We start from the raw sequence: 224655 nt of genomic DNA, 5'->3' as shown, positions 1-224655 counted from the left end.
TCGCCTCGTTTCGCCCATCAGCCAGTTGATGGCTGCCGCAGATCAGGTTTCGACCGGAAATCTTTATGTTCAGGTTCCGGCAGGCAGAAAAGGAGGCGATCTCGGCGGCTTGTCCGAAACCTTCAATCGCATGACAGCTCAACTTCGAACCCAGCGAAACGCCTTGCTGGAAGCGAGCGAGCAGATCGACGAGCGACGCCGTTTTACCGAGGCGGTTCTTTCAGGTGTCACCGCAGGCGTCGTCGGACTTACCGCGGATGGTCATGTGACGCTGGTGAACCGCATGGCTGAAGGCCTGCTGGGCGTGCAGGAATCTGAGCTTTTAACCAAGCCGCTTCAGGAGGTGGCACCGGAGCTGGTCGACCTGTTCGGGGAAGCCGTTGCCAGCCGCGGTCGGCTTATGCAGGGCACGGTCATCCTTCTGCGCGGGGGACGAGAACGGACCGTCAATGTACGTGTCACGAGTGAGAGGTCGGCCGATTTCGAACACGGCTACGTCGTGACGCTTGATGACATCACGGATCTTGTGGCGGCCCAGAGGACGTCAGCTTGGGCCGATGTTGCTCGCCGCATTGCTCATGAAATCAAGAACCCGCTGACGCCGATCCAGCTCGCCGCCGAGCGAATTCGCCGCAAATACGGCAAGAACATCGTCGAGGATCGAGAGGTTTTCGACCAATGTACAGACACCATTGTCCGTCAGGTCGACGATATCAAACGTATGGTCGATGAATTCTCATCGTTCGCGCGAATGCCAAAGCCTGTGATTGAGGCGGAGGATGTTTCGGAGACGGTTCGCCAGGTCATTGTCATGATGCGGGTGGGGCATCCGGAGGTGGAGATCGGCTTGGATCTTCCTGAAGAGCCCCTTGTGGCGCCGCTCGATCGGCGGCTTCTCTCACAGGCTGTGACGAATATCGTCAAGAACGCAGCGGAATCGATCGCTGGCGTACCGGACGATGAGCGTCGGCCAGGCCGCATCCATGTTGACGTAAGTCGTCAGGACGAGCGTGTCGTGATCGATGTGACCGACAATGGTCTTGGTTTACCCGCTGAGAATAGGAGCCGGCTGCTCGAGCCCTATATGACCACTCGCGAGAAGGGCACTGGGCTTGGGTTGGCGATCGTGACGAAGATCCTCGAAGAACACGGCGGCGGCATCGAACTTGCTGACGCCCCTGAGGTTGCCGAGGGGGGCCAAGGCGCCCGCATCAGACTGTGGTTCCCAATTTTGCCATCTACTCGAAACCCCCAGAACGAGACAGGTACCGAGGTATGACGTCGGACATTCTCATCGTCGATGACGAAGCAGACATCCGCGATTTGGTGGCGGGCATCCTCGAAGATGAAGGCTATAAGACGCGTGTAGCCCGCAACTCCGATCAGGCCATCGCGGCGGTCGAAGAGCGTCGCCCCCACCTTGTGTTCCTCGACATCTGGTTGCAGGGCAGCAAGCTCGATGGATTGCAGATCCTCGAAGTGTTGAAGGAAACGCATCCGGATCTTCCTGTGGTGATGATCTCGGGACACGGCAACATTGAAACAGCGGTGGCTGCGATCAAAAAGGGAGCCTACGATTTCATCGAGAAGCCGTTCAAGGCTGATCGGCTGGTGCTTGTTGCATCCAGAGCGCTGGAAGCCTCGCGTCTGAAGCGCGAGATCAAGGACCTGCAGCAGCGGGCAGGCAGCGCAACGAAGCTCGTCGGGCGCTCGACGCTCATGAATCAGCTGCGCGGCACGATCGAGCGGATCGCGCCTACGAACAGCCGTGTGTTGATTACGGGCGCGCCGGGCAGCGGGAAGGAATTGGTCGCCCGCATTCTGCATTCCTCGTCAAACCGGCCAAACGGCCCCTTTGTCGCGGTCAACGCCGCGATGATTACGCCGGAAAATATGGAGACGGCGCTTTTTGGAACGGAAAACGGCGAGGGGGGAACGCGCACAATCGGCGCCCTCGAGGAAGCGCATGGCGGCACATTGTTTCTCGATGAGGTCGCTGAGATGCCGCGAGAGACACAAAGCCGAATTCTGCGTGTCCTGACCGATCAGAATTTCACCCGTGTCGGGGGCTCAACCCGCGTGTCGGTCGACGTGCGCATCATCTCGTCCACAAGTCGGGATCTTCCGGCTGAAATTCAGCGCGGCGCGTTTCGGGAGGATCTGTTTCACCGACTGGCGGTGGTTCCGGTCCGTGTGCCATCGCTGGCTGAGCGACGTGAGGATATTTCCGAAACAATCGAATATTACCTCGATCATATCTCGGCGCAGACGGGCCTTCCCAAGCGTCTGATCGGGGAAGATGCGATGGCTGTACTTCAATCCCATGATTGGCCCGGTAATGTTCGCCAGCTACGCAACAATATCGAACGCCTCATGATCCTGACGAGCGGTGATCCCGAGGCAGTGGTCACAGCCAGCATGCTTCCTTCGGAAGTCGGCACGATGGTCCCGCCCACGCCGAATGGGAGCGGTGGTGAACAATTGATGGGTATGGCGTTGCGGGAAGCACGTGAGATTTTTGAGCGCCAGTATCTCATGGCTCAGATCAGCCGGTTTGGCGGCAATATCTCCCGGACGGCCGAGTTCATTGGAATGGAGCGGTCCGCTCTGCACCGGAAGTTAAAGGCGCTCGAAATCGGCTGATCCGTGACGGCAAAGCATTCTTGCTTTATCGAGAACACTGCATTCGAAGCGCAGTAGGCTGGACATGAAGGTGGTGATTTGCGGAGCCGGCCAAGTCGGCTTCGGTATTGCGGAACGCCTTGCTGCTGAAGGCAACGACGTTGCTGTAATCGACCTCCAGCCTCGCCTCATACGTCAGATCTCTGACACTCTGGAAGTGCGCGGCTTTGTCGGACACGGCGCGTATCCGGATGTTCTGGCTCAGGCCGGCATTGAACATGCTGACATGCTGATTGCGGTCACGCAGAGCGATGAAGTGAATATGGTTGCCTGCCAGGTTGGCCATGCGTTGTTCAACGTGCCGACGAAAATCGCACGTATCCGGTCCCGGAATTATCTCAAACCGGAATGGAGCGACCTGTTTAGTCGCGATCAGACTCCGATCGATGTGGTGATTTCGCCGGAGATCGAAGTGGGTGAGGCGATCCTTCGCCGCCTGGCGGTGCCAGGTGCCGTAGACACGATTAGTTTCGCAAATGACACTGTTACCGTCGCCGCAATCCTTTGCGATGATGAATGTCCTGTTCTGAACACGCCGCTGAAGCAGCTGACGGAACTCTTCCCGGACCTCAAGGCCAGGGTCATCGGCATAAAACGGGGTGAGAGAGTCTTTGCTCCACGCAGCAGCGATTTCATTGTCTCTGGCGATCTCTGCTACGTCGCGTCTGACGCAAACCAGTTGAAGCGTACTCTTGTGATTTTCGGTCGCGACGTGCCTCCTGCGCGAAGGATCATCATTGCCGGCGGCGGAAATATCGGAGTTTACATCACGCGCGGCGTCGAGAAGCGCACGCGGAATGCATCCATAACCGTCATCGAGCCGGATTTTGCCCGCGCGACATCAATTGCGGATGACTTCCATAAAGCCGTCGTCCTATCCGGCAACGCCTTGGACGATGCGCTTCTTCGGGAATCGGGGGTAGGGGGTGCCGACACGTTTGTCGCCGTCACGAATGACGAGAAGGTCAACGTGCTGGCAGCGGGCCTTGCAAAACAGCTTGGATGCCAAAGCAGCATCTGTCTTGTGAATACGGTCGCGTTCTCGGGGCTGATCGCTGATCTCGGCGTCGATCTCCAGGTCAACCCAAGAGGGGTCACCGTTTCGCGTATCCTGCGTCATGTCCGGCGGGGGCGCATCCGCGCTGTGCATTCCGTTCACGAGGGCAGGGCAGAGCTTATCGAGGCTGAGGCTTTGGCTACTTCGCCGCTGGTGGGGAAGCCTTTGCGGGAGCTTGCCGATGTGGACGGCGTTCGCCTGGGTGCCATTTTCCGGAATGGCCAGGTGATCGCTCCCCATGGTAGCACGGTGATCGAAGCGGCCGACCGGGTGGTGCTTTTTGCCGAGGCCAAGGCTGTCCGACGCGTCGAGCAATTGTTCCGCGTCAGCATTGAGTTCTTTTGAGGATATTCCATGAGCCGGATTGTCTACGTCAACGGACGTTATGTTCCTTATGCCGACGCGGCAGTTCATGTCGAAGATCGCGGCTTTCAGTTTGCCGATAGCGTGTACGAGGTGTGCGAGGTTCGCCACGGCCGCATCATCGATGAGACGCGTCACCTCGCCAGACTTAAGCGTTCGCTGGACGAATTGCAGATGGCTGCTCCTATGTCCGACCATGGGATGCGTATCGTTATCAGCGAGACGTTGCGGCGCAATCGTGTGCGCGAGGGCACTGTTTATATTCAGGTTTCGCGTGGTGCTTGCCGTCGTGACTTTATCTTCCCGACGGAACCCCTCGCACCGACCTTGGTGGTCATCGCTCGGCAGATAGACCCTTCCAAGGCGCAGTCGACCTCTGAAGCCGGTATTGGCATCACCACCGTCCCGGAAAGCCGGTGGGAACGAGTCGATATTAAAACAACGGGATTGCTGCCGAATGTGCTCGCCAAAATGAGGGCGAAGGCTCAAGGCGCGAAGGAAGCGTGGTTCGTTGATCGCGATGGATATGTGACCGAAGGAGGGTCAAGCAACGCCTGGATCATCACGAGCGACGGGCGGCTTGTCACGCGACCTGCTGAAAGCGGGATCCTGCGTGGCATCACCCGAACGACGCTGATGGATTTGATCAGGCAAGAGGGGCTTCAGATGGAGGAGCGCCCCTTCGCGATTGAGGAAGCGAAATCTGCTCAAGAGGCTTTTGTCACGTCGGCGACCAACATTTTGATGCCGGTGGTAACCATTGATGGGATGCCCGTTGGCAGCGGGAAACCAGGTCCGATCGTCACGCGGCTTCGTGCCAAGTTCCATGACGCAGCGGAATGGCGGATAATCTGATCGCCTCGTGCTCTTGCGAAAACAGAGCGCCTTCCCTCTAATGCCCCTTTAAATAAGAGCCCTACGGCGAAAGATAATAAGAACATGGCCGAACGAGCCCAGAACCTCCAAGACACCTTTCTTAACAATGTCCGCAAAAACAAGATTTCGGTCACCATCTTTCTCGTGAATGGTGTGAAGCTTCAAGGGGTTGTTACTTGGTTTGACAACTTTTGCGTGCTTTTGCGGCGTGATGGCCATTCGCAGCTTGTCTATAAGCACGCGATATCAACGATCATGCCGGGCCAGCCCATCTCCCTGTTCGAAGGTACGGATAACGAGAAGGGCGATTGAGCATCTCGAAATTGTCGGGGCAGGGCTAGGAAATGATGACGAAAGCGATCGTCGTCGTTCCACATCTTTCACGGAAGTCAGCTCGGGACGGGGCTGAACTGACATTGCGGAGTCCGGAAGCGCGATTGGACGAGGCCATTGGCCTCACTCAGGCAATCAATCTGGATGTTGTCGGATCGGGACTGGTACCGCTTAACGATATTCGTCCCGCTACATTCATCGGCACAGGCAAGGTCGAGGAGATCGCGGACAGCGTGCGCTTGGAGCAGGCCGAGCTCGTTGTGGTCGATTCAACTTTGTCTCCCGTCCAGCAGCGCAATCTGGAAAAAGCCTGGAATTGTAAGGTCCTGGACCGAACAGGCCTCATCCTGGAAATTTTCGGCAGTCGGGCCCGAACCAAAGAGGGGACGCTGCAGGTTGAGCTCGCCCATCTGAACTGGCAGAAAAGCCGTCTGGTACGCTCGTGGACTCATTTGGAGCGGCAGCGAGGTGGCTTCGGCTTCCTCGGCGGACCCGGTGAAACTCAGATCGAAGCGGATCGGCGTGTCATCGGCGAACGTATCCACAAGATCGAACGGGAGTTGGATCAGGTGCGCCGCACGCGTGGCCTTCATCGGTCCAGCCGCAAGCGGATCCCGTATCCGATCGTTGCCCTGGTCGGGTATACGAACGCCGGGAAATCAACGCTCTTCAATCGTCTGACGCGGTCAGAAGTGCTAGCCGCCGATATGTTGTTCGCAACACTCGATCCGACACTGCGGTCGATCGATCTTCCTCATGGCACGCGAATTATCCTGTCGGACACCGTGGGTTTTGTTTCGGAACTGCCCACCATGCTCGTGGCTGCGTTTCGCGCAACGCTTGAGGAGGTCCTGGAGGCGGATATCATTCTCCACGTTCGTGACATCAGCCACGATGACGTGGAGGCCCAGGCGGCCGATGTGGAGGCCATCCTTCATGATCTGGGAATCGAGGCCGATAGTTCCCGGGTGATCGAGGTCTGGAATAAGATCGATCAGCTCGATGAAGAGAGCGCCAATCGGCTTCGCGAGGTTGCCCGTCGGCACGAAAAGCCTCCGATTCTGGTCTCAGCCCTCAGCGGGGCGGGGAGTTCGGAGCTTCTGGATGAGGTGGAGGCACGCCTCTCTGCAGGACGCCCTGTCCTCGACATTGTGGTGCGCGCAGCAGACGGCGAGGGGCTGCATTGGCTTTACGAACACGGCGAAGTTCTCGCTCGCAAAGATCAGGACAATGGAGACGTCGCGCTGCAAGTGCGCGTGCCTGTACAGCGAGAAGAGGAAATTCGTCGTCGGTTCGGAGACGCCAGCTAAGATTATGGCGCGCGGTCAATGCGCTCTCGAAGCTTTGCTTGGTTCCAGAGAGCTTCCATCTCGTCCAAATTGGCGTCATCAGTTCGCCGTCCGGCCTCGGCAAGAGATGTCTCGATAAAATGAAATCTCCGTTCAAATTTCGCGTTTGCCCTACGGAGAGCAATCTCGGGATCGACTTTCATATGCCGCGCGAGGTTTGTAACCGCGAATAACAGGTCTCCGATTTCCTCAATGCGGTCATCTTCGCTCACCCCATCTTCCAAGGTCTCACGGACTTCTTCCGCTTCCTCGTGTATTTTGTCGAGAATGAGCTGTGCTGAATTCCAGTCAAACCCCACGCTGCCCGCCTTGGTTTGAAGCGCCACCGAACGTGACAACGCGGGCAGGGCGCCGGGCACCTCCTGAAGAAGGCTGGGGGGGACGCCGATTGGCTCTGTTGGGCGCTGAGCCAGCTTTTCCTCCCGTTTGATCTTGTTCCAGAGCTCTTTGACTTCGCCTGCTGTGAGTTCGCCTGCTCCGCCAAAAATGTGAGGATGCCGGCGTATCAGCTTCGAGGTAATCGCCTCCACAACATCGCCAAACGCGAAAGAGCCTTTTTCCTCCGCGATACGGGAATGGAATACCACCTGCAGGAGAAGGTCGCCGAGTTCATCCCGCAGATTGCCAATGTCATTGCGCGCGATCGCATCGACCACCTCGGCAGCTTCCTCCAACGTAAAGGGGGCGATTGTCTCGAATGTCTGCTGCAAATCCCAGGCGCAGCCTGTTTCGGGATCTCGCAACGCAGCCATGAGATCGAGCAGATCAGCGATATTGCGGGAGGGGGTCATTCAGTACCTCGATAGCGGCTCTTTACCGGCCACAAGCCGATGACTGATTCAAGCCCATGAGTGGACCTTTTCGGCTGGAACCTTTAGGCGATCAGAGTGACTTTGCAGATTGATACACAATTCAGGCTTCCCATGTCCGCTTCCACATCGGCAACGATTTCGGTCGTTGTTCCGGCGCGAAATGAGGCTCTTTGCCTCGATACTCTGATCGACGAGATCCATATCGCGCTCGGACAAGAGAGCCACGAGATCATCATCGTTGATGACGGATCGACTGACGACACGGCGACTGTGCTGTCTCGTAAGACGCATCTCGGGATGCCTGTTCGGCACATTCGCCATATCCGCTCTTTGGGACAATCCGCAGCCGTCCGCACGGGTGTCTTGAATGCCCGGGGAGAGATCGTCGTGACGCTCGACGGTGATGGCCAGAACGACCCCGCTTACATCCCGCAACTTCTAAATGCGCTTCGTAATGCCGGTTCATCGTGCGGGCTTGCCATGGGGCAGCGGAAATCCCGCACGGATAGCGCGGCAAAGCGTGTTGCTTCCCGGTTTGCGAATGCTGTGCGCCAGAAAATCCTGCACGATAACGCTGCTGATTCAGGTTGTGGTCTGAAGGCCGTACCTCGGGACCTTTTCAGGCAGTTGCCGTTTTTCGATGGCTGGCATCGGTTCATCCCCGCGCTTGTGCATCGGGAGGGCTACGACATGGTGCGGGTAGAGGTCACGGATCGGCCGCGCAGTCACGGGCGCTCGAACTACGGCATATTTGATCGGGGCCTTCGTGGCGTGTTGGATTTGGCCGGTATGTGGTGGCTCATGCGCCGCTTTCGCGGCCGCGCAGACGCCACGGAGATCGAATAAGCAATGCTCGCTCACTTGGCCGAATGGGCCCATGAAGTCTTCGTGCTGAATTTCGATGCTTGGGCGATCCTGGGCCTCATTGCGCAGAGCATGTTCATGATGCGCTTCGTGGTCCAATGGATCGCAAGCGAGCGAGCCCGAAAATCTGTGATCCCGATAGCTTTCTGGTTTTTTTCAATTGCAGGCGGTGCGCTGCTGCTCGTGTACTCGATTCAGCGGCGTGATCCCGTATTCATTGCGGGCCAAGCCTTGGGGATGGTGATCTACATCCGCAACATCTGGCTTATCGCGAAGGATCGGCGGCTGACAAAATCGTCGCCATTGGACCCAACCTGACCGGAGCGGCCAGCGACCTTGTGGCAGGGCGTTCCGCTGCAAATTCTCAAGTCGCATAACATATATTATGGAATGTTATGCGGTAGTGCTAGGTCAAAAAATCAGCTTCATGCCGTCGTAGGCCGCTTCCACATTGGCCGGCAATTTCCGCTGCAGCGTCTGGTAATCCAAGTCCGTATGGAGGTTCGTGAGAACGGCCCGCTTGGGTTTCATGCGCTCGATCCATTGTAGCGCTTCCGACAAGGTGAAATGACTGGGATGCGGGGCAACTCGCAAGGCATCGATGATCCACAGGTCAAGATCCCGGACGTAATCCTCGCTTTCGCTTGGGATCGCGTTGACGTCCGGCGTATACGCCATGTTCTCGAAACGGAAGCCATGTGCATCGACATTGCCGTGGTTGAGCCGAAACGGTGTCGCCGTGACGAGACCTCCGGAGCCGCTTACATGTATTGGAGCCCCGTGGCACATAAGATGCTCATTCAGGATCGGCGGGTAATCGCTACCTGGTTGAGCCGTGAACAGATAGCTGAAGCGGCTATGCAATGATGGGGCTGTGTGCGGGTCGATCCAGACATCGATCCGCCGGCGGTTGCGGATAAACAATGGGCGGAGATCATCTACGCCATGGCAATGATCAGCATGCTCATGGCTGAAAAGCACTCCGTCGAGGTCGTCGATTTCCTCGGCGAGCAGCTGCTCACGTAGATCAGGTCCCGCATCCACAAGAACGCGAGTTTCCCCGTCTGAGGTCGTAGATCGAACGAGCACGGAACAGCGACGGCGTCGGTTTCGTGGCTCGTGAGGATCGCATTGCCCCCATCCAACCGCAACGCGCGGCACGCCTCCGGATGATCCGCACCCTAGTATTATGACGCTCAACGTCACCGAATGGCCTCATGCAGGCCAAGCGACTTAGCCGGCACCTTCTTGAAAAGACGTGCGAAATTTTCGGTCGTTTGTTTGCCTGTGTGTTCGGGTGTCCATCCTTTTAGGTTCGCCAGGACTGTCGCCGTGTGCGCCACGAACGCAGGTTCGTTCGTTTTGCCGCGATGAGGAACGGGCGCGAGGAAAGGAGCGTCCGTTTCGACCAGCAGCCTGTCTTCCGGAACGAAAGCGGCAATGTCCCGGATCTCCTGCGAATTTCGGAACGTCAGGATGCCTGAAAAAGAAATGTAGAGACCAAGCTCGATACCACGCTTCGCCAGTTCAGGCCCTGACGAGAAGCAATGCAGAACGGCAGGAAATGCGCCCTTTGCCGTTTCATTTTCCAGGATGCGGATCATGTCGTCATCGGCAGAACGAGCATGAATCACAAGTGGCAGTCCTGTCTCCCGTGCGGCAGCGATATGCTGAAGAAAGCTGCGCTTCTGGAGGTCGGCCGACGATGTTTCATAATGATAGTCGAGACCCGCCTCCCCGATAGCCACGATCTTTGGATGTGCCGACAGCTGGATCAGGTCGTCAGCGGTGATATCGGGCTCCTCTGCCGCTTGTTGCGGATGAGTTCCCACCGACCCAAAGACGTTCTCGTGAGCTTCAACGATATCTAGGATTTGTTGAAAGCGTCTGACGCGAGTCGAGATCGTCACCATAGCTCCGACGCCCGCGTCAGCGGCTCGGGCTATTATTCCCGCCCGGTCCTCAGCGAAGTCCGGAAAGTCGAGATGGCAATGACTGTCGACGAGCATTAGACGACGGCACCTTCGTCGGGCTCAACATATCGTGGAAAAATAGGTGCTGGCGCTGGCAAGGTTTCGCCGGGTACGAGACGCCCCTGCTCTCCAAGATCAACGAAGCTGCGCTGATCCGACGGCACATTCAGCGCATCGAGCAGCCTCGCTGCCGCGGTCGGCATGACAGGCTGTATCAGAATAGCCAGCGTCCGTAAGGTTTCCGCAGTGACGTAGAGAACCGTTGCCATACGCTCCGGGTCTGTTTTGCGGAGTTTCCAGGGCTCTTCCGAAGCGAAGTAGCGATTGGCATCTCCGACCACCCGCCAGATAGCCGCAAGCATCGTATGCAACGCGAAATCATCGATTGCCTGGCGGCATTCATCAATCAGCCGATCTGCAGCCGTCAACAATGTGCGGTCGGCCTCCGTAAACGTCGACCACTTTGGCACTCTGCCCTCGCTGTTCTTTCCGATCATCGACAAGGAACGCTGCGCCAGATTGCCGAGATCGTTTGCCAGGTCCGCGTTTATCCGCTGAACAATTGCCTCATGGCTGTAATTGCCGTCTTGGCCGAAGGGGACTTCACGAAGAAAGAAATAACGTACCTGGTCGACGCCATAAGTATCCGTGATCGTGAAAGGATCGATGACGTTGCCTACGGATTTCGACATTTTCTCTCCTTTATTGAAGAGAAACCCGTGTGCGAAAACCCGCTTCGGCAGTTCAAGCTCGGCGGACATCAGAAAAGCGGGCCAATACACTGCGTGGAAACGGATAATGTCCTTGCCAATAATATGGGCGCTCGCCGGCCAATAACGCCGAAACATCTCCGATTGTTCGTCGGGAAAGCCGACGCCAGTCAGATAGTTCGTCAACGCATCTACCCAGACATACATGATGTGGTCTTCAGCGCCGGGGACCTTGATGCCCCAGTCAAAGTTCGTGCGGCTGATCGAAAGGTCCTGGAGACCGCCTCTTACGAAGCTGACAACCTCGTTTCGCCTTGCGTCGGGACCAATGAACTTCGAGTTCTCGTCATAGAACGTCAGAAGACGGTCCTGATAATCCGACAGGCGAAAGAAATAGCTGTTCTCCTCCACCCATTCCACAGGCGTTCCTTGCGGGCCCAAGCGGGTGCCGCCTTCCTGAAGAACGGTTTCGGTTTCGGCATAAAACGCCTCGTCGCGAACCGAATACCACCCGGAATAAGTGCCCAGATAAATGTCGCCCTTCTCGACCATCTTGTTCCAGATCGCCTGAGAAGCCTTGTGGTGAGCGAGCTCGGTCGTCCGAATGTATCGATCGTTCGACAGGTTGAGGTGTTCCGCCATTTTTTGAAACTGGGGCACGTTTCGCGCCACCAATTCAGCGGGCGTGATACCCGCTTTGTCAGCCGTCTGCTGCATCTTGATGCCGTGCTCGTCAGCCCCCGTCATGAAGAACACGTCATGTCCGTCGAGCCGGTGAAAACGCGAGATGACGTCGGTCGCAATCGCTTCGTAGGCGTGGCCGATATGAGGTGCACCGTTGGGGTAAGCGATGGCCGTCGTGATGTAGAAGGGCGTATGTTGGGACATGGCCTGCTTACTGCTTCGGATTGGTTCAGCCGCGTGAGGCGGCAGCGAGATCAGACGCTATGGCGAGAACGAGCGGTCGCCGATCTAAATTGAAGATCGCTGCATCACGAGATATTTGCATCGTTTTTTCCCATAGCTCCGCCCATCTCGCAAGATGCGGCTCGCCCTGAGTGACCCCTGCCCTCATCCGCGCATGTAGCCAGTCGAGGACGGTTTCGATGAAAATATCAAAGATGCTTGCCCCGTCGCGCCCGATTGTCTGTTCGGCAAGGGCATGAAGGCGTGAGTAATCGAGTTGAGGCAAGCGAACGATGAGGTCCGTCACTGTTGCATGAACGGCGACTCGATTTCCCGACAGCATTGAAACCGCTTTGCCGACCGACCCTTCCGCCAGGGCAGCAGCATTAGCTGTGTTTTGATCTTCGACGGCATCCAGCGTTTCAAGCCGATCGAGAACCAACGCGACCTGCTCGGAAGCCAAAGGCGACATCAGAAGCGTTCGGCAGCGCGACCGGATGGTCGGCAGCAATTGCTTGGGCCGGGATGAGATCACGATAAAGAGCGAGCGCGGCGGCGGCTCCTCAAGCACCTTCAACAGCGCATTCGAACTGTTGGTATTGAGGTCATCCGCACTGTCGACGATCGCAATGCGCCAACCGCCCTCGCCCGCCGTGTTGGTGAAAAAGGAGACGAGGCGACGAGAATCCTCAACTCGGATTTCAGTGGCCAGGGATTTTCGATCCGCGGTCAAACCACGGCGCAAGACGAAAAGATCAGGATGAGAAAGGTGATGTACCCGACGCGCAGCAGGGTGATCCCGGCTCACCGACAGGTCATTTGCTGTCTGGACGGCTGGAGAGGAACTGTCTGGATGCGCGAGCAGGAAACGAGCTAACCGATAGGCAAGCGTCGCCTTTCCGATGCCGGACGGACCGCCGAGGATGAGGGCGTGATGCAATCGTCCCGCACGGTATGTCTGCAGAAGGTTTTGCTCGGCGGCGTCGTGCCCGATCAGATCATAGGTTTCCCGTGGATGCGGGACGCCATCGACCCGATCTGACTCCAATCCGTAATCTCCACCAGCGTCAGCCATAGCTTGGCTCGCGAAGACCGTAAAATTGCGTCGTCGCTTTCCAGACCGCTTCAGCCACGGCACCCTGATCGGGCTCAGCATCGATCACGACAATGCGCTCCGGCTCCGCTGCAGCGATGTCGAGAAATGCCTGCCTGAGAGACCTGTGGTAGTCCAATGTTTCGCTTTCGAAGCGATCTCGAGGAGCAGTGGAACGCTTTTGGGCGCGCTCCAGCCCGATCTCGGCCGGGAGATCGAGCAGGAAAGTCAGGCCGGGCCTGGTGTCGACGACAACGTGCTCCACAGCGCGAAGGATGCCAGGATCGAGATTGCCAAGAGCGCCCTGATACGCACGGGTTGAATCGAGGAAGCGGTCGCAAACCACCCATTCCTTGCGGCGCAAAGCTGGGTTGATGGTCTGGCGGAGATGATCGATCCGCGCCGCTGAAAAAAGCATCGCCTCTGCGAAAGCGCCGAATTCCTTGGCGTCGCCGGACAGGATAAGTTCTCGCAGCCTCTCCGCGTCAGGCGAACCACCAGGTTCGCGCGTCGTGGTGACCTTCCAGCCAAGTGCCTGAAGCCGATCGGCGAGTTTCTTAGCCTGGGTGGATTTCCCCGTTCCCTCGCCGCCCTCGAGCGTGATGAATCTCTCCCTCATCACATGACCCGTCGATAGACAGCGCCAACGGCGTTTGCGCCCAATTCATAGGTCGCATCCAAAGCACGCCGAAGCAGCGACCCTTCGGACACGTCTTCGTCGGCGATCAAAGGAACTTCTCTTTGCAGCATCCCATCGCGCCAGATACGCAGGGAACCGACACGGTCTCCACGCGATACCGGTGCGGCGATAGGCCCTCTGTAAACTGCCCGCGCGACGAGCCGGCTGTCGCCATCTTTCGGCATCAGAAGATGAACTGCATCCGGCGAAACCAGCCGTACTGATCCTTTTGTGCCCCCGAATATCCGAGCTTCTGCGACTACTGCCCCCGCCTCGAACAATTCGCGTTGGATATGGCCGTCAAAGCCCCAATCCAGTAGCGCCTGTGCAGCACGATTTCTCGTGGCTTCGTCGGGTAGTCCGGCAAGAACGGCAATCATTCGTTTGCCACCACGCACCGCCGAGGCAGCAATCATATGCCCCTGCCCTGCGGTGAATCCCACCATAAGGCCGTCGGTACCTTCATATTGGTTGAGAAGAGGATTTCGGTTGGTTTGCCGGATTCGATTCCAGTCCAGATCGGGCTGGGAGAATACGCGGTAACGTTCGCTATGGCGCGTCGTTAGGTATATGGACACGCGCAGCAGGTCATGCACACTGGTGCGCTGGCCGTCCTGTGGAAGCCCTGTGGCATTTACAAAATGCGACGCGGTAAGGCCGATTTCTTGACCAAGGCGGTTCATCCGTTCTGCAAAGGCGCTCTCGCTTTTTGCGATTCCCTCCGCAAGGGCGATGGCGGCATCATTGCCGATAACGATTGCGACCCCGCGCACCAAATCCTGAACGGCTATCTCGCTGTTCACCTTTGCGAACATGCTGGTTGTCCGAGCGGGCCCTCCTCCCGTTCGCCATGCATGTTCCGATAATTTGAAAGGCTGACCCGGGGCGAGCCATCCGCGATCCATTTCGTCAAAGACGACGCCCAGCGTCATCAATTTGGCGAGGCTGGCCGGCGCGAAGGCCGCCTCGGCGTCTTTCGCGTAGAGGATGGAATCGTTGGTGACGTCGTACAGGATCGCGCGGGTGGCTTCGCTATCGAAGGCTCGAGCAGGATTGATTGCAATCCAAAACACGATTGCAACGAGCCATGAGCGTAAAAATGCTCTCTTCGCGTTTCTGAAAATCTTCAGTCGACTCGTCATCCGGATGACCCTGTTCGTTCAAGGTCATAGCGCGAGCGATCGCCCACGTACATTCGAACCGGATGAGCATTCAGCGGGAGCCGCGTAATGCCTCGGCGCTGAATCCCATGCTTCCTAATACGGGCTGGCCGATAATTGCGGGCTCAAGAACCGGCGGAGACGTCTCCATCCCAGCAAATCCCGTCGCGATCCGGGAAGCGATCTGTGTGCGGGGCGTGGTCTCGGAAGCCTCGTGTGAAAGATCTGCCTCGGCAATCTGCACTTCAGCAGGCTTTGCAGGCTTCGCGCGAATCTTTTCAGCCTTGGTTGCGGGCTGGGCATCAGGCTGCGCGGCCGCTGGCTTTTTCACAGCTGCGGCCACCAATGGCTGCTGCTCTACGGCCGGAATCGTCTGAGCAGCGGCGATCTGAGGAGATGCCGGTTCCTCCGCCTTTTTCGTTGGCCGGACGGCCGCCAATAGCGTGTTGGCGATCGACGAGGTGCCTTCGCTCAATGTGGCGAGCAGGGTCTTGTTGTCGCTGCCGCGCTCATCGGCTGGGCCGACATATTCGACCTTCACCTTCGCCATTCCCTTACTCCGGAAATCGAGCAGGTCGGCGGTGCGCTGCGAGACGTCGACAACACGATTGCCGTGGAAGGGACCCCGATCGTTCACACGCACCACGATCGAACGGCCATTGGTCACATTCGTCACCTTGGCGTAGGAGGGAAGCGGCAGAGTGGGATGTGCGGCGCTGATCGAATTCGCGTCGAAAATTTCGCCGTTCGAGGTACGGCGGCCATGGAAGCGTGGCCCATACCAGGATGCGACGCCTTCAACCTCATAGCCCTCTGGGTTCTTCTGAGGCGTGTATTTCTTGCCGGCGACAACATATGCCCGATTGGTCCCATTCGCCGTCTTTGTTGGTGCAGGAGTGCTTTCACTCGCTGCTGGTGCAGGCGAAGGAATCGCGGCTACCGGCTTGGAGCGTTCGGTGCAGTTGGCCAGGAACAGAGAAAGGAAAGCGGCAGTGCACACGCCGCCGAAGCCGTATGGAAGTCGTCTGCGAGTGTCCGCATCGTGCCCTCGGGCCAAGGCAACAATCATGCAACGTCCTGCTTTGCTCTGTCCGACCTGCTCTCGCCAAGCGTGAACAAGCCGTTAAGGACTTCAGATGTGGAGGATGAAGGCCCACGAAATGTGGCAGAAATACGGCTTAGCGCGCCCGTAGTGGGTCGGGAGCAAACCGTGCGAGCTTACGCAACGAGGCGAAAATCGCCTGAATTCACGCGATTTCTGCCGCCGCGCTTTGCATAATAAAGCGCGATATCAGCCTTCTTGAAAATCGCTTCGAAGAGCTGCCCTCCGCTACCTTCAAAAGCGAGCCCAGCGCTGAGTGTGCATTTGAAAGTCGCTTCTCCTGCGAGAAAAGTCTGGCGAGCAAATTCCTCACGGACGGCCTCTCCTATAGCGGCGGCAGCGTCCATCGTCGTTCGCGACAGGACCACGGCAAATTCCTCCCCTCCCCAGCGCGCGGCCAGCGAGGTGATCGGTAGCTGGCTTGAAAGTACATCCGAGAAGCGGCTTAAGACGTCGTCACCAACGGCGTGTCCGTAATCATCATTGACCTTCTTGAAGTGATCGATGTCAAAAATGAGTATTGCGGTTTGAGCAGGAAGTTTCCTGTCTCCGAAAAGCTCGAAAAGCGCTCGCCTGTTCATCAAGCCCGTTAGCTGATCGGTCTGGGATGCGATTCGATGGCGGCGTGCGAGGCGTGTCTGATGAAGAGCCAATGAGACCGCACCGATGCCCGTAACTCCGATAAGGGTTGCGATGACATTGAGATCTTCAGCCCAATTGCGGGGCGGCTGGCTTAGCGTAAGCTCGCCTCCTGCGAGCAGCATCACGGCGCATAAAACGAACGAAACGGCGGCGAAGCTATACAGAATAATGAGGATCGAGATCGATGTAGCCGCCTCGTGGAGGCAGCGAGCATATTCACGCGCCGTGGAAAGAAGAATAAGACACGCCACCACGTTGAATATTACAAACGAAATTCCATCGTGCCCCGATATAAAAAACGGGATAAAAGCGAAGATGGATAAAAAACCAACTGAGTAAATTCTACGGAATGGGCGATTTCTTGTTCGGAACTGATTAGATGCGCCGTATATTACAGATAATCCTGCTGTAAAAAAGATAAATGCACCGGCCGCCCAGAAAGGCTTGTTCGTTTCCAGATATGTGCTGAATAGCGGCACGCCGCATACGACCAGTGCGATGCCGATGGCCCAGGTGAGGAGAAAACTCTCGGTGCGGGACGAAAACCACGCAAGCAGAAGGGTCGCTGCAATCGCAGCTCCTGAAAATCCTACGGCCAACAAGAGCGAAGTGTAGTCGAGCAGCATCGAACCTCGGAATTTCGGCTCGGATCGCTTCTGGGAGATCAGGCCTCGAGGAATCCGTTTCTAGTCGCAGGCATTTACAAGAGATTGAACGGCATGGCGAGATGGGGCGTCGTATGAGAATGCTTTATCGCTGCTCTGTAAGGGCCTTGCGAATAAAGTGATCCTATGGTGTTTGGCGCATGGACGGATGGCCGAGTGGTTTAAGGCAGCGGTCTTGAAAACCGCCGTGGGCGCAAGTCCACCGTGGGTTCGAATCCCACTTCGTCCGCCAATGCCTCTCACGGCGTTTCCGATCGCTTCCGAACCCGGTCCTGCATGCATCGTCATAAACTGGTGTCGACATGCTCTTCAATTTGCAGGCTTCAGGAGCGGATCGACGAGCTCGGAAAAACTCTCCAGGATGAAACCGCCCGCGTGTTTTTGCCCGTTCACAAAGAACGTGGGCGTGGCTTGGACGCCTTCCATCTGTCCGCGAGCTTTGACCCGATTGATTTTCTGAAACAAATCTTCGTTTCGCAGGCACTGCTCGAAAGCCTCCGGTGCCATGCCTGCGGTTGACATCAGGCCACGAAGACCCTCGACCGGATCTGGGTTGTGCGCCCATGCATCGTCATTGCGGTAGAGCAGGTCCACGACCGAATACCACCGCAAATCACCTGCGCAACGCGCTAGCATGAAGCCCGCAGTCGCTAGGGAATCCAGCGGAAATCCCTCAAGATAAACCGGACCTTTCCGGTGTCGACATAGGTCTTCTTGATCCGGGGCCATTCCTTGAGATGGAAATCGCGGCAATGGTGGCATGTCAGTGAGGCGTATTCCACTACAGTGATAGGGGCCTGCTCGCTGCCGAAAACCTGCTCTTTCAAGTCGCCGGCGGGAGCCGACACTTCAGCTTGAACATGTTCTGCCGTGAAGAATACGGCAAAAGCGAGCAAGACAGCAGAGCACCATTTTCTACAGCCTCGAACCATTTGGAACCTCCGCTCGAAAGACGGCATCAATCTCACGAGATACGCCGGTGATATCTGTTCCGGAAGCGCCGCCTGCAGACCTTATCTCTGTGCTGCAGCCTGCACCGAAATTTCGGGTCTTTATTCCAACGCCAAGCCATATAGAAAAGCCCGAGGCAGCGCCTCGGGCTTTGAGAGAACGGGTGCCGTATCAGGCTAGCGCCTTCAGGGCGCCACGGCCCGCGTAAATGGCTTGAGTACCGAGTTCTTCCTCTATGCGGATCAGCTGGTTGTACTTTGCCAACCTATCCGACCGAGCCAACGAACCCGTCTTGATCTGACCGCAATTCGTGGCAACGGCGAGATCGGCAATGGTCGTATCTTCGGTTTCGCCGGAGCGGTGCGACATCACAGCGGTGTAGCCAGCACGGTGTGCCATATCCACGGCGGCCAGAGTTTCGGTCAACGTGCCGATCTGGTTCACCTTGATCAGGATCGAGTTTGCTGTGCCCTGCTTGATACCCTGCGACAGGCGCTCGACATTCGTGACGAACAGATCATCACCCACAAGCTGGCACGTTTTGCCCGCCAGATCGGTGAGGGCCTTCCAACCGGTCCAATCATCCTCGGACATGCCGTCTTCGATCGAAACGATCGGATAATCGGCCACGAGCCTGGCAAGATATTCGGCCTGCTCCTGCGGGGATCGAACAATCCCCTCGCCTTCGTAATGATACGAGCCGTCCCTGAAAAACTCCGTGGAAGCACAATCGAGGCCGATGAAGACGTCATCACCCGGCTTGAAGCCTGCGTTTTCGATGGCTGACATGACGAAATCGAGAGCTGCCGTCGCGGACGGCAGATTTGGTGCAAAGCCGCCCTCGTCGCCCACATTGGTGTTGTGGCCGGCTTTCTTCAGGGCGCTCTTCAGCGTGTGAAAGATCTCCGCACCCGTGCGCACGGCTTCCGAGAAGCTCGATGCACCGACAGGGAGGATCATGAATTCCTGAAAGTCGATCGGATTGTCGGCATGAACTCCGCCGTTCACGATGTTCATCATCGGTACCGGCAAAATTCGTGCGGAGGCACCGCCGACATAGCGATAAAGCGGCAAGCCCGAAGTCTCGGCCGCAGCCTTGGCAATGGCGAGCGAAACGCCCAGGATCGAATTAGCGCCAAGGCGAGATTTGTTAGGCGTCCCATCGAGCGAGATCAGAATCTCATCGATCTTGTTCTGGTCTTCGGCATCAAGGCCGCCAATCGCGTCGAAGATCTCGCCATTGACCGCATCCAAGGCTTTGGTGACACCCTTGCCCATGTAGCGGCTTTTGTCGCCGTCGCGCAGTTCCACAGCCTCGTGCGCGCCAGTCGATGCACCGGACGGCACCGCTGCGCGCCCCAAAGATCCATCCTCGAGTACGACGTCGACCTCGATCGTCGGGTTGCCGCGACTGTCCAATATCTCGCGGCCGATGATGTCGACGATGGCAGTCATGGAAACCTCCGATGATGGGCTGAAAGGCTAATTAAGCCATGATCTGTAGGACGCAAAGCCCCCGGGGGACTTAAAGCTGCGGTCCATGACATCCACGCGAACCCGTCCTTCGGGACACCATCAAGCCCATCTTCCGACGCCTCGACGCCCCTAAATCGCCGAAAGCGAGCACGATGCTCCTGCGCCAAGCAAGGAGATGTTCGATGCGTCTAATCGTGACCAATGGCGATATTGCGGTGCAGAAATTAAGGGCTGCGGGTTTCGCTGGTGACATTTTGCCTTGGCGCGATGTTCTTCATGATGGGCCGGTGCCGGATGAAGAAGGGTTGGAGCGTTTGTCCGAGCTGAGGGCAGCGTTTCTGTCTGAAGAATTTGGAGTTCCGCGTGACGAGGTGGCGCTCTCGTTTGCCGAACGAGACACCAAGATTCGGGACCACCTCGCTTATGATCGCGTTGAGCTCTGGATGGAGCATGATTTGTACGATCAGCTGCAATTGATGCAGATCCTGCACTTTTTTGCAGATCAGAACCGTCTTACGGGCGTCTATCTCGTTCAGGCTCATGATCATCTCGGAACGATGAAGGCGGAGGATCTGTCTGCTCTTGCCGCGTCGGCCACCACCGTGGATGGATCGCAATTCGAACTGGCCTGCCATGCTTGGCGTGCCTTCACCTCTCCGGATCCGACCGCGCTTTTACAATTTGTCTCACATGATTTGGCTAAGCTGCCTTATCTCAAGTCGGCGCTGCTGCGTCTGCTGGCTGAATTTCCAGATCCTGTGCGTGGCCTCAGCCTTACAGAAGAGCGTGTTTTACGTCGGCTGGAGCATGGACCGGCAAATTCAGGTGAGCTGTATCGCGATGTCCTCCTCCAGGAGGCCTCACGTTTCATGGGCGATGCCAGTTTCTTTCGCAGGCTCGATGGCCTCACGTTCGTCAACGCGCCTCTGATCGAAGGGCTGTCCGAACCTTTTCGCATCGGCACGAAAAACATCGACGACGCGGAAGATCCCCGTCTTACCAGCGGAGACGGGTATAAAAATCATACGCTGAAATTGACCGAGGCTGGCCACGAGGTACTGCGTGGCCATCTGGACCACGCCATGTTTAACGAAGTCGACCGTTGGATCGGCGGAGTCCGGCTACGGCCCGCTTTGCAGGTTCGCTACGACCGCAATGTTGGCGAGATGATCGCACCCCGATAAAGCGTCTCACAAAGATTGCTGAAGCGATTTCGCCAGTCGGTCGAAGGCCATAAGCTCGGTGAGCAGCGGTTCCATCTCGCGCAGCGGGATCATGTTTGGTCCATCGCTAGGGGCCAGATCTGGATCGGGATGCGTTTCGATGAAGACGCCTGCGACGCCCACAGCCACGGCCGCTCGCGCTAGAACGGGCACGAACTCACGCTGCCCCCCGGATGATGTGCCCTGCCCGCCTGGTTGCTGCACGGAATGGGTGGCGTCGAAAATGACCGGCGCGCCTGTCTGTTGCAAAACTGGCAGGGCGCGCATGTCGGATACGAGCGTGTTGTACCCGAAGCTTACACCGCGCTCGGTCAGGAGAACGGAATCATTACCCGCGCCTGAGATCTTCGAAACAACATTCGCCATGTCCCAAGGCGCTAGAAACTGGCCTTTTTTCACATTCACCACCCGACCGGTTTGCGCGGCAGCGACCAGCAGGTCGGTCTGCCGGCAGAGAAATGCCGGGATCTGGAGAATATCGACGGCTTCAGCTACGCGTGCGCATTGGCTGGCCTCATGAACATCCGTTAGCACGGGTAGAGCGAGAGACTCACGGATTTCGGCAAAAATCGGCAATGCCTGCTCAAGGCCAATTCCCCTTTGCGCTTGGGCCGAGGTTCGATTGGCTTTGTCAAAGCTGGTTTTAAAAACCAGGCCGATGCCGAGCCGCCCAGTAATCTCTTTCAAAGCGGAGGCGACCTCAAGCGCGTGAGCGCGCGATTCCAGCTGACATGGACCGGCGATCAAAGCGAGAGGCAGGCGATTGCCGAAGCGAACATCGCGGAGGGAAACGACATTTGAAACCATGAGACAAATCTATGTTCTCATACCTCGTTGCGCTACCGATAGATTTCAGCTCAAGCGACGTCTCAGGATGACATTCGCATCTTTGCGCCTAGAAAATGCTGCCAGTCGGCTCATCTGATTCAGGAGCGGCCTCTCCATGAGAAAGTAGAGGGCAACTGACACCGCGATCGACGTCAAGCATGCGGCCAACAGAAACATTGAAGCTGGCCCCGTCGAAATCCGAATCCAGATTCTTTCGACGGCATTCAGCGTGAAAGGATGTGAGAGATAGAGGCAATACGACGCCGTACCCAGAAGCACGGCAAAGCGATTGATGGGCATGTCATCGCGGATATCAGGGCCGAGCGCGAATGCCGCGCAGATCATCAAGGCCGGTAGGCCGGATGACAAGGCACGTTCTCCATCACCAGTCCAACCTGTCAAAGGACCGACGAACAGAAGCAGGGCACTGCCTGCGAAACCAAGCATGCCGGCCTGAACCGCGGACAAACGACCGCCATGCAGGAAGAGCGCCGCCAGTCCTATACCCATCAAGAATTCAAGAATGATGGGATCGCTCCAGAATTTGAGGATCCAGTGGTCGGCAGAAATAAAGGAGTTGAGGGCCGCGGCCGTCCCGAAGCTTGCGAAGAGCAATGTCAGCCCGACACGTTTGCGCATCGTCAGCGCAATCGCGAACGCGCAGTAGAACATTATTTCGTAATTCAACGTCCAGCCGAGCTTGAGCACAGGGCGAAGAGCACCATCGGGGTTAGGCCATGGAATGAACGCCATGGACGCGGCGATGTGGCGAACGTCAAGCTGCGGTGTCGTGACCTGATCCGCAAAGATGACGACCGATGCGATCATCAGGGCGGTGAATATCCAGTATGTTGGGATCACTCTCATGAATCGCCGGGACAAGAACTCCATGCTTGTTCCTTTCTGCCCGAACTTGTCGTGGCAAAGATAGAACATGATGAAGCCGCTGATGATGAAAAACACATCCACCCCGGCCCCGAGGTTCAAAATGAACTCTCCGGAAGAAACTCCCAAGGTTCCGTTCGTCATCTGGCGGTCGGCGGCCGTAATAACGTGTCCGAAAACAACCAGAAACGCGGCTACAAACCGCAGGATCTGAATATTCGTGAGAAACGTCGTGGGAGGAGCTGGGGAAACCATATCGGAAGCCTTGCCAGAGAGTTCTGACCAAGCCCGCCAGATCGCAGGAATCCTCACAAGGAGAACCGTTTGCGATCGACCCAGAAATGGTAGATCAGTCTTATCCCGTAGAACTACCCCCTCGCCGCAACTGCTTCAACGTTGACGTAAATTTATCCTTAAATTTGAAGCGGCGGAATGCGCTGCCGCGCGCGTCATCGGGATCAGACCAGACGCGACTGGGCGATTGCCGCCTTGATGAAACTCGCGAACAGAGGATGCGGTTGGAAGGGCTTTGATTTCAATTCGGGATGGAATTGAACCCCTACGAACCAGGGATGATCGCTGAGCTCGACGATCTCGGGGAGAACGCCATCGGGAGACATACCGGAGAACTGCATGCCATTTTGCTGCAGGCGATCAAGATAGGCCGTGTTGACCTCATAGCGATGCCGATGACGTTCGGTGATCTCACCTGCGCCGTAGATCTCGGAAACCTTCGAGCCCGCTTTCAGCTGAGCGGTGTATGAGCCAAGCCTCATCGTTCCGCCGAGGTCGCCGCCGGCGGAACGCTGTTCCAGCACATTGTCCCGAACCCATTCGGTCAGAAGGCCCACGACCGGCTCCGGAGTCTGGCCGAATTCCGTCGAATTCGCGTCGCGCACCCCGGCCAGATTTCGGGCCGCCTCGATGACCGCCATCTGCATGCCCAGGCAAATGCCGAAATACGGCACCCTGCGTTCACGGGCGAAGCTAGCAGCCTGAATCTTTCCTTCGACGCCCCGAACGCCGAACCCCCCTGGCACCAGGATGCCATGCACATGTTCGAGGAACGGTGCAGGATCTTCGTGTTCGAAAATCTCGCTTTCGATCCAATCAATTTTCACGCGCACACGGTTGGCGATACCGCCGTGCACCAGCGCCTCGTTCAGCGATTTGTACGCGTCTTTCAGGCCCGTATATTTGCCAACGATGGCAATCGTGACCTCGCCTTCAGGATTATGAAGCCGCTCGGAAATCGTCGCCCAGCGTGACAGATTGGGCTCATCGTTCTCCGGAAGGCCGAATGCGCGCAGAACCTCTCGGTCCAACCCCTGCTCGTGATAAGCGACAGGCACGTCGTAGATGGAATCGACATCCCGAGCCTCAATCACAGCTTCTGGCCGGACGTTGCAGAACAGGCCCATCTTCCGCCGCTCATCGGGCGGGATCGGGCGATCCGTCCGGCAAAGGAGGATATCCGGCTGAATGCCGATGGAACGCAGCTCCTTCACGGAATGCTGAGTTGGTTTGGTCTTCAGCTCACCCGCGCTCGGGATGTAAGGCAACAGCGTGAGATGAATGTAGATGCAGGTTCCGCGAGGCAGATCGTTGCCAAGCTGGCGAATGGCCTCGAAGAACGGAAGTCCCTCGATATCGCCGACCGTTCCGCCGATCTCGACCAGCACAAAATCGAATCCGTCGTTGCCGGACAGCACGAAGTCCTTGATGGCGTCGGTGACGTGCGGAATGACCTGCACGGTACCGCCGAGATAGTCCCCGCGCCGCTCCTTCGCGATGATTTCCTGGTAGATCCGGCCCGTCGTGATGTTGTCCTGCTTGCCGGTAGGATGGCCGAGAAAGCGCTCGTAATGCCCAAGATCCAGATCGGTCTCGGCACCGTCGTCCGTAACGAACACTTCGCCGTGCTGGTAGGGGCTCATCGTCCCCGGATCGACGTTGAGATACGGATCCAGCTTGCGGATACGCACCTTATAACCGCGCGCCTGCAACAGAGCTCCGAGCGCTGCTGCCGCTAATCCCTTGCCGAGCGAGGACACCACGCCGCCGGTGATAAAGACATACCGCGTCATGGGCCTACACCCTTATCCTTTTTCTCAGCATTTGTACGGTGTCACGGACGCAGAATCGAGCGGCGTCGACAATTTTACTGTGCAGGCGCCGGGGGCTCAGACGAAGCAGGCGCGTCAGCTGCGGGCGGGACCACATCCCCCGAAGGCGCCGAGGACGGTGCTTCCGGCGCCGGAGAAGCCACGGGGGGCTGCGGCGTCGCAGCAGGAGCAGCCGGTGCTTGAGGGGCTCCGGAAATCGGAGCTTGGGGAGCAGACGGCCGAAGCGTGGGCAGAATGCCACCCTCGGTCGGCACATCGGAGCTGCCGGGAGGTGCCGCACGCTGGATGATCGAGGACGGAATCCGGTCCGTGCCCGCGAGAATCGCCAGCGCAATGGAGGTCACGAAAAACCCCGCGCCGAGAATCGCCGTCGCGCGGGTGAGCGCATTTGCCTGTCCCCGGCTGGACATGAAGCCACCGCCTCCTCCGCCAATGCCGAGCCCTCCGCCCTCGGAGCGCTGGAGCAGCACAACGACGACGAGCGCGAGCACGATCATCAAATGAACGACAAGAAGGACGGTTTGCATTGCTGACCGGAAAGATTGGAGGATTGCCGGGTGATTACACCACACGACCCGGCCGCGCCACCCCTTCAAAGATGGCGGAGGCTGATGTCACTTGGTGTGGGACTTTCAGTTTTCGAGAGTCGAAGCGTCGGCGGACCGGACGATCGCCGCAAAATCCTCCGGATCGAGACTCGCTCCGCCTACCAGAGCGCCGTTCACATCCGTGACACATAGTAGCTCATTGGCGTTCGAAGGCTTTACTGATCCGCCATACAGCAAACGTACCGCGGCGCCCTCACCGGCGAACCGTGATACGAGTTGCTCGCGCATGAATGTGTGAACACGCTCCACGTCATCGCAGCTTGGCGTGCGGCCCGTGCCAATCGCCCAAACCGGCTCGTACGCAACAACCAGATTCTCCGAGGTCGCCCCGTCCGGAATCGATCCGGACAATTGCCGGGCGACGACAACCGTTTCCTGGCCCGCATCGCGTTCGTCGAGGGTCTCCCCCACGCACAGGATTGAGGTCAGACCCGCTCGCCAGGCTGCCTGCACTTTCTCGCGCACATCGGCATCCGTCTCATGATGGTCGGCACGGCGTTCCGAATGCCCGACGATGACATATCGGGCGCCGAGATCTGCCAGCATCTCGGCCGCGACATCACCCGTGTGCGCGCCGCAGCTTTTGCCATGGCAATCCTGGCCACCGACAGCGAATTGTTCTCCAGCGATCTCAACCGCGGCGCCAACCAACGTGGCGGGCGGGCATACGACCACGTCGATATCGTCAGAATGCAGTGAACCAAGTCGGTCTCGGAACGCCGTGAGATCTGCCAGCGACGCGCGCAGACCGTTCATTTTCCAGTTTCCAGCGATCAGAGGTCGAAGGTTGTCGGCCACATGTAACTCCTTGTTGAACGCTTGTTGTGGCCTCACGTCTTCGCCGAAGGCAAGCTCAAAGGGACCGCATTTTATCAACAGCCTCTATGATCGTCGAAAGGTTCTGCGCTATACGCCACATTCCCGGTTTCGTGCGGATACATCCATGCTGAACGCAATGCGCAGACACGCCAGTGGCGTTGTGATGAAGGGTTTCCTTCTCCTCATCGTCTTGAGTTTCGTGGTGTGGGGAATCGGCGACTTCTTGGGCGGCGGAGCAGGCAGCAATCATGTCGCGGCTGTCGGGAAGACCCGGATCAGCGGCGAAGATTTCCGTGAAACGTTCAACCGCTCGCTTCAGGCTGCGGGCCGGCAGATCGGACGCCCGCTCACGCCGGCGGATGCTCGAGCAATCGGGATGGACCGCAGCGTGCTGGCCGAGCTGATGGGCGAAGCCACTCTGGATGAAAATGCGCGGCAGCTCGCGCTGGCCGTTCCGGACGAGGTCGTCGCCAATTCCGTCACGCGAGATGAAACGTTCTTTGGACCCAACGGCCGTTTCGACGTGGATCGATTTCAGCAACTCCTGCGCGCCAATGGGCTGACCGAAGCGGTCTACGTAGCCGAACAGCGTCGTCTGATAGAGCGCCGCCAGATCATCGACAGCGTTGCCGGTGGCCTTACGGCGCCTGAGGCCCTACTGCAGGCGGTCTATCAGCACCAGAACGAGCATCGTTCGGCCAGTTATGTGGTCTTGTCGGCGTCTTCGGCCGAGAACATCTCGCCGCCGGCTGACGATGTTCTTCGGGCGTTTTTCGATGAACGCAAGGGTGCTTTCCAGGCGCCGGAACGACGGTCTGTTTCTCTGCTCGCGGTAACAGCCGAAAGCCTTTCTGCCCGGGAGCAGGTGCCGGATGAGGAGTTGCGTGCCCGGTACGAGGCCGATCGCGCGCGATTCGTAACGCCGGAACGGCGCACCTTCCAGCGGATCCCCTTTCCTTCGGTGAAGGAAGCCGAGGCAGCTGCTGCGGAGATCGCAAATGGAGCGCCTTTCGAAGATATCGCCACGAAGCACAATGTCGCCGCCGCAGATCTCGTGGTGACCGACACGACGAAGGACGCAATTATCGATTCGAAAATTGCGGAGTCTGCTTTTTCCCTTCCGCAAGGCGAGATCAGCGCCCCGGTTCAAGGGCAATTTTCGACCGTTCTCCTGAGGGTTCTTTCTGTCCAGCCAGAAGTGACCCGCAGCTTTGAGGATGCTCGGGAGGAAATCCGCCATACGATTGCGGAAGAACGTGGACGGGCCGCGCTTCTGGAAGTGCACGATCGCGTCGAGGATGCACGGGCGGGCGGTTCAACCCTGGCGGAAATCGCGGATCGGGAAAAACTACCTCTTACGAAGATCGAAGCGATCGATCGTCAGGGTCGCGATGCAAATGGCGCAGCTCCCTCCGTCGCAGGTGGCGAGCCCGTACTTGCGGGCGCCTTCGAAGCCGAGGTCGGCGTCGAAAACGATCCTGTTCAGCTCGAGAACAGCGGTTATGTTTGGTATGAGGTCAACAACGTCGACCCGGCTCGCGCGCGGACTTTCGAAGAAGCGCGGGAAAGCGTACTTGCTCGCTGGCAGGCCGAAGAAGCGCGCCAGGCCTTGGACGCGAAAGTCGAACAAGCCCTTACGGGCTTAAAGGCAAACACACTGAAGCTTCCGGAACTCGCTACGCGCGAGGGTGTGGAGGTTCTCGGCGCTGAGGGCATTAACCGTCGAGGCAACGAGCCCGTGCTCGGGCAGGCTGGAATCGCCCAGATTTTCTCGACGCCGCGCGGCGGCTTCGGCTCGGCGCCCGCACCTTCGGAGACCGATCGAATCATCTTCCAGGTCACGAAGGTCGACGCCCCATCTCCGAACTCGGCTGATCCGGCGATCGCGCAGGTGTCGGATCGCATCGCGAGCAGCATCGAGAATGATCTGGCCAGCCAATATGTGCTGCGCCTGCAGTCGGATTACGGCGCAACGGTCAACAATCAGGCGCTGGCCAATGCCCTGGGCGGGCAGATCGAGAACTGATTTCCATGAAGTGCGAACCTTCGACCGATAGCTTCCAGGCCACCTATTTGGACGGTCGGTCACAGGTTGTATGGACGACCATGGTCGCCGATCTGGAAACGCCGGTATCGGCTTTTCTCAAATTGTCGCAGCGGTCAGACGCCGAGGCCGCCGCGCCCAAGGCATTCCTCCTTGAATCGGTCGAGGGCGGTGAAACCCGCGGGCGCTATTCCATGATCGGGCTGAGGCCGGACCTTCTCTGGAGGTGCCGCGGCGGAGTGGCTGAGATCAATCGATCTCCGGATCGGGATGGCCTGGCCTTCGAGTCGCAAGACTTGCCACCGTTGGAAGCGCTGCGCGCGCTCTTGGAAGAGTCCAGGATCACCCTTCCGGCTTCACTGCCGCCGATGGCCGCGGGAGTTTTTGGCTATCTGGGCTACGATATGGTCCGCCAGATGGAGGATTTGCCGGATCCGAATCCGGATGTTCTCGGCCTGCCAGACGCCTTGCTGATGCGCCCTACTGTGATGGTGATCTTCGATTCGGTTCGCGACGAAATCACACTGGTAACGCCTGTTCGCCCCGAGTCGGGCCTTTCCGGTGATGCGGCGCTTTCTCGGGCCTTGGATCGTCTCGCCGACGTTCAAGACCGCCTCGAGGGACCTTTGCCGAAAGGAGAGACCACCCCCCTCTCAGAACCCAATTCGCGCGACCTCACTTCAAACACGAGCAAGGACGAATTCTTCGAAATGGTCGCCCGCGCGAAGGAATACATCGCCGCCGGCGATATCTTCCAGGTCGTCCTTTCGCAGCGATTTGAGGCCTCGTTTGAACTCCCGCCATTCGCGCTCTATCGCGCATTGCGTCGCGTCAACCCGGCACCGTTTCTTGTCTATCTGGATTTCGGCGATTTCCAGATTGTGTGCTCCAGCCCTGAAATCCTCGTTCGACTGCGCGAAGGCAAAGTAACGATACGTCCCATCGCAGGCACGCGTCCTCGTGGTTCGGATCTAGTGCAGGATGACCTCCTTGCGGCCGAACTTCTGGGGGATCCAAAGGAATTATCCGAGCATCTGATGCTCCTCGATCTCGGCCGCAACGACGTCGGTCGGGTATCCGAGATCGGCAGCGTTGAGGTCACGGACCAGTTTTTCCTGGAACGTTACAGCCACGTCATGCACATCGTTTCGAACGTCGAAGGGCGGCTCGCAGCGGGGCACGACGCAGTGGATGTCTTGGTTGCCGGTTTTCCCGCCGGTACGGTGTCGGGGGCGCCCAAGGTGCGCGCGATGGAAATCATCGACGAGCTCGAAAAGGAGAAGCGCGGCGTCTATGCCGGCTGCGTCGGGTATTTTGGGGCCGACGGCGATATGGACACTTGCATCGTGTTGCGCACGTCTGTGCTGAAGGACGGCAAGATGTACGTGCAATCCGGCGCCGGGATTGTCGCTGATTCAGTTCCGGAGAGCGAACATGCGGAATGCCATAACAAGGCACGCGCCTTGTTTCGCGCTACTGAAGAAGCCGTGAGGTTCGCCTCTCAAGCCGGGCGCGGGCAATAAGCTCTACCGGGCGGGCGCTTGGGGCGGCGGCGGAAGCGTGTTCATCATCTGGCCGCTTACCGTCAGGTTCGTATAGCCTGCGACGGCGGCAGCGCTCAGAAGAACGAGGATGAAGAGAGCGACGGGCTTATTCATGCCTGCTCTATAGGATAGTCGCGGTCGACGCGCCATTCCCATCATAGCGGCTCGGCACAAGCTCTGTTAAAGAGGCGGAATGATGCGTGTCACCCTCATCGATAATTACGATAGCTTCACGTTCAATGTGTTGCACGCCATTGGCAGCCTCGGTGCCACAGTGCACGTGCTCCGCAACGACAAGACCAGCGTCGATGAGGTGCTGGACCAAAAGCCGGATGCGGTGGTGATCTCGCCGGGGCCCTGTACGCCCAAAGAGGCGGGAATTTCCTGCGAATTGATCCGCCGCGGCGGCGCAAGCGTGCCCATGCTGGGAATATGCCTGGGCTTGCAGGCGATGGGTGAGGTGTATGGCGGCTCGGTCGTTCGTGCTCCGGTTCCGGTCCATGGAAAGGTGAACCGCATCAGCCATTCCGGCAGCAGCGTATTTCGCGGCCTCAACGGCCCCATCAACGCCACGCGCTATCATTCGCTTGTTGTGGAGCGGTCCAGCCTTCCCGCCGATCTGAGCATCACTGCGGAAAGCGAAGACGGCTTGATCATGGGCCTCGCCCACAATGTTCATCCCGTCCACGGTGTTCAGTTCCACCCGGAAAGCATCGCCTCTGAACACGGCCCCACGCTTTTCGCCAATTTTCTTACTCTGGCGAAGGAGTGGAACGAGCAAAACCGCCAAGCCGAACTTCGGCGAGCAGGCTGATCATGGAACGATTTCGACCGTTCATCGCGCGCATCGCCGAGGGTCGCCCCCTCTCGCGGGCGGAGGCGACCGAAGCTTTCGACATCATCATGTCCGGTCAGGCCAGCGCCGCACAGATCGGCGCGTTCCTGATGGGGCTCCGAGTTCGGGGGGAGGCGGTCGACGAGATCGCAGCGGCCGTTTCGGTTATGCGTGCAAAGATGACGCGCGTTCACGCACCTGTAGACGCCGTGGACGTGGTAGGAACCGGTGGCGACAACGCCGGCTCCTACAACATATCGACATGTGCGGCCTTCATCGTCGCGGGCGCCGGCGTCCCGGTAGCCAAGCACGGCAACCGCGCATTATCCTCGAAATCCGGCGCCGCTGACGTCCTCGTTGCTCTGGGTGTCAACATCGATCTGATCCCCGCGGAGATTTCCCGGTGCATCCGAGAGGCCGGCATCGGCTTCATGTTCGCCCCCAATCATCATTCCGCGATGAAGTATGTCGGCGCCGCCCGCTCCGAACTCGGAATCCGGACGATCTTCAACATTCTCGGTCCTCTATCAAACCCAGCGGGTGTGACCCGGCAGATGGTCGGCGTGTTTTCCCGCGCCTGGGTTGAGCCGATTGCGGAGGCTCTGCTGGCTCTCGGCACAAGCCATTCCTGGGTCGTGCATGGCTCAGACGGCATGGACGAGATTACCGGAACCGGTCATACTTACGTTGCCGAGATCAAGAACGGCAAAGTCTGTCATTTCGAGATCGAGCCCCAGCAGTTCGGCCTCGAATGCTGCCAGCCCTCTGACCTCGCCGGTGGCGACGCCGTCTATAATGCCGCCGCGCTTCTGGGCGTTCTCGATGGGCACCAAAGCGCATATCGCGACGTCGCGGTCCTGAATGCAGCAGCCGCGTTGATCGTGGCTGGTCGCTCGGCCGATTTCGGCGAGGCTGTAAGGCTGGCCCAGTCAAGCCTCGATGATGGAGCCGCCCGCGCGCGGCTCGACGCGTTGATCGATGTGTCGAACCGGCCGACCCTTCTGACGCATGAGAGCGAGGAAGCGCGCGATGCGGCATCCTGAAGTAACACGGACAGAGCCAGCGCGATGAACGACATCCTCGCAAAGATCGAAGCTTACAAACGCCGCGAGATCGATGAAGCCAGGCAGGCTCGCCCGCTTGCAGAAGTTGAGGCGATCGCCCGCAACGCATCTCCAGTGCGCGGCTTTGCGCGGGCTCTGGATACGAAGCTCGCCGGCGGAGAAACGGGCCTCATTGCGGAGATCAAGAAGGCCAGCCCGTCGAAGGGGCTCATTCGTCCTGATTTCGATCCCCCTGCGCTTGCCCGTGCCTACGAAGCGGGTGGTGCCACGTGCCTGTCTATTCTGACAGACAAGCCGAGTTTCCAGGGCGCACCGGAATTCCTGACATCCGCACGCTCCGCATGCGACCTCCCCGTTCTACGCAAGGACTTCATGTTCGACACCTACCAGGTGGCAGAAGCGCGAGCCTGGGGTGCTGATGCAATCCTGGTAATCCTTGCTGCGGTTACCGACGACGAGGCACAGGATTTGACCCTTGCGGCTAAGGACTGGGACCTTGACGTCCTGGCAGAGGTACACAATCCAGCGGAGCTGGATCGAGCCCTGCAATTGGACGCTCGCATGATCGGTATCAACAATCGGGATCTGCGAACTTTCGAAGTGTGCCTGTCCGTTACGGAGCGGCTTGGATCGCTGATCCCTCCTGATCGCATCATGGTCGGCGAAAGCGGCATCTTCACCCCCTATGATGTCAGCCGCGCGGCAGCAGCTGGCGCTCGGGCTATTCTTGTCGGCGAAAGCCTGATGAGGCAGGACGATGTAGAAGCCGCCACCCGCGCTCTTCTCGCGCCCTACACAGCCGAGGCGGCCGCCGAGTGACCGAGTCCCACCTCACCCATATTTCGGCAAAGGGCGAGGCGCATATGGTTGATGTCTCCGCCAAGGCCGAGACCGAACGAGTGGCCCAGGCCGAGGGTTGTGTCGTGATGGCAGCTGAAACCCTTGATCTTATACTGCAGGGAAATGCCAAGAAGGGCGACGTGATTGGAACGGCGCGTATAGCGGGCATCATGGCCGCAAAGCGCACAGCCGATCTTATTCCCCTTTGTCATCCACTCATGTTGTCGAAGGTCGCAGTCGATATTACGCCGGACGTGGGCCTGCCTGGCCTTCATGTGACTTGCACAGTGGGTCTGAAAGGCCAGACCGGCGTTGAAATGGAAGCGCTCACCGCGGTTTCCGTCGCCTGCCTCACGATCTACGACATGGCAAAAGCCGTCGACCGCGGAATGCGCATAGAGAACATTCGTCTTCTCGCCAAATCCGGCGGTCGCTCCGGAAGCTGGCAGGCGGACAGTGTCTGAAATCCGGCTTACCGTAGAAGAGGCACTTGCCCGGGTGCTGGCTGGAGCAGTGCGTATCGGCATTGAGGAGATTGGGCTCGACGCGCTGCTCAGGCGCACCCTGGCACAGCCGCTTGTCGCACGCCGCACACAGCCGCCTTATCGTTCGTCTGCCATGGACGGTTACGCCGTGCTTTCTGAGGACGCAAAAGAAGGCACCTTTCTCCGCGTTATCGGCGAAGCCGCTGCTGGCCATATCTTTACCCAGCGTCTGTCCCCCGGCGAAACGGTTCGGATATTCACGGGCGGCGCCGTGCCCGCAGGTGCGGATGCGATCCTGATCCAGGAAAATGCGATCCGGAACGGCGATCAAATCCTTGTTCAAGCAGACGTACGTTCCGGGCAGTTCATCCGCCCGGAGGGGCTCGACTTCCATCAGGGAGATGTGCTTCTGGACGCTGGCAACGTGTTGTCGCCGCGCGGCGTAGGCCTGGCCGCAGCTACCGGGCACGTTCTCGTGGATGTCGCGTGCAAGCCCCGAATTGCCGTTCTTTCCACGGGTGATGAACTCGTTTCGCCCGGCCATGAGCCGGGCCCGGGGCAAATCACCGCCTCGAACAATACGACACTTCATGCGCTTGTGCAGGCTGCTGGCGCCGAGCCGATCGATCTCGGCATTGCCGCAGACGACATCGACACCATCCGCGCGGCCATTCGCAAAGCCGCGGGCAGCGGTGCGAACGTGCTGGTGACGACCGGAGGTGCCTCCGTTGGGGATCATGATCTGGTTCGCGCCGCATTGGCTGCCGAGGGGATGGAGCTTGATTTCTGGCGTATTGCCATGCGTCCCGGCCGGCCGATGATGTTTGGCCGCCTCGGCGACATGAGGGTAATCGGCCTGCCAGGCAATCCTGTATCGGCGCACGTTTGCGCCCTCTTGTTCCTGGTGCCGTTGATCCGCGCGCTTCTTGGGCGACGAGATGTAAGACCGGTAACGCAACAGGTCCGCCTCGGAGCGGACTTGCCGGCGAACGATTGGCGCCAGGACTACGTCCGCGGGAAACTCGAGGCCGCCGAAAATGGCACAGTGCTGGTCAAGCCATTTGGACGTCAGGATTCCTCGATGCTGCGCCTTCTTGCAGAATCCGATTGCCTGATCGTTCGCCCCGCGAATGATCCTGCTCGATTGGCCGGCGATCCTTGCCAGATCATGCCGTTGGGTCTGTCTGATTAAGTTCGGCGAGATATGCCGCTGTCTCAGCGCCCGGATCAGCAGCGCTCATGATCCCTCCCATCACTGCAACGCCATAGGCACCGGCGGAGCGACAGGTTTTAGCGCGCGAAAGGTCGATCCCTCCGAGCGCAAACACCGGAACGCCAGACCCGCTAGCATTGGCAAGAGCGGAAACGCCCAGTGCGGGCCCATAGCCCGGCTTGCTGTCGCTCGGAAATATCGGGCTGAAGGTGACATAATCAGCGCCAGCCTCTCGCGCGGCTCCAATATCCAAAAGCGAGTGCGCGGAAACGCCTATCCAAGCCTTCGCGCCAAGAAGATCGCGCGCTGCAGCAACGTCTTTCGCATGTTGAAGGTGCACGCCATCGGCGCCTACCTCACCGGCAAGGTCCGCATCTCGGCTGACGGAAAACGGTGATCGATGAGCACGCGATATCTCGCGGAAGTGAAATGCTAATTCGCGACGCTCGTCCGCGTCCATATCCTTGTCGCGCAGGAGGAACCACCCCCCTGCCCCGGCGACCTTGCTCACGACCTCCTCGAATGCCGATCGAACCTGACTGCGATCCGATATCACGAGGAGGCGCGGCAGAATCACGAACCGACGAGGCCGAGCTGAGGGCTGGATGGTTCTGCGCGGTTTCGGCGAGGAATACGTCCTGCGAGGTAGGCCAGCCGGCCGGCATCGACCGCGCGGCCCATGGCTGCGGCCATTCTCACGGGATCCGCGGCTTTGGACACGGCGGTGTTAAGAAGCACGGCCGCCGCACCGAGCTCCATCGCGATGACCGCGTCGGATGCCGTGCCAATTCCCGCGTCAACGACGACCGGAACCGGCGACCGCCGACAGATCAGCTCGATATTCGCCGGATTGGCCACTCCCATGCCTGATCCGATCAAGGACCCCATGGGCATCACCGCCGAAGCGCCAGCATCCGCCAGACGCTGACATATCACGGGGTCATCGTTGCAATAAGGAAGCACGACGAAGCCCTGCGAGACGAGCTCTTCGGTTGCTTTCATCAATTCCTGGACATCCGGATACAGCGTCTCGCGATCGCCGATGATCTCAAGCTTGATCCAGTTGGTGCCCAAGGCTTCACGCGCAAGCTCGGCCGTCAGGATCGCGTCGCGGGCGGTCTCGCAGCCGGCGGTATTGGGCAAAAATTTGTAGTTCGACAGCAGCTTCACCGTGTCGAAGTTTTGGCCGGCCAGGGACACTCGGCGGATCGACATGGTCACCATTTCGCATCGGCTGGCTTCCACGCTGTCGAGCAGGATTTTCTGGTTCGGGTATCCAGCCGTGCCAAGCCAGAGGCGCGAGCGGAAGGTCTCTCCGGCAACCTCGAAGGGATCGTTGAAAAGCTCTGTGTTCATCGTCTCAACCTCCTGGCAGCGCGTGAACGATTTCCACGCTGTCGCCTTTGGAGAAAACCTTGCGTGGCCATTCGGATCTCGGCACCATCCTGCCGTTCACAGCCACTGCTATTCCACGCCGTGTATGACCGTCTTCCAACTCGGCTTTAAGAAGTTCATCGACATTGCGGGCATCGCATTCACGCGGCTGACCGTTGATCATGAGTTCCATCGATCACGCCTCTCCCGTGTTTTGGATGCCATCGCGCATGAACCGCGCAAAAGTGAAGCCTTTTTCGGGACCGGTCATTCGGCCCTCGGTTACGAGATCAGCCAGTGCACGAGCGGTGATGGGCGCAAGCAGAATCCCGTTCCGATGATGGCCCGTTGCTACAACAAGACCATCGACACCGACCTCGCCTAAAATTGGCGCGTCGTCGAGAGATGTTGGCCGAAATCCCGTCCAGATCTCGTCGATTGCGAGTTCCTCGATTGACGGCAGTGCCTGGCGAGCTGCTTCCAAAAGCGCAAACACACCGCCGGCCGTATTGCTGGTGTCGAAACCACGTTCCTCGACCGTCGCACCGACAATAAGACGGCCATCTCCTTTTGGGGCCATATGGATTTGCTCAGTCCAGACAATATGGCTCAGAGCGGGAACGCGCGGATCCATGCGCAAGGAGAGAGACTGGCCTCGCAAGGGTCGGACATGAAGGTGCAGGTCAGGCACCAATTGGGGGGACCAGGCACCCGCAGCGAGAACCACGGTCGACGCCGCATGCTCGCCTTGATCTGTCGCGACGCCCGTAACCTTGCGTCCGTTTCGCTGCAGCGAAATCACCGGAGCATTCTCGAACAGGACACCACCCGCGTTCACGAATGCTTTTTCGAGCGCTGCGGAGACACGGCGAGCGTCCACCTGATGGTCCTGCGCACAGAAGATAGCACCGGAAACATTTGGTCTCAGACCGGGCTCGCGTTCACGAGCCGCGCTGCCAGACAGCCATTCGGTGCTCAAACCAAGGCGTGTCTGCAATTGATGACGAAACCGCAGGCGTTCGACCTCATCGCGTGACAACGCCACGACCATCGTGCCTTCGGACTTGTAGTCCACCGAAATCTCGGTCTCGGCTTCAAGCTCTGCTGCGAACTGGGGCCACAATTGCTGACTGGCCAGCGTCAGCGGCAGGAGGTCGTCCTCGCCGGGCTCCACTTCCGCGGTTGCGGCCAGCATGCCCGTCGCGGCACGCGTCGCGCCTGATCCGACACGCTCCTTTTCGAAAACGGCTACTGAGAGACCACGCTTCAAAAGATCGCGGCCGATGGCCAAGCCGATGATACCGCCGCCAACGATCGCGACGTCGAACCGACTCGCGGCTCTTGCTTCGTTCATATCGATTACAATGTTCATATTCGCGCTCCCTTCGCTGGCATGACCCAGATCAGGTTCGTCGGGTTTAATCTCAGCCGCGTTGGCGGCACCCCAGGCGTGAGCACGAAATAATCCCGCAGCCGCAGGCTTGCAAGTTCCGACGATATCCGGAGAGGCCTATCCGAGTGGCTGCCCGGTGCGAGCCGATTGCCACAATCGAATTTGCTTTCGCCATTGCGAAACCTCGCTGATGCCTTTCAGGGGGTCATAACCTGCCCGCTCCATCTGTCTGGCGTAGAGCTCGATCAACGAGCCCGGCAGATAGGCCGGAAGCACAGGTTTTGCGACGTCACTCAAAGCCTCCTTGGCTGACTGGAGATGATTGTGAGCGAGGGCGCACATTTCCGAGAAGGCAGCCCGAATAGAATCGTCGGTCTTACGAGCAAAAATCAGATTTCGGTCGACACCGTGGCGAGCCATCACATCGGCGGGCAAGAAAAGCTGCTGTCGCGACGCATGGAGCGGAAGGCTTCGCAACAATCCGACGATGGAATAGGCGACCCCCGCGTGCCCGGCGGCGTCTGCCGCGCCGGAATCCTGACCATCCGCCAATATGATGGAGGCCAGCTGGAAGAGTGCCGATGATGTATCTCCGGCGTAACCCTCCAAGTCGACGATTGTGGGCATCGGATCGTTATAAACGTCGAAAACGCGCGCTTCGATGAGGCGGACGAGGGCTTCTCTAGGAAGCCGATAGGTGCCGATGGCAGCAAGAAGTGAGTTCGCCACAGGATGCGAGGCAGCTTCGACCTCGCGCGCTCCCTCTATGACCTCGCGCCACCAAGTCAGGCGAATTTCGCCAGGAACGGGTTCGCTGATCACATCGCGAACCCGCGAGACCTCAGCATTGAAGGCATAGAGCGCGAAAAGCGCCGGCCTTTTCGCCTCCGGGGCGAACAGAGTTGCAAAAAACCGATCGGGATCCGACTCCCTCACCAGGGACTGGCAGAACGCCGTCTGGTCCATCACTGCGCTTCTTCCACCGCGATCAACGCGGCGGAGACTTTCCTCTGATCGCTCATCAAGACATTATAGGTCCGTGCAGCAGGACCTGTCGGCATGACATCGACGCGAATGCCGATATCACGCAAATGATCTCGGACGTCGCGCGGGAGAGGCACATGGCTCGGTCCCGTGCCGATCAGAAAGATCTCGATGCCGTCAGCCTCGTTTACGACCCTCGCAAAGTCGTCGGGCACGAGGGTGGACGCATCAAGCGGCGGCCACGCCCATATGCCGCTTGGGAGACAAAGAATCGATCCGCGGTGAGACATCTCCGCGAACCGAAAGCCGCCATTGCCATAGGCATCGAGTGGCGCGAGTGATGGGAAATGCCCTCTTTCCAGGTGCGATGTCATCCGTTCACGATTTGGCGGGCACGGGCGCAGCTTTTGCGGCCGGAGCCTCTGTTTGCCGCAGCCCGAGATACATCAGTGAAGGCGACGAGATAAAGATCGCCGAATAGGTGCAGATAACCACACCAACCAGCATCACCTGTGCAAAGCCCTGGATCGCATCTCCGCCAAACATGACAAGCGCCAGAAGCGACAGGAACGTCGTCGTACCTGTCATCACCGTTCTCGACATGGTCGAATTGATAGACAGGTTCAGCAGTTCACTGTCAGGCATCGTCTTGTAACGGCGCAGCAATTCACGCGTTCGATCGAACACGACCACTGTTTCGTTGAGCGAGTATCCGACGATCGTCAGAATTGCAGCGATCGAAGTCATATTGAACTCGATCTCGGTGACGACAAAAAATCCGACGGTCAGCACAATATCGTGCAACGTTCCGATGATCGCACCGAGAGCAAGGTTTCGCTCGAAGCGAAACCACAGGTAAACCAGGACTGCGACCACGGACAGGACGACACCCACTGTTCCGGCCTGAACGAGTTCGCCTGAAACACGGGGACCCACCGCCTCTACGCGGCGAAACTCGTAGGCGTCCTGGAAGGCATTGCGTGCTTCCTGGACGACGTTGCTCTGAGCATCCTCACCTCCGTCCTGGATCGGGAAGCGAAGAGACAGGCCCCCCTCTCCTCCAAATTCCTGGACCTCGACTTCGCCAAAGCCCAGCGCATTGGCTTTCTCACGTACCTCGGACGCGTGTGCCTCGCCGGATTTCGCCTGAAGCTCGAACAGCGTACCGCCACGAAAATCGATGCCGAAATTCAGACCGTGAACATAGAACAGAGCGATGATCGCGATCGACATCACGGCGGACAGCGGAAAACTGATCCGCCGCCATCTCATGAAATCGAACTGAGTGCCCTCGGGCCAGAGTCTCAAAAGACGCACGAACAAGCCCTCTTCAGAACGGAATCGTCTTGGCCCGCGTCCAGCGGTACCAGAGAGCGATCATCATACGCGTCATCGTCACGGCCGTGATCACCGTAGTGACGATGCCCAGGAGGAAGACCACGGCGAAGCCCTTTACCGGTCCGGAGCCCAGAAGGAACAAGATGGCCGCGGCAATGCCCATGGTCGAGTTGGAGTCCACAATCGTTGCGAAGGCTCTTTCAAAGCCCGCCTGAATCGCGCTCACGACAGAGCGCCCAGCACGGAATTCTTCCCGAATGCGCTCATAGATCAGCACGTTCGAGTCCACGGCGGTGCCGATAGTCAGCACGATGCCTGCGATACCCGGCAGCGTGAGTGTGGCGCCGATCAACGACATCAGGCCGAAGATCAGTCCGACGTGGATAAGAAGCGCGATGTTCGCAATGAGGCCGAATATTCCATAGGTCGCGAACATGAACAGCACGACGAAGATCGCGGCATAGATCGTGGCCTTCGTGCCGGCATCGATCGAGTCCTGGCCAAGGCCTGGCCCCACCGTACGCTCCTCGACGACCGTCAAGGGTGCCGGGAGAGCACCCGCTCTCAGCAGAATTGCGAGATTATTCGCGCTTTCGACTGAGAAACTACCCGAAATCTGGCCTGAACCGCCCGTGATCGGCTCATTGATGCGGGGCGCCGAAATGACCTTGTTGTCCAGCACGATCGCGAACGGGCGGCCGACATTGGCTTGCGTCACGCCCGCAAAACGACGCGCGCCGTTTGCATTGAACCGGAACGAGACGATCGGTTCATTCGTCCGCTGATCAAATCCCGGCTGAGCATCAATCAGATCCTCGCCGGAAACCAAAATCTGGCGGTAGACGAGATAACGCTCGTCAGGGTTTTCGACGCCTTGAAGAACCTCCGACTCCGCAGGCGGCCGCGTCTGCTCGGCCTGCTGGACCGGCATCGACACATCCACCATCCGGAAGCTTAACTGGGCTGTCGTACCGATCAGCTCTTTCAGACGCTGAGGATCCTGCAACCCTGGAACTTGCACGAGGATGCGGTCCACGCCCTGGCGTTGAATGCTAGGTTCCGTCGTTCCCAATTCGTCCACGCGTCGCCGAACGATCTCGATGGATTGATCTACCGCCGACCGAATTCGGGCATCCGTGCCCTCCGCCGTCAGCGTCAGGTTCAAGACGCCCTCGGGCGTGCTTGCCACGTCGAGATCGACAGCACCCGTGTTGCCGAACATCGCTGAAGAGACGGGATTTGCGAGCTGCCGCAGCCGAGTGACCACCTTCTGAGTGTCACCGGCTTCCCTCAGACGAACCTGTACGGAATTACCGGTGATGTTCAGGCCCGTGTAGCCGATGCGCTCATCTCTCAGGGCTGCCCGCGTCTGATCGCGCAGCGATTCAAGGCGGGCGGCTCGCAGAGCGTTGGCGTCCACCTCAAGAAGGAGATGCGACCCGCCCTGAAGGTCGAGACCGAGCACGATCGTGCGTGACGGCAGCCAGGATGGAATGCGCGACCGCATATCCTGCGGCAGCAGGTTCGGAACGACGAGAAGAAGACCGATCCCGACGAGGAGAAGCGTCAGGATGGTCTTCGTACGCGAATAATGGAGCATGGATTGTCAGAGGCTCACGCTTCGGCGCCGACTGGTTCGCCCTTGGCGCGAACTTCGGTTACGGCGCCACGGGAGACCCGAACCCGCACATTTTCCGCGATCTGGACCTCGACCTCGGCCTCATCGATCGTCTTGGTGATCTTGCCGATCAGGCCGCCGGAGGTGACGATCGTGTCGCCGCGGCGAAGATTGCTGGTCAATTCCCTATGGGTCTTGAGCCGCTTCTGCTGAGGACGGATGACGAGGAAGTACATGATCACGAAGATCAGCAGGAACGGTACAAGGGAGACGAAAATATTCTCTCCCCCGCCGGCGGCGGCGCCCTGGGCGAAAGCGGGGGTGATGAACATCGGTAACTCCATCTCAGTAGTGCCATTGCCTTATAAGCGGCCGGACTATAGCGGCGCGCGAATGGAAAGCAACGGCGCCCTCATGGACACACGCAGGGGTGAAGGGTATGCGCACGTCATGACCAATTTATCTGATATCGATCCCGCGCTTCTGGAGCGAATTGCCCTCGCTCTGGAACGCCTTTCACCGCCGGCTCCCCCCGCAACCGACCTTGCGGCTGCAGACGCTTTTGTCTGGCATTCGGCCAGCGAGCGATTGGTGCCTGTGCCGCGCGTCAACCGCGTAGATATCGTTCTTCTTCAAGGCATTGATCGCGCGCGCGACATTCTGCTGAACAACACCCGGCAATTTGCGATGGGATTTTCGGCCAACAACACCCTGCTTTGGGGTGCGCGGGGCATGGGCAAATCGTCGCTCGTGAAAGCGGTTCACGCCTCGGTCAACGCTGAACAGATCGCGAAGAGTGGTCCCTCGCTCAAGCTCGTGGAAATTCACCGTGAGGACATCGAAACTCTGCCCGACCTGATGGGGCGGCTGCGTCAGGAGCCCTATCGATTCCTGCTCTTTTGCGACGATCTCTCCTTCGACACCGACGATTCTTCCTACAAGGCGCTCAAGGCTGTCCTGGACGGTGGAATCGAAGGCCGGCCCGATAATGTCGTTCTCTACGCGACATCGAATCGTCGTCACCTCATGCCTCGCGATATGATCGATAACGAGCGGGCAACGGCGATCAATCCAGGCGAGGCCGTCGAGGAGAAAGTCTCGCTGTCCGACCGGTTTGGCCTTTGGCTCGGTTTCCATCCCTGCAACCAGGATGATTACCTGGCCATGCTTCAGGGATATGCCAAAGCGCTCGACCTGGACATTTCCGCAGACGATTTGCGGGCCCAAGGGCTCGAATGGGCAATGACACGCGGTTCTCGTTCTGGCCGCACCGCTTGGCAGTTCATCCAAGACCTTGCGGGGCGGTTGTCCTTGGAAAAGAACGGCTCGGCCTGAAATGCATCAGGCCCGCCGAACGGATCGGCGGGCCTGCTCAGACGAATTTATCTGCGTGGTGCCTAGCCTGCCGGCAGGTGCTTCATCGGATCCACGGGCGTCGCGCCGCGGCGAACTTCGAAGTGCAATTGCGGTGCCGAGACGTTTCCGCTCTTGCCAGATTTCGCGATGATCTGGCCGCGACGCACCACGTCGCCGCGCTTCACCATGATCTCACTGGCATGAGCATAGGCCGTGACCCACTCACCCTGATGGCGGATCAGGACGAGATTGCCAAATCCCTTTAGCTCATTGCCTGCATAGGCGACAACGCCGCCCTCCGAGGCTTTGATTGGCGTGCCTTCCGGCACGGACAAATTGATGCCGTCATTGGTGCTGCCATTGGGCTTCGATCCAAATCCCGAAATGACGCGTCCCCGCACCGGCCAGCGGAAATCGGCGCCGTTGACCGAAGCCAGGCTGGTGCCGCGTTCGGCTGCGTCCTCATCTTTGGCGGCAGGCTTGGGCTCTGCGCTGGCGACAACAGGCTGCAACTTTGGCTTCGGTTCGACAGCGGCCATCTGAGCAGGAGCCGGTTCCGTCACAGGCTGAACTTCTGCCGCGCGAACAGGTTGAGCAATTGGTGTTGCGAGTGGCTTTTCCGGCGCGCCAAGTGTCGGTGCGGAATTTGCCGCAATTGCGCGAGGTGCCGTTCTGGTATCAGCCCCTCCCGGGATCGTCACGCTCTCGCCAATCCGCAATTGATGGTCGAGCCCGTATCCGTTTGCCGACGCAAGCTGACCAACGGGGACGTTGTATTGCCGGGCCAACGAGAAAAGCGTTTCGCCCGATGCCACGGTATGGCTTCCGCCCGCCGAGGATGTCCGCGTTGAACGAGAGGACGTGCTCAGAGCCGGCGCGGCCGCCATCGATGGGCGGGTCGGAGGCGGAGACATCGTGCGCTCCGCCGCAGCCTGATTGGTGCCGGCCGGGATGACGATACGTTGGCCGGGAGAAAGAGTTGCGCCCTGGGGCAATTGGTTTGCCGACAGAATCTTGCTGGCCGGGACGCCATAGCGCTGGCCGAGTGAATACGGCGTGTCGCCATACTCCACAACGATGGTGCGACGTCCGCCGGCAGGCCCGCTGTGATCCGACGACGAATGGGCAGACGAGGACGAACCGTAATTCGATTGCGAATAGGACGGCGACTGCTGGTAAGCCGGATAGGACGGTGCAGCCGGCGCATAGGCAGGAGCGCCGCCGGAATAACCGCCGGGAGGCGGAAGCGGCTCGGAGGTTACCGACGAGGTCGGCGCTCGCGAAAATGGCGCGGCACCACTCGATACCGACCCGGTCATCGCGGGACCGCCTTCACCACCGCCATTCCCGTTAAAGGGATTGGCGAACGGATCATACGCGAACCGATCGGAGCTGCATGCCGAGGCCGAAACCGCGACAACTCCAAGAACCGCAAACCGGACGCCAAACCGGGACCACGAACAAGCCGAGGAAGTCATCGCGCCACTCACACACTACGAAAAACTACGTGCGAGTATTAAGCGCCGTTGGGGTAAACAAGCCGTTGCGATCCCTAAAATTCGCCACACCTTTTTAGGCGGCGTTCACCACATATCGAGAGCGACGCGCGCTTCATCCGACATTCGGCTCTGATCCCACGGCGGATCGAAAGTCATTGTTACTCGAACGGCGTTGACGCCCGGGACCGAGCTAACGGCATTCTCGACCCAGCCGGGCATCTCAGCCGCGACCGGGCAGCCTGGCGCGGTCAGCGTCATGTCAATCGCCACGTCGCGCTCATCGCTGATGTCGATTTTATAGACGAGTCCCAATTCATAGATGTCGACCGGGATCTCGGGATCATAGACGGTTTTCAACGCGCCGACGATCTGTTCCGCCATCTGCTCCAGTTCCTCCGGCGGGATCGCGGAAGTCGGATGTGGGCTGACGGCATTAGGAAGAGTCGGACTGTCGTTCATATCGGATCTCTAGGCGAACAGGGCCTGCGCCTTTTCCAGCGCTTCCACCAATGTATCGATTTCGGCTTTCGTGTTGTAGAGGCCGAAACTCGCACGGCATGTGGAGGTCACACCATAGCGGTTAAGCAGCGGTTGTGCGCAATGCGTCCCCGCACGGACCGCTATGCCGTAACGGTCGAGCACGTGGGCGACGTCGTGAGCATGTGCCCCTTTCATCTCGAAAGCCACGATCGCCCCCTTGTCGGCGGTGGTTCCAAAAATGCGCAAGGAATTCATGGCGCCTAAGCGCTCATGGGCATAATCGCGCAGCTGGGTTTCGTGGGCGAGGATCGCTTCCCGGCCGATGCTGCTGACATAACGAATAGCCGCGCCGAGACCCACCGCCTGAACAAGGGGTGGTGTGCCGGCTTCGAACCGGGATGGCGGGTCCGCATAGGTTACCATGTCTTCGGTGACATCGCGGATCATCTCACCGCCACCTTCGTAAGGTGGCAGGCGCTCTAGCCATTCCTTCTTGGCATAAAGCACGCCGACGCCCGTTGGGCCGTAGAGCTTGTGACCGGTGAAGACGTAGAAATCGACGTCAAGATCGCGAACATCGACCGGCATGTGCACGGCGGCCTGACTTCCATCGAGCAGCACCGGAATCCCGCGCGCATGGGCGAGACGGATGATGTCCTTCACCGGCGTAATCGTGCCCGTGACATTGGACATATGCGTGACGGCGACGATCTTGGTCTTCGGGCCCAGCATGGCCTCGAAGGCGTCGAGGTCGAAAGCGCCCTCTTCGCTTACCGGCACCCACTTCAGCACCGCGCCATTGCGCTCGCGATGGTAGTGCCAGGGCACGATGTTGGAATGGTGCTCCAGAAGTGAGAGGACGATTTCGTCGCCAGGGCCGATCGCCATGCGCCCGAAGCTGGATGCGACGAGATTGAGCGACCCGGTGGCCGAACGAGTGAAAACGATCTCGTCCACCGAATCCGCATTCAGGAAGGCCCGCACCTCCTCGCGTGCGCCCTCGAAAGCCTCGGTGGCGGCGTTGGCGAGATAATGCAGGCCCCGATGGACGTTTGCGTACTCCGCCTCATAGGAGTGGCGGATCGCATCCAGCACCTGCCTTGGCTTCTGCGTTGACGCGCCATTGTCGAGGTAGCAGAGAGGCTTGCCATTCACCTCCAGCGCCAGAGCGGGAAAGTCACGGCGAATGGCTTCGACATCGTAGCCGAGTTTTCCAGGCAGGACCGGTGAGTTCATGTCAGCCTCCGTGCTCCGGCATATCCGGAGGGTCAGGAGTGCCCTTCGACCTGGCCGTCGGGCACTCTCTCGTCAGTCTCGAGCGCGTAGCCAGCCGTTTGTCACAACCGCGAGGCTTTCGCGCAAAGCCTCGTTCTCGATCGATTCCAGAACCTCATCGACGAATGCCTCGACCAGAATGGCCTCCGCCTCGACCCGCGGAATGCCGCGCGCCATGAGGTAGAACAGGTGTCCGTCGTTCAGTGCCGCACAGGTTGCGCCGTGGGCGCACTGCACGTCGTCTGCATAGATTTCGAGCTCAGGCTTAAGATCGGCCTCCGATCCCTCCGACAGCATCAGCGCACGCATCATCATGCGCCCGTCGGTCTTCTGGGCATTCTGGCGGACGAGAATCTTGCCCTGGAAGACCGAACGGCTTTCACCATCGAGCACCGCCTTGAACTGCTCGCGGCTCTCACATCCGAATGCTGCATGGTCCACAAAGAGCGTGGTGTCGAGATGGCGCCGTGCGCCAGACAGCGAGATGCCGTTGAGCGAGGCGTTCGTGCCATCGCCCTTGAAGGTCAGGAAAACCTGCTGGCGAGCCAGTGCCGCGCCACGGGCAACTGAGACCGTGTTGAGTTTCACGGCAGCACCGAGAGTGACGGCAAGCGTTGCGAGATGCTGCGTCTGCAACGATTCCGCCTGGAGCTTCACCAGAGTGACATCGGAATTATCGTCGGCAACCAGTTCCACGACGGAGTTCGTCTGATGCTGCCCTGCGCCGGAATGGCTTTCGATCAGTTCGACACGGGCGCCCTCCTCCACCACGACAACAGCCCGGGCATAGGCGGCATGGCCGTTGCCTTCCTGAGCGAAGACGAGATGAATCGGACGAGCGACCTGCGCATCCTTGGCGATACGCAACACAACGCCATCCGCGACGAAGGCCGTGTTGAGCGCAATGGCCGCATTATCCGGCGGCGCCAGCGCCTCACCTGAACGAGCCAGAATTGGGTTCTTGTCGGCGAGAGCCCGGTTGATCGAAACGGCCTCAACGCCATCGGGCATGTTTGCGAGATCCGACAGGCCCTCGATCAGCGAGCCGTTGACGAAGACAATACGCGCCGCATCGACCACCACCTCGGAGAGACGTGCGCGCACGGCTTCGATCTCTTGCACCGTCGGCGCAGATGCCAGCGGCTTGGCATCGCGCATCAAGGCACGAAGATCGGTGTATTTCCACTCTTCGACACGGCGGTGCGGAAGACCGTCCGCCACGAATCCAAACGCCGCCTCCCGAGCGGCGGTATCGCCCGGAAGTGTTCGTTTTGCATTGGCAAACTGATCGACGAGCGCCGTTTCCGCTGCTGTCTTGATCGGACGTAAAGCTGTCGTGGCCATTACGCCGCCTCGACGTAATCAGCGTAACCGCGCGCCTCAAGTTCCTGGGCCAGTTCCGGGCCACCTGAGCGGACGATACGACCCTTCGACATCACATGCACGACATCCGGGACGATGTAGTTCAGCAGGCGCTGGTAATGGGTGATGACGACGAAGGAACGATCCGGCGCGCGCAGCCGGTTGACACCCTCGGATACCACCTTGAGTGCATCGATATCGAGGCCGGAATCCGTCTCGTCCAGAATGCCCAGTTTCGGCTGCAGCAGCGACATCTGCAGGATCTCCGCGCGCTTCTTTTCACCGCCCGAGAAGCCGACATTGAGCGACCGCTTCAACATCTCCTGATCGATTTCGAGATCGCTTGCGTGCTGGCGAACCATCTTGATGAATTCGGGCGTCGCCAGCTCCGCCTCACCGCGCGTGCGGCGCTGCGCGTTCAAGGCTGCCTTCAGGAAGGTCATGGTGCCCACGCCAGGGATTTCGAGCGGGTATTGGAAGGCGAGAAACACACCCTTTGCGGCGCGCTCGTCGGCTTCCATCTCCAGCAGATCCTCGCCATCGAGCGTGACCTCGCCGTCGGTTATTTCGTAGTCCTCTTTACCCGCGAGGACATAGGACAGGGTGGATTTGCCCGAACCGTTCGGTCCCATGATTGCATGAACCTGGCCGGCCGGCACTTCGAGGTTCAGACCCTTGAGGATTTCCTGTCCGTTGTCCTCGATCCGGGCGTGGAGGTTCTTGATCGACAGCATGTTCGGCGTCCCTGTTAGCCGGTGAGCGCTTCGCTGCGAACCGGCCGTGCTTCTGGAATAGTAATGGCGGCGGCTCACTTGGAGCCGCCCGGCGTGCGCGTTATCCCACCGAGCCTTCGAGGCTGACGGCGATGAGCTTCTGCGCCTCGACCGCGAACTCCATCGGGAGCTGCTGCAGCACCTCCTTGACGAAGCCGTTGACGATAAGCGCGACCGCCTCCTCCTCGGAGAGGCCGCGCTGCTGGCAGTAGAACATCTGGTCTTCGGCGATCTTCGAGGTGGTGGCCTCATGTTCGATCACCGCGGATGCCGTGTTGGCCTCGATGTACGGCACGGTGTGCGCACCGCACTGGTCACCGATCAGGAGACTGTCGCAGTTCGTGAAATTACGCGCGTTCTTCGCCTTGCGGTGCGCCGAGACCTGGCCCCGATAAGTGTTCTGCGACTTTCCGGCAGCGATACCCTTGGAAATGATCTTCGAGGTCGTGTTGCGGCCGAGATGGATCATCTTGGTGCCAGAATCCACCTGCTGCATGCCGTTGGAAATCGCGATCGAGTAGAACTCGCCGACCGAACTCTCACCGCGCAGAATGCAGCTCGGATATTTCCACGTTATGGCGGAGCCGGTTTCCACCTGCGTCCATGAAATCTTGGCGCGGTCGCCGCGGCAATCGCCGCGCTTTGTCACGAAATTATAGATGCCGCCGCGGCCCTCGGAATCGCCCGGGTACCAGTTCTGGACGGTGGAATATTTGATTTCGGCATCGTCCAGCGCCACCAGTTCGACGACTGCTGCGTGCAGCTGATTCTCGTCGCGCATCGGCGCGGTGCAACCTTCGAGATAGCTCACATAGGAGCCCTTGTCGGCGATGATGAGCGTGCGCTCGAACTGCCCGGTGTTCCGCTCATTGATTCGAAAATAGGTCGACAGCTCCATCGGGCAGCGCACTCCCGGCGGAATGTAGACGAACGAGCCGTCCGAGAAGACGGCCGAATTGAGAGTGGCATAGAAATTGTCGGTGACCGGAACGACGGAGCCGAGGTACTTTTTGATCAGCTCCGGATGCTCGTGGACGGCCTCCGAAATCGGCATGAACAGCACGCCGGCCTTGGCCAGTTCCGCCTTGAAGGTCGTGGCGACCGAAACCGAGTCGAACACGGCATCGACGGCAACACGGCGCTCTCCTTCCGGACGCTCGACGCCCAGCAGGATCTCACGCTCACGCAGCGGAATGCCAAGCTTCTCATAGGTGCGCAGCAGTTCGGGATCGACCTCGTCCAGGCTTTTCGGACCGGGCGTGTTCTTCGGCTGCGAATAATAATAGAGATCCTCATAGGGGATCGGTGGATATTCCACCTTGGCCCAATTCGGTTCCTGCATGGTGCGCCAGCGACGATAGGCGTCAAGCCGCCATTCGAGCAGCCATTCGGGCTCGTTCTTCTTGGCCGAGATATAGCGGACGATATCTTCGGACAGTCCCTGCGGAGCGCGCTCGCTCTCGATGTCTGTCACGAAACCGTACTTGTACTGATCGACGTCGATCAGACGAACCTGGTCGATCGTCTCCTGGACGGCCGGCATGAACTTCTCCTTCCACAGCGGTTTCAAGGACCGCGCGTTCGGGGTCACATTTATCGATGTTGCGGAGGGCTTAGGCCTACGCAACGCAAGGGGTCAAGCGGCTAGAACTTTTCCAGCCATGGAAAACTTTGTGTGCAAACGCTTCATCTCAGCCAATAAGCGATCGACATCCTTTTGGGTCGACGTCCAGCCGAGACTCGCGCGAAGCATGCATTTCTGAATGTCGGTATCCACGCCCATCGCTTCAAGGACGTGAGATCCTTTGACCTTGCCTGACGAGCAAGCCGAACCGGACGACAGGGCCAATCCCGCGAGATCGAGCGCAATGAGGGTCGTTTCGGCCGCTAGCCCGCGCACGGCGAACGCCGTCGTATTCGGGAGGCGAGAAACCGCCTCGCCGAAGATGATTGCATCAGCCGCGATCTCCCGGAGCCCCGTCTCTAGTCGCCTGCGGAGGACGATCACATTGCCGGCCTCGTCTTCGAGATGCTGTAAAACCGCTGCCGACGCCGCGGCAAATCCGGCTATACCCGGTACGTTCTCGGTGCCGGCTCGGATGCCCTTTTCCTGACCACCGCCTCGTACGAGAGGATTTTCGATCTGAATGGCGTCGGAGGTCCGGATCAGGGCGCCGACGCCCGGAGGCCCTCCGATTTTATGCGCAGACACAACGACAACGTCAGCGCCCCAGGCATTCATATCGATCCTGATGCGTCCGACCGCCTGTACCGCATCGCAGACAACGAGACCTTGCCGCGCATGGACCAGCGCCGCGGCCTCGGAAACCGGCTGGACGACTCCGGTTTCGTTGTTCGCGGCTTGCAACGCCAGAAGAGGCCTGTCTTCCGGGTGATCGGCCAGCATCTGAGCCAGTTGCTCGAGATCCAGAACGCCATCTCCTGTAACGGGCACGCGAGTGACATTGGCGCCATCGAAGCGATGGCCTTCCAGAACGGCCGCGTGCTCGGAAGCGCCAACGAAGAGACGCCATTTGCGTGCATCGCTTCCCATCCGCAGGGAAGGCGTCAGCATCAGGTTCAGGGCCTCCGTGGCCCCGCTGGTGAAGCTGACATAGCGCCCCTTGCCGCCGACGAGGGCCGCCACTGGCTCCCGCGCGGCATCGACAAGTCCTCGTGCCCTTCGTCCGTCAGCGTGAATGGCTGAAGGATTTCCGCCGCGCACAAGCGCCTGCCCAATGGCCAGGGCGGCTTCGGGCCGAACCGGCGTCGTCGCATTATGATCGAGATAGATACGTTCGTCGTACATCGTTCTAGCACGGCACCAGAGACTTGCGTCCCGCACCCTCTGGCATGATATAAGCGCGGCTCCATTCTGTTACGAATGGCCAGCCTATTAGAATTATTCTACCACTCAGACAGGTCTGGGCCCGAGTCAAGCGTACGGCGCGACGGGCTGCCCCGGAATCGCGAGACGTTGTTCGATGCCCGAAGTTATCTTTACTGGTCCGGCAGGCAGGCTGGAAGGCCGCTACCATCCTTCGAAGACCAAGAATGCTCCGATCGGCATCGTTCTGCATCCCCATCCGCAATTCGGCGGAACGATGAACAATCCCATTGTGTACCAGCTCTATTACATGTTCGTGGAACGCGGCTTCTCGGTTCTGCGGTTCAATTTTCGTGGAGTCGGGCGTAGCCAGGGCATCTATCATGGGCAGGACGAGCTTTCGGACGCTGCCTCCGCACTGGATTGGGCTCAGTCCATCAATCCTGACGCGCGTGGATGCTGGGTGGCCGGTGTTTCCTTCGGCGCCTGGATCGGCATGCAGCTTCTCATGCGACGGCCGGAAGTCGAGGGCTTCATTTCCGTGGCGCCACCGGCGGGCAAGTTCGATTTCACGTTCCTTGCGCCCTGCCCGTCGTCTGGCTTGATCGTTCATGGCGATGTGGATCGCGTTGCGCAGATGAAGGATGTGCAGGCCCTTGTCGACAAGCTGAAGACGCAGAAGGGCATCGTCATCGACCAGGACGTCATTCCGGGTGCCAATCATTTCTTTGACGGCAAGACGGAAGAATTGCTGAAAAGCTGCAGCTCCTATCTCGACAAGAGATTGCACGGCGCAACCATCGCCTGATCAGGCGGCGGGCGCATGTCTACGCTCGACGCTGTTCTCCCGATCTTCGCAATCATCCTCGCCGGTTTCATTGGCCGGCGCACGGGTGTACTTGGCCCTTCGGCGTCATCTGAGCTGAACCGCTTCGTCGTCTGGCTCGGACTGCCGGCCCTGCTCTTCAGCATCACTTCTCATGCGAGCTGGGCCGATCTCTATCAGCCCGGCATCACTTTTAGCTTCATGGCGTCTTGTGGCGTGGTCTTCCTCGCCGTCGTCCTGGTTCGTTTGCGCGTGCGGGGACTGGCGGAGGCGTCCGTCGATGGGCTGAACGGCAGCTATGCCAACACCGGCTATATGGGTTTTCCGATCGCTCTGGCGGTGTTCGGGACTTCATCGCTGACCGGTGTAACGCTTTTGTCCATCATCACGGTCTGCGTATTGTTTGCTGCAGCGATCCTCTTGATCGAAGTGGCGGTTAACAAGGATCAGGCCACTGGCGCAATGCTGTTTTCAGTGGCCCGGTCGCTGGTGTCGAACCCGCTTTTGATCGCACCAGCCGCGGGCATTCTCACCTCACTCCTCGGTCTATCTGTACCCCGAAGCGCCGACACATTCCTGAAATTGCTCGGCGCTGCCGCCAGTCCCTGCGCCCTCGTAGCCTTGGGTACCTTTCTTGCCGACAGATACCTTGCGGATGAGCGTTCACCTCGAAAGTGGGGCGTGATCCTGAGCCTGAGCGGCGTCAAGCTGCTCGTGCATCCGCTCCTGACCTATGTCTTTGCACATTACGTGTTCGATCTTCCGAAAATGGCTGTCGATCTGTCCGTTCTCATGGCGGCGTTGCCCACAGGCACCGGCCCGTTCATGCTGGCCGAATATTATGATCGCGATGCCGATGTCACGGCAGACGTCATTCTACTGTCGACGCTCGGATCGATCGGCACGGTACCTTTGCTGCTGCACCTGCAGGGGCATGGACCGCTTCCGCTTTAAGGATATCCGATAAGCCCGCCCGGAGTGGCTACAGGTACGCCTGTGGTTCCCGGAAAGCTCAAAGGCAGACCTCGCAATGAGCGTGCAGCAAGAAAGGCGAAGGCCTGAGCCTCGATGTAATCGCTGAGCCAACCAACATCCTCTCCGGTCCCGACCCAGGCCGGTGCAAGCTGCTCCCTGAGCGCGTCCATGATTGTCAGATTATGAGCTCCACCGCCCACAACGATCCACGTTCGTGGAGCGCGGGGCAGATGCTTGAGAATGGAAACGATCCCTGCGACCGTGAAAGCCGTGAGCGTCGCGGATCCATCCTCGACCGTCATGCTCCCCAAGGATGCATGGCAGTTTATCCATTGCCGAAAAGCGTTCCGGTCAAGCGATTTCGGAGGCTTTTGCCGGAAGAAGGGATGCGACAGCACATTTTCGACAATGCGCTGGTCGATCTGTCCGGCCGCGGCAGATCGGCCCAGATCGTCGTAATTTCGGCCCGTTCGCTCCCGCATGAAATCATCGACGAGCGCGTTCGCCGGTCCCACATCGCACGCGAGAGGTTCGGCGCCCTCGGCCTCGATGAAGGTGATGTTCGCAACGCCGCCGAGATTGAGAACACAGATCGGATATGAGCGGTCCAGCGTCTTTGCGAGGGCCGCGTGAAAAACGGGTGCGAGCGGGGCACCCTCTCCCCCGGCTTGCATGTCGGCCGCACGAAAATCGTATGCGACCGGCACGCCCGTCTTCCGGGCCATAGCCTGTCCGTTTCCAAGTTGAAGAGTCAGGCCGATCTCAGGACGGTGCACCATTGTCTGGCCGTGAAATCCGATGATATCGGCGGGCTTATCCAATCGCGTCAAAAAGGCCTGAACAGCCTCGATATTCAACCGGTTCACCGCGTCTTCCGCCTGTAAGAGCCGGCCTGGGCGAGCGGTGCGATCAGTGAGGTCCCGGGCATCTTCCATCGCGGCGAAGATCAGGCGACGATCTTCGGCGTGGCCATCATATGGAAAGCTGGCGGTCTGTCCGAAGCCTGTGATCGTTTCGCCGTCTGTCTCGATGAGTGCGATGTCGATTCCATCGAGCGAAGTGCCGCTCATCATTCCGACAGCCCTCATTGGAAGACCTCCCTCCTGTAGACGTGTAAATCCGGGGGCAAAGCTGTTACAGGGACAGACCTCCACACCTCAACGACAGTGCGTAACGTTATGGAAGCCTTCGAATCGCCGTTCCTGAAGCTGCTCTCGGAACGCGGCTGCATCAATCAGATTTCTGACGCGGCCGCTCTCGACAAACTGGCTCTGGAAGGTCCGATTACGGCGTATATCGGCTTCGATCTCACAGGTCCGAGCCTGCATGTTGGCCATATGATGGGCATCATGATGCTGCGTCGGCTTCAACAGGCCGGTCACAAGCCTATCGTTTTGATGGGCGGCGGCACCACCAAGGTCGGTGATCCTTCCGGGAAGGACGATGCGCGCCAGCTTCTGAGCGACGACAAGATCGCGGAGAACCTCTCTTCCATCCGGCGAATTTTCGATCGCTTTCTGACATTCGGCGACGGCCCGACCGACGCCGTCATGGTCAATAATGCGGAATGGCTGGAAAGCCTGGCCTACATCCCGTTCCTGCGGGACGTGGGGCGCCATTTCTCGGTGAACCGCATGCTGACCTTCGATTCCGTCAAGCTCCGGCTGGATCGTGATCAGCCGCTCAGCTTCCTCGAATTCAACTACATGATCCTGCAGGCTTACGATTTCGCGGAACTGGCGAAACGCTACGGCTGCCGGCTGCAGATGGGCGGCTCCGATCAATGGGGCAACATCGTCAACGGCATCGATCTCGGACGCCGCCTTTCCGGGGCCGAGCTTTACGGCCTGACCTGTCCCCTGCTGACCACCGCGTCCGGCGCAAAAATGGGTAAAACGGCCGCCGGCGCAGTCTGGCTCAACGGCGACATGCTCAGCGCCTGGGATTTCTGGCAATATTGGCGCAACACCGAGGATGCCGATGTGGGCCGCTTCCTGCGGCTGTTCACCGATCTTCCACTTACCGAGATCACGCAGCTCGAGAATCTGTCGGGTGCTGAGATCAACGAGGCGAAGAAGCGATTGGCGACCGAAGTCACGGCGCTGGTTCACGGACGAGACGCGGCCCTCGAAGCCGCCGAGACCGCCCGCCGCACCTTCGAGGAGGGCGTGGTTGCAGATAATCTTCCGACTGTCGAAATAGCCGCTAGGGATCTCTCCGACGGCATCGGTGTCCTCGCCGCTTTCGTCACGGGAAGCCTCGTCGCATCGAACGGCGAGGCAAGGCGCCAGGTCAAAGGCGGTGGTCTGAAGGTCAACGACGCCGTCGTAACCGACGAGAAGATGATCCTGACATCGGCCGATCTCACGGACGGCGCGATCAAGCTGTCGCTCGGGCGCAAGAAGCACGTATTGCTCCGCGCGCGTTAATTCATCGTACTTAGCCTGGCGGGGCACTCGCGGGGTTGTCGCGGAACTCGAAGAGTTTGCGCAGGAAACCCGGTGCAACGGCTGACAGCGGGTTCACTTTCATACGCGGCGCCGACCAGGCGCCGTCCATTTCGAACGTGATACCCAAAAGCCCTTCCTTGGAGCCGCCTCCAAGGATCGTTCCGATCACAGGCAGCTTTCCGAACAAATTGTTGATGGCATAGGCCGGCAGGAACGTGCCTCGGATTTCAACTTTGTCCGCGCCGTAATTGATCTCTCCAGACAAAGTGGCGCCGAGCTCGTTCCCGTAGACGATGCAATCATCGATTACGATTTTTCCAGCGCTCGCCTTGAAGCGAGCATCCATCTTCGTGAAATTCATACCACCGCCTTGGGGACGGCTACCTCGGGCGATTGCCGCCAGTTGCTGATCACCGACGACCTGGAAATTGCGCAAGCCGAGCCGGGCCTCCGAGACATCGCCCGGAACGATATCAAGGTTGAGCTGACCGCCCCCAACTCTGCCGTAGATGTCGAGAAATCGAAGTGTGGCACCCGCATCCGCAGCCCGAAGACTGAGAAAGCGCCTTTTGTCTCCCGACAAGCGCCCCTCGACAGGACCGGATCCGAGGCGGCCGGCAAGCTGAAAGGTGCGAATGTTCTTGCCACGTCGGCTTGCCCGGAGGTCAAGACCGGTCAGGACCTCGCCGTTCTTTCCGATAAGAGTCCCGAGTTTGGCATCGACATCCAGATCGATCGGGTCGCCGCCCGCGCTTCCGGAAAACATTTCGCTTATGGCTGCGCGCCCATCAAACGAACTTCCTCTGATCGCGACTTTGTAGCCGTTGCCGAAGCGAGTGATGGTAACCTGCGAATCGTCCCCCTTGGTGGCTCGAAACGTCGGCAGATCTGCGTGGAGCAGCGCATATTCGGAAATATCCAGTGTTCCACGGATATCGATGCCGGCGCCTTCGGCGCGAAAGTTTCCCAACCGCCATGCATTATTGCTCGGGGTTACACCGAAACTGATCTGCCCTCCCTGGCCCGCAGATTTCTTTATTCCGGCGGGCCCATCGACAGAGGCTCCCGTGAGATCAGCTTCAAATACCGCATTCTCCAATGAGGCCGCGTTCGGCATCGATAATCGCGCGGAAACAGGCCCGGTGATCTTCCAGGTGCTGGACGGAGATTCGGTGATCTTGGACGGATCGAGCGAGAAGGCGATGCTCGTCTGGCGATAATTACCCCCGGCATCCCTCGCGATAAGAGCTTCGATCGCCGTCGTGGCGCCACCTATCCGGCCCTGCCCGCGAATGGACGCGGAAGTCGGCTCCAGCAGAATGCGGAAGTCGCCGTCGGCCAGATCCTTGCCGGCGACAGCATTTGCCAGGGAGATATCCTTGGCGTCAGCCTCGACGCTTATCGCCATTTTCCCGATTTCGGTCTCCTTGCCGATTATCCCGCGCAAGAAGATCGTGCCGGCGATGTTCCCTTCACCACCCATTTTGGAACTGACACCAGGCGCGAGTTTCGCCAACGGCTCCGCCGCAAGCAGATTTCCTACGCCCGCAAGAGGTCCGTTCAATTTGACGGCGATCTCGCCCGGGAAGGATCTGGGTCGGTGGTCCGGCGCGGAAAAACGCGTCCCGGCAATGTCCAAAATCTTGCCCTGCCCCGTATCCACGCGACCGGAATCGATCACAACGTTCAGGTCCTGATCTCCCATGGCGACAGAACCGGAAATTCCCGTGGCTGGCGGAACGCCGTTCAAATAATTGAGGACGCCGTCCTGGAATTTCGCATCGAGCCTTACCGAGCGGTCTTTCGCTGGGCCGACATCCAAGGGGCCTTTCACCGCGAGGCTCATTTCCTCAACTATTGCGTGCCGGACATTCTTGGCTAGGTAATTGCGTGTGTTAGGGGCGATTGGAGCCGGCCACACCCGGAGCAACGCCGCGAGAGGCCCGCGGGAACTGGCAAGCGCGAGATCGATATGCGGTTCCTCCTGCCCCAGATCGATGACCGCCTGCGCGGCCAGCGAGACGGTGCGCCCCTTGGCACTGAATTGATCAAGAGTGACCTTTCGAGAGGCGCCCGCGAGCCGGCCGGAAAGCTCGATCCTGTCGAATCGAAGCGCTTGTGTGACGGCATCGGCGCCCGGCAACGATGTTTCCGTGCCCGCAAAGGCAAATTCCCACTCGTCCTCGGACGCGTCGATTCCTTTGGCCTGCCCTCCAAAAGACAATCGGGTCGTTCCTGAGTAGATGTCGGATTTGAGCAAACGCAATTGCCGCTCAGTTCCATTCCATTCGACCTCCACCCGAGCGCGCTCGATGGCTGCTCGAGATTCCGCTTCGATTGTGGAAACAGCCTCGAAGCCTTGAACGTCGAGGCGAGCGCCTGCATTCGCGATCTGACCCTGCGGCGTGGTTTGAGCATAAAGATGGCCGGAGAGCCGACCATCGAACTTCGCGGGCGTCCCCCCCCGAAGGGCCTCATAAATCAACCGGCCGATCGACAGGTTGCTGAATCCCACGTCGAAATTGCGGTTGTCCCCTGCATTGCCCGCCAAGGTCGCTGTGATCGACCAGGGATCGGACGGGTCTGATGATGAGGCACTCGCCACGACCCCCGATTGGTTCGACAGGCGGGCGATCCGGACATCGACCATCTCGGATTTTTCTGTTCGGCTGCGCCGTCTATCGTCAAGAAACAGACTGGCTTGGCTCACTTCACCGACTTCGAACCGACCGAAGGCGCCAGCCGTACTGAGGGATGCATCGATCGCCTCGAGCAATTGCAGCATTTCCGTTGGCGCCGGCTGCGGGGCGCCAAGTGCCGGAAGGCTGAACAAGGGAAGGCCACCTTCAGTGGTGGACAGGGCAACCGTTCCGTTCTCTTCGACACGCAATGTCAGGTGCGGCCGAATGAGTTTGATGCGACGAATCGGAAAATCGCCTGATCCCGTCAGGAGCCGTCGATCAACTGCGAGCGATGCCTGAGGCACCGCGAAGACGCGGGTTCCGGAGCCGTCCCGGATTTCCACATCGTCGAGGCGGAGGTCCAACCCTTCCGTTGTGGGATCTACCCGGCTCTCACCGATATGAACGGAATAGCCCTCGGCCAGCCGAGCTTCGATCGCCTTGACGATCTGCGGAGTGACGAGGGTGGATCCCAGCGGAGTAAGAAACACGGCGGCGAGCGCGCCGAGGAGAACGAGAACACCTGCGACGGCCACTAGGACGACGCGCTTCCGCATGCTGGATCGCCCGGAAGGCAAAAGGGGGTGATTCACGCCGTCACGCGCGATCACGCAATCCCTGATCCGCTTGCTGGAAACCGGATCGTTTTGCCTCATCCTCTGCACACACCTCGCTTGTCCCCGACCGGCCAATCCGGTGTAGCACGGGTGCGCGCCGCGTCATCTCGGGTTACGAGATGCATAGGCTTCACGAATACGACGAAAGGACGGCACATGGCGACGCTGACGGTGGGATCACCTGCCCCCGATTTCTCCCTCCCTGTTGAAGGCGGAGGCGAGATCAGCCTGTCGAGCCTTAAGGGGCGCAAGGTCGTGCTCTATTTCTATCCGAAAGACGACACCAGCGGCTGCACTCAGGAAGCGCTCGAGTTCAATCAGGCCCGCGCAGGCTTTGATGCGGCCAACACGACGATCATCGGAATCTCTCCCGATTCGTTGAAGAGCCACACCAAGTTCAAAACCAAACACAGCCTGGATTTTCAACTGGCGTCCGACGAGGAGAAATCGGTTCTCCAAGCCTATGGCATATGGGTTGAAAAGAGCATGTACGGCCGCAAATACATGGGCGTCGAGCGGACCACCTTGCTGATCGACGCCGATGGAAAGATCGTCCAAATTTGGCCCAAGGTCAAAGTCACGGGCCACGTGCAGGAAGTTCTTTCCGTCGCGCAGAAGGTGTGACCACGTTTCGTTAACCATAAATCGGCACCATGGCTTCCGTGCTCGTCCAAGCTTGGCACGGGAGCCATGATGACGTTTCTCCGCCACACCCGCCTGCCCTTCGAGCCTGGTCAATGGACGCGGCTGCGCTTCGATCTGCACCCGCTCGCACTACTTGGATTGTCGGCAGGAGTCCTGTTGCTTATCGGCTGGTGTGCCGCGGCAACCACCTATGCCCTGTCCCAGGATCGCGGAGCGGGCATTGTTGGCGGTTTGGATGGCGCCTTGCGGCGAGATGCCCAGAAAGAGGCGATGCGCCTGCGAGACGAATTGCAACGGGTCTCAAGCCTGCATCTCGTCGAAAAGCAGGAGATCCAAGGGAAACTCCAGGAACTCTTCGAGCGCCAGAAGCTGCTCGAAAGGCAAAAGGAGGCGCTCGATGCTCTGGATCGATCGCCCTCCGATAAGAGGGCGATGACCGAGCCCGGCCTGTCCCGCGCGTCGGCAAGCGTGCAGGACAAATTGCGGCAACTCGCCCTCGGTTATGACCGAATCGAAGCCGCACAGAAAGCGGACATCGCGGAAGCCTCGAGCGTTATCGAGCGGCGAAATCACGCGATTAAAAATGTCCTGCGCGACCTCGGACTGCCATTGCTCAACGTGAATCCTGTGAAGGCGTCGCTGGTTGGCCCCTTTATTCCTCTTTTCGGAAAGACGCCAAGCGAGGCGGCATCCGGGCTGGATCGCCTTTCGAGCAGCATCGAGGAGCAACAGGATCTGAGGGCTCGATTGGCCCATCTTCCGTTAAGGGCTCCTATCCGCAGCGACGAAGTCACGAGCCCTTATGGAAGCCGCGTCGATCCATTTTTGGGGCGGCTGGCGTTCCATTCCGGAGTAGATCTGAAAGCACCGTCCGGATCACCCGTTCTCGCTACGGCGTCAGGAACCGTCGTTTCCGCCGGCTGGAACGGGGGCTACGGCCTCATGGTAGAGGTTCGTCATAGCGGTGGATTTGCCACCAGATACGGGCATCTGTCGTCCGTCGCCGTCAAGGAAGGCGACGCGGTAAACATCGGCACTCTCATCGGCCGTGTGGGCAGCACCGGCCGATCCACCGGCGCACATCTGCACTATGAAGTGCGGCGCGATGGCGAGCCGACAAATCCAGGTCGCTACCTCGCCGCCGCTTCGCTTTTAGACTGATTTCCTCCTCAGTCCACGTCCTCAATACCGTCCGGCCCACCGCCATAAACGCGCTGAGCGAGAGCCGCTTCCATATAGGGATCAAGCGCACCGTCCAGCACATCTCCCGGGCTGGTAGACGTCACACCCGTCCGAAGGTCCTTAACCATCTGATATGGCTGCAAAACATAAGACCGAATCTGGTGGCCCCAACCGATGTCGGTGCGGGCTGCCTGCTCGGCAGCTGCGGCCTCCTCGCGCTTCTTCAACTCCATTTCATAGAGCTTGGCGCGAAGCATGTTCCACGCCGTGGCACGATTCTTATGCTGCGAGCGATCTCCCTGACTGACGACGGCGATACCGGTCGGTATGTGCGTCAGACGCACGGCCGATTCCGTTTTGTTGACGTGCTGACCGCCAGCGCCGCCCGAGCGCATGGTATCGACGCGCACCTGGCTTTCGTCGATATCGATCTGGATCCGGTCGTCGATGACGGGGAAGACATCGATCGACGCGAAACTGGTCTGTCGTCGGGCGTTTGAATCGAAGGGCGAGATACGCACCAGCCGGTGCACACCGCTTTCTGTTTTCAACCAGCCATAGGCATTGCGGCCCTTGACCAGCAGAGTGGCTGACTTGATGCCCGCGCCGTCGCCCGCTTGGTGGTCAACGAGCTCAACTTTGAAGCCCCGACGCTCCGCCCAGCGCGTATACATGCGCAGCAGCATCTCAGCCCAGTCTTGGCTTTCGGTGCCGCCGGCTCCAGGATGGACATCGACATAGGTGTCGTTCTCGTCCGCCTCTCCAGAGAGCAACGTCTCGATCTGCTGACGCGCGGCCTCATCACGCAGCCCGCGGATTGCCGATTCTGCCTCGGAGATGACGCTTTCGTCGTCCTCTGCCTCGCCTAACTCGATCAGGTCGATGTTGTCCGTAAGCTCTTGATCAAAACGCAGAATAGCCTCGATCCTTTGTTCGAGGTCGGTGCGTTCGCGCATGAGTTTTTGTGCTCGGTCCGCGTCATCCCACAGAGTGGGGTCTTCAGACAGTGCATTGAGCTCTCTTAGACGGGATTGTGCCTGATCCCAGTCAAAGATGCCTCCTCAGCAGCCCGACTGACTGCTTGAGTTCTTCTACGAGGTTAGCCGTCTCGGCGCGCATGAATGATGCTCTCGAGGTTTGGGAGAAAGTGGCGGGAAACTAGGGATTGGGGGGAGCGCTGTAAACCGCCTCAACCTGATTTATGGCTCGCCAGCGTGAAGAACCCCACGCCTGCGACGACGAGCGCGCCGCCGAGCATGTCGATCAGAGACGCACGTTCACCCAGTACGAGCACGGCCAGCAAGATCGTCCCCACCGGACTCATTGTGCTGATCGTAGCGTTCGCCTGAGCGCTGATACGGGATAGTGCAGCGTTCATCAGGAAGGACGGTAGCACCGTGGCGCCGATAGCCAAGACCAAGCCTAGCCAAAGAACGCGGTGCGATAACAGCTCCACGGAGTGCATAATCAGGTATTGGGCGATTGCGGCGAGTGAGGCGCTGCTCATTGCGATGCAGGTAAACAAGGCTGCGCCGAGCAAAGCAATCACCTCGCGCGCTAGCAATTGATACAGGGCAAAGGCCAGCGCAGCCGCCGTGACCCATACGACGCCAAACATTGCATTACTGCCGTTCTCAGCGAAATCCTGTGTGAAGATCAATGCAAGCCCGGCATAGCTGACAAGAAACGCGAGGAGGCTGCGCGCGCGAACCTTTTGGCCGAAGAACATCGCGCCGAGGAGAACGACGAACAATGGATAGGTGAACAAAATCAGCCGGCCGAACTGGGCTGAGATGTAAATAAGGCCTTTGAAATCTCCATAGCTCGCGAACCAATAGCCAAGCAGGCCTATGAGCGCCGCATGAACCATGGCCCGACGTTCGTTGAGACTTGTCGAGGCTTTACGTTTCGCGGTTCGGATCGCCCAGCCGCCGATCACGAGATAGAAAGGCAGCGCAAGAACCATTCGCAGCGCGAGTAGCGTCTCAGGGTCCACACCTTCGGCGTATGCCAGCTTAATGACGATGCTCTTGCTGGAAAACAAAAACGCGCCACTCGCGGCAAGTGCATAGCCTGCCCAAGGAATCCTTGCGCTGGCCTTATCACTCACGCTTCACGTCCCTCTGCTGCGCCGCGCATTATGGCCGCTAGTAAAGACCGCCCGTCCCACTACGGACCGCACGCCCGGCTTCAGGACTCACGCTGATGTATTGCCCCTCCCCATCCCCACCAACAACGGAGTAGGTCGAGGGTGGAGCTGTTCCCGGTTTGAAGGCTTCGAGGATGACCTTCTGGTCGCCCGGTCCTGCGCGCATGCCGGTGGCCGGGCTAATCCGAACCAGTTTGATTCCCGGAGGCACCCGGAACGGTATGGAAGGCTTATCTGCAAGCGCCATCTTCAAGAAGTCACTGACGAGGGGTGCTGCAAGTGTGCCGCCCGTCGCGCTCTTACCCATATTTCGGGGCTTGTCGTAGCCGATATACACACCGACCACGAGGTCCGGCGTGTAGCCAACGAACCACGCATCCTTGTAATCGTTAGTGGTGCCTGTTTTTCCTGCGATCGGCTTGCCGACTTCGCGAAGCGCGGTCCCCGTGCCTCGAAGGATGACCCCCTCCATAATCGACGTCATCTGGTAGGACGTCAGGGGATCGAGGATCTGCTCGCGATGATCGATCAGGGTCGGCGGCTGCTGGCCACGCCAGTCAGTTGCCCGGCAGCCCTGACACTCACGTTCATCGTGGCGGTAGATGGTGCGGCCGTAGCGATCCTGAATTCTGTCGATCAACGACGCGGTGACTTTTTTCCCGCCATTGGCAAAGACGGAATAACCCGTGACCTGTCGTAGAAGTGTCGTTTCGCCAGCGCCGAGCGCCATTGACAGGAAGGGCGGCAAATCATCGGAGACGCCGAACCGACGCGCATATTCCGAAATGATCGGCATGCCCATGTCTTGAGCCAGCCGAACGGTCATGACATTCCGGGACTTCTCGATACCAAACCGCAAGGTCTGAGGGCCGTAGAACTCTCCGGAATAGTTTTCCGGACGCCAGACGTCCTGCCCGCGTCCTTGAGCGACCTCAATGGGCGCATCCAAAACAAGAGATGACGGCGTGTAACCGTTCTCCAAGGCTGCTGCGTAAATGTAGGGCTTGAAGGAAGATCCGGGCTGCCGAAGAGCCTGCGTTGCCCGGTTGAACTCACTCTGATCGTAGGAAAATCCTCCGACAAGCGCCAAAACACGCCCGGTGTAAGGGTCCATCACAGCAAGCGCGCCGGAAACCTCGGGCGGCTGTCGCAGCCGGTACTGCCCGGCCTCGGCGTTCTTTGTCTTCAGTGGTTCGACATAGACGATATCGCCTGCTCGGAGCGGCCCCTTGGCGCCCGCAGGCTTATCGGCCCCGCTCGCCCAGCGCGCCCATTTCATTCCCTCTGCCGGAATCGTCCCTGTCTCACGAGCCGCCTTGATGGCTCCGGAAGGTTCGCGACCGGGCTGTAGGCCGATCGTGGCCTGATTTCCCTGCACGCCTATGACCACCGCCAACTGCCAGGGAATATCGCCATACGATGGTATCTCGGATACGGCAGGGCCCCAATCGGCGCCTAGTTCGACGTGCTTGACGGGGCCTCGCCACCCTCGAGCTTCATCGAACTTCACCAGTCCTGCCGTGAGAGCCTTCTTGGCCATTTCCTGAAGCTGCGGATTCAAAGCCGTGCGAACGGAGAGGCCGCCCTCGTAAAGGCCCTTCGCCCCATATTTCTCGTAAAGAACGCGGCGGACTTCTTCGGCATAATAAGGGGCCGCATAATTATGCGGAGTGCCGGAACGCGCGGTCACGCCGAGAGGCTCGTCCTTTGCCTTTCGTGCATCTTCCGCGTTGACATAGCCATTCTCAACCATTCGGTCGATGACCCAATTGCGGCGCTCAATCGCCCGGTCGACGGCCCGAAAGGGATTGTAGTTGTTAGGAGCTTTTGGAAGGGCCGCGAGATATGCCACCTCCGAGATCGTCAACTCATGCACTGACTTATCGAAATAGTTTAGAGCCGCTGCCGCGATCCCGTAATTTCCGAGGCCGAGATAGATTTCATTCAGATATAGCTCAAGGATCTTGTCTTTCGAAAACGTCTGCTCGATCCGCATCGACAACAGCGCTTCCTTGATCTTGCGCGTCATCGAGAGTTCGTTGGTCAGCAGAAAATTCTTGGCAACCTGCTGAGTAATCGTGGAAGCGCCCTGCGGGCGGCGATTGCTGCCAATGTTTTCAACATAGGCAACCAAGGCGCGCGCGATGCCGGTAAAGTCGATGCCGCCATGCTGATAGAAATTTTTGTCCTCGGCCGAGATGAAGGCATGGATCGCTAATTCCGGGATCGCCTGAATAGGGAGAAACAGACGTCTCTGGTTTGCATATTCGCCAATGAGGCTTCCATCGACGGCATGCAAGCGCGTCATCACGGGGGGTTCGTAATTCTGAAGCGCAGTATGCTCCGGAAGATCCTGAGCCTGTTGCCAAACGAAGAAACCCACAGCAGCCGCACCGGCGAGACCGACAATGGTCGCCGTGGCAAACAGGAAGCCGAAAAAGCGGATCAGCAAGCGCATCAACAACGAGGTCCCATGGTCAGGCGTCGTCGCGCCTATTTCCCAGATATATCAGCCGGCTTGGCTTTCTTTTGTGGGTTTTGTGGGGCGCGCACATTTATTTGAGGTTTGGCCTAATTCGCCCTCGATGATGAGGAGCCAAAAAAATCGTCCACGGCTCTGACTACGGCCTGAGACGCCCGCTCTCGCCAGCTTTGCGAGGTCAGGAGCTTGATGTCGTCCTTGCTGGACATATAGCCGAGCTCCAGCAACGCTGACGGCACATCCGGTGCTCTCAGGACGGTAAAACCGGCCGAGCGTAAAGGATTGTTGTTCAGCCTCATCGCGCCATCGATCGACCCATGCAATGTTTTGGCGAATCGCGAGGAAAAAACCTTTGTCTCCCGATGCGCCAGATCGATCAGTATACCTGCGACCTCGTCTGGCTCTTCGGTGAGATCAACCCCTGCGATCAGGTCCGCTTTATTTTCCTTTTCCGCCAGCCTCTCAGCTTCACGGTCGCTGGCCCGTTCGGACAGCGTATAAATCGTTGCGCCCCGAACACCCGCGGTGTCGGAGATTGAGTCTGCGTGAATCGATAAAAACAGGTTCGCCTGATTATCGCGGGCCATCCTGACCCGCTGGCCTAAGGCAATGAACGTGTCGGTGTCCCGCGTCATCAGAACCCTGTAACGCCCGGTCGCGAGTAGTCTCTGCTTCAACGTCCGCGCGAAGGCGAGGACGACATCCTTTTCATGCTCCCCCGTGCGGCTCCGTGCACCTGGGTCGATGCCGCCATGTCCCGGATCGATCGCAATCAGCGGCTTATGTGCCTCCCGCCCCTCAGCGGGCTCCACTTTCTCAGCTGGCACCCGCTCATTGTCGCTACGCGCACGGGCGGCATTCTTCATAAAGGCCACGTGGCTGATGGCGACGAGATCCAGGCTCACTCTTGCGCCACCAGATTCTAGTTCCTCAACCCGGACACGGTCGATTCCCAAGGGTTTTTCAGAATCGAGAACGACGCGGGATCGGCCGGGTGCGATCAATCCGTACCGGTAGGCTGAAACGAGGCCTTTTGCGTTTTGTTGCGGAACGGAACTCGCCGTGTTGAAGACCACATCAGGCAAATCGACAACCACACGATAGGGTGATGCGAGAGTAAAGGTTTGCGGCTCAACACGCGCGGCGAGATCAACCACGAGTGTCGTTCGCGCATCATCTCCTTCAAGACGCGCCGCTTGAGCGACAATAGGTTCCGCGCTCAATACCGCTCCGGATGGGATGAGGAGGCATCCCATCAACAGGACGAACTGGACAAACCGAACGATCACGCGTGCGCTCCTGAACCTGATCGGGATTTACAAACATACGCCGGGTGAGAACACCTTCATTGCGAGGTTCGCGTGGTGAAGTGGCATTCCAGTCACACCCCGCTTGTCAAAGACGCCGATTTCTGTATGAAGGATCATGGCTCGCGATGCTTTCAGCTCCATGCTGAATTTTGCGTGATGCAATCGGTGCGATTGTCGCGAATTTGCGATTGTCCTGCGGTTGTTCTGGAAAATGCTTATTGCCGTCACCCGAGCTCGACTGAGCGTGTCGGCTGCATCTACTGGACACGCCTTTGCGTACGCAGAGCCCCTGACCCTGTTTGCCCAAGCGGCGAACAGAAACTTGGAGCCGATGGCTGAGATGGTGAGCGTTCTTCCTGTTTCGAACGCACGCTCGGTTGGCCGGCCCACGATACTCCGACGTAATCCAATTTCTCTTTTTCAACATCGCGCCGGCGGCGGCGTCGATCGCACGGGAATGCCCAGCATTCCGCACGTGCATTCTGCCGACCTGGCTGCACAGACGAGAGCTTTAAATGGCCAACAAAATGCTTATCGATGCCGCTCATCCGGAAGAAACCCGGGTGGTGGTGGTTCGCGGCAGCCGCATTGAAGAGTTTGACTTCGAAAGCGCAAACCGCAAGCAGCTGAGGGGCAATATCTACCTTGCCAAGGTCATACGCGTTGAACCTTCGCTTCAGGCTGCCTTCGTAGAATATGGTGGAAACCGCCACGGCTTCCTGGCCTTCAGCGAAATCCACCCCGACTATTATCAAATCCCCCTCGCCGACCGGCAGGCTCTTCTCGATGAAGAAGAGCGTGATGTCACATCCGAGACTTCAGAGAATTCGCCTTCGGAAGAGCGCCGTAGTCGGCGTGGACGCGGACGTGATCGCAGCCGCGCGAAAGACGCTCAAGCCGACGAAACGGTGAGCGAGGAAATCCCACAGGAAAACGCCTCGTCGGAAGCCGGATCGTCAGACGACGACGCCCAGAACACGCCGGTCGATGCAGAGGCTCGCACAGACGTGTCTGAACAGAAAAACGAGGCGGACGCTGGAGAGCCGACCTCGCTGGAGAATGCTGTTGCAGAAGAGGCCGCTCCCGAAGGCGCTGCGGTTTCCTCGTTGTCCGACAACAACCAAGACTCTTCGAGCGGAGAGATCATCGATGTCGATGATGAGGCACCGGAAGAGATTGAATCCCTTGGCGGAGACGATGAGGCTCTGGAAGAAGTTCCTGAACGTCACCAGCAGCGCCGCGCACGTCAGTACAAGATCCAGGAGGTGATCAAACGCCGGCAGGTGCTCCTGGTTCAGGCCGTAAAGGAAGAGCGCGGCAATAAGGGCGCTGCGCTTACCACCTACCTTTCGCTTGCCGGCCGTTATTCGGTTCTTATGCCCAACACGGCGCGGGGCGGCGGCATCTCTCGGAAGGTCACAAATGCGGCCGACCGGAAGAAGATGAAGGAGATCGCCAGCGATCTTGAAGTGCCCGAGGGCATGGGTGTCATTCTGCGCACGGCAGGCGCGAACCGCACCAAGCCGGAGATCAAGCGCGACTTTGAATACCTTCTTCGCCTGTGGGAGACCGTACGGGAACAAACCCTTCAGTCGACGGCCCCTGCTCTCGTTCACGAGGAAGGCTCGCTGGTGAAGCGCGCCATCCGCGACCTTTACAATCGCGACATCGACGACGTGCAGGTCGCCGGGGAAACCGCCTTCCGTGAGGCAAAAGACTTCATGCGCATGCTCATGCCGAGCCATGCGAAGAATGTGAAGCTCTATCGCGATGTGGTGCCGATCTTCACCAAGCATGGAGTCGAGGCGCAACTCGATGCCATGTTCTCCTCGACCGTAACGCTGAAGTCGGGCGGTTATCTCGTGATGAACCAGACGGAAGCTCTGGTTGCAATCGATGTTAACTCGGGCCGATCCACGCGTGAGCAGAACATCGAGGATACCGCTCTTCGTACGAACCTGGAGGCAGCCGAGGAAGTTGCGCGCCAGCTAAGGCTGCGGGACCTTGCCGGGCTTATCGTGGTCGATTTCATCGATATGGAGGAGAACCGCAACAATCGCGCGGTCGAGAAGAAGCTTAAGGATTGCCTGAAGAACGACCGCGCACGTATCCAGGTCGGACGCATTTCGCATTTCGGCCTGCTTGAAATGTCACGGCAGCGCATCCGGACGGGCGTTCTTGAGAGTTCGAGCGAAGTCTGTTCCGTTTGCGGTGGAGCGGGCCGAGTTCGCTCCATTCCGTCGGTCGCCCTGCATGTGCTGCGGATGATCGAAGACAGCCTGCTGCGCAACAACGGGTATAACCTCGTGGTGCGCACTCCTTCGGCCGTCGCTCTTTACATCTTCAACCAGAAGCGCGCCCATTTGCGCGATATCGAGACCCGCTTTGGTATCGAGGTCGAATTCGCTGCGGACGATCATCTTGCTATCCACGAACATTGCGTCATCCAGCGCGGCGAGCCAGCGGCAAATCCGCGCCCTGTCCAGTTGTCGGCGCCCGATATCGTGGATGTTGAAGAGGACGACGCGATTGAAAACGGCGAAGACGCTGTCGTGGAAGATGTCGAAAACTCCTCAGCAGAACCGGCCACTGGCGATGAATCTGATGACGAAGGCGGCGAAAACGGACGGCGCAAGCGTCGCCGTCGGCGGCGGCGTGGCCGCGGTGAACGCGACAGCCAGACTGACGAAAATACATCAGACGACCAAAACTCCGTCGCAGATGCACCTGCAGCAGGTGAAGCGTCTGATCGTGCAGCCTCCACCGGAGCGGTCGAGATATTGATCGACGAAGCAACATCGGAATCCTCCGCGGCCGCTTCGATAGCGTCAGAAGGAGAAGAAACCGATGAGGCTCCGAAGTCTCGGCGGAGGGGCCGTCGAGGGGGGCGACGCGGTCGCAGCGCGGCTGCTGACGAAAACACGGCGGATCGCACAGACGATAAACAGTCTGGCGCAAGCGATATCCCGGATTCGGTTCGACAGGGCGAAGTGACGGAAACTTCATCGTCGGCTGTAGAACCTGAGCCAAGTTCAGCGGAAGAACCCGGTCTGGAGCCTGAGGTGATCAGCCAGGCTGTAGCTTCGGATGCGCCAGTCGAGCGGGAAAGTGCTGCTGCTGCCCCGATTCAGGAAGCGCCGAAGCGCGCTATCCCAGAATCGACAGCGGCCGATCCGGCGCAGCCGCGCCGAACCGGTTGGTGGAACCGGCTCCGAGGCTGAAATGTCGGGCGTTCCGGACCAAGTTCGGAACGCCTTTCAATCCGTATTACGCGGATCGCCGCCAATTGATGATCTGCGAGATCGCTAGATCGATGTCGGCTTCACTGCCCGCGTAAGATAGCCGCAAGAAGCGATGTCCTCGCTCACGGTCAAAGTCGACGCCTGGGGTTGCCGCAACGCCTGTCTCATCCAGAAGAGAGCGTGCGAACGTCGTACTGTCGTTCGTGAGATGGCTAATATCTGCGTAGAGGTAAAACGCGCCATCCGCAGGCAGAAAATGGGTAAAACCGGCCGCCGGCAATTCGTCCAGAAGGCGCTGTCGGTTCCGCGCATATGAGGCATGGATTTTTGCCAGCTCATCATCTGCATCCATGGCCGCTTCGGCAGCAACCTGCGAGATCGTGGGTGCGGATATGAAGAGATTTTGCGCCAATCGCTCTATCGGACGGGCCAGCTCATCCGGAACAATGATCCAACCGACACGCCACCCGGTCATGCACCAATACTTAGAGAAGCTGTTTACGATAACGGCATCCGGAGAAAATTTCAGCGCGGTGTGGGCGGCCAGAGCATAGGTCAGTCCGTGATAGATTTCGTCCGAGATCAACCGGATGCCCAGGCAGTTGCAAGTTTCCACGATATCGGCAAGAGAGCGTTCGTCGATTATCGTGCCACTAGGGTTGGCCGGGCTCATGATCAATACGCCGTCCAAGGCGTTCTCTGAGTGTGCCGCGGCGATGGCTGGCCCCGAAAGTACCCATCGGCTGTCCGGTCCGACCTCGATCTCCACCGGAATCAAGCCGAGCGATTGTAGGATTGTCCTGTAAGGTGGATATCCGGGTGATGCGATCGCTATGCGCTGCCCCGGATCAAACAGAGACAGAAAGGCCAGGACAAATCCGCAGGAGGAGCCTGTCGTGACCGCAATTCGACTCGGGGAAACACTTATCCCATGGGTTTCGCTATAATGCCGCGCGATCCGCTCGCGCAGGCTGAGTAGACCCATCGCACTCGTATATCCGACAGGCTTCTGCGATATGTAGCGGATTGCCGCCTCGCGTGCAGCCAAGGGGGCCTGAGCGCCCGGCTCGCCGATTTCCATATGCACAACGCGCCGCCCGCGCTGTTCCATTCGGCTTGCAGCTGATGCAACATCCATCGCAATAAATGGAGCGACTTCAGCGCGGCGGGCGTGAATCAGCCTATGTGCCTTCTGCTGGCGATCGCTCATGATTGTCATGCCCCTTTTGTGCCATCCTTATAGTGCATCGCCGCCTCATGTCGTTTCTTGCACCCCCCCGCAAGTATCGCTCTTCCCGATCGCTCAGCAATCGAGTGCTGGCTGCGAGCGTTACGTTGTCGATGGCGATAAGCGCTTTAGGCATGCCTGCTTACGCTCAGGAGGGAGGAAAACTGTCGCCCGTGCGGGATGCTGAGATCGAAGATCTCATGAGGGATTATGCGACACCGCTCATGCGGGCAGCTAAAGTCGATCCCGGCGCCGTGCAGATCGTCCTGATCCGGGATTTCGGCTTCAACGCATTTGTCGCAGGCGGCCGCCGCATCTTCATTAACCTCGGCGCCATTGTTGAGAGCAAAACACCGAATCAACTCATCGGTGTTTTGGCGCATGAAATCGGCCACATTTCCGGCGGTCACCTAAGCGCGCTCAGGCAAAAGGTAGACGCCGCCCAATCTCGCGCCGTCATCGTCATGCTCTTGGGTGCCGCTGCTGTTGCGGCCGGTGCCAGTGCAGGCGCCGGTGGTGACACAATAGCTGGTGCTGCGCGCGCCGCTGCCACAGCTCCTAACGAGATCATTCGGCGCGATCTGCTCTCTTACGTCCGTAGTCAGGAACAGGCCGCCGATCAGGCCGCTGTGACCTATCTCACAAAAACAGGACAATCGGCCAAGGGGATGCTGGAAGTGTTCCGCGGCTTCGCCGACAAAAGCATGTTCTCCGCACGCTTCATGGATCCTTATGCGGTAACGCATCCGATGCCCACGGAACGTATTGCCCTTCTTGAGCGCATCGCGAAAACGGGTCCTAATTTCAATTCGTCCGACCCGCCTGCCCTGCAGCGCCGACACGATATGGCGCGCGCAAAGATCATCGGCTTTATGAAACCGGCCGCATCGGTGGCACAGACCTACCCAAAATCTGATACCAGCCTTCCCGCTCAGTACGCGCGTGCGGTTTCAACCTATCGGTTCGGGAATCTGGATGTTGCACAGCGGGCGATCGATGCCCTGATCGCGCAGCAACCTGCAAATCCCTATTTCTGGGAGTTAAAGGGCCAATCGCTTCTCGAAGGTGGACGAGCGAAAGCGGCTATCGCACCGCTCCGCAAGGCTGTCTCGCTAAAGCCTGAATCGGGTCTCATCCGTATTCTGCTTGGCCAGGCGCTGGTGGACAGTGGCGATCCAGCACTCGCAGATTCTGCCATTAACGAACTTCGCCAAGGTCTCGGTCGCGAGACGACATCAGCAAGCGCCTATCGCAGCCTTGCAATGATCTATGGACGCAAGGGGCAAAACGCAGAAGCTGATTTGGCTTCGGCGCAGGCCGCTTTCCACACGGGCGATGTGGGCCTTGCGAAAAGTTTGGCGGCTCGTGCGAAGACCCGTTTCTCCACCGGCTCGCCGGGTTGGCTCCGCGCGGATGACATCATCAATTATCGCCAATCGAAGCTGAATTGATAACCTTGCTGAAGGTCTATTCCCGTCGGTTCTCTCAAGGAAACACCGTGCGCTTTTCTCAAACTTCTCGTGTGTTCGCCGCAGCCTTGGTAGGCGCAGTGTCTCTTGGATCCGCCGGCTTGCTTCGAGCTGAGCCCCCCCCCCCCCCGATGGACAACATCCAGCGACAGGCGATCGAGGGCGTCGTTCGTGATTATCTTCTGAAGAATCCCGGCATTCTTCGGGAGATGATGAGCAAATTGCAGGAGCGGGATCAGGCCGACATGACGGCGCAGCGCGCGCAAATTTTCGATGAGCAACGCAAGACGATCTATAATTCTCCGAACCAGGTGGTACTCGGCAACCCCGACGGTGACGTCACTTTGGTTGAGTTTTTCGATTATAATTGCGGCTATTGTCGCAAGTCCCTTGCTGATACCGAGGAGCTGCTCGACAGCGATCCGAAGCTTAGGCTTGTGCTTAAGGAATTTCCCGTGCTCAGCGAAGGCTCGAGGGACGCCGCGCGTGTTGCCGTCGCGGTGCATGAGCAGGCGCCCGACAAATACCGGGAATTCCATCGTGCTTTGCTCTCGTCCGAGGAAACAGCCGACGGCAATTCAGCCCTTGAGACCGCACGGAAGCTCGGCCTCGATATGAAACGCTTGTCCGCAGTGCTCGCTGGGCCGGATATCGATAATCCGCTGCTGGAAGCTCACCAGTTGGCGGGCCAACTCGGGATCGACGGAACGCCCACCTATGTCATCGCTGACAAGGTGATCCCCGGTGCTGTAGGGCTACCCGCTCTACAAGGCCTCATAGGCAATGTACGTACTTGCGGAAAAACGGAATGTCCCTGAGCGCGGGCGGTCTGGGCGACCGGGAGAGCATTTTCCTTTCCCGCTCGACCAAGCATCCTTATAAGGGCCACTTCCTTGGCCGAGATCGATTTCGGAATCCGTAACCTATGACGGCAACCATTTTCGTTTTGAACGGTCCGAACCTCAATCTTCTTGGTCAGCGTGAGCCGCATATCTACGGCAGCGACACGCTTGAGGATATCGAAGGCCGCCTCCAAAACCTCGCACAAACCCTAGAATTAGCCGTGGATTTTCGCCAGTCGAACCACGAAGGCGTGCTTGTCGATTGGATCCAGGATGCGAGGCTGAACGCGCAGGGGATTATCATCAATCCGGCTGGATACGGCCATACGTCGGTTGCCATTCTCGACGCCCTGCTCGCGTCAGGAATTCCTGTTGTCGAGGTTCACTTGTCGAACATTCACAAACGGGAACCGTTTCGCCACCATTCTTATGTTTCGTCGGCCGCACGCTCCATCGTCATGGGTTTCGGCGCGATCGGATATGAACTCGCTCTTCAAGGCCTCGCCCGACTCGTCGGACCCGGACGCGCCTAAGACACTGAAAGAAAAGAAGATCCATGTCCAAGGACGTCAAACACAGCATCGATCACGATCTTATCCGCGAACTCGCACATCTTCTGAAGGAGACCGATCTTTCAGAGATCGAAATCGAGAGCGACGATTTGCGGGTTCGGGTTGCGAGAAACATCTCGATATCGGCGCCTGTCTACACGGCTTCAGCTCCTGCTGCATCGGCTGCGGCGCCGGCTGCTTCGGAGACCAAATCCTTGAGTGTCGGGGCCGTGGCATCGCCGATGGTAGGCACGGCCTACCGGGCGCCCGAACCGGGGGCTAAGCCGTTCATCGAGGTGGGGAGCGACGTGCGTCAGGGACAGACCTTGCTCATCATCGAAGCGATGAAAACCATGAACGCCATTCCTGCGGCCAAGGCTGGGCGCGTCAAGGAAATCCTGTTCGAAGATGGCCAACCGGTGGAATTCGGCCAGCCTCTCGTCGTCGTCGAGTAAGATCGGGTTTCTGATGTTCGATAAGGTTCTCATCGCCAATCGCGGCGAGATCGCCCTCAGGGTGCTTCGTGCCTGCAAGGAGCTTGGCATCGCGACCGTTGCCGTGCACTCCACGGCCGACGCGGAGAGCATGCACGTCAAGCTGGCCGATGAGAGCGTATGCATCGGACCGCCTGCGGCGCGCGATTCCTATCTTAACGTTTCGCAATTGCTGGCTGCCTGCGAGATCACCGGCGCAGACGCCGTGCATCCAGGCTATGGATTTCTGTCGGAGAATGCGCGGTTCGCCGAGATTTTGAACGATCACGGCATAGTCTTCATCGGGCCGAAGGCCGAGCACATTCGCAGTATGGGCGACAAGATCGAGGCGAAACGCACCGCAAAGCGTCTCGGCATTCCGTGTGTCCCGGGCTCGGAGGGAGGCGTCTCAGACGATACCGAGGCATTACGGGTTGCCCAGGAGATCGGTTTTCCGGTCATTATCAAGGCGGCCTCCGGTGGTGGCGGAAAGGGCATGAAAGTGGTTCGCGGCCCGGACGAGCTTTCGGTCCTGCTCTCGACCGCCCGTAGTGAGGCCAAGGCAAATTTTGGCGACGATGCCGTCTATATCGAGAAATATCTCGAGAAGCCGCGGCACATAGAAGTTCAGGTCATTGGAGATGGTCGCGGCAAGGCGGTGCATCTCGGTGAAAGGGATTGCTCTCTCCAGCGCCGGCATCAGAAGGTTTGGGAAGAAGCTCCCTCACCGGCCCTGAATGCCGAGGAGCGTGAGCGGATTGGCACGATTGTCGCGAATGCGATGGCCGAGATGCAATATCTCGGAGTAGGAACTATTGAGTTCCTCTACGAGAACGGCGAGTTCTATTTCATAGAGATGAACACGCGCATCCAAGTCGAGCATCCGGTGACGGAGATGATCACCGGCATCGATCTCGTCAATGAACAGATCCGGATCGCAGGCGGCGCCGAGCTTTCCTTCACCCAGGACGATGTCATCCTGCGCGGCCATGCCATCGAATGCCGCATCAACGCGGAAAACCCGGTCCATTTCCGTCCTTCACCGGGCCGCATAACGCAATGGCATGTGCCTGGCGGTCTGGGTGTGCGCGTCGACTCCCATGCTTATCAGGGCTATTCGATCCCGCCATTTTACGACAGCCTCGTCGGCAAGCTGATCGTCCATGGGAAAAGCCGCACCGAATGCATGATGCGGTTAAGGCGGGCTCTGGACGAATATGTGGTCGACGGCGTGGAAACGACCCTGCCCTTGTTTCGGACCTTGGTGCGGGATCCCTACATCCAATACGGCCATTATGACATCCACTGGCTTGAGACGCGCCTAGCCGATGGTTTGATGGATACGTAACAGGCTCACCACGGAGCACTTATCTTCGTCTAACATTTGCACGGTTGAGCTTGCCCGCATGACACGTGCCGACGACACCATCGTGGAGATCACTCCGGAGGTTTTACTGAACGCGTATGCGTGCGGCATCTTTCCGATGTCGGAAGGCGCGGAAGACCCCGGCCTATTCTGGGTCGAACCGGACCTGAGGGGAGTTATCCCCCTGAATAGCCTTCGCATCTCCTCCCGCCTCGCGCGAACGATCCGATCCGATAGTTTCGAAATCCGCGTCGACCATGATTTCGAGGCAGTTCTTGACGGCTGTGCCGCCCCGTCAGACGGCCGCGAGACGACCTGGATCAATCGCCGTATCCGGGAGATGTATCGAGAATTGTTCCTTCTCGGACATTGCCATACGGTCGAAGCCTACCAGCACGGCGCTCTGGTCGGCGGGCTTTACGGTGTTGGGCTGGGCGCGGCGTTCTTCGGCGAGAGCATGTTTCACCGCTCCCGGGACGCGTCAAAGGTTGCACTGGTCCATCTGGCCGCCCGATTGCGCGCAGGTGGATTCACGCTTCTCGACACGCAATTCGTCACGGAGCATCTACGCTCGTTTGGTGCGATTGAAGTGCCGCGGAACGATTATATGGCTCTGCTCGGGCTGGCGATCTCCCAGCCAGCCAATTTCTGGGTTTGGCCAAAGTGCGAGAACGTCAGTGGCACCAAGGCGCTCGAAACGTTGAGCGCGGGATTATAAGGCCTCAGCCACCAACCTTGGGCGCAGGAGGAGCCGCACGACGTTCTCCGCCTTTGCAATCGGTCAACCAGACATCGTAAATCGGATGCTCGATTGCGTTGAGGCCAGGACTGTCCGCGAACATCCAGCCGGCGAAGATGCGCTTGGTTTCATTCTGCAACGTTATTTCATCGACCTCGATGAAGCCGATGGTTTCGGGCTGCTCCGTTTCCGGCCGCGTGTAGCAAACGCGCGGGGTCACCTGCAGTGCACCGAATTGCACAGTCTCTCCGACATTCACGTCGAACGTCACAATGCGACCCGTCACCTTGTCCAGGCCTTCGAATTCCACGACAGGGTTGGGAATGCGCTCTTCGTTCGCTACGGAGGGACTCATCTGCGCATTCGCCCCCCCAATAAGAAGGGTGGACCACAAAATAGCGGCAGCCGGACGGATAAACGCGTTCACGGGATCAAATCTCGACGAAGGGCTATCAATCACCAACACCGCGAATGTGGCACCGCCACGGCCAGGACGCGTTCAAGCTTCTGGCGACCAGGCTTCGTAGTCGCCGCAAGGCTTCGCTCGATTCCCTTTGGACAGCGCCGAGCCTTTTGGGCGATACGCACTGGGCGTACCCGTGGGATTGGGGCGGTGAGCCTTCTGCCATTCGAGAGGCGTGAACGATTCATCTGAAGGAGCTACGTCAACGGTGTGATGTATCCAGCCATGCCAACCCGGCGGGATACGCGAAGGCTCAGCATAGCCATTGTAGACTACCCAGCGCCTCTCGCCGAGGGCTGTTCCAGATGCCCGGAAATACCTGTTTCCGAACTCGTCTTCTCCCACAAAGGTGCCATTGCGCCACGTGAAGAAGCGGGTACCCACGGTCTCGCCGTTCCACCAAGTGAAAATCTGCAAAAGAAGCTGCTTCACGGATAGACGCTCCGGCCAACGACTGACAGGCGTTTATGGCGTTTGGAACCAGACGTGTCCAGATGCGAGTGGGAAGCCATGATTTCGTACAATCTGTGGCTAAATCAGGGCAAAGCTTTCACAGGTTACCCAATAGGATAGGCTCACAGGGTCTGGAGACCTGACGAATCATGCGTGAAGACGACCTGCTTCCCTTCGGCCTCAGGCTTATGACGAATGAAGGTCTGCGTTTCATTGCCACCTACAACGGACTGCTCAGCCTCGCTGACAAGCAGGCAAAGCGCGGGGGCAATTGCACTGCGCGTTGGTTACTGGTGGCGAGAAAGGTTCGCGCGGCTTTGGCAGAAGGCGAACACACCGAAATCGAACAAGCGGTGACCGCCTTCTCAGACGCGGCCTATGCTGAGGGTTGGACCGTCCGAGGTGGTCCGGACGTCATCCGCAAACCGACGATGGACCCGCGGCGCCCTTCTCAATCCACAAACAGGATTGCGTGGCGCTGACCTCTCACTGATCCTTGCGAAGGCCGATCTGCGCCGCGAGGGCGGCAAAGGAGCGCGGGTGTTCCCCGGGTGCAATTGCGGCACGAAGATAGCGGAACGGAAATCTGATAGCATCGACATTCGCATTCGATAGCTCTCGCGCTTGCCCAGTCGCGGTGGTTTCCTCCGCGTCGATCAAACAGCGTTCCAATTCCTGTTGGCTCACGATTCCCTTCTCAATGAGCAGGTTCGTCATCGCAGCCAAAGCGGCATAAAGACCTTCGAGCTGAAGATTCGCAGTGTTCATAGAATCGCTCTCCTCGTGGCCGAAACGTCAGGTCCTGGTTGAAGTTCCGGAAATCGGCAGAGCCAACGAAATGGCACCTTTTCCCGCTTCACCAAATCGACAACGTCGGCGGGAACGGTGAACGGAGGCTCGCGTTCCTTGAGCAATCGCGGATCCACGCGATTGTCAGGCGCAGGAGACTTCACGATGGGACTGTTTTCAAAGGACATCAAAACACTCGACGACCTTTTCCATCATCAGCTTCAAGATATCTATTACGCCGAGAAGCAGATCGAGAAGAACCTGCCGATGATGGCTGAGAAAGCAACCAATTCGGAGCTAAAGGCGAAGTTCGAAACGCATCTGCGCGAAACAACGAACCACATTGCCCGTCTCGACAGTGTGTTTCAGGCCTATGGGCAGCCAGCGAAGGGCGTGGATTGCGAAGCGATTGATGGCATCATCAAGGAAGCCAAACACGTCGCGGGCAATGTTGCTGATCCAGAGGTTCTGGATGCCGCCCTACTCGCTTCCGCCCAGGCTGTCGAACATTACGAGATTACGAGATATGGCACTCTGATCGCATGGGCGAAAGAACTCGGTCTGACCAATCTCGTGGCCCCTCTCGAGCAAAATCTCGAGGAGGAATACAAGACCGACAAGGCCCTTACCGCGCTCGCCGAGCAGCGCGTCAATCAGCAGGCCGCCTAAATCGACCAAATGAGGTGCCGGCCTTTCGCCGGCACCTCTTAACGCTTTTCACCTGCGGGATATCTTCCGATGAAAAACTTCATTTCCGCTATTATCGTTGGCGCTCTGACAATTCCGCTTTCATCCGCTGCGGCCAATTCGGCGAGCGTCGATGGCGAGTGGAGCGTTCTGATCGTGACGGAAAAAGGCAATTGCGATCGGGCTTACCGCTACCCCGTTCGAATCCGGAATGGATCCGTTTCCTATGGTGGCAGCAATAATTTCACGGTGTCGGGGAGCGTCAATTCAAATGGTGCGACAAAAGTCATGGTGAGCAAAGGCGAGTATTCCGCCATGGGCACAGGGACATTGCGTGGGAAGTACGGGAAAGGCACCTGGCAGGCACCGGCCGCGCAATGTTCCGGGAGATGGACCGCAGATCGTCGCGGATAAAACAGCCACTGGCTGTTTTGATCAGCTTCGTTCTCGTATAGAGCAGAATCTATGAGAGATCACGGAGCTGTCATGAAGATCGCGCTTGTTGGGTCGCGCTGGTTTGGCGCGGAAATGTTCACGGCGCTACAGACTCGGAGCCACGACCTTCATGTCGTTGCTCCAGATGCCGATGACAGGCTTGCGGCGCTGGCACGGGAAAACGGCGTTTCCCTTTCTATCCATTCGCATCCCTACCGGGTGACGGAAGAAAATCTCCCCGAGCAATATGACGTCGTGATTGCTGCTTACTCCCACGCCCGTATTCCGCTGGATCGCGCGAAAATCGCCACCTTGGGGTATCATCCATCTCTCTTGCCCCGGTGGCGGGGTATCGCGGCGGTGGACTGGACGATCAAGGCGAACGATCCGATCGCGGGTGGCAGCGTTTATCATCTGTCTGACGAGATGGACGCAGGTGGAATTGCCGCACAGGATTGGTGCTTCGTTTTGCCAGACGAAGATGCGGCAAGCCTTTGGCGCCGGGCGCTTGCTCCGATGGGCTTGCGTCTTCTCACGGCGGTCGTCGACGAGATCTCTGAAACGGGTACGTGCAAGGCGATAGAGCAAGACGAACGCTTCATGACACTCGCCCCCCGGATCAAAGCCCAATAAACGGTTATTAGCAGGAAGCACGCGAGCTTGTTTCAGGCAATTGAACCCCAAGCTCGCGTAACAAGCCTTGAAGGCTCATATCGAATCGCAACGTGGAGTCTCCAGGCGTATTTAGGCTGTGCGCGCCCTTGGACATTCTGAGAAGACGTTCGATCGCTGCGATCATCGCATCGACATCCCCTTTCGGCACAAAATCGACGACCGAATTCAACTCGGCGTGTTCGCTTTGATCTGATCCCTCCTCCGAGACCACCCGCGCATTCAGGGAAAGACTTTCATAAATTCGCGTTGTTTCAAGCAACGCGTCTTCATAATAATGGACGTTCAGCACCACGCGTGCCCCTCGAATTGCCTGCCGCAGATCCTCTCCGAAGACGTTGCGAATTACACGAAGATCAAACTTCCTCTGAAGTTGGGAAAGAATTTTCCGTCGCCGTGGAATTCTGTCGTCACCGTAAAACAGGACGTCGCAGCCGCTAGATTTCAGCTCCGGATCTCCCAACCATTTCGGATAATCGGGAATGTAGGCCACCGGCAGATGATAAATTGAAGACGGCGCGATTCCCTTCCGATCAAGAAAAGCAGCATTGCGTCGCGAATAATCGGCAACGGCGAGGCCATCTTTCAGGATATTGAAATAGTCAGCCGTGAACCACCGAGACGAAACGGATTGCTCCATTTGAAAACAGATGAGTTTTTCGCGCGGGGGCAGATCCGAAAACATCTGCGGGCAAATGGCGAAATAGAGATCTGCTTCATACTTTTCTGGCGGACCCGTGAGGATGTTCGCTTTGAAGTTCAGCGCTTCGAGCCGATTTTGAAGCAGGTGCGCCACATAGAGAGTGTGTGCTGGCGTCATGATATCGATGCTATGCGCGTTCGCGAATTTGCGATCTGCAATAAGCTTCGCTCGCATTGCCGGCCATTCAGGATGCGGCGTGCGCCGCACGGGTTCGATCGCGGCGGCGACCGGCTTTCTGAGGATCACTTCCCGAATGAATTTCCGGATCCCGCGCTCAAGGATCTTGTCAGGCCTGAAGGAGACCTTCCATTCGTGGACGACATCATTTCGTCCCTCGCGATCGACCCCATCTTCGGAATGACGGACTTCAGGCCTTGGCGAGCCATTGCCCGTTGTGCCGGACCCATCTTCCGGTCGTCTCGCGTTGTCGATTCTTGGAAACAACATCTTTAATACGCAGATCGGGATTGATCGCTATCCAAAGGCCGTTCCCGGCGACATCCCAATAGGCTGTATCTGGATCGGTGAACGTGGTGCAGAAGCTTTCGATAGCCTGACAGGTACATACCTTTTAGGGATCGCTTCACATTGCGGTCGCGCCGAACGGTATGACGCTCGGTTTCCAAAAGGCTGCCGCCGAGATTCTCGCTAAGTTCACAGACTAAATTCGGATGGGCAGAAAAGACTCGAAGATCCAACTCCCAATAATATTTGGTATCCTCATCAATCTGGCGAAAGAAACGCCGGCGACTGAGTATCCGCTTGGCAGCATCGCGCGTGATGAGGTAGCCGACCATTCCCGCCGTCGGCCTGTCGTAGCTGACGAGTTCGACATGGCCGAGAGAGAGCCGTTCAGCGACATTTTTCTGCTCGAAGTCGAATAGCTTGACGATGTCCCACGCTGCCGGGGCTGCCAGTATTTCTGCTATCTGACGGGCGAAGCTATCTGGGTCCAAGATCCCGAAATCGTCTTCGAGAATCAGGCAACAGCACGCACCGCTACTTAGAAACGTCCTTAGTGCCTTGCGATGACCCGCATAGACCGCGATTTCACCATGCGTCAGTGGTCGCTTCATCCACCAAGCGTTCGCTTCGGGATCGTACTCCCTTCCCGCAGCCGGATCATCGATGTGAAAACCCTCCTGAAATTGGAAAGGCCAATCGATTTTCTCCAACTGCGACCGCGCCGACTCCTGCCTTTCGAGCGCGCCTGAGAAAGTCAGCACCAAAGTGAGCGGTGTGATCTGACGTTGAGTCAACGCCGCTCCCCCCTTATTCCCCGCACCTTAAACAACCCTGGGTTACACCGCACGCGACAGCAACTCAATTCGCAAATTTCCAACCTTCTTCGTTAGGCATTTAGAGCGCCAAAAAAGCGGCGATTTCGCAGCATGCCTTGCGGGAATGCAGATGGCACGTCACAAAGCGCCATGCTTCAAGTCTCGGACCTCACCCTGCGTATTGCGGGGCGCACTTTGCTCGAAAATGCGAGCGTCTTCATTCCGGAAGGCGCGCGCGTCGGTATCGTCGGACGCAATGGCACCGGCAAAACCACCTTCTTCAAAGCTGTAGCCGGCGACATCCTGCCCGACGATGGAACTTTGAAACTACCCAAGGGCGCTCGATTCGGCAGGGTCGCGCAGGAGGCACCGTCAGGACCGGACAGCCTGCTGGACCGCGTGCTGGCCGCCGATATCGAACGGACCCAGCTTCTCGATGAGGCCGAGACCGCGACCGATCCTTCCCGTATTGCCGAGATACACACGCGTCTTGTCGATATCGACGCACATTCCGCGCCGGCGCGTGCCGCACGCATCCTCTCCGGCCTCGGCTTCGATACCGAAGCTCAGCAGCGCCCCTGCTCCGCCTTTTCCGGTGGCTGGCGCATGCGCGTCGCGCTCGCGGCCGTTCTGTTCTCCGAGCCGGACCTCCTGCTGCTCGACGAGCCGACCAACCACCTCGACTTGGAAGGCACGCTGTGGCTTCAGGATTATCTGGCGCGCTATCCGCGCACCGTCCTCGTCATCAGCCATGACCGCGACCTGCTGGACGCCTCCGTCGATCATATCCTGCATCTCGATCAGCAGAAGTTCGCGCTCTACCGAGGCAATTTCACCAGCTTCGACCGCCAGCGCCGCGAGAAGCTGCTGCTCGACCAGAAGGCCAAGAAGAAGCAGGACGAGGAACGGGCCAAGCTCGAAGCCTTCGTGGCCCGCTTCAAGGCCAAGGCCTCCAAGGCGAAGCAGGCCCAATCCCGCGTGAAGCGGCTGGAGAAGATGGAGACGATTTCCGTATCCATCGAGAGCGATGTGCCACCCTTCTACATCCCGCCCTTCGAAAAGCCGCTGGCGCCTCCTATCATCGCACTCGACGGTGTCACGATCGGATATGGCGACACGCCGATCGTGAAGAAACTGAACCTGTCGCTCGCCCCCGATGAGCGCATCTGCCTCCTGGGCGCGAACGGCAACGGCAAATCCACCCTGTCGAAACTGTTCGCAGGAGAATTGGAGCCGATGACAGGACGGATGCAGCGGGCGTCCAAGCTGAACGTGGGCTATTTCTCCCAGCATACGACCGAAGGCCTCGTTCTGGAAAACAGCCCCTACCAGCATGTGCGAGAGCGCATGCCGGGAGCCGCCGAAGCGGTGGTGCGCGCCCGCACGGCGCGCATCGGCTTTTCCGGACAGCGTTCCGAAGTGCCGGTAAAAAGCCTCTCAGGTGGAGAGAAGGCGCGGTTGGCCATGGGGCTGGCCGTTTTCGAGGCCCCTCACCTTCTGATCCTCGACGAGCCGACCAACCATCTGGACATCGACAGCCGCGCCGCCCTGGCCGAAGCGCTGAACGAATATGAGGGCGCGGTCATCCTCGTCAGCCATGACCGGTATCTGCTCGATGCCTGCGCGGACGAGCTGTGGCTCGTCGCCAATGGCACGGTGAAGCCTTATGATGGGACGCTCGAAGATTATCAGAAGCAGGTGTTGCGGGCCGCGCGGGGTGACACCGACAGCGGCAAGGCTAAGGCCGCCAAGCCGAAAGGCCCCGATCTCGCGCCGCTGCGGCTTCGGGTGAAGGAATGCGAGAACCGCATGGCCAAGCTCGAGACCGACATCGCCAAATTTGACCAGGAATTGGCCGACCCCGCTCTCGCGGCAAAGAACCCGCTCAAACTTTCACAGCTCACGAAACGCCGCGCAGGTGCGGTCGAGCAGCTTGCAACGATCGAGGAAGAGTGGATGGCAGCCAGCGGACAGCTGGAGGAACTGACGCCCATGGCGGAATAGCCATTCGCCAAACCTGACTGCATTGCCGAACCGCCGGGTAACCGCCCCGGCGGTTTTTTTTCGTCCACCTCACCGCCCTTCTGAGAAAACCTACTGTCCTGTAGATATACCTATTGACACCATCTTATTAGGTGGAAATTGTATTGATACATTTATTTTATGTGCGATTGGGGGATGGACATGAAAATCAGGAATTTTGTAACGGGTGCGGTTCTCAGTCTTGCTCTGGCAAGTCCGGCCTTCGCGGATGCCTTGGTCGATGCGGATTGGTTGCAAAAGAACCTGGACAATCCGAAGGTTCGGGTGTTCGAGGTCAGCGTCGATCCGGGCACGTATGAGCGTGGGCATATTCCCGGCGCAACGAACATCCGCTGGCACACCGATCTGGTCGATCCCGTGCGCCGCGATATTGCAAGCAAGGAAAACCTCCAGAAGATCCTTCAGGAGAGCGGCGTCGATAAAGACACGACGGTCGTGCTCTACGGAGACAACAACAATTGGTTCGCGGCGTGGGGCGCGTGGGTGTTCGACGTATATGGCGTTGACGTGAAGCTGCTCGACGGTGGCCGGAAATATTGGGAAGCCAAGAATCTGCCGGTCGACAGCAAGCTGCCCTCCTACACCAAGACCTCTTTCGAGCTAAAAGAGGCCGACACCTCGATCCGGGCGCGATTCTCTGACGTGTTAAAGGTCGCCGAGTCGGAGAAGCCCGAGACGCAGCTCATCGATATCCGCAGTCCCAAAGAATATTCCGGCGAGATCGTTGCTCCGGAAGGCTTCAAGGAACTGGCCGTGCGGGCCGGTCACATTCCGGGAGCGAAGAACTTCCCCTGGGCAAAGGCGGTGAAGGAAGACGGCACCTTCAAGTCCAAGGACGAACTTCAGAAAGCCTTTGCCGAACTGGGTGTCGATGGATCCAAGCCGATCATCACCTATTGCCGCATCGGCGAGCGCTCCAGCCACACCTGGTTCGCGCTGTCGAAGATTCTCGGCTACGAGGTGAAGAATTATGACGGATCCTGGACGGAATACGGCAACGCTGTCGGCGTGCCTGTGACCAACGTTGCTGGCACCGTCTGGCAAGGCAAGTAGCAGCCACGCTCTCCTCTCGTGGCAACTGGGCGCGCTTCCGGCGCGCCCTTTTTCGATGTCTGGACCTTGAAAGAGAATGGACCGGATTTTTCCTATCTGCGCAGCGCTGGCCGTGCTCGCATTGGCGGCGCTGGGCGCACACCTCGCCGGCAGCCTAAGCGGCGATCGGGAATTGCCGTTCGCGCTGCTCACAGGAACGGCGCTTGGCATCGTGCTGCAAAGGGCGCGGTTTTGTTTCCTCTGCAACATCCGCGATTTCGTACAGCATCGCGACGGACGGGGTGTGCTTGCCATTCTGGTGGCACTGGCCGCGGGCGCGATCGGTTATTTCGTGGTCTTCGGATCGTGGATGCCGGTTCCGGTGCCCGAACGACTGCCGCCCGATGCGCATATCGGTCCGGTGAGCGCCGCTCTCGCGCTGGGTGCGGTGGTGTTCGGCCTCGGCATGGTGGTGGCCGGATCGTGCATCTCCGCGCACATCTATCGGCTGGGCGAGGGCTCTCCCCCATCGCCCTTCGCACTTATCGGAGCGTTTCTGGGATTCGGGCTCGGCTTCCAGACATGGAACAGCCTGTTCCTGGCCGATCTGGCAAAGGGGCCTGTGGTGTGGCTGCCGCATCATCTTGGCTATCCCGGTGCGCTGGCCGTGACGCTTGCCGCCATCGGCGCGCTGGCCGCCTGGGTGTTATGGCGGGCAGCACCCGTGAGAGAAAATGTTTCGAGCACGGCTGCACAGGCGATCTTCGTAGATCGCTGGCCGCCTGTGACGGCCGGGCTGATCGTCGGCGCCATCGGCACCTATGCTTATCTGCGCTTCGCCCCACTCGGCGTGACCTCGCAGATCGGCAGCGGCGCCCGAAGCGCCTCGGGCGCATTGGGCATCCTCCCGGAGACATTGTACGGGCTCGACACCTTTCGGGGCTGTGCTACGGCATTGGGCGAATTCTGGCTGACGGCCAACGGCCATTTGGTCATCGGCATCGTGCTCGGCAGCCTTGCTTCCGCGCTCGTCGCCGGACAGTTCAAACCGGCCTGGCCAAAGCCGAAACAGGTGGCGAATGGCCTCATCGGCGGTGTGCTGATGGGCTGGGGCGCGATGACAGCGCTCGGCTGCACAGTGGGCGTGCTGCTCTCGGGCATCCAGGCGGCCGCGCTGGCGGGATGGGTGTTCCTGCTGTTTTGCACGCTGGGCGTGGTATCCGGCCTTGCGATCAAAAGCAGGCTGGCACGCGGTTAAGACCGTTCAGGAGCGCTTCACCCAGCGGCCGTTTTCGTCCTGCTGCCAATAGGTCACGGAATGACCGGCGGCCTTGAGATCTTTCCAGCGCGTGCGCTCTCCCTGCAGCGTTTCGCCATCGAGGCCGTCGAACAGGATCAGGACACGCTCATAGCTGCCGAGGTCAGGCCCCCCGGCGCCGTCGACCAGGACACGCACTTCCGCCCCGTTCGGATTCTCGTTCTCCGAGGTGAGGAAGATCGGCTGCGTCTCGGGCGTGCCGTCTCGCGCCGTGCCGTGCGGGAGGAAACTCTCGTCGGTGAACGTCCACAGCGCGTCGTCGAGCGAACGGACGCGTTCGTCGCTGGAGGCCTGCACCACGACCTTCCAGCCACGCTCCAGGCATTTGCCGAGGAGCTGGGGCAGGACCCGTTCAACGGGCTGATTCTGAAGGTGGTAGAACAGAATGTCGGTCATGTGCATTCCGATATGCCGGAGCGGTGGACCGCTCCGGCACCCGGATTTCAGCTTTCGTAATGATCGGCGACGAGGCGGTCGAGCAGGCGCACACCCCAGCCCGATCCCCAGGATTGATTGAGGTCGCTCTGTAGCGAACCCATTCCCGTGCCGGCGATATCAAGATGCGCCCACGGCGTGCCGTTTACGAAACGCTGCAGGAACTGCGCTGCCGTGATCGATCCACCATGGCGGCCGCCGGAATTCTTCATGTCGGCGAACTTGGAATCGATGATCTTGTCGTAGGCCGGGTCGAGCGGCATGCGCCACACCCGCTCGCCGGTGGCCTTGCCCGACGACAACAGGCGGTCGGACAATTCATCATTGTTCGAGAACAGGCCGCCATGCTCCTGGCCAAGGGCGACAAGGATGGCTCCAGTAAGCGTGGCGAGATCGATCATGGCCACGGGCTTGAAGCGATCCTGCGCATACCAAAGCACATCGCCGAGAACGAGGCGGCCTTCGGCATCGGTGTTGATGATCTCGATGGTCTGGCCCGACATGGAGGTGACGATGTCGCCCGGCCTCTGGGCCGCGCCGTCGGGCATGTTCTCGGCCAGGCCAATGAGGCCAACGGCATTGACCTTGGCACCCCGACGCGCGAGCGCGTGCATGAGACCGGTGACGCAGGCGGCGCCCGCCATGTCGCCCTTCATGTCCTCCATGCTGCCGGAGGGCTTGATGGAGATGCCGCCGGTGTCGAACGTGACGCCCTTGCCGACGAAGGCGATGGGCGCGGAATCATCGCCGGCGCCGTTCCAGCGCATGATGACGATACGGCTTTCGTTTTCCGAGCCCTGGCCGACGCCAAGGATCGCACCCATGCCGAGTTCGGCCATCCGATCCTCGTCGAGGATCTCGATTTCGATGCCGTCATCGACCAGCTTGGAGGCGCGGTTGGCGAATTCCTCGGGAAAAAGAATGTTGGACGGCTCGTTGACCAGATCGCGGGCGATATCGACGCCATCAGCGATGGCCTCCTGCCGCTTCCAAAGCTCCTGGGCGCGGTCGACATCGGACAAAGCGAGCGTCAGGCCCTGCGCGCAGGCGCCGCTGTCCTCATCGTCCTTCTTCTTGGTCTTGTAGCGATCGAATGTGTAGGCTCGCAGCCTTGCACCGAGCGCCATCTGGCTTGCCGCCTCCGCCGCATCATCATCCAGTCCCGGCGGCACGTCGATCAGAACGGTCGCATGGTCGGCCGCGCCGATCTTTCGTAGCACCTGCCCTCCGGTCCGCACCCATTCGGTGGCCGGATCGCCCTCGCCCCGGCCGAGGCCGAATACAATCAGCCTGTCCAATTCGGTGCCCGACGGCGCGAGGATGTCCAGTGTGCTGCCGGCCTTGCCCGTGAACTTGCCGGCCTTGGCAATGCGCTCGAAATCGCCCAGCCTTCCTATCAGGTCTGCCGAGATGCCGGAGAAACCGAGCCGGTAATCGGTCAGCACCACCGCCACGCCGTGCTCCGGCAGGGACGATGAAGCAAATGCGATTTTTGGATTGGACGCCATCTGGGGTAAAAGCTCCGTGTTCTCCGGCGCGTTGCGGCGCGCCACCCTGACCCTGTTTAGAACAGGCTCTTGCATCCGCCTAGCTGGCGGCTGCGTCTCCTCACCTTCTTGCCAGCATATGACCGCACTCGACCGCTATATCATCCGCGCAACGCTGAGTGCCTTTCTGGCCGGGCTGATCGGCACGACGGCCGTGGTGTGGGTGACGCAATCTCTCCGGTCGCTTGATTTGATGACGACGCAAGGCCAGAGCCTGTGGACCTATTTCTTCGTCACCGGGCTGGCCGTGCCCTCGCTCGCGCTCGTGGTTGCCCCGGTCGCCCTGTTCGGCGGCGTGATGTGGGTACTGAACCGGCTTAATGCCGATTCGGAACTTGCAGCCCTTAGCGCAGCTGGCGTGACGCCCATACGTCTGTTTCGCCCCTTTGCCATCGTCACTTTGCTGGTGGCAATTGGTGTCGGCATCCTGAGCACGTCCGCTATTCCTGCAAGCCTCAGGACCATTCGCGAAGTCGTGACGAACATCCGCGCCGATGTCGTGGTCAACGTGCTGCGCCCTGGTGCCTTCACGACATTTGATCAGGGCGTGACGGTTCATGTTCGTTCCCGCGATTCCAGCAATGCGTTGCTTGGCATGCTGATCGAGGACAACAGCTCGCCGGAACAAAACCTGATTTACACGGCTGAGCGCGGGCAGGTCGCACAGACGGAAAGCGGCACTTATCTGGTGCTCGAGCGCGGTTCGCTGCAACGAAAGGCGGCCGGGAGCGAAGAGGTTTCCATTGTCGTTTTTGAAACCTACGCTTTCGATCTTGCGCCTCTGGCCAGCCAGGACACGGTTCTTGCCTACCGCCCGCGCGAACGGCGCCTGATGGAATTGTTGATGCCCAGTGAGGAGGCGCAAAAATCTCCTGCAGAGCTCGGACGAATTCGTGCCGAATTGCATGAGAGGATCACCAATCCTCTTTATCCCGTTGTGTTTGTCGTAATCGCGTTCGCGGCACTCGGGCGCACACGCAGTAATCGGCAAGGACGTTTCACAGCGATCGCCGGCGGAATTCTTGCGATTCTAGCCGTACGTGTGGTCGGTCTCGCGTTGATAAATGTGACGACGTCCAGTGCGCTTGCGCCTCCAGCGCTATACACTTTTCTCGCCATCGTCACCTGCGGAGCTTTGATAATGGCGTTCGGAGGTGGCTTTCGGCGGCTTCGTTCGCATCGTGCTGTGAGCACGGCCTGATATGCCTCTGGTCCTATCGCTCTACATCGCGCGAAAGTTGCTGGCGACGATACTCTACGTTTTCGCGGGCATCTTTGTTCTGATCACCGTGATCGATTTCATCGAGCTTCTCAGGAAGAATGGTGACAAGGCAGACATTTCTTCCTTCCAACTCGTTCTGATCGCAGTCCAGCGCGTGCCAGTCATCTCCGAGCAGACGCTATCATTCAGCGTTCTGTTTGCCGCAATCATCGCCTTCCTGCTGCTGTCGCGAAAGCTGGAGCTGGTGGTGGCAAGGGCCAGCGGCTTTTCCGTCTGGCAAATCATCGCACCGGCGGTTCTTGTTGCAGGTTTGATCGGTGTATTCGCAACAACCGTCTACAATCCCGCGTCCGCTTTCCTCAAGGAACGTGCGAACACACAGGAAGCATCGCTCAAGCGCGGCAATGCCGCAGCCCTCGAAGGTCGTCGCTGGATCCGGCAGCAGAGCGTAGACGGACAGGCAGTGATCCGTGCCGGCGCATCGAGCAGCCGGGGCACCCAATTGCAGGATGTCACGGCCTTCGTTTTTACATCTGACGGGGCGTTTCAGGAGCGAATCGAAGCGGCGAGCGCTTCCCTGCGAGATGGCTATTGGCAGCTGGAGGAAGCTCGCCTGCTCCGAGTGAATGTGCCTCCACAGTCACACCGTTCCTACTTTCTCGCGACCAATTTAAGCGCGGAACAGGTGGCTGAAAGCCTTACGCCTGTCGAGACCGTGGCCTTTTGGGAACTGCCGGAGATGATCGAGCTGTCGCGGCACGCCGGTATCTCTGCATTAAGACTACAGATGCAGTATCATGCTCTTCTTGCCCGTCCCGCCCTCTTGGCGACGATGGTGCTGATCGCGGCGTGCGTGTCTCTCGGCTTCGTCCGATCGGGCGGTGCACCGCGGGCGATTATGGGTGGTGTGGGTGCGGGCTTCGTGCTTTATGTCCTCGGCAAAATTGCCGAGGATTTCGGAGGCGCCGGTTTTATTCTGCCGGTGGTTGCCGCCTGGACTCCGGTCGCGGTTGGGGCTTGTGTGAGCGTAACGGTGTTGTTGTTTCGAGAGGACGGATGAACGGGTTCGTGTCTCTTGGCCGAACCTTGCGGGCGACGTGGCTTTTCGGCTCCGTCGCGACGGCGGCTCTCGTTCTGGCATTGGGCACGCAAACGGCTCTCGCACAGACGCCGCCAGCTGCGGCCGCTAACAGTGACCAGATGTACGTGACCGCCGACGAGATGGTCTATGATGACGCCCGCAGCACGGTGTCGGCCGTCGGCAATGTGAAGCTCTACCAGAAAGGGTCCGTGCTAGAGGCCGAGCGGGTCGATTATGACCAGACGGCCGGCCGCGTGCGTGCCGTGGGCAATGTGCGTCTGACGGACACCGAGAAGAACGTTTATCACGCTCCGGAAATGGAACTGACCGACGACATGCGCGATGGTTTCGTGCAGTCTCTCGTCGTTGAAAGCGCCGACCGCACCCGTTTCGCCGCACGCAGTGCGACACGCACCGGCGGCAACGTGACCGTGTTCGAAAACGGCGTGTACACGGCCTGCGAGCCCTGCCGGGAAAATCCGGAAAAACCGCCGCTTTGGCAGGTAAAGGCCGCCCGGATCATTCACGATCAGGGTGCCAAGACCATTCATTACGAGAAGGCGCAGATCGAGTTTTTTGGCCGGCCCGTTGCCTATTTGCCCTATTTCTCGCAGCCTGATCCGACCGTGAAACGCAAAACGGGCTTTCTGCCCGCGCATATCATGTCGTCGACCGAATACGGCTTCGGCGTGAAGATGCCGTTCTTCTGGAACATCGCGCCAAACATGGACGTGACGCTATCGCCGGCGTTCCTATCCAACCAGGGCATTCTGGGCGATATTGAGTTCCGCCACCGTCTGGCGAACGGCAGTTATTCGATCCGCGCCGCAGGCATCGTTCAGGACGATCCGGAGGCGTTTCCCTATCTGGAGCAGCAGCGCGAGGCGCGTGGAGCACTACAGACGAAGGGTCATTTCGACATAAACGACCGCTGGGCCTTTGGTTGGGACGTCAATCTGCTGTCCGACCGCTGGGTGCTCGACGATTATGATCTTTGGGGCGCCGATTGGTCGGAAGCGATTTCAACCGCTTATCTGACGGGTCAGGGCGATCGCTCCTATTTCGATCTGCGTGGCTACCACTTCTACGGCCTGTCGCAGGACGACGACCAGGAACAACTGCCGATCGTCGGCGTGTGGGACTACGACTATGTGGTCGACAAGCCGATCCTAGGTGGCGAGCTGTCGTTCAACGTCAACCTGACCAGCACCTATCGTGAAGAGACGGACTTCGAGCCGCTTACTCGCGAAAACGCTATTCTCCCGGACGGAACAACCGGCCTTGCCGCTTCCGGCCGCGCCCTTCGCTCAAACAACCTTACCTGCGGCGTCTTTGAGACGGACTGTCTGGGACGCGGTATTGGCGGCAATTACACCCGCGGCTCTGTAGAAGCAAAATGGCGGAAGGAAGTCATTGATCCACTGGGTCAAGTGTGGACGCCGTTCGCGTTCGCGCGCGGCGACTTCATCTGGGTGGATCCCGAAGATAGTGAGAATCTTGCGGCTCTGATCAACACTGATTCCAGCACGCTCTCGCGTGGGATGGTCGGCGCGGGTGTTGAGTACCGCTATCCCTTCGTAGCCCACAACAGCTTCGGCACCCACATCCTCGAACCGATCGCGCAGATCATCGTACGCCCCGATGAGGGGCATATCGGCAAGTTGCCGAACGAGGACGCGCAGAGCCTGTTCTTCGACACCACGACGCTATTCGCCTGGGATAAGTTCTCGGGCTATGACCGCATCGAGGGTGGCGGGCGTGCGAATGTTGGCGCGCAATACACGCTCAATATGGCCTCTGGCGGCTTCCTGAATGTGATGGCCGGGCAGTCCTACCATCTGTTCGGTACAAACTCGTTCGCTGAGACCGATCTCACGAGCCTCGAAGACAATTCGGGCCTAGAGACGAGCCGTTCGGACTACGTGGCGAGCGCCTATCTTCAGCTGACGAAGGAACTGGCGTTCTCGACCCGCTTCCGCTTCAACGAGGACAACCTCTACGCCAATGCTATCGAACTCGAGGCTCGCTTTAACAAGGGTCCGATCAGTGGCGCGCTTCTCTATGGCCGCTATGAAGACCAGCCGAGGTTGGGCTTCGACAACGCCGGAGAAGGCATCCTCGGCAATCTGCGAGTGAACCTGACGGACACCGTGTATGTGGCTGGCGCTGCGCGCTACAATATAGACACGGAGAAGTTCGATAAGACCGAAGCTGGCATTGGCTACATGGACGAGTGCTTCTCGTTTGGCGTCAATTATGCGGTCGACTTCAGCGAGAATGGCAACGAGGATCCGGTCCAGAAGATATTTCTGACGTTCGCCCTGCGGACTTTGGGGAGCGGCGGAACGTCATTCGACGTCAGCGGGATCGGCGCCAGCGACGACATCAACTAGGATGTGCGTTTCAGGCCGGCGAAGCCGACGCGAGGCAGACTATCATGACCAAGCCCCTAGCGCTCACCATGGGCGAACCAGCGGGCATCGGCCCCGAACTTGCTCTACGGACTTGGCTGCTTCGATCCGAACGGCATGTGCCGCCCTTTGCACTGCTGGCTGATCCCGACCATCTCGCAAGCCTGTCGCGTGAACTCGGAGAGGCCGTTCCGATTGCGGTGACGGCGGCGGAACGTGCGCTGGAATTATTTTCGTTCGCTTTACCGGTTATCCCACTTGAAATGGCGGTATTGGCCGAGCCCGGCACTCCAAATGCCGCCGACGCGCCGGCCGTCATTGAATCAATCAGAAGAGCGGTCGACCTGACAATGGACGGCGCCACCTCGGCGGTGGTGACGAACCCGATTGCGAAAGCGCCGCTCATGCGCGTCGGCTTTCCTCATCCTGGACACACCGATTATCTGGGCGTGCTGGCCGAGCAGCGCACTGGAACAATGGTACGGCCGGTGATGATGTTATGGTGCGACGATCTCGCCGTGGTGCCGGTCACGGTGCACATTCCCTTGGCCGATGTTCCTAAGGCATTGACGGAGGATTTGATCGTCGAAACGGGCCGGATCGTCACCCGCGATCTGATCGAGCGGTTTGGCATCCGGCATCCACGTCTGGCGGTCGCGGGCCTGAATCCCCATGCCGGCGAGGAAGGCGCGCTGGGACGAGAGGATCAAGAAGTGATCGCACCCGCAATCCATCGCCTCTTGGATGAGGGCATAGCTGCCTCCGGTCCCTACCCTGCCGACACCTTGTTTCATGCGGCTGCGCGCAAGAATTACGACGCTGTGCTCGCGATGTACCACGACCAAGGACTGATCCCACTGAAAACGCTTGCGTTCGATGAAGGTGTCAATGTGACACTCGGGCTGCCCTTTATTCGGACCTCGCCCGACCATGGAACAGCGTTCGATATCGCAGGCAAAGGCGTGGCCAGTCCCTCAAGCCTGATCGCGGCGCTGAAGCTTGCCGCCCGCCTCGCCCACCGGCCAGTTGCATGAGCGCGATTGACGATCTGCCCCCTCTTCGCGATGTCATCCGGCGGCACGAACTTTCCGCGCGCAAGAGCCTTGGGCAAAACTTTCTGCTCGACCTCAATCTAACAGCACGCATCGCGCGGGCCTCAGGGCCCCTGGAGGGGGTTGAAGTGGTCGAGGTGGGACCGGGCCCAGGCGGCCTGACGCGCGCACTCCTCGCGCTTGGCGCTGAGCGTGTCGTGGCCATAGAAAAGGACCCGCGTGCCGTGGCCGCACTGGCAGAGGTGGCCGATTATTATCCTGGCCGACTCAACGTCATCCAGGGTGATGCGCTCGAGCTTGACGCCACTACGGAGTTGACCGGCGGGCCAACACGGATCGTCGCTAATCTTCCCTATAATGTCGCCACCGTCCTGCTCGTTGGATGGCTCACCGCACGGGAGTGGCCTTCTTGGTGGCAATCGCTAACGCTGATGTTCCAACGCGAGGTAGCGGAGCGGATCGTGGCGCCTCCCGGGTCAGAAGCCTATGGGCGGCTCGGTGTGTTGGCAGGATGGCGCAGCGAAGCGAAGATCTTATTCGATGTGCCCCCTTCGGCGTTCGTGCCACCGCCGAAGGTAACGTCATCAATCGTTCATCTGGTCCCGCGCACCAATCCGGCTCCTTGCAGCGCACGTGATCTCGAACGAGTAACGCAAGCCGCGTTCGGCCAAAGGCGCAAGATGCTGCGGCAAAGCCTCAAGGGCGTTTTTCGTGATCCGCTTGCGGCGCTGGCTGCTGCCGGAATTGAAGAGACGCGACGCGCCGAGGAGATCCCGGTGGATGGGTTCGCGGCCTTAGCTCGGGCGCTCCAAGCAGAGCGCGTCTAACTACCCAACGTTTCCAGATCGGCGAGCAGGTGATCGACGAACGCCGACAAATCCGACGCATTAACTCGTTTTAGCCGTTCGGCGGTGAGAATGGACCGCAGGCGGTCAAAACTCTTCTCAAGATCGCGATTGACCAGCACGTAATCGTATTCGGGCCAGTGCGGGATCTCTTCTGCCGCATTTACGAGACGGCGTGTGATGATCTCCGCGCTGTCCTCGGCGCGGCGCTCCAATCGGGCCTTGAGTTCGCGCCCTGAAGGCGGAAGAACGAACACGCTTATGACATCGGGGCTAAGGGCACTCGCGCGTAATTGCTGCGTGCCCTGCCAGTCGATGTCGAAGAGAACGTCGCGGCCCTCAGCAAGCGCTTGATCCACCGGTTCACGGGGTGTGCCGTAATAATTGCCATGCACCTCGGCCCATTCGAGGAGATCGCCAGCGTCGCGCATACGCTCAAACTTGGCGCGCGTGATGAAATGATAATGGACGCCCTCGATCTCACTGGGTCGCCGCTCCCGGGTAGTAACGGAGATCGACAGAAGAACATTATCCTCTTTTTGCAGAAGATTACGGGTCAATGTGGTCTTGCCGGCGCCAGAGGGCGATGAAACCACCAGCATGATGCCCCGGCGGGCGATTTCGGTTCGTTCCGCGTTCATTCGACGTTCTGCACCTGTTCGCGAAACTGCTCGACTGTGGTTTTGAGTTCGAGGCCTATCGCCGTCAACGCCACATCGTTCGACTTCGCGCAGAGTGTATTCGATTCACGGCCGAGTTCTTGCGCGAGAAAGTCAAGCCTCCGTCCTACGGCCTTACCCTCCGCGATCAGCCCACGAGCTGTTTGCACATGAGCATACAACCGGTCGATCTCTTCCCGTATGTCGGCTTTTGAGGCTAACAGCACGGCCTCTTGATGAAGGCGATCGGGATCGAGCGCAGCATGCGTGTCGAGTAGTGCGCGCACTTGCTCGGCCAGCCTTTCACGGATCGCAGCCGGCTGACGGCTAGGAGCCACATCGGCATGTCGCGTCAACTTTTCGATCGAGTCGAGGCGCTCGCCGAGAATAACTGTCAGCGCTTGGCCCTCCCCGAGCCTCGACGCGACCAGTTGTTCGACAGCAAGCCGCAGCCCGGCAAGAAGCGTTTCCTGCTCTGCAGCCCGTGCATCCGGCTTCGTTTCGGGTTCTGCAACCTCGACCAGCCCTTTCACTGCAAGGAGACCATCGAGCGAAGGCGGAGTAGCATCGATATGCAGACGGAGCACATCCAGAACCTGAACGACTGAAGCCAGCACGTCCTGGTTGATGCGTATGACCGGCGCGACGCCCTCACGGCATATAGTTAGGCTGATGTGGCAGGTTCCTCGCGTGAGGCGGGTGCCAATGATGGCGCGGGCTTCTTGTTCGATGTGATCGAGGCCCGGGGGGAGGCGTAGCCGGATGTCGAGCCCTCGCGCGTTGACGGTCTTGAGCTCCCACGTCCAGCGCATCCCTGTGGATGCGCCGTCGGCGCGGGCGAAGCCCGTCATGCTCGCAAGATTCATCGAGGTTCCAATTCGGTCACGCGGATTGGCGCGGACCATAAAGAAGCGGTTCGTGCCCCTCAACCGGCTTCCGCCAGAATCATCGGAACTATGTGCCTAACGTCGCGCCGGTGGTGTGCCGATGGGTGCCAATGCCTCGGCCGGTACGGCATCCGGCGGCGCACGGTCGGTCTCGCCAGCCCTGTCGATCTGCCGCCAGCGCGCGACGTTCTTTCGATGCTCGGCATAGGACGGCGCAAATGCGTGCCCACCCGTGCCATCGGCCACGAAATAGAGATCGTTGGTATCAAGAGGATTCGCCACGGCCTCCATCGAAGCCCGGCCGGGATTTGCGATAGGGCCAGGCGGCAGAGCCGGAATGGTGTAGGTGTTGTAAGGCGTCGGCCGCAGAATCTCGCTCTTCAGGATGGGCCGGCCAAGCGTGCCTTTTCCTCCGACCAACCCGTAGATGATCGTGGGATCGGACTGGATCCGCATCTTCTTCAGAAGGCGATTGACGAACACCGAAGCGACGTGCGGCCGTTCGCTGGCAACACCCGTCTCTTTCTCGACGATCGAGGCGAGTGTCACCAATTCCTGCGGCGACTTGACGGGCACCTCGGGATTGCGGCGCTTCCACACCTCATCCAGCAATTTCTGCTGCGCTTGCGTCATGCGAGCTATCAATTGCTCGCGGGTGGTGCCGCGCACGACCTGATATGTCTCGGGGAGCAAGGTTCCTTCCGGCGGAACGTTGCGGATCGCGCCGGTCAGCAAGTCTTCCTGCTGCAGGCGTTCCACGATCTGGAGAGACGTCAGACCTTCGGGAATCGTGATGGTGTGCTCGACCACCTGCCCCGTCGCGATCATCGCCATGATCTGGCGCATGCTGGCCTGCCTGGGGAATTCGTATTCGCCGGCCTGCATCTTGCCGCGATTTCCGCTGAGCTGGACGCCGGCCATGAAGACGTTCTGGCTCTCGATGGCGCCGGCCTGCACCAGACGTTCCGCGACGTCGCGAACCCCTGAGCCTTTCGGAATGACGACGGAGGTATCCGCAGCCAAGGGCCCGGGCTCGTCGAAGGTCTTGATGCCGTAATGAATTCCAGCCGCGGCGATCAGCAGAACCAACGTCAGCACAGTCAGGATGACGTTTGCCGACGTAACAAATGTTCCGCGCCCGCGCTGCGAACGACGAGGCCGCTCGGGAGGCCCATCCTGCGGTACGGGGCTTTTCCCGCGCCGCCCAAACCAAGATCGGCCTTTGCCAGACTTTTCCCGGCTCGCGCCCTCAATCGCAGAGGCGTCGTTCGGATCCCGATCGTGCGGATATTCCTGCGTCATCGCTGGTCAACGGTCCCGGTTCGACGTGGTGGTCCGGTCTTCGCCGCCAAATGCGGCGAAAGGCAGGTTCAGGCGTCGTAACGGCGGAACACGAGCGAAGCGTTGGTGCCGCCGAAACCGAACGAATTCGAAAGGACGGTGTTGATTTCCCGCTCCCGTTTCACCTTGGGCACCAAGTCGATCGCCGTCTCGACGGAAGGATTGTCGAGATTGATCGTGGGCGGCGCGACGTTGTCGCGGATGGCGAGGACCGAGAATATCGCCTCGACCGCGCCCGCAGCACCCAGGAGATGGCCAACGGCGGATTTGGTGGACGACATGGAGATCCGCCCTGCTGCATTTCCGACGATGCGTTCCACAGCGCCGAGCTCGATCTCATCACCCAGCGGCGTCGAGGTGCCGTGCGCGTTGATGTAGTCGAGATCAGATGCACTGATGCCCGCCCGCTTCAACGCGGCGCTCATGGCGCGGAACGCGCCGTTTCCGTCCTCGGTGGGGGCGGTGATGTGATAGGCGTCCCCGGACATGCCGTAGCCGATCACCTCAGCATAAATCTTGGCGCCCCGCGCCTTGGCGTGCTCAAGCTCTTCGAGCACGACAGCGCCCGCGCCCTCGCCCATCAGGAAGCCGTCACGGTCCTTGTCGTAAGGCCGCGATGCCTTCTCGGGCGTGTCATTGAAGCTGGTGGTGAGCGCCTTGCAGGCGGCAAAACCCGCAACCGACAGCCGATTGATCGGCGATTCGGTGCCCCCAGCGACCATGACGTCGGCATCGCCCAACGCGACAATGCGCGCCGCATCGCCGATGGCATGCGCACCCGTCGAACAGGCCGTAACGACCGCATGATTCGGGCCACGCAGGCCGTGAGCGATGGAGACGTAACCACCGGCTAGATTGATGAGACGGCCGGGAATGAAGAAGGGAGAAATACGGCGGGGACCCTTTTCCTTAAGAATAAGGGCCGCCTCGGCGATGCCTTCGATGCCGCCGATTCCGGAGCCGATAAGGACGCCGGTCGCGCATTGATCGTCGTCGGATTCGGGGTGCCAATCGGCGTCGTTCAATGCCTGGCCGGCCGCGCTCATCGCAAAGATAATGAAATCATCGACCTTGCGCTGCTCTTTCGGCTCCATCCACGCGTCGGGGTTGAACTCCCCTTCGCCGGAACCGCGCGGCACGCTGGCCGCGATGCGGCACGGAAGGTCCGAAACCTCAAATTTTTCGATAGGCCTGGCGCCACTCTGGCCCGCCAGAAGACGCTGCCACGTCAGCTCAGCCCCTTCGGCAAGGGGAGACACCATTCCGATCCCGGTAACGACAACCCGTCTCATCAAAGCTCCTGCGGGAAGCGCTCCCGGCGCTTCCCGATCCTCACATCAGGCTACGTTCTTCTCAAGGAAGCGGGTGGCATCGCCAACCGTCAGAATGGTCTCCGCGGCATCATCCGGGATCTCCACGCCGAATTCTTCCTCGAACGCCATTACGAGCTCGACCGTGTCCAGGCTGTCCGCACCCAGATCGTCGATGAAGCTGGCATTGTCCGTCACCTTCTCGGCGTCAACGCCGAGATGCTCGATGACGATCTTCTTAACCCGGTCGGCAATGTCGCTCATCGCTCGTTCCTCAAACTGTGTTGAAATTCTGCCGCCACGATGACCGGCTCTTCAGCCGCCCCCGCTCGGGCATGGATGGTTGTGCCCGTTTAGCTGACTTGAAAGCGCCGCACCATCGCGACGCCCACCTTCAACCGTGTTCCCCCAGGCCCAAATCGCGGGTCGATTAACACACTTATTCCGCCTTGACCACAAGCCCGCGAGGCCTGACGACGGCTGTGAAAACGCCGCAATCCCGTCAAGGTTTCCCCCATCCGGCAAGAAAGCTGCACAAAGGCGGATGGGAGACGAAGTCGCGCCGCAGCCGCACATGAACAGCGCCGAATAACCGCATCCGCACGTGAATCCCGGTGTCAGATCATGGCCATGCCGCCGTTCACGTGCAGTGTCTGCCCGGTGACATAGCCGGCTTCGTCACTCGCCAGATAAAGCACGGCAGCCGCGATATCGGCGCCCGTGCCGAGGCGCGCGGCCGGGACACGGCCGATGATCGCTTCCTTCTGCTTTTCGTTGAGCACATCCGTCATGGGCGTGGCGATGAAACCCGGTGCCACGCAGTTCACCGTCACGTTGCGGCTGGCGACTTCCTGGGCGAGTGATTTCGACATGCCGATCATCCCGGCTTTGGAAGCGGCATAATTGCCCTGCCCCGGATTGCCGGTGACACCGACGATGGACGTGATGCCGATGAGCCGCCCCGCGCGCCTTTTCATCATGCCGCGCAAGGCGGCACGGTAGAGCCGGAAACCCGCCGTGAGATTGACGGCGAGAACCTGATCCCATTCCTCGTCCTTCATCCGCATGAACAGATTGTCGCGCGTGATGCCGGCGTTGTGGACGACGATGTCGAGCCCGCCAAGCGCCTCCTCGGCCTCTCCGGCAAGGGCGTCGACCGCCGCCGAATCGGCGAGATTGCACGGCACCACATGGCTGCGCTCGCCGAGACCCCCGGCGATCTCCTGAAGAACTTCGCGACGCGTGCCCGAGAGCGCGACATGGGCGCCCCGGGCATGAAGAGCGCGCGCGATATCGCCACCGATGCCGCCCGTGGCACCGGTGACGAGCGCCTTCTTTCCGGTCAAATCGAACATGGATGCTCTCCTTTAAAGAGTGAACGCGGCCACATCGTCGGACGTGCCGACGGACTGTGCCGTTGCGCCATCGGCGATGCGCTTGACGAGACCCGCGAGGACCTTGCCGGCGCCGAGTTCGATGAACCGCGTGACGCCATTTGTGGCCATATAGGCCACGCTTTCGCGCCAGCGAACCGTGCCCGTGACCTGCTCGACGAGAAGGCGGCGAATCGTTTCGGGATCCGTGACCGCCTCGGCCGTCATGTTGGCGACGACGGGAACCTTCGGCGGATTGATCGTGGCGCTCGCCAAGGCTTCACGCATGATGTCGGCGGCGGGGGCCATGAGCGGCGAATGGAACGGCGCGGACACCGGCAACAGAAGCCCGCGCTTCACACCCCGCGCCTTGGCGATCTCGATGGCCCGCTCGGCGGCCGCCTTGTGGCCGGACACGACCACCTGTCCACCACCATTGTCGTTGGCGATCGTCAGGACTTCGGCGCCAGCCGCCTCGGCTGCGATTTCCCGTGCGGCGTCCGGGTCAGTGCCGATCAGGGCTGCCATGCCGCCCTGCCCCACGGGCACGGCTTCCTGCATGGCATTGCCACGCACACGCAGAAGACGCGCGGCATCGGACAAGGACAGGCTGCCCGCAGCGCACAGCGCGGAATATTCGCCCAGGGAATGACCGGCGACGAACTTCACGTCGCGCGCCAGATCAACGCCCCGCTCGCTCTCGAGCACGCGCAAGGCAGCGATGGAGACCGCGAGAAGCGCCGGCTGAGTGTTGGCCGTCAGGGTGAGGTCGGCCTCGGGGCCGTTCCACATCAGGCTCGACAGATCCTGACCCAACGCGGAATCGACCTCTTCGAACACGGCGCGGGCCGCCGGAAAGGCCTCGGCCAAGGCGCGGCCCATGCCGACCTGCTGGCTGCCCTGCCCGGGGAAGACGAACGCGATGGCCATTTCTGTCCCTTTCTGCTTTCTTTCGTGCGGTCGGGCAGAGACACGTCGCGGCCGCGCCCTGTCAAGCAAAGCCCGGAAAAAGGTGCGGCGGCGGGCTTTGCGGCTCCCTACAATTGCAATCAACGCCATTTCGCGTATAAGGCCACGCTTCGTGATGCCTCGGCCGGGGGCTGAACGGACGGCCGCGCCTGCGCGGCAGGGCTTTTCGAGAGCCCGGCGTCCCGTGTCTCCGCCTTCGAGAGTGGTTCGAGCCTTATCCGGGCTCGAAGGGCTCAGCGCCGGGCGGGCATCCGACAACCGAACGAAAGGCTCACCACCATGCCGCTTTACGAGCATGTATTTCTGGCGCGCCAGGACCTCACCTCACAGCAGGTCGAGGAACTTCTGGAGCAGTACAAGACCATCATCACCGAGAACGGTGGCGAAGTCGGCAAGACCGAATATTGGGGTGTGAAGGGCCTGGCCTTCCGCATCGCCAAGAACCGCAAGGCGCACTACACGCTCATGAACATCACCGCGCCTGCCGCGGCGATCACCGAGCTGGAGCGTCAGCAGAAGATCAACGAAGACGTCCTGCGCGTGATGACCATCCGCGTCGAAGAGCACGAGACCGAGCCGTCGGCCGTGATGCAGCGCCGCGACCGCGACGAGCGTGACCGTGGCGAGCGCGGCGATCGTGGCGACCGCCCGCGTCGTGAAGAGCGCCGTGAAGAGGCCGTTACCGAGGGAGAGGAAGCATGAGCACGTCGTCCGCAGCCGGCGCACGCCGCCCGTTCTTCCGCCGCCGCAAGACCTGCCCCTTCAGCGGCCCGAACGCGCCCAAGATCGACTACAAGGACGTGAAGCTCCTGCAGCGCTACATCTCCGAGCGCGGCAAGATCGTTCCTTCGCGCATCACCGCCGTTTCGCAGAAGAAGCAGCGCGAGCTGGCCCGCGCCATCAAGCGCGCCCGCTTCCTGGGCCTCCTGCCCTACGTCATCAAGTAAGATCAGGGGCCGCTCCGGATCAGCGGAGCGGCCTCTTCGCTCACACGAGCAACGGGACGTCTTTTTGGCGGACCGAAATGGTTGGGGCGGCACGGACCGACCTCTAACCGCTGCACAAGCGGGACAGCTGGAAGCATGACCCTTTTCATCGTAGGACTCGCAAGCGGCGCGGCATCCGCGACCCTCAGCCTCTCGCTCCTGTCGGGATCGATGCTGGCCGTCCTGCTGTTCCTTTTCGCGCCGCTTCCCATCCTGCTGGCCTCGATCGGCTGGAACCATCGTGCCGGCCTCGTCGGTGCGCTCGGTGCAAGCGCGTTCCTGCTGGGATTGACGGGCTTCGAGACGGCGCGCGGTTACGCCGTATCGATCGGCCTGCCGGCCTGGTGGCTCGGCTACCTCGCTCTGCTAGCTCGCCCGCGCGGCGAACAACCGGAAGACGGCGTCGATTGGTATCCGATCGGCCGCCTTTTGGTATGGATCGCCGTGCTCGGCTCGAGCCTTATTTTGCTCAGCATCCTGATGACCGGGTCGATCAGCGATTATCGCGACATGCTGCGCACGACTTTCGAGAACTTCCTGCGCCATGAAACGGGCGCGGCGCCCGGTGCGCCGATCGTCCTGCCCGGTGGCGGAGACGCGGCGCGGGTGACTGAACTCGCGGTTTCGGCTCTGCCGCCCGTCGGGGCTGCCATCTGGACGGCCAACATGGTGTTCAACCTGTGGGTCGCAGGACGGATCGCGCAGGCCTCGCAGCGCTTGACGCGGCCCTGGCCAGACCTTTCGGCCATTTCGTTGCCGCGTTTCGTTCTCGCCGCTTTCGGCGTGGCGCTATTCGGCAGCTTTATCGGGGGGCCGGATATCGGCTTTCCGTTCTCCATCGTGGCCGCAGCGCTTGCCATCGTTTTTTCGCTGCTTGGCCTCGCCTTCCTCCATTCCGCAACCCGCGGCGTCGGGGGGCGAACGATGATACTGACCGCGACCTATCTTCTTCTCGCGGTGCAGACCTGGACGCTCATCTTTCTCGCGGCGCTCGGCATTGCCGAGCATGTGTTCCAGCTTCGCGCCCGGCTCGCGGCGCGCGGCCGTCCACCCGCGAACACCAAACACTGACCCCTTTCAAAAACGATCATTCAGACTGGAGACTACGAAATGCAGGTTATTCTTCTCGAGCGCATCGCAAAGCTCGGCCAGATGGGCGAGGAAGTCCGCGTCAAGGACGGCTACGCTCGCAACTTCCTTCTGCCGCAGGGCAAGGCCCTTCGCGCGACCGCAGCGAGCAAGGCCCGCTTCGAGCGTGAGCGCGTGCAGCTCGAAGCGCGCAACCTCGAGCTTCGCCAGGAAGCCGACAAGGTTGGCGAGCAGCTCAACGGCCAGAGCGTGGTCATTATCCGCCAGGCAGGCGAGACCGGCCAGCTCTACGGTTCGGTGTCCGGTCGCGACGTCGCCGAAGCCCTGACCGCAGCCGGCTTCAGTGTTTCGCGCCAGCAGGTCGTGCTCAACACGGCCATCAAGACCATCGGCCTGCACCAGGTCGAGATCTCGCTGCATCCGGAAGTCGACGTGACGGTGACCGTCAACGTCGCCCGCAGCGCCTCCGAAGCCGAGCGCCAGACCAAGGGCGAAGACCTGACCCAGCGCGCCGAGGAAGTGGCGTTCGAGACGTTCGTTCCCGAAGAAACCGGCTCCGACGACGAAGCCTGATCTCGCACGATTTGCGATTGGCCAAGGCCCGGGCATGTCCCGGGCCTTGCGTGTTTGGAGACGTCAAGCGCAAAGACGAGCCCTTGCACCCAAGCCTGTGAACTGCTGTTGATGCCGTGAATGGACTCGGGAATCGGGGGAGCCGGCGGCAAGATCGCAAAAGCCTCCGACACGCTCTCCGGACAGAACAATATGGCCTTCGGCGACAACACCGCCCGCGCGCTCACCAACGTGCAGGAACCTGCCTACCGCATGGCGCCGCACAACATCGAAGCGGAACAGGCGCTGCTGGGCGCGATCCTCGTCAACAACGAGGCGTTCTATCGGGTCTCCGACTTCCTCGAGCCCCATCATTTCTTCGAGCCGCTGCACCAGAAGGTCTACGAGATCACCGCAGGCCTGATCCGCGCCGGCAAGGTGGCGACGCCCGTCACGCTGAAGACCTTCCTGCCGAGCGATGTCGATCTCGGTGGCCTGACCCTGACGCAATACCTCGCGCGGCTCGCCGCGGAGGCAACCAGCGTCATCAACGCGCAGGATTATGGCCGCACGATCTACGACCTCGCGATCCGGCGCTCGCTGATCAATATCGGCGAGGACATGGTCAATGTGGCCTATGACGCGCCTGTCGACATGCCCCCGCGTCAGCAGATCGAGGAGGCGGAGCGCCAGCTTTATGCCGTGGCCGAGCTCGGCCGCTATGAGGGCGGTTTCCAGCGCTTCGCAGACGCGCTCTACACCGCCGTCGATATGGCGGCGAACGCGTTCAAGCGCGACGGCCATCTCTCCGGCGTAGCCACGGGGCTCGACGATCTCGACAAGATGATGGGCGGCCTGCAGCGCTCCGACCTTGTCATCGTGGCGGGACGCCCCGGCATGGGCAAGACCGCGCTCGCGACCAACATCGCCTTCAACATCGCCAAAGCCTGGCGCGGCGAGGAAGGCCCGGATGGCAACCTCAAGACCGTGGACGGCGGGATTGTCGGCTTCTTCTCCCTGGAAATGTCGGCCGAGCAGTTGGCAACGCGTATCATCGCCGAGCAATCCGGCCTGCCCTCCTACAAGATCCGACGCGGCGACATCTCCGAAGGCGAATTCGTCAGATTGTCGGATGCGGCACGGCAGATGCAGACGGTGCCGCTCTACATCGACGAGACCGGCGGCATCACCATCTCGCAGCTGACCGCCCGCGCCCGTCGCCTGCAGCGCCAGCGCGGCCTCGATCTCCTGGTCGTGGACTATATTCAGCTGCTTTCGGGATCGGCCAAGAAGGATGCCGGCCGCGTGCAGGAAGTGACCGAGATCACCACTGGCCTCAAGGCGCTGGCAAAAGAGCTGAACGTTCCCATCATCGCGCTGTCGCAGCTGTCGCGTCAGGTCGAAAGTCGCGACGACAAGCGTCCCCAGCTCTCCGACCTGCGTGAATCCGGCTCGATCGAGCAGGACGCCGATGTCGTGATGTTCGTGTTCCGCGAGGAATATTACCACAAGAACAAACAGCCCCGCGAAGGCACCGAAGAACACATCAAATGGCAGTCCGAGATGGACCTCCTGCACGGTAAGGCCGAGGTCATCATCGGCAAGCAACGTCACGGCCCGACCGGCACGGTGCAGGTGCAATTCGAGGCCGAACTGACCCGTTTCGGCAATCTGGCGCGCGAGGATTACCTGCCCGAGAGGATGGGCGATTGATGAGTGATGGATTCGAAGGCGCGCGGCTGACGATCGATCTCGGGGCTATCGCCGACAATTGGAGCGCGCTCGCGCAGCGCGTGGCTCCGGCGGAATGCGCAGCCGTGGTAAAGGCGGACGCTTATGGCCTGGGCGCACGGGAGGTGTCCGCGGCGCTCTGGAATGCCGGCGCGCGTACGTTCTTCGTAGCGCATCTGGCGGAGGCGCTCGTTGTTCGGGACGTTTTGCCCGACGCGGTCATCTACGTGCTGAACGGCCTCGCGCCTGGCGCGTCGACCCGTTTCAGGGAATCTCGCATCCGACCGGTGCTCGGCAGCCTTGCCGAGATCGAGGAATGGGCCGCACAGATTTCCGACGAGAATTCCGGTGAGGCGGCCATCCACATCGACACGGGAATGAACAGGCTCGGTCTGGATTTCTCAGGCGCACTCGAAGTGGCGGAACGCCGCTCGGCCGGTAGGCTCGGCTTTCGCCCTTCCCTCCTCATGAGCCATCTGGCGTGTGCCGACGAACCCGGCCATTCATTGACCGCCCGGCAGGTTGACGTTTTCGCACGGGCCGCACGGCTTTTTCCCGGCGTCGCGGCGAGCCTCGCGAATTCGGCGGCAACCCTGTCCATACCCGAATCGTGGTTCGATCTCTGCCGACCCGGCATTGCGCTCTACGGGAGCAATCCGATCCCCTCCGAGCACAATCCGATGCGGCCGGTGGTGCGGCTTGCAGGCCGCATCGTGCAGGTCCGCGCGGTGGATGGCGGCGAAAGCGTGGGCTACGGCGCAGCGCAGACGATGCAGCGTCCGTCCCGCATCGCCATCGTCTCCGTCGGATATGCCGATGGTTTCCTGCGTGCCGGCGGCTCCTGCGACGACCGTGAGGGCACGTTCGCACTTGTCGGGGGACAGCCTTGCCCGCTCGTCGGCCGGATCTCGATGGACCTGCTGGCGATCGATGTCACCGACGTTCCCGAGGACGCGGCGCAGCGGGGCGGCGAAGCGATCCTGATCGGTGACGGTATCGGCGTCGATCAGATCGCGGAACGCGCCGGGACGATCGGCTATGAAATCCTCACAAGCCTCGGCTCGAGGTATGCACGCGCCTACATCGCCTAGGGCAATTCAGGCGGCCGCTTTCGGCACGAAGGTCATCGCTACCCCGTTCATGCAATAGCGCAGGCCTGTGGGCTTCGGCCCGTCGTCGAACACATGTCCCAGATGTCCTCCGCAACGCCGGCAGTGAACCTCCGTGCGGGGCAGCACCAGCTTATAATCCCTGCGCGTGCCTATTGCCTTGGGCAACGGCTCCCAGAAACTCGGCCAACCGGTGCGGCTGTCGAATTTCGTGGCGGACGAGAACAACGGCAATTCGCAACCGGCGCAGACGAACCTGCCTTCCCGATGCTCGTCGTTCAGCGGGCTCGTAAACGGCGCCTCCGTGCTCTCCTGCCGGAGCACGGCGAATTGCTGCGGGGTCAGGATCCTGCGCCATTCCTCGGCGGTTTTCTCGATCTCGAACGATTCGGCCATGGCCGGTGCCACGACGCCACGTCCGCGAAATACGAGAAGGCCCGCAAGCGCCAAGCCGCCAAGAAGAATGCTTCGTCTGCCGACCATGTCCGATCCTCCGATACGAACAGATACGGCGCGGATGCCGCCAGGGCTGCACCGGACCGGTCACGAAGATGAGAGCGGACTCGTGACGTGGGTCAGAATGCGAGTTGCTGCCGATGCGGAACGCCAGATGAGAACATTCAAGGAACAAAATGCTGGCGTTGCGGTGCCATTTTCGGCATCTTGAGGTCCGGGAGAACCTCATGGCACGCGCACGTTCCACTTTTGTCTGCCAAGCTTGCGGCGCCGTCCACAATCGCTGGTCGGGCCGCTGCGACAGTTGCAATGCCTGGAACTCGATCTCGGAGGAAGCCGCCGCCGCGCCGGTCGGCAAGGGTGGCGCGGTCTCCGCACGGGGCGGCCGCCGAATCGAGCTGGAGGGGCTGGGAGGCGTGTCCGAAGAGGCGCCGCGTATTCAGTCTGGCATCGGTGAGCTGGACCGCGTGACCGGCGGCGGCTTCGTGCACGGCTCCGCCATCCTGCTGGGCGGCGAACCGGGCATCGGCAAATCCACTTTGCTGATCCAGGCGTGCGCCGCACTGGCGCGCTCCGGGCACCGAACGGTCTACATCTCGGGCGAAGAAGCGACGGCACAGGTACGGATGCGGGCGGCTCGGCTCGGCCTTTCCGATGCGCCGGTGGAACTCGCCGCGGAGACCAGCGTCGAGGACATCCTCGCGACCCTGGGAAACGGGGCGCCGCCGCGATTCGTCATCATCGATTCGATTCAGACCATGTGGACCGCCAGCGTGGAATCGGCTCCCGGCACCGTCACGCAGGTGCGTGCGGCCTCGCAGGCGCTGATCCGCTTTGCAAAGACTTCGGGTGCGACCGTCATCCTGGTCGGCCATGTGACGAAGGACGGCCAGATCGCGGGTCCGCGCGTGGTCGAGCACATGGTGGATGCGGTGCTCTCCTTCGAAGGTGAGCAGGGCCATACCTTCCGCATCCTGCGCGCCCAGAAAAACCGGTTCGGCCCAACCGACGAGATCGGCGTGTTCTCGATGACGGGCGGCGGGCTGGAAGACGTCGCGAACCCCTCCGCGCTGTTTCTGTCCAGCCGCGACGTCGCAGCGCCTGGCGTGGCGGTGTTCGCCGGCATGGAAGGTACCCGGCCGATCCTTGTCGAGATCCAGGCGCTTGTGGCGCCCTCCTCGCTCGGCACGCCGAGGCGAGCCGTTGTGGGCTGGGATTCGAACCGCCTTTCCATGGTCCTCGCCGTGCTCGAAGCTCATGCGGGACTGCGGCTCGGCAGTCACGACGTCTACCTCAATGTGGCCGGCGGCTTGCGCATCAACGAGCCTGCCGCCGACATCGCGGTGGCTGCCGCACTTGTGTCGTCCTTCGCCGGCGCGGTGCTGCCTCTCGATAGCGTTTTCTTCGGCGAGATCAGCCTGTCGGGTTCCGTGCGTGCCGTGTCCCATGCAGGGTTGAGAATGAAGGAAGCCGCACGCCTCGGATTTGCGCGCGCCATAGGCTCTGCCGGTTCGGGCGAAGGCAAGCCGGAATCGGGCTTGTCTCTGATGGGACTGACAGCACTCGATGCGCTCGTTGCGGAGATCGCGGCACGTGGAGGCCGGGGAGCGGCGCGTGCTCATCCGCAACACCGTCATGTGGCTGATGCGACGGCAGATGAATGATGCGTGACGGCGCGGTTCTGCCCGGCTATAAGGGCGCCGCGCCGCGAACAGACCGCCAAGGGCGACTTCATGTCGATAACGCTTCTCGATTTCATCCTTATTGGCGTGGTTCTGATATCCGCCCTGCTGGCCATGGTCCGGGGCTTTACGCGCGAGGTGCTGTCGATCGCCTCCTGGGCCGCGGCTGGCTTCGCCACATTTTATTTTCTGCCTCTCGTGCGCGATTATGCACGCAGCCAGATCAATCTGGAGCCCAAGATCCTGGTCGATGCGATGACTGGCGGCGCGATCTTCATCGTGACGCTGATCGTGGTGTCGCTCATCACCATGCGGCTGTCCGATGCCATCCTCGACAGCCGCATCGGTCCCTTCGATCGTGGTCTCGGTTTCCTTTATGGCGGCGCGCGCGGATTTCTGCTCGCGGTGATCGCCTTCCTGTTTTTCTCGTGGCTCGTGCCCGCGCAGCAGCAGCCGCAATGGGCGGCGCAGGCGGCGTCTCGCCCGATTCTCGAAAGCACGGGAAATCAGCTTCTTGGCCTGTTGCCGGAAGACCCCGAGAGCACCATCTTGAATCGCTTCAAGAACTTGCCGGGCAGCGGCGATCCGGCCAATGCGCCGGATGTGGATCAGCCCGCTGACGCGACGACGCCGAATGAGGCGCCCGGCGATAGCGGCTACAGGCCCGCCGAGCGGCAGAATATGCAGCGTCTCCTGAATGGGACGCAGGCGCCAAATTGAGCTCCCCGGCAGGGTGAGGAGTGTTAGATGATCAAGGATGCCGAACCCGTCGGGGCGGATGATTTCTGGCGTGAGCTGGAGGCTGACCGCCTGCACGAGGAATGTGGCGTGTTCGGCATTTTCGGCCATCCCGATGCCTCCGCGGTCACGGCGCTCGGTCTGCATGCGTTACAGCATCGCGGCCAGGAAGCATCCGGCATCGTCACCTATGACGGCACCCGTTTTCATGCTGAAAAACGCATGGGCCTCGTGGGTGACAATTTTTCGGACGCCGCGGTCATCGAGCGCCTGCCCGGCAATGCCTCCATCGGCCATAATCGGTATTCGACGACCGGCGAAACCATATTGCGCAACGTGCAGCCCCTGTTCGCGGAACTGGCGACGGGTGGTTTCGCGGTCGCTCACAACGGCAATCTCACGAATGCGCACGCGCTGCGCCGCCAGCTTGTCCAGGACGGCGCGATCTGCCAGTCCACGACGGACACCGAAGTCATTCTTCATCTGGTCGCCCGCAGCCAGCGCAATCGCTTTCTCGACCGCTTCATCGATGCCGTCCGCCACCTCGAGGGCGCCTACGCCTTCGTGGCGCTGACCACGAAGAAACTGGTGGGCGCGCGCGATCCGCTCGGCATCCGCCCCCTCGTGCTCGGGGAGCTCGACGGCCATTACATTTTGGCGTCTGAGACCTGTGCGCTCGATATGATCGGCGCGAAGTACATTCGCGACGTCGAGCCCGGCGAAGTGGTCGTCATCAGCGAGCACGGGCTGGAATCGCACAAGCCCTTCCCGCCTCAGAATCCTCGCCCCTGCATTTTCGAGTTCATCTATTTCTCGCGCCCGGATTCGATCGTCCAAGGCAAGAGCGTCTATGACGTGCGCAAGCAGATGGGCGTGGAGCTGGCCCGCGAATCGGCAGTGCCCGCGGATGTGATCGTGCCTATCCCTGATTCCGGCGTGCCCGCGGCGCTCGGCTTTTCCCAGCAGAGCGGCATTCCATTTGAGCTCGGCATCATCCGCAATCACTATGTGGGCCGTACCTTCATCCAGCCGACGCAACGTATTCGCGAGCTGGGCGTGCGCCTGAAGCATGCGGCAAACCGCAGCCGCGTGGAGGGCAAGCGCATCGTGCTCGTGGACGACAGCCTCGTCCGGGGAACGACCTCTCTGAAGATCGTGCAGATGATGCGTGATGCCGGCGCGAAGGAAGTTCACTTCCGCCTCGCCAGCCCGCCGATCACCCATTCCGATTTCTATGGAATTGATACGCCCGAGCGCGACAAGCTTCTTGCGGCACGTCTCGATCTCGAGGGCATGCGACAATTCATCGGGGCCGATTCACTGGCCTTCCTGTCGGTCGACGGTCTCTACCGGGCAATGGGCGAAGGTGTCCGCGATCCCGAGAATCCGCAGTTCTCCGACCATTGCTTTACCGGCGATTACCCGACGCCGCTGACCGACATGACCGGGGAAGCCGGCGGTGCGAAGCAATTGTCCTTGCTGGCAGAAGCGAGCTGATATCATGGCTCTTCCGGATTTGGCGGGCCGCACCGCCCTTGTGACGGGAGCGTCGCGCGGAATCGGCGCAGCCATCGCCGAGCATCTGGCCGAAGCTGGCGCGCATATCATCGCGGTCGCCCGGACGGTAGGTGGGCTCGAAGAGCTTGACGATTCGGTGCGCGCGAAGGGCGGCTCCGCGACCCTCGTGCCACTCGACGTACTGGATTATGAGGGTGTGGACCGGCTTGCCGGCGCCGTTCTCGAGCGCTTCGGCAAGCTCGATATCCTCATTGGGAATGCCGGCGTTCTCGGTCCGCTTTCGCCGCTTGGCCACGTCGATCAAAAGGCGTGGGACAATGTGATGGCGGTCAATGTGACGGCCAATTGGCGCCTTATCCATGCCATGGACCCCCTGCTCCGCCGCTCAGATGCGGGCCGCGCCGTGTTCGTCAGTTCGGGAGCGGCCACCAATATCCGCGCCTATTGGGGACCTTATTCGGTGTCGAAGGCCGCGTTGGAAGCTCTGGTGCGCACATACGCCGAGGAAACGCGGAATACGCCCATTCGCGTCAATCTGTTCAATCCTGGTGCGACGCGCACCAAGATGCGCAAGCAGGCCATGCCGGGTGAAGACCCGATGACGCTGCCCACGGCACAGGATGTGGCCGCTCACATCCTCGATCTCGTCGATCCCGGCTTCCAGGAAACCGGCCGGCTCGTGGAGGCCAGGACGGGACGCCTGCTCTCGTTCCAATTGCCAGCCTGATCCTTATTCAGGGTCGTAAGGGTTTTTCGGCTCTCGGAATGACAGGCGGATCGGAGTGCCCGGCAGTTCGAACGCTTCCCGCAATCCGTTGACCAGATAGCGCACATAGCTCTCCGGCAGGACGCTCGTGCGCGTGCCGAACAAGACAAAGCTCGGCGGGCGCGCCTTGGTCTGGGTCATATAGCGGAGCTTCACGCGCGCGCCCCGCACCGCTGGTGGCGGATGCTGCTGGAGCACGCCTTCGAGCCAGCGATTGATCCGCGCCGTCGGAACGCGGCGGTTCCACACCTCGTAGGCCTGCACCACTGCTTCCATGAGACGATCGACGCCTTCACCGGTCGCAGCCGACACGGCGACGAGCGGCATGCCGCGCACCTGGGCCAGCAGACGATCAGCCGCCTCGCGATGGCGCTTCATTGCGCCGCCGCGCTCTTCGACGAGATCCCATTTGTTGAGCGCAATGACCAATGCGCGGCCTTCGCGGGCCACGAGGTCGGCGATCTGCAGATCCTGTTTTTCGAAGGGGATCGTGGCGTCCAGCATCACGACCACGACTTCGGCGAACTGGATCGACCTCAGCGAATCGGAAACCGCAAGCTTCTCCAGCTTGTCCTGGATCCGGGCCTTGCGACGCATGCCGGCCGTGTCCACCAACCGGATTTCGCGACCGCGCCAGACAAGATCGACCGAGATGGAATCGCGCGTGATGCCGGCTTCCGGCCCGGTCAGAAGGCGGTCCTCGCCGACGAGCCGATTGATGAGCGTGGATTTTCCGGCATTGGGACGGCCGACAACGGCAATGGCGAGCGGTCCCCGCTCCTTCGCCGCATCCTCGGCGTCGTCCTCATCGGGATTGCCGAAGGCGGCGGCCAGCGCGGCGTAGAGATCGGCAAAGCCGTCGCCGTGCTCGGCCGAGAGCGGCACGGGATCGCCCAGGCCCAGGCGGAAGGCATCATAGGCGCCGGCGTGACCACCGTGCCCCTCGCTCTTGTTGGCGACGAGGATGACGGGCTTACCCGATCTGCGCACAAGATTCGCAAAATGCTCGTCTTCCGGCGTGATGCCGCTGCGCGAGTCAGTAACGAACATGATGACGTCAGCGCCTTCAACGGCTACGAGCGTCTGCGCCTTCATCCGGCCCGCGAGGCTGGCCTCCTCGGCATCCTCCAGACCCGCCGTGTCGATGGCGATGAATTGGAGATCGCCGACTTTCGCTTCGCCCTCACGGCGATCGCGGGTCACTCCGGGCCGATCGTCCACCAGCGCGATGCGGCGACCGACAAGGCGATTGAACAGCGTGGACTTGCCCACATTGGGCCGTCCGACAATGGCTACGACGGGGTACATCGCTTCGGCTCCCGCCGGTTATTCAAGGGTCAGCGGGCCGGCTGCTGGTCGGCCGGGATGGTGATGCTTTCCGTCTCGGCATTGGGAGACGGAAGGCGGCGCGGGCCGGCGAACGGATCGCCCGGCGGAAACACGGGGCTGCGCTCGCCCGGCAGGATCTTGTCCTTCTCGGAGAAAGGATTGAGGGAACGCGCCGTGTCGCAGCCGGCAAGACCGGTGCAGACAAAGGCGGAAATCAAGACCAAACGGATGGAACGGGACATCGTTCGCAACTCCTCACGTCACTGTGTAGGCGTGGCCGGAGCGCTCTCGGGGAGCGCGGGATCGGCCGGAGCCGCAGGTGCGGCTGCATCGTCAATTGAGCCTTCGCTGGATTCCGCAACCGGCTCTTCGTCACCGTTCGCAGGCTTTGCCGCTTCAGGCACTGTCGAGTCCGGTTGAGCCGCCATGGGAGCGTCCTGAGGCTCGCTCTGCTCAGCAGGCTGCTCCGCCGCAGGCGGCGTGACCAGATCGGCGCGGTCGGCGCCGGAGGCGAGATCGAGCAGAAACTGAACGCGGGTGCGGATGCCCGTCGGCGCTTCCATATCGGCAATCGCTTCCTGGGCCCAACGCTGGGTTTCAGCGATATCGCCGGCTTTCCATGCGGCAAGGGCCAGCAATTCGCGGGCCGAATGACGCCAAGCGCCGCCTGGAGCCGCCAGGACCTCGACGCGGCTGGCGACATCTGCGGCGCTGCCGGTATCGACCATGATGTAGCCGGCGCGAATGCGCGCCATGTCGCGGAGCAAGGGCGGCACGTTGGCGGCCTGCGCGATGGCTTCGAAAGCGCCGAGCGCGCCGGCAGGATCCGTGGCAGCCAGTTCCGCGGCCGCGCGGAAACGCGCGAGGGTCTGATATCCTTCCGGCCCATCGGCGGCGATGGCGCGCAACGCGGCCTCAGCCTCGGAATGCTTGTTCTCACGCGCCAGATCGAGCGCGGCGGCATAGCGGCGACCAGCCTCCTGCGCAGCCTGTGCTTGATGATGTTCCCAATAACGCCACCCGCCGACGCCGACCACAATCAGGATCGCAACGCCGATGGCCAGCGGTCCGAACCGGCGCCAAAGCCTGCTCAGCTGCTCGCTGCGAATATCCCGTTCAATCTCGTTGAAAATGTCCGACATGTGGTCCGCGTGATATGGATTCGACCCGAGGCCGAGCGGCGCGCACCATAGCCACGCCTCTCCCCCCGTGCAAACGCGCTTATTCGGAAATCTTCCGCATCGCGTAGGTATGTTCGGGTGCCGGGAAGGCCCGGGATCGGACCTCGGACCCGTAAGCCTCGATCGCCCCGCGGATATGATCGCGCAAGGTGCCGTATTTCTTGACGAATTTCGGCACCCGTTCGGTCAGGCCGAGCATGTCTTCCATGACCAGGATCTGCCCGTCGCAGGCTGCGGAAGCGCCGATGCCGATCGTGGGTGCCGCGCAGGCCTTAGTGATCGCTTCGCCCAAGGGCTCAGCGACGCCTTCCACGACGATGGAGAAGGCGCCCGCCTCATCGACGGCCCGCGCATCGGCGAGGATCGCGTCCCAATCCTTCTTGTCGCGGCCCTGGGCCTTGAACCCGCCAAGCGTCAGCACCGATTGCGGCGTGAGGCCGATATGGGCCATCACGGGCACGCCGCGCTCCGTCAGGAAACGGATCGTCTCGGCCATGTGCACGCCGCCCTCCAGCTTTACGGCGCCGGCACCGGTTTCCTTCAGCATTCGCGAGCAGGCACGGAATGCAACCGAAGGGCTTTCCTCATAGGCACCGAAGGGCATGTCCACGACGACCATAGCACGTCGCGAACCGCGAACGACCGCCTGCCCCTGCAGAATCATCATCTCCATGGTGACGGGAACAGTCGTCTCCAGCCCGTGCATGACCATGCCAAGCGAATCGCCGACGAGGAGAAGCTCGACCAGATCGTCCGCCAACGCCGCCGTGTGGGCGTGATAGGCGGTGAGCGTGACGATCGGCTCGCTGCCTTTGCGAGCACGGATTTCCGGCGCCGTGATGCGACGGATGGCGGCTTGAACGGACATGGCTTTCCTCGTGTCGTTCCGTGGTGACGCAGCAAAAGCACGCGTTTTGCGATCCCGCAACGCGGAGCTGGTATACCACAAACGTGGAGCTCGCTCTTGCGCCAGCGAAACGGGTTGGTACACTTTTGCCAACTCATCTCATTTAGGCGCAGTGAACCTCGGTTCCGCGCCCGAAGGAACATTAGTGACTTTTCGTGCACCGCCTCCGGTGGCGGCTGCCTCGTCCGTTGGCAAGCAGCCCGCCCAGGTCGATGCCCCGCAGCGTGCATATGCGGCGAAGGCACCGGTGGCGCCACGCCCGTCCCCGCTTTATGCGGCGCTGGATCTCGGCACCAACAATTGTCGTCTGCTGATCGCCCGCCCGGTATGGGACGGGTTTCGCGTTGTCGATGCGTTTTCCCGGATCGTTCGGCTTGGCGAGGGCATGGGCGTAAGCGGCCGCTTGTCGTCCGAAGCCATTTCCCGATCGATCGAGGCCTTGAAGGTCTGTGGCGACAAAATCGTTTCGCGGGGCGTCCAGCGGACCCGCCTGATCGCGACCGAGGCTTGCCGCAGTGCGATCAATGGCGCGGAATTCGGCGAGCGCGTTCTGCGCGAGACCGGGTTGCGGCTCGAGATCATCGACCGGGGCACGGAAGCGCGACTGGCCGCGCTGGGGTGCGTGCCGCTGGCCGATCCGCAGGCGGAAGGCGTTCTTGTCTTCGATATCGGCGGCGGTTCGTCCGAACTCGTCTGGATCGAGCGGCAGAAAGGTGGCTTTGCCGGAGAACCACGCATCCGCTCATGGGTTTCCCTGCCGGTCGGCGTGGTGACGCTCGCCGAGCGGCATGGCGGCGGCAATCATGTGACGCCCGAGGTTTTCGAAGCGATGGTGCGGGATGTCGATCCCCTGCTCGACAGCTTCCCGGATGTCGAGGCGCTGCGGAAAGCGTGCGGGCGTCTGCACATGCTGGGCACGTCCGGCACGGTCACCACGTTGGCGGGCGTACATATGAACCTGCCGCGCTACGATCGCCGTCGTGTCGACGGGGCTTGGCTGACGAGCCCGCAGATCGACCAGGTGATGGCGCGCTTGCGGGCGATGTCCTATGAGGAGCGCGTGTCCAATCCCTGCATTGGACGCGAACGCGCCGATCTGGTTTTGGCCGGCTGCGCGATCCTGGAAGCCGTGCGGCGGAGATTTCCTTGCGCGCGCCTGCGGGTCGCCGATCGCGGACTTCGCGAAGGCATCCTGATCGAATTAATGCGAGCCGACGGCCTCTGGCGGCCCAACGGAAGAGGCGCCTGACCATGAGCACCAAAGGTGGAGCGGAAGGCGGCGGCGGCCGAAATCTGGCCAAAAGACTCAGAACGGCACGCGGCCGCACGACCTCCCAGCAGCTCTGGCTTCAACGGCAGATCAACGATCCCTACGTGGCGCGGGCCAAGCGCGAGGGCTTTCGCTCTCGTGCGGCCTACAAGCTGATCGAGATCGACGAGCGGCACCACATTTTGCGGCCGGGGGCGCGTGTCGTGGATCTTGGCGCTGCGCCGGGCGGCTGGTCGCAGATCGCCGCTGACAAGGTGGGTGCGCCGGAACGCGGAAAGGTGGTCGGTATCGACATCCTCGATATGGAACCTGTGCCCGGTGTCACGTTCGCGAAGATCGATTTTCTCGACGATCAGGCGCCAGATCTTTTGAAGGACATGCTGGACGGCCAGGCCGACATCGTTCTTTCGGACATGGCGGCGAACACGACGGGGCACCGGCAGACAGACCATCTGCGCACGATGGCATTGGTGGAAGCGGCAGCCTTCTTCGCCGCCGAGGTCCTGGCCCCGGGGGGCCATTTCCTTGCCAAGGTTCTTCAGGGCGGCACGGAAGCCGTCCTGCTGACGGAGCTAAAGAAGAATTTTCGCGACGTGAAGCACGTCAAACCACCGGCAAGTCGGGCAGGTTCTTCCGAGCTTTACGTCCTGGCCATGGGCTTCCGCGGCGGAGCGTAGCCTCCCGACCGGACATCGTCCTTGTCGCTTGCCTTGTTGAAGATCTTCTTCGCCACCCAGAGCATCGCGGCAGCCTTCAGAACACGCATGATCATGATGTGATCCTCCTTGGCCCATCAACCTGTGGGACGGCCCGGAGGTTCCAGCGAATATGGGTCATCCGCGATCGCGCATGTCGGCCGTCGGATCGGGCGCCACGAGTTTGGGGCTGCGGTGCCCGGAGACCTCTGCACCCGCGTCGTGAGGCAGACGCAGGAAGAACAGGAACGAGGACGCCGACACCACGCCGACAACCACAAAGGCCCAGGTGAAGTCCGACGCCACGAGCTCCGTGCCGCCACGCTCCCGCATTGCGCTCTCGAGGGTGAGCGCACCGATCGACACGCCAACCGACAGCGAAAGCTGCTGCACCGTGCTGGTGAGGGAGGTGGCGCGGCTCATGAGGAGCTGGGAGACGTCGGAATAGCCGAGCGCGTTGATGGACGTGAACTGCAGTGAGCGGAAAAAGCCGCCGACAAGCAGCAGCGCCAGAATGGCGCCACCCGGCGTGTCCGGGGTGAACCCTGCCGGCGCCATGACGAAGATGGAGCTGATGACGGCGTTGAAAAGAAGCACCGTGCGAAAGCCGACGTGGCGCAAAATGGGCGGCGCCGCGATCTTCATCGCAACCGCGCCGACCGCGGAGACGAAGGTCAGCATGCCCGACTGAAAGGCTGTGAGGCCGAACCCGATCTGAAACAGAAGCGGCATGAGGAATGGCGCCGCTCCCACGCCGATGCGGAAGAACGAGCCGCCGATGACCGCCGCCCGAAACGTGGGCAGGCGGAACAGCGACAAATCGAGGATCGGGGCCGCCGATCTCCGGTAATGCAGATAATACCCTGCCAGCAGCAACGTGCCGCCGCCGAGCAGTATGGCGACGGTGGACATCGGCAAGATGTCGAGCCCGATGGCGGTCGAACCGGTAACGAAGGCCGCAAGGCCCGTGCTCGACAGGAGAAAACCTGCAAGGTCGAATCGTGCATCTGCCGTTTCCCGAATGTCGGGGATGAACAGCGTCGTCAGGACGAGGCCGAGTATGCCGATGGGGATGTTTATCCAGAAGATCCAGCGCCAGTCGAAATAGGTCGTGATGAAGCCGCCCAGCGGCGGGCCCATGACCGGCCCCAGAAGCGCGGGCACGGTGAGCCACGCCAGCGAACCCACAAGCTCGGATTTCGGCACGGTGCGGAGGATCACCAGGCGGCCCACGGGCACCATCATGGCCCCGCCCATGCCCTGGATGATGCGGGCGATCACGATCTGCTCGAGCGTGCCTGCCAGCCCGCACAGGATCGAGCCCAGCATGAACACCCCGATGGCCAGACGGAACACGAGCCGCGCGCCGAACCGATCGGCGATCCAGCCCGAGGCCGGGATGAAAACGGCGAGGCTGAGCAGATAGGACGTCAGCGCCAGCTTCAGCCGGATGGGATCGGCCCCGATATCCCGCGCGATGGCAGGAAGCGCCGTGGAGAGAACCGTGGAATCCAGGTTCTCCATGAACAGGGCGCAGGCGATGATGAGGGGAACAAGCACGCGAGATGGCATTGGGTGCTAGGTAGCGCGTTTGTATGGTCGGGAGAAGACGACAGCGCGCTTTCCCCCTGCCCTGACCCGTGCTATGCACCAGCGCCAACTCCCATGAGCGGCCGCGACGCGCTTTTAGCGCCTCCCTACCGTTTACCCTGCACGAGGATTTGGCATGGCACAGCTCATCGAAACATCTTTCGGCGGCGAGGCACTGACCTTCGACGACGTTCTGCTGCGCCCCGGCCCTTCCAACGTGATGCCGAGCGATGCGGACATCCGCTCCCGCCTGACGCGCACCATTTCGGTGAACCTGCCGATCATCTCCTCCGCCATGGACACCGTGACGGAAGCCCGTCTCGCCATCGCCATGGCGCAGGCCGGCGGGCTCGGCGTGCTGCACCGCAACATGACGCCCGAGGAACAGGCCGACCAGGTGCGGGCCGTGAAGAAGTTCGAAAGCGGCATGGTGGTGAACCCCGTCACGATCCACCCGGACCAGACGCTGGCCGATGCCTTCGAGCTGATGACCCGTTATTCGATCTCCGGCATCCCCGTGGTCGAGCGCGGTGTGGACGGACGCCCGGGCAAACTGGTCGGCATCCTGACCAATCGCGACGTGCGCTTCGCCACCAACAACCGGCAGCCCGTGTCGGAGCTGATGACGAAGGACCGCCTGGTCACGGTGCGAGAGGGCGTGAACACCGACGACGCCAAGAAGCTGCTGCACCAGCACCGCATCGAAAAGCTGCTCGTGGTTGATGACGAGTTCCGCTGCACGGGCCTGATCACCGTGAAGGACATGGAAAAGGCGGTGCTGAACCCGCTGGCCAACAAGGACGAACAGGGCCGGCTGCGCGTGGCCGCGGCGTCCACCGTGGGCGACGGCGGATTCATTCGCTCTCAGCAGCTGATCGACGCCGGCGTGGACATCGTGGTCATCGATACCGCCCATGGCCATTCGGCGCATGTGCTGGCCGCCGTGGAACGCGTGAAGCGCCTCTCCAACAACGTACAGGTGATGGCCGGAAACGTGGCGACCGCCGGTGCGGCGCGCGCGCTGATCGAGGCCGGCGCGGATTCGATCAAGGTTGGTATCGGCCCGGGTTCGATCTGCACCACGCGCATCGTGGCCGGCGTCGGCGTGCCCCAGCTCACGGCCGTGATGGACGTGGCAGAGGAAGCCGCCAAGGACGACGTTCCTGTGATCGCCGATGGCGGCATCAAATATTCGGGCGATCTCGCGAAGGCGCTGGCGGCGGGTGCCGAAGTCGCCATGGTCGGCTCGCTGCTTGCTGGCACGGAGGAAAGCCCGGGCGAGACCTTCCTCTATCAGGGCCGCTCCTACAAAGCCTATCGCGGCATGGGTTCCGTGGGCGCGATGTCTCAGGGTTCCGCCGACCGCTATTTCCAGCAGGACATCAAGGACAGCATGAAATTGGTGCCCGAAGGCATCGAGGGCCAGGTGCCCTACAAGGGTCCGCTCGGTTCGGTGCTGCATCAGCTCGCCGGCGGGCTGCGCTCCGCGATGGGCTATGTCGGCGCGGCCAATCTGGCCGAGCTGCGTGAGAAGGCGGAATTCGTGCGGATTTCCGGCGCGGCGCTTCGCGAGAGCCATGTCCACGACGTGACGATCACCCGCGAGAGCCCCAACTATCCGTCGCGGTCCTGATCGTGAGCCGGCTCGCCGTCCTACTCCCGGTTTTCGTCCAGGCCGGGCTCATGTTCACGCTGCTGTTCTGGCTTGCCGGCACGCGCTACAGCGCGCTCAAGGCCGGCGCTGCCGATCTCGCGACCTATCGCGACACCGGCAATGGCTGGCCGAGGAACGCCACGCTCATCGGCAATTGCTACAAGAACCAGTTCGAATTGCCCTTGCTGTTTTTCGCGCTGGTGCCGCTCGCGCTCATCACCGAGAAAGCTGACTTCCTGTTCGTGGTGTTGTCGTGGGTGTTCGTTCTGTCCCGCCTCGTCCACGCGCTGATCTACACGACCACTAACGAATTGCGGCGCCGCTCAGCAGTGTTCACCGTGGGGGCTATCGCGCTGTTTGCAATGTGGGTGATGTTCGCGCTGAACATCACGGTGTCGTCGCTGTGAAGGCCGCAGCCCACCACGCGGCGGCCATCGAGGTTCTGGCCGAAATCGCCACGAACCGTCGTCCGGCCTCCGATGCCCTTAAGGATTGGGGCATGGCGCATCGTTTCGCGGGATCCCGCGATCGGGCCGCCATTGCGAGCCTGGTCTACGATGCGTTGCGCCATCGCGCCTCGCTGAGCTGGCGCATGGGCGACGAGAGCGCCCGCGCGCTCGTGCTCGGGGCGCTCGTCTTTGTGAGGGATTTTTCGACGGACGCGCTTGAGGCAGCGTTCGCCGACAGTCCGCACGCACCGTCCCCGTTGAGCGAAGGCGAGAAAGCCGCCCTCGCCTCCGGCTCGCTGGAGGACGCGCCCAATTGGGTGCGCGGCGATTATCCGGAATGGCTCGACAGCCTGTTTGCGCGGGTTTTCGGGGAAGATCGCGCCGAGGAACTGGCGGCGCTGGCCGAACGCGCACCGCTCGATCTTCGGGCAAACCCGCTGAAGGCCGACCGCGAAAAAGCACTGAAAGCGCTGGACCATCTGCGCGCGACGCAAACGCCGCTGTCGCCTTTCGGCGTTCGTGTGCCGCTGCTGGAAGACGGTCGCGGACCGCCCGTGCAGGCGGAACCCGCATTCCTCAAAGGTTGGGTCGAGGTGCAGGACGAGGGGTCTCAATTGGCCGCGCTGATCGCGGCGGCTGCGCCCGGTGAGCAGGTGATCGATCTCTGTGCCGGCGCCGGCGGCAAGACGCTGGCGCTTTCCGCCGGCATGAACAATCGCGGGCAGATCTTCGCCTATGATCGCGATATCCGCCGCCTCGCTCCATTGCATGAGCGGGCCGACCGCGCCGGCGTGCGCAATCTGCAGGTGCGTTCGCCGAAGGCGATGGCCGATGTCCTGGCCGATCTGGAAGGCCGCGCTGATCTGGTCGTGGTCGACGCGCCCTGCACCGGCACAGGCACGTGGCGGCGTAATCCCGATGCAAAATGGCGGTTGCGGCCCGGCGCAATCGAGGTGCGGCAGAACGAGCAGGACGCCGTGCTGGCTGATGCCGCGCGCCTGGTGAAGCCCGGCGGGCGCATTGCCTATATCACGTGCTCGCTGCTGGCCGAGGAAAACGACGATCGGTTGGCCGCCTTCCGTACCAAGCATCCCGAGTTCACGCCTATCTCGGCACGGGAAGCCGCCATCGCCGCGAACCTGCCGGCGCTCGCTGCCTTCACGAACGCGGGCGAGACCGGGCTGGTGCTGACGCCGAAGCGCACGGGAACCGACGGTTTCTTTGTGGGCCTGCTGCGGAAAACGGGCGGGTAAGAACTCGGCGTTTGGTTTCCGTTGCGAAGCCTGGGTGCCGGACGCCGGGCATACAATCGGCGCAGCGTCTTAAAACCGGTTTGTGTTGGCGGCGGGTTGCCAGTCGGCGATATCGGCCATGCCTGCGCTCGCCGTCCATCGTCCCGCAGGCACCTTTGGTTGCGGCGAGGTCTGGAGAAGGTTGAGATAGTCCGCACGCGGGATGTCCCGAAACCCCATGTCGACCACATTCGGATGCACGCGCTTGTTGTCGACCAGCGAAAAGCCCCATTGCTGCAGGTGCCAGTTCAGCACCATGAAGCCGAACTTCGACGTGTTCGAAACCCGTGCAAAGCGCGATTCCACGACGAAGACACCGCCGGACGCGACGCCGTAGCCGCCGCCGACCAGGGCGCCCTCGCTGTCCCAGACCTCAAAGGAATGGGCATGGCCGGCGCGGTGCAGCGACGAGAACGCGCGCATGATGGCAGGCGTGATCCAGGTGAGAGGCACACGTCGGGTATCGGGCTGAGCGCAAGCGATCATCACCCGATCGAACGCTTCATCGAACGTCACACGAAACCGAGCCTGCCGCAGATGTGCGCGCAGACGCTTCGCGATGTGGGTGTCCTCGAAGAACAGCACGCAGCGCTGCGAGGGCGACCACCATTTCTGCGGCCCCACATGGCTGAAAGGATAAAGGCCGCGGGCGTACGCTTCGACCAGTGTCGGCACCGAGAGATCGTGCGCCAACCCGCAAAGTCCCTCGGGCCGCCGGAGAGCATGGTGCGGGTCCGGCAAAGCCGACCCGGGGCGGAGCAGTCCCGTCGAGCTGATCTGCAGCAGGCCCGGGATATCTGCGATACGGGATGGCTTCAAAGCATAAGCGAAGCCAAGCACCACCCGCCGCGCCCATGCGCTTCCGCTCTCCCGAAAGTCTGGCCGGGGACCCTCTCGCATGACAGCACTCTCTTCGGCAGAATGAGAGCGCTATCTAGGCGTGCAAAGCCTGCAAATCCGTTTCCCCAATTGCGTAAAGCGCAGCCACGAATGCGTTTCGTCCACGCTTGAGCGCTGACCGAGGTTAGGCCTGAATCATTCCCACTCGATCGTGCCGGGCGGTTTCGATGTCACGTCGTAGACCACCCGGTTTACGCCTTTGACTTCATTGATGATGCGGGTCGCGGCGCGGCCCAGAAAGTTCATGTCAAAGGGATAGAAGTCGGCCGTCATGCCGTCGGTCGACGTCACGGCGCGCAGTGCGAGCACGTGATCGTAGGTTCGGCTGTCGCCCATGACGCCCACGGTCTTCACCGGCAGCAACACGGCGAAAGCCTGCCAGATCACGTCGTAAAGGCCGGCCTTGCGGATCTCGTCCAGGTAGATGGCGTCGGCCTGCCTCAGCGTGTCCAGCTTCTCGCGGGTGATGTCTCCGGGGATGCGGATGGCGAGGCCCGGCCCCGGGAATGGGTGGCGGCCAACGAACGCGTCCGGCAGGCCAAGCTCGCGGCCCAGCACACGCACCTCATCCTTGAACAATTCGCGCAGCGGCTCCACCAGCTTCATCTTCATGCGCTCAGGCAGGCCGCCCACATTGTGGTGCGACTTGATCGTGACCGATGGACCGCCGTGGAACGACACGCTCTCGATCACATCGGGATAGAGCGTACCCTGAGCCAGGAAATCGGCGCCGCCGATTTTTGCGGCCTCGGCATCGAAGACATCGATGAACAGGCGACCAATCGTCTTGCGCTTCTGCTCGGGATCGGAAATGCCCGCAAGTTCGCCCAGGAAAATGCGTGATGCATCAACGTGAACCAGGGGAATGTTGTAGTGGTCCTTGAAGAGGGTCACCACCTGCTCGGCCTCGCCTTGCCGCAGCAGGCCGTGGTCGACGAAGACGCAGGTCAGCTGGTCGCCGATGGCTTCGTGGATAAGCACGGCCGCCACCGCCGAATCCACGCCGCCGGACAGCCCGCAGATCACACGGCCGGCGCCGACCTGCTCTCGAATGCGCGCGATCGCCTCGTCGCGGAAGGCAGCCATGGTCCAGTCGCCTTTGGCACCCACGATCTCGCGGACGAAGTTACGCAGAAGCCGCGCACCATCCGGCGTATGCGCCACTTCCGGATGAAACTGGACGGCGTAATAACGGCGCGCCTCATCGACGATGGCGGCGAAGGGCGCCCCCTCCGACACTGCGATGGCCTTGAAGCCGACAGGCAGCGAGGTGACCCGATCGCCATGGCTCATCCACACCGGATATTTGTGGCCGCGCTGCCAGATGCCGTCGAACAGCGGGCTGTCCTCGACGATCTCGATATCGGCACGGCCGAACTCGCCGCCGTGGCCGCTTTCCACGCCGCCGCCGAGCTGGGCTACCAGGGTCTGTTGCCCGTAACAGATGCCGAGCACGGGAACGCCGGACTCAAAAATGGCATCCGGAGCACGGGGGGTGTCGAGTTCGGTCACCGAAGCCGGACCGCCGGATAGGATGACACCTTTTGGCCGGAAGGACGCGAAGGTTTCGGCGGCCTTCTGCGAGGGCACGATCTCGCAATACACACCCTGTTCGCGGATGCGACGCGCGATGAGCTGCGTCACCTGCGAGCCGAAGTCGATGATGAGGATGCGGTCGTGTTGAGGAGCGTCGGTCATGGCGCGTGGATAAGTCAATGCTGGCCGCGCGGCAATCTCGATTCCCCGATGCCGCACAGGTCCGCAGCCATATCCGGTAGGGAGACGGGGTCCGCGCCGTTTATCCCGGCGGTCTCAGCCGTCTCCCAACGCCCGCGCGACGAGGTCGGCCGCGGTGTTGATGCGGAAGGGCTTGCGCAGAAACCCGGAATAATCCGCAAAACGCTGCCGTACAGCCGGCTCCGGCATGGCGCTCATCATGATGATGGGAATACCGGCATGGCCATCGCCGCGAAGGGCGTGTGCCATTGCCGGGCCGTCCATGACCGGCATCATGAAGTCCACGATCACGAGATCTGGATTGTGTTCCCGGACACGATCGAGGCCCTCCCTGCCGTTGGCCGCAGTGAACACTCGGTAGCCTTCGTCCTCGAGTGCCGCCGCAAGCACGTCGGCAACCCCGAATTCGTCATCGACGACAAGGATTGTCCGCACGATCTCGCCTAACTCCCAATCGAGCACCACGGTCAGGCGGTGCGTCGTTGTCATCTCGGGCCCGGGAGCCCTGCTCTCACCCGCCGGCAGGCTCGCGCGCAATGCCCGTCATCAGGCCTTCCGTGCTGAACCTGTTTTCCATGACGCTCAGCCCGTCTCCCGAAATTCGGAATTCACGCAAAGCCGAGTCGAAGTCGCTGTCGCGCATTTTGATGACCGACACGAGGCGATGGATCGACGAGTGAATTTCAACGAACCGAAAGAACAGAAGGTTCTCCACCAAACTCGAAATATTATCGATCGGCAGTTCGACAGGCGCCGCAATGACCTGGCGGCTCTCGGTGGTGTAGAGCGTGTTCACCCCACGTGCCCGCAATTCGTTGGAAAGCGCTGCGAAATAACGAGAAATTCGATCTGGTGAGGCGGTCGATGCCATAAAGCCCCCAAGGCCATCGATCACGACGCGCGAGGCGCCGAGGCGGTCGATCGCGGCCAGAAGGCGCTCGCCCAGTTCGTCGAAATTGTGCTCGGTCGCGGGCTGCCAGATGATCTCCGCCTTGCCCCGCTCTATCTTCGTTCGGAGATTGAGGCCCAACCGGTCCGCCTTGTAGAGGAGCCGCTCCGGCGATTCGAAGAAGCCGAAGAACAGGGATGGCGCCTCGGCATCCTCCGCAGCCCAATGAAGACCGAGCGTGGTCTTGCCGATACCCGGAGCGCCGAAGACGACCGTCGTGGAGGCTGCGGGCACGCCGCCGCCCATCAGCTTGTCCAGGCTCTCGCTGCCCGAGCTGACGCGCGCGCCGGTGAAGGCTTCGGCGCGAGATGGCCGGGAATAAAAGGATTCGAGGCGCGGATAGACCTTCAGGCCATCGGCCGCGATCTCGTAGGAATGGCGTCCCTGCAGATAATCGGACGCGCGAAGTTTCATGACTTCGATCTCACGCTCGCTGCGAACACCGACATCGCGGCGGCTGAGCATGAGAATGCCGTCGACCATCGTGCGTTCTGGCCGCGCGGGCCGGTTCACCCCATTGGTCAGCAGCAGGATGGTGCAGCCCGCCGAAATGGCGTGGCTCTGCAATTCGTGCACGAACTTCTTGAACTCGCGTTCGCTGGCGGAGGAAGCCTCGGCCGCGAGAAAACCGTCGATGACCAGCATGGTGGCGCGACGGGCCACGATCTCGCGGCGCAGCAGATCGAGCAGACCAGTCAAGCCGCGATCTTCCAGTGCGCTCAGCGCGCTGAGATAGGCCATCCGATCGGGCAGCGCCTCCTCGTCGAAGAACGAGAGTGTGCGCAATTGCTGCATCAGCCGGGAATGGCTCTCCGACAGCAAGGTGGCATAGACGGCCCGACCATTCTCCTTCAGATGACTGAAGCAGATCTGGTTGGCCAGGATCGTCTTTCCGGATCCCGGATCGCCCTGGATGATATAGATGCCGCCTTCGAAGAAGCCGCCCTTCAAGACCTTGTCGAGGCCCGGTACGCCGGTCGCAACCCGCGCCAGTACGGCCTCATTATCCTGTGACGCCATGATCGTTTCGCATGATCCCTGCGGCAGCCGCTTGCCGCCGCAGATCACCTAACGCAGCCATGGCGGGCTGTGCAACCCGTCAAAAGACCATCAACCGAAGTGGAACTTGCCCATTTCACGATGCTCGGCCTTGATGCGGCGCACCGTGCCCGTTGCCGACCGATAGACGACCGTTTCCGTCTCGATGTAATTGGCGCCGAAATGAACGCCGGAAACCAGCGGTCCATCGGTCACACCCGTGGCCGCCACGATCACGTCACCCGATGCGAGATCTTGGACGAGGTATTTCCGCTTCGGATCGGTGACGCCCATGCTGGCTGCACGCGCGATCTTCTCTTCGGTGTCGAGCACCAGACGGGTCTGCATATGGCCGCCGACGCACCGCAGGGCAGAGGCCGCGAGCACGCCCTCAGGCGCCGCGCCGATGCCCATGTAGATGTCGATCCCGGTCTTTTCCGGCTGCGTCGTGTAGATGATGCCCGCAATATCGCCATCGGTGATGAGGCGCACGCTCGCGCCGGTGGCGCGGATGGCTTCCAGCATCTTGGCGTGACGCGGACGATCAAGCATCAGTACGCCAATCTCGGAAGGCTTCACTCCCTTCGCGCGCGCCACCGAATTGATGTTGTCGGCTGGAGATGCGTCGAGGTCGATCACGTCGGCCGAGTAGCCGGGCCCGACGGCGATCTTCTCCATGTAGGCGTCTGGCGCGTGGAGAAGCGTGCCGCCTTCGGCCATGGCCATGACGCAGATCGAGCCCGCCATGTCCTGAGCGCAGAGCGTGGTGCCTTCGAGCGGATCGACAGCGATGTCGACCTGGGGGCCTGTGCCGTTGCCGACCTTCTCGCCGATGAAGAGCATGGGCGCCTCGTCGCGCTCGCCCTCGCCGATCACGATCGTGCCGTCGATGTCGAGGCGGTTGAGCTCGCGCCGCATGGCATCCACGGCGGCCTGATCGGCGGCCTTCTCCTGACCCCGGCCGCGAAGGCGGGCGGAGGCGACGGCGGCACGCTCGGTCACGCGCACGAGCTCAAGCGTCAGAATGCGCTCGATGATGCGACCGGATTCGACGGTGATCTTTTCCATGTTCTCTCCCATAGGGACGAGCGCCCTATTCCTTCTCGATCCGGATAACCTGCGGCACACCCTGGATATGCCCGTCTGCGAGGACGGCGTCGAGGGCCTGTGCGACGGCCTCTTCGTTCGTGGCATGCGTGATGAGGACGAGCGGCACCGATGCGTGCTCGATATCGCTGGAAGCGGCGACACGCGGACGACGCTGAAGGATGCTTTCCAGCGAAATCCCCTGCTCCGCCATGCGCGTTGCGATAGCTGCCGCCGTTCCCGGACGGTCGACTACCGAAAGGCGAATGTAATATCCGCCGGTGTGCGTGCTGATGGGTGCCTGCACCGGCTCGTCGAGGCCGGCAAGCGGCAGACCGAACGCCGGAAACGTGGCGCCGCGAGCGATATCGACGATGTCGGAGATGACGGCAGAGGCGGTTGCGTCACCGCCGGCGCCGGGACCGACAAGCGTCAGTTCGCCAATGGCCGAGCCGCAGATGGACACCGCATTGGTGACGCCAATGACCTGAGCCAGAGCACTGGTCTTCGGCACCATGGTGGGGTGGACGCGCTGTTCAATGCCGCCGTCGGTGCGGGTCGCGACGCCCAGCAGCTTGATGCGATAGCCGAGTTCGTCGGCCATTGTGAGGTCGAGCGGCTCGATGGTGGCGATGCCCTCGACATAGACCGCGTCGGAATCGATGCGCGTGCCGAAAGCGAGGCTCGTCAGGATGGCGAGCTTGTGGGCGGTGTCGAAGCCACCGACATCGAATGTCGGGTCGGCCTCGGCATAGCCAAGGCGCTGGGCGTCGGCGAGGCATTCCGCGAAGGACAGGCCCTCGGCTTCCATCCGCGACAGGATGTAATTGCAGGTGCCATTGAGGATGCCGGAGATGCGCGAGAGACGGCTGGCCGGCAGTGCCTCACGCAGCGTCTTGATGACCGGAATGCCACCGGCGACGGCCGCCTCGAAGGCAAGCGTCGCATTGCCAGTCTCGGCCGTGCGGGCGAGATCGAGCCCGCGTGCCGCGAGCAGCGCCTTGTTGGCCGTGACGACCGGAATGCCCCGCCGGAGCGCGATCTCAACGGATTCTGCGGAGGCACCTTCGGCACCGCCTACCAGTTCCACGAAAAGGTCTATCCCGGCATCGGCTGCAAGCGCCTGCGGCGTGTCGTGCCATCGCATGCCCGACACATCGATGCCTCGATCCCGGGTGCGGTCTCTCGCGGAGACGGCCACGACATCGAGCGGACGGCCAACGATCGCTGTCAGCGCCTCCCGACGTTCGGCGAGCAGACGAATGACAGACGAGCCGACGGTGCCGAGCCCGGCCACGCCAATCCTCAAAGGCGACTTCATGAACGATCCCGGACGGATGCCGCGCCAGATTCAGCGTGCGGCGACGAGTGGGACCACGTTGTGCATGGTTTGGTCGGCGGTTTCAAGGAAACGGCGGATATTGCGCGCCGCCTGACGAATGCGATGTTCGTTCTCCACCAAGGCGATACGCACGTAATCATCGCCATGCTCGCCAAAACCGGCCCCCGGCGAAACCGCGACATCGGCCTTCTCGACAAGGAGCTTGGCGAACTCGACGCTGCCGAGCCCGCGAAACTTCTCAGGAATTTGCGCCCACGCGAACATCGAGGCACTCGGCGCGGGAATCGGCCACCCGGCCTTCGTGAAGGTATCGACCAGCACATCGCGGCGCTTGCGGTAGATCTCCCGCATCTCGGCCACGCAATCCTGCGGACCGTTCAGCGCGGCCGAGGCGGCTACCTGGATAGGCGTGAACGCACCGTAATCGAGATAGGATTTCACCCGCGCCAGAGCGGCAATGAGCCGCTCATTGCCCACCGCGAAGCCGACGCGCCAGCCGGGCATGGAATAGGTCTTGGACATGGAGGTGAACTCCACCGCCACATCGAACGCGCCGGGCACCTGCAAAATCGAGGGCGGCGGATCGTCGAAATAGATTTCGGAATAGGCGATGTCCGACAGCACCCAAATCTCGTGCTTCTTCGCGAAGGCGATCACCTCCTTGTAGAAATCGAGGCTGGCGACCTCCGCCGTCGGGTTGGACGGGTAGCAAAGGACGACGGCGAGCGGCTTCGGAATCGAATGCTGAACCGCGCGCTCCAGCGCGACGAAATAGGTCTCGTCCGGGGTCGACGGCACGTTGCGGATGACGCCGCCCGCCATCAGGAAACCGAAGGCGTGAATCGGATAACTCGGGTTCGGCACCAGCACGACGTCGCCCGGCGCGGTGATGGCCTGCGCCATGTTCGCGAAGCCTTCCTTGGACCCGAGCGTGGCGACGACCTGGGTATCCGGGTTGAGCTTCACGCCAAAACGACGCTCGTAATAGGCCGCCTGGGCGCGGCGCAGACCCGGCACGCCTTTCGAGGTGGAATAGCGATTGGTGCGCGGCCGGCGTGCATTCTCGACCAGCTTGTCGGTGATGTGCTCCGGTGTCGGCAGGTCGGGATTGCCCATGCCCAGATCGATGATATCGGCGCCGTTCTGACGGGCCTGTGCCTTCACGCGATTCACCTGCTCGAACACATAGGGCGGCAAACGGCGGATCGAATGAAAGTCCTGCGTCATCGTCTTCTTCCTGGAGCAAAGCCGGCTCGGCTCTGCGTATTCTAACATTTATCTGACGGAAAGAGGCCGTTTCGCGTCAACGCGCCGAAGAAGACGGTGCGGAACGTGCGTGACGCGCGATTTCAGCTTGTCGCGCCTCGCGCTCGGTGGGCTCGAGAGCGGGCGTGGCCGGATTGGCCACGGGCGCATTGATGTTGGGATAAGCGCCGCGCTTGCTGTCCGGCGGCGCCAGTCCAAAGCGCTCGCTCGGCGTCGAGCACGCAGACAACACCAGGGAGAAACCGAGAAAAAAGCCCAATCGGACCGGCAGGCCGGATTTCATGGAAACATGCCCCATGTGCCCAGCGCCGTGGTTTCCGGAAAGCCGAACATGACGTTGAAGTTCTGCACCGCCTGTCCCGACGCACCCTTGAGGAGATTGTCCAGCGTCGAGATCACCACCGCACGGCCCGAGACGCGATCGGCCACCACGCCGATCTGGCAATTGTTCGACCCGCGGACATGGCGCGATTGCGGCACCTGCCCGAACGGCAGGACATGGACGAAGGCCTCGCCGGAATAGGAATCGGCCAGCGCGCGATGCAGGTCTTCCGCGGTCGCGCCGCCCTCCATCCGCACATAGATCGTGGCGTAGATGCCCCGGATCATGGGAGCGAGATGCGGCGTGAAGCTGGCCTGCACCTCACGGCCAGCCGCCTTGGAGAATTCCTGATCGAGCTCGGCCGTATGACGATGCTTGCCGACGCCATAGGCATGCAGGCCCTCGGACACTTCGGAGAACAACATGGCCTCGTTGGCGCCCCTGCCCGCGCCCGACATGCCCGTCTTCGAATCGATGACGATGCTGCCGACATCCAGCAAACCGGCTTTCAGCAGCGGTACGAGCGGAAGAATGGCTGTCGTGGAATGGCAGCCGGGATTGGCCACGAGCCGCGTCTTGGCCACCGCGTCACGATAATGCTCGGTGACGCCGTAGACCGCCTCGGCCTGCTGATCGAGCGCCTCGTGATTGTGGCCGTACCATTCCTTGTAGGCCGCGGGATCTGTGAGGCGGAAATCCGCCGAGAGGTCGATGATCCTGACGTTCGGAAGAGCCATCATAAGATCGGCGATGACGTGCTGTGTCGTGCCATGGGGCAGCGCGCAGAACACGGCGTCGAGGCTGCCACGATCCACGTCATGGATCGTCGTGAGCGTCGGGAGTTCGCGACCGCAGAATTGCGGAAAGACGGCCGCCATAGTCTGGCCAGCCTTGCGGTCGGCCGTAAGTGCCGCGATCTCGACATTGGGGTGCTGCAGCAGCAGCCTCACCAGCTCGGCACCCGTATAACCCGAGGCGCCGAACACCCCGACCTTAAGCTTCTGATCCGTCTGCGCCATCTAAGCCTCCCGCTCGGCCGATGCATCCAACTCGACAACGTACATTCGCCCAAGCCGTCGGCCAATGCGGCGCCGAAGAATGACGCGCAAAATCATTTCCATGCCTGGCTGCCTACGTCTGAGTAATCCCGCTCAGGGTGCGATGTTCTTTCCCTTGGCTTTCCGCGCCGCGAGCAGGCCAAGGTAATAATGGGCCAGCGTCGCTCCCGCGAGTGCCGTGACCTGGGCATGATCGTAGGGCGGCGACACCTCCACCACGTCAAAACCCTTGAGATCGAGTGCCGACAGGCGACGCAGGATGCTCAGCGCCTCCCGCGTCGAAAGGCCACCGCACACAGGCGTGCCCGTGCCGGGCGCGAAGGCCGGGTCCAGCGCATCGATATCGAAAGTGACGTAGGTGGGCGCATCGCCCACATGAGCGAGGATGCGCGCCGCCATCGCCGGAGCACCAAGCTCACCGACCTCGAAACCGCTGACCGAAGCGATGCCCTTGTCAGCGGGCGCATGGGTGCGGATGCCAACCTGAACCGAACGCTCCGGGAGAATGAGGCCATCGTTCACGGCGCGAGAGATCATGGTCCCGTGGTCGATGCGCCGATCGTCATCCTCGCCCCAGGTGTCCTGATGGGCATCGAACTGCACGAGTGCAACGGGTCGACCGATGCGCTTCACCAGCGCCTTCAGCACGGGATACGTGAGGAAATGATCGCCTCCCAGGGTGACGAGATGCGCGCCCGTGTCCAGTCTTTCCGACGCCTGCGTCTCGATGGCGGCCGGCATTTCCATCGGCAGGCCGTAATCGAAGACCGCATCGCCGCTGTCGCAGACCGACAAATGCTCGAAGATGTCGGTGCCGAACGGGTAGACCGGATCGCCATCGAGGATGGTCGAGGCATCGCGTAGCGCACGAGGCCCGAAGCGCGTTCCGGGCCGGTTGGACACTGTCGTGTCCAAGGGCACACCCCAGACGGCGACATCGAAACCCGACGGGTCGCGCGCATAGGCGCGGCGTAGAAACGAGACCACGCCGGAATAGTTCGGCTCCATGCTCTGGCCGTGACGGAAGGATGGATCCAGTGCGCGGTCCACAGGGCGGGGATGAAGCGGGTCTGACGCCATGGGGTTCCTCGTCTGAAAGCCGGATGATCTGAACCGCCGTGCTGCGGTTTCAAGGCCTGAGACGGTTCCCAGGCACGCGGCACGGAGGAAAGCGTAAGGCCGAGTATCGGCACCCTGCCCCTACATTTATGCCATCGCTACTGGCACTTATGGCTCAACGTCGAGCTTACAACGCCGTTGCTACGCAAGGATGACCCGCTACCTCCGGCGAAGCCAGCAGTCCGCGTCATCATCGGGACAAAAAAAGGCGGGCCGCAACGGCCCGCCTTCGAAGATGAAAACTGATCCGGAGCGATCAGCGCTTCGAGAACTGGAAGCTGCGGCGAGCCTTGGCGCGACCGTACTTCTTACGCTCCACAACACGCGAATCGCGGGTCAGGAAACCCGCCTTCTTCAGCACGCCACGAAGCTCCGGCTCGAAATAGGTCAGAGCCTTCGAAAGGCCGTGACGCACCGCGCCGGCCTGGCCCGAGAGGCCACCGCCCGCCACCGTGACGCGGATATCGTACTGCCCATCGCGATTGGCGATGCCGAGCGGCTGCTGCAGGATCATGCGCAGAACGGGACGCGCGAAATAGGTTTCGAGAGCGCGGTTGTTGACCACGATCTGGCCGGAACCGGGCTTGATCCAAACGCGGGCGACCGCGTCCTTGCGCTTGCCGGTGGCATAGGCACGGCCCTGCGCGTCGAGCTTCTGCTCATGGCGCGGAGCATCGGAGGCGACGGCTCCGCCAAGAGCGCCGCCAAGATCTTCGAGAGACTGGATGTTATCGGCCATCGGCTCAGTTCCGGACGTTCTTGCTGTTCAGCGCCGAGACGTCGAGCGTCTCAGGCTGCTGGGCGGTGTGAGGATGCTCGGAACCGCGATAGACGCGCAGGTTGCTGAGCTGCTGGCGGCCGAGAGGTCCGCGCGGAAGCATGCGCTCCACGGCCTTCTCGATCACACGGTTCGGGAAACGGCCTTCGAGGATCGTGCGCGCCTTGCGCTCCTTGATGCCGCCCGGGTAGCCGGTGTGCCAGAAATAGGATTTGTCCTGACGCTTGTTGCCGGTGAAAACCACCTTCTCGGCGTTGATGACGATGATGTTGTCACCGCAATCGACGTGAGGGGTGAAGATCGGCAGATGCTTGCCGCGCAGCCGCAGGGCAATGATCGAGGCAAGGCGACCGACGACGAGACCCTCGGCGTCGATCAGCACCCACTTCTTCTCGATCTCGGCGGGCTTGGCCGAAAAAGTAGACATGGTGTTGGTCCCTTGGAAAAGCACAGCGGCCGCAAAGGCGGCCGGTTGAAGAGAGCTTCTACAAGGGACTTACAGCCAAGGCAATCAGTTTGTCGCCAATATTATATAGGTAAATCAACGACTTAAAAAAATGGTATTATAAAACCCCCGTCAGTCTGCGTCCAGAACGCCCCATTCCTCTCGCCAAAGACCTTCCGGATCGATGATCCGGACCACATTGCCGTGGTGCCCAGCGATCTCAATCGCCGACGCCAACGCCTGATGCACGCCAAGCGCGCCGTCCTGATCCGCATCCGCGGCAGTGTGGCTACCCGCGACGTCCGGAGCGATGACTTCACCCAGCACAACATCGGCATCCTGATGGATCCGGACATTGACATCGCCCGGAGCGGGGGTGTCACGCAGAATGAAGCGGGTCGACATCAACAGAACTCCTCGACTTGATCAGTCTGAAAACGTCCCGGCCGGGCCAGCGTTCCATACTCCGGGAGGGTTGGCGACAGGATCGTACGCGGTCTCCTTCTTTTCAAAGAAAAGTAACCACGCCGGCATCGCACCTATTGGACTTTCGTATGAGCCGCATCAGATTGTCTATATGGGTTGTGACAACCTTAGATTGCATAGCGCGGGTGAGGCTGCGGGGCGATCTTCAGGGAGCTCTCGGATAGCGGAATATTGTGGGTTGGCGATGCGGCTTAACAGGTTCTGGAGTGAGCGGCGGATTCGAAACGTTTGTCTCCTTCGTGGAGATACAAGAGGTGCATCCGCTGTCGAGTTCGCCCTGATCGCTCCGGTCTTCCTTATGATCATGATCGGCACCTTCAGCTATGGCATGTATTTCGGCGCTATCCATAGCGTCCAGCAATTAGCGGCTGAAGCTGCCCGCGCCACGCTTCCCGGATTATCGCTGGCCGAACGACGGGGGCTTGCGGAGCGTCAGTTGAACGCAAGCCTCGCCCATTATTCGCTGCTGAAAGGCGATGACGTCACCCTGGAAATCGCGACCCACCCGCATAACGCGGACCTGCTGCTGGTGAGCGTGAATTACGACGCGTCGAAAATGATCATCTGGCGGTTCGCAGGATTGCTTCCCCTGCCCCCGCAAAAGATCAACCGTGCGGCCGTCATCCGTCGCGGCGGCTATTGATGCCGGACGTGCGCCGGCGTTCCTTTTTCCGGGATCAATCGGGAATGGTCGCAGTCATGTCGGCGGCGCTCCTGCCATGCGTGATCGGGGGGCTCGCATTTGCGGTCGATATCGCGAGCCTGCATGTCGAGCGTCGGAAGATGCAGGCTATGGCCGATCTTGCCGCATTGGCCGCGGCGACCGATCTGGCCCACGCACAGGAAGCCGCTCTTTCCCTGCTGCGGGCCAACGGCGCCCCTGCCGATGTGAAGTTGCAGGTGGAAAAAGGGCTTTTCCGCCCCGACCCGACAATCGCCCCTAAAGCCAGATACACTTCTCCGGCTGCCGGCGAGAACGCGGTAAAAATAGCATTGGAAACCACCGGCCAGATTTATTTCTCGCGGCTCTTCTATCCAAAGGGCGGCCCTTCGATCCGTGTCTCGGCGATTGCCGCCAAGGAGGATGTCTCCCAATTCTCGGTGGGCTCGCGCCTGCTGTCGCTCAAGGAAGGCGTGGCAAACGCAATCCTCAGCAAGATGTTCGGCAGCAAGGTCAATCTCACGCTGATGGACTACAATGCCCTGGCCGCTGCCGACATCGACCTGCTGAAACTGCTCGGCACGATGGCGACCGACGCCAGCATCACGGCCGGGAGCTACAATTCATTTCTCTCCTCCAACCTCCGGGTCGGGGCCATGCTGGATGCCGCGGCCCATGTGGCAGCTGCCAGCGGCCGAACGGCGGCGGATCTCGCTCTTCGCAAGCTGCGTGCCAGCGGCACGATCGCAAGCCTGAGGGTCGATGGCCGCAAATTGCTCGATCTTGGCAAGCTGGGGCCCCTCGCCCTGGGCGAAACGCCCGCGGGGTTGAAGGCTTTTGTGTCCGCTTATGATCTCGTGCGCGCCGCGGCATCGGCGGGCGGCAATCATCAACTCTCGCTGGACCTCGGCGTCGAGGTTCCCCTTCTGGGTGGTCTGACGGCCGATGTCATGCTCGGAGAGCCGCCGCAGAGCACGTCCTGGGTCACGGTCGGCGCGCGGGGGGCCAAGGTCTACACCGCCCAGACGCGCGTTAAGCTGAACGCCATTCTCGGCAACGTCCCGCTTGTAGCACCTGTGGTCACCCTGCCCGTGCTGATCGACGTGGCGGCCGCTGAAGCGGACCTGGCATCAATTTCCTGTGGCAGTGACCCAGGCAAGGATGTGCGCGTAACCTTGAACGTGCAGCCTTCGCTCGCGAGGGCGTGGATCGGAGAAGTCGCAGATCCAGCGCAATGGAATTCGTTCGCTCCGGTCACCCCAAAGCCCGCCACGGTTCTGAACGTCATCGAAATTGTGAAAGTAACCGCGTCTTCCAGTGCGCAGATCAAACAGAACGTCCCAATCCCCGTGCCTTTCACAGCGGCTGAGATCAACTCGGGAACGATCAAGAACACGTCCAGCAACCGGCTTCTGACCTCGCTCGTGTCGGACTTGTTCGCCGATCCAAAAGTCGAAGGTGAGTTGTTGGGTTTGAGATTGTTCGTTGGCCTCAACAATCTGGTGCGCTCTGTGAAGAATCTCATCCTGCCGGTCGGTAAAATCCTCGATCCCATTGTGGATTCGCTTCTGATCACCCTGGGAGTTTCCGTGGGACAAGCAGACGTGCGGGTCCACGCCGTCCGATGCGGCACGCCGGCGCTGGTGATGTGAGCGGTGTCAGGCCGCTTTTCGATCACACGGTCGGGCCTATATCAGGATTCCTGAACAGGAGTTTCCGTGATGAGCATTGATGGCCTGGATGACAACACCGTCCGTGACATTCTCGAGAACGTTCGAACGATTGCCGTGATCGGCTTCAGCCAGAACGAGGATCGGCCATCGAACTACGTCGCCCGTTATCTGCAGCAACAAGGCTACCGGGTGTTCCCCATCAATCCGGGCTTGGCCGGGCAGACCATGATCGGCGAAAAGGTCTACGCCAATCTCAGTGATGTCCCCGAATTCGTTGATATGGTCGATGTTTTCCGCGCGTCCGAACACGTCGGAGACATCGTCGATGAGGCCATCGGACGCGCGCAGATGCCGAAAGTGATCTGGACGCAGATCGGCGTCGTCAACGAGGAGGCTGCGGAACGTGCGCGCGCCGCCGGCCTCCAAGTCGTCATGGATCGCTGCCCCAAGGTGGAGATTCCTCGGCTAAGCCCGGTCACGCCATCCGTTTGAGGCACGCCCTGCCCGACCATTCGTTTCGGTCGGGCACAGGCTGTCAGCAAGGCCGATTGGCAACCCGCACGACATCGCCGTTCGGATATTCGTAGAAGCAACGATGGCGCGAGGTGAAGTAGTAACCCCGGCGCTCAACGCGATAGCGGCGACGGTCGTTCTCATTGGCGATGATGGCGCCCGTCGCGCCGCCAAGCATGGCTCCCGCGACGGCGCCGCCGGCCTTGCCTGTAAGAGCACCACCGAGGATGGCGCCGGCGCCGGCACCCAACAGGCCGCCCGCGACCGCATCCTGGGCCTGCGCCTGAACCGAAGTGCCGGCCATCAGCAAAGCGCCGGCGAATGCAATTTCACGAATCATGTCGTTCTCCCAAAGGTCGGGTGGAACGTCGGTCCGAGGCAGCCCGATATTTGAACCTGCCGGACGGACGAACTCCGCCGAAACTTGCGGAGTTCAGTAGAGTCGGATCATCCTTAATACTGCCTGAACGCGTCGCTCAATCGTTGTTCACGGCCAGGTCTCAGGAGACGCAATGCAGGCTTTATTCATCGGCCACACCTACATCGACATCACGTTCATCACGTCTCACATCCCGACGGGTGACGAGAAGACGCTGGCGGATGATTACGCCGTGAGCTTTGGTGGCAATGCCGTGACTGCCGCCTTCTGCTGCGCCAAGCTCGGCGTTGCCCCGGATCTCCTAACCACGATGGGCGACGACTGGCTATCGCGCATGTTTCACGACATGGCCGCGAAATATCTGATCCCGCTTCATGCCCGAAAGGTGCGCGGCGCATCGCTCTCCTTCATCATGCCGAACGGCGGCAAACGCGCCATCGTGCGCTGCCGCGACGACGACCATCTGCACCCCTTCCCCAATCTCCACCTGCGCACCTGCCGCGCGCTGCACCTCGACGGCCACCAACCGGACGCGGCCCTGCATTACGCCAAGATCTGCCGTGAAGCCGGCATTCTGACGTCGCTCGATGGCGGCGCGGTGCGTGAGAACACGGACGAACTGCTCGGCTTCGTCGATATTGCCGCCGTGTCGGAACGGATGTGCGAGCAGATGAACCTCGCGCCCGGCGAAATGCTCGAATATCTGAAGTCCCGCGGCTGCCGGGTCGGGGCGGTTACTCTCGGGGAACGCGGCGTCGTCTGGTACGACGAGAAGGGCGAGGTTTCCGAGCTTCCCGCATTGGCGGTGCCGACGGAACGGGTGATCGACACCAATGGCGCCGGCGACATCTTCCACGGCTCCTACATCTATTCCTATCTGTCACGCCCCTACGCGTCGTGGAGCGAACATTTCCGCTTCGCCCGCGCCGCCTCCGCCCATTCGGTCCAGCATCTCGGCATCGAGGCGAGCCTGCCATCTGTCGCAGATGTGGAATATGTCGCGCGCGTGATGCCGGAGGCCAAGCGCTAGCCAGCCGTTCCGGAACAGGCGGGATGGGGAGGCGTTTTCCTGTTTTCCGGGAGGATCGCCTTCATGAGACTGGATAACAGGATCGCCCTCGTCACGGGCGGGGATTCCGGCATCGGACAGGCCATCGCCGAGGAATTCGCCAAGGCCGGCGCTGACGTCGTCATTACCTTTCATACGGATGACCAGGGAGCTCAGGAAACCCTGCGGCGGGTCGAGGCGGCCGGCAGACGCGGCCTGGTCCTGCAGCTCGACGTCCAGGATGCCTCCGAAGTGGACGCGGCGTTCGCCCGCGTCGTGGATGAATTCGGCGCGCCGGACGTGCTGGTGAACAATGCCGGCAAGGGCATGGGCGAGAAGACACCCGTGGCCGATCTCCGCGATGACCAGCTCGATATGGTTCTCAACACCAATTTGAAGGGCCCGCTTTATTGTGCCCGCGCCTTCATCAACATCCGCAAGGCACATGGCGGCAAGGGCCGCATCGTCAACATTTCCTCGGTGGCGCAGCACTTGCCTACGGCGGAATCGGCGCCTTACGGCATGTCGAAGGCGGGCCTCGGCTCGTTTACGCGCAGCCTGGCGGTCGAATTGGCGGAATTGCGCATCAACGTGAACAATGTCGCGCCCGGAATGATCGAGACGCCGATGACGCAGGAGCGCATTGACGACCCGGAAAAGCGCGAAGCCTCCTTCAAGGAAATCCCGTGGCATCGCGCCGGCCAGCCGATCGAGATCGCGCGACTGGCGCTCTTTCTCGCGTCGGATTTCGGGGATTACGTCACCGGCCAGACCTGGACCATCGATGGTGGCCTGACGATGAATTGGGGTGGCGCTTAGGTTTCCCGCACCGAAACAAAAAAGCCGCGACGATGGTCGCGGCTTTTTCCGTTCTTGAGCCGATCAGGATCAGAGCAGCCCGTTCTTCTGTGCTTCCATCACCGCGAGCGCGGTGACGTTGACAAGACCGCGCGCAGTGGTCGTCGACGTGACGATCTGGGCCGGCTTGTCCGCACCCAAAAGGATGGGTCCGATCGGGAGGGAATTGTCCATTGCCGCTACCATCTGCGAGGCGATCTTGGCGGCGTCGAGGTCCGGCGTGACGAGCAGGTTGGCATCGCCCTTGAGGCGTGAGCCGGGCAGCACGCGGTCACGCACCTCCTGCGAGAGAGCGACGTCGGCGTTCATCTCGCCATCGACTTCGAGATCGGGCTCGGCGGCGCGGATGATCTCCAGGGCGTCGCGCATCTTGCGGGCGCTGCCGGATTCACGCGAACCGAAGTTCGAGTGGCTGAGCAGCGCCACTTTGGGCGTCATTCCGAAGCGGCGCACCACATCGGCGGCCAGCCGTGCCTTCTCGGCGATCTGCTCGGCCGTGGGCTCCAGACCGACATAGGTATCGGCCATGAAGAGCGGTCCACGCGTGGTGATGAGAAGCGAGACCGCAGCATAATCGGACACGCCGGGGCGCTTGCCGATGACTTCGTCGATCGTTTGCAGATGAGCCGGATAGCGCCCTTCAAGGCCGCAGATCATGGCATCGGCTTCGCCACGCAGGACCGACAAAGCCGCGATCACCGTGGAATTGGTGCGTACGATGGTGCGCGCGAGATCCGGCGTTACGCCGCGACGGCCCGCACGCTCCAGATAGAGCGCCACGTAATCGCGATAACGCGGATCGTCTTCCGGATTGACCACCGTGAAATCCTGCCCAGCCACGATGGACAGGCCAAAGCGCTTCAGGCGGGTTTCAATCACGGAGGGGCGCCCGATCAGAACCGGACGGGCAATACCCTCCTCGATCACGACCTGTGCGGCGCGCAGCGTGCGCTCGTCCTCGCCCTCGGCGTAGATCACCGTGCGCGGCTCTTCCTTGGCGGCCGCGAAGATCGGCTTCATGACGAAGCCGGAGCGATAGACGAAGCGCTGCAGGCGGTCGTCATAGGCGTCGAAATCGGTGATGGGCCGACGCGCGACGCCGCTCTCCATCGCGGCACGAGCCACAGCGGGCGCGATGCGCAGGATGAGGCGCGGGTCGAACGGGTTCGGGATCAAGGATTCCGGACCGAAGGCGATGGTCTCACCGCCATAGGCGCGCGCCACGACATCGGACGACGCTTCACGCGCCAATGCCGCGATGGCCTTCACCGCCGCCTGCTTCATCTCCTCGTTGATCGTCGATGCACCGACATCGAGCGCGCCACGGAAGATGAAGGGGAAACACAGGACGTTGTTCACCTGGTTCGGGAAGTCGGAGCGACCCGTGCAGATCATCGCATCCGGGCGCACCTCGCGTGCGAGGTCCGGCATGATCTCCGGAACCGGATTGGCCAGCGCCAGGATGAGCGGCTTCGGAGCCATGGCCTTCGCCATTTCCGGCTTCAGCACATTGCCGGCCGACACGCCGAGGAAGATATCCGCACCATCAATGACCTCGGCAAGCGTGCGCTTGTCGGTCTTCTGGGCATAGACACCCGTCCAGGGGTTCATGAGGGTTTCGCGACCCTCATAGATCACGCCTTCGATGTCGGTCGCCCAGATGTTTTCCCGGCGCGCGCCCATGCTGACGAGGAGATTGAGGCAGGCCGTGGCGGCCGCTCCGGCACCCGAGGTCACGATCTTGACCTGCTCGAGCTTTTTGCCGGCAAGTTCGAGCGCATTGACGATCGCCGCCGCGACGATGATGGCCGTACCGTGCTGATCGTCGTGGAAGACCGGAATGTTCATCCGAGCCTTCAGCTTCTCCTCGATCTCGAAGCATTCCGGCGCCTTGATGTCTTCAAGGTTGATGCCGCCGAACGTGGGCTCAAGTGCCGCCACGACCTCCACCATACGGGCGGGATCGGTCTCGGCGACCTCGATGTCAAACACATCGATGCCCGCGAACTTCTTGAAGAGAACCGCCTTGCCTTCCATCACCGGCTTGGACGCCAGCGGGCCGATATTGCCGAGGCCGAGCACGGCGGTGCCGTTCGAGATCACGCCAACCAGATTCTGGCGGATGGTCAGCTCGAAGGCGAGGTTCGGATCTTCGTGGATCGCTTCACAGGCCGCGGCCACGCCCGGCGAATAGGCCAAAGCAAGGTCCCGCTGCGTGCTGAGCGGCTTGGTGGCCTGGATCTCCAGCTTTCCAGGAGTGGGAGAGCGGTGGAATGCAAGCGCGGCGCGCCGCAATTCGTCGGAGATGTTGGAAGCCATCGGTTCTCTTCTCGAATATCGGGGGCAGGAATGAAGCCGGTTCGAACGCCGGGATCAAGCGCGCCGTGGCACTCTAGCCCGGTTTCTTGTCGAGCGGATTGAGGCGAAGGTTCAATTCGCGCAATTGCTTCGGACCTGCGGGTGCAGGCGCGCCCATCAGGATATCCTCGGCGCGCTGGTTCATCGGGAACAAGGCCACCTCACGCACGCTCTGCGCACCGCACAGAAGCATGACGATGCGATCCACCCCGGCCGCCATGCCGCCATGCGGCGGGGCACCGTACTGGAAGGCCCGATACATGCCGCCGAAGCGCTCCACCACCGTTTCCTCGCCATAGCCGGCGATCTCGAACGCCTTGATCATGGTTTCAGGGCGATGGTTGCGAATGCCGCCCGAAGCGATCTCGAACCCGTTGCAGACCATGTCGTACTGGAAAGCCGGGATCGTGAGCGGGTCCTTGGTCTGCAGCGCTTCGAGACCGCCCTGCGGCATCGAGAAGGGATTGTGGGAGAAATCGACCTTCTTCTCGTCCTCATTCCATTCGTAGAATGGGAAATCGACGATCCAGCACAGTTCGAAACGGTCCTTGTCGCACAGGCCGAGTTCGTCGCCGACGCGGATACGCGCAGCGCCCGCGAGCTTGGCTGCCTTTTCGGCGGGGCCCGCCGAGAAGAACACGGCATCGCCTGCGCCGAGGCCGGCCTTCGCGGCGATCGCGGCCTGAACGTCGGCCGGAATGAACTTGGCGATCGGGCCCCTGCCCGTCAGCGTGCCGCTTTCGTCGTCGAAGACGATGTAGCCGAGGCCGGGAGCGCCTTCGCCGCGCGCCCAATCGTTCAGCTTGTCGAAGAAGGATCGCGGCTGGGTGGCCGCACCCGGCGCCGGGATAGCACGCACCACGCCACCGCCCGAGATGACGTTGCGGAAAGCGTTGAACGTCACCCCTTCACGCATGAACTCGTCACTGACATCGACAATGACCAGCGGATTGCGGAGATCCGGCTTGTCCGAGCCGTATTTCAGCATGGCGTCGGCGTAACGGATGCGCGGAAAAGACGGCGTGACCGGCTTGCCGGCCGCGAACTCCTCGAACACACCGCGCACCACCGGCTCCATGGTGGTGAACACGTCTTCCTGCTCGACGAAGCTCATCTCCACGTCGAGCTGATAGAACTCGCCCGGCAGGCGGTCTGCGCGCGGATCCTCATCGCGGAAGCACGGGGCGATCTGGAAATAGCGGTCGAAGCCCGCGATCATCAGCAATTGCTTGTACTGCTGGGGCGCCTGCGGCAGCGCGTAGAAATTGCCGGGGTGGATACGGGACGGCACCAGGAAATCGCGCGCGCCTTCGGGCGAGGATGCCGTGAGGATGGGCGTCGCAAATTCCGCGAAGCCGGATTCCGTCATGCGACGGCGCATGGACGCGACGATCTGCGTGCGCAGCATGATGTTGCGGTGAAGGGTCTCACGGCGCAGATCGATGAAACGATAGCGCAGCCGGATGTCTTCCGGATAATCCGGTTCGCCGAAGACCGGCAGCGGCAATTCCGCGGCCGCGCTCAAGATCTCCGCGCCGGTGATGAACAACTCGATCTGGCCGGTCGGCAGGTCCGCGTTCTGCGTTCCCTCGGGGCGACGACGCACCTTGCCCTCGAACCGCACGACCCATTCGGAGCGCAGCTTTTCGACCTCGGCAAAGGCGGCGCTGTCCGGGTCGGCCACGCATTGCGTGATGCCGTAATGATCGCGCAGGTCGACGAACAGCACGCCGCCATGGTCGCGGATGCGATGGACCCAGCCGGCGATGCGGACATCTTCTCCGATATGCTCTTCACGAAGCTGGCCGCAGGTGTGGGAGCGATAGCGATGCATTTACAAGATCCTGGGAAAGCGTGCCTTGCTGGGCGATTGTCGAGGCCGGAACACGCACGGTGCGCATCCTCTTGTCAACCGCGCGCATATGGGTCGTCCTGACGAGGGACTCAGGGTATATCCCACACATGATCATTACGAATACCGCCGATCTTGCGGCAGCCTGCCGCCGCCTCGCCAGCTCAGCCTTCGTGACCGTCGATACGGAATTCCTGCGGGAATCGACGTTCTGGCCGCAATTGTGCGTCGTGCAGCTTGCCGACGACGAAGAGGCGGTGGCCATCGACGCTCTGGCGCCTGATATCGACCTTGCGCCGCTTTTCGCATTGATGGCTGACGAAAAGGTGCTGAAGGTGTTCCATGCCGGGCGGCAGGACATCGAGATCATGTGGCATCTGGGGAAGATGATCCCCCACCCCGTGTTCGACACCCAGGTGGCGGCCATGGTGCTGGGCTATGGGGAATCCATTTCCTACGATCAGCTGGTCCAGCGCATCACCGGCGCCGTGCTCGATAAATCCTCGCGGTTCACGGACTGGAGCCGGCGGCCCCTTTCCGAGGCCCAGATCACCTATGCCCTCGCCGACGTCACGCATCTTCGCGATGTCTATCGGACCCTGGCGGAAGGACTGGATAAAAGGGGCCGAGCGGAATGGGTGAGCGAGGAGATGGCGGTCCTCACTTCTCCGAACACGTATCGACAGGCGCCGGAAGATGCCTGGAAACGGATCAAGGTGCGGCTGCGCAAGCCCCGCGATCTGGCCGTCCTGATGGAGATCGCCGCATGGCGTGAAACGGAGGCTCAGACGCGCAACGTGCCCCGCTCCCGCATCGTCAAGGACGAGATCCTCGCAGAGATCGCGCTGAGAGCGCCCACTTCGGCGGAAGCTTTGGGCTCATTGCGCGGCGTCCCGAATGGGTTCGAGCGGTCGCGCTCGGGCGCAGATATCCTGGCGGCCATCCAGCGCGGCCTGTCGCGCGATCCTGCCAGCGTGCCTCGGATCGAGCGGGACCGGCCGGCGGGAAACAATACCGGCGCGACGGTGGAATTGCTGCGCGTGCTGTTGAAGATGGTGTCGGAAAAAGAGGGCGTGGCCGCCAAGATCCTGGCCAGCACCGACGACCTCGAGAAGATCGCCAGCGAAGACGCTCCCAATGTGCCTGCCTTGTCGGGCTGGCGGCGTGAATTGTTCGGCGAGAAGGCGCTGGGGCTCAAGCGCGGCGAGATCGCCCTCGGCTTGAAGCGTGGCCGCGTCGCAGCCCTCCCGCTGGCGGATTAAGCCGCCAGCGCCGCTATCGCGATCGCGGGTTCCTTGCCGATCAGCTTCGCCAATTGCTTGATGCGGTTCATCAGGCGATCGCCTTCAAGAGCAGCCAGCTCCTGCGGAAGCGTCAGGACCAGACGCTCGCCGTCGACCAGCAGAGGCGCGCGCGGCAGGACGCCCGGCATGGTGGCCGAAACGAGATAGGCCACTCGCATCGCCGCGCCGAACAAACGGGCGGTTTCCATCGCCCGCGGCGTCGCCAGGGCACGCAGCCGCGGGCTGATGCCTTCGTCGCGCAACCCCTCGTGCCGGAAATACACCGCCAGCGCCAGATAGGTACGGCCGACGTGATCGACACCGAGAAACGCGCCATTGGCGATGACGTTGAAGCTCTGCTCGCCGCGATAATCCGGATGGGCACGCCAGCCGAGATCACCGAGATGGCATGCGGCGTGGCGCAACCGGCGCTCGTCGTTGCTCTCGTCGATCGCGGCGCTTTCGAACAGCGCGTCGGTCCATCCGATCAATTCATGGCCATGTCGCGGAGAGCGTGAGGTCAGAGCGCTGAGATCAGCGGCTGCGGAGATCAGGGGATCGCGGCAGCGATCATCCTCATCGAGAAGCTCATAGAGCAGCCCTTCGCGAACGCCCACGCCCGAAATCATGACCTGCTTGGGCTTGGCCATGAGAAGGATGTGTTCGAGCAAAAGCGCGCCGTAGCACAAGAGCGCACGGCGCTCGCTCGGCACCGCCGTGATCCCCGGAAGGGCCTCGGGGCTCAGCCTGCGGACGCGACGGCAAAACGCCAAGGCCTCTTTCGCCGTCAGCGTGTAGCCATGCATCACACGCAGCGGATAATCCTTCTGCGTCATATGCAGGCGCGCCAGCGCACGCCACGTACCGCCCACGGCGTAAAACGTCTTGCCTTCGTATTCCGCGAGATCAGGCACGCGCGCCAGCTGATCCTTGACCAGCTTTTCCGCCTTCTTCATCTGCCCTTCGGAGGCATCCTGAAGGGATAGCCCACCCAGGGGAAGCGTGATGCCCGTCCCGATTTCACGGTCGAGCACACGCACCAGCTCGAGGCTGCCACCGCCCATATCGCCGACCAGACCGTCCGGCCTGTAGAATCCCGACACGATGCCGAGCGCCGACAGATAGGCCTCGCGCTTGCCCGACAGGAGCTGGATTTCCTCCCGGCAGATCTCGCGCGCCTGATCGAGGAAATCCTGGCCGTTGGAGGCGTCTCGCGCAGCGGCTGTCGCCAGGACGCAAACCCGCTCCACCTTCATCACATCGCACAGCGCACGGTAGCGCTTGAGTGCCGCCAGCGCCTTGGCGACGGCCGAATCCATCAGCCTGCCGGTGACCGCCACCGAACGGCCCAGTCCGCACATCACCTTCTCATTGAACAAAGGTGTCGGGCTGCGGATCAGAGCCTCGTAGACCACGAGGCGTACCGAGTTCGAGCCGATGTCGATCACAGCGATGCCCGCATTGCCACGCAAACGGCCGCGGGCCTGCTCGACCCCGTCGGCCGCTTTCACGCCGCTTCTCAAAACATCAGCCTCGTTCGCTGCGGGCGATCCGCCTCGGAGAGCTCTTTTTAACAGACTTGCCACGGCCAGACAGACTCGGGTTGGTCATGAAATAGCGATGGGCGTTGAACGGTTCTTCTCCCTTGACGGGCGTACAACGCCGCGATGTGCCATCAGGCAGCACCGACCAGCTTTGCTGATTGTCCTTCAGATTCGCGACCATAATCTGGTCGAGCACCTGCTCATGCACGGTCGGATTGAGGATCGGGATGAGCGTTTCGACCCTGCGATCCAGATTTCGGGGCATCCAGTCAGCCGACGAAATGTAGACGGCTGCAGAGGCATGCGGGAGACCGTGCCCATTGCCAAAACACATGATGCGGGAATGTTCGAGGAAGCGGCCGACGATCGACTTCACGCGGATATTGTCCGACAGACCCGGCACGCCCGGCCGCAGGCAGCATATGCCGCGAATGATGAGGTCAATCTGCACGCCCGCGCCGCTGGCGTCGTAAAGCGCATCGATGATGACGCTGTCCACGAGCGAGTTGAGCTTGACCCAGATGGCCGCCGGCCGGCCGGCCTTGGCATGCTCGATTTCGGCGGCGATGTGATCGAGGATCCTTTTGCGCAGCGTGAACGGCGAGCTCGCCATCACTTCAAGCTCGGCCGGTTCGGCATAGCCGGTGATGAAGTTGAAAAGCCGCGCGACATCGCGGCCGATCACGGGGTCTGCCGAGAAGAAGCTCAGATCGGTGTAAATGCGCGCCGTGATGGGATGATAATTGCCTGTGCCCATATGGCAGTAGGACACGAGATGCCCCGCCTCGCGCCGCACGACGAGCGACAACTTGGCATGCGTCTTCAGCTCGATGAAGCCGAACACGACCTGCACGCCGGCCTTCTCGAGATCGCGCGCCCAGCGGATATTCGCCTCTTCGTCGAATCTCGCCTTCAGCTCCACCAGGGCGGTCACTGACTTTCCGGCTTCCGCGGCCTCCATCAGCGCCCGGACGATGGGGCTGTCGGACGAGGTGCGGTACAGCGTCTGCTTGATCGCCACGACGTTGGGATCACGCGCCGCTTGGTTCAGAAACTGGACGACCGCGTCGAAGCTCTCATAGGGGTGATGGACGATGATGTCCTTCTGCTTGATGGCCGCGAAACAATCGCCGCCATGCTCGCGGATGCGCTCCGGAAAGCGCGCATTGTACGGGATGAACTTCAGCTCTGGCCGCTCCACGGACACGACCTGAGACAATTCGTTCAGGGCGATCATGCCGTCGACCAAAAAGGTCTCGCCGTCTGTCACATTCAGCGCGTCGGCCACGAAATGGCGCAGCTCGGGAGGAGTCGCGCTCTGCATTTCCAGACGAATGACCGTGCCGCGCCGACGCTGCTTCAGCGCGGATTCGAACAGCCGGACAAGATCTTCCGCCTCTTCCTCGACCTCGATGTCGCTGTCGCGGATGACGCGGAACGCGCCCTGTCCCTGAACGGCGTAGCCGGGAAACAGGCGGTGGATGAACAGGCCGATCGTATCCTCGAGCAGGATCAGCCGCGTCTGACCGGGCTCGCCGGATCCCAGGCGAATGAAACGGTCGATCTTCGCGGGCACACGGATAAGCGCGTTCAGCGAGCGCCCGTCACTCTGCCGGGCCAGTTGAAGGGCGAGCGTAAACCCGAGATTCGGGATGAACGGGAACGGATGGGCCGGGTCGATCGCCATCGGCGTAAGGACCGGGAAAACGTGCTGAAGGAAATAATCGTCGAGCCAGGCGCGTTCCTGTGCCGTGACGTCGTTCTTTCCAACGACGACGATTCCGACCTTGGCGAGTTCCGGCTGCAGCTCCAGCCAGCGACGCTGCTGGTCCTTGGCCAGATCGACAACGACCTCGTTGATGCGGACAAGCTGCTCGCTGGGAGTCAGACCGTCGGGGCTGACCACGGTGACGCCGGTGCGCTCCTGACCGACGAGACCCGCGACGCGGACCATGAAAAATTCGTCGAGATTGTTGGCGGAAATCGACAGGAACCGCACCTGCTCGAGCAGGGGATGATTGGGGTTCGCCGCCTCTTCCATCACCCGGCGATTGAATTGCAGCCAGGACAGCTCGCGGTTGATGAAGCGGTCCGGCTGATGGCGTAAATCCGAGGCCTGCTCGGCCGGCGCCACCGGATTATCGCTGACGACGACTTCACCCAGATCGATCGGATCGGTCATGACGAGTGTGTTCTCCGCTGATTTGGGCGGAGTGGTACGACGGTTTCGTGGCGGTTGGACGACACTCACTTCTTCAACCCTATCCGTATGTTGCCCGGGCCAGCACGTCCGCAGCTATGGTGCGCGTCACAGCCTTTCCCCGTGTCAGGGCTTCCTCGTCGAGAGCCGCCACGACATCGCGGGCCGCCGCCAGCGACCGCTCCATCCGGCGCGCGATATAGTCGACAACACCCGCCTCCACGGCAAGCTGTCGATCGTCAAAGAGCTTAACGAGCACGGCTCGAACAAGTTCATCGCCCGGCGCATCAAGCCGCGCCTGGGGCAATGCGCGCATTCTCGACGCAAGGTCCGGCAGTTGTGGCCAGTCGGCGCCTGGCCCGCGGGATGCGGTCAGGAGAAGCCAGAGCCGGTGCTCTCGCGCCGTGTTGAGCAGATGAAAGAGATCCGTGTCCGCGGCACGATCCGCATGGTCGACCACGAGAGCCGATTCCAGCGGCATGTCGGAAACAGCATCGAGATCGAGGCGCTCCGCATCGATGACGACCGCATCCGAAAGTGAAGACCAGATCGTGGCGAGATGGCTCTTCCCCGACCCTTCGGGACCGCTCAGCAATACGGCTCTGATGGGCCAGTTCGGCCACGCCGTCAGCAGGGAATAAGCGCCTTCATTGGCAGGGGTCACGAGATAATCCTCCGCAGAAAACTGCGGGGGACGTTCGAGCGAAAGAATCAATTGCCGGGCGGAGGGGCCCGTCACGTGATGATCTCCGAATCCCCGGAACGCCCGGAATAGAGCGGGCTGTCGACATATTGCGCGATAGCGAAGCGCGCCAAGACGCCCATGGCAGCCGCAAGCGGCACCGCCAGCAGAAGACCGGCGAAGCCGAACAGCGCGCCGAAGGCAACCAGGGCGAACATCAGCCACACAGGGTGCAGCCCGACCGACCGACCCACCAGATTGGGCTGCAGAATATTGCCCTCCACGAACTGGCCGAGGAAGAAGATGCCGAGGACCAGTCCGATCATGATCGGATCGGGCCAGAATTGCACGAGCGCGACTCCGCCCGCGAGCACGAAGCCAGTGAAGGACCCCACATAGGGAATGAAGCCGATGATGCCGGCGACAAGACCAATGAGGAGGCCAAAATTGAGCCCGGTCAGCGTAAGGGCGACGGCGTAGCCAATGCCGAGAATGAGGCAAACCGCGCCCTGCCCCCGGACGAAACCGGCCACCGCATCGTCCATTTCACGCGCCAGGCGCCGCACCGTTTCCTTGTGATAGACCGGCACGAGGCGATCCACCTCGGCGACCATGCGATCCCAATCGACCAGCATGTAAAACGCAACGACCGGTGTGACGACGAGGAGGCTGACGAGCGAGACGAGCGCGCCGGAACCCGCCCATATGCGAGCCAGGAAATCGCCCACCCAGCCAGCACCCTGCCCGACGATCGAACTCATGGACGATTGTACGTCGGGAATGCGATCTCCCAACACACTGCGCAGCCACGTAATGCCCGGACCTGCAATCATGTCCTGAATTTTCTGCACTGTCGCCGGCAGGTTTTGCAGGAAGGCGTTGAATTGCTGGACGAGAAGCGGCGCGACGATCGCGATGCCGATCACCGCGACAAGCAGGAAGGCGAGAAGAATGACGAGCGCCGACAAAGTGCGGTTCAAACCGGTTCGCGTCAGGCGATCGGCCAGTGGATCCAGGAAATAGGCCAGCGCGAAACCCGCAACGAACGGCAGCAGCACGCCACTGAACAGCCAGAGCAGAAAGACCAGCACGGCGAAGCCGAGGGTCCAGAACATGGCTTGTCGTGGCAGGCTGAGACGCACCTTGACCGGCCGGGACGTCGAAACCACGGGTTCTGGCACAGATGTCATAACCGGTCCTCCGGACGGGCCATATGGCGCGTCCAAGTGGCGAGATAGGCCGCAGCTGAAACGAGCGTCAAGGCACCAACGATCCAGCCTGCGACCACAAACCACGAGCCCGCTTGAATATCGAAACCCGCAATGGCCAGCGCGAGAGCAGCAAAACCGATTTGCGCTGCGGTATTCAGCTTGGAAATCATCAACGGCTTGATGACGACGGGATGGTCAAGGAGCCAGGACAACAGAACGGCGCCGACGATCATGATGTCGCGGGCGACAACGCCAATCGCGAGCCAGATCGGGATCGCGTGGCCAAAGCCGAGAGTGAGATAGATCGAAACCAGCAGAGCCTTGTCGGCCAGGGGATCGAGATACGCGCCCAGCCTGGTGCGCTGATCCCACGCCCGGGCGAGATAGCCATCAATGGCGTCAGACAGGCCGGCGGCCACAAAAAGCCAGAAGGCGGCGTGGTCATAGCCTCCCAGGATAAGCCAGACCACGAGCGGCACCGCGAAAATCCGCAGGATCGTGATGAAGGTGGGAAGGTTGACGAACATCATCCGTGAACGAGCGAAAAGAGCGACCACATCCAATTCATACATTCCGCGGCGACCAAGAACACGCGAGAGTATGACGATGGTTGCACTTGCCCTGCGCTTCGTGAGGGCTTCAAAAGCGCCATGATCCCATTTCGCCTTTTCAGCGCTTTCGTTCTCTCCGTCAGCATCGCCAATCTAGCGCAGGCCGCATCGCCCCAATTGGAAAGAAGCCTGCAGAAACTCGAACCACACACGCGAATGCGTGAGGTTTGCGATCTCGAGGTCGCAGGTCGGATATCGAAGCAGAGCCAATATTCCGGAGTGGACCGGGTGGTGAGTGATGCTCGTCACGACAGCACGCGCATCGACGATACCGTCAACGCGAAGGGAGCGGCTTTTCGGAGGCAGGGCAAATGGTATGCCCTGCAATATTCCTGCACGCTTTCGTCCGATCATATGAAGGTGGGCTCGCTGAGATTCACGATCGGCAAGGAAATTCCCGAGCCAGAATGGGAAGAGTTCGGACTCTGGCGCTGAGTCGCGTTGAAACCGCCTGCCGTGCGAGGTAAGCCGGGGCCGAACTGGAGATGAAGATGGCTGAGCGCACCACCGGGCTGACCTACCGCGACGCGGGCGTCGATATCGATGCGGGCAACGCGTTGGTCGACGCGATCAAACCGCTGGTGCGCGCCACCCGCAGGGCAGGCGCGGACGCGGAGATCGGCGGCTTTGGCGGCGTTTTCGATCTCAAGGCCACGGGATACAAGGATCCCGTCCTCGTTGCCGCGACCGACGGCGTCGGCACCAAACTGAAAATCGCGATCGCAACCGGCATTCACGACACGATCGGCATCGATCTCGTCGCGATGAGCGTCAACGATCTCATCGTGCAGGGTGCGGAGCCTCTGTTCTTCCTGGATTATTTCGCGTGCGGTCACCTCGCACCCCATGTCGGGGTTGATGTGGTGAAAGGCATCGCGGCCGGCTGCGTGGAAGCCGGCTGCGCTCTCATCGGCGGCGAAACCGCCGAAATGCCCGGCATGTACGCCGAGGGCGATTACGATCTCGGCGGCTTCGCAGTTGGCGCCGCGGAGCGCGGGACACTTCTACCGCGTGGGATAGCTGCCGGGGACGTTCTCCTCGGCCTCGCTTCGTCCGGGGTGCACTCCAACGGTTATTCGCTGGTGCGCCGCGTGGTCGAATTGTCCGGCCTCGGCTGGGACGCACCCGCTCCCTTCGCACCTGCCGTAAGCCTCGGCCGGGCGCTGCTGGCCCCCACCCGCATTTATGTGAAACCGATCCTGCATGTGCTGCGCGAAACGCAGGGGCTGAAGGGCCTCGCGCACATCACCGGCGGCGGATTCCCGGACAACATTCCTCGGGTGCTGCCCGATGACCTCGCCGTCGAACTCGATCTGGCGGCTGTGGAGGTACCGGGCGTATTCCGCTGGCTCGCCGGCACGGGCAATATCGCCGAATCCGAAATGCTGCGCACGTTCAATTGCGGGGTGGGCATGGTGGCCGTGGTGTCGCCGGAGCAGGAGGCAGCGATCACCGCCGCCTTCGCCGCCGCCGGCGAAAACGTCACCGAGCTCGGACGGATTGTTCCCCGCAATGGCGAGGCTGTGGTGACACAGGGCGCGCTGGATCTTGGTTTCTGACGATGAAGCGAACCCGCGTCGGCATTCTCATCTCCGGCGGCGGAAGCAACATGTCCGCGCTGATCGCCGCCAGCCAAAAGCCGGACTATCCCGCTGAGATCGCCATCGTCGCTTCAAGCCGGCCGGATGCGGGCGGCCTCGACAAAGCCCGTGCTGCCGGCGTGCCTTCCGTGGCCTTCGACCACCGTCTTCATGACCGCGCCGGCCTGGAAATGGCGGTCGACGCCGAACTGGAAGCCGCCGGGGTGGAACTCGTATGCCTGGCTGGCTGGATGCGCCTGCTCTCGCCCTATTTCGTCGAGAAGTGGAAGAACCGCCTCATCAACATCCATCCGGCTTTGCTGCCGAGTTTTCGCGGGCTGCACACCCATCAGCGAGCTCTCGACGAAGGCGTCACGCTGCATGGCTGCACGGTGCATTTCGTGCGGCAGGAAGTCGATACCGGACCGATCATCGCACAAGCGGCCGTGCCGATCCTGCCGGGAGATGATGCGGAGCGACTGGCTGCGCGGGTACTCGCGGCGGAGCATCGCCTCTATCCACACGCTCTGGCGCTCGTGGCGTCCGGTCGCGCGCGCGTCGATGGGGAACGCATGGTCCTAACTGCGGCCGGGGACATTCCTGCCCCCGAGCCGCTGTTTTCGCCGGCTCTTTAAGGGCGCGCTATTTCTGGCAGGTGGTCCAGATGCTCTCGGCCGTTGGCTCGAGCCGCTTGGGCATGCGGCCGCGGTAGCCTGCGATGTCCTCGTCCGTCATGGCCTTGGTAATACCCGCCGCATAGCAACGGCATTGCGGAGCGGCACCACCATCCACGCCCGGCTTGGTCTGCGTCAGCACGCAGCTGTCGAGAAGGCGGATGCGGATTTGCTCACGCGTCTGCGGTTGTGCAGACGCTGCGGGTTTCGAACCGAACACGCCCTGCGCCGCAACCGGCGACGACAGGACGCCGAGCACAAGCAAACCGGCGCAGACATTGCGCACTTTCAACCAATCCCCATTCCGCATTTCTTCCCTCCAGATACAGCGATGCGGGCCACCCTCGGGCACCCGCATCGTTTCAGTCATAAGTGCTCGGTTTGGCTTACGCCTCGTGAGAGAGATCCTCGGCGCGCTTCTCCGCGGAGATCCGCGTGAGCAGCCAACCCACGACAACCACGGCCGCCGCAACGGCGATGGCGAAGGTCGTCTCCCAATTGTGGATGAACGCTTCACCGAATTGCTCCGAAACGGCCACGTCGGAGAACACCATCTCGCCGGCCACGAAGCCCAGGAGCGCTGCGCCAGCCCACACGATGACGGGGAACTTGTCGATCGCCGCAAGGATGATCGCGCTGCCGGCAATGATCATCGGGATGGAGATCACGAGGCCGATCACGAGCAGGCCGAAATGATCACCGGCGACACCGGCGATCGCGATGACGTTGTCGAGGCTCATCACCACGTCGGCAATCGCGATCGTGCCCACCGCGCGCAACATGCTGTCATGACCCTGGACGCCATGTTCCTCGTCGCCTTTGGGACGGATGAGATCAATGGCGATCCACACCAGAGCCAGCGCGCCGAGCACCTTGAGATAAGGCACGCCCATCAGCGTGACGATGATAAGGGTGAAGATGATGCGCAGCCCGATCGCTACGCCCGCGCCCATTACCATGCCCATGCGCCGCTGCTTGGGCGGCAATGAGCGGCATGCCATGGCAATGACGACCGCGTTGTCGCCCGACAGCAGGGCGTTGATCCAAATGATCTGGCCCAGCGCCAGCCATTCCGTTGCACCGAATTCCATCGTTTGTGCCTCGTTTTCTGCTCCCTTCGGGAGCGGCTGTTTCCACCCGGATGAACTGGACGCTTGCCGTCTTGGTCAAAGAAAAAGACCGGCGCCTTTGGCGCCGGTCCCGATCTCAGCCGACGATCTCGTCGTCCTTGAAGAAGAACTTTATTTCCGTCTCGGCCGCTTCCGGCGAGTCGGAGCCATGCACCGAATTGGCCTCGATCGATTCCGCGAAGTCCTTGCGGATCGTGCCGGCGTCGGCGTTCGCCGGGTTGGTTGCGCCCATCACTTCACGATACTTCGCGATGGCGCCCTCGCCTTCAAGAACCTGCACGACCACGGGGCCGGAGATCATGAACGTGACGAGATCGTTGAAGAAGCCGCGCTCCTTGTGAGCGGCGTAGAAACCCTCGGCCTGTTCGCGGCTGAGCTGAAGACGCTTCGACGCGATGATGCGAAGGCCTGAGCTCTCGATCCGATCGATGACCTTGCCCGTGATGTTCCGGCGGGTCGCATCCGGCTTGATGATCGAAAAAGTGCGCTCGGTGGCCATATCCTGCCTCTGTACCAATACTGGGTTCCAGAGCGCGGCTTATACACAGTGGGAAGGCGGCTGCAACCGAAACACGACAAGTGCGAGTCGTTTGCAGATGACGATGCCGAAATCGCCCCGCGTGAGGCCTAATCCTCAGGCGCTTCGAGGATCGGATCGTGGTTTCCGGCGAGCTCGAAGCCGAACACATCGAACGCTGCCTTGAAGTGATCCGGCAGGGGAGCCGTGACGTCGAGCGTCCCTCCCCGCGGATGCGGCAGGGTTATGCGGCGGGCCATCAACATCAGCTTGGCCGGGAGATCGTCGGAGAATTCCTGCAGCTGAGCGCCATATTTCGGATCGCCCAGGATGGGATGGCCGATATGCTCGAGATGCGCACGCAATTGATGGGTGCGCCCGGTCACCGGCTTGAGCGACAGCCAGGCCGCGCGGTGCGCGGCTTTGTCCACCACGGCGTAATAGGTGATGGCATGGCTCGATTCGCTTTCGCCATGACGGGCAACCCGCATTTTCTCGAGGCCCTGCTCTCCACCCTTGGCAAGGTAGGTGGAAATGCGCCCCTGAGGCGGATTCGGGACGCCGGGCACCAGCGCCCAATAGATCTTGCGGGCCGAGCGTGAACGAAAGGATTTGGCGAGCGCGGACGCGGCCTTGCGGCTTTTGGCGACGATGAGGCAGCCGGCCGTGTCGCGGTCCAGCCGGTGAACGAGTTTGGGCTTTTCGCCATCGGGCCCGGCAAGCGCTTCCAGCATGCCGTCGATGTGCCGGACGGTGCCCGAACCACCCTGCACCGCCAATCCATGAGGCTTGTTGAGCACGATAAGATCGCGATCCTCGAACAGGATCAGGCTCTTGAGGAAAGCTGCGTCCTGAGACGACGCCACCTTCTTCTTCTTTTCCAAAGCCCCGGGATCCTGCGCCTCGCCAAGCGGCGGGATGCGCACATTCTGCCCGGCCTCCACTTTCGTCACGGCTTTGGCGCGCGCACCGTCGACACGAACCTGTCCGGTGCGCAGAATCTTCTGAAGCTGCCCGAACCCGAGCGCGGGATAGCGCCCTTTCAGAAAACGATCGAGCCGCAGCCCGTCTTCACTGTCTTTTACCGTGACGATTTCAACGCCGGCCATTTCAATGATCTTCCGTTAGCGCCCGTTCGGCGGATGTCAGCGAACCGGGCAGGCCAGATCGTCGTCAGCTTCCATGCAGTCCAGATAGGCCTTGAGCTTCTCCGTCCGCTCCCTCGACTGTACCGCACGGCACTGCTCGATGAGCATCGGATGGATGCTGCCACCTTCGCTGGCTGATGTCATGAAATCGCATTCCGCGTCCCGGACTGCAAGCCAGGCGCGCTGCGCCTTCGTGAGCCGCGCCTTGATGTCGTCGGCACCCTCCAGACGTTCCACCAATGTGCGATAGACCTTGTTCAACTCGGCATCGGCCGCCTTGAACGCGTCGTTCGCACAGCGGTTCAACGCGAACTGCGTCTCCGCGCCTGGGCATTCCAGCGCAGAAGCGGCGGAAACGCCCAAGAGGCTTGCCAGCGCAATCGCTTCGAGAAGACGCATTGGCTTACTCCATCATCCCAATTGGCGGGCGATCGCAAGGCCTGCCATCAAAGCCGCAAGAGCAACCGCGACCGAGGCAATCACATAGGAAGCGGCAGCAATCGTCTCGCCCCGCTCCCACAATACGATTGCGTCCAGCGAAAACGACGAAAAGGTGGTGAAGCCTCCGAGCATACCCACGGCCAGGAACAGGCGCAGATGCTGACCTCCGGTTCCAGACCTGAATCCAAGCCAGCCGGCCAGCAGCCCCATGGCCAGCGATCCCAGGACGTTCACCGTCAACGTGCCCCACGGAAACGAGGCGCCGAACAGCCGCCCTGCCGCCACGTTGACCAGATGACGGGCCACGGAACCGAGCCCGCCGCCGATAAAGACCAGGAGAACCGAGCCCATCGCCTGCCTCACAAGAACCCGAGATAGCCGAGCGTGCCCGCAATCGCCAGCGGGATCAGCGGATGGATACGGGTAATGATGAGGATGAGAGCTGTCACGGCGGTGACCATCATGAGCCGCCAATCGGTGGCAGCCGCGGCAGAGATCACATAGGCGCCGGCGCAGACCAAACCGATCGTAACCGGGATCACGCCAGCCTGAATCGCCTTGCGCCAGCGCGCGTTGCGAAAGCGCATCCAGGTTCCTGAAACGGCATAGGCCAGCGCGCACGTCGGCAGCGTCATGCCCAAGGTCGCAACGAGCGCGCCCGTGAGCCCCGCCACATGCCAGCCGATCAGGGTGACGATCATGATGTTGGGGCCGGGAGCGGCCTGCGCGATGGCGAAGAACTGCGTAAACTGGGCGTCGGTCAGCCAGTTGTTGGCATCGACGAGCTGTCGATGCATTTCCGGCAGGACGGAATTAACGCCACCAACCGCAACAAGGGATAGCAACGCAAATTGCAATCCCAGTCCCGCGAGGAGGTTTCCCTGCTCGTTCATCTCACCCGCCGCCAGGCATAGGCAATGGTCAGCGGCGCAAGGATAGCGACTGTCGCGATCAGGGAGATACGGAAGATACCCACCGACACAAAGGCGGCGGCTGCCGGCAGGATGGCAAAGGGTTCCTCGCGCAGCGAGGCCGCCATCTTCACGGCCATCGACACCACAAGCCCTGCGGCAGCGGCGCCGATGGCAGCAAGCGCCCCTTTAAACTCCGGCAGGTCAGCATAGCGCGCATAAACGGCCCCGAGCACCAAGACGATCACAAAGGGGCCCGCCATCAAAGCCAGGAATGCGACGACGGCACCGATGAGTCCGTGCATGCGGTGACCGACGATGATCGCCAGATTGACGATGTTTCCGCCCGGCAGGAACTGGCAGAGCGAGAGCATCTCGGCGAATTCGCGAGGCTCCAGCCAGCGACGCCGCTCGACCATCATCCAGCGTGCCCAGGGCAGAACCCCGCCGAAGCCGATGACGCTGATGCCGAAAAAGCCAAGAAACAATTCCGCGAGGCTTGGACGCACCAGGGCGGCGTCATCGGTCATGCGTTCCGCTCCCGCCTCAGCTTCTCCCAATAATCCAGCCGCTTGCGAATTTCGCGCTCAAAGCCGCGTTCGACGGGCTCATAAAAAACCGGGCGCGCCATGCCTTCGGGGAAATAATTCTGGCCGGAAAAAGCTTCGGGTTGGTCATGGTCATAGGCGTATCCCGACCCATACCCCTCATTCTTCATCAGCTTCGTCGGCGCGTTCAGAATATGCTTCGGCGGAACCAGCGAGCCGAATTCCTTGGCCGCTGCACGCGCCCTTTTATAGGCCACATAGACGCCGACGGATTTGGGGGCCGTCGCCAGATAAACGCACGCCTCGGCCAGCGCGAGTTCGCCTTCGGGGCTGCCAAGATGCTCGAAAGCCTCGCGCGCCGCATTGCACACCACAAGGGCCTGAGGATCGGCGAGACCGATATCCTCCGACGCCATGCGCACCATGCGGCGGGCCAGATAAAGCGGGTCCTCGCCGGCATCGAGCATACGCGCGAGATAATAAAGCGCGGCGTCGGGGTCCGAGCCGCGTACGGATTTGTGCAGCGCCGAGATCAGATTGTAATGCCCGTCCTGCGATTTGTCGTAGATGGGCGCGCGGCGCTGCACCACGTCCTGAACACCTGCGAGATCGAACACCTCACCCGAACGCGCGGCACGCCAGAGTTCCTCGGCCAGGGTCAGCGCGGCCCGCCCGTCGCCATCTGCCATCCGCACGAGAGAGGCGCGCGCTTCCTCGTCAAGCGGCAAGCGCTTTTCCTCAATCTCCTCGGCACGGCCCAGGAGGCGCTCGATCGCATCCTCACCCAGCGAACGGAAGACCATGACGCGAGCACGCGACAAAAGCGCGGCGTTCAGCGCGAAGCTCGGGTTTTCCGTCGTTGCCCCCACGAGCGTGACCGTGCCGTCTTCCATAAACGGGAGAAACGCATCCTGCTGAGCACGGTTGAAGCGGTGGATCTCGTCCACGAACAGCAATGTGCCCTGCCCGGTCTGCCGCCGCCCGCGCGCGGCCTCGAAAATCTTCTTGAGGTCGGCCACCCCCGAGAAAATTGCCGATATCGGTTCGAAGAACAGAGACGTCTCGTGTGCAAGCAGCCGAGCGATGGTGGTCTTCCCGGTCCCCGGAGGCCCCCAGAAGATCAGGGAGCCCAGGCTGCCGGCGTCGAGGAGACGGGTGAGAGCCCCATCCTCCCCCACCAGATGATCCTGGCCCACAACCTCCGCCAATCGGCCCGGACGCAGCCGATCCGCAAGCGGACGAGGCGCCGTGCGTTCGAGGCCCGCCGCCTCAAACAGATTGGGAGAGGAGGAGCCCGCCGCCATCAGAAACGGAACACTTGCGTCAGCACGCGGCCGTTGCGCTGGATCGTCACCTTCCAGAAACGCGCCGACATGTCGTTCAAGCGCTCCAGATCACCAACACTCGCGACCTCCTCGTCATTCACGGCGAGCACCCGGTCCTTACGCTCGATGCCGAGGCGCGCCGCGACCGAACCCCGCGCGAGATCGACGACGATCACGCCGCGCGCCGGGCCGGACAGACCCATCTCTTCGCTGACCGCCGGCGAAAGATTGACGACCTTGGCACCCGAAAATGGCCCGCGGCCGGAAAGCACGGTCTCGCTGCGCGGAACGGTCTCGGGTGCCGCTTCGATCCGCACATTCAAGGTCATCTCACGCCCATCCCGCATCATGGTCAGACGCGACTGGCTGCCAAGAGGCCGGATGGTCATCCAATACGTCATCGCCATGGGATCATCGACGGCACGGCCGTCAACTGCGGTCACGAGATCGCCAGCCTTAAGACCGGCCTTTTCGGCGGGCGAATTCTTATCGACGTCCGTCACGAGGGCGCCCATGGGGCGATCAAGGCCGAGGCTTTCCGCGATTTCCCGCGTCACGATTTGGAGTTCAGCACCAAGCCACGGACGTCGAACCACGCCATCGCCCTTTCGGGCCGCATCGATCACCAGGCGCACAATCGATGTCGGGACGGCGAAGCCGATACCGTCAGACCCGCCGGACTTGGAAAAAATAGCCGTGTTGATGCCGACCAGCTGGCCGCGCATATCCACAAGAGCACCACCGGAATTGCCCTGGTTGATGGCAGCATCCGTCTGCAGATAGACGCTCGGCGCGCCACCTTCGTTCTGAACGCGGCGAACCGCAGACAGGATGCCCTGCGTTACGGTCTGGCCGAGGCCGAAGGGGTTGCCGACGGCGAGAACCATATCTCCCACCTCAATATCGTCGTTCTCGGCGAGCGGAAGAACGGGAAAACCGCCCTTCCCCTCGCGGATGCGAAGAACGGCAATGTCGCTCTGCGCATCCGTCAGGACCACGTCCACGTCGAATTCGCGCTGATCGGCCAGCGAAACCCGAACGTCGGTCATGCCGTCGATGACATGATTGTTCGTGACGATCAGGCCCGCAGGATCAACCAGCACGCCGGAGCCAAGGGAACGCTGCAGACGCTCTCGCGGCTGGGAAGGAATTTGGCGGCCAAAGAATTCCTGAAACAGCGGATCCTCGAACGGGAAGGCCCGCGCCCTCTGGGCAACCACACGCGAGGCATAGACATTCACGACCGCCGGCGAGACTTGGCGCGCGACCGGTGCGTATGAAAGCCTGACCTCTCCCGGCGAATTGGGAACAGAGCGCTGTTGCGCCAGGGTGCCTACGGACGTCGCCAGCACCAGCGCCATCGTCGCGACGCTGTATCGAACACAGGGCAGTCCAGAGAATTTCATGAGACTCATTGCACCAACCTCGGAACACCCGACCATGCCCCGCTTATATGCGGACGTTCGGCACGGGTGAAGATGAAGAGCCGACCGGTATCGATTCGCGAAAATCCGAATCCGCGCCTGACCTCAAGCAGCACTGAGAAAACGCCAAATCGCGATCCCAGCGTGCTCCCCGATTTGCGAAGCGAATCTCGCGGCAGCCGTTGATTTTGGGGTCCACGGCCCACGTCCCAGCTGAGCAACAAAAAAAGGCGACCCGGAGGCCGCCTTTGCGTCGTTTCGATCCGAGATCAGGCGGCCGCTTCTTCGGTAGCCTCAATACGAGCACGATCAACAGCGCCCTTGGCATCCGCATCGCGATCAACCAACTCAATGACCGCGACCGGGGCGTTGTCGCCCTGCCGAAAGCCCGCCTTGATAATGCGGGTGTAGCCGCCGTTGCGCTCCGCGAAGCGCGGACCAATCACGTCGAACAGCTTGCGAACCGCCGGGAGATGGCGGATTTCCGCGATCGCCTGACGCCGAGCATGCAGATCGCCCCGCTTTCCGAGCGTAATCAGCTTCTCGACCACCGGGCGAAGATCCTTCGCCTTCGGAAGCGTAGTCACAATCTGCTCATGCTCGATGAGCGAGATCGCCAAGTTCGAAAACATTGCGGCCCGATGGCTCTGGGTCCGGTTGAACCGGCGGCCGCGCTTGCCGTGCATCATTTCAAAAGTCTCCTCACGCCGTTCGTGATCGCCGTTCGGCGCTCAGTAATGTTCTTCGAAGCGCTTCGCCAGCTCTTCGATATTCTCAGGCGGCCAACCCGTGACTTCCATGCCAAGGTGCAGGCCCATCTGGGCCAGGACTTCCTTGATTTCGTTCAAGGATTTGCGGCCGAAGTTCGGGGTCCGAAGCATTTCGGCCTCGGTCTTCTGAACCAGATCGCCAATGTAGACGATGTTGTCGTTCTTCAAGCAATTTGCGGAACGAACCGACAATTCGAGCTCGTCGACCTTCTTGAGGAAGGCCGGATTAAACGCCAGTTCCGGAATGGAGGCGCGCTCCGCTTCCTTCTTGGGCTCTTCGAAATTGACGAACACCTCAAGCTGGTCTTGCAGGATTCGTGCGGCATAAGCCAGCGCATCATCCGGCGTGACCGAGCCATTGGTCTCAATCGTCATGGTCAGCTTGTCATAGTCGAGGATCTGGCCCTCGCGGGTGTTCTCGACCTTGTACGACACCTTACGGACCGGCGAGTACAGGCTGTCGACCGGAACAAGGCCGATCGGCGCGTCCTCAGCACGGTTACGATCGGCCGGGACATATCCCTTGCCCGTATCAACCGTGAACTCCATGCGAACATCGGCACCCTCATCCAGGGTCGCCAACACATGGTCGGGGTTCAGCACGACAACGTCGCCGGTCACCTGGATATCACCAGCAGTCAGGACGCCCGGGCCCTGCTTGCGCAATGTCATACGCTTCGGGCCTTCGCCCTGCATGCGAATGGCAATATCCTTGATGTTCAGGATGATGTCCGTGACATCTTCCCGAACTCCCGTGATCGAGGAAAACTCGTGGAGAACGCCGTCGATCTGGACGGAGGTGACGGCGGCGCCCTGAAGGGACGACAGCAGCACCCGCCGCAAAGCATTGCCCAGGGTCAGGCCGAAACCACGCTCGAGCGGCTCGGCCACTACGGTGGTGAAGCGCTGAGGATCGCGGCCGGGGCTGACTTCGAGCTTGTTTGGCTTGATCAGGTCTTGCCAATTCTTCTGGATCACGGCGGCACCTTCTAAAAATATGGCGCGGCGCCCTCACCGGACGCCGAAAGGCGGGCTCGGAGCCCGCCTCACTAGCAAAAATCACACGCGACGGCGTTTGCGCGGACGGCAGCCATTGTGCGGGATCGGGGTCACATCGCGGATAGACGTGACCGCGAAGCCTGCCGCCTGAAGTGCGCGGAGCGCCGATTCACGACCGGAACCCGGGCCGCGAACCTCAACTTCCAGCGTGCGCATGCCGTGCTCCGCAGCCTTCTTGGCGGCATCCTCGGCAGCCATCTGCGCAGCGAACGGGGTCGACTTACGCGAGCCCTTGAAACCCATCGTACCGGCGGACGACCAGGAGACGGTGTTGCCCTGCACATCGGTGATGGTGATCATCGTGTTATTGAAGGTGGCATTCACATGAGCGACGCCGGACACGATGTTCTTGCGTTCGCGACGGCGGACGCGCTGTACTTCCTTGGCCATATCTCTTTTTCCTTCAGTCCTTCTGGCACGCCCGTCGTTCCGGGCGCTCGGGACGAGCCGGCCAGCGCCGGCTCATAATTACTTCTTCTTGCCGGCGATCGGCTTGGCCTTGCCCTTGCGGGTGCGCGCATTGGTGTGGGTGCGCTGGCCACGGACCGGCAGGCCGCGACGATGACGCAGACCGCGATAGCAGCCGAGATCCATCAGACGCTTGATATTCATCGAAACGTCACGACGCAGATCACCCTCAACGAGGTAATCGCGATCGATGGTCTCGCGAATCTGAATCACTTCGGCATCGGTCAATTCATTGACACGACGTTCCGCAGGAATTCCCACCTTAGAGGTGATCTCCTCGGCCTTCGCGGCGCCGATGCCATGAATGTACTGAAGCGCGATGACTACGCGCTTGTTCGTCGGAATGTTCACACCAGCGATACGCGCCACGTGCCGTCTCCCAAATTGCCCCGAGGGCCCTTGTGTTGGCAGGCAAAAACTGCCCGGATGTCCGACCTGGCAACACGAAAACGATGCCGGGTCTCTGCGAACCCGGCACCGAAGCAAAGCTCTCGGCGGTCAAGGGGTCCGCTTATAAAGGCTTGCGCCCGAAAAAGTCAACCGCGCGATGTTTCAATCGCTAGGTTCAGTACGTCTTCAATCTGCTGTGTCACGGAATTCACTGATTCCATACCATCGACCGAGCGCAGAAGGCCTCTAGCCTGGAAATAATCGACCAAAGGCCGCGTCTGATCACGATAGACGGTCAGTCGCTTCGACAGGGCCTCGGCATTGTCGTCAGCCCGCGGACCGCCGGGTGTCTCCCCGGCCCTCTTCTCGATGCGGGAGAGCAGCACGCCTTCGTCGACCTTCAGCTCAATGACCGCATCCAGCGCCAGACCTTTTTCGGCCAGCATCACGTCCAACGCCTCAGCCTGCCGAACGGTGCGGGGAAAACCATCCAGGATAAAGCCGTTGCGGGCGTCGGGCTGATCGATACGGTCCGCAACGATGCCGACGACAACCTCGTCAGGCACGAGTTCACCCCGATCCATGATCGCCTTGGCTCGCAGTCCGACCTCTGTGCCGGCGGAAACGGCCGCGCGTAGCATATCGCCCGTCGAGAGCTGCACGATGTCGTACCGCTCAACCAATCTAAGCGCCTGCGTACCCTTGCCCGCACCAGGAGGTCCAAGAAGGATCAGCCTCATCGACGTGCTCCCCGAAGCTTGGCCTTCTTGATCAGGCTCTCATATTGAGCCGCATAAAGATGACCCTGCACCTGCGCCACCGTATCCATTGTGACGCTGACCACAATGAGCAGAGATGTGCCGCCGAAATAGAAGGGCACGGCCGCATAGGAAATGAGTATTTCCGGAATGAGGCAGACAATCGCGAGGTAAGCAGCACCAAGCACGGTGATGCGCGTCAGAACATAATCCAGATATTGCCCTGTGCGCTCGCCCGGACGAATGCCTGGAACGAAGCCGCCGTACTTCTTCAGATTGTCGGCCGTTTCCTGCGGATTGAACACGATCGCCGTATAGAAGAAGGCGAAGAATACGATCAGGCCGACATACAGCGCCATGTAGGCCGGACGGCCGTGTCCGAGATAGGTCGTTATCGTGGTGAGCCATTCCGGACCACCCGCTGCCGAGAAACTCGCGGCAGTCGTCGGGAGCAGAAGGAGCGAGGACGCGAAGATCGGCGGAATCACGCCGGCCGTATTCAGCTTGAGAGGAAGATGGGAGCTCTCGCCCCCCGTCATCCGCGTCGCCGAAACCTGCCGCTTCGGATACTGGATCACGATGCGCCGCTGGGCACGCTCCACATACACGATGAAGGCAATAACAAGCACGGCCATGATCATGACGCCGAGAATGATCGGCGTAGACAGCGCGCCCTGACGGCCGAGCTCGAGCATTCCGGCAAGTGCGCTCGGCAACTCCGCCACAATGCCCGCAAAGATGATCAGCGAAATGCCGTTGCCGATGCCGCGCGCCGTGATCTGCTCACCGAGCCACATCAGGAACATGGTACCGCCAACGAGCGAAAGCACGGTCGAGATGTAGAACAACGGACCGGGATTGATCACCACGTTGTTGGCGCTGGCGAGGCCTGCGGCAATGCCATAGGCCTGCACGGTTGCCAGAAGCACGGTTCCGTAGCGGGTGTATTGGTTGAGAACCTTGCGGCCCTGCTCTCCCTCTTTCTTCAGCGCCTCAAGGCGCGGAGAAACGGAGGTCATGAGCTGAATAATGATCGAGGCCGAGATGTACGGCATGATGTTCAGGGCGAAGATGGCCATACGGCCAACTGCGCCACCTGAAAACATATTGAAGAGCCCGAGAATACCCTGGCTCTGCTGACGGAAGACCTCCGTCAGCGCATCCGGATTGATGCCCGGCAGCGGTATATAGGTGCCAAGCCGATAGATGATGAGCGCACCCAGCGTGAACCAGATACGTTTCTTCAGCTCAGTCGCCTTGCTGAAGGCGCCGAGATTGAGATTCGCCGCAAGCTGTTCAGCCGCCGATGCCATGGCCCGCCGCTCCGATGGAGTAAAACTGTCCGCTCAGAGCCTGATCAGGCCTGATCGGCTTCGGCCTTCGGTGCCAGGATCTTCACCGAGCCGCCGGCCTTCTCGATCGCCTCAAGAGCGGACTTCGACGCGGCATACACCTCGAACGTAACGTTCTTCGCGCTGAGCTCGCCCTTACCGAGAAGCTTCACGCCATCGCGCTTACGCGACAGGACACCCGCAGCCACGAGGCTGTCGACCGTCACGGCCTGCGCCACATCGATTTTGCCAGCGTCGATGGCAACCTGGATCCGATCGAGATTCAGCTCGTTGAGATCCTTGCGGAAAATATTGACGAAGCCGCGCTTGGGAAGACGACGGTGCAAGGGCATCTGACCGCCCTCGAACGCGTTGATGGCGACACCGGAGCGGGCCTTCTGACCTTTCACGCCGCGACCACCGGTCTTGCCCTTGCCGGAACCAATGCCACGACCGACACGCATCCGATTCTTGGAGGCGCCTTCGTTGTCCCTGATCTCGTTCAGCTTCATTTTCCGCTCCATCTGGCTCGCTTGCGCCAATATGCGCATCACTTACGAGACCATCCACGCCAGGGGGACGGCCCGGGTTGTTCCTACAGCGGCTAATCATCCGCTGTCCAGCAATCGGCCCGGACAAGCCGGGCCGATCAATTCACTTCTCGTCGACGATTCGCACGAGGTGCGCAACCTTTGCAATCGCGCCTCGGACGGCGGCGTTATCCGGCAGGGTTCGCCGGCGACCGATCTTGTTCAATCCCAGGCCGATCAGCGTGCGCTGCTGATGGTCCGGGCGCCGGAGGTGGCTACCGGTCTGCTCGACCGTGATGCTGCCAACCGTATTGCGCGGCGTTTCGGGTTTCTTCGCCATATCGTCCCTCCTCAGGCGTCGACGGCTTCGCCGACGTCGACGTCACGACGGCGAGACTGCAGCGCGGAAACCTTGAGGTTGCGGCGAGCCGCCACCGAGCGCGGGCTGTCCTCGGCCTGAAGGGCCGCAAACGTCGCACGCACCATGTTGTACGGATTCGAAGAGCCGAGCGACTTCGCCACAACGTCCTGCACGCCCAGCGTCTCGAACACGGCGCGCATGGGACCACCCGCGATGATGCCCGTACCTGCGGGCGCGGCGCGGACGATCACCTTGCCGGCGCCCCAGCGGCCCGACACGTCGTGATGCAGCGTACGGCCTTCGCGCAGCGGAATGCGGACCAGACCGCGCTTGGCGGACTCGGTTGCCTTCCGAATTGCTTCCGGCACTTCACGCGCCTTGCCGTGGCCGTAACCGACCCGGCCCTTCTGATCGCCCACGATAACGAGGGCAGCGAAGCCGAACCGACGTCCGCCCTTCACAACCTTCGCGACGCGGTTGATATGCACCAGCTTGTCGACGAACTCGCTGTCGCGCTCTTCCCGCTCGGGACCGCCGCGGCCACGACCAGGACCGCGGCCCTCGCCGCGCTGCTGGCGCTGCCCGTCATTGCTGCGCGGGCCTCTCGGCTCGTTTGCCATGTTCTCGTCCTCTTCCCGTACGGGACTTAGAAGTTCAGGCCGCCCTCACGGGCGCCGTCGGCGAGCGCCTTGACGCGCCCGTGATAAATGTAGGCGCCGCGATCGAAAACGACGTCCTTGACGCCGGCCTTCGTGGCGCGCTCAGCGATGAGCTTTCCGACGGCCGCAGCCGCCTCCACGTCAGCGCCGGTGCGCTCGCGCGCATCCTTTTCATTCGACGACGCCGAAGCCAGCGTATGGCCCCGCGCATCGTCGATGATCTGGGCGTAGATATGCTTCGAGGAACGGAACACCGACAAACGCGGCCGACCCGTCACCGAAACCTTGCGAAGGGCACGCCGCACGCGGTTCTTGCGTCGCGTGGCCGCCTTGAGATCCTTGACCATCGTGCGCTCCGTTACTTCTTCTTGCCTTCCTTGCGGAAGATAAATTCACCGGCATAGCGCACACCCTTGCCCTTATAGGGCTCCGGCGGACGCCATTCACGGATCTCGGCGGCAACCTGGCCGACCTGCTGCTTGTTGATACCCGCGACCGTGAGTTCGGTCGGCTTGGTGGCCGTGATCGTGATGCCATCCGGAATGGGATAGATCACGTCATGGCTGTAGCCGAGCGCGAGTACCAGGTTCTTGCCCTGCACGGAGGCGCGGTAACCGACGCCTTCGATCTCGAGCTTCTTCTCAAAGCCGGACGTCACACCCGTAGCCAGGTTCTGAACCATGCTGCGCGACAAGCCCCATTGAGACCGCGCCCGCTTGGTTTCAGCACGAGGCGTCACCTTCACGGATCCGTCCTCGAGTGTTCCCTCGATATCCTCATGCAGAGTGAAGGACAATTCGCCCTTCGGTCCCTTGAAGCGGACCAACTGCCCGTCGACGGTCGCCGTAGCTCCCTGCGGAACAGTGATCGCCTTCTTGCCAATGCGCGACATGGCGCCTTCCTTACCTGTATGCCGATCAGAAGACCGTGCAGAGAACCTCGCCGCCCACGTTCTGCTCACGAGCTTCGTGGTCGGCCATGACGCCCTTCGGCGTGGAGACAATCGCCACACCCAGCCCATTGGACACGCGGGGCAGATTCTTCACGGACGCATAAACGCGCCGGCCGGGCTTCGACACGCGGGCGATCTCACGGATCACCGGCGCACCATCGAAATATTTGAGTTCAATGTTGAACTCGGTCCGGCCTGCGTCATACTCGGTCGTCGAGTAATCGCGGATATAGCCTTCGGTCTTCAAAACGTCCAGGACATGTGCTCGAAGCGTCGAACCCGGCGTCATGACGCTGGTCTTGCGGCGCATCTGCGCGTTCCGGATACGGGTCAGCATATCGCCGAGCGGATCAACCATGCTCATTGTGGTGGCTCCTTACCAGCTCGACTTGACGAGGCCCGGGATCAGCCCCTTGTTGCCCAGCTCGCGCAGCGCGATACGGGACATCTTGAGCTTCCGGTAGTTCGCACGCGGACGACCCGTGATCTCGCAACGCAAACGAATTCGCGTCTTCGAGGAATTACGGGGCAGCTCCGCAAGTTTGAGGCGCGCTTCGAAACGCTCCTCAATCGGACGGGACTGATCGTCGGCAACCGCCTTCAGCGCAGCGCGCTTGGCCGCGAACTTAGCGACGATCGTCTTGCGGTGATTGTTCTTTTCTACAGCGCTTTTCTTCGCCATCGGTCTCTCCTCTCGCCGCTCAGCTACGGAACGGAAAATTGAGCGCGCGCAGCAATTCGCGCGCCTCGTCGTCCGTTCGCGCCGTTGTCGCGACGATCACGTCCATACCCCAAACCTGCTCGACCTGGTCGTAGTTGATCTCGGGGAAAATGATGTGCTCCTTGATGCCGGTCGCATAATTGCCGCGACCGTCGAAGCTCTTGGGGTTCAGACCGCGGAAGTCGCGAACACGAGGCAGAGCCACGTTCACGAAGCGGTCAAGAAACTCCCACATCCGGACCTTGCGGAGCGTCACCTTGGTGCCGACAGCCTGGCCCTCGCGCAACTTGAACGTCGCGATCGACGTGCGCGCCTTGGTGATGACGGCTTTCTGGCCAGCGATCCGGCTCAGATCGGCAGCGGCCGACTGAACCTTCTTGGAGTCGGCCACAGCCTCGCCAATGCCCATGTTCAGAACCACCTTGTCGATGGTCGGAATTTCCATGACATTCTTGTAGCCGAACTTATCCATCAGCGCCTTGCGGACTTCGCTCTCGTAGAGCGACTTCATTCGCGGCGAATAATTCACAGTATCAAGCATCGATCCGCTCTCCCGAGCGCTTGGCAACGCGGACCTTGCGGTCGCCGTCCAGGGTCTCAAAACCGACCCGTGTGGGCTTGCCCGATGCCGGATCGGCAAGCGCGATATTCGACAGGTGAATGGTGCCTTCCTTACGGACCAGGCCACCTTCCTGCGACTGCGTCTGGCGCTGGTGGCGAACGATCATGTTCACCCCCTTGACAACCGCGCGCTCATCCTTCGGCATCACCTGCAAAACCTCACCGGTCTTGCCCTTGTCCTTGCCTGTGAGAACGACAACCTTGTCGCCTTTTTTGATCTTCGCTGCCATCACAGCACCTCCGGCGCGAGCGAGATGATCTTCATGTGATTCCGGGCGCGCAGTTCGCGCGGCACCGGTCCGAAGATACGGGTCCCGATCGGCTCGCCTTCCTTGTTCACGAGAACGGCCGCGTTCCGGTCGAACCGGATCACCGAACCGTCCGGACGCTTGATGTCCTTGGCGGTCCGCACGATGACGGCCTTCAGGACTTCGCCCTTCTTCACACGGCCGCGCGGAATGGCCTCCTTCACCGAAACGACGATGATGTCGCCGACGGAGGCATATTTCCGCTTCGAACCGCCAAGCACTTTGATGCACATGACGCGACGTGCACCGGAATTGTCGGCGACGTCGAGGTTCGATTGCATCTGGATCATGGCATCACTTCCTTTTTGCTGACGGCCGGTTTCCCGTGGGGACTACGACCGCCGGGCCCTGTTCTCAGCTCTGTTCAGAAGCGGTGTCGTTCTCGACAACCCGCCAACGCTTCTGCTTGGAGATCGGCGCGCTCTCTTCAATGGCGATCTGATCGCCAATCTTGAACACGTTGTTCTCATCGTGGGCGTGATAGTTCTTCGTGCGACGCACCGTCTTCTTCAGAAGTGGATGCGTGAAACGACGCTCAACCTTCACGACCACGGTCTTGTTGTTGGTGTCGCTCACGACGACACCGCGGAGAATGCGCTTCGGCATAGTCTATCCTCAGCCCTTGGCCTTGGTTTCGGTCTGGGCCGCAGCCCGCTTGCTCTTGGCACCCTTACCGGCGTCCTCGCCCAGCGAGCGCTCGCGCGCCACCGTCTGGAGGCGAGCGATGTCGCGGCGGATCTCCCGGAAGCGGGACGTGTTTTCCAACTGGCCGGTGGCCCGCTGGAAGCGCAGGTTGAACTGCTCGCGCTTCAGCTTGAGCACTTCGTCGGAAACCTGGTCGGCGCTGAGCGCACGCACATCGGTGATCTTCGTCATTTCACTCACTCCGCAATGCGCTGCACGAAGCGGGTCCGGATCGGCAGCTTGGCCGCGGCGAGCCGCAACGCCGAACGCGCAACCTCCTCGCTGACACCGTCGAGCTCGAACATGATGCGGCCAGGCTTTACCTTAGCGGCCCAATATTCGATAGCGCCCTTGCCCTTACCCATGCGGACTTCGGTCGGCTTGGCCGTGACCGGAACGTCCGGGAAGATCCGGATCCAGACGCGGCCCTGACGCTTCATCTCACGGGTCAGAGCGCGGCGAGCCGCCTCGATCTGACGCGAAGTGATGCGCTCGGGTTCCATCGCCTTCAGACCGAAGGATCCAAAGTCCAGATTGGTTCCGCCCTTGGCAACGCCGGAAATGCGTCCCTTGAACTGCTTGCGGAATTTGGTGCGCTTCGGCTGAAGCATGATCTGTCCCTACCTAAACTCTTGGACGGTCAGGCCGTTTCGCGCTCGCGGCGCCCACGGTTGCTCGAACCTTCACCCTCGCTCAGGCGCTTTTCCTGAGCCATGGGATCGTGTTCCATGATCTCGCCCTTGAAAATCCAAACCTTGACGCCGCAAGTGCCCATGGCGGTATGCGCCGTGGAAACCCCGTAGTCGATATCGGCGCGCAGCGTGTGCAGCGGCACCCGGCCCTCGCGGTACCATTCGGTCCGCGCGATTTCCGCGCCACCGAGACGGCCCGAACAGGTGATGCGGATGCCTTCCGCACCCAGGCGCATCGCCGACTGAACCGCTCGCTTCATCGCACGGCGGAAAGCCACACGACGCTCAAGCTGCTGAGCAATCGAATCCGAAACGAGCTGAGCGTCGATCTCGGGCTTGCGCACTTCAACGATGTTGATATGGACATCGCTGTCCGTCATCGAGCCGACCTTCTTGCGCAGCTTCTCGATATCGGCGCCCTTCTTGCCAATGACAATACCGGGACGCGCCGAATGGATCGTTACGCGGCATTTCTTATGCGGACGCTCGATCACGATCTTCGAAACCGCAGCTTGCTTCAGATCCTTCAGCAGCGCGTCGCGGATGCGCATATCCTCATGCAGCAGGCGACCGTATTCGCCACGAGCTGCGAACCAGCGCGAATCCCAGGTGCGGTTGATGCCGACGCGCAGCCCGATCGGATTGATCTTCTGACCCATCACGCAGTCTCCCGAACCTGACGAACCACGATGGTGAGGTTCGAAAACGGCTTTTCGATGCGGCCGACACGGCCACGAGCGCGCGGCGAAAAGCGCTTCATAACCAGCGCCTTGCCGACATGTGCCTCGGCAACGACGAGATCGTCGACGTCCAGGCTGTGATTGTTCTCTGCGTTTGCGATCGCGCTTTCGAGCGTCTTTTTGACGTCCTTTGCGATGCGCTTGCGCGAGAACTGCAGATCCGCAAGCGCGGTTGCGACCGCCTTGCCACGGATCAGCTGAGCCACCAGGTTCAGCTTCTGCGGGCTGATGCGGATCAGGCGGGTTTTCGCCTGCGCTTCATTTTCCGCGAGGCTGCGCTCACGAGCTTGCTTGCCCATCGGATTACTTCCTCTTGGCCTTCTTGTCCGCCGCGTGACCGTAATAGGTGCGCGTCGGAGCGAATTCGCCCAGCTTGTGGCCAACCATCTCTTCCGAGACGAAGACCGGGATGTGCTTCTGCCCGTTGTGGACGCCGAAAGTCAGGCCCACAAACTGCGGCAGGATGGTCGAACGCCGGCTCCAGGTCTTGATGACCTCGGCGCGGCCGGAACCGCGAGCGTTATCTGCCTTCTTGAGCAGATAACCGTCCACGAACGGTCCCTTCCAGATGGAACGTGCCACGATCCGATCCCCTTACTTCTTCCTGGCGTGCCGGCTGGACACGATGAACTTGTTCGTCGCCTTGTTGCGACGGGTCTTCTTGCCCTTGGTCGGCTTGCCCCACGGGGTAACCGGATGACGGCCACCAGAGGTGCGGCCTTCACCACCGCCGTGCGGATGGTCGACCGGGTTCATGGTCACGCCGCGATTGTGCGGACGGCGACCCAGCCAGCGCGAACGTCCCGCCTTACCATGGCTGATGTTCGAGTGGTCCGGGTTCGACACCGCGCCGACCGTCGCAAAGCACTGGCCGTTAATCAGCCGCTGCTCGCCGGAGTTGAGCCGGACCGCCACATAGCCCTGATCACGTCCGACGATCTGCGCATAGGCGCCTGCCGACCGGGCAATCTGGCCACCCTTGCCGATCTTCATCTCGATGTTGTGCACGATCGTGCCCACCGGGATGCTCGAAAGAGCCATCGCGTTTCCAGGCTTCACATCGACCTGAACACCCGCCACGATCTGATCGCCGGCAGCAAGACGCTGCGGAGCCAGGATGTAAGCAAGCTCCCCGTCGGCGTACTTCACCAACGCGATGAAGGCGGAACGGTTCGGGTCATACTCGATTCGCTCCACCGTTGCAGGAATATCCAGCTTACGGCGTTTGAAATCGATGACGCGATAGGTTCGCTTGTGACCGCCGCCGCGGAAGCGAACAGTCACGCGACCCGTATTGTTGCGGCCGCCCTTGGACGACAGACCTTCGGTCAGCGTCTTTTCCGGCTTGCCCTTGTACAGCTCCGAGCGATCAACGATCACGAGCTGGCGCAGGCCGGGGGTGACGGGTTTGAAGTGCTTGAGTGCCATGTTCTCTGCCCTTCCGCTCAGACGCCAGACGTCACGTCGATCGAGTGGCCCTCAGCGAGGGTCACAACGGCCTTCTTGACATCGCTCTGCTGACCGAGCCGGCCCTTGAAGCGCTTCACCTTGCCCTTGCGGACCAGGGTGTTAACGCCGGTCACCTTCACATCGAAAAGCTTCTCAACCGCCTCTTTGATCTGAGGCTTGGTCGCAGTCTTTGCGACGCGGAAAACAACCTTGTTGTATTCAGACGCCATGGTCGCCTTCTCGGTGATCACCGGAGAAACGATCACGTCGTAATGGCGTGGATCCTTGCTCATTTGAAACGCTCCTCGAGCGCGTCAACCGCGGCCCGCGTCAGCACGAGCGTATCGCGCCGAAGAATGTCGTACACGTTGATGCCCTGTACCGGCAGAACGTCCACATGAGGAACGTTGCGAGCCGCACGGCCGAGGTTCAACTCAACCTCTGCACCGTCGACGATCAGGGCCGAGTTCAAGCCGAGCTTGGCCAGAACCTCACGGAACGCCTTAGTCTTGCCTTCGGCGAGCCCAGCATTGTCGACCACGATCAGACCGCCGTCACGAGCCTTGCTGGAGAGAGCATGACGCAAGCCAAGCGCCCTCACCTTCTTGGGCAGATCATGAGCATGACTGCGCACGACCGGACCGAAGGCCCGCCCGCCGCCACGAAACTGCGGCGCCGACGCGGCGTGATGACGGGCGCGACCGGTGCCCTTCTGCTTGTACATCTTGGACTTCGTACGAGCGATGTCCGAGCGACCCTTGGTCTGGTGGGTGCCGGCCTGGCGTCGTGCCAGCTGCCAGCGAACCACGCGGGCCAGAATATCGGCACGCGGCTCCAGACCGAAGATTTCGTCAGACAGGGTAACGTTGCCGGCATCTTCGCCAGCAAGCGTCTTGACGCTGATATCGACCATCAGACAGCCTCCCCATCAACGGTCTCGGGACCGGTCGCGGCGTCGGCCGCGTTCTTGGCCTCGACATCCGCCGCGCTCTCGTCAGCAGCGGCGTTCTTCGGCGAATTCTTTTCGTCCGCAAGACGGTACTTGCCGGGCGTCGGAATACCGTCGGGAAGCTTGCGCTTGACCGCATCACGGAGCTCAATCCAGCCGCCGGCCGGACCTGGGACAGCACCCTCGACGAGGATCAGCCCACGCTCCACATCCGTGCGGACAACGCGCAAGTTCTGCGTGGTGACGCGCTCGACACCCAGATGACCGGCCATCTTCTTGTTCTTGAAGACCTTGCCGGGATCCTGGCGTCCGCCGGTCGAACCATGCGAGCGGTGCGAAATCGACACACCGTGCGTCGCACGCAGACCACCGAAGTTCCAACGCTTCATAGCACCAGCGAAGCCCTTACCCGTCGAGGTGCCCGTGACATCCACGAACTGGCCTGCGAGGAAGTGATCCGCCGTGATCTCGGCGCCAACCGGGATCAGACCATCGCTCGGCACGCGGAATTCCACGACCTTCTGCTTGGGCTCGACCTGCGCCACGGCGAAATGGCCGCGCGTCGCTTTCGAGACATTCTTCGCCTTGCGCAGGCCAGCACCCAGCTGGAGCGCAACATAACCGTCCTTCTCAAGCGTGCGGTGGGCAACCACCTGGCACTGATCGAGCTTCAGGACTGTAACCGGCACATGCTCGCCTGCATCCGTAAAGATGCGCGTCATGCCGACCTTCTGGGCAATCACACCGGACCGCATTTTTGCCGTCCCTCTCAGAGCTTGATCTCGACATCCACGCCAGAGGCGAGGTCGAGCTTCATCAGCGCGTCCACCGTCTGCGGGGTCGGATCGACAATGTCCAGAAGACGCTTGTGCGTGCGCATTTCAAACTGCTCGCGGCTCTTCTTATCGACATGGGGGCTACGGTTGACCGTGAACTTCTCGATCAGCGTCGGCAGCGGAATGGGACCACGCACGCGTGCGCCCGTCCGCTTGGCCGTCGAGACGATCTCGCGGGTCGAAGCATCGAGAACCCGATGATCGAACGCCTTGAGCCGGATACGAATATTCTGACCGTTCATGATCAGCCTCAATGGTGGCGGAACCGGCCTCGACCGGCTCCTCCACGGTTACGTTAAATCACTCGATGATGCTTGCGACGACGCCTGCGCCGACGGTACGGCCGCCTTCACGGATGGCGAAGCGCAGCTTCTCCTCCATGGCGATCGGCGAGATCAAGGTCACCTCGACCGTGATGTTGTCGCCCGGCATCACCATCTCGGTGCCCTCGGGAAGCGTCACCACGCCCGTCACGTCCGTCGTGCGGAAATAGAACTGCGGACGGTAATTGCCGAAGAACGGCGTGTGGCGGCCACCCTCTTCCTTCGTCAGGATGTAGGCCTCGGCCTTGAACTTCGTGTGCGGCTTCACAGAACCCGGCTTGCACAGCACCTGGCCGCGCTCCACGTCCTCACGCTTCGTGCCGCGCAGAAGCGCGCCGATGTTGTCGCCCGCCTGGCCCTGGTCGAGCAGCTTGCGGAACATCTCCACGCCCGTCACCGTCGTCTTCGTCGTCGGACGAATGCCGACGATCTCGACTTCCTCGCCGACCTTCACGATGCCGCGCTCGACACGACCCGTCACAACCGTGCCACGGCCCGAGATCGAGAACACGTCCTCGACCGGCATCAGGAACGGCTGGTCAACCGGACGCTCCGGCTGCGGAATGTAGGCATCCACCTCGGCCATCAGCTTCAGGACCGCCTCACGGCCGATCTCTGCGTTCGAATCCTCGAGCGCCGCAAGCGCCGAGCCGCGAACCACCGGAATGTCGTCGCCCGGGAAATCGTACTTCGACAGAAGCTCGCGAACCTCCAGCTCAACCAGATCCAGAAGCTCCGGATCGTCGACCTGGTCCACCTTGTTCAGGAACACCACCAGAGCCGGAACACCAACCTGGCGCGCCAGAAGGATGTGCTCGCGCGTCTGCGGCATCGGGCCGTCAGCCGCCGAAACAACCAGGATCGCGCCGTCCATCTGCGCCGCACCCGTGATCATGTTCTTCACATAATCGGCGTGGCCAGGGCAGTCGACGTGCGCATAATGGCGGTTCGTCGTCTCGTACTCGACATGCGACGTCGAAATCGTGATGCCGCGAGCCTTCTCCTCAGGAGCCTTGTCAATCTGGTCATACGCCGTAAACGTCGCACCACCCGACTCCGCAAGCGCCTTCGTGATCGCAGCCGTCAATGACGTCTTGCCATGGTCAACGTGACCAATCGTTCCAATGTTGCAGTGCGGCTTCGACCGCGAAAACTTCTCTTTGGCCATGGCGAAGATCCGTTTCTGTCTTTTCTAGATGTTCAGGATGCGGGGTTCAGGCGAATTTCGCCTGAACCTCCTGAGCGATGTGCGCGGGCACCTGCTCGTAATGATCGAACTGCATGGTGAACTGGGCGCGGCCCTGACTGAAGGACCGCAGCTGGCTCACATATCCAAACATGTTGGCGAGCGGGACCATCGCGTTCACGACGTTCGCATTGCCACGCATGTCTTGGCCAAGGATCTGGCCGCGCCGGGAGTTCAGGTCGCCGATAACGGAGCCCGTGTACTCTTCAGGCGTGACAACCTCCACCTTCATGATCGGCTCCAGCAGAACCGAATTGCCCTTCTGCAACGCCTCACGAAGAGCCGCGCGGGAGGCGATCTCGAAGGCGAGCGCCGAGGAGTCGACTTCGTGGTAAGCGCCGTCGATCAGCTCGACCTTGAGGTCGACGACCGGGAAGCCGGCGACGACGCCCGCTCCGAGCACGCTCTGAAGGCCCTTTTCAACGCCCGGCAGATATTCCTTGGGAACAGCGCCGCCGATGATCTTCGACTCGAACTCGAAGGCCTGACCGTTTTCAGCTGGCTCGACCACGAACTTCACGCGGGCAAACTGACCAGTGCCACCCGTCTGCTTCTTGTGGGTGTAGTCCACCTCGACCTTCTTGGAGATGCGCTCACGATACGCGACCTGAGGCGCACCGATGTTCGCATCGACCTTGTAGGTACGGCGCAGGATGTCGACCTTGATGTCGAGATGCAGCTCGCCCATTCCCTTCAGGATGGTCTGACCGCTCTCCTGGTCCGTCGATACGCGGAACGACGGATCCTCGGCTGCCATCTTGTGCAGCGCGGTGCCAAGCTTCTCCTGGTCCGCCTTGGACTTCGGCTCGATCGCGATCTCGATGACCGGCTCGGGAAATTCCATACGCTCAAGAATCACAGGCTTCTGGGGATCGCACAGCGTGTCGCCGGTGCGGACTTCCTTGAGACCCGCCAAGGCAACGATGTCACCGGCATAGGCTTCCTTGATGTCTTCACGATTGTTCGCGTGCATCAGAAGCATGCGGCCGATGCGCTCTTTCTTGTCGCGCGTCGAATTGATGACATTCGCGCCGGTTTCGAGCTTGCCCGAATAGATACGGCAGAACGTGATCGTGCCGACAAAGGGGTCGTCCATGATCTTGAAGCCGAGCAGAGCCAGCGGCTCGCTGTCGGACGAATTCCGAACCACGTCCTCGTCGTTACGCGGATCGACACCCTTGATCGCCGGCACATCGACCGGCGAAGGCAAGTAATCCACCACCGCGTCGAGCAGAGGCTGCACACCCTTGTTCTTAAACGCCGTTCCGCAAAGAACGGGGAAGAAGGCGCTGGTGAGCACCGCCTTGCGGATCAACTTCTTGAGGGCCGCCTCATCAGGCTCGGTGCCCTCGAGATAGGCCTCCATGAGAGCATCGTCGAGCTCGACGGCAGCCTCGACAAGCTTGGAACGGTATTCCTCGGCCTGAGCCTTGAGGTTCTCCGGAATGTCGACCAACTTCGGCGGGGTCGAGGCATTTACGGCGGTGTCGTTGCTCTCCCAGACAATCGCTTTCATCTGGACGAGATCAATCACGCCGCGGAAATCGGCCTCAGAGCCGATCGGGAGCTGAATCGCGACCGGACGTGCGCCAAGGCGCTTCACGATATCGTCGAGGCACTTGAAGAAGTCCGCGCCCGTCTTGTCCATCTTGTTGCAGAAGACAATGCGGGGAACGCGATACTTGTCGCCCTGGCGCCAGACCGTCTCGGTCTGCGGCTCCACACCCTGGTTGGAATCAAGCACGCACACAGCACCGTCAAGCACGCGCAGCGAGCGCTCGACTTCGATGGTGAAATCGACGTGGCCGGGGGTGTCGATGATGTTGAGGCGCTTGTCTTTCCAGAAAGCGGTCGTCGCGGCAGACGTGATCGTAATGCCGCGCTCCTGCTCCTGCTCCATCCAGTCCATGGTGGCAGCGCCTTCGTGGACTTCGCCGATCTTGTGGCTCTTGCCCGTGAAGAAGAGGATCCGCTCCGTGGTCGTCGTCTTACCGGCATCGATGTGGGCCATGATGCCGAAGTTACGATAGTCCTCGATATTATGAGTGCGCGCCATGGTCGGCTCCTCGAGATCAGGTCTTACCAGCGGTAGTGCGAGAACGCGCGGTTGGCGTCAGCCATCCGGTGCGTGTCTTCGCGCTTCTTCACGGCGGTGCCACGATTGTTGGCAGCGTCGAGAAGCTCAGCCGACAGCTTGTCGACCATGGTCTTTTCATTACGGGCGCGCGCCGCGCTGATAAGCCAGCGAATGGCGAGAGCCTGACGACGATCCGGACGAACCTCGACCGGGACCTGATACGTCGCACCACCGACGCGGCGCGAACGCACTTCGACGGAAGGAGCAACATTGTCGAGCGCGGTGTGAAACACCTCGATCGGGTTCTGCTTGGCGCGCGCTTCGATGGTATCGAAGGCACCATAAACGATGGTCTCGGCGACGGACTTCTTTCCGTCCTCCATGACGCAGTTCATGAACTTGGTGAGGACAATGTCACCAAACTTGGGATCCGGGATGATCTCCCGGCGCTCGGCACGATGGCGGCGCGACATGGACGCTTTCCCTTACTTCGGACGCTTCACGCCGTACTTCGAACGGCGCTGCTTACGGTTCTTGACGCCCTGGGTATCCAGAACGCCGCGCAGAATGTGATAGCGGACGCCCGGAAGGTCCTTCACGCGACCGCCACGGATCATGACGACCGAGTGCTCCTGAAGGTTGTGACCTTCACCCGGAATGTAGCCGATCACTTCAAAGCCGTTGGTGAGGCGGACCTTGGCAACCTTACGGAGAGCCGAGTTCGGCTTCTTCGGGGTCGTCGTGTAAACGCGGGTGCAAACGCCACGCTTCTGAGGGCAGGCCTCAAGATGACGTGCCTTTTCGCGGTAAACCGGCGCCTGCCGCGGCTTGCGGATCAGCTGACTGATGGTCGGCATCGTTCGCCTTTTCTCCTGAGCGCACAGCGCTCCAAACACAGAAATCGCCCAGCTGACCCCATCAGAGGCAGCGGGCGATGCCCAGACAGAGGACCACCCTGCGTCATGCGCAAAGCGGTCATGTGACCTACGGCAATTAAATTTGTTACCAACAGCGTCTAGCTTCGAAACTTCACCGCTTGGCGCAGTGAAAACAGAAACTACCTGCCTGCTGGAGTAGGCGGCTTTTACGCATATCGCCGCTTCACGTCAAGCCCTTGGCCTGTTTTCATTGAATTAAGACATCGTTAACAGGCGAAAGAACTGCCCATCCCGACTTGCCAAAGACAGAGATGACTTGTGCCGGGTTTGCTTGGCATCCGCTTCAGCGAGATGCCGAGTGTATCGATCTCTTAGAATCAGGCGAGACGAATCGGCGTCGCCCCATCGAGAGACGAGAATCAAAAAGGGGCGGCCCCGCATAGGGCAGCCCCTCTCTATTTGACCAAGCTGGCAGGATTACTCTGCCGGCCCTTCGATCATCGGCGCCGAACTCTGCGCCGCACGGTGATCGGCTTCCTGCTGCGCAACGATAAGATCGTCGCGGCGGGTCGCCACCTCGCGAATGCGGTTCATCACCGCACCCGTTCCAGCCGGAATCAGGCGGCCGACGATGACGTTCTCCTTGAGGCCTTCCAGCGTGTCGGACTTGCCGTTGACGGCTGCCTCCGTGAGCACGCGGGTGGTCTCTTGGAAAGAGGCCGCCGAGATGAACGAACGTGTCTGCAACGAAGCCTTGGTGATGCCGAGCAGCACCGGCTTTCCGGATGCCGGCTTCTTGCCATCGGCGATGATCGCATCGTTGATGTCGTTGAGCTCCATCCGGTCGACCTGCTCGCCGGCAATGAGGTCCGTGTCACCCGAATCGTCGATCTCGACCTTCTGCAGCATCTGACGAACGATCACCTCGATGTGCTTGTCGTTGATCTGCACGCCCTGCAGCCGATAGACGTCCTGGATCTCGTTGACGAGGTAGGCGGCCAATGCCTCCACGCCCTTGATGGCCAGAATGTCATGCGGCGCGGGGTTGCCGTCGACGATGTAATCGCCCTTCTCCACGACGTCGCCGTCCTGCAGATAGATGTGCTTGCCCTTCGGGATCAGGTATTCGACCGCATCCCCGCCGTCCTCGTGAGGCTGGATCGAAAGCCTGCGCTTGTTCTTGTAGTCCTTCCCGAAGGAAATCGTGCCGGACACCTCGGCGATGATCGCAGCATCCTTCGGACGACGCGCTTCAAACAGCTCCGCCACCCGCGGCAGGCCGCCGGTGATGTCGCGGGTCTTGGCGCTCTCCGTCGGAATACGTGCGACGATATCGCCGCCCTTCACCGAACCACCCGGATTGACCGAAATGATCGCCTCGGCCGGGAGGAGGTAACGAGCCTCACCACCCTTCGGCGTACGAAGGATCTTGCCGTCCTGCCCGCGCACGACGATTGCGGGGCGCAGATCCTGGTTGCGGTTCGATGTGCGCCAATCGAGGACAACACGCTTGGTGATGCCGGTCGATTCGTCGGTCGTCTCGGTGATGGACGCACCTTCGACGAGGTCCTCGAAATCGATCGATCCATCCACCTCGGTCACGATAGGACGGGTGTAGGGGTCCCATTCCGCAAGACGCTGACCGCGCTTGATCTGGTCGCCCTCGTCCACGCGCAGCTTGGAGCCGTATTGCAGGCGATGCGTCGCGCGCTCCGTGCCCTCGGCGTCCTCGATCACAATCTGGACGTTACGCCCCATAACGATCAGATCGCCTTCGCTGTTGCGAGCAGCGTGCCGGTTGCGGATGCGCACGACACCTTCGAAGCTCGATTCGAGGAACGAGGTGTCCGCCAGCTGCGCCGTACCACCGATATGGAAGGTACGCATGGTGAGCTGGGTGCCCGGCTCACCGATCGACTGCGCCGCAATGACGCCAACCGCTTCGCCGTGATTGACGGGCGTACCGCGAGCCAGGTCGCGGCCATAGCACATGGCGCAGACGCCGACCTTGGTCTCACAGGTCAGCACCGAGAGGATCTTGACCTCCTGAATACCGGCCTTCGTGAGACGCTCGACATCGGCCTCGTCGATCAGCTTCTTCGCCGGCACGATGACATCGCCCGTCGAAAGCTGCACCACATCCTCGGCCGCCGTACGGCCCAGCACGCGCATGCCGAGCGTGGCCACGATCTGGCCGGCGTCGACCACCGGGCGAACCCGAATGCCCTCATCGGTGCCGCAGCTCGTTTCGGTAATGATGCAGTCCTGCGCCACGTCGACGAGACGACGCGTCAGATAGCCGGAGTTCGCGGTCTTCAGCGCGGTGTCCGCAAGGCCCTTACGAGCGCCGTGGGTCGAGTTGAAGTATTCGAGAACCGACAGGCCTTCCTTGAAGTTCGAAATGATCGGCGTCTCGATGATCTCGCCCGACGGCTTGGCCATGAGGCCACGCATGCCGGCGAGCTGCTTCATCTGCGCCGGCGAACCACGCGCTCCCGAATGAGCCATCATGTAGATCGAGTTGATCTGCTTGTCGGTGCCCTGCTCGTCCTTCTGGACGGCCGAAATCCGACCCATCATCTCTTCAGCGATCTTGTCGGTGCACTTCGCCCAGGCGTCGACGACCTTGTTGTACTTCTCGCCCTGAGTGATCAGGCCGTCCTGGTATTGCTGCTCGTATTCCTTGGCGAGCGTACGCGTCGTCTCGACGATCTTCGACTTGGTCTCGGGAATAACCATGTCGTCCTTGCCGAACGAGATGCCTGCCTTGAACGCGTTGTGGAAGCCCAGCGCCATTGCACGGTCGCAGAAGATCACCGATTCCTTCTGACCGCAGTGACGGTAGACCGTGTCGATCATGTTGGAGATCTCTTTCTTCGTCATGAGCTTGTTCACGACGTCGAAAGGAACCTTCGGGTGCTTCGGCAGAAGCTGTCCGAGCATCATACGGCCGGGCGTGGTCTCGTAGATCTTCGAGACTTCGTTACCGTCCGCGTCGACGGTGGTGAAGCGGCCCTTGATCTTCGAGTGCAGCGTGACCTGCTTGTGGAACAGCGCGTGCTCGACCTCACCCATGTCGGCGAACACCATGCCCTGCCCGATCGCTCCGTCGCGCACGAGCGACAGATAGTAAAGGCCAAGAACGATGTCCTGGGACGGCACGATGATCGGCAGACCATTGGCCGGATGCAGGATGTTGTTGGTCGACATCATCAGGACGCGCGCTTCCAGCTGCGCTTCGAGCGACAGTGGAACGTGCACAGCCATCTGGTCGCCGTCGAAGTCGGCGTTGAACGCCGAGCAAACCAGCGGATGCAGCTGGATCGCCTTGCCTTCGATGAGCGTGGGTTCGAACGCCTGGATGCCAAGGCGGTGAAGCGTCGGCGCACGATTCAGAAGCACCGGATGTTCGCGGATAACCTCGTCGAGGATATCCCAAACTTCGGGCTTCTCCTTCTCGACCAGCTTTTTCGCCTGCTTGACGGTGGTCGCAAGGCCCTTGGCGTCGAGACGCGCATAGATGAAGGGCTTGAACAGCTCGAGCGCCATCTTTTTCGGCAAGCCGCACTGATGAAGCTTCAGCTCGGGACCGACGACGATGACGGAACGGCCAGAATAATCGACGCGCTTGCCAAGCAGGTTCTGGCGGAAGCGTCCCTGCTTGCCCTTCAGCATATCGGCAAGGGATTTCAGCGGACGCTTGTTGACGCCGGTGATGACACGACCACGACGGCCGTTGTCGAACAGCGCATCAACCGATTCCTGCAACATCCGCTTTTCATTGCGGATGATGATGTCCGGCGCGCGCAGCTCGATGAGCCGCTTCAGGCGGTTGTTGCGGTTGATGACGCGACGGTACAGATCGTTCAGATCCGACGTGGCGAAGCGTCCGCCGTCAAGCGGCACCAGCGGGCGCAGATCCGGCGGAATGACCGGAACGACCGTCAGGATCATCCATTCCGGCTTGTTGCCGGATTCGATGAAGGCCTCGACGATCTTCAGACGCTTCGTGAACTTCTTCTTCTTGATGTCGCTGTCCGTCTCGCCGATCTCGGTGCGAAGGTTCTCGGCAATCTTGCCGAGGTCCATCGCCTTGAGGATCTCGCGGATGGCCTCCGCCCCGATCTGAGCCGTGAAGCTGTCGTCTCCATACTCATCCTGAGCGGTGACGTATTCTTCCTCGGTCAGAAGCTGGCGATCCTTGAGCGGCGTCAGACCCGGCTCCAGAACGACATACTTTTCGAAGTACAGGATCGCTTCGAGATCACGCAGCGTCATATCCAGCAGAAGGCCGATGCGGCTCGGCAGCGACTTCAGGAACCAGATGTGCGCAACCGGCGCAGCGAGCTCGATATGGCCCATCCGCTCGCGGCGAACGCGCGACAGGGTCACCTCGACGCCGCACTTCTCGCAGATGACGCCCTTGTACTTCATCCGCTTGTACTTGCCGCACAGGCACTCGTAATCCTTGATGGGACCGAAAATGCGCGCACAGAAGAGGCCGTCACGTTCCGGCTTGAACGTGCGATAATTGATCGTCTCCGGCTTCTTGATCTCACCGAACGACCAGGAGAGGATCTTTTCAGGGCTCGAGATCGAGATCTTGATCTGATCGAAGCTCGGAGCCGGCGCCGCCGTGTTGAAAAGATTCATCACTTCCTGATTCATCTTCTTCTCCTCAATGCGGACTTTGGGACCAGGCCCTGCCGTCCGCCGGCGATTTGATAGGCGTCGCCTTTTTTGTCAGGCCCGACGGCTGAACCGCCCGGATGCTCCGGCCGCGCCGGAACATGACGTTCGAGGTCTTTCCCGCGGGGAAAGACCTGTTGTCGTGTTTCTTTATTCGGCAGCGTCGGCCGGCGGAACCTGCCGGTTGGTTGCCGTGAGGTCGACATTGAGGCCCAACGAACGCATCTCCTTGACGAGCACGTTGAAGCTCTCCGGAATGCCGGCTTCGAAGGTATCGTCGCCACGGACAATGGCTTCGTAGACCTTGGTGCGGCCCGCCACGTCGTCGGACTTCACCGTCAGCATCTCCTGCAACGTGTAGGCCGCGCCATACGCCTCGAGTGCCCACACTTCCATCTCGCCGAAGCGCTGGCCACCGAACTGCGCCTTTCCGCCCAGCGGCTGCTGGGTGACGAGCGAATACGGACCGATCGAACGCGCGTGGATCTTGTCGTCCACAAGGTGGTGCAGCTTCAGCATATAGATGTAGCCGACCGTGACCTGACGATCGAACTGATCGCCCGTACGGCCATCGAACACCGTGGACTGGCCCGTCTCGTTGAGCCCTGCCATCTGGAGGTGTCGCTCGATGTCCAGTTCCTTGGCACCGTCGAACACGGGCGTGGCAATGGGAACGCCCTTCCGAAGGTTTTCCGACATGCTGATGAGCTCGTCTTCGGACATCGACTTGACCGTCTCGTCCTCGCCGTAGACCTCGTGCAGCTTGCCAACCAGCTCCTGAGCGCCCGCGCCCGCCTTATAGGCTTCGATCGCCGCCCCGATCTGACGACCGAGACCCGCACAGGCCCAGCCGAGATGCGTCTCGAGAATCTGTCCCACGTTCATGCGGCTCGGCACGCCGAGCGGGTTGAGCACGATGTCGACATTGGTGCCATCGGCCAGGAACGGCATGTCCTCGACCGGCACGATGCGCGACACGACACCCTTGTTGCCGTGACGACCGGCCATCTTGTCGCCGGGCTGGATCTTGCGCTTCACAGCAACGAAGACCTTGACCGACTTCATGACGCCCGGAGGCAACTCGTCGCCACGCTGCAGCTTTTCGACCTTGTCGAGGAAGCGCTGCTCGAGCCGCTTCTTCGCATCGTCGTACTGCTTGCGCATCGCTTCGAGCTCGCTCATCACGCGATCCTCGGCGACGGCGAACGCCCACCATTGCGACCGCGGATATTCGTCGAGCACGTCGCGTGACAGCGCGGTCTCCTTCTTGAAGCCCTTGGGGCCCGCGACGCCGATCTGTCCGTCGAGCACTTCTACGAGACGGGCGAAGACGTTGCGGTCGAGAATCGTGAGTTCGTCATCACGGTCCTTGGCCAGACGCTCGATCTCCTCACGCTCGATGGCCAGAGCGCGCTCGTCCTTTTCGACGCCGTGGCGGTTGAACACCCGCACTTCCACGACCGTGCCCTGCACACCCGGAGGCACGCGAAGCGACGTGTCGCGGACATCGGACGCCTTCTCGCCGAAGATGGCGCGCAGAAGCTTCTCTTCCGGTGTCATCGGGCTCTCGCCCTTCGGCGTGATCTTGCCACACAGGATATCGCCCGCACGAACCTCCGCGCCGATGTAGACGATGCCGGATTCGTCGAGATTCTTCAGCGCCTCTTCCGAGACGTTCGGAATGTCGCGCGTGATTTCCTCCGGGCCGAGCTTCGTGTCACGGGCCGCAACTTCGAACTCCTCGATGTGGATCGAGGTGAAGACGTCATCGGACACGATCTTCTCGGAGAGAAGGATGGAATCCTCGAAGTTGTAGCCATTCCACGGCATGAACGCGACGAGCACGTTCCGGCCGAGCGCCAGTTCGCCGAGGTCCGTCGACGGGCCGTCAGCCACGATGTCGCCCTTGGTGACCTTCTCGCCGACCTTCACCAGAGGACGCTGGTTGACGCAGGTCGACTGGTTCGAGCGCTGGAACTTCATCAGATTGTAGATGTCGACGCCCGGACGGTTCGGGTCCATCTCATCCGCGCGGATGACGATACGCGTCGCATCCACCTGATCGACGATACCGCCGCGACGGGCAGCGATGGCTGCACCGGAATCGCGGGCCACGATCGCTTCCATGCCGGTGCCGACGAGCGGTGCCTGGGAGCGAACGAGAGGAACCGCCTGACGCTGCATGTTCGAGCCCATGAGCGCGCGGTTGGCGTCATCGTTCTCGAGGAACGGGATGAGCGCCGCGGCCACGGAAACGAGCTGCTTGGGCGAAACGTCCATGAGGTCGACGCGGTCGGCCGGGATCAAAGTCACGTCGCCGGCATGACGGCAAACAACGAGGTCTTCTGTAAAGCGACCGTTCTGATCCACCGCGGAGTTAGCCTGCGCGACGGTGTATTTGCTCTCCTCAACCGCCGACAGGTAAGCAACCTCGTCGGTCACCTGGCCATCGACGACCTTGCGGTAGGGGCTCTCGATAAAGCCGTACTTGTTCACCCGGGCGAACGTCGCCAGCGAGTTGATAAGGCCGATGTTCGGGCCTTCCGGAGTCTCGATCGGGCAGATGCGGCCGTAATGCGTCGGATGCACGTCGCGCACCTCGAAGCCGGCGCGCTCGCGCGTCAGACCGCCCGGACCGAGCGCCGAGAGGCGGCGCTTGTGGGTGATCTCCGACAGAGGATTGGTCTGATCCATGAACTGCGACAGCTGCGACGAGCCAAAGAACTCGCGCACGGCAGCCGCCGCCGGCTTGGCGTTGATCAGATCCTGCGGCATCACCGTGTCGATCTCGACCGAGGACATACGCTCCTTGATGGCGCGCTCCATGCGGAGCAGGCCGACGCGGTACTGGTTCTCCATCAGCTCGCCGACCGAGCGCACCCGGCGGTTGCCAAGATGGTCGATGTCGTCGATCTCGCCGCGGCCGTCACGCAGATCGACCAGGGTCTTGATCACGGACAGGATGTCTTCGCGGCGCAGGGTGCGCTGTGTGTCGGGCGCATCGAGGTCGAGGCGCATGTTCATCTTCACGCGTCCGACAGCCGAAAGATCGTAGCGCTCCGGATCGAAGAACAGCGACTGGAACATCGCCTGCGCAGTATCGGGGGTCGGCGGCTCGCCGGGCCGCATCACGCGATAGATGTCGAACAGCGCGCCATCGCGGCCGGTGTTCTTGTCCGCGGCAAGCGTGTTGCGGATGTAGGCGCCCACGTTGACGTGGTCGATATCGAGCAGCTCGATCTCGTTGTAGCCGGTTTCTTCGAGTGCCTGGAGGGTCTTTTCGGTGATCTCCTCGCCGGCCTCGACATAAATCTCGCCGGTCTCCTCGTTCACGAGGTCCTCGGCCAGATACGAACCGACGAGATCCTCGTCGGACACACGAAGGGCCTGCACGCCCTTCTCCGCAAGTTGGCGGGCAGCGCGCACCGTCAGCTTCTTGCCGGCCTCGAGCACGACCTCGCCCGTGTCGGCGTCGACCAGATCGACCTGAGCCTTGAAGCCCTTCATCCGTTCAGCGCTGAACGGCACGCGCCAGCCGTCCTTGGTGCGCTTGTAGAGAATCTTGTTGTAGAAGGTCTGGAGGATCTCTTCGCTGTCGAGCCCGAGCGCGTACAGCAGCGACGTCACCGGAATCTTACGCTTCCGGTCGATGCGCGCATACACGATGTCTTTCGCGTCGAACTCGATGTCGAGCCAGGAACCGCGATAGGGAATGATACGGGCGGCGAACAAGAGCTTGCCCGAAGCGTGCGTCTTGCCGCGATCGTGGTCGAAGAACACGCCCGGCGAACGGTGCATCTGCGAAACGATCACGCGCTCGGTGCCATTGACGATAAAGGTGCCGTTCATCGTCATGAGCGGCATATCGCCCATGTAGACGTCCTGCTCCTTGATGTCCTTGACCGACTTCGCGCCGGTCTCTTCATCGACATCGAACACGATGAGGCGAAGCGTGACCTTCAGCGGCGCGGCGAACGTCATGCTGCGCTGGCGGCATTCGTCGACGTCGTATTTCGGCTGCTCGAACTCGTACTTCACGAATTCCAAGAGCGCCGTGTTGGCGAAGTCCGAGATCGGGAACACCGACTTGAAAACGGCGTGGAGCCCTTCGTCCGTCCGCTGATCCGCCGTGTAATCGATCTGCAGGAACTGATCGTAGGAAGCCTTCTGCACCTCGATCAGGTTCGGCATTTCCGCAACTTCGGTGATCTTGCCGAAGGACTTGCGGACACGTTTGCGGCCGGTGAACGTCTGAGCCATGTGGCGTCTCTCGCTTCGCTCTCGCTGCTCCCGCGCCCCTGATGGGTCAGCGGGGCGGACCTTGGAAGGTCCTCGGATGTGGCCCTTTCTTCAAGGGCCAAAAAGCCGCGTCGCATACGCCCTTCCGGACGCAGCCCCGCAGCCTGTTATTCTCAGTTAGACGCAGCCGATCGGGTCGGATGCGGAAATTCCGGGCGCGATGGAGCGCCCGGAATAATCATGTCCGCGGAGCCGGTGCTCCGCAGGGAGATCACTTGATCTCGACCTTTGCGCCAACCTTCTCGAGGGCTTCCTTGAGCTTGTTGGCTTCGTCCTTGGAGACGCCTTCCTTGAGGGGCTTCGGAGCGCCCTCGACGAGGTCCTTAGCTTCCTTGAGGCCGAGGCCGGTGATGCCACGGACTTCTTTGATGACCTCGATCTTCTTGTCGCCAAAAGCGGCAAGAACGACCGTGAACTCGGTCTGCTCTTCAGCAGCAGCGCCGCCAGCAGCGCCGCCAGCGGCAGGAGCGGCAACAGCCACGGCAGCAGCCGCGGAGACGCCCCACTTCTCCTCGAGAAGCTTGGCCAGCTCGGCAGCCTCGAGAACGGTCAGGTTGGAAAGCTCGTCAACGAGCTTGGACAGGTCAGCCATGTGGGTATTCCTTACGGTTCGAACAAGATGTGTTGATTAACGGCCTCAGGCCGCGTCTCGGTCGGCATAGGCCCCGAACACACGTGCCAGCTTGGCAGCCGGCGCGGTCGAGAGCTGCGCGAGCTTCGTTGCCGGAGCCTGGACCAGGCCGACAATCTTCGCGCGCAGTTCGTCGAGGGACGGCATAGTGGCCAGAGCCTTCACGCCGTCTGCATTCAGGGAGGTCGCACCCAATGCGCCGCCCAGGATCACGAGCTTGTCGTTACCCTTGGCGAAATTAACCGCGACCTTCGTCGCCGCCACCGGGTCATCGCTGTAGGCGAGAACCGTGGGACCTGTGAGCAGGTTACCCAAGTGAGCGACGTCGGTGCCTTCGAGAGCGATCTTTGCGAGGCGGTTCTTCGCCACTTTCAGGCTGGCGCCCGCCTCCGCCATCTGCCGCCGAAGCGACGACAGCTGAGAGACCGTCAGGCCCGAGTAATGGGCAACGACAACGACCCCGGCGTTCTGGAACACCTGGTTCAGTTGCGCGACCGATTCACGCTTTTCCGCACGATCCACGTGCTCTCTCCAGTCAGGCGAACCAGCCGAAGCCGGGCCGCCGGGTGCACTTGCCGCCTGCGTGAAACACGAAGGCGACGCTTTGTGCCCTGTCCCTTCAGATCTTTGCGACAGCGAAGATCAGGAGGTCCTAGAGGTTCGAACCGTATGTGGGGCAATGCCCCAAAACTGCTCTTACCCGTCTGTGCTGGCTCGATCGATTTAAGTTCACGGATAATCCGCGAACGCCCGCAGTCTCGGACAGGACGAAGGAGGGCTGACGCCCTCCCCTACTCCGTTCGACAGAGCCGAACGGAAATAACAATGTCTAAATTGCCTCAACGCGCCGGTCCGCTCCGGCGCGTCGGGCTTTATAGGTGAAGGAATGTGCTTCGTCACCCCCTTATTATCGGGAGGGATGAAATCGTTCCATCAGCGAGAGGAAAATTGTTCCTCTCGCCTCTTTTCAGGCGAGAACCGTCGACGGCTCGACGCGAACGCCCGGGCCCATCGTGGAGCTGATCGCAACCTTCTGCACATAAGTGCCCTTGGCGCCGGTCGGCTTTGCCTTCACCACGGCATCAGTGAAAGCACGGATGTTCTCGGCCAGCTTTTCGGCGTCGAAGCTTGCCTTGCCAATGCCTGCATGAATGATGCCGGCCTTTTCGACGCGAAACTCGACGGCGCCGCCCTTGGCAGCAGCAACCGCGCCCTTCACGTCCATGGTCACCGTGCCGACCTTCGGGTTCGGCATCAGGCCGCGCGGGCCGAGCACCTTACCGAGACGGCCAACAAGCGGCATCAGGTCGGGAGTTGCAATGCAGCGATCGAAGTCGATCGTTCCACCCTGCACGATTTCCAGCAGATCCTCGGCACCGACGATCTCTGCGCCAGCTTCGCGTGCCTCGTCCGCCTTTGCGCCGCGTGCGAACACGGCGACACGCATCGTGCGGCCCGAGCCGTTGGGCAGCTGGCAGACGCCACGGACCATCTGATCAGCATGGCGGGGATCGACGCCGAGATTCAGCGCGACCTCGATGGTCTCGTCGAATTTCGCCGTGGCGCGCTCCTTGATGAGCTTTACGGCGTCATCCAGCGAAACGAGCTTGGTGGCGTCAATGCCCTCGCGTCCCTTGGCGACACGCTTTCCAATCTTTGCCATGATCTCAGCCCTCCACCACTGCGAGGCCCATCGAGCGGGCGGAACCTTCGACCATGCTGGCGGCGGCTTCGACGCTGGAGCAGTTCAGATCCTTCATCTTCTGCTCGGCGATCTCGCGGATCTGAGCCTTGGTCACGGACCCGACCGTCGCGCCCTTGCCGGGCGTCTGGGAGCCCTTGCCAACCTTTGCCGCCGACTTCAGGTAGAAGCTCATCGGCGGAGACTTCATGATGAAGGTGAAGGAGCGATCCTGATAGGCGGTGATGACCACCGGAATCGGGGTGCCCTTTTCGATCTGGGCGGTCTGCGCGTTGAACGCCTTGCAGAATTCCATGATGTTGAGACCGCGCTGGCCGAGCGCGGGGCCGATCGGCGGAGACGGGTTCGCGGACCCGGCCTTCACCTGCAGCTTGATATAGCCGGCAATTTTCTTCGCCATATTCTACTCCACAATGCGCCGGCATGGCCGGCTCTGTGCTCGTGGTACAGCTCCGATACGGGACTGGCGTGTCCCCGCACCTGCCTCCCACGCTTCAACCCGCTCCAGAAAATGCGGAACGGGCAAACGTCAGATCTTCTCGACCTGTCCGTATTCCAGCTCGACCGGCGTGGCGCGGCCGAAAATAGACACCGCAACCTTGAGGCGGGCCCTGCCTTCGTCGACTTCCTCGACGACCCCGTTGAAGGATGCGAACGGCCCATCGGCCACGCGGACCTGCTCGCCGACCTCGAACGAGATGGAGGGCTTCGGCCGATCGATGCCTTCCTGAACCTGCTGCGCAATGCGCATCGCTTCGGATTCGGGAATCGGCGTCGGCTTGTTGTCCGCGCCCAGAAAGCCCGTCACCTTCGGCGTGTTCTTGATGAGATGGTAGGTCTCATCGTTCATATCCATCTTCACCAGCACGTAGCCGGGGAAGAATTTGCGCTCCGTATCGACCTTACGGCCCCGGCGCACCTCAACGACCTTTTCGGTCGGGACGAGAATCTCGTCAAAGCTTTCGCCCAAACCGCGCTGATCCGCGGATTCGCGAATCGCCTCGGCGACTTTCTTCTCGAAGTTGGAATAGGCGTGAACGATGTACCAGCGCTTGGCCATGATCAGTTCCCGATGCCGAGGACGAAGGTCACAACGATGCGCAGCACCTGATCGACCACGAGAAAGAAGATGGACGCGATAACCGCGAACACGAACACCATGGCCGTCGTGATGAGCGTCTCACGACGGGTCGGCCACGTGATCTTGGCCGTTTCCGCGCGGACCTCCTGAAAGAACTTTACCGGATTTGCCATGGCCTCTTGTCACGACTGGCGGAGGGCGCCGTCAAGCGAAGCCCCCCGGTTGTTCAAATAGCGCAGTTTCGACATTCCAGGCCGGACCCGCGCCGGCCCGGCGATCCTGCCCGATGGCAGGAGTGGAGGGACTCGAACCCCCAACCCCCGGTTTTGGAGACCGGTGCTCTGACCAGTTGAGCTACACTCCTACACGGAAGACCGCGTTCGAGTGGGCGCTTAATACACGCCCCTCGCTCGAATTCAAGAGCGATCCCGTTTTCATACGCCCGGACGCGACGCTCCCGGTGTTTTCGGCCGCCGGGCACAGTCCGGGTTGAGACCCGTGCCCGGCGCATTTTCAAAAACGCATTTCCGGGTCGGCGGCGTGCCGCAGACCTTGTCGAGGTTGCCGAACCCGACGCATCGACCGTCCGGACCACGATATCCCGGACCGCCCTTGCATCCGCAGCCCCGGCAGGCAGGCCGCTCGGGACATTGGGCAAAGCCCACTGACGGCATCGAGGCCGCCAGAAGGAAAATCAGCGCGGCAGGGATAAACCGCCGCGCCCGGGCAATCACTCGATGATGCTTGCGACGACGCCTGCGCCGACGGTACGGCCGCCTTCACGGATGGCGAAGCGCAGCTTCTCCTCCATGGCGATCGGCGAGATCAAGGTCACCTCGACCGTGATGTTGTCGCCCGGCATCACCATCTCGGTGCCCTCGGGAAGCGTCACCACGCCCGTCACGTCCGTCGTGCGGAAATAGAACTGCGGACGGTAATTGCCGAAGAACGGCGTGTGGCGGCCACCCTCTTCCTTCGTCAGGATGTAGGCCTCGGCCTTGAACTTCGTGTGCGGCTTCACAGAACCCGGCTTGCACAGCACCTGGCCGCGCTCCACGTCCTCACGCTTCGTGCCGCGCAGAAGCGCGCCGATGTTGTCGCCCGCCTGGCCCTGGTCGAGCAGCTTGCGGAACATCTCCACGCCCGTCACCGTCGTCTTCGTCGTCGGACGAATGCCGACGATCTCGACTTCCTCGCCGACCTTCACGATGCCGCGCTCGACACGACCCGTCACAACCGTGCCACGGCCCGAGATCGAGAACACGTCCTCGACCGGCATCAGGAACGGCTGGTCAACCGGACGCTCCGGCTGCGGAATGTAGGCATCCACCTCGGCCATCAGCTTCAGGACCGCCTCACGGCCGATCTCTGCGTTCGAATCCTCGAGCGCCGCAAGCGCCGAGCCGCGAACCACCGGAATGTCGTCGCCCGGGAAATCGTACTTCGACAGAAGCTCGCGAACCTCCAGCTCAACCAGATCCAGAAGCTCCGGATCGTCGACCTGGTCCACCTTGTTCAGGAACACCACCAGAGCCGGAACACCAACCTGGCGCGCCAGAAGGATGTGCTCGCGCGTCTGCGGCATCGGGCCGTCAGCCGCCGAAACAACCAGGATCGCGCCGTCCATCTGCGCCGCACCCGTGATCATGTTCTTCACATAATCGGCGTGGCCAGGGCAGTCGACGTGCGCATAATGGCGGTTCGTCGTCTCGTACTCGACATGCGACGTCGAAATCGTGATGCCGCGAGCCTTCTCCTCAGGAGCCTTGTCAATCTGGTCATACGCCGTAAACGTCGCACCACCCGACTCCGCAAGCGCCTTCGTGATCGCAGCCGTCAATGACGTCTTGCCATGGTCAACGTGACCAATCGTTCCAATGTTGCAGTGCGGCTTCGACCGCGAAAACTTCTCTTTGGCCATGGCGAACCAGGTTCCTTGAGCTCAAGTGATGAGGATTTCTTGGCGGCGGTTCGATAAGGGGTTTCGCGCGCCACTGCAAGCGCAGAGCGTCATGCGGGCCTTGCGAGTGGAGCGGGTGAAGGGAATCGAACCCTCGTATTCAGCTTGGAAGGCTGCTGCTCTACCATTGAGCTACACCCGCTTGCTCGCACAGGCGGCCTGGTGGGGGAGGCAGGACTCGAACCTGCGAAGGCATAGCCAGCGGATTTACAGTCCGCCCCCTTTGCCGCTCGGGACACTCCCCCGCGATTCCAGCCTGAAAAGGCGATGTGACTCGCAGACGCGGGAAACACAAGGTCCGAAAACCCCATGTCCAGCGGCGGTTCTTATCGTGACGTCGCGCCGCGCTGTCAACAACGAACCTGCATTTGTGTTCGTTGCCAACAGGTGCAGGGCGTGACAAGAACCGACCATGAGCCGTCCTCCCCGCCCGTTCAATCCGAAATTCGCGCCACATCAGCGGCCGCGCCGTCCTGCCGAATCGGATGACGACCTCGTGATTCTGTATGGGTTCCACTCGGTCTTCGAGGCGCTCAACAATCCGAAGCGGCGGGTGCGGCGGCTGCTCGCGACCGAAAACGCGATGAAGCGCCTGCAAGAGGAACAGGCACCTCTGGCGATCGCGCCGGAGATCGTGCGCCCGGGAGAGATCGATCGCCTGGTGACCCCGGACGCGGTTCATCAGGGTCTCTATCTCGAAGCAGATCCCCTGCCCGTTCCGCGCATCAGGACGCTGCCGGACAACGGCCTCGTGCTCGTGCTCGATCAGGTCACAGACCCCCACAATGTCGGCGCCATACTGCGCACGGCCGCGGCCTTCGCCGTGGACGCCATCATGACGACCAATCGCCATTCGCCGGCCGCAACCGGCGTCCTGGCAAAATCGGCATCGGGAGGGCTTGAACACGTTCCCTTCATCACCGTGACCAATCTGGCGCGGGGGCTCGATGAACTGGCAGAGCGCGGCTATCTGCGCGTGGGCCTTGATTCGGAAGCGACGGAAAATCTCGACGACGTCGCGCTCCCCCGGCCGTTGGCGCTCGTCCTCGGCGCGGAGGGCAAGGGATTGCGCCAGAAGACACGGGAATATTGCGACGTGCTCGCGCGCATGGATATGCCCGGTGCGATCAAGAGCCTGAATGTCTCGAACGCCGCTGCCATCGCTTTGCATGCAGCGCATCGGGCGGCCCGCGCTTAAGGGGACGGAGCCCGCTTCAGGGGATCGGCAGGTGTGCCATAGCTCGGTGCACCGCGGCTTCCGGCTCTCGGCACCTGCGGCGCCTCCAGATCGCGGATGCGGGCCTTCGGCTGCTTTCGAGGAATTCCTCGCCTGATCTCGGAAGGACGATGAATGCGGGTGGATCGCTGCGCATCCAGTGACCAGCGCTTGTCTGCCTGGGCGTGAGCGGGCGGAGGTCCGGTCCACAATGTGGCTGCCGCACCGAGCGCTCCAAGGAACCATGCAAGTTTGCCCATACAACCTATATGGGTGCAGCCACAGGCTTTTTCAGGCGCAAAAACACGGTGCACTGTTACAAAAAGTTGTGTCCCAGCGACGAAAAGCCACGCTAAGCTTTTCCCAGCCGGCAAATGAAGGGCGACACACGCCCTCGAGCCGTCGGAGGGAAACGCACAATGACATATGCGGAAGAGCTGGCTCCTCAGCGGGCACCCAGACGTGACATGACGCGTGAAGAGAAGAAGGTGATCTTCGCCTCCTCCCTCGGCACCGTGTTCGAATGGTATGATTTCTACCTCTATGGATCACTCTCCGTGATCATAGCCCGTCAGTTCTTTTCGGGCGTCAACGAAACAGCGGCCTTCATCTTCGCGCTGCTGGCCTTTGCCGCAGGTTTCGCTGTCCGTCCCTTCGGGGCTATCGTGTTCGGCCGGCTCGGCGACATGGTGGGCCGCAAGCACACCTTCCTCATCACAATTCTGATTATGGGCGTGTCCACCTTCCTGGTGGGTGTCCTTCCCAATTATGCGACCTGGGGCGTTCTGGCGCCCGTCATCCTCATTGTGCTGCGGCTCTTGCAGGGCCTCGCGCTGGGTGGAGAATATGGCGGCGCCGCAACCTACGTGGCCGAGCACGCGCCGCATGGCCGGCGTGGGTTCTACACGTCCTTCATTCAGACGACGGCGACGGGCGGCCTTTTCCTGTCCCTGCTCGTCATCCTCGGCACCCGCACCTATCTCGGCGAGGAAGCGTTCGCAGCCTGGGGCTGGCGCATCCCGTTCCTGATCTCGATCGTGCTCCTGGGCATCTCGGTCTGGATCCGGCTCACGCTGAACGAAAGCCCCACCTTCCAGCGCATGAAGGAAGAAGGCTCGACGTCCAAGCAGCCGCTCAAGGATGCGTTCGGCACGTGGAAGAACGCCAAGATTCCGCTGATCGCCCTTCTCGGCGGCACCGCGGGTCAGGGCGTCGTCTGGTATTGCGGCCAGTTCTACGCGCTGTTCTTCCTGACCCAGACATTGAAGGTGGATGGCGCCGCCGCGAACATCTACATCGCTATCGCACTGCTGCTCGGCACTCCGTTCTTCATCGTCTTCGGGTGGCTGTCGGACAAAGTGGGCCGCAAGCCCATCATTCTGGGCGGCTGCCTGCTCGCCGCCCTCACCTATTTTCCTATTTTCCAGGCCATCACCCATTTCGCGAATCCGGCACTTGAGGCTGCGCAGGCCTCCGCACCGGTGAGTGTCACGGCCGATCCGAACGAGTGCTCATTCCAGTTCAACCCGGTGGGCACAGCCAAGTTCACGTCTTCCTGCGACATTGCGAAGGCTTCGCTCGCGGCACGCTCGGTCAATTATGAGAACATCGACGCGCCGGCGGGAACAGTCGCCCAGGTAAAGGTCGGCGATACCGTTATCCCGTCGGTGCAGGGAATGGGCCTCTCCCCGGCGGAATTGAAGCCCCAGCAGGACGCCTTCAACGCGGCCGTGACCAAGGCCATCACCGACCACGGCTACCCCGCAAAGGCAGACCCCGCCGCCATCAACAAGCCGATGGTAATTTTCCTGCTGTTCCTGCTCGTACTCTACGTCACGATGGTCTACGGCCCGATTGCGGCGTGGCTGGTGGAGATGTTCCCCACCCGTATCCGCTATACGGGCATGTCGCTGCCCTACCACATCGGCAATGGCTGGTTCGGCGGCTTTCTTCCGCCCACGGCCTTCGCCATCGTGGCGGCCACCGGAAACATCTATTCCGGCCTTTGGTATCCGATCATCATTGCCCTCGGCACGTTGGTCATCGGCGTGCTGCTTGCACCCGAGACCAAGGATCGCGACCTCGAAAACTGGCACTGAGCACCGCAGGCAAAGAGAAGGCCCCGCTTCGGCGGGGCCTTTTTCATTTCTGCAAACGCCGTCGCCGGGCGTCTCAGGCCGCAGCCGGCAATTGCTGCGGACGCGCCCCGACCCGGCTGTCCCGGGCAATCTCGCGCGCGGCTTCGGCAGCCATGCGGTTCAGCAGCGAGTAGGCGCTGCTCGCGGACGGCGCCTCCGCGAGCGAACGCTCGGCCACGGCTCGGCGGTCTTGTGCGCTGGCGGCGTCGCGTCCGGTCTCTCCCCAGCCAAGAAGCGCCTGCTGGAAAATGGTCAGCGAAGATCGTGGCAGGCCGGCGTCGCGATGCAGCGCCCGGAAGCCGGCGCCCATCGGATCGTCCATCATCCGGCGCACACGGTCCGCATCCTGTCCCGTCAGCTCGCTCAACGCGGCTCCGACGAAGGCAAGGTTGCCGCCGGCCACCGCTTCGAGCATGAGCGCTGCGGTGAGGTGTCCGCACGCCCGCAGGTGAGCAAGCAGATCGGCCACCTCCTCGCCGGCGATCTCCGACATGTGAAGCGCGGCCCGATCGCAATTGTCACGCGACATGCGCCGCGCGCGATCATGGGTCATGCCGAATTGATCGACCGCGAGAACACCAAAGCGCTCCGCCAGCGCCATGACGAGAAGGTGCCGTTCCGTCAGTGACAGGTCGTCGCGTTCCAGCAAGGCCGCACGCAAAGAATCGTCGGCGGCATGCCGCTGCGCCAGAAACGCAAACGCGCCCCCGCTCAACCGACTCTCCGGATTGCGGGCGAGAATCGTGCAGACGTCAACCGAGCCATGTTCGGCGATCAGGCGCGCCAGCCCTTCCGAAATCCGCGTTCGGGCCGCGATCGCCGATCTCTCCTGTTCGCCACGTGTGGTGAATATCTCCGCAAGATCTGCGTCCTGCAGCACTGGCGAGAGGACGAGAACCGGAAGGGCAACTTCGCTCACGTCGTGCGCCAGCACGAAGACGAGGTTTCGTGGCGCCTGCTCCGACCGGGCAAACACTTCCGCGATGCTACGCCGCACGTCGGGCGATGAATCGTCCATCAGAAGCGTCAGCGCGCATTCTGCGGCCTGATACGCGGTATCGCTGAGGTCGGAGTAGAGAAAGGCCCGCGCCAGGGCGCCGGCGGCTTCGGCACGCTCGGACGCATGGGCGCTCGGAAGCCAGGCCAGGAAGCGATCCACGATATCGGGCCGTTCCGTGTGATCCGCGCTCGTGCAGACCGATGAATGGGTCATGATGGAGCCCTCCGGGAGCGTACTCAACTCCCGAAAGACTGGCCCTACATGGTAAACCGTTCGTTAATGGCCTTCCCGACCCGGCACCCGATTCAGCGTGAACAAGCTCGCCACCTCGGCATAATCGGAGGCATAGCCGCAGCGGGCGATCGGGTGCGCGGCGGCGGTGTCGAACATACCGTCTTTGAGAAAGGCCGAGCCGATATGCACGCCAACAACCTGTCCGACGACGAGAAAATTATCGACCGCGCGGCCTTCCAGATCGTGCAGCGGCGTAATGCTCAGCAGGCGACATTCCAACGCCGCCGGGCTCGCGGCTACGCGAGGCGCGCGGACCACACGTGACGGCGCAGCCTCAAGGCCGGCCTGCGTCATCTCGTCGACGCCCTCCGGCCAGTCCGCACCTGTGATGTTCATCTTCTCGGCCAGTTCGCGCGTGGCGAGGTTGAAGACGAACTCGCTCGTGGCATCGATATTCGCGACGCTGTGCTTCCAACCTTGACTGGAAAAACCCAATATCGGCGGCGCGGTGCAGAAAGCGTTGAAGAAGCTGTAGGGCGCGAGATTGGGGCGACCCTGCGCGTCGATCGTCGAAATCCAGCCGATCGGGCGCGGCGCGACAATGGCCTTGAAGGGATCGTATCGAAGGCGATGCCCTTCGCGCGGTTCGTAGAAATGGGTGTCGCTCACGCGCCCGTCCAAAGGGTCACGATCTCGTCCAGCGGCGGGCGGGGCCGATCTCCGGGATCACCGTCACGGGTGCCGATGTGGATGAAGCCCGCGACCTTCTCGCCCTCCTTCAGACCGAGAATCTCGGCCGCGGCCGGATCATAGGCAGCCTTTCCGGTCAGCCAGCTGGCGGCGAAGCCCTGGGCATGCGCGGCGACGATCATGTTCATGCAAACCGCGCCGGCGGACAAAACCTGCTCCCATTCCGGGATCTTCACATGCGGTGCGGCGCAGCTGATGATGGCAACGCTCAACGGCACGTTCCATCTTTTCCGATCTTGCTCGATGCGCTGGGGATCGGCATTCGGCTGCGCGGCGGCGCTGCCCGCGAGGCGGTCGGCGAATGCAGCTCGATGTTCACCCGCAATCACGATGAAGCGCCACGGAGCAAGCTTGCCGTGGTCCGGCACCCGGCTGGCGATCGAAAGGATCGTGCGGAGCTGTTCCTCCGAGGGACCGGGCTCACTCAGCATCGGCGGGGGCACGGAACGGCGGCGCAGCAGAAGATCGGTCGCGTCTGTCATGTCAGCTCTCCTCGGGCCGGGCTGTCTTCGCAAAAGAGCCCGGCGACGGCAAGCGGGGTCGGCCCTGCCTTGCAAATGCCCCGCTTTCATGGAACCCACACGAACATGGTGGTCCGCCCTTCACGCTTCGTCCGCAACAGGCTGTGTCTTGCTCTGGCCCTGGTCGGGCTGGCAGGGCCAGCTGCAGCCCAGATCAATGCGCCAGCGCTCGCAGATCCGAACAGCGCGCTTCAACTCCCTCCGGATCTGCAATTGCCGGACGGGACGCCCGGCGCCGCACAGCGCCGCCTGCCGATACTGGCGCCGGTCTCGCCGTCTTCCATGACCAAGACCGCGCTCGGCCTCAATGCCCTCTTCGCGGAAGGTGCCGAGGCGATCGAATCGGGGCTCAAATGGCGAATTTTTTCAGACCAGCCCGACGTAAACGGCAACCACGCGCTGGTGCTGGAGACCGATGACGCCCGCCCTCTCGTGACCCTCGACCCCGGCGGTTATATTTATCACGTCTCCTATGGGCTCGTCGGCGTCACGCGTCATGTGGTTCTCGGCTCCGTGGCGCAGACCGAGAACATTGCCCTCAACGCGGGCGCCCTCAGCTTCAGCGGCACGGTGGCCGGACAGCCGATCCCGCCCGAACTCCTGCGATTCGAGATCCACAAGAGCGGCGATCCGATGGAAACGCCGATCGGCGAGGTGCGCGCCGGAGAGATCGTGCGGTTGCCCGCCGGCTCCTATCAGGTCACCTCGACCTATGGCGACGCCAACGCCCGCATCAACTCCGAAATCCGGGTAGAGGCCGGCAAGCTGACGGAAGCAGCCGTGCTTCACAAAGCAGGCCACATCCATCTGAGCCTCAAGAGCGGCGACAACCAGGAAATCACTGACGCATCCTGGAGCATCCTCACTCCGGGCGGCGACGTCGTCTCGGAGACCCTGACCAATCTCAAGGACATCGTCCTCGCCGAAGGGGAATACGTGGCGGTGGCCCGCTATGAGGGCAAGATCATCCAGAAGCCATTCGAGGTGGCGGCGGGTCAGAGCGAACAAATCGATCTGACCCAGAATTGACGCTTAGCCGCGGACGAGATCCGGCGGCGATGCTTCGTCCCGCATCTGCGCGACGAAATCTTCCAGCGAGGATGGCGTCTGATTGGGCGAACCGAACCGGCGGATCGACAGAGTGCGCTCGGCCGCCTCCTTCTTGCCCACCACCGCAAGCACCGGCACTTTGGCCAGCGAATGCTCACGTACCTTGTAGGTGATCTTTTCGTTGCGGAGATCGGAATCGGCGCGAACACCCGCCGCTCGCAGCACCTCCGCCACCTCGCGCGCGTAATCGTCGGCGTCCTGGGTGATGGTTGCGACCACCACCTGCTGCGGGGCCAGCCACATGGGAAATGCGCCGGCGTGCTGCTCGATGAGGATGCCCGTAAATCGCTCCAGCGACCCGAGCATGGCGCGATGAAGCATCACGGGCTCCACCTTTTCGCCCGACGGCGCGATGTAGAACGCACCGAATCGGCCCGGAAGGTTGAAATCCACCTGTAGCGTGCCGCATTGCCAATCACGGCCGATGGCATCGCGCAGCACATATTCCAGCTTGGGCCCATAAAAGGCGCCCTCGCCTTCATTGACCGTGTACGGCCGTCCCGACGCGTCCAACGCCGCGACCAGGGCCTGTTCCGCGCGGTCCCACACTTCATCGGAGCCAATCCGCTTTTCGGGGCGGGTGGACAGCTTTATCCGCACCTCTTCGAAGCCGAAATCCTTATAGATCGACAGGATCAGGTCGTTGACCTTCAGGCTCTCGGCCATGATCTGGTCGGCCGTGCAGAAGATATGCGCATCGTCTTGCGTGAACGAGCGCACCCGCAAAAGACCATGCAGAGCACCTGACGGCTCATAGCGATGCACTTTTCCAAATTCCGCAATCTTCACAGGTAGATCGCGGTAGGATTTCAAGCCGTTCTTGAAGATGCAGACATGGCCCGGGCAGTTCATCGGCTTCAGAGAGAAGACGCGTTCGTCCTCCGTCTTGGTCGTGAACATGTTCTCCCGGTAAGTCTGCCAATGGCCCGAGGTCTCCCACAGACTGCGGTCCATCATGTCCGGCGAATTCACTTCTTCATAGCCGGCAGCGTCGTTGCGGCGCCGCACATAGGCGATCAGGGCCTGGAACAACGTCCAGCCCTTCTTGTGCCAGAACACCGAGCCCGGCGCCTCCTCCTGGAAGTGGAAGAGGTCCATCTCGCGACCCAATTTGCGATGGTCGCGACGTTCGGCCTCTTCGAGCTGGTGGAGATAAGCGTCGAGTTCCTCCTGCTTGGCGAAGGCCGTGCCGTAGATGCGCTGCAATTGCGGGCGGTTGCTGTCGCCACGCCAATAAGCGCCCGCCACCTTCATGAGCTTGAAGGCCGTGCCAACTTTGCCCGTCGACGTCATGTGCGGGCCGCGGCACAGATCGAGCCATTCGCCCTGCCGGTAGATCTTCAGATCCTGCCCTTCGGGAATCGCGTCGACGAGCTCGACCTTGAACTCTTCACCAGCCGCCCTGAAAAAGTCCTTCGCCTGCTCGCGCGTCCAGATCTCCTTGGTGAACGGCTGGTCGCGCTGGATGATCTCGCGCATGCGCTTCTCGATGGCGGCCAAATCCTCCGTGGAGAAGGGTTCGTCGCGGTGAAAATCGTAGTAGAAGCCGCTCTCGATCACCGGGCCGATGGTGACCTGCGTTCCCGGGAAAAGCCCCTGCACTGCCTCAGCCAGGACGTGGGCCGCATCGTGCCGGATCAATTCCAGCGCGCGCGGATCATCTCGCCCGATCAGCTCGATCTTTGCATCAGTCTCGATCACGTCGGACAGATCGTGGACGGTGCTGTCCAACGCCATCGCCACGGTGCGCTTCGCAAGCGAGGGCGAAATGGCCTTGGCCACGTCGAGGCCTGTGGAGCCTGCGGGGTATTCACGCGCGGCGCCATCGGGAAAGGTCAGGATAGGCATAAGAAAATCCTCGTCGCTCAGCCCTGCGAACCAAGCAGGTAAGCGTGATCAGGAAATGCGGTCGCACTGCACTCGTGTGTCGAGCCGTGTCGTCATGTGCCGCCCGGTCCAGCGGCCATAGCGCCACGGCATATACCAGCGCGTCCTGGTGGGCAATTCTTGCGGCACGGGATCGAAGCCTGCTGGTCCCAGTGGATGGCAGCGGCACAAACGCGCCGTCAGCATCCATCCGCCGGCCCACCCGCCATGACGCTCGATGGCCTCAACGGCATAGGCCGAGCATGTGGGCTGGTATCGGCAGCGCGGCCCCAGCATGGGCGAGATCGCCATGCGGTAGAGCCAGATGGGCGCCAGAAGAACGCGTTTCATGATCGATAGATGTGAATATCGGTAGCCGGGCGCAATGCGGGTCAGGCCTCCCTGGGCCCCATCATCCAGGCGGTCAGTGTGAGGCTCGCGGCAAGGCTCGCGCTGACCCACAAGGCATCGAGCCCCCACGTCTGGAACGACCACGCCCCGGCCAGAGCGCCGCCCGCGAGGCCAAGCCATAGAACGAGATACGGCACCCAGGCGAAAAGCGGCCCTCCCAGCAGAGCACCGGCCAGCCGCTGCCCCATCTTAACCAGCGTGCCGGTCATGTATGTCAGGCCGATCGAGACCTCTCCGTCGCGTTGAAACACTGTGTTCTCCACGCCCATGGCGAGGGCGACCGCAGCCGTGCCCGGCACGGCAAGATCGATCCTGTGGAGCCATGCTGCAACGATCAGAAGCAGCGTTTGCAGACACAGCACCACCGGCCGCCGCCAATGCCCTGCAAAATGCCCGGAAAATGAGCCGAGAATCACCCCGGAGACGAACATCGCAATGATACCGCCGGCGATGCGCGCCTCGTGCCAGTTCGAATCTTCAACAGCCACCGCGAGACGCGTGGAATTGCCGCTCATGAACGAAACGAAGAAACCGCCCAGATGCAGAAAGCCGATCGCGTCCACGAAGCCGGCCAGAGACGACAGAAAGACGGCAAGAACGATCGACGGACGATCATAGCGGACCATGGACAGCGACTCCCCCAACACCGATATTGGGACGCGGCTGATGCCCTTGTCGAGAAGGCCGTATTGCCTTCTGAAAGCGGATCAAAGGGCAAAAAACGGGCGGCAGAAATCTTAGAAGGGACCGAGTGACGGCTGACAGGAGTTGAAACTCAGGCCAAATATTTCAGCTAAGCTACTGAAATAATGGCGGGAGTGACGGGGCTCGAACCCGCGACCTCCGGCGTGACAGGCCGGCGCTCTAACCAACTGAGCTACACCCCCAGGAGGGCGCCGAACCGGGCCGCTCAAGGTGGGCGTCAACTACGACACCCCCTTACCCAAGTCAACGGCATCGCGACGTTCTCATGACTTTTCTGCGCTGTTTTTTCCGAGGCTTTCTTCGTGCTGAAGCGGTTGCCCAGCATTCGGCGTCTGCACAGGGCCAGCCAAGCGATTGGGTAAAAGGCCTACCCTGCCCTTGCGGGCCGAATGTAACGAAGCCTTAATTAGACCATAGTCGAACGGCTTTTCGCGGTTAATCGCGCCCCATGCGTTGGGCGTCCACCTCCCGAGCTTCAAACCATGCCTGGCTTCAAGCGCCTCCTCGGCGCGTATCAGTACGACATCAAGGCGGACATCAAGAAGGCCGACACCCAGATGGCACTTCTGTGCGGCCTCGACCCGCAACAAGCACGCGCCGGCCTGCCCAAATCGGCGTTCGCAAACATACCCATCCATCGCGATGACTACGATCGCGTGACCACACGCCTATCGGCGGCGATCGAAACCGGCGGATTGTTCCTGGAATGCTTCCGTGTGCGGGATCAGCACGATCAAGAGCGGATCGCGCTGGGCTCTGCGTGGAGCTATATCAATGACGAGGGTCGCGAAATTCTCAGTGGGGTCATTCTGGATCTTACCGAAGAAACGGCGATTTCGACATCCGATCCCACGCCGCTGGAGCTACTCACAGATATTTGCCTCGCGGCGCGTCATCTTTCCAAAGCAACGAACAATGGTGTCGTCACTCATCTTCTCGATATGACATTGTTGGAGCTTGGCGGGAATATCAGTCAGGCTCTCCAGAAGCCTCGGCATCTGTCCCACTAGCGTTCTGCGCTTTGTCGAGATCGATGATCCGTTCCGCTTCTGCAAGAGCCTGCGTCAGTAGCGACAACACCTTTGGCGATCCGTATTTCTCGGCCGCCGGGAGAGCCTGATCGCGCAGCATATCGCGAATATGCTTGCTCGCGGCCACTTGCTTGGCCGTGGGCTTATCGTTGTTCGTCATGTGATGAAACCCGCAGCCTTTATCTTATTGAAGCTCTCAATCGCCGGTAACGTTTTTCGTTCCGCCTCTAACAAGTTGCATCCAAAACATCGGCAAATTCACGGCCGGGTATCTTGATCGCCCATCATTTTCCGATGGCCCGCGACGGATGAGTATTGCCAAATCTTTTCGGAACTGAGGACTGATAACCAGACAAACCACCGGGAACGGTGGTGGGCGATGACGGGATCGAACCGCCGACATCCTGCGTGTAAAGCAGGCGCTCTACCAGCTGAGCTAATCGCCCTCTTGCATCCGCGATCACGGCTGATGCGTGCTCTCTTTAGCCGCTCTGCAGCCGGAAGATCAACGCCTGCGGCGGAAGATCTTTCGTTTCGCAGGCAAACTGATTGTCAATTCGGCCGGTTGATGGCGTCCTTCAAAACTTGCCCGGCACGAAACTTCGGCGTTTTCGATTCCGGGATCTTGATGGCCTGACCCGTCCGCAGATTGCGACCCACGCCGGCGGCCCGTTTTACCACCTGAAAAGTGCCGAACCCGACCAGACGGACATCTTCGCCGCCCTTCAGAGTGTCGACAATCGAATCGATCGCTGCTTCGACGGCCTTGGTCGCGTCTTGCCGGCTCAGGCCGGATTTTTCGGCCACGGCCGCGATCAGCTCCGACTTGTTCATTTAAAGCCCCTCCGCATCATCGTGCGCCCTGCATAGCCCCACCCAGGACGGAACGGGCAAACTTCCGCGAAACCTCCTGAAACGCAAGGAATTCCGGGCATGCGAATCGGTAGGTGGCGCGGGTGTGGCGGCGGTAGCACAGAACATACGAAAACGGCCCGCTAATGCGGGCCGTTTCCTGATACGTGTTCGGCAATCAATGCGCGGTGACGACAGCCGGATCGTCGGGAAGCGGGCTCGGCATGGGCTCGGCCTCCTCCTCCCACTCGATCGGCTCTGGCTGACGCAGGAGAGCGTGCTGCAGAACCTCGTTGAGATGACGCACCGGAATGATTTCCAGACCGCTCTTCACGTTGTCCGGAATGTCGACCAGATCCTTGGCATTGTCCTCCGGTATCATCACGGTCTTGATGCCGCCGCGCAGCGCAGCCAGCAGCTTTTCCTTGAGACCACCGATCGGCAGCACCCTTCCCCGCAACGTGATCTCGCCCGTCATGGCGATATCCCGACGCACCGGAATGCCGGTCATCACCGACACGATGGCAGTTGCCATCGCAACGCCAGCGGAGGGACCGTCCTTCGGAGTGGCGCCTTCCGGCACGTGAACGTGGATGTCCCGCTTCTCGAAGACCGGGGGCTTGATGCCGAAATCGACTGCCCGCGAGCGGACATACGATGCCGCCGCCGAGATCGATTCCTTCATCACGTCCTTGAGGTTGCCGGTGACGGTCATGCGACCGCGGCCCGGCATCATCACGCCTTCGATGGTGAGCAGCTCTCCGCCGACTTCCGTCCATGCAAGACCCGTCACCACGCCGACCTGATCCTCCATCTCCGCCTCGCCGTACCGATATTTCGGCACGCCAAGATAGGTTTCGAGGTTCTCTTCCGTCACATGGACGCTGGTCGCCTTCTTGGAAACGATTTCCTTCACCGCCTTGCGGACCATGGTCGCAACCTCCCGCTCGAGGCTGCGCACGCCAGCCTCACGGGTGTAACGACGCACCACTGTGAGCAGCGCGGCGTCATCGATCGACCATTCCTCCGGCTTCAGGCCATGCTTCTTGACCAGTTCCGGAATGAGGTGGCGACGCGCAATCTCAGCCTTCTCGTCCTCGGTGTAGCCGGCGATCCGGATGATCTCCATACGGTCCATCAGCGGGCCGGGGATGTTCAGCGTGTTCGCCGTCGTGATGAACATCACGTTCGAAAGGTCATAATCGACCTCCAGATAATGATCGGCAAACGAGCTGTTCTGCTCCGGATCCAGCACTTCGAGAAGCGCCGAAGCCGGATCGCCCCGGTAATCCATGCCCATCTTGTCGATCTCGTCGAGCAAGAAGAGAGGATTGGATTTTTTCGCCTTCTTCATCGACTGGATGACCTTGCCAGGCATCGAACCGATATAGGTGCGGCGATGCCCACGGATCTCCGCCTCGTCACGCACGCCGCCGAGCGACATGCGGACATATTCACGCCCGGTGGCCTTGGCGATCGACTTCGCAAGCGAGGTCTTGCCCACGCCCGGAGGGCCGACAAGGCACAGGATCGGACCAGCGAGCTTGTTCGAGCGGCTCTGCACGGCAAGATATTCGACGATACGCTCCTTGACCTTGTCGAGGCCGAAGTGATCGCTGTCGAGAACCTGCTCGGCGAAGGAGAGATCCTTACGGACCTTCGACTTGTCGCCCCATGGAATGGTCAGCAGCCAGTCGAGATAATTGCGCACGACCGTCGCTTCCGCCGACATCGGGCTCATTTGCTTGAGCTTGCGAATCTCGGCGTTGGCCTTTTCCCGCGCTTCCTTCGAGAGCTTCGTGTTCTTGATCTTCTCCTCGAGCTCGGCGGTGTCGTCACGACCTTCGTCGCCGTCGCCAAGCTCCTTCTGGATCGCCTTCATCTGCTCGTTGAGGTAATATTCGCGCTGCGTCTTCTCCATCTGCCGCTTCACGCGGGTCCGGATGCGCTTCTCCACTTGCAGAACCGAGATTTCGCTTTCCATCAGGCCGAGCACACGCTCCAGCCGCTCGACGACGTTGAGCAGTTCGAGCACGCCCTGCTTCTCGGGGATCTTCACCGAGAGGTGGGAGGCAATGGAATCGGCAAGCTTGGAGGCATCCTCGATCTGCGTCACCGCTGTGACGATTTCGGACGCGATCTTCTTGTTGAGCTTCACATAGCTCTCGAACTCGCTGACCACGGAGCGAGCCAACGCGGTGGGTTCAACGCCCTCCCCGTTGATGTCGCCCAGGGTCTCGGCTTCAGCCTCGTAAAAATCCTCGCGGCCGCTGTATTTCACAGCCTGCGCACGACCCGTTCCTTCCACCAGCACCTTCACGGTGCCGTCGGGCAGCTTCAGTAGCTGAAGCACATTGGCCAACGTTCCGATCTTGTAGATCACGTCGGGCGCGGGATCGTCATCGGTCGGGTTCAGCTGCGTGGCAAGCAGGATCGGCTTGTCGTCCCGCATCACGGCTTCGAGTGCGCGGATGGACTTCTCACGTCCCACAAACAGCGGAACGATCATGTGCGGGAACACCACGATGTCGCGCAGCGGCAGCACGGGGTAGGTGTCACGTTCCCCCGGGATGGGCGGGCGGACCTTCGTACCAGTCATGGCAAGTTTCCTTTCGCAGCGTCGGCACACGGGCCCGACGCCGATAGCCTCCGGCGATCTCGGCCGTGCGTGGAACGCCGCATGATTTCGCTTTTGGCAGGGTACCGCCGCGTGAAGTGCCGGCGGTAGGGGTCGTTAAGAAGCAAATGGAGGGCGGAACGCGCCGTTTCAAGACGCGCCTTCCGCCCCCGGACACTTCCTGGGAACCGGCAGAAAAGGGCCGGTTCAGCGTCCATTACGCACTCGCTTCCGAGGCATCCTTGTCGGAATAGATGTAGAGCGGCTTGCCACCTCCCTCGACCACATCGGCCGAGATCACCACCTCGTCGACGCCTTCGAGCCCCGGCAGATCGTACATCGTGTCAAGCAGGATCGATTCGAGGATCGACCGCAGGCCGCGCGCGCCGGTCTTGCGCTGGATGGCCTTGCGGGCCACCGCACCGAGCGCGTCCTCGTGCATGGAGAGCTCGACGCCCTCCATCTCGAACAGCCGCTGGTATTGCTTCACCAGCGCATTCTTCGGCTCCATCAGGATCTTCTTGAGGGCGCTTTCATCGAGGTCTTCCAGCGTCGCAATGACGGGCAGACGGCCGACGAATTCCGGAATCAGGCCGAACTTCAGCAGATCCTCGGGCTCCACCTCACGGAACACTTCTCCCGTGCGGCGATCCTCGGGCGAGACCACCTTCGCGCCGAAGCCGATGGAGGTGTCCTTGCCGCGCGAAGAGATGATGCGCTCGAGACCCGCGAAGGCGCCACCGCAGATGAACAGGATGTTCGTGGTGTCGACCTGGAGGAATTCCTGCTGCGGGTGCTTGCGGCCACCTTGCGGCGGAACGCTCGCGACCGTGCCCTCCATGATCTTGAGCAGGGCCTGCTGCACGCCCTCGCCCGAGACGTCCCGCGTGATCGACGGGTTGTCGGACTTGCGCGAAATCTTGTCGATCTCGTCGATATAGACGATGCCGCGCTGCGCACGCTCGACATTGTAGTCGGCGGCCTGCAACAGCTTCAGGATGATGTTTTCCACGTCCTCGCCGACATAGCCGGCCTCGGTGAGCGTGGTGGCATCCGCCATGGTGAACGGCACATCGAGGATGCGCGCCAGCGTCTGGGCGAGCAGTGTCTTGCCCGAGCCCGTCGGGCCGGCGAGCAGGATGTTCGACTTCGCAAGCTCGACGTCGTTGTGCTTGGTGGCGTGGTTCAGCCGCTTGTAATGGTTGTGAACCGCGACCGAGAGGACCTTCTTCGCCTGATCCTGGCCGATGACATAATCGTCCAGAACCTTGCGGATCTCCTTCGGAGTCGGCACGCCGTCGCGCGACTTCACGAGCGAGGATTTGTTTTCCTCGCGGATGATGTCCATGCACAGCTCAACGCATTCATCACAGATGAAAACGGTCGGCCCCGCGATCAGCTTGCGGACCTCGTGCTGGCTCTTGCCGCAGAACGAGCAATAGAGCGTGTTCTTCGAGTCGCTGCCGGCCTTGCTCATGTCATCCAATCCTTCCAGCGGCACCAGCCTCTTGACCTCGACCCCGGCAAGCCTTGAGTCGAAAATTCCTTGAGGCTAGGCCCGCTGGCCTAACAATGTGTTGCGCAGCCTCCGCACCGGACGCCGCATTCCGAACTTCGACGCATCAAGACTCGCCGTGAATGTGACCATGTGAGGGCCAAAGAGACAAGCAGGCCGTGATGTTGTCGAACGCTGCATCAGAATTAGCAAATTACAGGCCATCGCAGGCGGTGGAAGCCGCCTGCTCCTGCGCGTTCGGAAAACTCAGGTGGCCGGCGTCAGCTTTGCTGCGCCTTCGCCGTCCGACGGGCGGGTCTCGAGGACCTGATCGACGATGCCATAATCCTTCGCCTGATCCGCCGTCATGAAATGGTCGCGGTCGAGCGTCCGTTCAATGGTGTCGTAATCCTGGCCCGTGTGCTTCACGTAGATTTCATTGAGCCGGCGCTTCAGCTTCACGATGTCTTCGGCGTGGCGCTCGATATCCGAAGCCTGGCCACGGAATCCGCCCGAGGGCTGATGCACCATCACACGCGCGTTCGGCGTACAGAAGCGCATGCCTTCCGCACCGGCCGTAAGGAGCAGCGAACCCATCGAGGCCGCCTGACCGACGCACAGCGTCGACACCTGGGGCCGGATGTACTGCATGGTGTCGTAGATCGCGAGACCCGACGTCACCACCCCGCCCGGCGAGTTGATGTACATCGAGATTTCCTTCTTCGGGTTCTCGGCCTCGAGGAAGAGCAGCTGGGCCACGATGAGGGACGACATACCGTCCTCCACCGGGCCCGTCAGGAAGATGATCCGCTCTTTCAGAAGGCGCGAGAAGATGTCGAAGGCGCGCTCGCCCCGGTTCGTCTGCTCGACGACCATCGGAACGAGATTCATGTAGGTTTCGTACGGATCGCGCATCTCAACTCCTCAGCGCGGCCGTTCAGGCCGCCGGTGTATCGTCCTCGGCGTCTGCGAACAGCTCCTCGCGGGTCACCGTCTTGTCGGAGACATCGGCGAGCTCGACGATGTAGTCGATCACCTTCTCCTCGAAGATCGGCGCGCGGAGCTCGGCAAGCGCTTCCGGCGTCTTCTGGTAGAATTCCCAGACCTGCTGTTCCTGGCCGGGAAACTGGCGGGCACGCTCGACGACGGCACGGGTGACCTCGTCGTTCGTCACCTGGATATCGGCCTTCTCGCCAATCTCCGCAAGGAGCAGGCCGAGGCGAACGCGACGCTCGGCGATGCCGCGATATTCGGACTTCAGCTCGTCCTCGTTCTTGCCTTCCGTGGCCGCCTCTCCGCCATTGGCAATCTCGCGCTCGACCTGCTGCCAGATCCCGGCGAATTCCTGCTCGACAAGGGTCGGAGGCAGTTCGAACGAATGCGTTGCGTCGAGCGCATCCAGAAGAGAGCGCTTGAGCTTCTGACGCGAAGCCTGCTTGTGCGACGCCGAAAGCTGCTCGCGGATCGCTTCCTTCAGCTTGTCGAGCGATTCGAGGCCGAGCTTCGTGGCCAGCTCGTCGTCGATCGCGACGTCGGAGGCCGACGCCACGCCCTTCACCGTCACGGCGAAGGCGGCTTCCTTGCCGGCGAGATCGGTCGCCCGGTAGTCGTCGGGGAAGCTGACATTGACGGTCTTCTCGTCACCGGCCTTCACGCCAACGAGCTGCTCTTCAAAGCCCGGAATGAACTGGCCGGAGCCCAGCACCAGAGGATGATCCTGGCCCGCGCCGCCATCGAACGGCGTGCCATCGATCGAGCCGACGAAATCGATCGTGACCTGATCTCCGTCCTCGGCCGCGCCGTCCTTGGTCTCGTAGGTGGCGTTCTGCTGGGCGATGCGGGTCAGCGTCTCTTCCAGCTGATCGTCGGCGATATCGGCCACCAGGCGCTCGACCTTGATCGACTTGAGGTCGCCCACCGTGATTTCCGGAAGGATTTCTACCGCGACGGTGTAGTCGAGGTCGGCATTGCCGGCGACCACGCCTTCGATCGCGCTTTCTTCCTCAGGCAGCGACACCTTGGGCTGGCCGGCAAGCTTGATCTTGTTGTCCTCGACGATCTTCTGATTCGCCTCGGTCAAGACCTCCTGCAGCACTTCACCGAACACCGAGCGGCCGTAGAGGCGCTTCAGATGGGTGGCGGGCACCTTGCCGGGGCGGAAGCCCTTGATCTGCACCTTGCCCTGAAGATCGTTGAGGCGGGAAGACACCCGGCTCTCAAGATCGGTGGCGGGAACGGTGATGCGGAACTCGCGCTTCAGTCCCTCGGAAAGGGTTTGGGTAACCTGCATAATGTCTCTTCCGGATCGTCTGCGGGCTCGCGGGGGAGCGCTGTTCTTGAATGGATTCCCGACGGGCCTCGGGGTGGTGCGGGCGGAGGGACTCGAACCCCCACACCTTGCGGCGGCAGGACCTAAACCTGCTGCGTCTACCAATTCCGCCACGCCCGCGCCGGGCGCGCCCCCTCGCGGAGGCGGTCGCGTCTATAGCATGACGATTGTGTTTCGCACGCGAAAAGTTGTGCGTGGCCGATCACGGATGGCCGAGATAATCGTTCTTGGAGAGCGGAACGCCTTTATGACGCAGGATGTCATAGGCCGTCGTGACGTGAAAGAAGAAGTTCGGCAGCGAGTGGCGCAGCAGGAAATCCTGCCCCTGGAAAGTGAACGTCTGCCGCCGCGTGTTCAGCAGAACCTCACGGCTTTCCGAGCCATCGATCTGCGCAGGATCGATCGATTCGAGGAAGGCGATCGTCTTGGCGATGCGGGCCTTTAATTCCGGAAAGGTCGTCTCGGTGTCCGGATAGCTCGGGATCTCGATGCCTGCCAACCGCGCGGCGCAACTCTTGGCGGTGTCGCTTGCCCACTGAACCTGGCTGCGAAGCGGTCCCATGCTCTCGGTCAGCCGCGCTTCGATCAAATCCACCGCATCCAGCCCGGTCTCTTCCGCATGCGCAACGCCCCGATCCATTATCTTCGCGAGATTGCCGAACGTGCGGACAAAGACAGGCACGCTGGCTTGGTACATGGACAGGGACATCCTGAAAGCTCCCAATCTGTGAGTTCGAAAATTACGGGCTTATGGGTTCGCGTCATATCGGACGGCTTGCCCACGTCCATAAGGCCCGGCGATGACTGTTTTTCTCCCCAGCGCCGGGTTCTTTCCGGTTGGTGCTCGAGTTCGGCGGCCTTGCCGTAATTCTCCTGAACTGGACGTGCATCGCGCCTCCGCCTATCTGTAGTCATACATCGGGATTGAAGGATTTCTGCCATGGCCCCCGGCCGCCCACGGTCGTTCGACATTGATGAAGCGCTTCTGAAGGCGATGGGCGTCTTCTGGGAGCGTGGGTATGAGGGTGCGTCTCTGGCCGAGCTCACCAAGGCGATGGGCATCAATCCGCCCAGCCTCTATGCCGCCTTCGGCAACAAGGAAGAATTGTTCCGAGCGGCTCTCGATCGTTATTCCAAGAAGCGCGAAGGCTTCATGAATGAGGTGCTGGCCGCCCCTACAGCGCGCGAAGTCATCCAGCGTCTCCTGCGCGGATGGGCTGAAGTCGCAACCTCGCCCGATACGCCTCCGGGCTGCCTGTTCGTTCAAAGCGGCTCGGCCTGCAGCACCGCGCAGGACCCGGTGGCTCAGGAAATCGTGTCGCGCCGACAGTTCATTGAAAATGCTCTGCGACCCCGGTTCGAACAGGCCCGGCGGGATGGCGATCTGCCGCCCGAAGCCGACCCTATAGCATTGGCGCGCTACAGTGCCGCGATGCTTCAGGGCATGGCCATTCTGGCGTCCAACGGCGGGACCTATGAGGATTTGCTTGCCGTGGCCGAACTTGCGTTGAACGGCGTTCCCCAGTCCTCTCAGCCGGTGCGCGCAAAGGCCGAGCCCGCCTTGACGGGTGCATGAGGCGCCACAGCTCGACGGCCATCAGCCGCCGCGCCGTTCTTGCCGGGACATTGTGTCTTTGCGCCGCGCGGCCGGTTCTCGCCCGGAACATTTTCGCTTTAACTGCGGCCGAGGGAGAAATCGTCCTCGTGCCGGGCGAGACAGCATTGCACGGTCCGCTTCTCAACGGCGCGGCTGTCGGCCCGGCCCTCAATCTTGAACTCGGCAAACCCTTTTCCTTCAGCGTAACCAACAATCTGGCGTTTCCGCTGAGCTTTTGCCCGCAAGGGCTCGGAACCCGCGGCGATAACGCCGAGAACATTGCTCCCGGCGAAACACGCTCTCTTTCATTGACGGCTCGGGACGCCGGCAGCTTCGCCTACCGGTTGGAGACGGATGATGCCGCGCTGGCCACGCGTACGCTTCTCCTCTCGGGTGCGATAATCGTCGCAGACACCGGTGATGCTGATTTTGCCGAGCAGGACATCGTCGCCGCGCTCAACACGCTCGCCTTGCCGTCCGCGAATGCCGGAGCGCCGCCGCACCGCATTGTCACCGTCAACGGGACGCCCGGCCTACAGATTTCCGCCCGTCCGGCAGAGAGGCTGCGGCTACGCCTCGTCAACATCGCGGCGGAAAGTCCGGCAGCGCTCAAGCTGCCGGCCGCCGCCCGAATCGTGGCGATGGACGGCCTGCCCTGCCCTCCCTTTTCGCCGAACGAAGGCCTGCTACTTATGCCGCCGTTCGCGCGCGTCGATATCATTGTCGATATGCCCGGCGACGCCGAGGCTCTCACGATCCTCGACGATCTCGAACCGGACCACGTCCTCGTGCGCATCATTCCGAAGGGCGAAGCGGTGCCGGCGCGGCCGCGGCCGGATGCCTTGGTCGAGAACCCTCGCCTCCCGAAGCAGATCGCTTTCGAAAAAGCGCTGCGTCCCGAGATCCGGATTGGAACAGCCGCTCCGGACCCCCTGATCCGCGCCGGAGCAGGACAGACGATCATCCTCAGCGTCGTCAATGGGCTCGCTTTGCACGGGCTCATGCTCGATCGCCAGACTGCCCGCCTGCTCGACAATCTGGACGATGGATGGAAGCCGTGGTGGCACGACACCCTCATCCTATTCCCAGGCGAGACGTCACGCTTGGCCTTCGTTCCTGAAGAGCCCGGTCGGTATTCGGTGACGATCGTACCGCTGGAGGGCGATGGCGCGACGACCAGGGCATGGTTCGAGGTCTCCTAGGCGTTGCCGTAAAGGCGCTGCAACACACCTCGTAGCGCATCCGGCAAGTCTTCGGAGATCAGCCCGGGGCCCGCGATGTTCGCTGCCTCTCCATGCATCCACACCGCTGCGCAGGCCGCCTCGAAAGCGGGCATGCGTTGAGCAAGCAGCCCCGTAACGATACCCGCCAGCACGTCGCCCGATCCCGCCGTCGCGAGCCATGGGGGCGCGTTGTCGGCAATGGCGGCGCGCCCCTCCGGGCCCGCAATTATGGTGTCGCTGCCCTTGAGGATCACGATGGCGCCGGATGCCTCGGCCGCCAGACGTGCTCGCTCCAATCTTGATTCCGATATCGGCCGCAACGCCTTGAACAGACGTCGAAATTCACCATCGTGCGGCGTCAACACGACCTTTGCGCCGTTCTTCCGGATCGCGTCGAACAGGAGTTGTGAATCCTTTTCGAATTCAGTCAGGGCATCGGCGTCCAATACCACATGGCGGCCGCTCTCCAGCGCTGCCAGGACAATGCACCGTGTGACCTCGCCGCCGCCGATGCCCGGCCCTATCAGCAAGGCATTGCGGCGCACATCCTCGAGAAGTGAACGATAGCCGTCCATTCCTTCCATCGGGCGCACGATCACCGCTTCTAGCGCCGCCTGATAGATCGGCATCACGCCTGGAGGCGCTCCGAGCGTCACGAGCCCTGCGCCTGTGCGCAACGCGGCACGTGCCGCCAGCCGGGCCGCCCCCGTCATCTCCGAGCCCGCTGCGATCAGAGAATGGCCACGCGTATATTTGTGGCTATCGGCCCCCGGAACCGGAAAATCGCCGCGCCAAAGAGGTGGATCGTTTCGAAAGAGAACGGGTTCTATCGTCTTCAGGACTTCGGAACTTATCCCGATCTGGGCCAAGACCCGTTCGCCACAATGGGCACGCCCCGGCATCAAAAGATGGCCGGGCTTGTAACGGAAGAAGGTCACGGTGCGATCGGCCCGGACGGCGGTGCCCCGTACGGAGCCTGTCGTGCCATCGACCCCGGACGGCACGTCGACAGCGAGCACTTTCGCCGCAGAGGCATTCACCGCCTGAATGATCACAGCAGCATCGCCGTCGATATCGCGCGCAAGCCCGGCGCCAAACAGAGCGTCGATAACGAGCGCAGTTCCAAATAGATCGGCCTCTGCAAAAGGCTCGACCGGGCCGCGCCACAAAGCCGCAGCTTTCGCGGCGGCGCCACGAACCGACGCCCGCTCCCCCATGAAACAGAGGCGAACATCATAGCCGCGCTCCGCCAACAGCCGCGCCGCGACAAAACCATCTCCGCCGTTGTTGCCTGGTCCGCACAACACAATGACAGGGCCTGGCAGAGAACACATTGTCTCCGCGGCTTCGGCGACGGCCTGCCCGGCCGCCAGCATGAGATCGAAACCATCCACGCCCCCAGCGATTGCCAAGGCGTCGGCCTGCGCCATCTCTTCGTTCGTCAGCAATTCGATCATGGCCGCGCGCCTCCTCTCCCAGCCGCTGCGTCACGGCGTCCGATGTTCGTGAGCCGTGAAAATCGCGATGCTCAATCCTGAAGCAAATCTGGAGACCCAGCGCATTCGCCTTTGCCTATTTATTGTTCATTTGCGCTTTTTATGGTCTGTGCGGCATGCAGGTTTTCTTCAAACCGGCAAGGCAACGGTAAAATTCACTGTAGGCGAAACTTCCTGAATGTTGGCATGAATGCTGCTTCTCGCAGCAGGGCGCCACGGCAGCCATAAGACAGGGACAGATATGAAGAAGATCGAGGCCGTCATCAAACCCTTCAAGCTCGACGAGGTGAAGGAAGCTCTGCAGCAGGTTGGCGTTCAAGGCATTACGGTGATCGAGGCAAAGGGCTTCGGCCGCCAGAAGGGCCACACCGAATTGTATCGCGGCGCCGAATATGTCGTCGACTTTCTGCCGAAAGTGAAAATTGAGCTGGTGATTGGCGAGGATCTGGTCGAGAGCGCTATTGACGCCATTCGCAAGGCTGCCGAAACCGGGCGCATTGGCGACGGAAAGATTTTCGTGTCGACGATCGAGGAAGTCATCCGGATTCGCACGGGCGAAACCGGCGTCGACGCCATTTGAGTTCCCTTTTTACCCTGCCCTTCGGCAATTGCCGTACCGAGTTGAAAAACCAAAGGAAATTGAAATGAAGACTGCCAGTGATGTCCTGAGCTTCATCAAGGACAACGACGTCAAATACGTCGATCTCCGTTTCACCGACCCCAAGGGCAAGTGGCAGCATGTAACGTTCGACATCTCCATGGTGGATGAGGAGTTCTTCGAGGAAGGCCAGATGTTCGACGGCTCGTCGATCGCCGGCTGGAAGGTCATCAACGAATCCGACATGCTGCTGATGCCGGTTCCTGAGACCGCGTGCCTCGATCCGTTTTTCGCCGCCTCGACCCTTTCGATCGTCTGCGACGTCCTTGAGCCCACCACCGGTGCCCCCTATGAGCGCGATCCGCGCGGCATCGCCAAGAAGGCCGAGGAATTCGTGAAGGCCTCCGGCGTTGGCGACACCATCTTCTTCGGCCCTGAAGCCGAATTCTTCCTTTTCGACGACGTGAAGTTCTCGGCAACGCCGTACAACACCGGCTTCAAGCTCGACCAGGTCGAACTGCCGTTCAATTCCGACAGCGATTATGACGGCGGCAATCTCGGCTACCGCATTCCCACCAAGGGCGGCTACTTCCCGGTTCCTCCGGTCGATTCCGGACAGGACATCCGCGGCGAAATGCTTGCCGCCATGGCGTCCATGGGCTGCAAGGTCGAGAAGCACCATCACGAAGTCGCCTCCGCTCAGCACGAACTCGGTCTGAAGTTCGACACGCTGACGCTGATGGCCGACCAGCTGATGATCTACAAATATTGCATCCACAACGTCGCCCACAGCTTCGGCAAGACCGCGACCTTCATGCCGAAGCCGGTTTATGGCGATAACGGCTCTGGCATGCATTGCCATCAGTCCATCTGGAAGGACGGCAAGCCGGTGTTCGCCGGCGACAAATATGCAGGCCTTTCGCAGGAATGCCTGTGGTACATCGGTGGCGTCATCAAGCACGCCAAGGCGATCAACGCCTTCACCAACCCGTCGACCAATTCCTACAAGCGTCTGGTTCCCGGCTTCGAGGCTCCGGTGCTGCTCGCCTATTCGGCCCGCAACCGCTCCGCCTCCTGCCGCATCCCCTACACGAACTCGCCAAAGGCGAAGCGCGTCGAGGTTCGGTTCCCGGATCCGCTGGCGAACCCCTACCTCGCCTTCGCGGCTCTCGCCATGGCCGGCATGGACGGCATCCTCAACAAGATCGATCCCGGCCAGGCCATGGACAAGGATCTCTACGACCTGCCTCCGGCCGAGCTGAAGCAGATCCCGACCGTCTCCGCGTCGCTGCGTGAGGCGCTTGAGAACCTCGACAAGGACCGCGACTTCCTGAAGACCGGCGGCGTGTTCAACGACGACTTCATCGACAGCTTCATCGAGCTGAAGATGCAGGAAGTCATCCGCTTCGAGCACACCCCCCACCCGGTCGAGTTCGACCTCTATTATTCGCACTAATCCGATCGCGTCTCACTTCGACGCTGAAGCACAGCCGGGACATGGGAAACCATGCCCCGGCTTTTTCTTTGTGCTTTCCGCCACGCCTCCGTTTTACCTTAAGTAAGGCGGGAACAATTGTGTGAGCTGATTGTTTTTCCGGCGGCTTCCACGAAGGAGATAGTCATGAATAAGAAGTTCATCGTTGCGGCGGCCGCCGGTTTGTTTGCGATGTCGGGTGCGGCCTTCGCTCAGGAAGGCACGGCTACAGGCGCGGCGGGCGGTGCCGTGACCGGCGCCATCGTTGGTGGTCCTGTCGGAGCCGTGGTCGGCGGTGTCGTGGGCGCAGCTGCCGGAACGGCTATCGATCCGCCGCCGCGCGAGGTCCGCGAATATGTCGTGCGCGAACGCGCGGAGCCTGTCGTCGTTCAAGAGCGCATCGTCGTCGGCGAGGCTCTGCCGCAGACCGTGGTCGTGCATCGCATTCCCGAGCACGAGACCTACAGCTATGCCTACGTCAACGAGCAGCGGGTAATTGTCGAGACCGACAGCGGTCGTGTTGTCGAGATCGTCGAATAATCTCCGCCGGATAGGGTGGATATGAATGGGCTGCCGCATGTGTCCAGGCATCCCATCGTCCGACGCATAAAAGGGTGGCCATACCGGCCGCCCTTTTCTGTGCCGAAAAATCCTTTAGCTGCATTAACTTCTGATCACCAGATTCGCCTGCTCGGCGACGCTCATGAAAATGCGCAATCTGTCACTTGACTGTCACCTGGAACGGTCGCACACTCCAATTGTCAGACACTGGACGTGGAGGTTTAAGAAAATGACCCCGCCGGAGCAGAACTAGAACTGTTCGTCTGCGTCGCCTCTTTGGCGACAACAGCGGCAGTACGTCAGACAATCAATCCAATACATCGTTCAAGCGGGCGACACCTGCTGATCTACATCAACAGATGGAGGCAGCAATTGTAGCGCAGATGCGGTTTGCTGGAACGAGAACAAAATAGCCTCTCATGGTTCGTCAGCTTTGCGCCTAGACGCGCAGCCGGACATATTCCGTAGAACCCTTGGCTAAACGCTCCTCCCCGACATCCTCGCGGAGGAGCGTTTTTGTTTGCACATCCTCCGAGGTCAGTTTTTGCCACCGGAGCGCTTAATGTATGCGACGCCATCATTGTGGACCGCGGTCCAGCGGCGTTCACGAAACGTCCTCTTCCGTGCGATAATCTCCGGATAGAGAATCGCAGCGAGCTCATGGCCAGTCCCGACCTTTTTTCCTCAGGTGCAGCCCTTCGAAAATCGACGTCCCCGGACGAGGGATTACAGACGCGCGGCACGCCGGGCGAAGCGGGCTATACGGCCGCCGACATTGAGGTTCTGGAGGGGCTCGAACCCGTCCGCCGCCGGCCGGGCATGTATATCGGCGGCACCGACGAGAAGGCCCTTCACCACCTCTTCGCCGAAGTCATCGATAACGCGATGGACGAAGCCGTGGCCGGCCACGCGTCCTTCATTCAGGTCGAGATGGAATTGGGCGGGACCGTCGTGGTGTCGGACAATGGTCGCGGCATTCCAATCGACCCTCATCCCAAATTTCCAGGCAAATCCGCGCTCGAAGTCATCCTCACCACACTCCATTCCGGCGGCAAGTTCGGGTCGAAGGCCTATGCCACATCCGGCGGTCTTCACGGTGTTGGCGTCTCGGTCGTGAACGCCCTGTCCGAACGGCTCGAAGTCGAGGTCGCGCGAGGACAGGTCCTCTATCGTCAGATCTATGCACGCGGCGCACCGCAAACGCCTCTGGAAGAAGTCGGGCCCGTGCACAACCGCCGCGGCACCCGTTTGCGCTTCCTGCCGGACGGGCAGATCTTCGGTGAGGGCGCGCGCCTGAAACCGCAGCGCCTGTTCGCGATGACGCGCGCCAAGGCCTATCTGTTCGCAGGCATCGAAGTCCGCTGGTCCTGCGCGCCGGAACTGCTCGTCGGCATGGAGGACGTGCCGGCGAAGGAAACCTTCCGGTTTCCGGAAGGGCTGAAGGATTATCTCCGCGCCACGCTTGAAGGCCGCGAGCTTCTGACCTCGGAGATCTTCGCCGGCCGCGTGGACGCGCAGGATGGCCCGGGCGCCGTGGAATGGGCCATCGCCTGGACCGAGGATGGCGACGCCTTCACGCGCTCCTATTGCAACACCATCCCGACCCCCGAAGGCGGCACCCATGAGAACGGCCTTCGGGCCGCCCTGTTGCGCGGCCTGCGGGCTTATGCCGAGCTCGCGGGCGCCGGAAAAAAATTCAAGGATGTGACGAGCGACGACGTGATGGCCGGCTGCGTCGGCCTCCTGTCCGTCTTCATCCGCGAGCCGGAGTTTCAGGGGCAGACCAAGGAGCGCCTGTCATCGAGCGAAGCGTTGCGCCTCGTCGATCAAACGATCCGGGATCCGTTCGATCATTGGCTGGCTGCCTCGCCCACGCAGGCGCGCCGTTTACTAGACCGCGTCATAGAGCGGGCGGAAGATCGCCTGCGCCGTCGCGCGGAAAAAGAGACGCTGCGCAAGAGCGCCACGCGCAAGCTGCGCCTGCCGGGCAAGCTCGCCGACTGCACGCAAAACGGCGCGGCCGGTGCCGAACTCTTCATCGTGGAAGGGGATTCGGCAGGTGGCTCGGCGAAGCAGGCCCGCCAGCGCAGCAATCAGGCCATCCTGCCGCTGCGGGGCAAGATCCTCAACGTGGCCAGCGCGGGCTCGGAAAAGTTGGCCCAGAACCAGCAATTGTCCGATCTCCTTCTGGCCCTTGGCTGCGGAACACGCTCGGCCTATCGCGAGGAAGATCTGCGTTATGAGCGCGTCATCGTGATGACCGACGCCGATGTCGACGGCGCCCACATCGCCTCGCTTCTTATTACGTTTTTCTACCGAGAGATGCCCGGCCTCGTTCGCGGCGGGCATCTTTTTCTGGCCGTCCCTCCGCTGTACCGGATCACCCAAGGCGCAACCACGGTCTATGCGCGCGACGATGCCGAACGCGAACGCCTTCTGGCCACTCGCTTCAAGGGCAAGAAGGTCGATATCGGGCGCTTCAAAGGGCTGGGCGAGATGATGCCGCAGCAATTGCGCGAAACGACGATGGACCCAAAAAACCGCACGCTTCTGCGCGTCGAGATCGCCGAGGACGACGAGATCGAAACCCGCGGTGCCGTCGAACGTTTGATGGGCACCAAGGCGGATGCCCGCTTCCGTTTCATTCAGGAACACGCGCCCTTCGCGGGCGAACTCGACGTCTAGAGGAGATCGGATATGAACCGGAGCAGCCTCATCATTTTCGCGTCCGGTTTAAGCCTGTTCGGGGCCTTGCCTCTGGCCGCACAAGAGCCTGTTCAGCCGCCGGCGGCACCAGCCGCACCGGTGACAGAAACAGCCCCTTCACCGCCATCCAACACGCCGTTCACGGATCCTCCTGCCGAAGCAAAAGCCGATTCCACCAGGGGAGAGGAAGCTCGGGACGGCGGTCTGGCCATCGAGACCGACATTCTGATCGTCCGCGTGCTTGGCCCATGGTCTCAGGACGACAAGAGCGGCTTCTCCCGCGCGGTCGGTCGCGTCACGGAAGGCAACCTCGAACTGTTCGTGCAATGGATCTCGGACGAAGGAGAAATCGTCCAGACCCGGGCCGTCGAACAGGACGCCGAGACACCGCAACTCGCACTCGCATCGGTCCGCAGCGAAACAGGAGACGATGAATCGGCAGCCTATTTCGACACGCCGGAAGACAATGAGGGTTTCCGTGAAACCTTCGTCCTCATTGTCGGAGCACCGGGCCAGGCCCGTTTCGGCCCGGCGACCAATTGAGGGGGCGGTAGGCTCCTCCTCCGATCAATATCCCGAGCCGGCGGCGATGATCCCCTGCTGGGTCACGACGGCCCATTGCCCGCCGAGGCGCCGGATCGCGAGAACGCGGTTTCCGTTCGGCAGTTCGTCGCCTGCCGTCACTTCCATGATGCCACGACGGCTCTGGATGACAGCCATGCCATTGTAAACATCGCGAACAATCCAGCCGCTCAGCACCGGATGGTCCGGAGATGACCGGGACGGGGCTTCGGCGCGCGCGGGCTCGGCTGTTGGTGCGGGATTGGCGTCCGCGCGCGCCACGACCGGGGGACGCGGCTGCGGCAGGGCCGGCGGTGTCGGCGTGGCGGCTGCGGGCTCAAGATCACCGTCAATGGATGCGGTGATCGGGGCCTCCTCCGGCGGTGGCGCGGCGTTCACGGCCGAATCTTCGTTCTCAGGACCGGAATTTGCGGAACCGGAGTTCGCCGGCGGGGCGGAATTGCTGACCGGCGCATTCACTGGAGCGGTCCCGGCCTCCAGTTTCTCCAGACGTGTGCTGAGTGCATCCAGGCGCGCCTTGTCGGCCGCCCCCGCATTCTGGGCCGGGTTTTCGTTCAAACGCGTCTCAAGCCGCGCAAAACGCCGCTCGAGTTGCTCAAGATGATCGCGGATCAGCCGAAGATCCTCGTTGCCGGCTGTAGCACCGGAAGTGACATTCCGCACCGAAACGGGCTGAGCTGGGGGCGCTGGTCCGTCATTCGCAGCCTGCTCAGAGGCCGGCGAAGCTTTCTCGCCGCCGCTCATCGCATACATGGCTCCACCGCCCACGACCATGAGCAGCACAATGGCCGCAGCCACGCGAGCAAACCATTCCCCTCCTCGCGCGTCCACGGCTGGCTCGACCCGTACGCGATCGCGCGGAGGCGCCTCATCCACATTTTCTCGAACAGGGCGGATGTCCGCCGCCACAGAGGGCTCGGCCGCCGCGCTCTGGCTGACACCCGCCGCAGCAACAGGTGCCGCAGCCATCACAGGAGAAACCGGCACTTCCGGGTCGCTTTTCCTGTCAGCATGGATCTCGTTTTCGGCATCGACAGTCGAGTCGCCTTGGCTCGCATCATGTTTCGAAAGATCGCCCGGTTGCGCATCGGCGGCGACGGCTTCCGTCTCGAATTGAGGCTCAACGCGTTCAGCGTCGGCCCGCACCGCGGGTTCCGGCGCGGCGAGCGACGGCTCAGGCGGCAGGTTACCGGATGCCGGCATCACGTCATCGAGCCGTGGCTCACGGCGCTCGTCAGAGAACGTTTCGTCGCCGCTCTCCACCGAAACCTCATCGTGCGGGCGCGGCCATAAAGGTCTGGCGGGCTTCACCTCCGGGGCTGATCCTTCGCCCTGCGGCTCGGAGACGGTGCCTGGAACGTCGTCAGGGGTCTGCGCCATGATGTCAGGAGCCTCGAAAAAAGAACTGATCCCAGCATCTGGCTCACAATCTTGGCTGAACCACGGCAACACCTCGGCGAAGACGCGCCCTTCGCTTGACACAGGAGAGAGGCCGCCTATGTTGCCGGCATCCGGCAACGCCTGCGGAACACCGCCCTTTATTTGCCGCGGCCGAGAAACATCATTGAATGAGCTTTGAATCACTCGGGCTGAGCCCCAAAGTCCTCGCGGCAGTGGCTGCAACGGGCTACACAGAACCGACCCCCATCCAGGCACAGGCCATTCCTGAGGTCCTGGCGCGTCGCGACGTGCTTGGCATCGCCCAGACCGGTACCGGCAAGACCGCGTCCTTTACCCTGCCGATGCTGACCCGCCTGGAGCAGGGCCGCCCGCGGGCTCGCATGCCGCGCACGCTCATCCTCGAACCCACGCGCGAACTTGCGGCACAGGTCGAGGAAAGCTTCAACCGCTACGGCACGAACCACAAGCTTTCCGTGGCCCTGCTGATCGGCGGCCTGTCCTTTGGCGATCAGGACGCCAAGCTGACGCGCGGTGTCGATGTTCTCATCGCAACCCCCGGCCGGCTGCTCGATCATTTCGAGCGTGGTCGCCTGCTGATGACGGGCATCGAGATCCTCGTCATCGACGAGGCCGACCGCATGCTCGACATGGGCTTCATCCCGGACATCGAGCGGATCTGCAAGCTTATCCCGCCGAAGCGGCAGACTCTGTTCTTCTCGGCCACCATGCCCACGGAGATCCAGCGTCTCGTAGATCAGTTTCTTCGC

The 224655-nt window shown here is 61.1% G+C and carries 222 protein-coding genes, 7 tRNA genes, 1 pseudogene and 1 riboswitch (2 of these 231 cut by a window edge); of the genes and pseudogenes, 78 read left to right on the top strand and 152 right to left on the bottom strand.

Going from position 1 to position 224655, the window contains the following annotated elements:
- The 6 genes from ACQ6S1_RS02285 to hflX all read left to right on the top strand — a co-directional run.
- Positions 1 to 1279, top strand: partial view of a sensor histidine kinase NtrY-like gene (locus ACQ6S1_RS02285; RefSeq protein WP_445039542.1) — the 3' portion only. It extends 968 nt beyond the left edge of the window; 1279 of the gene's 2247 nt are visible here — the last part of the coding sequence; its start codon lies off the left edge, out of view; the stop codon is at positions 1277 to 1279.
- Positions 1276 to 2643, top strand: a complete 1368-nt coding sequence (ntrX, locus tag ACQ6S1_RS02280) for a nitrogen assimilation response regulator NtrX (protein ID WP_445039541.1) — start codon at positions 1276 to 1278, stop codon at positions 2641 to 2643. Before ACQ6S1_RS02285 ends, ntrX begins: the two co-directional genes overlap by 4 nt.
- Before the next feature lie 64 nt (positions 2644 to 2707).
- The gene (gene trkA, locus ACQ6S1_RS02275) at positions 2708 to 4084 is read left to right on the top strand and encodes a Trk system potassium transporter TrkA (protein WP_445039540.1); all 1377 of its coding nucleotides are present in this window, start codon (positions 2708 to 2710) and stop codon (positions 4082 to 4084) included.
- A 9-nt stretch (positions 4085 to 4093) separates the two neighbouring features.
- Positions 4094 to 4957, top strand: coding sequence for a D-amino-acid transaminase (locus ACQ6S1_RS02270; protein ID WP_445039539.1), 864 nt, complete (start codon positions 4094 to 4096; stop codon positions 4955 to 4957).
- An 84-nt stretch (positions 4958 to 5041) separates the two neighbouring features.
- Positions 5042 to 5290 (top strand): RNA chaperone Hfq, encoded by a 249-nt coding sequence (gene hfq / locus ACQ6S1_RS02265; protein WP_445039538.1) that lies wholly within the window; start codon positions 5042 to 5044, stop codon positions 5288 to 5290.
- Between the two features lie 32 nt (positions 5291 to 5322).
- Positions 5323 to 6621: a GTPase HflX gene (gene hflX, locus ACQ6S1_RS02260; protein WP_445039537.1), complete on the top strand. Its 1299-nt coding sequence runs from the start codon at positions 5323 to 5325 to the stop codon at positions 6619 to 6621.
- 2 nt (positions 6622 to 6623) lie between these two features.
- On the opposite strand, the gene mazG is transcribed toward hflX, so the two are convergent.
- Complete coding sequence (mazG, locus tag ACQ6S1_RS02255; RefSeq protein WP_445039536.1) at positions 6624 to 7451, bottom strand: nucleoside triphosphate pyrophosphohydrolase; 828 nt, start codon at positions 7449 to 7451, stop codon at positions 6624 to 6626.
- Positions 7452 to 7583: 132 nt separating this feature from the next.
- On the opposite strand from mazG, the gene ACQ6S1_RS02250 reads away from it, so the two are divergent.
- Positions 7584 to 8318, top strand: coding sequence for a glycosyltransferase family 2 protein (locus ACQ6S1_RS02250; RefSeq protein WP_445040238.1), 735 nt, complete (start codon positions 7584 to 7586; stop codon positions 8316 to 8318).
- A 3-nt stretch (positions 8319 to 8321) separates the two neighbouring features.
- Positions 8322 to 8654, top strand: coding sequence for a lipid-A-disaccharide synthase N-terminal domain-containing protein (locus ACQ6S1_RS02245; RefSeq protein ID WP_445039535.1), 333 nt, complete (start codon positions 8322 to 8324; stop codon positions 8652 to 8654).
- Between the two features lie 93 nt (positions 8655 to 8747).
- Here the strand turns inward: ACQ6S1_RS02245 and ACQ6S1_RS02240 are convergent, their stop codons facing one another.
- The 8 genes from ACQ6S1_RS02240 to ACQ6S1_RS02205 form a co-directional block, all read right to left on the bottom strand.
- Positions 8748 to 9425 (bottom strand): MBL fold metallo-hydrolase, encoded by a 678-nt coding sequence (locus ACQ6S1_RS02240; RefSeq protein ID WP_445039534.1) that lies wholly within the window; start codon positions 9423 to 9425, stop codon positions 8748 to 8750.
- 113 nt (positions 9426 to 9538) lie between these two features.
- Entirely contained in the window at positions 9539 to 10345 is an 807-nt protein-coding gene (locus ACQ6S1_RS02235; protein ID WP_445039533.1) for a TatD family hydrolase, read from the bottom strand.
- A complete protein-coding gene (gene metG, locus ACQ6S1_RS02230) occupies positions 10345 to 11907 on the bottom strand; it encodes a methionine--tRNA ligase (RefSeq protein ID WP_445039532.1) in 1563 nt (520 codons plus the stop codon). The genes ACQ6S1_RS02235 and metG overlap by 1 nt, the downstream gene beginning before the upstream one ends.
- A 25-nt stretch (positions 11908 to 11932) precedes the next feature.
- Entirely contained in the window at positions 11933 to 13000 is a 1068-nt protein-coding gene (locus ACQ6S1_RS02225; protein ID WP_445039531.1) for a DNA polymerase III subunit delta', read from the bottom strand.
- On the bottom strand, positions 12993 to 13637 hold the full coding sequence (tmk, locus tag ACQ6S1_RS02220; RefSeq protein ID WP_445039530.1) for a dTMP kinase: 645 nt from the start codon (positions 13635 to 13637) through the stop codon (positions 12993 to 12995). Before tmk ends, ACQ6S1_RS02225 begins: the two co-directional genes overlap by 8 nt.
- Positions 13637 to 14839, bottom strand: coding sequence for a D-alanyl-D-alanine carboxypeptidase family protein (locus ACQ6S1_RS02215; RefSeq protein WP_445039529.1), 1203 nt, complete (start codon positions 14837 to 14839; stop codon positions 13637 to 13639). The genes tmk and ACQ6S1_RS02215 overlap by 1 nt, the downstream gene beginning before the upstream one ends.
- 70 nt (positions 14840 to 14909) lie before the next feature.
- Entirely contained in the window at positions 14910 to 15926 is a 1017-nt protein-coding gene (locus ACQ6S1_RS02210; RefSeq protein ID WP_445039528.1) for a septal ring lytic transglycosylase RlpA family protein, read from the bottom strand.
- Between the two features lie 149 nt (positions 15927 to 16075).
- A complete protein-coding gene (locus ACQ6S1_RS02205; RefSeq protein ID WP_445039527.1) occupies positions 16076 to 17227 on the bottom strand; it encodes a GGDEF domain-containing protein in 1152 nt (383 codons plus the stop codon).
- 181 nt (positions 17228 to 17408) lie between these two features.
- Between ACQ6S1_RS02205 and ACQ6S1_RS02200 the strand changes: the two genes are divergently transcribed.
- A tRNA-Ser gene (locus ACQ6S1_RS02200) sits at positions 17409 to 17498 on the top strand.
- 77 nt (positions 17499 to 17575) lie between these two features.
- Here ACQ6S1_RS02200 and ACQ6S1_RS02195 read toward each other — a convergent pair.
- Positions 17576 to 18198 (bottom strand): annotated as a pseudogene (locus ACQ6S1_RS02195) (DsbA family protein).
- Positions 18199 to 18388: 190 nt separating this feature from the next.
- On the bottom strand, positions 18389 to 19672 hold the full coding sequence (eno, locus tag ACQ6S1_RS02190) for a phosphopyruvate hydratase (RefSeq protein WP_445039526.1): 1284 nt from the start codon (positions 19670 to 19672) through the stop codon (positions 18389 to 18391).
- A gap of 203 nt (positions 19673 to 19875) precedes the next feature.
- Here eno and ACQ6S1_RS02185 point away from each other — a divergent pair, with 203 nt between their 5' ends.
- Positions 19876 to 20877, top strand: coding sequence for a DUF1835 domain-containing protein (locus ACQ6S1_RS02185; protein ID WP_445039525.1), 1002 nt, complete (start codon positions 19876 to 19878; stop codon positions 20875 to 20877).
- A gap of 6 nt (positions 20878 to 20883) precedes the next feature.
- On the opposite strand, the gene kdsA is transcribed toward ACQ6S1_RS02185, so the two are convergent.
- The 5 genes from kdsA to tpiA all read right to left on the bottom strand — a co-directional run bounded on the left by kdsA (position 20884) and on the right by tpiA (position 26161).
- Positions 20884 to 21723: a 3-deoxy-8-phosphooctulonate synthase gene (kdsA, locus tag ACQ6S1_RS02180; RefSeq protein WP_445039524.1), complete on the bottom strand. Its 840-nt coding sequence runs from the start codon at positions 21721 to 21723 to the stop codon at positions 20884 to 20886.
- Between the two features lie 45 nt (positions 21724 to 21768).
- A complete protein-coding gene (locus ACQ6S1_RS02175; protein ID WP_445039523.1) occupies positions 21769 to 22884 on the bottom strand; it encodes an acyltransferase family protein in 1116 nt (371 codons plus the stop codon).
- Between the two features lie 203 nt (positions 22885 to 23087).
- Entirely contained in the window at positions 23088 to 24716 is a 1629-nt protein-coding gene (pyrG, locus tag ACQ6S1_RS02170) for a CTP synthase (protein WP_445039522.1), read from the bottom strand.
- 74 nt (positions 24717 to 24790) lie between these two features.
- Entirely contained in the window at positions 24791 to 25282 is a 492-nt protein-coding gene (gene secG / locus ACQ6S1_RS02165) for a preprotein translocase subunit SecG (protein ID WP_445039521.1), read from the bottom strand.
- Between the two features lie 105 nt (positions 25283 to 25387).
- The gene (gene tpiA, locus ACQ6S1_RS02160) at positions 25388 to 26161 is read right to left on the bottom strand and encodes a triose-phosphate isomerase (RefSeq protein WP_445039520.1); all 774 of its coding nucleotides are present in this window, start codon (positions 26159 to 26161) and stop codon (positions 25388 to 25390) included.
- Positions 26162 to 26306: 145 nt separating this feature from the next.
- Here tpiA and ACQ6S1_RS02155 point away from each other — a divergent pair, with 145 nt between their 5' ends.
- Positions 26307 to 28208, top strand: coding sequence for a peptidylprolyl isomerase (locus tag ACQ6S1_RS02155; RefSeq protein WP_445039519.1), 1902 nt, complete (start codon positions 26307 to 26309; stop codon positions 28206 to 28208).
- A gap of 5 nt (positions 28209 to 28213) precedes the next feature.
- The gene (gene trpE / locus ACQ6S1_RS02150; protein WP_445039518.1) at positions 28214 to 29749 is read left to right on the top strand and encodes an anthranilate synthase component I; all 1536 of its coding nucleotides are present in this window, start codon (positions 28214 to 28216) and stop codon (positions 29747 to 29749) included.
- A gap of 3 nt (positions 29750 to 29752) precedes the next feature.
- On the opposite strand, the gene ACQ6S1_RS02145 is transcribed toward trpE, so the two are convergent.
- Positions 29753 to 29884 (bottom strand): hypothetical protein, encoded by a 132-nt coding sequence (locus ACQ6S1_RS02145; RefSeq protein WP_445039517.1) that lies wholly within the window; start codon positions 29882 to 29884, stop codon positions 29753 to 29755.
- 79 nt (positions 29885 to 29963) lie between these two features.
- Here ACQ6S1_RS02145 and ACQ6S1_RS02140 point away from each other — a divergent pair, with 79 nt between their 5' ends.
- Genes ACQ6S1_RS02140 through ACQ6S1_RS02120 form a run of 5 tightly spaced genes read left to right on the top strand, consistent with a single transcriptional unit; the run spans position 29964 to position 34186 of the window.
- A complete protein-coding gene (locus tag ACQ6S1_RS02140) occupies positions 29964 to 30584 on the top strand; it encodes an anthranilate synthase component II (RefSeq protein WP_445039516.1) in 621 nt (206 codons plus the stop codon).
- 2 nt (positions 30585 to 30586) lie between these two features.
- Entirely contained in the window at positions 30587 to 31648 is a 1062-nt protein-coding gene (gene trpD / locus ACQ6S1_RS02135; RefSeq protein ID WP_445039515.1) for an anthranilate phosphoribosyltransferase, read from the top strand.
- 24 nt (positions 31649 to 31672) lie between these two features.
- A complete protein-coding gene (trpC, locus tag ACQ6S1_RS02130; RefSeq protein ID WP_445039514.1) occupies positions 31673 to 32488 on the top strand; it encodes an indole-3-glycerol phosphate synthase TrpC in 816 nt (271 codons plus the stop codon).
- Positions 32485 to 32973 (top strand): cyclic pyranopterin monophosphate synthase MoaC, encoded by a 489-nt coding sequence (gene moaC / locus ACQ6S1_RS02125; protein ID WP_445039513.1) that lies wholly within the window; start codon positions 32485 to 32487, stop codon positions 32971 to 32973. Before trpC ends, moaC begins: the two co-directional genes overlap by 4 nt.
- A 1-nt stretch (position 32974) precedes the next feature.
- Positions 32975 to 34186 (top strand): molybdopterin molybdotransferase MoeA, encoded by a 1212-nt coding sequence (locus tag ACQ6S1_RS02120; RefSeq protein WP_445040237.1) that lies wholly within the window; start codon positions 32975 to 32977, stop codon positions 34184 to 34186.
- On the opposite strand, the gene ACQ6S1_RS02115 is transcribed toward ACQ6S1_RS02120, so the two are convergent.
- From ACQ6S1_RS02115 to yajC, 9 genes are all read right to left on the bottom strand, one after another.
- The gene (locus tag ACQ6S1_RS02115) at positions 34161 to 34763 is read right to left on the bottom strand and encodes a thiamine phosphate synthase (protein WP_445040236.1); all 603 of its coding nucleotides are present in this window, start codon (positions 34761 to 34763) and stop codon (positions 34161 to 34163) included. The genes ACQ6S1_RS02120 and ACQ6S1_RS02115 overlap by 26 nt on opposite strands.
- Positions 34764 to 34780: 17 nt before the next feature.
- A complete protein-coding gene (locus ACQ6S1_RS02110) occupies positions 34781 to 35563 on the bottom strand; it encodes a thiazole synthase (protein WP_445039512.1) in 783 nt (260 codons plus the stop codon).
- Positions 35564 to 35567: 4 nt separating this feature from the next.
- Entirely contained in the window at positions 35568 to 35774 is a 207-nt protein-coding gene (gene thiS / locus ACQ6S1_RS02105; RefSeq protein ID WP_445039511.1) for a sulfur carrier protein ThiS, read from the bottom strand.
- A 3-nt stretch (positions 35775 to 35777) separates the two neighbouring features.
- Positions 35778 to 36935: a glycine oxidase ThiO gene (thiO, locus tag ACQ6S1_RS02100; protein WP_445040235.1), complete on the bottom strand. Its 1158-nt coding sequence runs from the start codon at positions 36933 to 36935 to the stop codon at positions 35778 to 35780.
- A gap of 8 nt (positions 36936 to 36943) precedes the next feature.
- Positions 36944 to 37038, bottom strand: a riboswitch (TPP riboswitch).
- 53 nt (positions 37039 to 37091) lie between these two features.
- Positions 37092 to 37940 (bottom strand): phytoene/squalene synthase family protein, encoded by an 849-nt coding sequence (locus ACQ6S1_RS02095; RefSeq protein WP_445039510.1) that lies wholly within the window; start codon positions 37938 to 37940, stop codon positions 37092 to 37094.
- On the bottom strand, positions 37940 to 38332 hold the full coding sequence (locus tag ACQ6S1_RS02090; protein WP_445039509.1) for an Mth938-like domain-containing protein: 393 nt from the start codon (positions 38330 to 38332) through the stop codon (positions 37940 to 37942). The genes ACQ6S1_RS02095 and ACQ6S1_RS02090 overlap by 1 nt, the downstream gene beginning before the upstream one ends.
- Positions 38333 to 38336: 4 nt before the next feature.
- On the bottom strand, positions 38337 to 39275 hold the full coding sequence (secF, locus tag ACQ6S1_RS02085; protein ID WP_445040234.1) for a protein translocase subunit SecF: 939 nt from the start codon (positions 39273 to 39275) through the stop codon (positions 38337 to 38339).
- A gap of 13 nt (positions 39276 to 39288) precedes the next feature.
- Entirely contained in the window at positions 39289 to 40896 is a 1608-nt protein-coding gene (secD, locus tag ACQ6S1_RS02080) for a protein translocase subunit SecD (protein ID WP_445039508.1), read from the bottom strand.
- A gap of 14 nt (positions 40897 to 40910) precedes the next feature.
- The gene (gene yajC, locus ACQ6S1_RS02075; RefSeq protein WP_445039507.1) at positions 40911 to 41246 is read right to left on the bottom strand and encodes a preprotein translocase subunit YajC; all 336 of its coding nucleotides are present in this window, start codon (positions 41244 to 41246) and stop codon (positions 40911 to 40913) included.
- 118 nt (positions 41247 to 41364) lie between these two features.
- Here yajC and ACQ6S1_RS02070 point away from each other — a divergent pair, with 118 nt between their 5' ends.
- Positions 41365 to 42249 (top strand): ATP-binding protein, encoded by an 885-nt coding sequence (locus ACQ6S1_RS02070; RefSeq protein WP_445040233.1) that lies wholly within the window; start codon positions 41365 to 41367, stop codon positions 42247 to 42249.
- A gap of 62 nt (positions 42250 to 42311) precedes the next feature.
- On the opposite strand, the gene ACQ6S1_RS02065 is transcribed toward ACQ6S1_RS02070, so the two are convergent.
- From ACQ6S1_RS02065 to ACQ6S1_RS02035, 7 genes are all read right to left on the bottom strand, one after another.
- Positions 42312 to 43589 (bottom strand): peptidoglycan DD-metalloendopeptidase family protein, encoded by a 1278-nt coding sequence (locus tag ACQ6S1_RS02065; protein WP_445039506.1) that lies wholly within the window; start codon positions 43587 to 43589, stop codon positions 42312 to 42314.
- Between the two features lie 264 nt (positions 43590 to 43853).
- Positions 43854 to 44228: an SUF system Fe-S cluster assembly protein gene (locus tag ACQ6S1_RS02060; RefSeq protein WP_445039505.1), complete on the bottom strand. Its 375-nt coding sequence runs from the start codon at positions 44226 to 44228 to the stop codon at positions 43854 to 43856.
- A 9-nt stretch (positions 44229 to 44237) separates the two neighbouring features.
- Positions 44238 to 45485 carry a cysteine desulfurase gene (locus ACQ6S1_RS02055; protein WP_445039504.1) on the bottom strand — a complete coding sequence of 416 codons (1248 nt, stop codon included), beginning with the start codon at positions 45483 to 45485 and terminating at the stop codon, positions 44238 to 44240.
- A 72-nt stretch (positions 45486 to 45557) separates the two neighbouring features.
- Positions 45558 to 46868 (bottom strand): Fe-S cluster assembly protein SufD, encoded by a 1311-nt coding sequence (gene sufD / locus ACQ6S1_RS02050; RefSeq protein WP_445039503.1) that lies wholly within the window; start codon positions 46866 to 46868, stop codon positions 45558 to 45560.
- Positions 46868 to 47620: a Fe-S cluster assembly ATPase SufC gene (gene sufC / locus ACQ6S1_RS02045; protein ID WP_445039502.1), complete on the bottom strand. Its 753-nt coding sequence runs from the start codon at positions 47618 to 47620 to the stop codon at positions 46868 to 46870. The genes sufD and sufC overlap by 1 nt, the downstream gene beginning before the upstream one ends.
- 100 nt (positions 47621 to 47720) lie before the next feature.
- On the bottom strand, positions 47721 to 49202 hold the full coding sequence (gene sufB / locus ACQ6S1_RS02040) for a Fe-S cluster assembly protein SufB (protein ID WP_445039501.1): 1482 nt from the start codon (positions 49200 to 49202) through the stop codon (positions 47721 to 47723).
- Positions 49203 to 49295: 93 nt separating this feature from the next.
- Complete coding sequence (locus ACQ6S1_RS02035) at positions 49296 to 50468, bottom strand: cysteine desulfurase family protein (protein ID WP_445039500.1); 1173 nt, start codon at positions 50466 to 50468, stop codon at positions 49296 to 49298.
- A gap of 175 nt (positions 50469 to 50643) precedes the next feature.
- Between ACQ6S1_RS02035 and ACQ6S1_RS02030 the strand changes: the two genes are divergently transcribed.
- Both ACQ6S1_RS02030 and ACQ6S1_RS02025 read left to right on the top strand, forming a co-directional pair.
- On the top strand, positions 50644 to 51294 hold the full coding sequence (locus tag ACQ6S1_RS02030) for an alpha/beta hydrolase (RefSeq protein WP_445039499.1): 651 nt from the start codon (positions 50644 to 50646) through the stop codon (positions 51292 to 51294).
- A 15-nt stretch (positions 51295 to 51309) separates the two neighbouring features.
- On the top strand, positions 51310 to 52266 hold the full coding sequence (locus tag ACQ6S1_RS02025; protein WP_445039498.1) for an AEC family transporter: 957 nt from the start codon (positions 51310 to 51312) through the stop codon (positions 52264 to 52266).
- Here the strand turns inward: ACQ6S1_RS02025 and ACQ6S1_RS02020 are convergent.
- Positions 52263 to 53375, bottom strand: coding sequence for an anhydro-N-acetylmuramic acid kinase (locus tag ACQ6S1_RS02020; protein WP_445039497.1), 1113 nt, complete (start codon positions 53373 to 53375; stop codon positions 52263 to 52265). The two genes, ACQ6S1_RS02025 and ACQ6S1_RS02020, sit on opposite strands and share 4 nt — an antisense overlap.
- A 90-nt stretch (positions 53376 to 53465) precedes the next feature.
- Here ACQ6S1_RS02020 and tyrS point away from each other — a divergent pair, with 90 nt between their 5' ends.
- Entirely contained in the window at positions 53466 to 54716 is a 1251-nt protein-coding gene (gene tyrS, locus ACQ6S1_RS02015; protein WP_445039496.1) for a tyrosine--tRNA ligase, read from the top strand.
- Positions 54717 to 54726: 10 nt separating this feature from the next.
- On the opposite strand, the gene ACQ6S1_RS02010 is transcribed toward tyrS, so the two are convergent.
- Positions 54727 to 58074, bottom strand: coding sequence for a YhdP family protein (locus tag ACQ6S1_RS02010; protein WP_445039495.1), 3348 nt, complete (start codon positions 58072 to 58074; stop codon positions 54727 to 54729).
- A 117-nt stretch (positions 58075 to 58191) separates the two neighbouring features.
- On the opposite strand from ACQ6S1_RS02010, the gene bcp reads away from it, so the two are divergent.
- Both bcp and ACQ6S1_RS02000 read left to right on the top strand, forming a co-directional pair.
- The gene (gene bcp / locus ACQ6S1_RS02005; protein WP_445039494.1) at positions 58192 to 58659 is read left to right on the top strand and encodes a thioredoxin-dependent thiol peroxidase; all 468 of its coding nucleotides are present in this window, start codon (positions 58192 to 58194) and stop codon (positions 58657 to 58659) included.
- 66 nt (positions 58660 to 58725) lie between these two features.
- Positions 58726 to 59841 carry a peptidoglycan DD-metalloendopeptidase family protein gene (locus ACQ6S1_RS02000; protein ID WP_445039493.1) on the top strand — a complete coding sequence of 372 codons (1116 nt, stop codon included), beginning with the start codon at positions 58726 to 58728 and terminating at the stop codon, positions 59839 to 59841.
- An 8-nt stretch (positions 59842 to 59849) separates the two neighbouring features.
- Here the strand turns inward: ACQ6S1_RS02000 and prfB are convergent.
- The 4 genes from prfB to ACQ6S1_RS01980 all read right to left on the bottom strand — a co-directional run bounded on the left by prfB (position 59850) and on the right by ACQ6S1_RS01980 (position 65782).
- A protein-coding gene (gene prfB, locus ACQ6S1_RS01995) for a peptide chain release factor 2 (protein ID WP_445039492.1) occupies positions 59850 to 60981 on the bottom strand; the annotation gives its coding sequence in 2 pieces (ribosomal slippage) (positions 59850 to 60911 and positions 60913 to 60981; 1131 coding nt in all).
- Between the two features lie 70 nt (positions 60982 to 61051).
- Entirely contained in the window at positions 61052 to 61972 is a 921-nt protein-coding gene (locus ACQ6S1_RS01990; protein ID WP_445039491.1) for a DMT family transporter, read from the bottom strand.
- Positions 61973 to 62009: 37 nt separating this feature from the next.
- A complete protein-coding gene (locus tag ACQ6S1_RS01985) occupies positions 62010 to 64469 on the bottom strand; it encodes a penicillin-binding protein 1A (RefSeq protein ID WP_445039490.1) in 2460 nt (819 codons plus the stop codon).
- A 113-nt stretch (positions 64470 to 64582) separates the two neighbouring features.
- On the bottom strand, positions 64583 to 65782 hold the full coding sequence (locus ACQ6S1_RS01980) for an N-acetylmuramoyl-L-alanine amidase (protein ID WP_445039489.1): 1200 nt from the start codon (positions 65780 to 65782) through the stop codon (positions 64583 to 64585).
- A gap of 536 nt (positions 65783 to 66318) precedes the next feature.
- Here ACQ6S1_RS01980 and ACQ6S1_RS01975 point away from each other — a divergent pair.
- Positions 66319 to 69024 carry an Rne/Rng family ribonuclease gene (locus ACQ6S1_RS01975; RefSeq protein WP_445039488.1) on the top strand — a complete coding sequence of 902 codons (2706 nt, stop codon included), beginning with the start codon at positions 66319 to 66321 and terminating at the stop codon, positions 69022 to 69024.
- A 46-nt stretch (positions 69025 to 69070) separates the two neighbouring features.
- Here ACQ6S1_RS01975 and ACQ6S1_RS01970 read toward each other — a convergent pair whose 3' ends face one another.
- The gene (locus tag ACQ6S1_RS01970) at positions 69071 to 70255 is read right to left on the bottom strand and encodes a pyridoxal phosphate-dependent aminotransferase (protein WP_445039487.1); all 1185 of its coding nucleotides are present in this window, start codon (positions 70253 to 70255) and stop codon (positions 69071 to 69073) included.
- Positions 70256 to 70407: 152 nt separating this feature from the next.
- On the opposite strand from ACQ6S1_RS01970, the gene ACQ6S1_RS01965 reads away from it, so the two are divergent.
- The 6 genes from ACQ6S1_RS01965 (at position 70408) to aat (ACQ6S1_RS01940) (ending at position 75692) form a co-directional block, all read left to right on the top strand.
- Positions 70408 to 71724: a M48 family metalloprotease gene (locus ACQ6S1_RS01965; protein ID WP_445039486.1), complete on the top strand. Its 1317-nt coding sequence runs from the start codon at positions 70408 to 70410 to the stop codon at positions 71722 to 71724.
- A 149-nt stretch (positions 71725 to 71873) separates the two neighbouring features.
- Positions 71874 to 72560: a DsbA family protein gene (locus tag ACQ6S1_RS01960; protein ID WP_445039485.1), complete on the top strand. Its 687-nt coding sequence runs from the start codon at positions 71874 to 71876 to the stop codon at positions 72558 to 72560.
- 107 nt (positions 72561 to 72667) lie between these two features.
- Positions 72668 to 73117: a type II 3-dehydroquinate dehydratase gene (gene aroQ / locus ACQ6S1_RS01955; protein ID WP_445039484.1), complete on the top strand. Its 450-nt coding sequence runs from the start codon at positions 72668 to 72670 to the stop codon at positions 73115 to 73117.
- Positions 73118 to 73140: 23 nt separating this feature from the next.
- Entirely contained in the window at positions 73141 to 73590 is a 450-nt protein-coding gene (gene accB / locus ACQ6S1_RS01950) for an acetyl-CoA carboxylase biotin carboxyl carrier protein (RefSeq protein WP_445039483.1), read from the top strand.
- A gap of 13 nt (positions 73591 to 73603) precedes the next feature.
- The gene (accC, locus tag ACQ6S1_RS01945; RefSeq protein ID WP_445039482.1) at positions 73604 to 74956 is read left to right on the top strand and encodes an acetyl-CoA carboxylase biotin carboxylase subunit; all 1353 of its coding nucleotides are present in this window, start codon (positions 73604 to 73606) and stop codon (positions 74954 to 74956) included.
- A 58-nt stretch (positions 74957 to 75014) separates the two neighbouring features.
- Positions 75015 to 75692: a leucyl/phenylalanyl-tRNA--protein transferase gene (gene aat / locus ACQ6S1_RS01940; RefSeq protein WP_445039481.1), complete on the top strand. Its 678-nt coding sequence runs from the start codon at positions 75015 to 75017 to the stop codon at positions 75690 to 75692.
- A gap of 4 nt (positions 75693 to 75696) precedes the next feature.
- Here the strand turns inward: aat (ACQ6S1_RS01940) and ACQ6S1_RS01935 are convergent, their stop codons facing one another.
- Together ACQ6S1_RS01935 and ACQ6S1_RS01930 are read right to left on the bottom strand one after the other, a co-directional pair.
- Positions 75697 to 76140, bottom strand: a complete 444-nt coding sequence (locus ACQ6S1_RS01935; protein ID WP_445039480.1) for a DUF2155 domain-containing protein — start codon at positions 76138 to 76140, stop codon at positions 75697 to 75699.
- Positions 76141 to 76212: 72 nt separating this feature from the next.
- Positions 76213 to 76608 (bottom strand): NADH:ubiquinone oxidoreductase subunit NDUFA12, encoded by a 396-nt coding sequence (locus tag ACQ6S1_RS01930; RefSeq protein WP_445039479.1) that lies wholly within the window; start codon positions 76606 to 76608, stop codon positions 76213 to 76215.
- 170 nt (positions 76609 to 76778) lie between these two features.
- Here ACQ6S1_RS01930 and ACQ6S1_RS01925 point away from each other — a divergent pair, with 170 nt between their 5' ends.
- Positions 76779 to 77111, top strand: a complete 333-nt coding sequence (locus ACQ6S1_RS01925) for a hypothetical protein (RefSeq protein ID WP_445039478.1) — start codon at positions 76779 to 76781, stop codon at positions 77109 to 77111.
- Positions 77112 to 77115: 4 nt separating this feature from the next.
- On the opposite strand, the gene ACQ6S1_RS01920 is transcribed toward ACQ6S1_RS01925, so the two are convergent.
- A complete protein-coding gene (locus ACQ6S1_RS01920) occupies positions 77116 to 77397 on the bottom strand; it encodes a hypothetical protein (RefSeq protein ID WP_445039477.1) in 282 nt (93 codons plus the stop codon).
- Positions 77398 to 77583: 186 nt separating this feature from the next.
- On the opposite strand from ACQ6S1_RS01920, the gene ACQ6S1_RS01915 reads away from it, so the two are divergent.
- The 3 genes from ACQ6S1_RS01915 (at position 77584) to ACQ6S1_RS01905 (ending at position 79173) form a co-directional block, all read left to right on the top strand.
- The gene (locus ACQ6S1_RS01915; protein WP_445040232.1) at positions 77584 to 78087 is read left to right on the top strand and encodes a YciE/YciF ferroxidase family protein; all 504 of its coding nucleotides are present in this window, start codon (positions 77584 to 77586) and stop codon (positions 78085 to 78087) included.
- A gap of 69 nt (positions 78088 to 78156) precedes the next feature.
- Positions 78157 to 78519: a hypothetical protein gene (locus ACQ6S1_RS01910; RefSeq protein ID WP_445039476.1), complete on the top strand. Its 363-nt coding sequence runs from the start codon at positions 78157 to 78159 to the stop codon at positions 78517 to 78519.
- Between the two features lie 72 nt (positions 78520 to 78591).
- Positions 78592 to 79173: a formyltransferase family protein gene (locus tag ACQ6S1_RS01905; RefSeq protein WP_445039475.1), complete on the top strand. Its 582-nt coding sequence runs from the start codon at positions 78592 to 78594 to the stop codon at positions 79171 to 79173.
- 7 nt (positions 79174 to 79180) lie between these two features.
- Here the strand turns inward: ACQ6S1_RS01905 and ACQ6S1_RS01900 are convergent, their stop codons facing one another.
- Positions 79181 to 80362: a CgeB family protein gene (locus ACQ6S1_RS01900; protein WP_445039474.1), complete on the bottom strand. Its 1182-nt coding sequence runs from the start codon at positions 80360 to 80362 to the stop codon at positions 79181 to 79183.
- Positions 80363 to 80364: 2 nt separating this feature from the next.
- Complete coding sequence (locus ACQ6S1_RS01895) at positions 80365 to 81174, bottom strand: glycosyltransferase family 25 protein (RefSeq protein WP_445039473.1); 810 nt, start codon at positions 81172 to 81174, stop codon at positions 80365 to 80367.
- Between the two features lie 171 nt (positions 81175 to 81345).
- Here ACQ6S1_RS01895 and ACQ6S1_RS01890 point away from each other — a divergent pair, with 171 nt between their 5' ends.
- The 3 genes from ACQ6S1_RS01890 (at position 81346) to ACQ6S1_RS01880 (ending at position 85528) form a co-directional block, all read left to right on the top strand.
- Positions 81346 to 83199, top strand: coding sequence for an ABC-F family ATP-binding cassette domain-containing protein (locus ACQ6S1_RS01890; RefSeq protein ID WP_445039472.1), 1854 nt, complete (start codon positions 81346 to 81348; stop codon positions 83197 to 83199).
- A gap of 180 nt (positions 83200 to 83379) precedes the next feature.
- Entirely contained in the window at positions 83380 to 84291 is a 912-nt protein-coding gene (locus ACQ6S1_RS01885; RefSeq protein WP_445039471.1) for a sulfurtransferase, read from the top strand.
- Positions 84292 to 84367: 76 nt separating this feature from the next.
- Entirely contained in the window at positions 84368 to 85528 is a 1161-nt protein-coding gene (locus ACQ6S1_RS01880) for a YeeE/YedE family protein (RefSeq protein ID WP_445039470.1), read from the top strand.
- Between the two features lie 6 nt (positions 85529 to 85534).
- On the opposite strand, the gene ACQ6S1_RS01875 is transcribed toward ACQ6S1_RS01880, so the two are convergent.
- Positions 85535 to 85984 (bottom strand): DNA polymerase III subunit chi, encoded by a 450-nt coding sequence (locus ACQ6S1_RS01875; protein WP_445039469.1) that lies wholly within the window; start codon positions 85982 to 85984, stop codon positions 85535 to 85537.
- 47 nt (positions 85985 to 86031) lie between these two features.
- A complete protein-coding gene (locus ACQ6S1_RS01870; RefSeq protein ID WP_445039468.1) occupies positions 86032 to 87531 on the bottom strand; it encodes a leucyl aminopeptidase in 1500 nt (499 codons plus the stop codon).
- A 118-nt stretch (positions 87532 to 87649) separates the two neighbouring features.
- On the opposite strand from ACQ6S1_RS01870, the gene ACQ6S1_RS01865 reads away from it, so the two are divergent.
- The 5 genes from ACQ6S1_RS01865 to rsmA all read left to right on the top strand — a co-directional run bounded on the left by ACQ6S1_RS01865 (position 87650) and on the right by rsmA (position 94163).
- Positions 87650 to 88771, top strand: coding sequence for an LptF/LptG family permease (locus tag ACQ6S1_RS01865; protein ID WP_445039467.1), 1122 nt, complete (start codon positions 87650 to 87652; stop codon positions 88769 to 88771).
- A gap of 1 nt (position 88772) precedes the next feature.
- Positions 88773 to 89852, top strand: coding sequence for an LPS export ABC transporter permease LptG (gene lptG, locus ACQ6S1_RS01860; RefSeq protein ID WP_445039466.1), 1080 nt, complete (start codon positions 88773 to 88775; stop codon positions 89850 to 89852).
- A 338-nt stretch (positions 89853 to 90190) separates the two neighbouring features.
- Positions 90191 to 92266 carry an LPS-assembly protein LptD gene (locus ACQ6S1_RS01855; protein ID WP_445039465.1) on the top strand — a complete coding sequence of 692 codons (2076 nt, stop codon included), beginning with the start codon at positions 90191 to 90193 and terminating at the stop codon, positions 92264 to 92266.
- A 44-nt stretch (positions 92267 to 92310) separates the two neighbouring features.
- Positions 92311 to 93318 (top strand): 4-hydroxythreonine-4-phosphate dehydrogenase PdxA, encoded by a 1008-nt coding sequence (gene pdxA, locus ACQ6S1_RS01850; protein ID WP_445039464.1) that lies wholly within the window; start codon positions 92311 to 92313, stop codon positions 93316 to 93318.
- A complete protein-coding gene (gene rsmA / locus ACQ6S1_RS01845; RefSeq protein WP_445039463.1) occupies positions 93315 to 94163 on the top strand; it encodes a 16S rRNA (adenine(1518)-N(6)/adenine(1519)-N(6))-dimethyltransferase RsmA in 849 nt (282 codons plus the stop codon). The genes pdxA and rsmA overlap by 4 nt, the downstream gene beginning before the upstream one ends.
- Here rsmA and gmk read toward each other — a convergent pair.
- From gmk to fabD, 7 genes are all read right to left on the bottom strand, one after another.
- A complete protein-coding gene (gene gmk / locus ACQ6S1_RS01840; protein ID WP_445039462.1) occupies positions 94160 to 94822 on the bottom strand; it encodes a guanylate kinase in 663 nt (220 codons plus the stop codon). The genes rsmA and gmk overlap by 4 nt on opposite strands.
- A complete protein-coding gene (locus ACQ6S1_RS01835) occupies positions 94819 to 95706 on the bottom strand; it encodes a YicC/YloC family endoribonuclease (RefSeq protein WP_445039461.1) in 888 nt (295 codons plus the stop codon). The genes gmk and ACQ6S1_RS01835 overlap by 4 nt, the downstream gene beginning before the upstream one ends.
- Before the next feature lie 96 nt (positions 95707 to 95802).
- Entirely contained in the window at positions 95803 to 96825 is a 1023-nt protein-coding gene (mltG, locus tag ACQ6S1_RS01830) for an endolytic transglycosylase MltG (protein ID WP_445039460.1), read from the bottom strand.
- A gap of 272 nt (positions 96826 to 97097) precedes the next feature.
- Positions 97098 to 98360, bottom strand: a complete 1263-nt coding sequence (gene fabF / locus ACQ6S1_RS01825) for a beta-ketoacyl-ACP synthase II (protein WP_445039459.1) — start codon at positions 98358 to 98360, stop codon at positions 97098 to 97100.
- Between the two features lie 45 nt (positions 98361 to 98405).
- Positions 98406 to 98642: an acyl carrier protein gene (locus tag ACQ6S1_RS01820; RefSeq protein ID WP_445039458.1), complete on the bottom strand. Its 237-nt coding sequence runs from the start codon at positions 98640 to 98642 to the stop codon at positions 98406 to 98408.
- 353 nt (positions 98643 to 98995) lie between these two features.
- Positions 98996 to 99733, bottom strand: a complete 738-nt coding sequence (gene fabG, locus ACQ6S1_RS01815) for a 3-oxoacyl-[acyl-carrier-protein] reductase (protein ID WP_445039457.1) — start codon at positions 99731 to 99733, stop codon at positions 98996 to 98998.
- A gap of 12 nt (positions 99734 to 99745) precedes the next feature.
- Positions 99746 to 100681, bottom strand: a complete 936-nt coding sequence (gene fabD / locus ACQ6S1_RS01810) for an ACP S-malonyltransferase (RefSeq protein WP_445039456.1) — start codon at positions 100679 to 100681, stop codon at positions 99746 to 99748.
- 318 nt (positions 100682 to 100999) lie between these two features.
- On the opposite strand from fabD, the gene rpsF reads away from it, so the two are divergent.
- The 6 genes from rpsF to alr all read left to right on the top strand — a co-directional run bounded on the left by rpsF (position 101000) and on the right by alr (position 106169).
- Positions 101000 to 101422 (top strand): 30S ribosomal protein S6, encoded by a 423-nt coding sequence (gene rpsF, locus ACQ6S1_RS01805; RefSeq protein WP_445039455.1) that lies wholly within the window; start codon positions 101000 to 101002, stop codon positions 101420 to 101422.
- Positions 101419 to 101667, top strand: a complete 249-nt coding sequence (gene rpsR, locus ACQ6S1_RS01800) for a 30S ribosomal protein S18 (protein WP_445039454.1) — start codon at positions 101419 to 101421, stop codon at positions 101665 to 101667. Before rpsF ends, rpsR begins: the two co-directional genes overlap by 4 nt.
- A gap of 135 nt (positions 101668 to 101802) precedes the next feature.
- On the top strand, positions 101803 to 102777 hold the full coding sequence (locus ACQ6S1_RS01795; RefSeq protein WP_445039453.1) for a DUF2232 domain-containing protein: 975 nt from the start codon (positions 101803 to 101805) through the stop codon (positions 102775 to 102777).
- A gap of 39 nt (positions 102778 to 102816) precedes the next feature.
- A complete protein-coding gene (gene rplI / locus ACQ6S1_RS01790; RefSeq protein ID WP_445039452.1) occupies positions 102817 to 103368 on the top strand; it encodes a 50S ribosomal protein L9 in 552 nt (183 codons plus the stop codon).
- Positions 103369 to 103560: 192 nt separating this feature from the next.
- The gene (locus ACQ6S1_RS01785) at positions 103561 to 105060 is read left to right on the top strand and encodes a replicative DNA helicase (protein ID WP_445040231.1); all 1500 of its coding nucleotides are present in this window, start codon (positions 103561 to 103563) and stop codon (positions 105058 to 105060) included.
- The gene (gene alr / locus ACQ6S1_RS01780) at positions 105060 to 106169 is read left to right on the top strand and encodes an alanine racemase (protein WP_445039451.1); all 1110 of its coding nucleotides are present in this window, start codon (positions 105060 to 105062) and stop codon (positions 106167 to 106169) included. Before ACQ6S1_RS01785 ends, alr begins: the two co-directional genes overlap by 1 nt.
- Before the next feature lie 6 nt (positions 106170 to 106175).
- On the opposite strand, the gene msrB is transcribed toward alr, so the two are convergent.
- Complete coding sequence (gene msrB / locus ACQ6S1_RS01775; protein ID WP_445039450.1) at positions 106176 to 106670, bottom strand: peptide-methionine (R)-S-oxide reductase MsrB; 495 nt, start codon at positions 106668 to 106670, stop codon at positions 106176 to 106178.
- A 200-nt stretch (positions 106671 to 106870) separates the two neighbouring features.
- On the opposite strand from msrB, the gene radA reads away from it, so the two are divergent.
- The 4 genes from radA to ACQ6S1_RS01755 all read left to right on the top strand — a co-directional run bounded on the left by radA (position 106871) and on the right by ACQ6S1_RS01755 (position 111308).
- A complete protein-coding gene (gene radA / locus ACQ6S1_RS01770) occupies positions 106871 to 108307 on the top strand; it encodes a DNA repair protein RadA (protein WP_445039449.1) in 1437 nt (478 codons plus the stop codon).
- Between the two features lie 69 nt (positions 108308 to 108376).
- Entirely contained in the window at positions 108377 to 109045 is a 669-nt protein-coding gene (locus ACQ6S1_RS01765) for a CvpA family protein (RefSeq protein WP_445039448.1), read from the top strand.
- Positions 109046 to 109072: 27 nt separating this feature from the next.
- Positions 109073 to 110560 (top strand): amidophosphoribosyltransferase, encoded by a 1488-nt coding sequence (gene purF / locus ACQ6S1_RS01760; protein ID WP_445039447.1) that lies wholly within the window; start codon positions 109073 to 109075, stop codon positions 110558 to 110560.
- Positions 110561 to 110564: 4 nt separating this feature from the next.
- Positions 110565 to 111308, top strand: a complete 744-nt coding sequence (locus tag ACQ6S1_RS01755) for an SDR family NAD(P)-dependent oxidoreductase (RefSeq protein WP_445039446.1) — start codon at positions 110565 to 110567, stop codon at positions 111306 to 111308.
- A gap of 3 nt (positions 111309 to 111311) precedes the next feature.
- Here the strand turns inward: ACQ6S1_RS01755 and der are convergent, their stop codons facing one another.
- The 4 genes from der to panB form a co-directional block, all read right to left on the bottom strand.
- Entirely contained in the window at positions 111312 to 112655 is a 1344-nt protein-coding gene (gene der, locus ACQ6S1_RS01750) for a ribosome biogenesis GTPase Der (RefSeq protein ID WP_445039445.1), read from the bottom strand.
- Positions 112656 to 112684: 29 nt separating this feature from the next.
- Positions 112685 to 112918: a hypothetical protein gene (locus ACQ6S1_RS01745; protein WP_445039444.1), complete on the bottom strand. Its 234-nt coding sequence runs from the start codon at positions 112916 to 112918 to the stop codon at positions 112685 to 112687.
- Between the two features lie 18 nt (positions 112919 to 112936).
- A complete protein-coding gene (locus ACQ6S1_RS01740) occupies positions 112937 to 113818 on the bottom strand; it encodes a tetratricopeptide repeat protein (RefSeq protein ID WP_445039443.1) in 882 nt (293 codons plus the stop codon).
- Between the two features lie 79 nt (positions 113819 to 113897).
- A complete protein-coding gene (gene panB, locus ACQ6S1_RS01735; RefSeq protein WP_445039442.1) occupies positions 113898 to 114725 on the bottom strand; it encodes a 3-methyl-2-oxobutanoate hydroxymethyltransferase in 828 nt (275 codons plus the stop codon).
- Between the two features lie 184 nt (positions 114726 to 114909).
- On the opposite strand from panB, the gene ACQ6S1_RS01730 reads away from it, so the two are divergent.
- A complete protein-coding gene (locus tag ACQ6S1_RS01730) occupies positions 114910 to 116013 on the top strand; it encodes a Ppx/GppA phosphatase family protein (RefSeq protein WP_445039441.1) in 1104 nt (367 codons plus the stop codon).
- 2 nt (positions 116014 to 116015) lie between these two features.
- Positions 116016 to 116711 carry an RlmE family RNA methyltransferase gene (locus ACQ6S1_RS01725; protein WP_445039440.1) on the top strand — a complete coding sequence of 232 codons (696 nt, stop codon included), beginning with the start codon at positions 116016 to 116018 and terminating at the stop codon, positions 116709 to 116711.
- A gap of 156 nt (positions 116712 to 116867) precedes the next feature.
- On the opposite strand, the gene ACQ6S1_RS01720 is transcribed toward ACQ6S1_RS01725, so the two are convergent.
- A complete protein-coding gene (locus ACQ6S1_RS01720) occupies positions 116868 to 118289 on the bottom strand; it encodes an MFS transporter (RefSeq protein ID WP_445039439.1) in 1422 nt (473 codons plus the stop codon).
- 166 nt (positions 118290 to 118455) lie between these two features.
- On the opposite strand from ACQ6S1_RS01720, the gene guaB reads away from it, so the two are divergent.
- Genes guaB through ACQ6S1_RS01705 form a run of 3 tightly spaced genes read left to right on the top strand, consistent with a single transcriptional unit; the run spans position 118456 to position 121675 of the window.
- Positions 118456 to 119952 (top strand): IMP dehydrogenase, encoded by a 1497-nt coding sequence (gene guaB, locus ACQ6S1_RS01715; RefSeq protein WP_445039438.1) that lies wholly within the window; start codon positions 118456 to 118458, stop codon positions 119950 to 119952.
- Positions 119953 to 119954: 2 nt separating this feature from the next.
- The gene (locus ACQ6S1_RS01710; protein WP_445039437.1) at positions 119955 to 120380 is read left to right on the top strand and encodes an MAPEG family protein; all 426 of its coding nucleotides are present in this window, start codon (positions 119955 to 119957) and stop codon (positions 120378 to 120380) included.
- Positions 120377 to 121675 carry an RsmB/NOP family class I SAM-dependent RNA methyltransferase gene (locus tag ACQ6S1_RS01705; protein ID WP_445039436.1) on the top strand — a complete coding sequence of 433 codons (1299 nt, stop codon included), beginning with the start codon at positions 120377 to 120379 and terminating at the stop codon, positions 121673 to 121675. Before ACQ6S1_RS01710 ends, ACQ6S1_RS01705 begins: the two co-directional genes overlap by 4 nt.
- 69 nt (positions 121676 to 121744) lie before the next feature.
- On the opposite strand, the gene aat (ACQ6S1_RS01700) is transcribed toward ACQ6S1_RS01705, so the two are convergent.
- The 13 genes from aat (ACQ6S1_RS01700) to ACQ6S1_RS01640 all read right to left on the bottom strand — a co-directional run bounded on the left by aat (ACQ6S1_RS01700) (position 121745) and on the right by ACQ6S1_RS01640 (position 134159).
- Positions 121745 to 122614: a leucyl/phenylalanyl-tRNA--protein transferase gene (gene aat / locus ACQ6S1_RS01700; RefSeq protein ID WP_445039435.1), complete on the bottom strand. Its 870-nt coding sequence runs from the start codon at positions 122612 to 122614 to the stop codon at positions 121745 to 121747.
- Positions 122615 to 122749: 135 nt separating this feature from the next.
- Positions 122750 to 124312, bottom strand: a complete 1563-nt coding sequence (gene guaA / locus ACQ6S1_RS01695) for a glutamine-hydrolyzing GMP synthase (protein ID WP_445039434.1) — start codon at positions 124310 to 124312, stop codon at positions 122750 to 122752.
- 114 nt (positions 124313 to 124426) lie between these two features.
- The gene (locus tag ACQ6S1_RS01690; protein ID WP_445039433.1) at positions 124427 to 124840 is read right to left on the bottom strand and encodes a response regulator; all 414 of its coding nucleotides are present in this window, start codon (positions 124838 to 124840) and stop codon (positions 124427 to 124429) included.
- 22 nt (positions 124841 to 124862) lie between these two features.
- Positions 124863 to 126320 (bottom strand): RAD55 family ATPase, encoded by a 1458-nt coding sequence (locus tag ACQ6S1_RS01685; protein ID WP_445039432.1) that lies wholly within the window; start codon positions 126318 to 126320, stop codon positions 124863 to 124865.
- 90 nt (positions 126321 to 126410) lie between these two features.
- Entirely contained in the window at positions 126411 to 127406 is a 996-nt protein-coding gene (gene glpX / locus ACQ6S1_RS01680; protein WP_445039431.1) for a class II fructose-bisphosphatase, read from the bottom strand.
- Positions 127407 to 127431: 25 nt separating this feature from the next.
- Entirely contained in the window at positions 127432 to 128745 is a 1314-nt protein-coding gene (locus ACQ6S1_RS01675) for a homoserine dehydrogenase (RefSeq protein ID WP_445039430.1), read from the bottom strand.
- A gap of 30 nt (positions 128746 to 128775) precedes the next feature.
- The gene (locus ACQ6S1_RS01670; RefSeq protein WP_445039429.1) at positions 128776 to 129993 is read right to left on the bottom strand and encodes an LL-diaminopimelate aminotransferase; all 1218 of its coding nucleotides are present in this window, start codon (positions 129991 to 129993) and stop codon (positions 128776 to 128778) included.
- Between the two features lie 76 nt (positions 129994 to 130069).
- Positions 130070 to 130315, bottom strand: a complete 246-nt coding sequence (locus tag ACQ6S1_RS01665; protein ID WP_445039428.1) for a hypothetical protein — start codon at positions 130313 to 130315, stop codon at positions 130070 to 130072.
- Complete coding sequence (gene argC / locus ACQ6S1_RS01660; RefSeq protein ID WP_445039427.1) at positions 130312 to 131373, bottom strand: N-acetyl-gamma-glutamyl-phosphate reductase; 1062 nt, start codon at positions 131371 to 131373, stop codon at positions 130312 to 130314. Before argC ends, ACQ6S1_RS01665 begins: the two co-directional genes overlap by 4 nt.
- Positions 131374 to 131505: 132 nt before the next feature.
- Positions 131506 to 132492 (bottom strand): agmatinase, encoded by a 987-nt coding sequence (gene speB / locus ACQ6S1_RS01655; protein WP_445039426.1) that lies wholly within the window; start codon positions 132490 to 132492, stop codon positions 131506 to 131508.
- Positions 132493 to 132787: 295 nt separating this feature from the next.
- A complete protein-coding gene (gene rpsI, locus ACQ6S1_RS01650; RefSeq protein ID WP_445039425.1) occupies positions 132788 to 133270 on the bottom strand; it encodes a 30S ribosomal protein S9 in 483 nt (160 codons plus the stop codon).
- A 4-nt stretch (positions 133271 to 133274) separates the two neighbouring features.
- The gene (rplM, locus tag ACQ6S1_RS01645; RefSeq protein WP_445039424.1) at positions 133275 to 133736 is read right to left on the bottom strand and encodes a 50S ribosomal protein L13; all 462 of its coding nucleotides are present in this window, start codon (positions 133734 to 133736) and stop codon (positions 133275 to 133277) included.
- Positions 133737 to 133886: 150 nt separating this feature from the next.
- Positions 133887 to 134159, bottom strand: coding sequence for a hypothetical protein (locus tag ACQ6S1_RS01640; RefSeq protein WP_445039423.1), 273 nt, complete (start codon positions 134157 to 134159; stop codon positions 133887 to 133889).
- Between ACQ6S1_RS01640 and ACQ6S1_RS01635 the strand changes: the two genes are divergently transcribed.
- The 3 genes from ACQ6S1_RS01635 (at position 134143) to ACQ6S1_RS01625 (ending at position 137066) form a co-directional block, all read left to right on the top strand.
- The gene (locus tag ACQ6S1_RS01635) at positions 134143 to 134883 is read left to right on the top strand and encodes a TadE family protein (protein ID WP_445039422.1); all 741 of its coding nucleotides are present in this window, start codon (positions 134143 to 134145) and stop codon (positions 134881 to 134883) included. The genes ACQ6S1_RS01640 and ACQ6S1_RS01635 overlap by 17 nt on opposite strands.
- A complete protein-coding gene (locus ACQ6S1_RS01630; protein WP_445039421.1) occupies positions 134883 to 136553 on the top strand; it encodes a pilus assembly protein TadG-related protein in 1671 nt (556 codons plus the stop codon). The genes ACQ6S1_RS01635 and ACQ6S1_RS01630 overlap by 1 nt, the downstream gene beginning before the upstream one ends.
- Before the next feature lie 69 nt (positions 136554 to 136622).
- The gene (locus ACQ6S1_RS01625) at positions 136623 to 137066 is read left to right on the top strand and encodes a CoA-binding protein (protein ID WP_445039420.1); all 444 of its coding nucleotides are present in this window, start codon (positions 136623 to 136625) and stop codon (positions 137064 to 137066) included.
- Positions 137067 to 137109: 43 nt separating this feature from the next.
- On the opposite strand, the gene ACQ6S1_RS01620 is transcribed toward ACQ6S1_RS01625, so the two are convergent.
- Positions 137110 to 137427 (bottom strand): YMGG-like glycine zipper-containing protein, encoded by a 318-nt coding sequence (locus tag ACQ6S1_RS01620; protein WP_445039419.1) that lies wholly within the window; start codon positions 137425 to 137427, stop codon positions 137110 to 137112.
- Between the two features lie 172 nt (positions 137428 to 137599).
- On the opposite strand from ACQ6S1_RS01620, the gene ACQ6S1_RS01615 reads away from it, so the two are divergent.
- On the top strand, positions 137600 to 138496 hold the full coding sequence (locus ACQ6S1_RS01615; RefSeq protein WP_445039418.1) for a sugar kinase: 897 nt from the start codon (positions 137600 to 137602) through the stop codon (positions 138494 to 138496).
- 63 nt (positions 138497 to 138559) lie between these two features.
- The gene (locus ACQ6S1_RS01610) at positions 138560 to 139333 is read left to right on the top strand and encodes an SDR family NAD(P)-dependent oxidoreductase (protein ID WP_445039417.1); all 774 of its coding nucleotides are present in this window, start codon (positions 138560 to 138562) and stop codon (positions 139331 to 139333) included.
- A 69-nt stretch (positions 139334 to 139402) separates the two neighbouring features.
- Here ACQ6S1_RS01610 and ACQ6S1_RS01605 read toward each other — a convergent pair whose 3' ends face one another.
- Together ACQ6S1_RS01605 and aspS are read right to left on the bottom strand one after the other, a co-directional pair.
- Entirely contained in the window at positions 139403 to 141691 is a 2289-nt protein-coding gene (locus ACQ6S1_RS01605; RefSeq protein WP_445039416.1) for an NADP-dependent malic enzyme, read from the bottom strand.
- A gap of 73 nt (positions 141692 to 141764) precedes the next feature.
- Positions 141765 to 143564, bottom strand: coding sequence for an aspartate--tRNA ligase (gene aspS, locus ACQ6S1_RS01600; RefSeq protein WP_445039415.1), 1800 nt, complete (start codon positions 143562 to 143564; stop codon positions 141765 to 141767).
- A gap of 128 nt (positions 143565 to 143692) precedes the next feature.
- On the opposite strand from aspS, the gene rnd reads away from it, so the two are divergent.
- The gene (rnd, locus tag ACQ6S1_RS01595) at positions 143693 to 144844 is read left to right on the top strand and encodes a ribonuclease D (RefSeq protein ID WP_445039414.1); all 1152 of its coding nucleotides are present in this window, start codon (positions 143693 to 143695) and stop codon (positions 144842 to 144844) included.
- Here the strand turns inward: rnd and ppx are convergent.
- The 5 genes from ppx to ACQ6S1_RS01570 form a co-directional block, all read right to left on the bottom strand.
- Positions 144841 to 146376, bottom strand: a complete 1536-nt coding sequence (ppx, locus tag ACQ6S1_RS01590) for an exopolyphosphatase (RefSeq protein WP_445039413.1) — start codon at positions 146374 to 146376, stop codon at positions 144841 to 144843. The two genes, rnd and ppx, sit on opposite strands and share 4 nt — an antisense overlap.
- Before the next feature lie 16 nt (positions 146377 to 146392).
- Complete coding sequence (locus tag ACQ6S1_RS01585; RefSeq protein WP_445039412.1) at positions 146393 to 148591, bottom strand: RNA degradosome polyphosphate kinase; 2199 nt, start codon at positions 148589 to 148591, stop codon at positions 146393 to 146395.
- 79 nt (positions 148592 to 148670) lie between these two features.
- Positions 148671 to 149348 (bottom strand): P-loop NTPase family protein, encoded by a 678-nt coding sequence (locus ACQ6S1_RS01580; RefSeq protein WP_445039411.1) that lies wholly within the window; start codon positions 149346 to 149348, stop codon positions 148671 to 148673.
- On the bottom strand, positions 149345 to 150481 hold the full coding sequence (locus ACQ6S1_RS01575; RefSeq protein ID WP_445039410.1) for an AI-2E family transporter: 1137 nt from the start codon (positions 150479 to 150481) through the stop codon (positions 149345 to 149347). Before ACQ6S1_RS01575 ends, ACQ6S1_RS01580 begins: the two co-directional genes overlap by 4 nt.
- Positions 150478 to 151032 (bottom strand): CDP-alcohol phosphatidyltransferase family protein, encoded by a 555-nt coding sequence (locus tag ACQ6S1_RS01570; RefSeq protein ID WP_445040230.1) that lies wholly within the window; start codon positions 151030 to 151032, stop codon positions 150478 to 150480. The genes ACQ6S1_RS01575 and ACQ6S1_RS01570 overlap by 4 nt, the downstream gene beginning before the upstream one ends.
- Positions 151033 to 151152: 120 nt before the next feature.
- On the opposite strand from ACQ6S1_RS01570, the gene ACQ6S1_RS01565 reads away from it, so the two are divergent.
- From ACQ6S1_RS01565 to purN, 3 genes are read left to right on the top strand one after another with little or no spacing between them, the layout of a single operon-like run.
- The gene (locus tag ACQ6S1_RS01565; protein WP_445039409.1) at positions 151153 to 151548 is read left to right on the top strand and encodes a DUF930 domain-containing protein; all 396 of its coding nucleotides are present in this window, start codon (positions 151153 to 151155) and stop codon (positions 151546 to 151548) included.
- 56 nt (positions 151549 to 151604) lie between these two features.
- A complete protein-coding gene (purM, locus tag ACQ6S1_RS01560) occupies positions 151605 to 152672 on the top strand; it encodes a phosphoribosylformylglycinamidine cyclo-ligase (protein WP_445039408.1) in 1068 nt (355 codons plus the stop codon).
- Positions 152673 to 152674: 2 nt separating this feature from the next.
- A complete protein-coding gene (purN, locus tag ACQ6S1_RS01555; RefSeq protein ID WP_445039407.1) occupies positions 152675 to 153328 on the top strand; it encodes a phosphoribosylglycinamide formyltransferase in 654 nt (217 codons plus the stop codon).
- A gap of 7 nt (positions 153329 to 153335) precedes the next feature.
- On the opposite strand, the gene ACQ6S1_RS01550 is transcribed toward purN, so the two are convergent.
- The 53 genes from ACQ6S1_RS01550 to ACQ6S1_RS01290 all read right to left on the bottom strand — a co-directional run bounded on the left by ACQ6S1_RS01550 (position 153336) and on the right by ACQ6S1_RS01290 (position 194220).
- Positions 153336 to 153677, bottom strand: a complete 342-nt coding sequence (locus ACQ6S1_RS01550; RefSeq protein ID WP_445039406.1) for a DUF4148 domain-containing protein — start codon at positions 153675 to 153677, stop codon at positions 153336 to 153338.
- 76 nt (positions 153678 to 153753) lie between these two features.
- On the bottom strand, positions 153754 to 154458 hold the full coding sequence (locus ACQ6S1_RS01545) for a TerC family protein (protein ID WP_445039405.1): 705 nt from the start codon (positions 154456 to 154458) through the stop codon (positions 153754 to 153756).
- Positions 154459 to 154573: 115 nt separating this feature from the next.
- The gene (ndk, locus tag ACQ6S1_RS01540; protein ID WP_445039404.1) at positions 154574 to 154996 is read right to left on the bottom strand and encodes a nucleoside-diphosphate kinase; all 423 of its coding nucleotides are present in this window, start codon (positions 154994 to 154996) and stop codon (positions 154574 to 154576) included.
- 128 nt (positions 154997 to 155124) lie between these two features.
- A complete protein-coding gene (locus ACQ6S1_RS01535) occupies positions 155125 to 156123 on the bottom strand; it encodes an RluA family pseudouridine synthase (RefSeq protein ID WP_445039403.1) in 999 nt (332 codons plus the stop codon).
- A gap of 36 nt (positions 156124 to 156159) precedes the next feature.
- Positions 156160 to 156561 (bottom strand): lysozyme inhibitor LprI family protein, encoded by a 402-nt coding sequence (locus ACQ6S1_RS01530; RefSeq protein WP_445039402.1) that lies wholly within the window; start codon positions 156559 to 156561, stop codon positions 156160 to 156162.
- 12 nt (positions 156562 to 156573) lie between these two features.
- Positions 156574 to 156954, bottom strand: coding sequence for a fluoride efflux transporter CrcB (crcB, locus tag ACQ6S1_RS01525; RefSeq protein WP_445039401.1), 381 nt, complete (start codon positions 156952 to 156954; stop codon positions 156574 to 156576).
- A gap of 8 nt (positions 156955 to 156962) precedes the next feature.
- Positions 156963 to 157496, bottom strand: a complete 534-nt coding sequence (locus ACQ6S1_RS01520) for a chromate transporter (RefSeq protein ID WP_445039400.1) — start codon at positions 157494 to 157496, stop codon at positions 156963 to 156965.
- Positions 157493 to 158044, bottom strand: coding sequence for a chromate transporter (locus tag ACQ6S1_RS01515; protein WP_445039399.1), 552 nt, complete (start codon positions 158042 to 158044; stop codon positions 157493 to 157495). The genes ACQ6S1_RS01520 and ACQ6S1_RS01515 overlap by 4 nt, the downstream gene beginning before the upstream one ends.
- Complete coding sequence (locus ACQ6S1_RS01510) at positions 158041 to 159366, bottom strand: replication-associated recombination protein A (protein WP_445039398.1); 1326 nt, start codon at positions 159364 to 159366, stop codon at positions 158041 to 158043. The genes ACQ6S1_RS01515 and ACQ6S1_RS01510 overlap by 4 nt, the downstream gene beginning before the upstream one ends.
- Positions 159366 to 160793: a Do family serine endopeptidase gene (locus ACQ6S1_RS01505; protein WP_445039397.1), complete on the bottom strand. Its 1428-nt coding sequence runs from the start codon at positions 160791 to 160793 to the stop codon at positions 159366 to 159368. The genes ACQ6S1_RS01510 and ACQ6S1_RS01505 overlap by 1 nt, the downstream gene beginning before the upstream one ends.
- A 287-nt stretch (positions 160794 to 161080) precedes the next feature.
- Positions 161081 to 161500 (bottom strand): 50S ribosomal protein L17, encoded by a 420-nt coding sequence (rplQ, locus tag ACQ6S1_RS01500; RefSeq protein ID WP_445039396.1) that lies wholly within the window; start codon positions 161498 to 161500, stop codon positions 161081 to 161083.
- Positions 161501 to 161542: 42 nt separating this feature from the next.
- On the bottom strand, positions 161543 to 162559 hold the full coding sequence (locus ACQ6S1_RS01495) for a DNA-directed RNA polymerase subunit alpha (protein ID WP_445039395.1): 1017 nt from the start codon (positions 162557 to 162559) through the stop codon (positions 161543 to 161545).
- An 81-nt stretch (positions 162560 to 162640) separates the two neighbouring features.
- Positions 162641 to 163030, bottom strand: a complete 390-nt coding sequence (gene rpsK, locus ACQ6S1_RS01490; RefSeq protein WP_319843263.1) for a 30S ribosomal protein S11 — start codon at positions 163028 to 163030, stop codon at positions 162641 to 162643.
- Between the two features lie 78 nt (positions 163031 to 163108).
- The gene (gene rpsM, locus ACQ6S1_RS01485; protein WP_445039394.1) at positions 163109 to 163477 is read right to left on the bottom strand and encodes a 30S ribosomal protein S13; all 369 of its coding nucleotides are present in this window, start codon (positions 163475 to 163477) and stop codon (positions 163109 to 163111) included.
- Positions 163478 to 163644: 167 nt separating this feature from the next.
- The gene (locus ACQ6S1_RS01480) at positions 163645 to 164238 is read right to left on the bottom strand and encodes an adenylate kinase (RefSeq protein ID WP_445039393.1); all 594 of its coding nucleotides are present in this window, start codon (positions 164236 to 164238) and stop codon (positions 163645 to 163647) included.
- A complete protein-coding gene (gene secY, locus ACQ6S1_RS01475; RefSeq protein ID WP_445039392.1) occupies positions 164235 to 165569 on the bottom strand; it encodes a preprotein translocase subunit SecY in 1335 nt (444 codons plus the stop codon). The genes ACQ6S1_RS01480 and secY overlap by 4 nt, the downstream gene beginning before the upstream one ends.
- A 44-nt stretch (positions 165570 to 165613) precedes the next feature.
- Positions 165614 to 166099 (bottom strand): 50S ribosomal protein L15, encoded by a 486-nt coding sequence (gene rplO / locus ACQ6S1_RS01470; protein ID WP_445039391.1) that lies wholly within the window; start codon positions 166097 to 166099, stop codon positions 165614 to 165616.
- Between the two features lie 142 nt (positions 166100 to 166241).
- Complete coding sequence (gene rpmD / locus ACQ6S1_RS01465; protein WP_445039390.1) at positions 166242 to 166457, bottom strand: 50S ribosomal protein L30; 216 nt, start codon at positions 166455 to 166457, stop codon at positions 166242 to 166244.
- Between the two features lie 11 nt (positions 166458 to 166468).
- Positions 166469 to 167098: a 30S ribosomal protein S5 gene (rpsE, locus tag ACQ6S1_RS01460; RefSeq protein ID WP_445039389.1), complete on the bottom strand. Its 630-nt coding sequence runs from the start codon at positions 167096 to 167098 to the stop codon at positions 166469 to 166471.
- A gap of 26 nt (positions 167099 to 167124) precedes the next feature.
- The gene (rplR, locus tag ACQ6S1_RS01455; protein WP_445039388.1) at positions 167125 to 167484 is read right to left on the bottom strand and encodes a 50S ribosomal protein L18; all 360 of its coding nucleotides are present in this window, start codon (positions 167482 to 167484) and stop codon (positions 167125 to 167127) included.
- An 11-nt stretch (positions 167485 to 167495) separates the two neighbouring features.
- Positions 167496 to 168029, bottom strand: a complete 534-nt coding sequence (gene rplF / locus ACQ6S1_RS01450) for a 50S ribosomal protein L6 (protein WP_445039387.1) — start codon at positions 168027 to 168029, stop codon at positions 167496 to 167498.
- A 25-nt stretch (positions 168030 to 168054) separates the two neighbouring features.
- Positions 168055 to 168453: a 30S ribosomal protein S8 gene (rpsH, locus tag ACQ6S1_RS01445; RefSeq protein WP_445039386.1), complete on the bottom strand. Its 399-nt coding sequence runs from the start codon at positions 168451 to 168453 to the stop codon at positions 168055 to 168057.
- 12 nt (positions 168454 to 168465) lie between these two features.
- The gene (gene rpsN, locus ACQ6S1_RS01440; RefSeq protein ID WP_445039385.1) at positions 168466 to 168771 is read right to left on the bottom strand and encodes a 30S ribosomal protein S14; all 306 of its coding nucleotides are present in this window, start codon (positions 168769 to 168771) and stop codon (positions 168466 to 168468) included.
- Positions 168772 to 168790: 19 nt separating this feature from the next.
- Positions 168791 to 169351: a 50S ribosomal protein L5 gene (gene rplE, locus ACQ6S1_RS01435; RefSeq protein WP_445039384.1), complete on the bottom strand. Its 561-nt coding sequence runs from the start codon at positions 169349 to 169351 to the stop codon at positions 168791 to 168793.
- Positions 169344 to 169661, bottom strand: a complete 318-nt coding sequence (gene rplX / locus ACQ6S1_RS01430) for a 50S ribosomal protein L24 (RefSeq protein ID WP_445039383.1) — start codon at positions 169659 to 169661, stop codon at positions 169344 to 169346. Before rplX ends, rplE begins: the two co-directional genes overlap by 8 nt.
- The gene (gene rplN / locus ACQ6S1_RS01425) at positions 169661 to 170029 is read right to left on the bottom strand and encodes a 50S ribosomal protein L14 (RefSeq protein WP_445039382.1); all 369 of its coding nucleotides are present in this window, start codon (positions 170027 to 170029) and stop codon (positions 169661 to 169663) included. Before rplN ends, rplX begins: the two co-directional genes overlap by 1 nt.
- A 64-nt stretch (positions 170030 to 170093) precedes the next feature.
- Complete coding sequence (rpsQ, locus tag ACQ6S1_RS01420; RefSeq protein ID WP_445039381.1) at positions 170094 to 170345, bottom strand: 30S ribosomal protein S17; 252 nt, start codon at positions 170343 to 170345, stop codon at positions 170094 to 170096.
- A 9-nt stretch (positions 170346 to 170354) separates the two neighbouring features.
- Positions 170355 to 170624, bottom strand: coding sequence for a 50S ribosomal protein L29 (rpmC, locus tag ACQ6S1_RS01415; protein ID WP_445039380.1), 270 nt, complete (start codon positions 170622 to 170624; stop codon positions 170355 to 170357).
- On the bottom strand, positions 170621 to 171034 hold the full coding sequence (gene rplP / locus ACQ6S1_RS01410; protein WP_445039379.1) for a 50S ribosomal protein L16: 414 nt from the start codon (positions 171032 to 171034) through the stop codon (positions 170621 to 170623). Before rplP ends, rpmC begins: the two co-directional genes overlap by 4 nt.
- Before the next feature lie 29 nt (positions 171035 to 171063).
- Positions 171064 to 171774: a 30S ribosomal protein S3 gene (gene rpsC / locus ACQ6S1_RS01405; RefSeq protein ID WP_445039378.1), complete on the bottom strand. Its 711-nt coding sequence runs from the start codon at positions 171772 to 171774 to the stop codon at positions 171064 to 171066.
- Positions 171774 to 172154, bottom strand: a complete 381-nt coding sequence (rplV, locus tag ACQ6S1_RS01400) for a 50S ribosomal protein L22 (protein ID WP_445039377.1) — start codon at positions 172152 to 172154, stop codon at positions 171774 to 171776. The genes rpsC and rplV overlap by 1 nt, the downstream gene beginning before the upstream one ends.
- A gap of 4 nt (positions 172155 to 172158) precedes the next feature.
- Positions 172159 to 172437: a 30S ribosomal protein S19 gene (gene rpsS / locus ACQ6S1_RS01395; protein ID WP_445039376.1), complete on the bottom strand. Its 279-nt coding sequence runs from the start codon at positions 172435 to 172437 to the stop codon at positions 172159 to 172161.
- 12 nt (positions 172438 to 172449) lie between these two features.
- Positions 172450 to 173283, bottom strand: a complete 834-nt coding sequence (gene rplB, locus ACQ6S1_RS01390; protein ID WP_445039375.1) for a 50S ribosomal protein L2 — start codon at positions 173281 to 173283, stop codon at positions 172450 to 172452.
- 17 nt (positions 173284 to 173300) lie between these two features.
- Positions 173301 to 173597 carry a 50S ribosomal protein L23 gene (locus ACQ6S1_RS01385; RefSeq protein WP_445039374.1) on the bottom strand — a complete coding sequence of 99 codons (297 nt, stop codon included), beginning with the start codon at positions 173595 to 173597 and terminating at the stop codon, positions 173301 to 173303.
- Complete coding sequence (gene rplD, locus ACQ6S1_RS01380; RefSeq protein ID WP_445039373.1) at positions 173594 to 174217, bottom strand: 50S ribosomal protein L4; 624 nt, start codon at positions 174215 to 174217, stop codon at positions 173594 to 173596. The genes ACQ6S1_RS01385 and rplD overlap by 4 nt, the downstream gene beginning before the upstream one ends.
- Positions 174217 to 175008, bottom strand: a complete 792-nt coding sequence (gene rplC / locus ACQ6S1_RS01375) for a 50S ribosomal protein L3 (RefSeq protein ID WP_445039372.1) — start codon at positions 175006 to 175008, stop codon at positions 174217 to 174219. The genes rplD and rplC overlap by 1 nt, the downstream gene beginning before the upstream one ends.
- A 14-nt stretch (positions 175009 to 175022) precedes the next feature.
- Positions 175023 to 175331: a 30S ribosomal protein S10 gene (gene rpsJ, locus ACQ6S1_RS01370; RefSeq protein WP_445039371.1), complete on the bottom strand. Its 309-nt coding sequence runs from the start codon at positions 175329 to 175331 to the stop codon at positions 175023 to 175025.
- A 58-nt stretch (positions 175332 to 175389) separates the two neighbouring features.
- Entirely contained in the window at positions 175390 to 176580 is a 1191-nt protein-coding gene (gene tuf / locus ACQ6S1_RS01365) for an elongation factor Tu (protein ID WP_445039360.1), read from the bottom strand.
- Positions 176581 to 176626: 46 nt separating this feature from the next.
- The gene (gene fusA / locus ACQ6S1_RS01360; RefSeq protein WP_445039370.1) at positions 176627 to 178714 is read right to left on the bottom strand and encodes an elongation factor G; all 2088 of its coding nucleotides are present in this window, start codon (positions 178712 to 178714) and stop codon (positions 176627 to 176629) included.
- Positions 178715 to 178737: 23 nt separating this feature from the next.
- On the bottom strand, positions 178738 to 179208 hold the full coding sequence (rpsG, locus tag ACQ6S1_RS01355) for a 30S ribosomal protein S7 (RefSeq protein ID WP_445039369.1): 471 nt from the start codon (positions 179206 to 179208) through the stop codon (positions 178738 to 178740).
- 12 nt (positions 179209 to 179220) lie between these two features.
- A complete protein-coding gene (rpsL, locus tag ACQ6S1_RS01350; RefSeq protein WP_114958747.1) occupies positions 179221 to 179592 on the bottom strand; it encodes a 30S ribosomal protein S12 in 372 nt (123 codons plus the stop codon).
- 498 nt (positions 179593 to 180090) lie between these two features.
- Complete coding sequence (gene rpoC / locus ACQ6S1_RS01345) at positions 180091 to 184281, bottom strand: DNA-directed RNA polymerase subunit beta' (protein WP_445039368.1); 4191 nt, start codon at positions 184279 to 184281, stop codon at positions 180091 to 180093.
- Positions 184282 to 184452: 171 nt separating this feature from the next.
- Positions 184453 to 188562 carry a DNA-directed RNA polymerase subunit beta gene (gene rpoB / locus ACQ6S1_RS01340; protein ID WP_445039367.1) on the bottom strand — a complete coding sequence of 1370 codons (4110 nt, stop codon included), beginning with the start codon at positions 188560 to 188562 and terminating at the stop codon, positions 184453 to 184455.
- A 250-nt stretch (positions 188563 to 188812) separates the two neighbouring features.
- Positions 188813 to 189193 (bottom strand): 50S ribosomal protein L7/L12, encoded by a 381-nt coding sequence (rplL, locus tag ACQ6S1_RS01335; protein ID WP_445039366.1) that lies wholly within the window; start codon positions 189191 to 189193, stop codon positions 188813 to 188815.
- A 45-nt stretch (positions 189194 to 189238) separates the two neighbouring features.
- Entirely contained in the window at positions 189239 to 189754 is a 516-nt protein-coding gene (rplJ, locus tag ACQ6S1_RS01330) for a 50S ribosomal protein L10 (protein ID WP_445039365.1), read from the bottom strand.
- A gap of 445 nt (positions 189755 to 190199) precedes the next feature.
- The gene (gene rplA, locus ACQ6S1_RS01325; protein WP_445039364.1) at positions 190200 to 190895 is read right to left on the bottom strand and encodes a 50S ribosomal protein L1; all 696 of its coding nucleotides are present in this window, start codon (positions 190893 to 190895) and stop codon (positions 190200 to 190202) included.
- 4 nt (positions 190896 to 190899) lie between these two features.
- The gene (rplK, locus tag ACQ6S1_RS01320) at positions 190900 to 191334 is read right to left on the bottom strand and encodes a 50S ribosomal protein L11 (protein WP_445039363.1); all 435 of its coding nucleotides are present in this window, start codon (positions 191332 to 191334) and stop codon (positions 190900 to 190902) included.
- 129 nt (positions 191335 to 191463) lie between these two features.
- Entirely contained in the window at positions 191464 to 191994 is a 531-nt protein-coding gene (gene nusG, locus ACQ6S1_RS01315) for a transcription termination/antitermination protein NusG (protein WP_445039362.1), read from the bottom strand.
- 2 nt (positions 191995 to 191996) lie between these two features.
- Positions 191997 to 192188, bottom strand: a complete 192-nt coding sequence (secE, locus tag ACQ6S1_RS01310; RefSeq protein ID WP_445039361.1) for a preprotein translocase subunit SecE — start codon at positions 192186 to 192188, stop codon at positions 191997 to 191999.
- 114 nt (positions 192189 to 192302) lie between these two features.
- Positions 192303 to 192379 (bottom strand) — tRNA-Trp (locus ACQ6S1_RS01305).
- A 366-nt stretch (positions 192380 to 192745) separates the two neighbouring features.
- Positions 192746 to 193936 carry an elongation factor Tu gene (gene tuf, locus ACQ6S1_RS01300; protein ID WP_445039360.1) on the bottom strand — a complete coding sequence of 397 codons (1191 nt, stop codon included), beginning with the start codon at positions 193934 to 193936 and terminating at the stop codon, positions 192746 to 192748.
- Positions 193937 to 194043: 107 nt separating this feature from the next.
- Positions 194044 to 194117: transfer RNA gene (locus tag ACQ6S1_RS01295), tRNA-Gly, on the bottom strand.
- Positions 194118 to 194135: 18 nt separating this feature from the next.
- Positions 194136 to 194220 (bottom strand) — tRNA-Tyr (locus ACQ6S1_RS01290).
- 167 nt (positions 194221 to 194387) lie between these two features.
- On the opposite strand from ACQ6S1_RS01290, the gene rlmB reads away from it, so the two are divergent.
- Positions 194388 to 195173: a 23S rRNA (guanosine(2251)-2'-O)-methyltransferase RlmB gene (gene rlmB, locus ACQ6S1_RS01285; RefSeq protein WP_445039359.1), complete on the top strand. Its 786-nt coding sequence runs from the start codon at positions 194388 to 194390 to the stop codon at positions 195171 to 195173.
- Between the two features lie 485 nt (positions 195174 to 195658).
- Positions 195659 to 197290 (top strand): MFS transporter, encoded by a 1632-nt coding sequence (locus tag ACQ6S1_RS01280; RefSeq protein WP_445040229.1) that lies wholly within the window; start codon positions 195659 to 195661, stop codon positions 197288 to 197290.
- A 73-nt stretch (positions 197291 to 197363) separates the two neighbouring features.
- Here ACQ6S1_RS01280 and ACQ6S1_RS01275 read toward each other — a convergent pair whose 3' ends face one another.
- The 3 genes from ACQ6S1_RS01275 to ACQ6S1_RS01265 all read right to left on the bottom strand — a co-directional run bounded on the left by ACQ6S1_RS01275 (position 197364) and on the right by ACQ6S1_RS01265 (position 199795).
- A complete protein-coding gene (locus ACQ6S1_RS01275; RefSeq protein WP_445039358.1) occupies positions 197364 to 198542 on the bottom strand; it encodes a DUF2336 domain-containing protein in 1179 nt (392 codons plus the stop codon).
- Positions 198543 to 198605: 63 nt separating this feature from the next.
- Positions 198606 to 199232 (bottom strand): flavin reductase family protein, encoded by a 627-nt coding sequence (locus ACQ6S1_RS01270; RefSeq protein WP_445039357.1) that lies wholly within the window; start codon positions 199230 to 199232, stop codon positions 198606 to 198608.
- Positions 199229 to 199795, bottom strand: coding sequence for a nitroreductase family protein (locus ACQ6S1_RS01265; protein ID WP_445039356.1), 567 nt, complete (start codon positions 199793 to 199795; stop codon positions 199229 to 199231). The genes ACQ6S1_RS01270 and ACQ6S1_RS01265 overlap by 4 nt, the downstream gene beginning before the upstream one ends.
- 105 nt (positions 199796 to 199900) lie before the next feature.
- Between ACQ6S1_RS01265 and ACQ6S1_RS01260 the strand changes: the two genes are divergently transcribed.
- On the top strand, positions 199901 to 200863 hold the full coding sequence (locus ACQ6S1_RS01260) for an RgsD C-terminal domain-containing protein (RefSeq protein WP_445039355.1): 963 nt from the start codon (positions 199901 to 199903) through the stop codon (positions 200861 to 200863).
- A 3-nt stretch (positions 200864 to 200866) separates the two neighbouring features.
- Here ACQ6S1_RS01260 and thrS read toward each other — a convergent pair whose 3' ends face one another.
- From thrS to ACQ6S1_RS01240, 4 genes are all read right to left on the bottom strand, one after another.
- The gene (thrS, locus tag ACQ6S1_RS01255) at positions 200867 to 202792 is read right to left on the bottom strand and encodes a threonine--tRNA ligase (protein ID WP_445039354.1); all 1926 of its coding nucleotides are present in this window, start codon (positions 202790 to 202792) and stop codon (positions 200867 to 200869) included.
- Between the two features lie 48 nt (positions 202793 to 202840).
- The gene (yidD, locus tag ACQ6S1_RS01250) at positions 202841 to 203161 is read right to left on the bottom strand and encodes a membrane protein insertion efficiency factor YidD (protein WP_445039353.1); all 321 of its coding nucleotides are present in this window, start codon (positions 203159 to 203161) and stop codon (positions 202841 to 202843) included.
- 41 nt (positions 203162 to 203202) lie between these two features.
- The gene (locus tag ACQ6S1_RS01245; RefSeq protein WP_445039352.1) at positions 203203 to 203847 is read right to left on the bottom strand and encodes a YoaK family protein; all 645 of its coding nucleotides are present in this window, start codon (positions 203845 to 203847) and stop codon (positions 203203 to 203205) included.
- A 184-nt stretch (positions 203848 to 204031) separates the two neighbouring features.
- Positions 204032 to 204108: transfer RNA gene (locus ACQ6S1_RS01240), tRNA-Asp, on the bottom strand.
- 300 nt (positions 204109 to 204408) lie between these two features.
- Between ACQ6S1_RS01240 and ACQ6S1_RS01235 the strand changes: the two genes are divergently transcribed.
- Positions 204409 to 204936 carry a hypothetical protein gene (locus tag ACQ6S1_RS01235; RefSeq protein ID WP_445039351.1) on the top strand — a complete coding sequence of 176 codons (528 nt, stop codon included), beginning with the start codon at positions 204409 to 204411 and terminating at the stop codon, positions 204934 to 204936.
- Here ACQ6S1_RS01235 and ACQ6S1_RS01230 read toward each other — a convergent pair.
- From ACQ6S1_RS01230 to ACQ6S1_RS01190, 9 genes are all read right to left on the bottom strand, one after another.
- A complete protein-coding gene (locus tag ACQ6S1_RS01230) occupies positions 204896 to 205117 on the bottom strand; it encodes a hypothetical protein (RefSeq protein ID WP_445039350.1) in 222 nt (73 codons plus the stop codon). The two genes, ACQ6S1_RS01235 and ACQ6S1_RS01230, sit on opposite strands and share 41 nt — an antisense overlap.
- A 210-nt stretch (positions 205118 to 205327) precedes the next feature.
- Positions 205328 to 205403, bottom strand: a tRNA-Val gene (locus ACQ6S1_RS01225).
- A 106-nt stretch (positions 205404 to 205509) separates the two neighbouring features.
- Positions 205510 to 205791: an HU family DNA-binding protein gene (locus tag ACQ6S1_RS01220; protein ID WP_445039349.1), complete on the bottom strand. Its 282-nt coding sequence runs from the start codon at positions 205789 to 205791 to the stop codon at positions 205510 to 205512.
- 196 nt (positions 205792 to 205987) lie between these two features.
- On the bottom strand, positions 205988 to 208408 hold the full coding sequence (gene lon / locus ACQ6S1_RS01215) for an endopeptidase La (RefSeq protein ID WP_445039348.1): 2421 nt from the start codon (positions 208406 to 208408) through the stop codon (positions 205988 to 205990).
- A gap of 235 nt (positions 208409 to 208643) precedes the next feature.
- Positions 208644 to 209903: an ATP-dependent Clp protease ATP-binding subunit ClpX gene (clpX, locus tag ACQ6S1_RS01210; RefSeq protein ID WP_445039347.1), complete on the bottom strand. Its 1260-nt coding sequence runs from the start codon at positions 209901 to 209903 to the stop codon at positions 208644 to 208646.
- 285 nt (positions 209904 to 210188) lie between these two features.
- Entirely contained in the window at positions 210189 to 210836 is a 648-nt protein-coding gene (gene clpP, locus ACQ6S1_RS01205; RefSeq protein WP_445039346.1) for an ATP-dependent Clp endopeptidase proteolytic subunit ClpP, read from the bottom strand.
- Positions 210837 to 210858: 22 nt separating this feature from the next.
- Entirely contained in the window at positions 210859 to 212211 is a 1353-nt protein-coding gene (gene tig / locus ACQ6S1_RS01200) for a trigger factor (RefSeq protein ID WP_445039345.1), read from the bottom strand.
- A 74-nt stretch (positions 212212 to 212285) separates the two neighbouring features.
- A tRNA-Leu gene (locus ACQ6S1_RS01195) sits at positions 212286 to 212370 on the bottom strand.
- Between the two features lie 82 nt (positions 212371 to 212452).
- A complete protein-coding gene (locus ACQ6S1_RS01190) occupies positions 212453 to 212947 on the bottom strand; it encodes a DUF1993 domain-containing protein (RefSeq protein WP_445039344.1) in 495 nt (164 codons plus the stop codon).
- A gap of 243 nt (positions 212948 to 213190) precedes the next feature.
- Here ACQ6S1_RS01190 and ACQ6S1_RS01185 point away from each other — a divergent pair, with 243 nt between their 5' ends.
- Both ACQ6S1_RS01185 and ACQ6S1_RS01180 read left to right on the top strand, forming a co-directional pair.
- Complete coding sequence (locus ACQ6S1_RS01185) at positions 213191 to 213826, top strand: TetR/AcrR family transcriptional regulator (protein WP_445039343.1); 636 nt, start codon at positions 213191 to 213193, stop codon at positions 213824 to 213826.
- Complete coding sequence (locus tag ACQ6S1_RS01180) at positions 213823 to 215049, top strand: hypothetical protein (RefSeq protein WP_445039342.1); 1227 nt, start codon at positions 213823 to 213825, stop codon at positions 215047 to 215049. Before ACQ6S1_RS01185 ends, ACQ6S1_RS01180 begins: the two co-directional genes overlap by 4 nt.
- On the opposite strand, the gene ACQ6S1_RS01175 is transcribed toward ACQ6S1_RS01180, so the two are convergent.
- Positions 215046 to 216524: an NAD(P)H-hydrate dehydratase gene (locus ACQ6S1_RS01175; RefSeq protein ID WP_445040228.1), complete on the bottom strand. Its 1479-nt coding sequence runs from the start codon at positions 216522 to 216524 to the stop codon at positions 215046 to 215048. The two genes, ACQ6S1_RS01180 and ACQ6S1_RS01175, sit on opposite strands and share 4 nt — an antisense overlap.
- Before the next feature lie 283 nt (positions 216525 to 216807).
- Here ACQ6S1_RS01175 and ACQ6S1_RS01170 point away from each other — a divergent pair, with 283 nt between their 5' ends.
- The 5 genes from ACQ6S1_RS01170 (at position 216808) to ACQ6S1_RS01150 (ending at position 222448) form a co-directional block, all read left to right on the top strand.
- On the top strand, positions 216808 to 217146 hold the full coding sequence (locus ACQ6S1_RS01170) for a P-II family nitrogen regulator (RefSeq protein WP_445039341.1): 339 nt from the start codon (positions 216808 to 216810) through the stop codon (positions 217144 to 217146).
- A 64-nt stretch (positions 217147 to 217210) separates the two neighbouring features.
- Positions 217211 to 218620 (top strand): type I glutamate--ammonia ligase, encoded by a 1410-nt coding sequence (gene glnA, locus ACQ6S1_RS01165; protein ID WP_445039340.1) that lies wholly within the window; start codon positions 217211 to 217213, stop codon positions 218618 to 218620.
- Between the two features lie 165 nt (positions 218621 to 218785).
- Positions 218786 to 219178, top strand: coding sequence for a DUF1236 domain-containing protein (locus tag ACQ6S1_RS01160; RefSeq protein WP_445039339.1), 393 nt, complete (start codon positions 218786 to 218788; stop codon positions 219176 to 219178).
- 681 nt (positions 219179 to 219859) lie between these two features.
- Positions 219860 to 221884, top strand: coding sequence for a DNA topoisomerase IV subunit B (parE, locus tag ACQ6S1_RS01155; RefSeq protein WP_445039338.1), 2025 nt, complete (start codon positions 219860 to 219862; stop codon positions 221882 to 221884).
- 12 nt (positions 221885 to 221896) lie between these two features.
- Entirely contained in the window at positions 221897 to 222448 is a 552-nt protein-coding gene (locus ACQ6S1_RS01150; protein ID WP_445039337.1) for a hypothetical protein, read from the top strand.
- A gap of 24 nt (positions 222449 to 222472) precedes the next feature.
- On the opposite strand, the gene ACQ6S1_RS01145 is transcribed toward ACQ6S1_RS01150, so the two are convergent.
- The gene (locus tag ACQ6S1_RS01145; protein WP_445039336.1) at positions 222473 to 223867 is read right to left on the bottom strand and encodes an ABC transporter C-terminal domain-containing protein; all 1395 of its coding nucleotides are present in this window, start codon (positions 223865 to 223867) and stop codon (positions 222473 to 222475) included.
- A gap of 188 nt (positions 223868 to 224055) precedes the next feature.
- Between ACQ6S1_RS01145 and ACQ6S1_RS01140 the strand changes: the two genes are divergently transcribed.
- Positions 224056 to 224655: the 5' end (the start) of a DEAD/DEAH box helicase gene (locus ACQ6S1_RS01140; RefSeq protein ID WP_445039335.1), read on the top strand. 867 nt of this gene lie beyond the right edge of the window; 600 of the gene's 1467 nt are visible here — the first part of the coding sequence; it begins with the start codon at positions 224056 to 224058; the stop codon falls past the right edge of the window.

The sequence above is a fragment of the Terrihabitans aquatilis genome, assembly GCF_052542005.1.
Note: the sequence above shows the minus strand (reverse complement) of the source record. Positions and strands in the feature narration are given on the sequence as shown.

Excerpts from the sequence above, each read along its gene's own strand:
- ACQ6S1_RS01275 (WP_445039358.1), bottom strand. The coding sequence starts at position 198,542 with ATGACCCATTCATCGGTCTGCACGAGCGCGGATCACACGGAACGGCCC.
- rplE (WP_445039384.1), bottom strand. The coding sequence starts at position 169,351 with ATGCTTGATACTGTGAATTATTCGCCGCGAATGAAGTCGCTCTACGAG.
- rpsN (WP_445039385.1), bottom strand. The coding sequence starts at position 168,771 with ATGGCGAAGAAAAGCGCTGTAGAAAAGAACAATCACCGCAAGACGATC.
- ACQ6S1_RS01615 (WP_445039418.1), top strand. The coding sequence starts at position 137,600 with ATGCAGGCTTTATTCATCGGCCACACCTACATCGACATCACGTTCATC.
- lptG (WP_445039466.1), top strand. The coding sequence starts at position 88,773 with ATGCCTCTGGTCCTATCGCTCTACATCGCGCGAAAGTTGCTGGCGACG.
- rplB (WP_445039375.1), bottom strand. The coding sequence starts at position 173,283 with ATGGCACTCAAGCACTTCAAACCCGTCACCCCCGGCCTGCGCCAGCTC.
- ndk (WP_445039404.1), bottom strand. The coding sequence starts at position 154,996 with ATGGCCACCGAGCGCACTTTTTCGATCATCAAGCCGGATGCGACCCGC.
- ACQ6S1_RS01975 (WP_445039488.1), top strand. The coding sequence starts at position 66,319 with ATGGCCAACAAAATGCTTATCGATGCCGCTCATCCGGAAGAAACCCGG.
- rpsH (WP_445039386.1), bottom strand. The coding sequence starts at position 168,453 with ATGAGCATGGTTGATCCGCTCGGCGATATGCTGACCCGTATCCGGAAC.
- rpsF (WP_445039455.1), top strand. The coding sequence starts at position 101,000 with ATGCCGCTTTACGAGCATGTATTTCTGGCGCGCCAGGACCTCACCTCA.
- yajC (WP_445039507.1), bottom strand. The coding sequence starts at position 41,246 with ATGTTCATCACCCCCGCTTTCGCCCAGGGCGCCGCCGCCGGCGGGGGA.
- ACQ6S1_RS02155 (WP_445039519.1), top strand. The coding sequence starts at position 26,307 with ATGCTGAACGCAATGCGCAGACACGCCAGTGGCGTTGTGATGAAGGGT.
- ACQ6S1_RS02210 (WP_445039528.1), bottom strand. The coding sequence starts at position 15,926 with ATGATTGTTGCCTTGGCCCGAGGGCACGATGCGGACACTCGCAGACGA.
- pdxA (WP_445039464.1), top strand. The coding sequence starts at position 92,311 with ATGACCAAGCCCCTAGCGCTCACCATGGGCGAACCAGCGGGCATCGGC.
- ACQ6S1_RS02270 (WP_445039539.1), top strand. The coding sequence starts at position 4,094 with ATGAGCCGGATTGTCTACGTCAACGGACGTTATGTTCCTTATGCCGAC.
- ACQ6S1_RS01900 (WP_445039474.1), bottom strand. The coding sequence starts at position 80,362 with ATGTTGTTTCCAAGAATCGACAACGCGAGACGACCGGAAGATGGGTCC.
- ACQ6S1_RS01515 (WP_445039399.1), bottom strand. The coding sequence starts at position 158,044 with ATGACCGATGACGCCGCCCTGGTGCGTCCAAGCCTCGCGGAATTGTTT.
- rpoB (WP_445039367.1), bottom strand. The coding sequence starts at position 188,562 with ATGGCTCAGACGTTCACCGGCCGCAAACGTGTCCGCAAGTCCTTCGGC.
- ACQ6S1_RS01635 (WP_445039422.1), top strand. The coding sequence starts at position 134,143 with ATGAAGCGGGTCGACATCAACAGAACTCCTCGACTTGATCAGTCTGAA.
- ACQ6S1_RS01605 (WP_445039416.1), bottom strand. The coding sequence starts at position 141,691 with ATGGCTTCCAACATCTCCGACGAATTGCGGCGCGCCGCGCTTGCATTC.
- ACQ6S1_RS01190 (WP_445039344.1), bottom strand. The coding sequence starts at position 212,947 with ATGTACCAAGCCAGCGTGCCTGTCTTTGTCCGCACGTTCGGCAATCTC.
- radA (WP_445039449.1), top strand. The coding sequence starts at position 106,871 with ATGGCACGCGCACGTTCCACTTTTGTCTGCCAAGCTTGCGGCGCCGTC.
- ACQ6S1_RS01535 (WP_445039403.1), bottom strand. The coding sequence starts at position 156,123 with ATGGCCGGCGTTGAAATCGTCACGGTAAAAGACAGTGAAGACGGGCTG.
- rplA (WP_445039364.1), bottom strand. The coding sequence starts at position 190,895 with ATGGCAAAGATTGGAAAGCGTGTCGCCAAGGGACGCGAGGGCATTGAC.
- aspS (WP_445039415.1), bottom strand. The coding sequence starts at position 143,564 with ATGCATCGCTATCGCTCCCACACCTGCGGCCAGCTTCGTGAAGAGCAT.
- ACQ6S1_RS01150 (WP_445039337.1), top strand. The coding sequence starts at position 221,897 with ATGAACCGGAGCAGCCTCATCATTTTCGCGTCCGGTTTAAGCCTGTTC.
- yidD (WP_445039353.1), bottom strand. The coding sequence starts at position 203,161 with ATGAAACGCGTTCTTCTGGCGCCCATCTGGCTCTACCGCATGGCGATC.
- ACQ6S1_RS01890 (WP_445039472.1), top strand. The coding sequence starts at position 81,346 with ATGCTTCAAGTCTCGGACCTCACCCTGCGTATTGCGGGGCGCACTTTG.
- ACQ6S1_RS01145 (WP_445039336.1), bottom strand. The coding sequence starts at position 223,867 with ATGGCGCAGACCCCTGACGACGTTCCAGGCACCGTCTCCGAGCCGCAG.
- ACQ6S1_RS02185 (WP_445039525.1), top strand. The coding sequence starts at position 19,876 with ATGCGTCTAATCGTGACCAATGGCGATATTGCGGTGCAGAAATTAAGG.
- ACQ6S1_RS02065 (WP_445039506.1), bottom strand. The coding sequence starts at position 43,589 with ATGACCGGGTCGGTATCGAGTGGTGCCGCGCCATTTTCGCGAGCGCCG.
- rplV (WP_445039377.1), bottom strand. The coding sequence starts at position 172,154 with ATGGGCAAGCAAGCTCGTGAGCGCAGCCTCGCGGAAAATGAAGCGCAG.
- trpD (WP_445039515.1), top strand. The coding sequence starts at position 30,587 with ATGGAACGATTTCGACCGTTCATCGCGCGCATCGCCGAGGGTCGCCCC.
- ACQ6S1_RS01885 (WP_445039471.1), top strand. The coding sequence starts at position 83,380 with ATGAAAATCAGGAATTTTGTAACGGGTGCGGTTCTCAGTCTTGCTCTG.
- ACQ6S1_RS01835 (WP_445039461.1), bottom strand. The coding sequence starts at position 95,706 with ATGAATCTTGCGAGCATGACGGGCTTCGCCCGCGCCGACGGCGCATCC.
- fabF (WP_445039459.1), bottom strand. The coding sequence starts at position 98,360 with ATGAGACGGGTTGTCGTTACCGGGATCGGAATGGTGTCTCCCCTTGCC.
- rplF (WP_445039387.1), bottom strand. The coding sequence starts at position 168,029 with ATGTCGCGCATTGGCAAGAAGGCGATCACTGTTCCGCAGGGAGCTACG.
- crcB (WP_445039401.1), bottom strand. The coding sequence starts at position 156,954 with ATGGGCTCGGTTCTCCTGGTCTTTATCGGCGGCGGGCTCGGTTCCGTG.
- parE (WP_445039338.1), top strand. The coding sequence starts at position 219,860 with ATGGCCAGTCCCGACCTTTTTTCCTCAGGTGCAGCCCTTCGAAAATCG.
- secD (WP_445039508.1), bottom strand. The coding sequence starts at position 40,896 with ATGCTCCATTATTCGCGTACGAAGACCATCCTGACGCTTCTCCTCGTC.
- ACQ6S1_RS02205 (WP_445039527.1), bottom strand. The coding sequence starts at position 17,227 with ATGCTGCTCGACTACACTTCGCTCTTGTTGGCCGTAGGATTTTCAGGA.
- ACQ6S1_RS01245 (WP_445039352.1), bottom strand. The coding sequence starts at position 203,847 with ATGGTCCGCTATGATCGTCCGTCGATCGTTCTTGCCGTCTTTCTGTCG.
- ACQ6S1_RS01510 (WP_445039398.1), bottom strand. The coding sequence starts at position 159,366 with ATGGCGGCGGGCTCCTCCTCTCCCAATCTGTTTGAGGCGGCGGGCCTC.
- ACQ6S1_RS01985 (WP_445039490.1), bottom strand. The coding sequence starts at position 64,469 with ATGCGCTTGCTGATCCGCTTTTTCGGCTTCCTGTTTGCCACGGCGACC.
- trkA (WP_445039540.1), top strand. The coding sequence starts at position 2,708 with ATGAAGGTGGTGATTTGCGGAGCCGGCCAAGTCGGCTTCGGTATTGCG.
- tig (WP_445039345.1), bottom strand. The coding sequence starts at position 212,211 with ATGCAGGTTACCCAAACCCTTTCCGAGGGACTGAAGCGCGAGTTCCGC.
- secE (WP_445039361.1), bottom strand. The coding sequence starts at position 192,188 with ATGGCAAATCCGGTAAAGTTCTTTCAGGAGGTCCGCGCGGAAACGGCC.
- bcp (WP_445039494.1), top strand. The coding sequence starts at position 58,192 with ATGGCGACGCTGACGGTGGGATCACCTGCCCCCGATTTCTCCCTCCCT.
- ACQ6S1_RS01570 (WP_445040230.1), bottom strand. The coding sequence starts at position 151,032 with ATGATGTTCGTCAACCTTCCCACCTTCATCACGATCCTGCGGATTTTC.
- pyrG (WP_445039522.1), bottom strand. The coding sequence starts at position 24,716 with ATGACGCGGTATGTCTTTATCACCGGCGGCGTGGTGTCCTCGCTCGGC.
- tmk (WP_445039530.1), bottom strand. The coding sequence starts at position 13,637 with ATGAGGGAGAGATTCATCACGCTCGAGGGCGGCGAGGGAACGGGGAAA.
- ACQ6S1_RS02225 (WP_445039531.1), bottom strand. The coding sequence starts at position 13,000 with ATGGCTGACGCTGGTGGAGATTACGGATTGGAGTCAGATCGGGTCGAT.
- ACQ6S1_RS01610 (WP_445039417.1), top strand. The coding sequence starts at position 138,560 with ATGAGACTGGATAACAGGATCGCCCTCGTCACGGGCGGGGATTCCGGC.
- rsmA (WP_445039463.1), top strand. The coding sequence starts at position 93,315 with ATGAGCGCGATTGACGATCTGCCCCCTCTTCGCGATGTCATCCGGCGG.
- lon (WP_445039348.1), bottom strand. The coding sequence starts at position 208,408 with ATGACTGGTACGAAGGTCCGCCCGCCCATCCCGGGGGAACGTGACACC.
- ACQ6S1_RS01920 (WP_445039477.1), bottom strand. The coding sequence starts at position 77,397 with ATGAACACTGCGAATCTTCAGCTCGAAGGTCTTTATGCCGCTTTGGCT.
- secY (WP_445039392.1), bottom strand. The coding sequence starts at position 165,569 with ATGGCATCGGCGGCTGAACAGCTTGCGGCGAATCTCAATCTCGGCGCC.
- accC (WP_445039482.1), top strand. The coding sequence starts at position 73,604 with ATGTTCGATAAGGTTCTCATCGCCAATCGCGGCGAGATCGCCCTCAGG.
- sufB (WP_445039501.1), bottom strand. The coding sequence starts at position 49,202 with ATGCCGGCCGTCCAGGAGACGATCGACCAGGTTCGTCTGATCGACGTC.
- rpsQ (WP_445039381.1), bottom strand. The coding sequence starts at position 170,345 with ATGCCGAAGCGCATTCTCCGCGGTGTCGTCGTGAGCGACACCAACAAC.
- ACQ6S1_RS01565 (WP_445039409.1), top strand. The coding sequence starts at position 151,153 with ATGATCCCATTTCGCCTTTTCAGCGCTTTCGTTCTCTCCGTCAGCATC.
- tyrS (WP_445039496.1), top strand. The coding sequence starts at position 53,466 with ATGGAAGCCTTCGAATCGCCGTTCCTGAAGCTGCTCTCGGAACGCGGC.
- aat (WP_445039481.1), top strand. The coding sequence starts at position 75,015 with ATGACACGTGCCGACGACACCATCGTGGAGATCACTCCGGAGGTTTTA.
- guaA (WP_445039434.1), bottom strand. The coding sequence starts at position 124,312 with ATGACCGACGCTCCTCAACACGACCGCATCCTCATCATCGACTTCGGC.
- ACQ6S1_RS01160 (WP_445039339.1), top strand. The coding sequence starts at position 218,786 with ATGAATAAGAAGTTCATCGTTGCGGCGGCCGCCGGTTTGTTTGCGATG.
- ACQ6S1_RS02095 (WP_445039510.1), bottom strand. The coding sequence starts at position 37,940 with ATGGACCAGACGGCGTTCTGCCAGTCCCTGGTGAGGGAGTCGGATCCC.
- ACQ6S1_RS01925 (WP_445039478.1), top strand. The coding sequence starts at position 76,779 with ATGCGTGAAGACGACCTGCTTCCCTTCGGCCTCAGGCTTATGACGAAT.
- ACQ6S1_RS01690 (WP_445039433.1), bottom strand. The coding sequence starts at position 124,840 with ATGACAACGACGCACCGCCTGACCGTGGTGCTCGATTGGGAGTTAGGC.
- ACQ6S1_RS01265 (WP_445039356.1), bottom strand. The coding sequence starts at position 199,795 with ATGACAGACGCGACCGATCTTCTGCTGCGCCGCCGTTCCGTGCCCCCG.
- purM (WP_445039408.1), top strand. The coding sequence starts at position 151,605 with ATGGCTGAGCGCACCACCGGGCTGACCTACCGCGACGCGGGCGTCGAT.
- rlmB (WP_445039359.1), top strand. The coding sequence starts at position 194,388 with ATGAGCCGTCCTCCCCGCCCGTTCAATCCGAAATTCGCGCCACATCAG.
- rplI (WP_445039452.1), top strand. The coding sequence starts at position 102,817 with ATGCAGGTTATTCTTCTCGAGCGCATCGCAAAGCTCGGCCAGATGGGC.
- ACQ6S1_RS01875 (WP_445039469.1), bottom strand. The coding sequence starts at position 85,984 with ATGACCGACATTCTGTTCTACCACCTTCAGAATCAGCCCGTTGAACGG.
- ACQ6S1_RS01180 (WP_445039342.1), top strand. The coding sequence starts at position 213,823 with ATGAGGCGCCACAGCTCGACGGCCATCAGCCGCCGCGCCGTTCTTGCC.
- ACQ6S1_RS02035 (WP_445039500.1), bottom strand. The coding sequence starts at position 50,468 with ATGTACGACGAACGTATCTATCTCGATCATAATGCGACGACGCCGGTT.
- ACQ6S1_RS01910 (WP_445039476.1), top strand. The coding sequence starts at position 78,157 with ATGAAAAACTTCATTTCCGCTATTATCGTTGGCGCTCTGACAATTCCG.
- clpP (WP_445039346.1), bottom strand. The coding sequence starts at position 210,836 with ATGCGCGATCCGTACGAAACCTACATGAATCTCGTTCCGATGGTCGTC.
- ACQ6S1_RS01585 (WP_445039412.1), bottom strand. The coding sequence starts at position 148,591 with ATGACCGATCCGATCGATCTGGGTGAAGTCGTCGTCAGCGATAATCCG.
- ACQ6S1_RS01725 (WP_445039440.1), top strand. The coding sequence starts at position 116,016 with ATGAGCACCAAAGGTGGAGCGGAAGGCGGCGGCGGCCGAAATCTGGCC.
- rplP (WP_445039379.1), bottom strand. The coding sequence starts at position 171,034 with ATGCTTCAGCCGAAGCGCACCAAATTCCGCAAGCAGTTCAAGGGACGC.
- rplO (WP_445039391.1), bottom strand. The coding sequence starts at position 166,099 with ATGAAGCTGAACGAGATCAGGGACAACGAAGGCGCCTCCAAGAATCGG.
- ACQ6S1_RS01665 (WP_445039428.1), bottom strand. The coding sequence starts at position 130,315 with ATGAAATCCGGCCTGCCGGTCCGATTGGGCTTTTTTCTCGGTTTCTCC.
- tuf (WP_445039360.1), bottom strand. The coding sequence starts at position 193,936 with ATGGCCAAAGAGAAGTTTTCGCGGTCGAAGCCGCACTGCAACATTGGA.
- rpsG (WP_445039369.1), bottom strand. The coding sequence starts at position 179,208 with ATGTCGCGCCGCCATCGTGCCGAGCGCCGGGAGATCATCCCGGATCCC.
- argC (WP_445039427.1), bottom strand. The coding sequence starts at position 131,373 with ATGGCGCAGACGGATCAGAAGCTTAAGGTCGGGGTGTTCGGCGCCTCG.
- ACQ6S1_RS01880 (WP_445039470.1), top strand. The coding sequence starts at position 84,368 with ATGGACCGGATTTTTCCTATCTGCGCAGCGCTGGCCGTGCTCGCATTG.
- ACQ6S1_RS01965 (WP_445039486.1), top strand. The coding sequence starts at position 70,408 with ATGCCTGCTTACGCTCAGGAGGGAGGAAAACTGTCGCCCGTGCGGGAT.
- mazG (WP_445039536.1), bottom strand. The coding sequence starts at position 7,451 with ATGACCCCCTCCCGCAATATCGCTGATCTGCTCGATCTCATGGCTGCG.
- rplR (WP_445039388.1), bottom strand. The coding sequence starts at position 167,484 with ATGGTCAAGGATCTCAAGGCGGCCACGCGACGCAAGAACCGCGTGCGG.
- rpsC (WP_445039378.1), bottom strand. The coding sequence starts at position 171,774 with ATGGGTCAGAAGATCAATCCGATCGGGCTGCGCGTCGGCATCAACCGC.
- speB (WP_445039426.1), bottom strand. The coding sequence starts at position 132,492 with ATGGCGTCAGACCCGCTTCATCCCCGCCCTGTGGACCGCGCACTGGAT.
- ACQ6S1_RS02245 (WP_445039535.1), top strand. The coding sequence starts at position 8,322 with ATGCTCGCTCACTTGGCCGAATGGGCCCATGAAGTCTTCGTGCTGAAT.
- der (WP_445039445.1), bottom strand. The coding sequence starts at position 112,655 with ATGTACCCCGTCGTAGCCATTGTCGGACGGCCCAATGTGGGCAAGTCC.
- rpsJ (WP_445039371.1), bottom strand. The coding sequence starts at position 175,331 with ATGAACGGTCAGAATATTCGTATCCGGCTCAAGGCGTTCGATCATCGG.
- ACQ6S1_RS02020 (WP_445039497.1), bottom strand. The coding sequence starts at position 53,375 with ATGAGGGCTGTCGGAATGATGAGCGGCACTTCGCTCGATGGAATCGAC.
- sufD (WP_445039503.1), bottom strand. The coding sequence starts at position 46,868 with ATGGCCACGACAGCTTTACGTCCGATCAAGACAGCAGCGGAAACGGCG.
- ACQ6S1_RS01865 (WP_445039467.1), top strand. The coding sequence starts at position 87,650 with ATGACCGCACTCGACCGCTATATCATCCGCGCAACGCTGAGTGCCTTT.
- sufC (WP_445039502.1), bottom strand. The coding sequence starts at position 47,620 with ATGCTGTCGATCAAGAACCTCCACGCCCGGATCGAGGACAACGGACAG.
- ACQ6S1_RS01220 (WP_445039349.1), bottom strand. The coding sequence starts at position 205,791 with ATGAACAAGTCGGAGCTGATCGCGGCCGTGGCCGAAAAATCCGGCCTG.
- rplM (WP_445039424.1), bottom strand. The coding sequence starts at position 133,736 with ATGTCTACTTTTTCGGCCAAGCCCGCCGAGATCGAGAAGAAGTGGGTG.
- thiO (WP_445040235.1), bottom strand. The coding sequence starts at position 36,935 with ATGAACGAAGCAAGAGCCGCGAGTCGGTTCGACGTCGCGATCGTTGGC.
- alr (WP_445039451.1), top strand. The coding sequence starts at position 105,060 with ATGAGTGATGGATTCGAAGGCGCGCGGCTGACGATCGATCTCGGGGCT.
- ACQ6S1_RS01855 (WP_445039465.1), top strand. The coding sequence starts at position 90,191 with ATGGAACTGACCGACGACATGCGCGATGGTTTCGTGCAGTCTCTCGTC.
- ACQ6S1_RS02000 (WP_445039493.1), top strand. The coding sequence starts at position 58,726 with ATGATGACGTTTCTCCGCCACACCCGCCTGCCCTTCGAGCCTGGTCAA.
- ACQ6S1_RS02145 (WP_445039517.1), bottom strand. The coding sequence starts at position 29,884 with ATGAATAAGCCCGTCGCTCTCTTCATCCTCGTTCTTCTGAGCGCTGCC.
- ACQ6S1_RS01755 (WP_445039446.1), top strand. The coding sequence starts at position 110,565 with ATGGCTCTTCCGGATTTGGCGGGCCGCACCGCCCTTGTGACGGGAGCG.
- rplN (WP_445039382.1), bottom strand. The coding sequence starts at position 170,029 with ATGATCCAGATGCAATCGAACCTCGACGTCGCCGACAATTCCGGTGCA.
- ACQ6S1_RS01545 (WP_445039405.1), bottom strand. The coding sequence starts at position 154,458 with ATGGAATTCGGTGCAACGGAATGGCTGGCGCTGGGCCAGATCATTTGG.
- ACQ6S1_RS01385 (WP_445039374.1), bottom strand. The coding sequence starts at position 173,597 with ATGAGCAAGGATCCACGCCATTACGACGTGATCGTTTCTCCGGTGATC.
- ACQ6S1_RS02140 (WP_445039516.1), top strand. The coding sequence starts at position 29,964 with ATGATGCGTGTCACCCTCATCGATAATTACGATAGCTTCACGTTCAAT.
- rplD (WP_445039373.1), bottom strand. The coding sequence starts at position 174,217 with ATGGTCGATATCAGCGTCAAGACGCTTGCTGGCGAAGATGCCGGCAAC.
- kdsA (WP_445039524.1), bottom strand. The coding sequence starts at position 21,723 with ATGGTTTCAAATGTCGTTTCCCTCCGCGATGTTCGCTTCGGCAATCGC.
- ACQ6S1_RS01870 (WP_445039468.1), bottom strand. The coding sequence starts at position 87,531 with ATGGCGTCCAATCCAAAAATCGCATTTGCTTCATCGTCCCTGCCGGAG.
- rpsL (WP_114958747.1), bottom strand. The coding sequence starts at position 179,592 with ATGCCGACCATCAGTCAGCTGATCCGCAAGCCGCGGCAGGCGCCGGTT.
- ACQ6S1_RS01630 (WP_445039421.1), top strand. The coding sequence starts at position 134,883 with ATGCCGGACGTGCGCCGGCGTTCCTTTTTCCGGGATCAATCGGGAATG.
- trpC (WP_445039514.1), top strand. The coding sequence starts at position 31,673 with ATGAACGACATCCTCGCAAAGATCGAAGCTTACAAACGCCGCGAGATC.
- rplK (WP_445039363.1), bottom strand. The coding sequence starts at position 191,334 with ATGGCGAAGAAAATTGCCGGCTATATCAAGCTGCAGGTGAAGGCCGGG.
- purN (WP_445039407.1), top strand. The coding sequence starts at position 152,675 with ATGAAGCGAACCCGCGTCGGCATTCTCATCTCCGGCGGCGGAAGCAAC.
- ACQ6S1_RS01970 (WP_445039487.1), bottom strand. The coding sequence starts at position 70,255 with ATGAGCGATCGCCAGCAGAAGGCACATAGGCTGATTCACGCCCGCCGC.
- ACQ6S1_RS02235 (WP_445039533.1), bottom strand. The coding sequence starts at position 10,345 with ATGCTCGTCGACAGTCATTGCCATCTCGACTTTCCGGACTTCGCTGAG.
- ACQ6S1_RS02010 (WP_445039495.1), bottom strand. The coding sequence starts at position 58,074 with ATGAGGCAAAACGATCCGGTTTCCAGCAAGCGGATCAGGGATTGCGTG.
- accB (WP_445039483.1), top strand. The coding sequence starts at position 73,141 with ATGTCCAAGGACGTCAAACACAGCATCGATCACGATCTTATCCGCGAA.
- fabD (WP_445039456.1), bottom strand. The coding sequence starts at position 100,681 with ATGGCCATCGCGTTCGTCTTCCCCGGGCAGGGCAGCCAGCAGGTCGGC.
- rpsR (WP_445039454.1), top strand. The coding sequence starts at position 101,419 with ATGAGCACGTCGTCCGCAGCCGGCGCACGCCGCCCGTTCTTCCGCCGC.
- ACQ6S1_RS01260 (WP_445039355.1), top strand. The coding sequence starts at position 199,901 with ATGGTGGTCCGCCCTTCACGCTTCGTCCGCAACAGGCTGTGTCTTGCT.
- ACQ6S1_RS02110 (WP_445039512.1), bottom strand. The coding sequence starts at position 35,563 with ATGAACACAGAGCTTTTCAACGATCCCTTCGAGGTTGCCGGAGAGACC.
- ACQ6S1_RS01740 (WP_445039443.1), bottom strand. The coding sequence starts at position 113,818 with ATGTCGGACATTTTCAACGAGATTGAACGGGATATTCGCAGCGAGCAG.
- rplC (WP_445039372.1), bottom strand. The coding sequence starts at position 175,008 with ATGCGGTCCGGTGTGATTGCCCAGAAGGTCGGCATGACGCGCATCTTT.
- metG (WP_445039532.1), bottom strand. The coding sequence starts at position 11,907 with ATGTCCCAACATACGCCCTTCTACATCACGACGGCCATCGCTTACCCC.
- ACQ6S1_RS01550 (WP_445039406.1), bottom strand. The coding sequence starts at position 153,677 with ATGCGGAATGGGGATTGGTTGAAAGTGCGCAATGTCTGCGCCGGTTTG.
- eno (WP_445039526.1), bottom strand. The coding sequence starts at position 19,672 with ATGACTGCCATCGTCGACATCATCGGCCGCGAGATATTGGACAGTCGC.
- rplX (WP_445039383.1), bottom strand. The coding sequence starts at position 169,661 with ATGGCAGCGAAGATCAAAAAAGGCGACAAGGTTGTCGTTCTCACAGGC.
- ACQ6S1_RS02055 (WP_445039504.1), bottom strand. The coding sequence starts at position 45,485 with ATGAACTCACCGGTCCTGCCTGGAAAACTCGGCTACGATGTCGAAGCC.
- ACQ6S1_RS01670 (WP_445039429.1), bottom strand. The coding sequence starts at position 129,993 with ATGACGCAGGACTTTCATTCGATCCGCCGTTTGCCGCCCTATGTGTTC.
- ntrX (WP_445039541.1), top strand. The coding sequence starts at position 1,276 with ATGACGTCGGACATTCTCATCGTCGATGACGAAGCAGACATCCGCGAT.
- ACQ6S1_RS01915 (WP_445040232.1), top strand. The coding sequence starts at position 77,584 with ATGGGACTGTTTTCAAAGGACATCAAAACACTCGACGACCTTTTCCAT.
- ACQ6S1_RS01795 (WP_445039453.1), top strand. The coding sequence starts at position 101,803 with ATGACCCTTTTCATCGTAGGACTCGCAAGCGGCGCGGCATCCGCGACC.
- ACQ6S1_RS01640 (WP_445039423.1), bottom strand. The coding sequence starts at position 134,159 with ATGTCGACCCGCTTCATTCTGCGTGACACCCCCGCTCCGGGCGATGTC.
- ACQ6S1_RS01185 (WP_445039343.1), top strand. The coding sequence starts at position 213,191 with ATGGCCCCCGGCCGCCCACGGTCGTTCGACATTGATGAAGCGCTTCTG.
- ACQ6S1_RS01960 (WP_445039485.1), top strand. The coding sequence starts at position 71,874 with ATGGACAACATCCAGCGACAGGCGATCGAGGGCGTCGTTCGTGATTAT.
- ACQ6S1_RS01235 (WP_445039351.1), top strand. The coding sequence starts at position 204,409 with ATGCCTGGCTTCAAGCGCCTCCTCGGCGCGTATCAGTACGACATCAAG.
- panB (WP_445039442.1), bottom strand. The coding sequence starts at position 114,725 with ATGTCCGTTCAAGCCGCCATCCGTCGCATCACGGCGCCGGAAATCCGT.
- ACQ6S1_RS01230 (WP_445039350.1), bottom strand. The coding sequence starts at position 205,117 with ATGACGAACAACGATAAGCCCACGGCCAAGCAAGTGGCCGCGAGCAAG.
- ACQ6S1_RS01505 (WP_445039397.1), bottom strand. The coding sequence starts at position 160,793 with ATGAAATTCTCTGGACTGCCCTGTGTTCGATACAGCGTCGCGACGATG.
- thrS (WP_445039354.1), bottom strand. The coding sequence starts at position 202,792 with ATGCCTATCCTGACCTTTCCCGATGGCGCCGCGCGTGAATACCCCGCA.
- ACQ6S1_RS01575 (WP_445039410.1), bottom strand. The coding sequence starts at position 150,481 with ATGACATCTGTGCCAGAACCCGTGGTTTCGACGTCCCGGCCGGTCAAG.
- ACQ6S1_RS02060 (WP_445039505.1), bottom strand. The coding sequence starts at position 44,228 with ATGAACGACAGTCCGACTCTTCCTAATGCCGTCAGCCCACATCCGACT.
- glpX (WP_445039431.1), bottom strand. The coding sequence starts at position 127,406 with ATGGAAAAGATCACCGTCGAATCCGGTCGCATCATCGAGCGCATTCTG.
- thiS (WP_445039511.1), bottom strand. The coding sequence starts at position 35,774 with ATGGAACTCATGATCAACGGTCAGCCGCGTGAATGCGATGCCCGCAAT.
- rpsI (WP_445039425.1), bottom strand. The coding sequence starts at position 133,270 with ATGGCCGATAACATCCAGTCTCTCGAAGATCTTGGCGGCGCTCTTGGC.
- tuf (WP_445039360.1), bottom strand. The coding sequence starts at position 176,580 with ATGGCCAAAGAGAAGTTTTCGCGGTCGAAGCCGCACTGCAACATTGGA.
- ACQ6S1_RS01820 (WP_445039458.1), bottom strand. The coding sequence starts at position 98,642 with ATGAGCGACATTGCCGACCGGGTTAAGAAGATCGTCATCGAGCATCTC.
- rpmD (WP_445039390.1), bottom strand. The coding sequence starts at position 166,457 with ATGGCGAAGAAACCCGAAACGCCGCGCAATACGGTTGGCAGCATCACG.
- ACQ6S1_RS02215 (WP_445039529.1), bottom strand. The coding sequence starts at position 14,839 with ATGACGAGTCGACTGAAGATTTTCAGAAACGCGAAGAGAGCATTTTTA.
- ACQ6S1_RS01520 (WP_445039400.1), bottom strand. The coding sequence starts at position 157,496 with ATGAACGAGCAGGGAAACCTCCTCGCGGGACTGGGATTGCAATTTGCG.
- fabG (WP_445039457.1), bottom strand. The coding sequence starts at position 99,733 with ATGTTCGATTTGACCGGAAAGAAGGCGCTCGTCACCGGTGCCACGGGC.
- ACQ6S1_RS01675 (WP_445039430.1), bottom strand. The coding sequence starts at position 128,745 with ATGAAGTCGCCTTTGAGGATTGGCGTGGCCGGGCTCGGCACCGTCGGC.
- ACQ6S1_RS02070 (WP_445040233.1), top strand. The coding sequence starts at position 41,365 with ATGACCAATTTATCTGATATCGATCCCGCGCTTCTGGAGCGAATTGCC.
- ACQ6S1_RS01785 (WP_445040231.1), top strand. The coding sequence starts at position 103,561 with ATGGCCTTCGGCGACAACACCGCCCGCGCGCTCACCAACGTGCAGGAA.
- ACQ6S1_RS01745 (WP_445039444.1), bottom strand. The coding sequence starts at position 112,918 with ATGTCCCGTTCCATCCGTTTGGTCTTGATTTCCGCCTTTGTCTGCACC.
- rplQ (WP_445039396.1), bottom strand. The coding sequence starts at position 161,500 with ATGATGCACGGCAAGCGCGGCCGCCGGTTCAACCGGACCCAGAGCCAT.
- purF (WP_445039447.1), top strand. The coding sequence starts at position 109,073 with ATGATCAAGGATGCCGAACCCGTCGGGGCGGATGATTTCTGGCGTGAG.
- guaB (WP_445039438.1), top strand. The coding sequence starts at position 118,456 with ATGGCACAGCTCATCGAAACATCTTTCGGCGGCGAGGCACTGACCTTC.
- ACQ6S1_RS01620 (WP_445039419.1), bottom strand. The coding sequence starts at position 137,427 with ATGATTCGTGAAATTGCATTCGCCGGCGCTTTGCTGATGGCCGGCACT.
- fusA (WP_445039370.1), bottom strand. The coding sequence starts at position 178,714 with ATGGCGCGCACTCATAATATCGAGGACTATCGTAACTTCGGCATCATG.
- rpsE (WP_445039389.1), bottom strand. The coding sequence starts at position 167,098 with ATGGCAAACGAGCCGAGAGGCCCGCGCAGCAATGACGGGCAGCGCCAG.
- ACQ6S1_RS01480 (WP_445039393.1), bottom strand. The coding sequence starts at position 164,238 with ATGAGGCTGATCCTTCTTGGACCTCCTGGTGCGGGCAAGGGTACGCAG.
- ACQ6S1_RS01765 (WP_445039448.1), top strand. The coding sequence starts at position 108,377 with ATGTCGATAACGCTTCTCGATTTCATCCTTATTGGCGTGGTTCTGATA.
- nusG (WP_445039362.1), bottom strand. The coding sequence starts at position 191,994 with ATGGCCAAGCGCTGGTACATCGTTCACGCCTATTCCAACTTCGAGAAG.
- ACQ6S1_RS01625 (WP_445039420.1), top strand. The coding sequence starts at position 136,623 with ATGAGCATTGATGGCCTGGATGACAACACCGTCCGTGACATTCTCGAG.
- ACQ6S1_RS01905 (WP_445039475.1), top strand. The coding sequence starts at position 78,592 with ATGAAGATCGCGCTTGTTGGGTCGCGCTGGTTTGGCGCGGAAATGTTC.
- rpsK (WP_319843263.1), bottom strand. The coding sequence starts at position 163,030 with ATGGCCAAGGAAGTACAGCGCGTCCGCCGTCGCGAACGCAAGAACATC.
- glnA (WP_445039340.1), top strand. The coding sequence starts at position 217,211 with ATGAAGACTGCCAGTGATGTCCTGAGCTTCATCAAGGACAACGACGTC.
- ACQ6S1_RS02090 (WP_445039509.1), bottom strand. The coding sequence starts at position 38,332 with ATGACATCGCACCTGGAAAGAGGGCATTTCCCATCACTCGCGCCACTC.
- trpE (WP_445039518.1), top strand. The coding sequence starts at position 28,214 with ATGAAGTGCGAACCTTCGACCGATAGCTTCCAGGCCACCTATTTGGAC.
- rnd (WP_445039414.1), top strand. The coding sequence starts at position 143,693 with ATGATCATTACGAATACCGCCGATCTTGCGGCAGCCTGCCGCCGCCTC.
- ACQ6S1_RS01530 (WP_445039402.1), bottom strand. The coding sequence starts at position 156,561 with ATGCGTCTTCTCGAAGCGATTGCGCTGGCAAGCCTCTTGGGCGTTTCC.
- ACQ6S1_RS02025 (WP_445039498.1), top strand. The coding sequence starts at position 51,310 with ATGTCTACGCTCGACGCTGTTCTCCCGATCTTCGCAATCATCCTCGCC.
- rplL (WP_445039366.1), bottom strand. The coding sequence starts at position 189,193 with ATGGCTGACCTGTCCAAGCTCGTTGACGAGCTTTCCAACCTGACCGTT.
- msrB (WP_445039450.1), bottom strand. The coding sequence starts at position 106,670 with ATGGTCGGCAGACGAAGCATTCTTCTTGGCGGCTTGGCGCTTGCGGGC.
- clpX (WP_445039347.1), bottom strand. The coding sequence starts at position 209,903 with ATGAGCAAGGCCGGCAGCGACTCGAAGAACACGCTCTATTGCTCGTTC.
- ACQ6S1_RS01280 (WP_445040229.1), top strand. The coding sequence starts at position 195,659 with ATGACGCGTGAAGAGAAGAAGGTGATCTTCGCCTCCTCCCTCGGCACC.
- aat (WP_445039435.1), bottom strand. The coding sequence starts at position 122,614 with ATGCGAGAGGGTCCCCGGCCAGACTTTCGGGAGAGCGGAAGCGCATGG.
- aroQ (WP_445039484.1), top strand. The coding sequence starts at position 72,668 with ATGACGGCAACCATTTTCGTTTTGAACGGTCCGAACCTCAATCTTCTT.
- ACQ6S1_RS01685 (WP_445039432.1), bottom strand. The coding sequence starts at position 126,320 with ATGGCGTCACAGGATAATGAGGCCGTACTGGCGCGGGTTGCGACCGGC.
- ACQ6S1_RS02030 (WP_445039499.1), top strand. The coding sequence starts at position 50,644 with ATGCCCGAAGTTATCTTTACTGGTCCGGCAGGCAGGCTGGAAGGCCGC.
- ACQ6S1_RS02175 (WP_445039523.1), bottom strand. The coding sequence starts at position 22,884 with ATGGTTTCCCCAGCTCCTCCCACGACGTTTCTCACGAATATTCAGATC.
- gmk (WP_445039462.1), bottom strand. The coding sequence starts at position 94,822 with ATGAACGCGGAACGAACCGAAATCGCCCGCCGGGGCATCATGCTGGTG.
- hfq (WP_445039538.1), top strand. The coding sequence starts at position 5,042 with ATGGCCGAACGAGCCCAGAACCTCCAAGACACCTTTCTTAACAATGTC.
- secG (WP_445039521.1), bottom strand. The coding sequence starts at position 25,282 with ATGCAAACCGTCCTTCTTGTCGTTCATTTGATGATCGTGCTCGCGCTC.
- ACQ6S1_RS02250 (WP_445040238.1), top strand. The coding sequence starts at position 7,584 with ATGTCCGCTTCCACATCGGCAACGATTTCGGTCGTTGTTCCGGCGCGA.
- rpoC (WP_445039368.1), bottom strand. The coding sequence starts at position 184,281 with ATGAATCAGGAAGTGATGAATCTTTTCAACACGGCGGCGCCGGCTCCG.
- hflX (WP_445039537.1), top strand. The coding sequence starts at position 5,323 with ATGATGACGAAAGCGATCGTCGTCGTTCCACATCTTTCACGGAAGTCA.
- ACQ6S1_RS01170 (WP_445039341.1), top strand. The coding sequence starts at position 216,808 with ATGAAGAAGATCGAGGCCGTCATCAAACCCTTCAAGCTCGACGAGGTG.